The sequence below is a fragment of the Maribacter sp. 1_2014MBL_MicDiv genome (assembly GCF_001865655.1).
Classification (GTDB): domain Bacteria; phylum Bacteroidota; class Bacteroidia; order Flavobacteriales; family Flavobacteriaceae; genus Maribacter; species Maribacter dokdonensis.
Genome location: NZ_CP011318.1, coordinates 519,043 through 749,728, shown reverse-complemented (window position 1 = coordinate 749,728; position 230,686 = coordinate 519,043). Strand labels below are relative to the sequence as shown.

Annotated in this window: 187 protein-coding genes, 2 tRNA genes, 1 other RNA gene and 1 pseudogene (2 of these 191 running past the window's edge); 127 read left to right on the top strand and 64 right to left on the bottom strand. The window is 35.6% G+C overall.

Annotation, left to right across the window (positions count from 1 at the left end):
* Window positions 1-630, bottom strand: the 5' portion of a protein-coding gene (locus YQ22_RS03095) for an AraC family transcriptional regulator (protein ID WP_058105794.1). Its footprint begins 243 nt before the window's first position; only the first 630 of its 873 coding nucleotides appear in the window; the start codon lies at window positions 628-630; its stop codon lies beyond the left edge, outside the window.
* Window positions 631-844: 214 nt separating this feature from the next.
* On the opposite strand from YQ22_RS03095, the gene YQ22_RS03090 reads away from it, so the two are divergent.
* A complete protein-coding gene (locus YQ22_RS03090) occupies window positions 845-1,429 on the top strand; it encodes a hypothetical protein (protein WP_071340038.1) in 585 nt (194 codons plus the stop codon).
* A 51-nt stretch (window positions 1,430-1,480) separates the two neighbouring features.
* Here YQ22_RS03090 and YQ22_RS03085 read toward each other — a convergent pair whose 3' ends face one another.
* The 4 genes from YQ22_RS03085 to htpG all read right to left on the bottom strand — a co-directional run bounded on the left by YQ22_RS03085 (window position 1,481) and on the right by htpG (window position 6,420).
* Window positions 1,481-1,840, bottom strand: a complete 360-nt coding sequence (locus YQ22_RS03085; protein ID WP_071340037.1) for a DoxX family protein — start codon at window positions 1,838-1,840, stop codon at window positions 1,481-1,483.
* Window positions 1,841-1,852: 12 nt separating this feature from the next.
* Window positions 1,853-3,646, bottom strand: a complete 1,794-nt coding sequence (locus tag YQ22_RS03080; RefSeq protein WP_071340036.1) for a DUF885 domain-containing protein — start codon at window positions 3,644-3,646, stop codon at window positions 1,853-1,855.
* Between the two features lie 18 nt (window positions 3,647-3,664).
* A complete protein-coding gene (locus tag YQ22_RS03075) occupies window positions 3,665-4,300 on the bottom strand; it encodes an MOSC domain-containing protein (RefSeq protein ID WP_071340035.1) in 636 nt (211 codons plus the stop codon).
* 230 nt (window positions 4,301-4,530) lie between these two features.
* Complete coding sequence (htpG, locus tag YQ22_RS03070; protein WP_058105795.1) at window positions 4,531-6,420, bottom strand: molecular chaperone HtpG; 1,890 nt, start codon at window positions 6,418-6,420, stop codon at window positions 4,531-4,533.
* A gap of 356 nt (window positions 6,421-6,776) precedes the next feature.
* Here htpG and YQ22_RS03065 point away from each other — a divergent pair, with 356 nt between their 5' ends.
* The 4 genes from YQ22_RS03065 to YQ22_RS03050 all read left to right on the top strand — a co-directional run bounded on the left by YQ22_RS03065 (window position 6,777) and on the right by YQ22_RS03050 (window position 10,624).
* Entirely contained in the window at window positions 6,777-7,430 is a 654-nt protein-coding gene (locus YQ22_RS03065; RefSeq protein ID WP_071340034.1) for a TetR family transcriptional regulator C-terminal domain-containing protein, read from the top strand.
* 15 nt (window positions 7,431-7,445) lie between these two features.
* Window positions 7,446-8,753, top strand: coding sequence for an ABC1 kinase family protein (locus YQ22_RS03060; protein WP_071340033.1), 1,308 nt, complete (start codon window positions 7,446-7,448; stop codon window positions 8,751-8,753).
* Between the two features lie 109 nt (window positions 8,754-8,862).
* Window positions 8,863-9,873 carry a 3-oxoacyl-ACP synthase III family protein gene (locus YQ22_RS03055; protein WP_071340032.1) on the top strand — a complete coding sequence of 337 codons (1,011 nt, stop codon included), beginning with the start codon at window positions 8,863-8,865 and terminating at the stop codon, window positions 9,871-9,873.
* Between the two features lie 391 nt (window positions 9,874-10,264).
* Complete coding sequence (locus tag YQ22_RS03050; RefSeq protein ID WP_071340031.1) at window positions 10,265-10,624, top strand: CoA-binding protein; 360 nt, start codon at window positions 10,265-10,267, stop codon at window positions 10,622-10,624.
* Here YQ22_RS03050 and YQ22_RS03045 read toward each other — a convergent pair.
* On the bottom strand, window positions 10,621-12,108 hold the full coding sequence (locus YQ22_RS03045; protein ID WP_071340030.1) for a sodium:solute symporter: 1,488 nt from the start codon (window positions 12,106-12,108) through the stop codon (window positions 10,621-10,623). The genes YQ22_RS03050 and YQ22_RS03045 overlap by 4 nt on opposite strands.
* A gap of 195 nt (window positions 12,109-12,303) precedes the next feature.
* Here YQ22_RS03045 and recR point away from each other — a divergent pair, with 195 nt between their 5' ends.
* The 14 genes from recR (at window position 12,304) to YQ22_RS02975 (ending at window position 23,699) form a co-directional block, all read left to right on the top strand.
* A complete protein-coding gene (recR, locus tag YQ22_RS03040) occupies window positions 12,304-12,924 on the top strand; it encodes a recombination mediator RecR (RefSeq protein ID WP_071340029.1) in 621 nt (206 codons plus the stop codon).
* 90 nt (window positions 12,925-13,014) lie between these two features.
* The gene (locus YQ22_RS03035; protein WP_071340028.1) at window positions 13,015-14,457 is read left to right on the top strand and encodes a 2-oxo acid dehydrogenase subunit E2; all 1,443 of its coding nucleotides are present in this window, start codon (window positions 13,015-13,017) and stop codon (window positions 14,455-14,457) included.
* A 164-nt stretch (window positions 14,458-14,621) separates the two neighbouring features.
* Entirely contained in the window at window positions 14,622-15,398 is a 777-nt protein-coding gene (locus tag YQ22_RS03030; RefSeq protein ID WP_071340027.1) for a 3'-5' exonuclease, read from the top strand.
* A 2-nt stretch (window positions 15,399-15,400) separates the two neighbouring features.
* Window positions 15,401-16,315, top strand: a complete 915-nt coding sequence (locus YQ22_RS03025) for a carboxypeptidase-like regulatory domain-containing protein (RefSeq protein WP_071340026.1) — start codon at window positions 15,401-15,403, stop codon at window positions 16,313-16,315.
* 6 nt (window positions 16,316-16,321) lie between these two features.
* Complete coding sequence (locus YQ22_RS03020) at window positions 16,322-16,933, top strand: fumarylacetoacetate hydrolase family protein (protein WP_071340025.1); 612 nt, start codon at window positions 16,322-16,324, stop codon at window positions 16,931-16,933.
* Window positions 16,933-17,271, top strand: a complete 339-nt coding sequence (locus YQ22_RS03015) for an Hpt domain-containing protein (protein WP_058105693.1) — start codon at window positions 16,933-16,935, stop codon at window positions 17,269-17,271. Before YQ22_RS03020 ends, YQ22_RS03015 begins: the two co-directional genes overlap by 1 nt.
* A complete protein-coding gene (locus tag YQ22_RS03010; protein ID WP_071340024.1) occupies window positions 17,271-18,521 on the top strand; it encodes a competence/damage-inducible protein A in 1,251 nt (416 codons plus the stop codon). Before YQ22_RS03015 ends, YQ22_RS03010 begins: the two co-directional genes overlap by 1 nt.
* A 69-nt stretch (window positions 18,522-18,590) precedes the next feature.
* The gene (gene rpmB / locus YQ22_RS03005; RefSeq protein WP_036155860.1) at window positions 18,591-18,830 is read left to right on the top strand and encodes a 50S ribosomal protein L28; all 240 of its coding nucleotides are present in this window, start codon (window positions 18,591-18,593) and stop codon (window positions 18,828-18,830) included.
* 21 nt (window positions 18,831-18,851) lie between these two features.
* Complete coding sequence (rpmG, locus tag YQ22_RS03000; protein ID WP_058105695.1) at window positions 18,852-19,034, top strand: 50S ribosomal protein L33; 183 nt, start codon at window positions 18,852-18,854, stop codon at window positions 19,032-19,034.
* A gap of 36 nt (window positions 19,035-19,070) precedes the next feature.
* On the top strand, window positions 19,071-19,223 hold the full coding sequence (locus tag YQ22_RS02995; RefSeq protein ID WP_071340023.1) for a DUF4295 domain-containing protein: 153 nt from the start codon (window positions 19,071-19,073) through the stop codon (window positions 19,221-19,223).
* An 86-nt stretch (window positions 19,224-19,309) separates the two neighbouring features.
* A complete protein-coding gene (ftsY, locus tag YQ22_RS02990; RefSeq protein WP_071340022.1) occupies window positions 19,310-20,266 on the top strand; it encodes a signal recognition particle-docking protein FtsY in 957 nt (318 codons plus the stop codon).
* Between the two features lie 59 nt (window positions 20,267-20,325).
* Entirely contained in the window at window positions 20,326-21,150 is an 825-nt protein-coding gene (locus YQ22_RS02985) for a DUF2911 domain-containing protein (RefSeq protein WP_071340021.1), read from the top strand.
* A 4-nt stretch (window positions 21,151-21,154) separates the two neighbouring features.
* The gene (locus tag YQ22_RS02980) at window positions 21,155-22,837 is read left to right on the top strand and encodes an amidase family protein (protein WP_071340020.1); all 1,683 of its coding nucleotides are present in this window, start codon (window positions 21,155-21,157) and stop codon (window positions 22,835-22,837) included.
* A 16-nt stretch (window positions 22,838-22,853) separates the two neighbouring features.
* Entirely contained in the window at window positions 22,854-23,699 is an 846-nt protein-coding gene (locus YQ22_RS02975) for a metallophosphoesterase (protein ID WP_071342484.1), read from the top strand.
* A gap of 12 nt (window positions 23,700-23,711) precedes the next feature.
* Here YQ22_RS02975 and YQ22_RS02970 read toward each other — a convergent pair whose 3' ends face one another.
* Together YQ22_RS02970 and YQ22_RS02965 are read right to left on the bottom strand one after the other, a co-directional pair.
* Window positions 23,712-24,314, bottom strand: a complete 603-nt coding sequence (locus YQ22_RS02970) for a nitroreductase family protein (RefSeq protein ID WP_071340019.1) — start codon at window positions 24,312-24,314, stop codon at window positions 23,712-23,714.
* Window positions 24,315-24,402: 88 nt separating this feature from the next.
* Entirely contained in the window at window positions 24,403-25,524 is a 1,122-nt protein-coding gene (locus YQ22_RS02965) for a serine hydrolase domain-containing protein (RefSeq protein WP_071340018.1), read from the bottom strand.
* A 117-nt stretch (window positions 25,525-25,641) separates the two neighbouring features.
* Here YQ22_RS02965 and rimO point away from each other — a divergent pair, with 117 nt between their 5' ends.
* Window positions 25,642-26,943 (top strand): 30S ribosomal protein S12 methylthiotransferase RimO, encoded by a 1,302-nt coding sequence (rimO, locus tag YQ22_RS02960; RefSeq protein WP_071340017.1) that lies wholly within the window; start codon window positions 25,642-25,644, stop codon window positions 26,941-26,943.
* 36 nt (window positions 26,944-26,979) lie between these two features.
* On the opposite strand, the gene YQ22_RS02955 is transcribed toward rimO, so the two are convergent.
* The 3 genes from YQ22_RS02955 to YQ22_RS02945 all read right to left on the bottom strand — a co-directional run bounded on the left by YQ22_RS02955 (window position 26,980) and on the right by YQ22_RS02945 (window position 30,507).
* The gene (locus tag YQ22_RS02955; protein WP_071340016.1) at window positions 26,980-27,588 is read right to left on the bottom strand and encodes a hypothetical protein; all 609 of its coding nucleotides are present in this window, start codon (window positions 27,586-27,588) and stop codon (window positions 26,980-26,982) included.
* Between the two features lie 264 nt (window positions 27,589-27,852).
* Window positions 27,853-28,047 carry a DUF4177 domain-containing protein gene (locus YQ22_RS02950; RefSeq protein ID WP_058105705.1) on the bottom strand — a complete coding sequence of 65 codons (195 nt, stop codon included), beginning with the start codon at window positions 28,045-28,047 and terminating at the stop codon, window positions 27,853-27,855.
* 6 nt (window positions 28,048-28,053) lie between these two features.
* The gene (locus tag YQ22_RS02945) at window positions 28,054-30,507 is read right to left on the bottom strand and encodes a M14 family metallopeptidase (RefSeq protein ID WP_071342483.1); all 2,454 of its coding nucleotides are present in this window, start codon (window positions 30,505-30,507) and stop codon (window positions 28,054-28,056) included.
* 173 nt (window positions 30,508-30,680) lie between these two features.
* On the opposite strand from YQ22_RS02945, the gene bshC reads away from it, so the two are divergent.
* Together bshC and YQ22_RS02935 are read left to right on the top strand one after the other, a co-directional pair.
* Window positions 30,681-32,285, top strand: a complete 1,605-nt coding sequence (gene bshC, locus YQ22_RS02940; protein ID WP_071340015.1) for a bacillithiol biosynthesis cysteine-adding enzyme BshC — start codon at window positions 30,681-30,683, stop codon at window positions 32,283-32,285.
* Window positions 32,286-32,288: 3 nt separating this feature from the next.
* A complete protein-coding gene (locus tag YQ22_RS02935; RefSeq protein ID WP_071340014.1) occupies window positions 32,289-33,662 on the top strand; it encodes an ArnT family glycosyltransferase in 1,374 nt (457 codons plus the stop codon).
* Here the strand turns inward: YQ22_RS02935 and YQ22_RS02930 are convergent.
* Together YQ22_RS02930 and YQ22_RS02925 are read right to left on the bottom strand one after the other, a co-directional pair.
* Window positions 33,659-34,204 (bottom strand): pyridoxamine 5'-phosphate oxidase family protein, encoded by a 546-nt coding sequence (locus YQ22_RS02930; protein WP_071340013.1) that lies wholly within the window; start codon window positions 34,202-34,204, stop codon window positions 33,659-33,661. The two genes, YQ22_RS02935 and YQ22_RS02930, sit on opposite strands and share 4 nt — an antisense overlap.
* A 392-nt stretch (window positions 34,205-34,596) precedes the next feature.
* Window positions 34,597-35,322: an SIMPL domain-containing protein gene (locus YQ22_RS02925; RefSeq protein ID WP_058105709.1), complete on the bottom strand. Its 726-nt coding sequence runs from the start codon at window positions 35,320-35,322 to the stop codon at window positions 34,597-34,599.
* A gap of 73 nt (window positions 35,323-35,395) precedes the next feature.
* On the opposite strand from YQ22_RS02925, the gene guaA reads away from it, so the two are divergent.
* Genes guaA through YQ22_RS02905 form a run of 4 tightly spaced genes read left to right on the top strand, consistent with a single transcriptional unit; the run spans window position 35,396 to window position 40,043 of the window.
* On the top strand, window positions 35,396-36,928 hold the full coding sequence (guaA, locus tag YQ22_RS02920; RefSeq protein WP_058105710.1) for a glutamine-hydrolyzing GMP synthase: 1,533 nt from the start codon (window positions 35,396-35,398) through the stop codon (window positions 36,926-36,928).
* Window position 36,929: 1 nt separating this feature from the next.
* Window positions 36,930-39,116 carry a LysM peptidoglycan-binding domain-containing protein gene (locus YQ22_RS02915; protein WP_071340012.1) on the top strand — a complete coding sequence of 729 codons (2,187 nt, stop codon included), beginning with the start codon at window positions 36,930-36,932 and terminating at the stop codon, window positions 39,114-39,116.
* A 1-nt stretch (window position 39,117) separates the two neighbouring features.
* Complete coding sequence (locus YQ22_RS02910; RefSeq protein ID WP_058105712.1) at window positions 39,118-39,522, top strand: OsmC family protein; 405 nt, start codon at window positions 39,118-39,120, stop codon at window positions 39,520-39,522.
* Entirely contained in the window at window positions 39,510-40,043 is a 534-nt protein-coding gene (locus YQ22_RS02905; RefSeq protein ID WP_071340011.1) for a DUF922 domain-containing protein, read from the top strand. The genes YQ22_RS02910 and YQ22_RS02905 overlap by 13 nt, the downstream gene beginning before the upstream one ends.
* A gap of 67 nt (window positions 40,044-40,110) precedes the next feature.
* Here YQ22_RS02905 and YQ22_RS02900 read toward each other — a convergent pair whose 3' ends face one another.
* Window positions 40,111-40,980: a hydroxypyruvate isomerase family protein gene (locus YQ22_RS02900; protein ID WP_071340010.1), complete on the bottom strand. Its 870-nt coding sequence runs from the start codon at window positions 40,978-40,980 to the stop codon at window positions 40,111-40,113.
* Window positions 40,981-41,029: 49 nt separating this feature from the next.
* Here YQ22_RS02900 and YQ22_RS02895 point away from each other — a divergent pair, with 49 nt between their 5' ends.
* The 3 genes from YQ22_RS02895 (at window position 41,030) to yidC (ending at window position 44,884) form a co-directional block, all read left to right on the top strand.
* Entirely contained in the window at window positions 41,030-41,272 is a 243-nt protein-coding gene (locus tag YQ22_RS02895) for a DUF3820 family protein (protein ID WP_058105714.1), read from the top strand.
* A 50-nt stretch (window positions 41,273-41,322) separates the two neighbouring features.
* The gene (locus YQ22_RS02890; protein WP_071340009.1) at window positions 41,323-42,960 is read left to right on the top strand and encodes a CTP synthase; all 1,638 of its coding nucleotides are present in this window, start codon (window positions 41,323-41,325) and stop codon (window positions 42,958-42,960) included.
* A gap of 70 nt (window positions 42,961-43,030) precedes the next feature.
* Window positions 43,031-44,884: a membrane protein insertase YidC gene (gene yidC, locus YQ22_RS02885; RefSeq protein ID WP_071340008.1), complete on the top strand. Its 1,854-nt coding sequence runs from the start codon at window positions 43,031-43,033 to the stop codon at window positions 44,882-44,884.
* A 246-nt stretch (window positions 44,885-45,130) separates the two neighbouring features.
* Here the strand turns inward: yidC and YQ22_RS02880 are convergent, their stop codons facing one another.
* Entirely contained in the window at window positions 45,131-46,678 is a 1,548-nt protein-coding gene (locus tag YQ22_RS02880; protein ID WP_071340007.1) for a fasciclin domain-containing protein, read from the bottom strand.
* 304 nt (window positions 46,679-46,982) lie between these two features.
* Here YQ22_RS02880 and mnmA point away from each other — a divergent pair, with 304 nt between their 5' ends.
* On the top strand, window positions 46,983-48,173 hold the full coding sequence (mnmA, locus tag YQ22_RS02875) for a tRNA 2-thiouridine(34) synthase MnmA (RefSeq protein ID WP_071340006.1): 1,191 nt from the start codon (window positions 46,983-46,985) through the stop codon (window positions 48,171-48,173).
* Between the two features lie 152 nt (window positions 48,174-48,325).
* The gene (locus YQ22_RS02870) at window positions 48,326-49,267 is read left to right on the top strand and encodes an NAD(P)H-dependent flavin oxidoreductase (protein WP_071340005.1); all 942 of its coding nucleotides are present in this window, start codon (window positions 48,326-48,328) and stop codon (window positions 49,265-49,267) included.
* A gap of 1 nt (window position 49,268) precedes the next feature.
* Here the strand turns inward: YQ22_RS02870 and YQ22_RS02865 are convergent, their stop codons facing one another.
* On the bottom strand, window positions 49,269-52,700 hold the full coding sequence (locus YQ22_RS02865) for a DUF7133 domain-containing protein (RefSeq protein ID WP_071340004.1): 3,432 nt from the start codon (window positions 52,698-52,700) through the stop codon (window positions 49,269-49,271).
* 196 nt (window positions 52,701-52,896) lie between these two features.
* On the opposite strand from YQ22_RS02865, the gene YQ22_RS02860 reads away from it, so the two are divergent.
* Window positions 52,897-53,832, top strand: coding sequence for a 3-keto-disaccharide hydrolase (locus YQ22_RS02860; RefSeq protein ID WP_071340003.1), 936 nt, complete (start codon window positions 52,897-52,899; stop codon window positions 53,830-53,832).
* Between the two features lie 42 nt (window positions 53,833-53,874).
* Here the strand turns inward: YQ22_RS02860 and YQ22_RS02855 are convergent, their stop codons facing one another.
* The 4 genes from YQ22_RS02855 to YQ22_RS02840 all read right to left on the bottom strand — a co-directional run bounded on the left by YQ22_RS02855 (window position 53,875) and on the right by YQ22_RS02840 (window position 57,538).
* On the bottom strand, window positions 53,875-54,102 hold the full coding sequence (locus tag YQ22_RS02855; protein WP_071340002.1) for a putative signal transducing protein: 228 nt from the start codon (window positions 54,100-54,102) through the stop codon (window positions 53,875-53,877).
* A gap of 13 nt (window positions 54,103-54,115) precedes the next feature.
* Entirely contained in the window at window positions 54,116-55,228 is a 1,113-nt protein-coding gene (locus YQ22_RS02850) for a Gfo/Idh/MocA family protein (protein ID WP_071340001.1), read from the bottom strand.
* Window positions 55,218-56,600 carry a sensor histidine kinase gene (locus tag YQ22_RS02845; RefSeq protein ID WP_071340000.1) on the bottom strand — a complete coding sequence of 461 codons (1,383 nt, stop codon included), beginning with the start codon at window positions 56,598-56,600 and terminating at the stop codon, window positions 55,218-55,220. The genes YQ22_RS02850 and YQ22_RS02845 overlap by 11 nt, the downstream gene beginning before the upstream one ends.
* Window positions 56,601-56,827: 227 nt before the next feature.
* Window positions 56,828-57,538 (bottom strand): pirin family protein, encoded by a 711-nt coding sequence (locus YQ22_RS02840; protein WP_071339999.1) that lies wholly within the window; start codon window positions 57,536-57,538, stop codon window positions 56,828-56,830.
* 184 nt (window positions 57,539-57,722) lie between these two features.
* Here YQ22_RS02840 and YQ22_RS02835 point away from each other — a divergent pair, with 184 nt between their 5' ends.
* The gene (locus YQ22_RS02835; RefSeq protein WP_071339998.1) at window positions 57,723-58,193 is read left to right on the top strand and encodes a hypothetical protein; all 471 of its coding nucleotides are present in this window, start codon (window positions 57,723-57,725) and stop codon (window positions 58,191-58,193) included.
* Between the two features lies 1 nt (window position 58,194).
* On the opposite strand, the gene YQ22_RS02830 is transcribed toward YQ22_RS02835, so the two are convergent.
* The 6 genes from YQ22_RS02830 to YQ22_RS02805 are packed head-to-tail and all read right to left on the bottom strand — an operon-like array spanning window position 58,195 to window position 64,357.
* Window positions 58,195-59,529, bottom strand: coding sequence for a DUF58 domain-containing protein (locus YQ22_RS02830; protein WP_071339997.1), 1,335 nt, complete (start codon window positions 59,527-59,529; stop codon window positions 58,195-58,197).
* A gap of 6 nt (window positions 59,530-59,535) precedes the next feature.
* Window positions 59,536-60,534, bottom strand: a complete 999-nt coding sequence (locus YQ22_RS02825) for an AAA family ATPase (protein ID WP_071339996.1) — start codon at window positions 60,532-60,534, stop codon at window positions 59,536-59,538.
* Window positions 60,524-61,744: a DUF4350 domain-containing protein gene (locus YQ22_RS02820; RefSeq protein WP_071339995.1), complete on the bottom strand. Its 1,221-nt coding sequence runs from the start codon at window positions 61,742-61,744 to the stop codon at window positions 60,524-60,526. Before YQ22_RS02820 ends, YQ22_RS02825 begins: the two co-directional genes overlap by 11 nt.
* A gap of 7 nt (window positions 61,745-61,751) precedes the next feature.
* The gene (locus YQ22_RS02815; RefSeq protein WP_156894524.1) at window positions 61,752-62,468 is read right to left on the bottom strand and encodes a DUF4129 domain-containing protein; all 717 of its coding nucleotides are present in this window, start codon (window positions 62,466-62,468) and stop codon (window positions 61,752-61,754) included.
* Between the two features lies 1 nt (window position 62,469).
* Window positions 62,470-63,408, bottom strand: a complete 939-nt coding sequence (locus YQ22_RS02810; RefSeq protein ID WP_071339993.1) for a hypothetical protein — start codon at window positions 63,406-63,408, stop codon at window positions 62,470-62,472.
* Window positions 63,377-64,357 carry a stage II sporulation protein M gene (locus YQ22_RS02805; RefSeq protein ID WP_058105733.1) on the bottom strand — a complete coding sequence of 327 codons (981 nt, stop codon included), beginning with the start codon at window positions 64,355-64,357 and terminating at the stop codon, window positions 63,377-63,379. The genes YQ22_RS02810 and YQ22_RS02805 overlap by 32 nt, the downstream gene beginning before the upstream one ends.
* A gap of 33 nt (window positions 64,358-64,390) precedes the next feature.
* Between YQ22_RS02805 and YQ22_RS02800 the strand changes: the two genes are divergently transcribed.
* Together YQ22_RS02800 and YQ22_RS02795 are read left to right on the top strand one after the other, a co-directional pair.
* On the top strand, window positions 64,391-65,116 hold the full coding sequence (locus YQ22_RS02800; protein ID WP_058105734.1) for an RDD family protein: 726 nt from the start codon (window positions 64,391-64,393) through the stop codon (window positions 65,114-65,116).
* Window positions 65,117-65,119: 3 nt separating this feature from the next.
* Entirely contained in the window at window positions 65,120-65,731 is a 612-nt protein-coding gene (locus YQ22_RS02795; protein ID WP_071339992.1) for a trimeric intracellular cation channel family protein, read from the top strand.
* A 24-nt stretch (window positions 65,732-65,755) separates the two neighbouring features.
* Here the strand turns inward: YQ22_RS02795 and YQ22_RS02790 are convergent, their stop codons facing one another.
* Window positions 65,756-66,475: a peptidylprolyl isomerase gene (locus YQ22_RS02790; RefSeq protein ID WP_071339991.1), complete on the bottom strand. Its 720-nt coding sequence runs from the start codon at window positions 66,473-66,475 to the stop codon at window positions 65,756-65,758.
* On the opposite strand from YQ22_RS02790, the gene YQ22_RS02785 reads away from it, so the two are divergent.
* Together YQ22_RS02785 and YQ22_RS02780 are read left to right on the top strand one after the other, a co-directional pair.
* Complete coding sequence (locus YQ22_RS02785; protein WP_071339990.1) at window positions 66,474-67,115, top strand: NUDIX hydrolase; 642 nt, start codon at window positions 66,474-66,476, stop codon at window positions 67,113-67,115. The genes YQ22_RS02790 and YQ22_RS02785 overlap by 2 nt on opposite strands.
* A gap of 26 nt (window positions 67,116-67,141) precedes the next feature.
* Window positions 67,142-67,951: a lysophospholipid acyltransferase family protein gene (locus tag YQ22_RS02780; RefSeq protein WP_058105738.1), complete on the top strand. Its 810-nt coding sequence runs from the start codon at window positions 67,142-67,144 to the stop codon at window positions 67,949-67,951.
* On the opposite strand, the gene YQ22_RS02775 is transcribed toward YQ22_RS02780, so the two are convergent.
* From YQ22_RS02775 to YQ22_RS02765, 3 genes are all read right to left on the bottom strand, one after another.
* Window positions 67,948-68,598, bottom strand: coding sequence for a hypothetical protein (locus tag YQ22_RS02775; protein ID WP_058105739.1), 651 nt, complete (start codon window positions 68,596-68,598; stop codon window positions 67,948-67,950). The two genes, YQ22_RS02780 and YQ22_RS02775, sit on opposite strands and share 4 nt — an antisense overlap.
* A 4-nt stretch (window positions 68,599-68,602) precedes the next feature.
* On the bottom strand, window positions 68,603-69,097 hold the full coding sequence (locus YQ22_RS02770; RefSeq protein WP_058105740.1) for an RNA polymerase sigma factor: 495 nt from the start codon (window positions 69,095-69,097) through the stop codon (window positions 68,603-68,605).
* A gap of 124 nt (window positions 69,098-69,221) precedes the next feature.
* Window positions 69,222-70,649, bottom strand: a complete 1,428-nt coding sequence (locus YQ22_RS02765; RefSeq protein ID WP_071339989.1) for an amidohydrolase — start codon at window positions 70,647-70,649, stop codon at window positions 69,222-69,224.
* Between the two features lie 99 nt (window positions 70,650-70,748).
* On the opposite strand from YQ22_RS02765, the gene YQ22_RS02760 reads away from it, so the two are divergent.
* Together YQ22_RS02760 and YQ22_RS02755 are read left to right on the top strand one after the other, a co-directional pair.
* A complete protein-coding gene (locus YQ22_RS02760; protein WP_058105742.1) occupies window positions 70,749-72,041 on the top strand; it encodes an NAD(P)/FAD-dependent oxidoreductase in 1,293 nt (430 codons plus the stop codon).
* A 133-nt stretch (window positions 72,042-72,174) separates the two neighbouring features.
* Window positions 72,175-72,690 carry a hypothetical protein gene (locus YQ22_RS02755; protein WP_143751754.1) on the top strand — a complete coding sequence of 172 codons (516 nt, stop codon included), beginning with the start codon at window positions 72,175-72,177 and terminating at the stop codon, window positions 72,688-72,690.
* Here the strand turns inward: YQ22_RS02755 and xerD are convergent.
* Window positions 72,687-73,589 carry a site-specific tyrosine recombinase XerD gene (gene xerD / locus YQ22_RS02750; protein WP_071339987.1) on the bottom strand — a complete coding sequence of 301 codons (903 nt, stop codon included), beginning with the start codon at window positions 73,587-73,589 and terminating at the stop codon, window positions 72,687-72,689. The genes YQ22_RS02755 and xerD overlap by 4 nt on opposite strands.
* Window positions 73,590-73,783: 194 nt before the next feature.
* Between xerD and YQ22_RS02745 the strand changes: the two genes are divergently transcribed.
* The 4 genes from YQ22_RS02745 to YQ22_RS02730 all read left to right on the top strand — a co-directional run bounded on the left by YQ22_RS02745 (window position 73,784) and on the right by YQ22_RS02730 (window position 76,713).
* Complete coding sequence (locus tag YQ22_RS02745) at window positions 73,784-74,248, top strand: hypothetical protein (RefSeq protein WP_071339986.1); 465 nt, start codon at window positions 73,784-73,786, stop codon at window positions 74,246-74,248.
* A gap of 198 nt (window positions 74,249-74,446) precedes the next feature.
* On the top strand, window positions 74,447-74,965 hold the full coding sequence (locus tag YQ22_RS02740) for an outer membrane beta-barrel protein (protein ID WP_071339985.1): 519 nt from the start codon (window positions 74,447-74,449) through the stop codon (window positions 74,963-74,965).
* Window positions 74,966-75,043: 78 nt separating this feature from the next.
* Window positions 75,044-75,460, top strand: a complete 417-nt coding sequence (gene aroQ / locus YQ22_RS02735) for a type II 3-dehydroquinate dehydratase (protein WP_058105747.1) — start codon at window positions 75,044-75,046, stop codon at window positions 75,458-75,460.
* A 65-nt stretch (window positions 75,461-75,525) separates the two neighbouring features.
* Window positions 75,526-76,713 (top strand): PQQ-dependent sugar dehydrogenase, encoded by a 1,188-nt coding sequence (locus tag YQ22_RS02730; RefSeq protein WP_071339984.1) that lies wholly within the window; start codon window positions 75,526-75,528, stop codon window positions 76,711-76,713.
* Here the strand turns inward: YQ22_RS02730 and YQ22_RS02725 are convergent.
* The 4 genes from YQ22_RS02725 to YQ22_RS02710 all read right to left on the bottom strand — a co-directional run bounded on the left by YQ22_RS02725 (window position 76,710) and on the right by YQ22_RS02710 (window position 79,828).
* On the bottom strand, window positions 76,710-76,997 hold the full coding sequence (locus YQ22_RS02725; RefSeq protein WP_071339983.1) for a DUF3817 domain-containing protein: 288 nt from the start codon (window positions 76,995-76,997) through the stop codon (window positions 76,710-76,712). The genes YQ22_RS02730 and YQ22_RS02725 overlap by 4 nt on opposite strands.
* Before the next feature lie 23 nt (window positions 76,998-77,020).
* Window positions 77,021-78,412 carry a dihydrolipoyl dehydrogenase gene (gene lpdA, locus YQ22_RS02720; RefSeq protein WP_058105750.1) on the bottom strand — a complete coding sequence of 464 codons (1,392 nt, stop codon included), beginning with the start codon at window positions 78,410-78,412 and terminating at the stop codon, window positions 77,021-77,023.
* Window positions 78,413-78,613: 201 nt separating this feature from the next.
* Complete coding sequence (msrB, locus tag YQ22_RS02715; protein ID WP_071339982.1) at window positions 78,614-79,111, bottom strand: peptide-methionine (R)-S-oxide reductase MsrB; 498 nt, start codon at window positions 79,109-79,111, stop codon at window positions 78,614-78,616.
* Between the two features lie 153 nt (window positions 79,112-79,264).
* Window positions 79,265-79,828 carry a hypothetical protein gene (locus tag YQ22_RS02710; RefSeq protein WP_071339981.1) on the bottom strand — a complete coding sequence of 188 codons (564 nt, stop codon included), beginning with the start codon at window positions 79,826-79,828 and terminating at the stop codon, window positions 79,265-79,267.
* A 172-nt stretch (window positions 79,829-80,000) separates the two neighbouring features.
* Between YQ22_RS02710 and glgB the strand changes: the two genes are divergently transcribed.
* The 4 genes from glgB to YQ22_RS02690 all read left to right on the top strand — a co-directional run bounded on the left by glgB (window position 80,001) and on the right by YQ22_RS02690 (window position 86,619).
* Window positions 80,001-81,896: a 1,4-alpha-glucan branching protein GlgB gene (glgB, locus tag YQ22_RS02705; RefSeq protein ID WP_071339980.1), complete on the top strand. Its 1,896-nt coding sequence runs from the start codon at window positions 80,001-80,003 to the stop codon at window positions 81,894-81,896.
* An 80-nt stretch (window positions 81,897-81,976) separates the two neighbouring features.
* The gene (locus tag YQ22_RS02700) at window positions 81,977-84,379 is read left to right on the top strand and encodes a glycoside hydrolase family 31 protein (protein ID WP_071339979.1); all 2,403 of its coding nucleotides are present in this window, start codon (window positions 81,977-81,979) and stop codon (window positions 84,377-84,379) included.
* Window positions 84,380-84,417: 38 nt separating this feature from the next.
* A complete protein-coding gene (locus YQ22_RS02695) occupies window positions 84,418-85,227 on the top strand; it encodes a M48 family metallopeptidase (RefSeq protein WP_058105755.1) in 810 nt (269 codons plus the stop codon).
* Between the two features lie 60 nt (window positions 85,228-85,287).
* The gene (locus YQ22_RS02690; protein ID WP_071339978.1) at window positions 85,288-86,619 is read left to right on the top strand and encodes an MFS transporter; all 1,332 of its coding nucleotides are present in this window, start codon (window positions 85,288-85,290) and stop codon (window positions 86,617-86,619) included.
* 47 nt (window positions 86,620-86,666) lie between these two features.
* Here YQ22_RS02690 and YQ22_RS02685 read toward each other — a convergent pair whose 3' ends face one another.
* The 4 genes from YQ22_RS02685 to YQ22_RS02670 are packed head-to-tail and all read right to left on the bottom strand — an operon-like array spanning window position 86,667 to window position 89,606.
* Window positions 86,667-87,392 carry a head GIN domain-containing protein gene (locus tag YQ22_RS02685; protein WP_071339977.1) on the bottom strand — a complete coding sequence of 242 codons (726 nt, stop codon included), beginning with the start codon at window positions 87,390-87,392 and terminating at the stop codon, window positions 86,667-86,669.
* Window positions 87,393-87,416: 24 nt separating this feature from the next.
* The gene (locus YQ22_RS02680; RefSeq protein WP_071339976.1) at window positions 87,417-88,508 is read right to left on the bottom strand and encodes a hypothetical protein; all 1,092 of its coding nucleotides are present in this window, start codon (window positions 88,506-88,508) and stop codon (window positions 87,417-87,419) included.
* Complete coding sequence (locus YQ22_RS02675) at window positions 88,489-89,052, bottom strand: hypothetical protein (RefSeq protein ID WP_071339975.1); 564 nt, start codon at window positions 89,050-89,052, stop codon at window positions 88,489-88,491. The genes YQ22_RS02680 and YQ22_RS02675 overlap by 20 nt, the downstream gene beginning before the upstream one ends.
* A complete protein-coding gene (locus YQ22_RS02670; protein ID WP_071339974.1) occupies window positions 89,052-89,606 on the bottom strand; it encodes an RNA polymerase sigma factor in 555 nt (184 codons plus the stop codon). The genes YQ22_RS02675 and YQ22_RS02670 overlap by 1 nt, the downstream gene beginning before the upstream one ends.
* A 262-nt stretch (window positions 89,607-89,868) precedes the next feature.
* Here YQ22_RS02670 and lon point away from each other — a divergent pair, with 262 nt between their 5' ends.
* Window positions 89,869-92,319 carry an endopeptidase La gene (gene lon, locus YQ22_RS02665; protein WP_071339973.1) on the top strand — a complete coding sequence of 817 codons (2,451 nt, stop codon included), beginning with the start codon at window positions 89,869-89,871 and terminating at the stop codon, window positions 92,317-92,319.
* A 28-nt stretch (window positions 92,320-92,347) separates the two neighbouring features.
* On the top strand, window positions 92,348-93,043 hold the full coding sequence (cmk, locus tag YQ22_RS02660) for a (d)CMP kinase (RefSeq protein WP_071339972.1): 696 nt from the start codon (window positions 92,348-92,350) through the stop codon (window positions 93,041-93,043).
* A gap of 49 nt (window positions 93,044-93,092) precedes the next feature.
* Here the strand turns inward: cmk and YQ22_RS02655 are convergent, their stop codons facing one another.
* Window positions 93,093-93,473 (bottom strand): LysM peptidoglycan-binding domain-containing protein, encoded by a 381-nt coding sequence (locus tag YQ22_RS02655; protein WP_058105800.1) that lies wholly within the window; start codon window positions 93,471-93,473, stop codon window positions 93,093-93,095.
* Window positions 93,474-93,738: 265 nt separating this feature from the next.
* Between YQ22_RS02655 and rpsA the strand changes: the two genes are divergently transcribed.
* Window positions 93,739-95,574 carry a 30S ribosomal protein S1 gene (gene rpsA / locus YQ22_RS02650; RefSeq protein WP_071339971.1) on the top strand — a complete coding sequence of 612 codons (1,836 nt, stop codon included), beginning with the start codon at window positions 93,739-93,741 and terminating at the stop codon, window positions 95,572-95,574.
* A 447-nt stretch (window positions 95,575-96,021) separates the two neighbouring features.
* On the opposite strand, the gene YQ22_RS02645 is transcribed toward rpsA, so the two are convergent.
* Window positions 96,022-97,272 (bottom strand): OmpP1/FadL family transporter, encoded by a 1,251-nt coding sequence (locus YQ22_RS02645; protein ID WP_071339970.1) that lies wholly within the window; start codon window positions 97,270-97,272, stop codon window positions 96,022-96,024.
* A complete protein-coding gene (locus tag YQ22_RS02640; RefSeq protein ID WP_083414181.1) occupies window positions 97,262-98,602 on the bottom strand; it encodes a DUF4270 family protein in 1,341 nt (446 codons plus the stop codon). Before YQ22_RS02640 ends, YQ22_RS02645 begins: the two co-directional genes overlap by 11 nt.
* Before the next feature lie 241 nt (window positions 98,603-98,843).
* Here YQ22_RS02640 and YQ22_RS02635 point away from each other — a divergent pair, with 241 nt between their 5' ends.
* From YQ22_RS02635 to YQ22_RS02580, 12 genes are all read left to right on the top strand, one after another.
* Window positions 98,844-99,833: a Kelch repeat-containing protein gene (locus YQ22_RS02635; protein ID WP_071339968.1), complete on the top strand. Its 990-nt coding sequence runs from the start codon at window positions 98,844-98,846 to the stop codon at window positions 99,831-99,833.
* A 74-nt stretch (window positions 99,834-99,907) separates the two neighbouring features.
* The gene (locus tag YQ22_RS02630) at window positions 99,908-100,249 is read left to right on the top strand and encodes a DUF4907 domain-containing protein (protein ID WP_071339967.1); all 342 of its coding nucleotides are present in this window, start codon (window positions 99,908-99,910) and stop codon (window positions 100,247-100,249) included.
* A 6-nt stretch (window positions 100,250-100,255) separates the two neighbouring features.
* Window positions 100,256-101,308 (top strand): sensor histidine kinase, encoded by a 1,053-nt coding sequence (locus YQ22_RS02625; RefSeq protein WP_071339966.1) that lies wholly within the window; start codon window positions 100,256-100,258, stop codon window positions 101,306-101,308.
* Complete coding sequence (locus tag YQ22_RS02620) at window positions 101,286-102,014, top strand: LytR/AlgR family response regulator transcription factor (protein ID WP_058105768.1); 729 nt, start codon at window positions 101,286-101,288, stop codon at window positions 102,012-102,014. Before YQ22_RS02625 ends, YQ22_RS02620 begins: the two co-directional genes overlap by 23 nt.
* Window positions 102,015-102,128: 114 nt before the next feature.
* A complete protein-coding gene (gene pyrR, locus YQ22_RS02615; RefSeq protein WP_058105769.1) occupies window positions 102,129-102,668 on the top strand; it encodes a bifunctional pyr operon transcriptional regulator/uracil phosphoribosyltransferase PyrR in 540 nt (179 codons plus the stop codon).
* Between the two features lie 4 nt (window positions 102,669-102,672).
* Entirely contained in the window at window positions 102,673-103,599 is a 927-nt protein-coding gene (locus tag YQ22_RS02610; protein WP_058105770.1) for an aspartate carbamoyltransferase catalytic subunit, read from the top strand.
* 1 nt (window position 103,600) lies between these two features.
* Window positions 103,601-103,933, top strand: coding sequence for a ribonuclease Z (locus tag YQ22_RS02605; RefSeq protein ID WP_071339965.1), 333 nt, complete (start codon window positions 103,601-103,603; stop codon window positions 103,931-103,933).
* Window positions 103,934-103,975: 42 nt separating this feature from the next.
* The gene (locus YQ22_RS02600) at window positions 103,976-104,881 is read left to right on the top strand and encodes a ribonuclease Z (RefSeq protein WP_071339964.1); all 906 of its coding nucleotides are present in this window, start codon (window positions 103,976-103,978) and stop codon (window positions 104,879-104,881) included.
* A 78-nt stretch (window positions 104,882-104,959) separates the two neighbouring features.
* Window positions 104,960-105,607, top strand: a complete 648-nt coding sequence (pdxH, locus tag YQ22_RS02595; protein ID WP_071342482.1) for a pyridoxamine 5'-phosphate oxidase — start codon at window positions 104,960-104,962, stop codon at window positions 105,605-105,607.
* Window positions 105,608-105,617: 10 nt separating this feature from the next.
* On the top strand, window positions 105,618-106,106 hold the full coding sequence (locus YQ22_RS02590; protein ID WP_071339963.1) for a SixA phosphatase family protein: 489 nt from the start codon (window positions 105,618-105,620) through the stop codon (window positions 106,104-106,106).
* On the top strand, window positions 106,103-108,169 hold the full coding sequence (gene ppk1 / locus YQ22_RS02585) for a polyphosphate kinase 1 (RefSeq protein WP_071339962.1): 2,067 nt from the start codon (window positions 106,103-106,105) through the stop codon (window positions 108,167-108,169). Before YQ22_RS02590 ends, ppk1 begins: the two co-directional genes overlap by 4 nt.
* 12 nt (window positions 108,170-108,181) lie before the next feature.
* A complete protein-coding gene (locus YQ22_RS02580; protein WP_071339961.1) occupies window positions 108,182-109,072 on the top strand; it encodes a Ppx/GppA phosphatase family protein in 891 nt (296 codons plus the stop codon).
* A gap of 8 nt (window positions 109,073-109,080) precedes the next feature.
* Here the strand turns inward: YQ22_RS02580 and YQ22_RS02575 are convergent, their stop codons facing one another.
* The gene (locus tag YQ22_RS02575; protein WP_058105776.1) at window positions 109,081-109,662 is read right to left on the bottom strand and encodes a tRNA-(ms[2]io[6]A)-hydroxylase; all 582 of its coding nucleotides are present in this window, start codon (window positions 109,660-109,662) and stop codon (window positions 109,081-109,083) included.
* A 121-nt stretch (window positions 109,663-109,783) separates the two neighbouring features.
* On the opposite strand from YQ22_RS02575, the gene YQ22_RS02570 reads away from it, so the two are divergent.
* Genes YQ22_RS02570 through YQ22_RS02540 form a run of 7 tightly spaced genes read left to right on the top strand, consistent with a single transcriptional unit; the run spans window position 109,784 to window position 116,544 of the window.
* Window positions 109,784-110,635: an EboA domain-containing protein gene (locus YQ22_RS02570; protein WP_071339960.1), complete on the top strand. Its 852-nt coding sequence runs from the start codon at window positions 109,784-109,786 to the stop codon at window positions 110,633-110,635.
* A 1-nt stretch (window position 110,636) separates the two neighbouring features.
* Entirely contained in the window at window positions 110,637-111,545 is a 909-nt protein-coding gene (locus YQ22_RS02565; protein ID WP_082643017.1) for a TatD family hydrolase, read from the top strand.
* A gap of 3 nt (window positions 111,546-111,548) precedes the next feature.
* Entirely contained in the window at window positions 111,549-112,448 is a 900-nt protein-coding gene (gene eboC, locus YQ22_RS02560) for a UbiA-like protein EboC (protein WP_083414180.1), read from the top strand.
* Window positions 112,449-112,455: 7 nt separating this feature from the next.
* Window positions 112,456-113,616: a 3-dehydroquinate synthase gene (locus YQ22_RS02555; RefSeq protein ID WP_071339959.1), complete on the top strand. Its 1,161-nt coding sequence runs from the start codon at window positions 112,456-112,458 to the stop codon at window positions 113,614-113,616.
* A gap of 5 nt (window positions 113,617-113,621) precedes the next feature.
* Window positions 113,622-114,815: a metabolite traffic protein EboE gene (eboE, locus tag YQ22_RS02550; RefSeq protein WP_071339958.1), complete on the top strand. Its 1,194-nt coding sequence runs from the start codon at window positions 113,622-113,624 to the stop codon at window positions 114,813-114,815.
* A 1-nt stretch (window position 114,816) separates the two neighbouring features.
* The gene (locus YQ22_RS02545; protein WP_071339957.1) at window positions 114,817-116,190 is read left to right on the top strand and encodes an alkaline phosphatase family protein; all 1,374 of its coding nucleotides are present in this window, start codon (window positions 114,817-114,819) and stop codon (window positions 116,188-116,190) included.
* 6 nt (window positions 116,191-116,196) lie between these two features.
* Window positions 116,197-116,544: a transmembrane 220 family protein gene (locus YQ22_RS02540; RefSeq protein WP_071339956.1), complete on the top strand. Its 348-nt coding sequence runs from the start codon at window positions 116,197-116,199 to the stop codon at window positions 116,542-116,544.
* Here YQ22_RS02540 and YQ22_RS19300 read toward each other — a convergent pair.
* Window positions 116,539-118,411 (bottom strand): annotated as a pseudogene (locus tag YQ22_RS19300) (DNA polymerase III subunit gamma/tau). The gene YQ22_RS02540 and the pseudogene YQ22_RS19300 sit on opposite strands and share 6 nt — an antisense overlap.
* A gap of 109 nt (window positions 118,412-118,520) precedes the next feature.
* Here YQ22_RS19300 and rnpB point away from each other — a divergent pair.
* An RNA gene (rnpB, locus tag YQ22_RS02525) (RNase P RNA component class A) lies at window positions 118,521-118,830 on the top strand.
* Window positions 118,831-118,835: 5 nt separating this feature from the next.
* Here the strand turns inward: rnpB and YQ22_RS02520 are convergent.
* From YQ22_RS02520 to YQ22_RS02510, 3 genes are read right to left on the bottom strand one after another with little or no spacing between them, the layout of a single operon-like run.
* Window positions 118,836-119,372, bottom strand: a complete 537-nt coding sequence (locus YQ22_RS02520; RefSeq protein ID WP_058105783.1) for an RsmD family RNA methyltransferase — start codon at window positions 119,370-119,372, stop codon at window positions 118,836-118,838.
* Window positions 119,372-120,208, bottom strand: coding sequence for a DUF3822 family protein (locus YQ22_RS02515; RefSeq protein WP_071339953.1), 837 nt, complete (start codon window positions 120,206-120,208; stop codon window positions 119,372-119,374). The genes YQ22_RS02520 and YQ22_RS02515 overlap by 1 nt, the downstream gene beginning before the upstream one ends.
* Window positions 120,186-120,836, bottom strand: a complete 651-nt coding sequence (locus YQ22_RS02510) for a hypothetical protein (protein ID WP_071339952.1) — start codon at window positions 120,834-120,836, stop codon at window positions 120,186-120,188. The genes YQ22_RS02515 and YQ22_RS02510 overlap by 23 nt, the downstream gene beginning before the upstream one ends.
* A gap of 101 nt (window positions 120,837-120,937) precedes the next feature.
* Here YQ22_RS02510 and YQ22_RS02505 point away from each other — a divergent pair, with 101 nt between their 5' ends.
* The 8 genes from YQ22_RS02505 to YQ22_RS02470 all read left to right on the top strand — a co-directional run bounded on the left by YQ22_RS02505 (window position 120,938) and on the right by YQ22_RS02470 (window position 143,037).
* Window positions 120,938-122,371: an ATP-dependent DNA helicase gene (locus YQ22_RS02505; protein ID WP_058105786.1), complete on the top strand. Its 1,434-nt coding sequence runs from the start codon at window positions 120,938-120,940 to the stop codon at window positions 122,369-122,371.
* Window positions 122,372-122,432: 61 nt separating this feature from the next.
* Window positions 122,433-123,002, top strand: coding sequence for a DUF4126 domain-containing protein (locus YQ22_RS02500; RefSeq protein WP_071339951.1), 570 nt, complete (start codon window positions 122,433-122,435; stop codon window positions 123,000-123,002).
* A gap of 26 nt (window positions 123,003-123,028) precedes the next feature.
* A complete protein-coding gene (gene kdsB, locus YQ22_RS02495; RefSeq protein ID WP_198033532.1) occupies window positions 123,029-123,742 on the top strand; it encodes a 3-deoxy-manno-octulosonate cytidylyltransferase in 714 nt (237 codons plus the stop codon).
* Window positions 123,733-124,431 (top strand): HAD family hydrolase, encoded by a 699-nt coding sequence (locus tag YQ22_RS02490; protein ID WP_071339949.1) that lies wholly within the window; start codon window positions 123,733-123,735, stop codon window positions 124,429-124,431. The genes kdsB and YQ22_RS02490 overlap by 10 nt, the downstream gene beginning before the upstream one ends.
* A gap of 23 nt (window positions 124,432-124,454) precedes the next feature.
* Entirely contained in the window at window positions 124,455-125,564 is a 1,110-nt protein-coding gene (locus YQ22_RS02485; RefSeq protein WP_071342480.1) for an iron-containing alcohol dehydrogenase family protein, read from the top strand.
* Between the two features lie 70 nt (window positions 125,565-125,634).
* On the top strand, window positions 125,635-126,168 hold the full coding sequence (locus YQ22_RS02480; protein WP_071339948.1) for a 1-acyl-sn-glycerol-3-phosphate acyltransferase: 534 nt from the start codon (window positions 125,635-125,637) through the stop codon (window positions 126,166-126,168).
* A 544-nt stretch (window positions 126,169-126,712) separates the two neighbouring features.
* On the top strand, window positions 126,713-134,395 hold the full coding sequence (locus YQ22_RS02475) for a PKD domain-containing protein (RefSeq protein ID WP_071339947.1): 7,683 nt from the start codon (window positions 126,713-126,715) through the stop codon (window positions 134,393-134,395).
* 23 nt (window positions 134,396-134,418) lie between these two features.
* Complete coding sequence (locus YQ22_RS02470) at window positions 134,419-143,037, top strand: malectin domain-containing carbohydrate-binding protein (RefSeq protein ID WP_232231300.1); 8,619 nt, start codon at window positions 134,419-134,421, stop codon at window positions 143,035-143,037.
* 75 nt (window positions 143,038-143,112) lie between these two features.
* Here the strand turns inward: YQ22_RS02470 and YQ22_RS02465 are convergent, their stop codons facing one another.
* The 8 genes from YQ22_RS02465 to thrA all read right to left on the bottom strand — a co-directional run bounded on the left by YQ22_RS02465 (window position 143,113) and on the right by thrA (window position 151,861).
* The gene (locus tag YQ22_RS02465) at window positions 143,113-143,823 is read right to left on the bottom strand and encodes a YebC/PmpR family DNA-binding transcriptional regulator (protein WP_071339946.1); all 711 of its coding nucleotides are present in this window, start codon (window positions 143,821-143,823) and stop codon (window positions 143,113-143,115) included.
* 82 nt (window positions 143,824-143,905) lie between these two features.
* A complete protein-coding gene (locus YQ22_RS02460) occupies window positions 143,906-144,196 on the bottom strand; it encodes a 4a-hydroxytetrahydrobiopterin dehydratase (RefSeq protein ID WP_058105510.1) in 291 nt (96 codons plus the stop codon).
* Between the two features lie 17 nt (window positions 144,197-144,213).
* The gene (locus tag YQ22_RS02455) at window positions 144,214-145,041 is read right to left on the bottom strand and encodes a sugar nucleotide-binding protein (RefSeq protein ID WP_071339945.1); all 828 of its coding nucleotides are present in this window, start codon (window positions 145,039-145,041) and stop codon (window positions 144,214-144,216) included.
* Window positions 145,038-145,952 carry a glutaminase gene (locus YQ22_RS02450; RefSeq protein ID WP_071339944.1) on the bottom strand — a complete coding sequence of 305 codons (915 nt, stop codon included), beginning with the start codon at window positions 145,950-145,952 and terminating at the stop codon, window positions 145,038-145,040. The genes YQ22_RS02455 and YQ22_RS02450 overlap by 4 nt, the downstream gene beginning before the upstream one ends.
* The gene (gene gcvT / locus YQ22_RS02445) at window positions 145,949-147,037 is read right to left on the bottom strand and encodes a glycine cleavage system aminomethyltransferase GcvT (protein ID WP_071339943.1); all 1,089 of its coding nucleotides are present in this window, start codon (window positions 147,035-147,037) and stop codon (window positions 145,949-145,951) included. Before gcvT ends, YQ22_RS02450 begins: the two co-directional genes overlap by 4 nt.
* 96 nt (window positions 147,038-147,133) lie before the next feature.
* Complete coding sequence (thrC, locus tag YQ22_RS02440) at window positions 147,134-148,429, bottom strand: threonine synthase (RefSeq protein WP_071339942.1); 1,296 nt, start codon at window positions 148,427-148,429, stop codon at window positions 147,134-147,136.
* Between the two features lie 40 nt (window positions 148,430-148,469).
* Complete coding sequence (locus tag YQ22_RS02435) at window positions 148,470-149,396, bottom strand: homoserine kinase (protein WP_058105373.1); 927 nt, start codon at window positions 149,394-149,396, stop codon at window positions 148,470-148,472.
* Window positions 149,397-149,419: 23 nt separating this feature from the next.
* Window positions 149,420-151,861, bottom strand: a complete 2,442-nt coding sequence (gene thrA / locus YQ22_RS02430) for a bifunctional aspartate kinase/homoserine dehydrogenase I (RefSeq protein WP_071339941.1) — start codon at window positions 151,859-151,861, stop codon at window positions 149,420-149,422.
* Between the two features lie 268 nt (window positions 151,862-152,129).
* Between thrA and YQ22_RS02425 the strand changes: the two genes are divergently transcribed.
* On the top strand, window positions 152,130-153,680 hold the full coding sequence (locus YQ22_RS02425; protein WP_071339940.1) for a bifunctional ADP-dependent NAD(P)H-hydrate dehydratase/NAD(P)H-hydrate epimerase: 1,551 nt from the start codon (window positions 152,130-152,132) through the stop codon (window positions 153,678-153,680).
* A gap of 3 nt (window positions 153,681-153,683) precedes the next feature.
* Here the strand turns inward: YQ22_RS02425 and YQ22_RS02420 are convergent, their stop codons facing one another.
* Window positions 153,684-154,082, bottom strand: a complete 399-nt coding sequence (locus YQ22_RS02420) for a hypothetical protein (protein ID WP_058105376.1) — start codon at window positions 154,080-154,082, stop codon at window positions 153,684-153,686.
* Between the two features lie 205 nt (window positions 154,083-154,287).
* Window positions 154,288-156,840, bottom strand: a complete 2,553-nt coding sequence (locus tag YQ22_RS02415) for an ATP-dependent Clp protease ATP-binding subunit (protein WP_071339939.1) — start codon at window positions 156,838-156,840, stop codon at window positions 154,288-154,290.
* Window positions 156,841-157,099: 259 nt separating this feature from the next.
* Between YQ22_RS02415 and gyrA the strand changes: the two genes are divergently transcribed.
* Together gyrA and YQ22_RS02405 are read left to right on the top strand one after the other, a co-directional pair.
* Complete coding sequence (gyrA, locus tag YQ22_RS02410; protein ID WP_071339938.1) at window positions 157,100-159,658, top strand: DNA gyrase subunit A; 2,559 nt, start codon at window positions 157,100-157,102, stop codon at window positions 159,656-159,658.
* A gap of 37 nt (window positions 159,659-159,695) precedes the next feature.
* Window positions 159,696-160,958 (top strand): tetratricopeptide repeat protein, encoded by a 1,263-nt coding sequence (locus YQ22_RS02405; RefSeq protein ID WP_071339937.1) that lies wholly within the window; start codon window positions 159,696-159,698, stop codon window positions 160,956-160,958.
* Window positions 160,959-161,004: 46 nt separating this feature from the next.
* Here YQ22_RS02405 and YQ22_RS02400 read toward each other — a convergent pair whose 3' ends face one another.
* Together YQ22_RS02400 and YQ22_RS02395 are read right to left on the bottom strand one after the other, a co-directional pair.
* Complete coding sequence (locus tag YQ22_RS02400; RefSeq protein WP_071339936.1) at window positions 161,005-161,757, bottom strand: C40 family peptidase; 753 nt, start codon at window positions 161,755-161,757, stop codon at window positions 161,005-161,007.
* Window positions 161,758-161,773: 16 nt separating this feature from the next.
* Window positions 161,774-162,949: an acetyl-CoA C-acyltransferase gene (locus YQ22_RS02395; RefSeq protein WP_071339935.1), complete on the bottom strand. Its 1,176-nt coding sequence runs from the start codon at window positions 162,947-162,949 to the stop codon at window positions 161,774-161,776.
* A gap of 120 nt (window positions 162,950-163,069) precedes the next feature.
* On the opposite strand from YQ22_RS02395, the gene YQ22_RS02390 reads away from it, so the two are divergent.
* From YQ22_RS02390 to YQ22_RS02380, 3 genes are all read left to right on the top strand, one after another.
* The gene (locus YQ22_RS02390) at window positions 163,070-165,106 is read left to right on the top strand and encodes an HD family phosphohydrolase (RefSeq protein WP_071339934.1); all 2,037 of its coding nucleotides are present in this window, start codon (window positions 163,070-163,072) and stop codon (window positions 165,104-165,106) included.
* A 112-nt stretch (window positions 165,107-165,218) separates the two neighbouring features.
* Window positions 165,219-165,307, top strand: a tRNA-Ser gene (locus YQ22_RS02385).
* 39 nt (window positions 165,308-165,346) lie between these two features.
* Window positions 165,347-165,421 (top strand) — tRNA-Pro (locus tag YQ22_RS02380).
* 450 nt (window positions 165,422-165,871) lie between these two features.
* Here the strand turns inward: YQ22_RS02380 and YQ22_RS02375 are convergent.
* Entirely contained in the window at window positions 165,872-167,923 is a 2,052-nt protein-coding gene (locus YQ22_RS02375) for a helix-turn-helix domain-containing protein (protein ID WP_071339933.1), read from the bottom strand.
* 434 nt (window positions 167,924-168,357) lie between these two features.
* Here YQ22_RS02375 and YQ22_RS19370 point away from each other — a divergent pair, with 434 nt between their 5' ends.
* From YQ22_RS19370 to YQ22_RS02345, 7 genes are all read left to right on the top strand, one after another.
* The gene (locus YQ22_RS19370) at window positions 168,358-168,483 is read left to right on the top strand and encodes a hypothetical protein (RefSeq protein WP_257786209.1); all 126 of its coding nucleotides are present in this window, start codon (window positions 168,358-168,360) and stop codon (window positions 168,481-168,483) included.
* A 134-nt stretch (window positions 168,484-168,617) separates the two neighbouring features.
* On the top strand, window positions 168,618-169,226 hold the full coding sequence (locus YQ22_RS02370; RefSeq protein ID WP_071342478.1) for a hypothetical protein: 609 nt from the start codon (window positions 168,618-168,620) through the stop codon (window positions 169,224-169,226).
* A 188-nt stretch (window positions 169,227-169,414) separates the two neighbouring features.
* On the top strand, window positions 169,415-170,017 hold the full coding sequence (locus YQ22_RS02365; RefSeq protein ID WP_071342477.1) for an ankyrin repeat domain-containing protein: 603 nt from the start codon (window positions 169,415-169,417) through the stop codon (window positions 170,015-170,017).
* 21 nt (window positions 170,018-170,038) lie between these two features.
* Window positions 170,039-171,148 (top strand): acyltransferase family protein, encoded by a 1,110-nt coding sequence (locus tag YQ22_RS02360; RefSeq protein ID WP_054557955.1) that lies wholly within the window; start codon window positions 170,039-170,041, stop codon window positions 171,146-171,148.
* Between the two features lie 126 nt (window positions 171,149-171,274).
* Window positions 171,275-172,129 carry a CPBP family intramembrane glutamic endopeptidase gene (locus tag YQ22_RS02355; RefSeq protein WP_071339932.1) on the top strand — a complete coding sequence of 285 codons (855 nt, stop codon included), beginning with the start codon at window positions 171,275-171,277 and terminating at the stop codon, window positions 172,127-172,129.
* A gap of 31 nt (window positions 172,130-172,160) precedes the next feature.
* Entirely contained in the window at window positions 172,161-173,204 is a 1,044-nt protein-coding gene (locus tag YQ22_RS02350) for a serine hydrolase domain-containing protein (protein ID WP_071339931.1), read from the top strand.
* Window positions 173,205-173,248: 44 nt separating this feature from the next.
* A complete protein-coding gene (locus YQ22_RS02345) occupies window positions 173,249-173,728 on the top strand; it encodes a thioredoxin family protein (protein ID WP_071339930.1) in 480 nt (159 codons plus the stop codon).
* A gap of 205 nt (window positions 173,729-173,933) precedes the next feature.
* Here the strand turns inward: YQ22_RS02345 and YQ22_RS02340 are convergent, their stop codons facing one another.
* Together YQ22_RS02340 and YQ22_RS02335 are read right to left on the bottom strand one after the other, a co-directional pair.
* Window positions 173,934-174,635: a LytR/AlgR family response regulator transcription factor gene (locus YQ22_RS02340; protein ID WP_335626523.1), complete on the bottom strand. Its 702-nt coding sequence runs from the start codon at window positions 174,633-174,635 to the stop codon at window positions 173,934-173,936.
* Complete coding sequence (locus YQ22_RS02335) at window positions 174,635-175,426, bottom strand: sensor histidine kinase (protein WP_071339928.1); 792 nt, start codon at window positions 175,424-175,426, stop codon at window positions 174,635-174,637. The genes YQ22_RS02340 and YQ22_RS02335 overlap by 1 nt, the downstream gene beginning before the upstream one ends.
* Window positions 175,427-175,633: 207 nt before the next feature.
* Between YQ22_RS02335 and YQ22_RS02330 the strand changes: the two genes are divergently transcribed.
* From YQ22_RS02330 to YQ22_RS02200, 27 genes are all read left to right on the top strand, one after another.
* Complete coding sequence (locus tag YQ22_RS02330; protein ID WP_071339927.1) at window positions 175,634-176,521, top strand: ABC transporter ATP-binding protein; 888 nt, start codon at window positions 175,634-175,636, stop codon at window positions 176,519-176,521.
* 2 nt (window positions 176,522-176,523) lie between these two features.
* On the top strand, window positions 176,524-179,814 hold the full coding sequence (locus tag YQ22_RS02325; protein WP_071339926.1) for an ABC transporter permease/M1 family aminopeptidase: 3,291 nt from the start codon (window positions 176,524-176,526) through the stop codon (window positions 179,812-179,814).
* Window positions 179,815-180,125: 311 nt separating this feature from the next.
* Window positions 180,126-181,217 (top strand): sensor histidine kinase, encoded by a 1,092-nt coding sequence (locus YQ22_RS02320; protein WP_071339925.1) that lies wholly within the window; start codon window positions 180,126-180,128, stop codon window positions 181,215-181,217.
* Entirely contained in the window at window positions 181,204-181,926 is a 723-nt protein-coding gene (locus YQ22_RS02315) for a LytR/AlgR family response regulator transcription factor (RefSeq protein ID WP_071339924.1), read from the top strand. The genes YQ22_RS02320 and YQ22_RS02315 overlap by 14 nt, the downstream gene beginning before the upstream one ends.
* A gap of 129 nt (window positions 181,927-182,055) precedes the next feature.
* Complete coding sequence (locus tag YQ22_RS02310; protein WP_071339923.1) at window positions 182,056-182,664, top strand: hypothetical protein; 609 nt, start codon at window positions 182,056-182,058, stop codon at window positions 182,662-182,664.
* 45 nt (window positions 182,665-182,709) lie between these two features.
* On the top strand, window positions 182,710-184,935 hold the full coding sequence (locus YQ22_RS02305; RefSeq protein ID WP_071339922.1) for a CocE/NonD family hydrolase: 2,226 nt from the start codon (window positions 182,710-182,712) through the stop codon (window positions 184,933-184,935).
* 428 nt (window positions 184,936-185,363) lie between these two features.
* Window positions 185,364-187,154 (top strand): helix-turn-helix domain-containing protein, encoded by a 1,791-nt coding sequence (locus tag YQ22_RS02300; protein ID WP_071339921.1) that lies wholly within the window; start codon window positions 185,364-185,366, stop codon window positions 187,152-187,154.
* A 370-nt stretch (window positions 187,155-187,524) separates the two neighbouring features.
* Window positions 187,525-187,686, top strand: a complete 162-nt coding sequence (locus YQ22_RS02295) for a hypothetical protein (protein ID WP_164674148.1) — start codon at window positions 187,525-187,527, stop codon at window positions 187,684-187,686.
* Between the two features lie 96 nt (window positions 187,687-187,782).
* A complete protein-coding gene (locus YQ22_RS02290) occupies window positions 187,783-188,400 on the top strand; it encodes a hypothetical protein (protein WP_232231297.1) in 618 nt (205 codons plus the stop codon).
* 51 nt (window positions 188,401-188,451) lie between these two features.
* Complete coding sequence (locus tag YQ22_RS02285; protein ID WP_071339920.1) at window positions 188,452-189,279, top strand: alpha/beta hydrolase; 828 nt, start codon at window positions 188,452-188,454, stop codon at window positions 189,277-189,279.
* 229 nt (window positions 189,280-189,508) lie between these two features.
* Window positions 189,509-190,195, top strand: coding sequence for a DUF4386 domain-containing protein (locus YQ22_RS02280; protein ID WP_071339919.1), 687 nt, complete (start codon window positions 189,509-189,511; stop codon window positions 190,193-190,195).
* Between the two features lie 130 nt (window positions 190,196-190,325).
* Window positions 190,326-191,408, top strand: coding sequence for a tryptophan--tRNA ligase (gene trpS / locus YQ22_RS02275; RefSeq protein WP_198033508.1), 1,083 nt, complete (start codon window positions 190,326-190,328; stop codon window positions 191,406-191,408).
* 223 nt (window positions 191,409-191,631) lie between these two features.
* Complete coding sequence (locus tag YQ22_RS02270; protein ID WP_071339917.1) at window positions 191,632-192,201, top strand: hypothetical protein; 570 nt, start codon at window positions 191,632-191,634, stop codon at window positions 192,199-192,201.
* 28 nt (window positions 192,202-192,229) lie between these two features.
* Window positions 192,230-193,135, top strand: coding sequence for a TolB family protein (locus tag YQ22_RS02265; protein WP_071339916.1), 906 nt, complete (start codon window positions 192,230-192,232; stop codon window positions 193,133-193,135).
* Between the two features lie 85 nt (window positions 193,136-193,220).
* Window positions 193,221-194,153: an NAD(P)-dependent alcohol dehydrogenase gene (locus YQ22_RS02260; protein ID WP_071339915.1), complete on the top strand. Its 933-nt coding sequence runs from the start codon at window positions 193,221-193,223 to the stop codon at window positions 194,151-194,153.
* 78 nt (window positions 194,154-194,231) lie between these two features.
* The gene (locus YQ22_RS02255; protein WP_071339914.1) at window positions 194,232-195,092 is read left to right on the top strand and encodes an alpha/beta fold hydrolase; all 861 of its coding nucleotides are present in this window, start codon (window positions 194,232-194,234) and stop codon (window positions 195,090-195,092) included.
* A 1-nt stretch (window position 195,093) separates the two neighbouring features.
* Window positions 195,094-196,044, top strand: coding sequence for an alpha/beta fold hydrolase (locus tag YQ22_RS02250; protein ID WP_071339913.1), 951 nt, complete (start codon window positions 195,094-195,096; stop codon window positions 196,042-196,044).
* A 113-nt stretch (window positions 196,045-196,157) separates the two neighbouring features.
* Entirely contained in the window at window positions 196,158-197,282 is a 1,125-nt protein-coding gene (locus YQ22_RS02245; RefSeq protein WP_071339912.1) for a nuclear transport factor 2 family protein, read from the top strand.
* Between the two features lie 52 nt (window positions 197,283-197,334).
* Entirely contained in the window at window positions 197,335-198,195 is an 861-nt protein-coding gene (locus tag YQ22_RS02240) for a hypothetical protein (protein ID WP_232231294.1), read from the top strand.
* Between the two features lie 203 nt (window positions 198,196-198,398).
* Window positions 198,399-198,755, top strand: a complete 357-nt coding sequence (locus tag YQ22_RS02235; RefSeq protein ID WP_071339910.1) for a cupin domain-containing protein — start codon at window positions 198,399-198,401, stop codon at window positions 198,753-198,755.
* A gap of 7 nt (window positions 198,756-198,762) precedes the next feature.
* Window positions 198,763-200,022, top strand: coding sequence for an SGNH/GDSL hydrolase family protein (locus YQ22_RS02230; protein WP_156894523.1), 1,260 nt, complete (start codon window positions 198,763-198,765; stop codon window positions 200,020-200,022).
* 152 nt (window positions 200,023-200,174) lie between these two features.
* Window positions 200,175-200,414 (top strand): hypothetical protein, encoded by a 240-nt coding sequence (locus YQ22_RS02225; protein ID WP_156894522.1) that lies wholly within the window; start codon window positions 200,175-200,177, stop codon window positions 200,412-200,414.
* Between the two features lie 440 nt (window positions 200,415-200,854).
* Window positions 200,855-201,901, top strand: coding sequence for an adenylate/guanylate cyclase domain-containing protein (locus YQ22_RS02220; protein ID WP_083414307.1), 1,047 nt, complete (start codon window positions 200,855-200,857; stop codon window positions 201,899-201,901).
* Between the two features lie 407 nt (window positions 201,902-202,308).
* A complete protein-coding gene (locus tag YQ22_RS19295) occupies window positions 202,309-202,752 on the top strand; it encodes a CPBP family intramembrane glutamic endopeptidase (RefSeq protein ID WP_232231293.1) in 444 nt (147 codons plus the stop codon).
* Window positions 202,753-202,856: 104 nt separating this feature from the next.
* Window positions 202,857-203,585 carry an NAD(P)-dependent oxidoreductase gene (locus tag YQ22_RS02210; RefSeq protein WP_071339906.1) on the top strand — a complete coding sequence of 243 codons (729 nt, stop codon included), beginning with the start codon at window positions 202,857-202,859 and terminating at the stop codon, window positions 203,583-203,585.
* A gap of 511 nt (window positions 203,586-204,096) precedes the next feature.
* Window positions 204,097-206,433, top strand: coding sequence for an FtsX-like permease family protein (locus YQ22_RS02205; protein WP_071339905.1), 2,337 nt, complete (start codon window positions 204,097-204,099; stop codon window positions 206,431-206,433).
* A gap of 707 nt (window positions 206,434-207,140) precedes the next feature.
* Window positions 207,141-211,334 (top strand): hybrid sensor histidine kinase/response regulator transcription factor, encoded by a 4,194-nt coding sequence (locus YQ22_RS02200; RefSeq protein WP_071339904.1) that lies wholly within the window; start codon window positions 207,141-207,143, stop codon window positions 211,332-211,334.
* A gap of 297 nt (window positions 211,335-211,631) precedes the next feature.
* Here YQ22_RS02200 and YQ22_RS02195 read toward each other — a convergent pair whose 3' ends face one another.
* Together YQ22_RS02195 and YQ22_RS02190 are read right to left on the bottom strand one after the other, a co-directional pair.
* A complete protein-coding gene (locus YQ22_RS02195; protein ID WP_071339903.1) occupies window positions 211,632-213,419 on the bottom strand; it encodes a RagB/SusD family nutrient uptake outer membrane protein in 1,788 nt (595 codons plus the stop codon).
* Window positions 213,420-213,462: 43 nt separating this feature from the next.
* Complete coding sequence (locus YQ22_RS02190) at window positions 213,463-216,705, bottom strand: SusC/RagA family TonB-linked outer membrane protein (protein WP_083414178.1); 3,243 nt, start codon at window positions 216,703-216,705, stop codon at window positions 213,463-213,465.
* A gap of 716 nt (window positions 216,706-217,421) precedes the next feature.
* Here YQ22_RS02190 and YQ22_RS02185 point away from each other — a divergent pair.
* The 9 genes from YQ22_RS02185 to YQ22_RS02145 all read left to right on the top strand — a co-directional run.
* The gene (locus YQ22_RS02185) at window positions 217,422-218,621 is read left to right on the top strand and encodes a glycoside hydrolase family 88 protein (RefSeq protein WP_058105386.1); all 1,200 of its coding nucleotides are present in this window, start codon (window positions 217,422-217,424) and stop codon (window positions 218,619-218,621) included.
* A gap of 107 nt (window positions 218,622-218,728) precedes the next feature.
* Window positions 218,729-220,054, top strand: coding sequence for a sugar porter family MFS transporter (locus YQ22_RS02180; RefSeq protein ID WP_071339902.1), 1,326 nt, complete (start codon window positions 218,729-218,731; stop codon window positions 220,052-220,054).
* Window positions 220,055-220,065: 11 nt separating this feature from the next.
* Window positions 220,066-220,899: an alpha/beta hydrolase gene (locus YQ22_RS02175; protein WP_071339901.1), complete on the top strand. Its 834-nt coding sequence runs from the start codon at window positions 220,066-220,068 to the stop codon at window positions 220,897-220,899.
* A complete protein-coding gene (locus tag YQ22_RS02170; RefSeq protein ID WP_083414177.1) occupies window positions 220,899-222,905 on the top strand; it encodes a glycoside hydrolase family 97 protein in 2,007 nt (668 codons plus the stop codon). The genes YQ22_RS02175 and YQ22_RS02170 overlap by 1 nt, the downstream gene beginning before the upstream one ends.
* Before the next feature lie 7 nt (window positions 222,906-222,912).
* A complete protein-coding gene (locus YQ22_RS02165) occupies window positions 222,913-225,741 on the top strand; it encodes a heparinase II/III domain-containing protein (protein WP_198033507.1) in 2,829 nt (942 codons plus the stop codon).
* Window positions 225,731-226,633 carry an alpha/beta hydrolase gene (locus YQ22_RS02160; protein ID WP_071339900.1) on the top strand — a complete coding sequence of 301 codons (903 nt, stop codon included), beginning with the start codon at window positions 225,731-225,733 and terminating at the stop codon, window positions 226,631-226,633. The genes YQ22_RS02165 and YQ22_RS02160 overlap by 11 nt, the downstream gene beginning before the upstream one ends.
* Window positions 226,634-226,643: 10 nt before the next feature.
* A complete protein-coding gene (locus tag YQ22_RS02155; RefSeq protein WP_071339899.1) occupies window positions 226,644-229,013 on the top strand; it encodes a PDZ domain-containing protein in 2,370 nt (789 codons plus the stop codon).
* 27 nt (window positions 229,014-229,040) lie between these two features.
* On the top strand, window positions 229,041-230,393 hold the full coding sequence (locus tag YQ22_RS02150; RefSeq protein ID WP_071339898.1) for an alpha-L-fucosidase: 1,353 nt from the start codon (window positions 229,041-229,043) through the stop codon (window positions 230,391-230,393).
* Between the two features lie 218 nt (window positions 230,394-230,611).
* Window positions 230,612-230,686 carry the 5' portion of a hypothetical protein gene (locus YQ22_RS02145; RefSeq protein WP_071339897.1) on the top strand. The gene runs 1,878 nt beyond the window's last position, so the window shows 75 of its 1,953 coding nt (coding positions 1-75); its start codon is at window positions 230,612-230,614; its stop codon lies off the right edge, out of view.

The following is a 230,686-nucleotide window of genomic DNA, read 5'->3' as shown; positions in this document are numbered from 1 at the left end:
ACTAACCATAGATGAAATTTGCTCTAAGGTAATTTCTTCCCTAAAGTTATTCTTGACAAAATTAAAAACGATATTTATCCTGTCATTATCCTTTACATCTGTAGCAAAAGAGAATCCTTCTGCGTTCAACAAGCGCATATCGTCAGAATTTCCGAGGTCGTTCAATATATTAAGTATGGAAAGTAAGCGCTGAAAATCTGTTTGATATTCTAACACTTCCATTTTATCACCAATCTTTCTTTTGGTTTTTCCAGAGAAAGCAATTCCGCCACTGGCGCTGTTAAAAAGCTTTTCAATTTTCTTCATTTCAGGAATCTTAAAGAAATCTGTTCCAAGAAAATCGGTTTTCATTTGCACAACGGTTTCACTGGTGTTTCCGGTAAGTGCATCGGTAAACCCGCAATGTGGTAAATTACTACCTATTAATATAAGGTCGCCATTTGTATAATAAGATACGTGACTACCTATTTGTCTCTTTCCTGAGCCACCATTAACATATACCAGTTCTAGTTCTGGGTGGTAATGCCACAGGTTATTTCGGTTAATTCTGTTCTCATCAAACTTTTGGTAAGTAAATGAATGACCAAAATCGGGCTTTATGGCTTCAAATGTAGGTTTATGTTTTACCATGGTAATACTTGTTTGTACTATAAAATTAAACATCAAGTTTTAGATGTTCTTTGCAAAATTAACTAAAATATGTGTAATCTTAACATAGGGGTAATAACGAGTATGTAAGTAGGTTAAAATAGAACATAAATTGGGAAAATATGATGTAGTAAGAGCTTTATAACGGCTGTATGTTTGTAGTGTAAATTATAATGAACCCGTAAAATAATTTATTATGAAAAACCTAGTAAAATTCACAACAGTTGTTGCCTTTATGTTCGCTACAGTAGCAGGCATGGCAAGAGAGCCAAAGTTAAACCTATTATCTGCAGGAAAAGCCAAGAGTGTGGTTTTAACGATGGATGCATCTTCTAACGGTGTACAGGTTAAGTTAATGGATTCTGATTTAAATGTAATTTATTCAGAGAAAATGGCACAGGGTCATTTTAGCAAGAAGTTAAATTTAAAAGATTTGACAGATGGTGTATACTTCCTATCTGCCGATGATAACATGACAAAATATTCATATACTATTGTTTTAGATAACAATGATGTGAAAATCGTAGAATCTGATGAAGATATCAAGCCTTTCTTTAGAAAGACCGATAACATGATCTTCATGAACTATTTAAACTTAGACAAGTCTAAATTATCTATAAAGATATACGATACAGAAAGTAGAACAGTATTTACACAAGAAGTAGCAGACGAAATGATCGTTGAAAAAGCTTTCAATTTCGCAGATGCTTTCCCAGGTACTTACACTGTAACAGTGAAGTCAGCTGGTAAAACATATACTGAAGAGTTTGTTGTTAATTAAGTTGATTTAAGTTGATTAAGAAGGGGACGGGAGCGTCCCCTTTTTTGTTTTCTATACTTTTAAGTACGTAAATGCCCAGTACATAAGGGCAAATTGTATTGGTAGTCGCAATAAAAGTGCCCATTTAGGAAAACCGGCACTAGCCTTTTCACTAGACAACATATAAAAGTGAACCAATAAAAATACTGCTAACATCGCTATTATACCATAAATAGCAAGGTCTTTTGTTTCTTTGAAAAACAACCCTACACCTAAAATAATTTCAGCAATACCACTTAATAAGACTAAAGCTTTATGAAACGGAAGGTACCTGGGCATTATTCTCAGATATACCTTGGGTTTTATAAAATGTAAGGTACCTGCAATAATATAAATTGCGCCCATTACATATAAATGCCAAGGATATGTCATAAGTGAATAAAGTTATGCTTTTGTATTAGCTGAAATCCAGTTCATTATTTTTTCTTCTAGAAGTGCTAATGGAACACAGCCAACTTCAAGAACTTTTTCATGAAAAACCTTGATGTCGAAATCTTTACCAAGGTTGGCTTCAGCTTTTGCCCTAAGTTCTAAAATTTTGAGCTGCCCTATTTTATAGGACAAGGCTTGACCAGGGTTTGCCATATATCTTTCAATCTCTGCAGTAATACTAGCTTCTGATTCAGCCTCGTTATCCAAAGAATATTGAATTGCTTTTTCCCTAGACCACCCTTTAGAATGTAGACCCGTATCTACCACTAAACGAACTGCACGATGCATTTCTGCACCGAGCATCCCAAAATATTGGTAAGGGTCTGTGTAAAGTCCTAATTCTTTACCTAATGATTCTGTATATAATGCCCAACCTTCACCATAGGCACTATACCAAAGGGTCTTTCTAAACTGTGGTAAACTTTCATTTTCTTGTGTCAATGAAATTTGAAAGTGGTGACCTGGTATAGCTTCATGTAAAAACAGATCTTCGTCAGAATACGTATTGTAAGAAGTAACATCTGGTATGGGTACATAGAAAATACCTGGTCTTGTGCCATCTAAAGATCCAGGATTGTATTCTGCACTGGCCGATGCTTCTCTGAAAGCCTCTGTACGTCTAACCTCAAACGGAGTTTTCGGTTGTTTACTGAACAAGGCATTTACCTTGGGCATCATTTTTTTATGAATGTCGTTAAAATTATCAATAACCTGTTGGGGGTCTGTAAATGGCATTAACTCTTTTTTAGTGCGAACTTCATTAAAGAATGCTTTTAGATCCCCTTTAAAGCCAACTTGTTTTTTAACGCTTTCCATTTCTGCACTAATTCTGGCAACCTCTTTTAACCCAATTTCATGAATTTCATCTGCCGTTAAATTAGTGGTAGTGTATAATTTAATTTGGTACGCATAAAAAGCATCTCCATTGGGTATACCTTGTATACCACTGGTTTCTCTGCCGGCATTTAGATATTCGGTTGCCATAAAATCATGCAATTCTTTGTAGGCAGGAATAATTTTGTTGTTAATGATTTTCGTATAGGTATCCGTCAACCTTAATTGATCTGATTCGGTAAAATCAGCTGGAAAGTTTTTAATTGGAGAATAAAATAAGTTGTTTTCTAACTTGGCATCTGCAACACTGGCTAACTGCGGTAAAACTTTTTTGATAAGTGATTTTGGCAGAATATTTTTTGCCTTCATACCCTCTTGCATTTTAGTTTTTGCAGATTGAAGCCATACCACATAATCTTCTAAACGCTTGCTCCAGTTTACGTAGTCGTCGGTTGTTTTAAATGGCTGTGCACTTGTACCGCCTGCTAATTGCCCCATCATAAGATTCATTGACCACATCTGATCAATAGGCGTATAATTTTCAAAAGCAAGACCTTCTAAGTTAACCTTACACTCCCATTTAAGAATTGCTTTGGACATTTGCTCACTTTCAGAAAGTTTTGCGTCTTCAAATTTTTCAGCTCTTTCTAAATACGTTTGGTAATAGTTTACCAATTCCTTCTTAAACGAATCAGAAAGAAAATTAGGTAGGGTGTCATTATATCTATTATCACCTTGAAAAGTGGCGTTCAGCGGATTCAGTTTTAATCCGTCGTCATAATAATGAGCCAATAAAGTTATGAAGCCAACATTATGAACGGTAGGATTTGTAGAAACCTCTCCATTAGTTTTTAGTTGGGCTTGGGTATAAAGCCCAGTTATTAAGGCAAATGCAATTATTATGTTTTTCATTAAGATGGGTATTAAAAATTAAGATAAGTACTTTTTGAACCTATCTTTCTTGTACTGTGGTACAGATTCGTTGTTCATGAACAGTTCAAGTAAATCTCTTGATTTAACTTTTGAGAACATTAGTTCATAAAATTGCTGAATGGTTAAAGTGTTTTTAGATTGCTCAACTAAAATTATCTCATCACCTTTTGTTACGCTACCTTCCTTTAAGATTTTAACGTAAGTGCCCGGGTGGTTATGGTCAATAAATTCTTTGAGTATTTTTTGTGATCCAAATCTAACTCCTAGTTTATAACAAGGTTCACGTGGTTGGGTAATTTGTACAATAGCCTCGCCAATTTTGTAAATATCTCCAATACGTACTTTAGATTCATCTAAGCCGTCTACGGTTAGGTTTTCACCGAACATGCCCCAGTCCCATTTCAAATCCGGGTAGCGGCTTTTCCAATAATCATAGTAATCGGCAGAAAAAAGGTAGCACGCTTTATTGGAACCGCCATGATGTACACGGTCAATAACGGTATCGTTCTTAACATCATTTTCAGTTAAAAATAACGATGTAGATGTTGGGTATTTAAAGATGCCGGTTTGCTCAGTGGCACCGTTCCATTCAAAAGTAACCGGGTCTCCTAAATTTGTAGAAATCACCTTCATGCGGTGAAGATAAAAAAAGCACCAATAAATATGGTAATAGGTTTACTTAAAGTTGACCAAACTGTTATTAAATTGGTTGAAAACAGGTTGTGTGAATTTAAAAACGGTAATTTTCCTTGTAATTATTGAGGAATTCTTAAAATGGTAGTTCGATCTAGTATTGAGTTTAAAAATAAAAAAGCCACTACATTTTTTGTAGTGGCTCTTATGAAAATTATAGGAAAAGGAACTTACTTCACCATCTCATAACTACGTTTAATAAACTCTGTTAATGCCTTCCCTTTAAGTAAGCCTTTGGACAACTTTGCCAAGTCAAGTGATTGATTGATCAATCGCTCTTTTTTCTTGGCTGTTTTTGTATTTAAAAACTCGCTGACCAATGGGTGATTGGTATTGACGATAAGGTTATACATATCTGGCATAGCTCCCATACCGAACATACCACCGCCACCGCCGGTCTGCTGCATTTCTTTCATACGGCGCATAAACTCAGGTTCTGTAATGGTGAACGGAGAAGCGTCACTATCCATTGCTTCCAATTGAACGGTAAAGCTTTTATCTGTAATAGCTTCTTCCAATTCTTTTTTCAAAGTCTCTTTTTCTTCATCTGAAAGTTTAGAGATTTGAGTTTCCTCTTTTTGGATCAACTTATCTATATGGTCTGCATCTACACGAGCAAATGATATGTTCTCTTTAGAACCTTCAAGTTTTTGCATTAGGTGACCAATAATTGGTGAATCTAATAGCAATACTTCATAACCTTTAGCTTTTGCTGTTTCAATATAGCTGTGTTGCGCTTCTTTATCGGAAGCATACAGAATTATGGTTTTACCATCTTTATCTGTCTGTGCATCTTTAATTTTTTCCAATAGCTCATCATATGTAAAGTATGAACCGTCTACGGTTGGGTAAAGTGCAAATTTATCTGCTTTGTCAAAGAACTTATCTTCAGACAACATTCCGTATTCAATAACGATTTTGATATCGTTCCATTTAGCTTCAAAATCTTCTCTGTTGTTTTTGAACAAAGAGTTTAGTTTATCGGCAACTTTTCTGGTGATGTAAGAAGATATTTTCTTAACGGCACCATCTGCCTGTAAATAAGAACGAGAAACGTTTAACGGAATATCTGGAGAGTCTATTACTCCACGTAACATAGTCAAGAATTCAGGAACAATACCTTCAACGTTATCTGTTACGAAAACTTGATTTTGGTATAACTGAATTTTGTCTTTCTGTACATTAAGATCATTTGTTAATTTAGGGAAATACAGAATACCCGTTAAGTTAAAAGGATAGTCAACATTTAAATGAATGTTGAATAATGGCTCCTCAAATTGCATTGGGTACAATTCTCTGTAGAATTCTTGGTAATCTTTTGCTTCTAAATCAGCCGGTTGTTTTGTCCAAGCTGGGTTAGGGTTGTTAATGATATTATCTACTTCTTGGGTAGGAGCTGGGTCATCTTCTTTTGCATCTTCCGGTTTCGGTAAAGTTTCCGTTTTCATTCCAAATTTAATTGGAATAGGCATAAACTTGTTGTACTTGCTTAACAAACCGCTGATCTTGCTGTCTTCAAGAAACTCGGTTGAGTCTTCTGCGATATGAAGAATTATTTCTGTTCCACGGGTTTCTTTTTCTGCCGGTTCCATTACAAACTCTGGAGAACCGTCACATGACCAATGTACCGCAGGTTCGTCTTTGTAACTTTTTGTAATGATCTCTACTTTATGTGCTACCATAAATGCGGAATAGAATCCTAGACCAAAATGACCAATAATTCCAGAATCTTTTGCAGTATCTTCATACTTATTCAAAAACTCCTCTGCGCCTGAAAATGCTACTTCGTTAATGTATTTTTTAACCTCATCTTCTGTCATACCAAGACCTTGGTCAATGATATGAAGTTTTTTACCTTCTTTGTCCGCCTTAATTTCGATGATGGGGTTACCATACTCTACTTTGGCTTCTCCAATAGAGGTCAAATGCTTTAATTTTAAAGTTGCATCTGTTGCGTTAGAAACGAGTTCTCTTAGAAAAATTTCATGATCACTGTACAAGAATTTCTTGATCAGTGGAAAAATGTTGTCTACCGACACATTAATTTTACCTGTTGCCATTTTTTATATGTTTTATGCCACATTCATCGTGACCATTGTTAAATGTTTGCTTCACGGGTAAGGACAAAAAAAATACCATAATAGGTAAGAGTGACAAACTGACAGTTGAAGGGTCGTAAAAGTTTAACAAATATTTTTGTTTAATTTTTAAGTAAAAAAGTTAAACATAATGTATATTTGTTCTGTGATTGGGAATAATTGCTATGAAAAAGTTTTTCAAACACAATCACACGTTGATTATTTATTGGTTAGGTTGTTAAGAACGTGTTACTGCTAGGTGGCACGTTCTTATTACAAAAACCAGCATGAACTATTTTCTACTGTTCATTTTTTCTGCCATTTTTAAATAAAAAGATATGTGCGCTAAAGCTAAAAAGGTTACTAAAGAAGTTATAATAGCCAAGTTTATGGATTATGTTTTGGAGCATGAACATTTGCCAAAAACGGTCTATAAGTTCTGTAAGGTCAATGCAATTGAAGAAGCGGATTTTTATTTGTATTTCGGTTCTATTGAGGCTTTGAAGAAGGGAGTTTGGAATTCCTTTTTTGAAAATACAATCAATGTCATAGAAAAAAATGCAGATTATCAATCATATGACAATAGAGATAAAATGCTTACGTTCTTCTACACTTTTTTTGAGGTTTTGACCTTGAATAGAAGTTATGTATTGTACATCATGGAACGTGCAGAGAGTCCTTTGAAAAATCTAGCCCAATTAAAGGATCTTAGAAAAAATGTAAAAGATTACGCCAAACGCCTTATTACGGAAGGAAATGAGCAAAAGACTAGTAAGATAACAAAGCATAATCCACACTTGTTTTCAGAAGGGGCTTGGTTGCAGACCTTATTTTTAATGAATTTTTGGAAGTCGGATGATTCTGCAGCTTTTGAAAAAACTGATGTTGCCGTTGAGAAATCTGTTAATACAATTTTTGATGTTTTCGATAATACACCATTAGAGAATATCCTAGATTTTGGAAAATTTCTTTATAAAGAAAAATTTGCCTAATGTAATCTAAAGGTTATGAAAACACTTGATAAAATACCTACCGGGAAGATAGAAAGAGCAAGTAAACTGGTAAAGACAGGCGCTAAAATAGGTGGTAACTATGCTAAATATTTTGGTAAAAAAATCATCAATCCAGAAACTACCAAAGATGAGTTGAACGAAGACAATGCGGCAGATATCTATGATGGGTTAAAATCTTTAAAAGGTAGTGCCCTAAAGGTAGCTCAAATGCTGAGCATGGAAAAGAATTTATTGCCCAATGCCTATGTTGAGAAGTTTTCATTATCACAATTTTCAGTTCCCCCTTTATCTGCTCCTCTGGTTAGAAAAACCTTTAAAAAATATTTAGGTAAGTTTCCTGAAGAGGTTTTTGACTCTTTTGAAAAAGATTCTATAAATGCAGCAAGTATTGGTCAGGTCCATAAAGCTACAAAAGACGGTAAGACCTTGGCGGTAAAAATTCAATATCCAGGTGTTGCACAAAGTATAAGTAGCGACCTAGCTATCGTTAAGCCTATTGCCATTCGTATGTTTAATTTACAGGGTAAGGATTCGGATAAATATTTTAAGGAAGTTGAACATAAACTTGTAGAAGAAACAGATTATATTTTAGAAGTTGCTCAAAGCAAGGAAATAACTGAAGCTTGCAGGGTAATTTCCAATATAAATTTTCCAAATTACTATACTGATTTATCTAGTGAGCGTATTATCACTATGGATTGGATGAGCGGTAAGCATTTGAGCGAGTTTACCAAGACCAATTTTGAACCAGAGAAAGGTGACAAGTTGGGGCAGGCTCTTTGGGATTTTTATATGTATCAGATCCATGCTTTACGAAAAGTGCATGCAGACCCGCACCCGGGCAATTTTTTGGTCAGTGAAGACAATGAACTTATTGCTATAGACTTCGGATGCATAAAAGAGGTGCCAGATGCTTTTTATGTTCCTTATTTTGAATTGGCTGATCCAAAAAATATTTCCGACGATAAAATATTTACTGAAAAATTGTATCAACTTGAAATTTTGATGCCTACGGATACTCAACAAGAAATAACGTTTTTCAAATCTATATTCCACCAACTCTTAAGTTTGTTTACATCACCCTTTCATAAAAAAGATTTTGATTTTGGTGATGAGGTCTTTTGGGCTAAGATTGCAGATTTGGGCGAGCAGTTTTCATCGGATAAGCAAATAAGAAAGATGAATGGTAATAGAGGGTCCAAACACTTTTTGTATATGAACAGAACTTTTTTTGGTCTGTATAATTTACTTCATGATCTAAAGGCGAATATTAAGGTGGATAACTACAGAAAGTACCTTTGAGTAGGTAACAGTCATAACAAGTGTTGGTTATATTTTTAATGTGATTTCTTAATAGTTGTTTATATTGCAACACTAATTCAACCTGAACGATCAGGATTAAAAAATTACTATGTATAATTCTAAAATAATTGGCTTAGGTCATTATGTACCTGAAAATGTAGTGACAAATGACGATTTGTCTAAGGTGATGGATACAAATGATGCTTGGATCCAAGAAAGAACCGGTATAAAGGAAAGAAGACATGTAGTTAAGGGTGATGGCGATACTACAACTACAATGGGTGTTAAGGCGGCCAAAATAGCTATTGAAAGAGCTGGTATTGATAAGGATGATATAGATTTTATAGTGTTTGCCACTTTAAGTCCTGATTATTATTTTCCTGGACCGGGAGTTTTGGTACAAAGAGATTTAGGAATCAAGACCGTTGGGGCATTAGATGTTCGTAACCAATGCTCTGGGTTTGTATATGCGGTTTCCATAGCAGACCAGTATATAAAAACGGGCATGTACAAAAACGTACTTGTTATAGGTTCAGAGCTGCACTCCCATGGTTTAGATATGACAACGCGGGGTAGAAGTGTTTCCGTAATTTTTGGAGATGGAGCAGGAGCGGCTGTACTTACAAGAGAAGAAGATACTACAAAAGGTATATTATCTACACATTTGCATTCAGAAGGTCAACATGCGGAAGAACTTTCATTGATCGCTCCGGGTATGGGTAATAGATGGGTAACCGATATTATGGAAGATAGCGATCCTAATGATGAATCTTACTTTCCCTACATGAACGGGCAGTTTGTATTTAAAAACGCAGTGGTTCGTTTCAGTGAGGTTATAGTGGAAGGTTTAGAGAAGAATAAATTAAATGCTACCGATATTGATTTGTTGGTACCGCACCAGGCAAATTTGAGAATATCTCAGTTTATTCAAAAGAAATTTCAGTTAACAGATGATCAAGTGTTCAATAACATCATGAAATACGGTAACACCACAGCGGCATCAATTCCAATTGCCCTTACAGAGGCATGGGAAGCTGGTAAGATAAAAAGTGGTGATCTTGTTGTCTTGGCTGCATTCGGCAGTGGATTTACCTGGGGTAGTGTAATCATAAGATGGTAAAAAATAAAGCACCCATGGTTTTGCCATGGGTGCTATATAGTTTTACTCAATAAGAAAAAACCAACCAATCTTCTATATTAAATATCACTATACATAATAATAGACGTATATAATGTCTAATTGTTACGAACGGTCATGTACTATATTATCACGTTGCGATAAAAATAAATTCTTTTGAGATAAGGTATAAAAGAAGAAACCCGGACATTCCAAAATGAATTGGAAGCCGGGCTTCAAATGCTGATAGGCTATACTAAACACTAACCATTAACTATAAACATATAGCGTTACCAACAAAATCTTTGTACTCGTAAGAGTATTTAACTCTACTAATAGACGAAATATTGCCTAATTAGTTACTTATTAAGTGCATTTTTAACATTTTTTTATTATGAAAAAGACCCTAGTTTTCGGAGCCTCCTTAAAACCAAATCGATATAGCAATTTAGCAATACATAGACTGGTAGATTCGGGGGTGGAAACCTTTGCCTTTGGTTTAAGGGAAGGTAAGGTTTCAGGAGTCAATATCAGTAATAAGTTAGACAAAATTAATGATATTCATACAATAACCCTATATATAAACCCAAAAAGACAAGAAGAATATTATAATAGCATTGTATCGTTAGCGCCTAAACGGGTTATTTTTAATCCTGGTACAGAAAACACAGAGTTTTATAACATATTGAGAAATAATAATATAGAACCTGAAGTTGCCTGTACTTTAGTACTGTTAAGTACCGGGCAATATTAGGCGATGTCACCTATATCCGGAGATGTATTTTTCTTACGAATAAACCATAATCCTACAAAGGTAAGTAGTCCATTTAACGGCAAAAGTTCGTAGCCAAATACGTATCCGCTTAAATATGATGCCGGTAACTTGGCCAAAAGTAAAATAATAGAGACACAAACAAGTGCCACGATCCATACATATTTGTCTTTCACTTGGTGCTTTGTGAAAATTCCAAAAGAAAACAAGCCTAGCAGAGGTCCATAGGTATATGATGCTACAGTTAGTAAGCCATCAATAACATTTCTATCTAAAATATATTTAAAGGAAATTACCACGATGATTAGAAGTATGCTCATGCCAATATGGGTAATTCTACGTGTTTTTTTAGCTACCGATTCCGGTTTTTTTTCGGTATTAAGAAAATCTACACAAAAAGAAGTGGTCAAAGAGGTAAGTGCGCTATCTGCACTACTATATGCAGCTGCAATTAAACCGAGCATAAAGGTTACGGCTACTGTTATGCCAAGACCACTGTTCAGTGCAATCTCGGGGAACAATAGGTCGGACTTTGGTGCGCCATCCATAAGTGGTAAGGCTATTTTATGAGCATCGGCATAGATGAATAATAAAGCACCCAAAAGCATAAATACAAAAGTGACGACTACAAGCACAACACTGAAACTTACCATGTTTTTTTGTGCTTCCCCCAAATTTCTACAAGTAAGGTTCTTTTGCATCATATCTTGATCAAGTCCTGTCATACATATCGTAATGAACATACCACCAAGAAAAGATTTAACTAAATGATTTTTAGATGAAAGGTCATCGGTAAAGAAAGTTTTGCTGTATTGCCCTAATTCTTGAGAATTTAAAAACTCAAGAAAGGTCCAGTCCATTTTATCAAGAATAAAATATATGGAGAGTCCCACAGAAATCAACATGAATAGGGTTTGTAAGGTATCTGTCCAGACAATTGTTTTAATTCCCCCTTTAAAAGTATAGATCCAGATGAGTAGAATAGATAAAATTACGGTAATCTCAAAAGGAACGTTCCATGCATCAAAAACAAATTGTTGTAAAACTATAGCAACCAAAAATAGTCGGAAAGCCGCACCAAGTACTCTAGAAATAAAGAAAGAAATGGCGCCAACCTTATAGCTCACAAAACCAAATCTATTATCTAGATATTCGTAAATGGAAGTTACATTCTGTTTATAATAAATTGGTAGTAATATAAATGCGGTAACCAGATAGCCTAAAAAGTACCCGAGTACAACCTGCATATAACTAAACTGAGAAGCATCTACCCAACCTGGAACAGAAATAAAGGTAACCCCAGATAATGACGCTCCTACCATACCAAAAGCAACCAAGTACCATGGAGATTGTTTACCGGCTTTAAAAAAATCTTCGTTAGAATCGTTTTTGCCGGTAAAATAAGATATGACCAGCAGTAAAACGAAATAACTGGAAATGAGCAATAGAATATGAGAGGCATTCATAAATTGAAATTTGCCGGCAAATTACGAAAAGTTAAATGACCATTTATATGGTGTGATAAACTGTAAAAGAAGTGGGTCTTTGTAGACTTGAAATGGTGCCCATAGGTAGCGATGATACGGTTTTATGTTAAATTTTAAGAAAACTATACGATACCCTTAATAAGTTTAATCGTAAATTTATACCCATATTTAACTATGGAATTCTCTTCTAAATTATTGGAAAATGCGGTTTATGAAGTCTCGCAGTTACCAGGTATAGGTAAGCGTACAGCTTTACGGCTGGTGCTTCATCTTTTAAAGCAACCAGAACAGCGTACAAGCAATTTGGCTACCTCATTATTGGATTTAAGATGTAAAATTCAATTTTGTGAAAATTGCCATAATATTTCTGATACGGTGTTGTGTGAAATTTGTGCCAACCCGAAAAGAGATGACGCGTTGGTGTGTGTGGTAGAGGATATTAGGGATGTAATGGCTATAGAAAATACCGGTCAATTTAGAGGCAAGTACCATGTTCTAGGAGGTAAGATTTCGCCAATGGAAGGTATTGGGCCACAAAATTTGAAAATAGGGACCCTGGTAGACAAAGTGAAGAATGGCGTAATAAAGGAGTTGATTTTTGCGTTGAGTTCTACAATGGAGGGCGATACCACCAATTTTTATATTTTTAGACAAATTGAAGGTTTTGAAATAAAAACCTCTACAATAGCAAGAGGTATAGCCGTTGGTGATGAGTTGGAATATGCAGATGAGGTTACCTTAGGGAGAAGTATTTTGAACAGAGTGCCCTTTGAAGGGTCGCTTCGGCAAGATTAACTCTTGATTTTTAGTTAAGTATCAATAAAAAGGTATTTATTTTATTATTTTTGTAAAAATTACAAACAAAACAAGCTTTAAATTATCGATATGTCAAAATTTGAATTGAAACTACCACGAATGGGAGAGAGTGTTGCAGAAGCAACATTGACATCATGGTTGAAGGAGGTAGGTGATACGATTGAAATGGACGAGCCCATTTTCGAAATTGCCACGGATAAAGTGGATAGTGAAGTGCCTAGTGAGGTAGATGGTGTTTTAATTGAAAAATGTTTCAATGTTGATGATGTTGTTGAAGTTGGGCAAACGGTAGCAATAATACAGGTAGGTGGCGATGTTGAAATAGCAGAACCTGAGCAAAAGGATAAAGAAGTTGAAACGGAAGAGCCTGTGTTACAAGAAATGGTATCTGCAGCAGAATCTGCCGTTATGCATGCCAGGGCCCAAACATCTGTAGCGCAATTGAACGGAACTTCAGATCGCTTTTATTCTCCATTGGTAAAGAATATAGCAAGACAAGAAGGTATTTCTTTTGATGAGTTGGAGACGATTGCAGGAACCGGAAAGGACGGCAGGGTAACCAAGGACGATATTTTAAACTACGTTAAAAAGGGAGAAAGTAAGCCTGTAGAAAGAATTTCTACACCAGAAAGGGCAGCTGTTCAAGAAAGGGTTGCGGTATCACAAAAAGTGGCAGCACCAGAAAAGGTATCTACACCGGTAGAAGAAAAAGTAACGGCGCCACCAGTTCCGGAGAAGGTAGCCCCCGCTACAGCATCTACGCAAGCCCCAACTTCTGAAAAACCTAAAACACAGGTTTCTCGAGGAGATGAGGTTGTACCAATGTCAAGAATGGGGAAATTGATTGCCAAACATATGGCTGAAAGTGTTTCCACATCTGCACATGTTCAAAGTTTTATAGAGGTAGATGTAACTAATATTGTTACTTGGAGAAATAAAATAAAGGACGCATTCTTTAAAAGGGAAGGCGAGAAGTTTACCTATACACCTATTTTTATGGAAGCTGTGGCCAAGGCTTTGAAGAAATATCCTATGATGAATATTTCTGTTGATGGCGATAGCGTAATAAAAAAGAAAAATATTAATATAGGTATGGCCGCTGCTTTACCGGATGGCAATTTGATCGTACCTGTAATTAAAAATGCAGATCAATTAAATTTATTAGGTATAGCTAAAGTTGTAAATGATTTGGCAGACCGATCTAGAAACAATGCCTTAAAACCAGACGAGGTGCAAGGTGGTACCTATACGGTTACCAATGTTGGTACGTTTGGTAGTGTTTTTGGAACTCCCATTATTAATCAGCCACAAGTAGGTATATTGGCATTGGGTGCTATAAGAAAAATTCCTTCGGTAATAGAAACGGCGGAAGGAGATGTAATAGCGGTGCGTAGTAAAATGTACTTATCCCATAGTTATGACCATAGAGTGGTCAATGGGGCTTTAGGTAGTATGTTCGCCAAGGCGGTAGCAGATTATCTTGAAAATTGGGATTTGAATAGAGAAGTATAGAAATAATTAATTACTAGTTAATAACACCTTGCTATATGGTATAGCAAGGTGTTTTTTGTTATAATGCTGATTGTTTAGGTGTTATGTCTATAAATTAAATTAATCAATACTAAATTTATGTGCCTAAAAAACGAAAAGGTATCTTTGTTAAAAGTAGAACTTGTATGGAATTAAAGCTTACCAGACCAATTTGTTTCTTTGATTTGGAAACAACAGGGGTAAATGTAGCAAAAGATCGTATTGTTGAGATTGCAATATTAAAAGTATACCCTAACGGAAATAAGGAGAGTAAAACTTGGCTTGTAAATCCTGAGATGACAATACCTGAAGAGGTAATTGCCGTTCATGGAATAACAAATGAGAAGGTTGCCAATGAGCCAACCTTTAAAGAACTATCTAAGGAAATTTATAAAATGATCAAGGATAGTGATTTGGGAGGTTTTAATTCGGATAGGTTTGATATTCCCTTGTTAGCGGAAGAATTGTTGCGGGCAGATATTGATTTTGATATGAAAAACACGGTATCTGTAGATGTGCAGACCATTTTTCATAAAATGGAAAAGCGTACTTTGGAAGCTGCATATAAATTCTATTGTGACAAAGAACTTACCGATGCGCATAGTGCGGCAGCCGATACCAATGCCACTTACGAAGTTTTGCTTTCCCAATTGGACAGGTATCCGGATTTGGAAAATAATGTCAAAAAGCTATCGGAATTTTCTAGAAGAAAACAATCGGTTGATTTCGCAGGTTTTATTGCATTGGATGAAGATGGCGAAGAGGTATTTGCTTTTGGTAAACACAAAGGGAAAAAAGTACATGCGGTATTGGAAAATGAACCTGGTTATTTTGGATGGATGTTAAATGCCGATTTTCCATTGTACACCAAAAAAATACTTACTCAGATTAAATTGAGCAAATTAAACAACAAGTTGAGTTGATCATGCGTACTCTATTAATAATTTTTTTATTGATTTTTGGTACTGTTCATGCTCAAGAGGTTTTGGTTGAAGGGCATGTTTTAGATGAGAAGACAAAAACACCCGTACCTTATGCCAATGTTAGTTTTTTAAAAACACTTAAAGGAACTTCAAGTGATGAAGACGGCTACTTTTATATAGACGTACCGGAATCTTACTTGGAGCGTGAGGTGCATATTTCGGCACTTGGTTTTAAGGACACCATAATACTGGCTAAAATTATTTCTCAAAAAAAGAAGATTCATCTGAAGGAAGAAACTTTTGAGCTTGAGGAAGTGGTTGTGTCGCAAAGCTTGGGAGATTCTCAGGTATTGAACCCGGTGAGTTCATATAGTATAAAAAGTGGATTTTCATCGGCAGAGACTCCTTGGGTATTGGCATTGTATTTTCCAAATATAGGAGCTTCTAAAAAATTTATTGAGAAAATAACCATTCACGTACAGCAGAATAGTAAATTCAAAAGAGCATCATCTAAATTTAGGCTTAGGGTGTATGATGTGGATAAGAAAACGCAGAAACCAAACCATGATTTAATACGTAAAAGTATAATTCTGGAGAGTTCTAAAACTGAGGATTTTGTATCTATAGATTTATCTAGTATGAACATCAAAATGCCAGATGAGGGTGTTTATATTGGGTTAGAATGGTTGTTCTTGCCTTATAATTGGTATACAAATACCTATAAACATGCTATCACCAACAAAAAAGTTGTTGAAGATAGATTTGCACCTACCTTTGCTGCAGTATATCAGAAAAACCAAAATTTTAAGACCATGGTTTATGGTATGGGAGAGTGGAGTGATTTTGCAATTAAGGCACCAGGTAATAATGAGAATTTAATACCTGCGGTAAGTTTAAAATTGTCGAAGAAAAGATAGATTGAAATGAAGATTATTTGTATCGGTAGAAATTATACGGCCCATATCAATGAGTTGGAAAATGAAAGACCAGAAGAGCCTGTTGTTTTCATAAAGCCAGATTCATCGGTGTTGCCAAAACAACAAGATTTTTATATTCCGGAATTTTCAAATGATGTACATTATGAAGTTGAGGTTTTGGTGAAGATCAAGAAAGTAGGAAAACATATTAGTAAAGAATTTGCACCCACCTATTACGATGAAATTGGTTTAGGTATAGATTTTACGGCAAGAGATTTACAATCTAAACTAAAGGAAAAAGGCTTGCCATGGGAGAAAGCCAAAGGTTTTGATGGTGCAGCGGTAATAGGGGAGTGGTTACCAAAAACCGATTTTGAAAATATCAACGACTTAAATTTTACGTTGGTAAAGAACAATGAGGTGGTGCAAAAAGGCAATACCAGTTTAATGCTTTGGAAGATTGATGAGATTATAGCTTACGTGTCAACATTCTTTATGTTGAAAAAAGGAGATATTATTTTTACAGGAACTCCGGCCGGTGTTGGCAAAATAAGTCCAAATGACTATCTTTCGGGGAGTTTGGAAGATAAAGAACTTTTTACCTTAAAAATTAAATAATGATTTATAACCTTGATAAGATTAATGAGATGGCAGAAGGAGATCAGGATTTTATAAATTCTGTTATTTCTGTTTTTTTGGAAGAAGTGCCCGAAGATTTAGAGGCTTTAGAGAATGCCTTGCAAGCTAAAGACCATGATCAAGTATATAAATTGGCCCATAAAATTAAACCTAACGTAGATTTGTTGGGTATGGAGCAAACACGTGCCATAGCCTTAGAAATTGAGACCCTTGGTAAACAAGAGGCGAATATGGCTGAGATCGAGACAAAATTTCCATTGCTTAAGACAGATATTAATCAAGTAGTGGCAGAACTAAAAAATGACTTTCAGTTATAATGCTTGCTGAAATTATTACCATTGGCGATGAGATTCTCATTGGTCAAGTTGTAGATACCAATTCCGCTTTCATAGGAAAAGAACTCAATAAAATTGGTATTTCGGTTTATCAGATAACATCTATACAAGATGAACGGGTTCATATGTTGAATGCTTTTAAAGAAGCATCTGAGCGCGTTGATGTTGTAATTATTACCGGTGGTCTGGGACCCACCAAAGATGACATTACTAAACACACTTTGTGTGAGTTTTTTAATGATGAACTTGTAGAGAATGCGCAGGTTCTAGCTCATGTAGAGGAGCTTTTTGCAAAATACATCAGCAATACCCCCATTTCCGATATTAATAGAATGCAAGCTTTAGTGCCTAGTAAGGCAGAGGTATTGCATAATGCAAATGGCACAGCTCCAGGAATGTTGATCAGACAGGGGAATGTTACATTTATATCTATGCCAGGTGTACCGTTTGAGATGAAGCATTTGATGACCAAGTCGGTAATTCCTAAATTGACAGCATATTACAAAAGACCTTACATTATTCATAGAACAGTGGTTACCTATGGTATGGGAGAAAGTGCTATTGCTAAAAAAATAGAAGCTTGGGAAGATGCATTGCCCAAGAATATAAAATTGGCATATCTTCCAAATTTGGGCAAGGTTAGGTTAAGGCTATCCGGTAAAGGTGTAAATTATAGTGAACTGGCAACTGCTATGGATGCAGAGATAGGCAAACTTTATCCTTTAATAAAAGATATTGTCTTTGGTTTGGAAGATGATCAAAGTATAGAAGAGTTGGTAGCTAAAATGTTGACCGATAAAAGTTTAAGCTTATCTACTGCCGAAAGTTTTACAGGAGGAAAAATCGCAGAGAAAATAATTTCAATACCTGGGGCGTCCAAGTATTTTAAGGGGAGCGTGGTCAGTTATGCTACCGAGACTAAAATTAATGTGCTAAAAGTACCGGTCAAATTAGTAGAAGACTATTCTGTGGTAAGTGCAGAGGTTGCCGTTGCCATGGCAAAAGGTGCCAAAAAATTGATGAAAACTGATTTTGCAATTGCAACAACAGGCAATGCAGGACCTACAAAAGGAGACTCAAAAGCAGATGTTGGAACAGTATTTATTGCAATTGATGGTCCTACGTCACAAATTGTGCAAAAATTTCAAATGGGAAGTACAAGAGAACGGGTTGTGGAAAAGTCTGTAAATAAGGCATTTGAGCTGCTTCAAAAAGAAATTTTAAAAATGTGAACTTTATTGTTGTTGGAACGATAAAAAAGATATAAATTTGCACCCTGTTTAAAAGAAAAAGTCAGCACGATGTCAAAAGTTTGTGAAATTACGGGAAAGAAGGCGATGTTTGGAAACAATGTTTCGTTTTCAATTAATAAGACGAGAAGAAGATTTGATGTAAATCTATCTAAGAAGCGTTTTTACATTCCAGAAGAAGACCGTTGGATTACACTTAAAGTTTCTACAAGAGCTTTAAAGAGTATCAATAAGAAAGGAATATCTGCTGTTTTAAAAGAAGCAAAAGCAAAAGGATTCGTAATTAAGTAATCTGGAAAATAGAGCGTTAAGATGGCAAAGAAAGGCAATAGAATACAAGTTATATTAGAGTGCACTGAGCACAAAGAATCTGGTCAACCAGGTACTTCAAGATATATTACTACAAAGAACAAGAAAAATACTCCTGAGAGATTGGAAATTAAAAAATTCAATCCTATTCTTAAGAGAATGACAGTTCATAAAGAAATTAAATAGATTTTCATTTTAGGAAATCACAAAAAATTATAAGTCATGGCTAAGAAGACCGTAGCAAGTTTACAGACAAGTTCTAAAAGATTGACAAAGGCTATAAAAATGGTTAAGTCACCAAAATCAGGTGCTTACGTTTTTGTTGAGCAAGTAATGCCACCAGAATTGGTAGATGCTTGGATCGCCAAGAAATAAGAATTATAACTTTTAGTAGTTATTGAGCCCCTTTCCTACGAAAGGGGCTTTTTAATTTTTATATTTGAATAACCATATGATGAACAATGAGCTTATTTAAAAAAATATTTTCTTCCCAGAAAAAAGAAACCTTGGATAAAGGTTTGGAAAAAACGAAAACCAGCTTTTTTTCTAAATTAGGTAAAGCGGTTGCCGGTAAGTCAAAAGTAGATGATGATGTATTGGATAATCTTGAAGAAGTATTGGTGTCTTCAGATGTAGGGGTAGACACAACTTTAAAGATTATTGAAAGAATTGAAGCTAGGGTAGCACGTGATAAATATGTGGGTACAGACGAGCTGAATTCAATTTTAAGAAGTGAGATTGCAGCACTTTTGTCCGAAACCAATGACGGTGACATTTCTGATATACAAATTCCCAAAGATAAAAAGCCATATGTAATTATGGTGGTAGGTGTCAATGGGGTTGGTAAAACAACCACCATTGGTAAATTAGCGCATAGATTTAAAAACCAAGGATTAAAAGTTGTATTAGGTGCGGCAGATACGTTTAGGGCAGCAGCTATTGATCAATTGCAAGTTTGGGCAGATCGTGTAGATGTTCCTATAGTAAAACAACAAATGGGCAGTGACCCTGCATCCGTAGCTTTTGATACACTTAGTTCTGCAGTTACTCAAGATGCAGATGTAGTTATTATCGATACCGCTGGGCGTTTACATAACAAGGTAAATTTAATGAACGAGTTGACCAAGGTAAAACGCGTTATGCAAAAAGTTGTAGAAGATACACCGCATGAAGTCTTGTTGGTCCTTGATGGTTCTACAGGTCAAAATGCATTTGAACAGGCTAAGCAGTTTACGAAGGCCACAGAAGTAACGGCATTGGCCATTACTAAATTAGATGGTACTGCAAAAGGTGGGGTGGTCATCGGAATTTCTGATCAATTTAAGATTCCTGTAAAATATATTGGAGTGGGTGAAGGTATTGAAGATTTACAGGCATTTAATAAGTACGAATTTGTAGATTCATTCTTTAAGATTTAAAATTGAGATACGGCTGGTTCATTTTTCCTCTTTTATTATGTTATCTGAGCTGGGGGCAAATGAACCACCCAAAAGCTAGTCCCTTCGCCAGGATTGAGCAAGAAGTAGGGCTCTCAAAAATTACCGTAGAGTATTCGCGGCCATCTGCCAAGGGTCGTACATTATTTGGTAATCAACCTAATGGAGCACCAGGCTTAGTGCCTTATGGGCGTATTTGGCGGGTAGGGGCAAATGAGTCAACCAAAATTACGTTTAGTACCAACGTAATAATCGGTGATAATTCTTTGGAAAAGGGTACTTATGCCCTTTATGCATTTCCAAATGAGAACAAATGGGAAATCGTATTCCATAAAAATCTATCGCATTGGGGAGATGGTAGAAAGAATTACGACCCCAATGAAGATGTACTACGTATTGCTTTAGTGCCAACCGAAGTGAAAGATTTTCAAGAAAGTTTTCTGATTTCATTCGATGGTATCAATCACAACGGAACATTGATGAATTGGAATTGGGGAACAACACAAATATCTATACCCATTCATTTTGATACCAAGGCTATCATGAAAGTGCAAATAGCGGATAAACTTTCAAATGCTCCTAGTGCTCAAACGTATTATGAAATTGCTAGATATTATCAGGAGCAAAATATACATACTAATGAGGCAAAAGAGTATGTTGAAAGGGCTATTGAATTAGGTGGCGATACTTATTATTTTCATAGAGTACGCTCATTAATATTGGCTGATCTAAAAATGTTTGATGAAGCAATCACTGCAGCAAAAATTTCTATGAAATTGGCGGAGAAGGAGGGGAAAGATGAATTTGTTCGCCTCAATCAAGATAATATTGCATATTGGAAAGCGCTTAGCATAATTAAAAAATAAGAATATGAAAAAACTCCTTTTGTTAATGGTTATCATTTTTTTAGGTGCCTGTAAAACTGAACAGGATACAAAAGAAAGGCATGAAATTGTTCTTTGGACTCCCTATGACGATTCATTAGAAGTAGCTGGTAATGCCGATCATGGTAATACTCGTATGCGGTACAAATTGATTCAATCTAAAGTGCTTGATAAAAATGAATTGTTCAGACCGCTATATAAAGAGGTTTCTAACCTGACGGAAGAAGAATACAAACTACTGCTACCTATGATTTTGGAGCAAGATATTTTTGTAATTCGAAATCATATCAAAGAAGGGAGATTAACTTATGAGAACTTGGTCCTGTTTTATTTATACCGTATTTATAAATATGAATTGGATAATACCACAACGTTGAATACCGTAATTGCTCTTAATGAAGATGTGGTTCAGCAGGCTCGCGAGTTGGACGAGCAAAATGAAAAGGGAGTTGCCACCCAAATACAACATCCAATCTATGGCATGCCCATATTGTTAAAGGATAATATTAATACCGTAGGAATGAAAACGACGGCCGGTTCAATTGCTCTTATGGACAATAAAACGGAAGATTCATTTATAGTACGGCAACTTAAAAAGAATGGTGCTTTAATTTTGGGTAAGGTAAATTTAAGCGAATGGGCTTATTTTTTATGTTCAGGTTGCCCAGTAGGGTATAGCGCATATGGTGGTCAAACTTTGAACCCCTATGGTCGTAGAATATTTGAAACAGGCGGTTCCAGTTCTGGTAGTGGAACTGCAGTTGCGGCAAACTATGCAGTTGCGGCCGTTGGTACAGAGACATCAGGGTCTATATTGTCACCTAGTAGTCAAAATTCTGTTGTGGGCTTAAAACCAACCATAGGTTTATTAAGTAGGTCAGGAATAGTTCCTATATCCAGTACTTTGGACACTCCCGGTCCTATGACCAAAAATGTAAAGGACAATGCTATTTTATTTTCGGCTATGTTGGGTTTTGATGAGGTGGATAGCGCATCTGTGGAAGATAACTATCCGGGCATTTTATCCGCGGGTCTCAATCCTGAACCTCTAAATGAAATTAGGTTAGGAGCCATTAAAGAGCTAATGGAATCTGATAGTATCTATAGAAAAACTATAGATAAATTAAAAAATGAAGGTGCTACAATTATAGAAATTGTACCTCCGGAAGTAAGTATGGACGGATTCTTAAGTATACTAAATATTGACATGCGAAATGATTTACCCTCTTATTTAAGGAATTATACGGATCCTAACTTAGTGAAGATAAAATCTATTGAAGATGCAGTAGCATTCAATAATAATGATTCTTTAGTAAGAATCCCTTATGGTCAAGCACTATTTAATGGCATAGTTTCAGATACCACAACTAGCTCAGAATTAGAGGAAATAAAACTGAATTTAGAAAAAAATGGACGAACGTTTTTTAATTCAGCTATGGATAAGAATAGGTTAGATGCAATACTTTCTATTAATAATTATCATGCAGGTTATGCCGCTGTTGCAAAATATCCGGCGCTTACAGTGCCTATGGGTTATAAAGCATCTGGAGAACCAATTAGTCTAACTTTTATAGGCAAACAATTCACTGAAGCCAAATTGCTTAGAATTGGTAAAGCATATGAAGAAAAATTTCCTGTCAGGATCATGCCTAAAGACTACAGAAATTAAAATTGTTCTAGGTGTCATGAAAAGAAGGGGATTTATAAAGAACACTTTTCGATGGGGAGCGGGATTAGGGTTGTTGGTCGGTTTATATAGTTGGCAAATAGAGCCTTTTTGGCTGAAATATGTTCATTTAAAAATGCCATTAAAAAACTTACCTGATGCCCTTGTAGGTAAAACACTGATGCAGATTAGTGATATACATATCGGTAATTCGTTCGATTATCAATATATCGTAGATTCGTTTCAGGAAGCACAAAAATTGAATCCTGATTTTGTAGTCTATACTGGAGATTATGTAACCTATGAAAATAATGAACAGATCGATCAGTTGAATGAGGTGCTACAATATGTGGTAAAGGGTACTTTAGGTACTATAGGTATTCTAGGTAATCATGATTATGGTATCGACTTTGTCGAAGAGCCTGTGGCAAAGACCATCACTGAAAGTTTAAGGGCAGTAGGCGTCACCATGTTGAGAAATGATGCTATTGAAATAGACGGACTCAATTTTTTGGGAATGGATGATTTTTGGGGAAGTAATTTCTATCCCTTGAAAGCTACCGCTAAATATAGACCTGAAATGGCGAATATCACTTTATGTCACAATCCTGATGTATGCGATTTACCTGTTTGGAACAATTTTAAGGGGTGGATATTATCTGGTCATACCCACGGTGGGCAAGTAAAACCACCATTTTTACCCGCTCCATTACTTCCTGTAAAAAATAAAAATTACGATGCAGGTATTAAAAAATTGGGAGAAGGAAAAACGCTTTATATAAACAGTGCCATAGGATGTCTTCGCCAAGTACGCTTAAATGTAAGACCAGAGATTACGGTTTTTGAGCTTACAAAAGAAGTTTAAGGTATTCTGTAGTTAATCAATGGATTGTATTACAGTCTCGGAAGGTAATCTAAATTTACCTATTAAATTGGGTTGTGTGCTATCTTCCTTATGCCTGTAGCCGATTGCAACCGAAAATAAAACTTTATGATCTTTGAGTTTTAGAATTTCCTTGTATTTTTCAGGTTCAATACCTTCCATGGGTGTAGAGTCTATTTCCATAGCTGCACAGGCTGCCAAAAAGAAACCTAATGTTATGTATACTTGATGGGTAAGCCAATTAATGGTTTTTTCATGCGGTTGTGGTTTTACAAATTGTTTATAGAACCTCACAGAACCTTCATTTAGATTTTCTTCAACTCTTCTTTCAAATTCTAGCAAGTTGTCCATAACGCTAAATACAACTAAATGACTAGCATCCTTAATTTTGGAAGCATTAAAATAAGATGCTTCGGCTAAATCATCTTTTATTTGTTCATTCGATACAAAAGAAAATAACCATGGTTGACTATTGATAGAGGAAGGACTCAACTTTAGGATATGTTTTAAATCCTCAATTTTTTCTTTGGGAATAGTTTTGGTCGCATCAAACTTTTTAGTCGTATATCTTTGCTCCGCTATGCTTCTAAAATCCATCTTGTAATTTTATACAAAAATAAGCATACTTATCTGCTATGTCTATATTAGATGACAAGTTGTGGCTAAAAGAGTAAAAATTATAGTATTACTCAATTACTGCATTTATCAATTCCCATAATTCGTTGTCAAAACTAGAAGGTCCTAAAAGTTCTTCATTGCTAGCTCCGCCCATACGTACTATAACCATATCTAAGCTTGGTACCATATATAACTTTTGATCGTTTAAGCCAAGTCCTGCGATAAGGTCGTCTGGAGCATTAGGTATTAAGCTACCTGTAAATTCATCTTCTGAACTTGGTAGTCTAAAGCTGCTTTTACCGTTTAACCAATAGAGGTAGCCGTAAGCAAGGTTATGGTTTTGAGACGAATTGGTCATGGCATTAAAATATTCTTGATCGGAAAGAATAGAGGTGCCATCCCAATTACCTTGGTTAAGGTTTAAAATTCCGAAGCGGGCCATACTTCTTGCAGTACTGAAAAATACGTTGTTATATCCTATTTTTAGGAACAAACCTTGCATACCAATAGGTTCTTTGATTTTTTCGGAGAAATATGTATTGAAATCTCTTTCTGTAGCGTTAGCAATTACATCATCTAACAAAGTATACGGTCCGTTATGGTAGTACCAAAATGTATTTGGGTCATTTAAAAAGTTTAAGCATTCTGGGTCAGTACAGAAAATATCTTCAACCGTATAATCTAGACCGGTTGTCATTGTCAATTGGTTCTTAATAGTAATATTCTGTTCTTGATTTAAGGGCATATTTGTCCATCCCTCACCTAAATAGGTAGATGTGGGTTCCAGTATATTTAAGAAACCTTCTTCTTGGGCAATACCGGTTAACATTGCGGTTAAATTTTTTCCAGCGGAATTCCATGCATGATTGTCGTCAGATTTAAAATCACCAAAGTATTTTTCTATGACAATTCTTCCGTCTTTTATGATAATGAAAGCATCTGTATTGTTATTTTCTAAAAAGAAGTATAAGTTACTGACTTCATTTTCATTCCATCCTAATGTTTCCATAGAAAGGGTTTCCCACTCGTTGGTTCTGGAAATAGGTGGAAAATATGTTTCGGTAGGTACTGGTGTTACAGCAGGTGGCGTTCCACTTTTTCCTGTTTCAGTTGATGGTTCAGAATCACTTGAACATGAAACAAAAACAGATAGTAGGGCAATTAGGCTGAAATATTGGGAGAATTTCATTTTAAATTTAAGTTTTGGGCGTTAATAAACCGTAATCAACTAAAGATTACAAGTAAATTTGTCCATATCTAACGTTTTTAAATACCCAAATCGTATTTTTGCACCCCAATTAAAATTATGAGGACAAAATCTCTTAAGAAGAACAAAATCAACGTAGTAACGCTAGGTTGTTCAAAAAATGTTTATGATTCTGAAGTACTCATGGGCCAATTAAAGGCTAACGACAAAGAAGTTGTGCATGAAGAAGAAGGGAACATCGTAGTAATTAACACATGCGGCTTTATTGCTAATGCCAAAGAAGAGAGTGTTAATACCATTTTAGAATATGTTCAAAAGAAAGAAGAAGGTGCGGTTGATAAAGTTTTTGTAACCGGTTGCTTAAGTGAACGCTATAAGCCAGATTTGCAAAAAGAGATACCAAATGTAGATGAGTATTTTGGCACTAGTGAATTGCCGGGGTTATTAAAAGCGCTAGGAGCAGATTATAAGCATGAGTTAATAGGTGAGCGTTTGACCACTACACCAAAAAACTATGCTTATTTGAAAATAGCCGAAGGTTGTGATAGACCTTGTTCATTTTGCGCTATTCCATTAATGCGTGGTAAACATAAAAGTACACCAATTGAAGAATTGGTGACAGAAGCTGAAAAACTTGCCGGCAAAGGGGTAAAAGAACTTATTTTGATAGCTCAAGATTTAACTTACTACGGTCTTGACCTTTATAAGAAAAGAAATCTTGCCGAATTATTAGAGGCATTAGTGAAAGTTGAAGGTATTGAATGGATACGTTTGCATTATGCATTTCCGGCAGGTTTTCCCATGGATGTACTTGATGTAATGAATAGAGAACCAAAAGTTTGTAACTATTTGGATATCCCATTACAACATATATCGGATAGTATTTTAAAAAGTATGCGTCGTGGTACTACAGAGGCTAAAACGACCAAGTTGATAAAAGAGTTTAGGGCAGCGGTACCTGAAATGACCATTAGGACCACCTTAATCGTAGGGTATCCGGGGGAGACCGAAGAAGATTTTGAAATTCTTAAAAACTGGGTAATTGCCATGCGTTTTGAGCGTTTGGGATGTTTTACATATAGCCATGAAGAAAATACACATGCCTATAGTTTGGTTGATGATGTGCCTGAAGAAGTAAAGCAAGAACGTGCAAATATCATCATGGAAATACAATCTCAAATTTCTTGGGAATTGAATCAACATAAAGTAGGTGAAACATTTAGATGCATAATTGATCGTAAAGAAGGAAATTACTTTATCGGAAGAACTGAGTTTGATTCACCGGATGTGGATAATGAAGTGTTGATCGATGCTACTAAACATTATGTGAAACAGGGAGAATTTGTAAATGTGAAAATTACAGAGGCCGCAGATTTTGATTTATATGGAGAGCCTGTTTAAAAAAAAATCCCAATTCTAGTTGGGATTTTTTTTTACCTAAAAAGTGATGTTTACAAATGGGATTATTGGGCTAGAATAAACACTTTCGTCATCATCATATAACACATTAAATTTGGCACCAATAGAGATTTTATTATTAATGTTGTAGCCTGCGCCAAAAAATAATGCGGATTCCCAAAAATCATCTTTAATTTCACCAGTAGGTGTTTCTTGTTTTGTATTCACTTTTAATTGGGCAAACTCCAACAAGCTCATTAATTTTTTAGATAGATTGTATTGTCCAATAACGTTAGCACCAAAGGTTGTAGTTTTTTGAACATTTTTAATGGAATTATAACTTCCTTGAACTCCCGCGCCTAAACTAAAATTATCGCTTACATTATATATTAAGTTAGGTGACAAGCTAATATTGGTGCCTCCTAAAAAATTGAGTCCAAAGCCACATCCAAATTTTAGGCGTGGATCAACAGTGACCAAACTATCAACTGTTTGTAGTTGCTCTGTTGTTGTGCTATCTAAGGAAACAGGAGTGTTCATTGTAGCTGAACTATCTATTACCGAGATATTGGTTACTTGTGAAGATACTTGTGCGTAAATAGCAAAAAAGACCAATGACAAGGCATTGGTTAAGATAGATTTTTTCATTTTTAAATTTTGGTTAGGTGTTATATAGAGTTTAAATATAGATCATTTTATATGAAATTCATTTAGCCAAAATTAGCTTAAAAATAAAAATCATGTTGGTAACTATAATTTCGATATTTGGTGTTTAATCATCTGATTATGAGATGCGAATTTGTTGGAAGATTTGCCAAATTCCTTTACCAAATAAAATATCCCTTAAACGAGATAAACTGTTTAAGGGATATTGGTAATTACCAATTGATTAAGAACATTGGTTAATCAAAATTATTTTTCAAAATACAGGTAGATATACATAGCTGCACCAAAATTAGATGCATCTGTAGAAACCAAACGCCAACCATCTTTTGCGTAGCTATCTAATTTTTCTTGAATTTCTTTGTTGGAATTATCTACAATATGGTATTTGTCAAACGTAAGTTTCGAATAATAAATAAGTGTTTCAACTTTGTATTGTTTCATAATATTTTATTTAACCATGAATAGGGCGTTTGCAAAAAACAGCTTACCATTTTCCCAGAAGCCTCTAAAAAGTGGATTGTCTACCATATAAATAACTTGACCACGCCCCATTTCTTCTGTACCGAAGATTAAAGTTTCCGCAATTTTTTTCTTTGCTTCGCTACCGGCAAAACCGGACACAGGTTCGTTATTACCTTCGCTCAAATACACTGCGCTGCCATTTTCTAGGTAATTGTAAGAACGGGCACCTAATTTGAGGGTAAAATAAGTGTCATCGTAACCATAAGCTAACGGATTTGTGTTATCTACCGTGGCCTTGAAAATTGCTCCGGTAATAGCAGATTTTATTTGTTCTCTTTCAGAAATTTCAAATGATCCTATTGTAGTGGATGAGTCTTTTTCAATCTCTTTTACAGATAATTTAAAATCTTTGTCAGATGAGGTAATTCCATCAATTGCACCGCCCATGGCAATTAATTTTCCACCACGTTTTATCCAGTCCTTTATTTTTTCCTTGTTATAGGAGTTTAGAAAACTATTATACCCACGTCCGTCAGGTAAAATTAAAATATCATAATTGCTTAGGTCAATACGGTCAAAATAATCATGTCCCAATACAGAAATAGGGTAATTAAGTTGTTGTTCAAAAAAGTTCCAAATTTCACCAAAACGCAAAGTAGACGTTGGCTCACCAGAAAGAACGGCGATATTTAATTTCTGAATTACATCTACATAACCAGAGCCGAAATCTTTTCCGCTTTCAACAAAACCTGTATTTGTAGAAATGACATTCTTAGAATTGTTTTCTGAAGCTGAAATAAGGATATCATTGAAATTCTTAAGGTGCTTATTGTCACTTTTAGTAATAATCAATGTGCCTCGTTCATGTGAAATACCATCTAATGTAAATGGCTTATGGGCAAAACGTACTCGAACTTTGTTACGCAGTAATTCTGCTAGAAACTGAGCATCTTTCATACTGTTCCAATCAGCTAAGTAAGCATAACTGTCCGGTTTTAAAACACCGTATTCAGTACCACTATGAAGAGGTGCGGATTTAGCTACACTGGTTTCTGAAGCTATCGCGTCTAAACCATAGGCATAGGGTAAAGACCATGCGGTGATATCATAGGTAACCGAGTCGCTTAACTTTGCGGTGGGCTCGAACAGTACTTTTACCAAGGTGCTTTTTGGTTGGTTTGTAGAAACGACCAAACTTTTATTAGTACTTTTTATTGAGCCAGATTTACCGGTGGCATAGTTGTACCCTTTAAAGGTACTATTGGTACCTGCTTGAAATTCAATTTCATGTTTACTCAATAAATCTGCTAAAGCCTCTATTTTATCCGGGTTACCGTTCATCACATAAGTGTTGTATTTAAAATTTTTGTCACGGTAAAATTTCTTGAACTCATCATTCAATTTAGTAACATTTTTTGAGGCCACTTCAACGGTAGATAAGCCGGTGGTATGATGATGTGCAATTCTATCTTTTAAGGTAAGCGTATCTCCAATACTCGTGATAATGCCAAGTCCGGCACGTCCACTTCCACCTTGTTCGTAAGTCATACCAATTCCACCATTATATGTCGGGTAAGTATCGCCATAGCTTGGGTATAAAAGATCAAAGACTTCTTTAGTAAAATAGAACCATCCATTAGCATCAAAATATTTTGCATGATTCTTTCCAATGGTTTCTTGAAATTCTCTTTGAAAATCTGTAATAACTTCATGAAAAGGTTCAGCTGCAGGAGCAAAGTAATAGGGGTTGTCAACACCTTGCTCATGAAAATCAACATGAACATGGGGTAGCCATTGGTTAAATTGTTTTAGGCGCTGCTGACTCTCAACTTGTGTCAACCATGCCCAGTCTCTATTAAGGTCAAACATATAATGGTTGCTTCTACCGCTCCACCAATTTTCATGATGCTCCTTGCTTTGAGGGTCAACTTGATTTGGCGAGTTTTTAAATTGATTGTACCAGTTTACGTAACGATCTCGTCCATCTGGATTAATACATGGATCAATTAATACAACTATATTTTCCAAATATGCTTTCTTACTTGTGAAAAGGTCGTAAATGGTTTGCATAGATGCTTCTGTACTAACACTTTCATTGCCATGTACATTGTAGCTCAACCAAACAATAGCTTTGTCCGGAGAACCTTCTCCATGTATACCTTTCATATGCTCTTCCCTAATTTGATCTAGGTTTTGCATGTTTTCTTCAGTAGAAATGGTTGCCAATAACAAAGGTCTTCGTTCATTGGTTTTTCCATATTCAATAAGTTTCATGCGCTTAGGTTCGGCCTTTGCCAAATATTGATAGTAATCTACTACTTCATGGTGTCTTGTAAATTGAGTACCAAGTTCGTAGCCTAAAAACTCTGAGGGTGATTTTAATTGAGCTAGCCCTAAAAACGGAATAAATAGTAATGCAATGCGTAAAGTTAGTTTCATATAGGTTTGTTTGTGTTCTGAGTCAGCCAAATCTATTAAAATAAATGCAAATTGTACCTCATCTAATCTGTAATTCACCGAGTAAACAGGTATTTAACAGTACCGGTAATTAACTTATATTTAGGAAATGTAAAACGAAAGGGTTTTATATTTACCAAGATTTTAATTTTTATATGGATATTGACTGTTTGCCCTTAGTAAAAACGGGCTATTTTTCGAAATTAATTTGCGATTATGTTGCCGCAGAGACTAAGCTTAAACCATTGTATAATCGTTTTCCGAATTTAGATGGGTTCAAAGGGCAAATAGAAGAAAAGGGTAAACAATTTACCCAATCGCAGAGAAGTGTATTGTTTGGTTCATTGATAGAACAGTATAAAGGAATCAACGTTTCTAAGCAAACCAATGCTAATATTGAGCTTTTAAAGGAGAAAAATACATTTACGGTAGTTACGGGCCACCAGTTGAATTTATTTACAGGTCCGCTTTACTTTCTTTATAAGATTATTTCTGCCATAAACCTTACCAAAGAATTAAAAAAAGAATTTCCGGATCAAAACTTTGTACCGATCTATTGGATGGCCACCGAGGATCATGATTTCGATGAAATCAATTATTTTAATTTCAAAGGACTAAAATTTCAGTGGAACAAAGAGGCTTCTGGAGCTGTAGGTCATTTGCCTACGGAAGGATTGGAAGAGGTTTTTGCCCTTTATTCTAAAACTATTGGTGATAGTAAAAATGCACAAGTATTAAAAGAATTATTTGAAAGTGCCTATTTAAAGCATGATACCCTGACCGATGCAACACGCTTTTTAGCGAACGAAATTTTTAAAGACTACGGTTTGGTAATTGTTGATGGGGATGATGTTGAGTTGAAGAAATTGCTTGTGCCATACATGAAAAAAGATATTTTTGAGCAAACAGCTTTTAAGAAAGTATCTGAAACTATAGAGGAAATTACCCAAATATCTTCTGATTACCCTGTACAAGTAAACCCACGTGAAATCAATTATTTCTATTTAAAAGATGGTATTAGGGAAAGGCTAGTGGAAAGTAAGGGAAAATATGCCGTTAATGATACTGCCATAACTTTTACGAATGAGGAGTTGGTGAGTGAAATGGAAAATTTTCCAGAAAGATTTTCTCCCAATGTTATTGCCAGGCCTTTATACCAAGAGGTTATTTTACCCAACCTTTGTTATATAGGCGGCGGCGGAGAAATTGCATATTGGTTAGAATTAAAGGCTTCATTTGACGCCATGCAAGTAACGTTTCCTATTTTATTGGTCAGAAATTCAGCTTTGATCATTACCGAGAAACAAGCCGATAAATTAGAGCGAATGAATATTTCCAAGTCAGATGTATTCTTGAGCCAGAATAGCTTGATCAATAAAAAAATTCGTGAAATCTCTAATATTGATATTGATTTTGCTCCACAGAAAAAATTGTTGGAAGAGCAATTTAAAGAAATGTATGCGCTTGCAGAAAAAACAGATAAGTCGTTTTTAGGCGCGGTAAAGGCTCAAGAGGTAAAACAGAAAAAAGGCTTGGATGCCTTGGAAAAAAGGTTGCTCCAAGCGCAAAAAAGAAAATTGAAAGACCATGTAGTTCGTATGACCGAACTGCAGAATGATATTTTTCCGAATCAATCTTTACAAGAAAGACAATTAAATTTTTCGGAGTTTTATTTAGCATATGGTGAAGCATTGTTACCAATGCTATTTAAGGCGTTAGAACCTTTGAATTTAAATTTTACGGTCATCACCCAAAAGTAAATAATGGGTAAAGGCAAAACGCTACATAAGATAAACGTACTTGCTATATTATCCTTTATTGCCATTACGGCAATTACTTTTTTCAAAAGTGCGTTAGAATTAGAAGACGCAGAGCAGGCTTATTATTCTCAGTGGTTACGTTGGGGTTATGATGATCAGCCACCCCTTTATACGTGGTTACAGTATGGTTTTAATACTGTTTTTGGTGTGGGCAAATTGGCATTCTCTTTACTTAGGGCGGTCTTGTTTGCAGGAACATTGTTATTACTTTACAGATTTTCAGGATTACGTATTAAGGAGGCGGATACATCTAAATTGGCTGTTCTGGCATTGGTTTTAATACCCGTATATATAGATTTTACTTTTCGTAGACTCTCGCATACAAGTTTACTTTGTTTATGTGTAGTTGCCTCTTATTATAGTATACAGCTATTGTTAGCGCGTAAATCTATTTTAAATTATCTTTTGCTTGGATTGGTTTTAGGTGTAGGTATAATGTCTAAATACAATTATATATTCTTTCTGGTGACTTTTGCCGTGGTCGCTTTGTGGGATAAAGAATTGAGAGCTATCGTTTTCAACCCAAAAATACTATTGTCGGTTTTAGTGTCCGTTCTATTGGTTGGTCCTCATGTATATTGGTTATTAGGTCCAGATGAATATCAATCTTTTCTAACCTCTAGTGTAGAAGAAAAAATAGGAAAAGAACAAGCTAAATCGGGTTTTTCAATGCTACCCTTTATGGTCTATTTAAAAGGCTTGTTTGCTTTGATGTTTCCTGTTATCGCCATAATCGGTATAGGCTGCTTCTCTAAAAATTTAAGTTTTAATAAGCTTAGAATCAATTGGTTTTTTAAAATGTTAATTACGCAATTACTGGTATTGGGTTTGTTTTTTCTCATTTTTCAAAGTCAGAAAGTTGAGACCAGATGGTTGCTACCACTTTTTATTCCTTTTGTAGTTCTACTGCTGGAAATTGTTGATTTAAAGAATAGTAAGAAATTAGTTACTGTTGGGTACTGGGTTTTTATATTGGTTATAGGTATGCAAACCATAAGAACACCAATAGAAAAGGTGATGAAAATACCTTCATCTGTACATTTTGGTTTTGAGCCGGTTGCCAGTAAGTTGAGCAAGAATTATAATACTTATCATTGGGTGCTACCTAATGTTACTTATGCCGGTAATCTGCGTTTACTACATCCAGAACTTACCATACTTTCTGCAGATGATTATTCGTTAACCGCATTGGAATTGCAGCAGGAGTGGGAAGTTGAAATAACGATCGGCCCATCTGTAGAAAAACAGACCACACCTGTAGATAGTCTCATTGGTTTTGGGAAAGAAAAAGAAAATCTATATTTCTATATCAATTAAGGAACTAGGAATTCCCCCTTCCACATGTCATCGGTCTTTGAGAAAAGAGCCCTAATATGGTTAGGTCTTTTAAGTTTTAGATATTCAATTTTAGTTGGAAAAATATCGATTATGGTGAAATGGTTTTTGTCTTCTACATATTCCACATGGTCAGGATTCTTAATTGCTGTACCGGGGCTAGTTTCTGTGATGTAATCTTTTCTGCTGTTGGGCTGAATATTTTGCCAAGTTGATTTTAATCTTTCGGTATTTGTTACTATTTCAGCAATACCTTCTACTTTTAACTGCATCATTTTATCAGGATGGTATAAAAGCAAGCTAACTTGGTTATTTACATGAATATGATTTATCTTTTGGGTTCGGCCATCGGTATAAATAGTTAAACATAAATTTTCGGTCACCTCACGAAGTACTACGGTACGCAGTCTTGCAATAGATTCATTGCCGGTAGTTGCCATTGTAATGTACCTAAATGGGTGCCCTCTTTCAATTACACTCTTTTTGATCTCAATACTTAACTCTTCAAAAAATGAACCTGTCATTGTGGTAATTTATTTAATAGTAAAAATAAATGAAAAATAGGGTAGGGTAATGGTTTAGTTAGTTGTTATAAAGATAATAGCTATGAAAAAGAAATTGAAAAGGTTCAATTTTTAGCTTTTGGTTTAATTTGGTTTTTGATTTATTTAAAAGCTCGGGGTGGTTTCCGAGCTTTTTTTTGGATTCTTTGTAAGGTATTAAAAATACGTGCGACCAATTTGCGGAATACTGATTGCTATGAAAAAGAAATTTTAAAGTATTCGGTTTGATAATTGGTTGATTAAAAAGCCCGGGTGATTACCGGGCTTTTATATGTTATATATTTAAATGATTGATAAGAGAAGTAAATTGCTCTTAACCAGATCGGTAAAAAGGATCGATCAAAGCACTACTATCATTTAACTTTATATTCTAAACGCATAGTTATTGATGCGGTCTTATTTTTAGAAGAGGTGTTATAGGCACCGCCCCAACTATAGTCTTCTCCAGAGTTTTGACCGGTAATTTGAAAAACGCCCATATTGGCAGAAACCAGGTCACCTAAATTACTACCTGCATTTTCGGCAATTTTCTCTGCACGTATTCTGGCATCCTCTGTTGCTTTGGAAATCATCTCAATTTTAAGGTCTGCCAATTTTGTATAATAGTACCTTGGGGGCAATGAGTTAAACTGAACACCTTTATTTAAAAGTTCGGTAATTTCTCTAGAAACACCTTCTATTAAAGCTACATCTTCAGATTCTATTTTTAAAGTTTGTACAAGTTGGTATCCTTTAAAAATATTGCCAACGTAATTTCCATTTTCATATTGGTTGTCTCGCATTTCTGTAGTTTGAACACTATTAAAAATAATGCTTTTAGTATCAATGCCCTTAGATGTTAAATATTCTCGAACAATTTCCTTGTCTTGGTTTAATTGGTCGAAAGCTGTTTTTAAAACAGTGCTATTGGTAGAAAATTGACCTTCCCATACAATGAGGTCAGAGGTGAAATTTTCATTGCCCAAGCCTGTAACCGATATCATTTGGGGCGGGTTTGCCCTTTGTATATAAGCGTTGCCTAAAAAATATGCAGCAATGACAATTGCCGCTCCAAAAATAATTGCACTAATGTGTTTCATGAAAAATATTTAAATCGAGTCTAAATATATTAAAAGATACTTTTCAAGAACGGTCAATTTGCTATTTTTGCCCATGCAAAATAAAGTCCTAATACTAGATTTTGGTTCTCAGTACACCCAATTGATTGGAAGACGCGTACGTGAACTAAACATTTTCTCCGAGATTAAACCTTATAATAAATTACCAAAAGACCTTTCTGAGTATAAAGCGGTAATACTTTCTGGATCGCCCTTATCGGTTAGGGGTGAAGATGCCGTTCACCCAGATCTGTCTGAAATTAGAGGTAAAAAACCATTGTTAGGCGTTTGTTATGGCGCGCAGTATTTGGCACACTTTAATGGTGGTAGTGTAGAAAAATCGAATACACGTGAATATGGTCGTGCAAACCTTAGCTTTGTTAAGGAGAACGAACCATTTTTTGATAAGGTAGATGCAGGTAGCCAAGTATGGATGAGCCACGCCGATACCATTAAGCATTTACCAGAAAATACAACTCTTTTGGCAAGTACGCATGATGTTGAAAATGCCGCTTTCAAATTTGAAGGCGAAGAAACATATGCTATTCAGTTTCACCCAGAAGTGTATCATTCAACAGATGGAAAACAGGTGCTGGAAAACTTTTTAGTGCATATTGCCGGGATGGAACAGACTTGGACGCCAGATGCCTTTGTTGATAAAACAGTAGCTGAATTAAAGGCGAAAATAGGCGATGAAAAAGTAATCTTAGGGTTGTCCGGTGGTGTAGATTCTTCTGTTGCAGCTGTTTTATTACATAAGGCAATAGGTAAAAACCTGCACTGTATATTCGTAAATAACGGGCTTTTAAGAAAAAACGAGTTTACCGATGTACTTAAGCAGTATGAGGGAATGGGCTTAAATGTAAAAGGTGTAGATGCTTCGGCACGCTTTTTGGGTGATTTAGCAGGAGAAAGCGATCCAGAAACTAAGAGAAAAACAATAGGTAGGGTTTTTATTGAGGTTTTTGATGATGAATCTCATTTGGTAGAAAACGCAAAGTGGTTGGCACAAGGTACTATTTATCCAGATGTTATAGAATCGGTTTCGGCAACTGGCGGACCTTCACAAACAATAAAGAGTCATCATAATGTAGGTGGTTTGCCAGATTTTATGAAATTAAAAGTGGTAGAGCCTCTAAAGATGTTATTTAAGGATGAGGTAAGAAGAGTAGGTGCTAGCTTGGGTATAGATAAAGCTTTGTTGGGTAGGCATCCTTTTCCAGGTCCTGGTCTGGCAATTCGTATTCTTGGAGATATCACTCCAGAAAAAGTGGCTATTTTGCAAGAGGTGGATGCTATCTTTATTGACGGGTTGAAAAAATGGGGACTATACGATAAGGTGTGGCAAGCCGGTGCTATGTTATTGCCCGTTAACAGCGTAGGTGTAATGGGAGATGAACGTACCTATGAAAAATGCGTGGCACTTAGAGCCGTGGAAAGTACAGATGGTATGACCGCCGATTGGGTGAACTTACCTTATGAGTTTCTACAAAAAACATCAAATGATATCATTAATAAAGTCCCTGGCGTTAATCGTGTCGTATATGATATAAGTTCTAAACCGCCAGCAACAATTGAATGGGAATAGTATGAAATATATATTTAATCAAGTTTACATTATTTGGGCATTTTGCGTATTGGTCTCTTGCACTGCAATGGCTCAGAAATTTAATACACATGAGGTTAAAAGAGGAGAGACCTTAGAAAGTATTTCTAAATTATATGGGGTTTCTACTGAAAGTATTTTGCAGTACAATAAAGAGATAAAAACCGGTCAGGATTTAAGACCTAATACTATATTGGTAGTACCAAGTGCAAAAGTTGCGACTAAGCCGGCAAACACTCCTAACAAAAATAGTACAGAGATTGCACAAGATGCAGAAAATTCTAGAGAGCCAATAGGTTATACAGAGCACCGTGTTAAGAAAAGGGAAACCATTTTTGGAATTACCCAAATGTATAATATTACCGAGGATGAATTAAAAAAATATAATCCGGTTTTATATGCCTCGCCCCTTCAGAAAAAGATGGATCTGCGTATTCCTAAATATGCCGCTCCAAAAGTTGAAGATGTGGGTATGAACGATGAAGATTTTGAAAAATACATTGTTGCCGCAAAGGAAACCAGATGGAGTATAGCGCATAAATATGGCATTACCATAGATAGCATGTTGGTTTTAAATCCTGGGCTATCAAAGTCGGACAATTATTTATCTGAAGGTTATGAATTGGTTATGCCTAAAATAGCCGGTAGTACGGTAAAGAATCAGGTAACCCAATTATACACCTCTTATACGGTACCTGCAAAGATGAATTTTTATCGTTTAGAGAAAGAATTTGGAGTAAAATCAGATGAAATAGTGCGCCTTAATCCAGAAATTACAGAACGTGGTGGGTTAAAAGAGGGTATGGTTATTCGTATACCTGAACAAAAGGTAGAAACTGGTGATATTAATACGGACAACTATATTTTTTATGAGGTTAAACCAAAGCAAAACGAGTTTAGGCTGACTAGAAAATTTGACATGACCTGGGCAGAGCTAACTCAATTGAACCCTGATTTAAAAGATGGCTTAAAGGCAGGCATGGTACTTAAGTTGCCAAAAGATAAAGTGGGTGATTTTGAAGTGAAGAATGCCCTGGTATTGGATAAAGTGAATTTATTGGATAGCATTAATGTTGCCGTAAAGCCAAAAGTACTGTTCATGTTGCCATTTAGATTGGACAAGGTGAATTTGGCGGATAAGGAAAGCGCTGAAAAAACAATTGATTCTAGAAGAGATATGACCGTTAGTTTAGGTCTGTATTCCGGTGCATTGGTAGCCATAGATTCGTTAAAGTCTTTAGGAGTATCAATAGATGTGAAAACGGTTGATAATCAATTGGATTTAGGTAAGACAAAACAACTATTGCAAGCAGAACAATTAGGTGGTTATAGTGCGGTTTTTGGTCCTTTGGACAATCCTTCATTAAAAGAGACCGCAGTTCAAGCTTCTAGATATAACGTTCCGGTATTGGCGCCGGTAACGGCAAAAAGCGATTTAAGTTTAGAAAATGTGTTCTACTCTTATACGGATGAAGAGGTATTATGGAAACATATGTTAGACTATGTTGAAAACAATCATACAGATGAAACACTTTTGATCATAGCAGATGAAGATAATAAAAAGGAAAAAGATGCTATTATAGAAAGATTTCCATCTGCAAAAGTGGTAGTCGTAAAAGAAGAGGAGAAAAATATTGGTATCAACAGAGATAAACTACAGACCCTGCTATCTGACCAAGTGCCTAATTGGGTTTTTGTAGAATCTGATAATTATAAGTTGATTTCAAGTATAGTCTCCATATTAAATTCATTTAATAATACTGCCTTTGATCCTTTGGTGGGTAAAGATAAAGTTAGTGTTCGCATGTTTACAACAGACATGAACTCTGCGTTTGAAAATGATGTGATTTCCAATACACATTTATCAAATTTAAAGTTCACTTACCCTTCAGTGAATAAAGAGGTTGCCAATAGTTCTTTTGTAGATAGGTATAGAAAACGCTTTGGTGATGATCCCAATAAATATGCGGTAAGAGGTTTTGATCTTACCTATGATTTGTTGTTGAAATTAGCTTATAAAAACAACTTGTTGGAAGCTTCTAGATTCATAGGTGAAACAGAATACAATGGTAATAAGTTCAATTACCAAAGAAAAGGTGTTGCGGGCTATTATAATCAATCGTCATATATAATGATGATGGATGATTTAAGAATTAAAACATTAGAATAAAATGACATCAAAAGTAACGTATAACGGTGGTCTTAGAACTGAATGTGTTCATTTAAAGTCCAACAATTCTTTTGTGACCGATGCTCCCGTTGATAACAATGGTTTAGGAGAGGCATTTTCACCAACTGATACCGTGGCTACGGGCTTGGCAAGCTGTATGTTGACCATGATGGGTATTAAGGCAAACGGGTTAGAGGTAGACTTGAAAGGGACTACGGCATCCGTAACTAAGCACATGGCGGCCTCACCTAGAAGAATTTCTAAAATAGAGGTTGAAGTTCATTTGCCGGAACAAGTTTCTGAAAAGGATAGAAAGATATTGGTGCATACAGCAAATACATGCCCGGTACATTACAGTTTACACCCGGATATTGAAAAAGTAATCACCTATTATTGGGATTTGTAAAAAGAACATATTATATTTTTTGGCTTTTGATCGTTTTGTGCATTGCTTCTATTCAAGGTCAAGAGGAAGTTGAATGGTCACCGGAGTTTAGGTTTACTTGGAAAGATTTTAAAGGTAAGGTTCCGTCCGGTAGTGGTGCAGCAGCTACTACGGCCAGTGGAATTAGTTATGATTTTTCTACATTTTATGAAAACGGGGAAATGCAAGTGGACTTTAATGTATACGCATATTTTTACCCCACAAAATCTTGGTATAAACCAAAAATATGTAATGATGTAACATTATTGCATGAGCAGTTGCATTTTGATATTACTGAGCTATACGCACGTAAATTAAGGGTAAAGTTGGCAAATGCCACTTTCACCGATAATGTTAAGGAAGAGGTTCGTAAATTGTATAGGTCAACCATTAGGCAGTTGAACGATTTTCAGAATAAGTATGATGCAGAGACCAATTACTCCAGAAATTTGCCTGTTCAAGAAAGATGGGTGAAAGAAATAGGGGAGGCACTTGACCATTAGAGATCAGTATAAATTAAAAAGCACCTTGAATGATAAGGTGCTTTTTAATTTTTGGATATGAGTGTTTCTATATGTCGCAAATGGTGACACCTTGCTTTAAGGCATCTAATTTATTTTCCCAACTAGGTACAAACTCTTGTGCAACATGACCCTTATAACCTGTTTTCAAAATAGCTTTCATGACTGCAGGATAGAAAATTTCTTGGGTTTCATCTATTTCATGTCTGCCAGGGTTACCTCCTGTATGGTAATGACCATAATATTGATGGTAGTTTTCAATATTTCTTATAATATCGCCCTCCATTATTTGCATATGGTAAATATCATATAGAAGTTTAAAATGTTCAGATCCAATAGCCTCACAAAGAGAAACGCCCCATTCGGAATTGTCGCACATATAATCTTTATGGTTTACTTTACTGTTCAATAATTCCATTTGAAGAACAACACCATGTTTTTCTGCCAAAGGCATTAACCTCTTTAATCCGGTTGCACAATTGCGCAAACCTACAAGGTCGTCCATTCCGTTTCTGTTACCGCTAAAACAAATTAAGTTGGTGTAGCCAGCTTCAGCAACAAGGGGAATTACGCGTTCGTAATCGGCAATAAGTTCATCGTGTAAAGAAAGGTCGTTAAAACCTTTTTCAATACCCATACCTGCTCCCCAGCACATAGATGCATGAATATTGTATTTTTTTAGAAGAGGAAATTCTTCTGGTCCAACTAGATCAATCGATCTAATGTCAAGTTCCACTAAGCTTTTAAGGAAATCTTCAAAAGGAATACTGCCGTAACACCAATAACAAACACTATGGTTTATATTGTATTTTAATTTAGCCTTAATGTCAGGTTTGGTGTTGTTTGCCACTGAGGCAGATGTAGTTAAGAAACCAACAGAGGCAGCCGCTGAGGTTCCAATAAAATTTCTTCTTTTCATGTTGTTTTGAGATGTTGATTTTTTAAAGATAATTTTTTTACATTTAATAATGGAAATAATTCCCGATAAGGAAAAATTAATAGAGCTGGCACATTATAGGATGCCATTTGGTAAATATAAGGGCAGGTACTTGGTAGATTTACCAGAACCCTATTTGGTGTGGTTTCAACAAAAAGGGTTTCCTGATGGTAAATTGGGAGATTTGTTGCGATCTATGCTAGAAATCAAAACAAACAGCTTAGAATCGGTAATTCGAAAAATACAAAAACATTTTCCTAAGGAAACCCGTTAAGTTCTATCCTCAATTTGTAACTTTGTCTCCCGTAACATAGAATTCGATACATGGCACAAACCAAATACATCTTCGTTACGGGAGGCGTTACTTCTTCGTTAGGAAAGGGCATTATTGCTGCATCTTTGGCGAAATTACTGCAATCTCGCGGATACAAGACTACAATTCAAAAACTAGATCCTTACATTAATGTAGATCCAGGAACCTTAAACCCTTATGAGCATGGCGAGTGTTATGTAACTGATGATGGTGCGGAGACCGACTTGGATTTGGGTCACTATGAGCGTTTCTTAAACGTACGTACCTCACAGGCAAACAATGTTACTACAGGTAGAATTTACCAAAGCGTAATTGAAAAAGAACGTAGAGGAGAATTTTTAGGTAAGACCGTACAGGTAGTTCCGCATATAACCAATGAGATAAAAGAACGTGTGCAGTTGCTAGGCAATAGTGGCGATTACGATATTGTAATTACAGAAATTGGTGGTACTGTAGGTGATATAGAATCGTTACCATACATAGAAGCGGTTAGACAGTTACTTTGGGAGTTGGGTGATGATAATGCCATAGTAATACATTTAACCTTGGTACCTTTTTTATCTGCAGCTGGCGAGTTAAAGACAAAGCCAACACAGCACTCTGTTAAGACTTTAATGGAAAGCGGTATTAAAGCCGATATTTTGGTATGTAGAACAGAGCATGAGATTTCTAATGAAATAAAGGATAAGTTAGCACTTTTCTGCAATGTTAAGCGCGAAGCGGTAATACAAAGTATTGATGCATCTACTATTTATGATGTTCCATTATTAATGCAAGAAGAAGGTTTAGATACCGTAACATTGCAGAAATTAGCATTGCCAAATACCGTAGAGCCGGATCTTACCCGTTGGAATGAATTTTTGGTAAGGCATAAAAACCCTAAGAACGAGGTTACTATTGGTTTGGTTGGTAAGTATGTTGAGTTACAAGATTCTTATAAATCAATTTTAGAGGCATTTATACATGCTGGAGCATCAAATGAGGTTAAGGTGAATGTAAAATCGGTACATTCTGAATATATAACCGAAGATAATTACAAAAACAAGCTTAAAGGATTAGATGCTATTTTAGTAGCACCTGGTTTTGGTGAGCGAGGTATAGAAGGTAAGGTAAAGGCTGTTGAATTTGCTCGCGTAATGCAAATACCGTTTTTAGGTATTTGTTTAGGTATGCAAATGGCGGTCATAGAATATGCACGCAATGTTTTAAAACTTGCCGATGCAAATTCAACCGAGATGGATGAGAACACTCCTGATCCGGTTATTAGTATTATGGAAGAGCAAAAAACTGTAACCGATAAAGGAGGTACAATGCGTTTAGGTGCTTGGGATTGTGATTTAAAAGACGGTAGCTTAGTGAAGAAAATGTATGAAGGTGCATCTCAAATATCTGAACGTCACCGTCATAGATATGAATTTAATAATGCATATTTAGAGCAATTGGAAAATGCCGGACTTTTAGCAACTGGTTTTAACAAGGAGACCAATTTGGTTGAAATTGTGGAATTAAAAGATCATCCATGGTTTATAGGTGTGCAATATCACCCAGAATACAAAAGTACGGTTGCCAATCCGCATCCATTATTTGTAGGTTTGGTAAAGGCAGCTTTAGACCATAAAAAGGCACAAAGTAATGCCACATTGGCATAAACTTCATATTTGGGCATATATTTGCAATCTTAAAAAATTCAAAATAGACCCAATTAATTAGAAACACCACATGGAAGAAAAGAAATTTGATGTACAATCCATCATAGGCTTTGTGCTTATTTTTGGAATACTCATCTTCATGTTTTACCAAAACAGACCTACTCCAGAAGAGTTGGCGGCAGAAAAGGCAAAACAAGAGCAAGTAGAAGCTGCGAAGGCATCAGAAAATTTAGAAACAGAGACTGTAGGTAACAATGAACCACAGTTAGATTTACAAGATTCTACAGCAGTTGCCAATTACCAAGGTAAATTAGGTGCATTTGGGTTTACAAAACCATCTAATGATATTACCACTTTGGAGAATGATGTTCTTTTGTTGAAAATCAGTAATAAAGGTGGGCAGATCGTAGAGGCGAAAATGAAACAGTACGTTACTTATGATTCTGTACCGGTTTATTTGGTAAAAGATGGTAACGCTTCTTTCGCATTAGATTTCTCTACATCTGACAACAGGGTGTTGAATACGGCAGATTTGTATTTTGAGCCATCAATGTCAAATGATAATGGCAATCAAGTTTTGTCGTTGAAAGCAAAGACTTCAAACAATCAATATTTGGAGTATAGGTATGTCATGAAACCAAATGATTATTTGGTTGATTTTATGATTAAATCCAAAGGATTGGATAACGTCATTAGTACAAGTAAACCTGTAACATTAGATTGGAAGTTAAAAGGTATTCGTCACTCAAAAAGTATTCAATATGAAAATAGGTATACGCGTTTAACCTATAATCATGAAGATGGTAAAATCAGCAAGTTATCTGAAGGAAGTGATGATGAGGAAACCGAAGAGGATATAAAATGGATTTCTTACCGTCAACACTTTTTCTCAAGTATATTAGCAGCAGATGTACCATTTAAAAATGGAGATTTGACTTCGGTTAACTTGGTAGAGGAAGAAAGTAGAACCTTTGGTTTTACAAAAGAATATGCATCTGCGTTACCTGTGGACTTGGAAGGCGGAGAAATTTCTAAAGATTTACATTGGTATTTTGGTCCAACAGATGTAGATACCCTTTCAAAGTATGAAGATTTGGGTCTAGATGATTCCATTCCTTTTGGGTGGGGTATTTTCGGTATGATCAATCGTTATGTGTTTACACCATTCTACGGTCTTTTAAGCACGTATTTTCCTTATGGTATAGCAATTGTGATCATGACGATATTGGTACGTTTGGCAATGTCGCCTGTAACATATAAATCCTACTTGTCACAAGCAAAAATGAAGGTGTTGAAACCTGAAATTACTGAGCTTGGCGAGAAATACAAGGATAATGCCATGAAAAAGCAACAAGAAACCATGAAGCTTTATGGTAAGGCAGGGGTAAGCCCCATGAGCGGTTGTATACCAGCGGTTATTCAAATGCCGATATTCTATGCACTTTTCATGTTTTTCCCAACATCGTTCGCATTACGTCAAAAATCATTTTTATGGGCAGATGACCTTTCTTCTTTTGATACTATTTATCAATTCCCAGAAGGATTTTCTATTCCATTTTACGGTGATCACGTGAGTCTGTTTCCTATTTTGGCATCTATAGCTATTTTCTTTTATATGATGATGACTACAGGACAGAATATGCCAACTCAACCAGGTATGCCTAACATGAAATTTATCATGTACTTAATGCCATTTATGATGTTGTTTTTCTTTAACAACTATGCAAGTGGATTGAGTTTGTACTACTTCGTTTCTAACTTGATTACTATTGGTATTATGCTGGTCATTAAGAATTTTATACTTGATAATGATAAAATTCATGCCCAGATACAGGAGAATAAGAAGAAACCTAAAAAGGAAAACAAATTCCAAAAGAAAATGCGCGAGATGATGGAACAAGCAGAAGCGCAAAAGAAGAACTAATTTTATTGTTCTATATAAAATGAAAAGCCCTTTCAAATTTGAAAGGGCTTTTGCCATTAAATAGAGTTGGTTTGGTAAGATTTGGGATGGTAAAGATGTAATTAAATTTAAGTTCAATAAAAAGTTAGTTGTAAAGGGTGGCTTATTGTATGTTAAAATAGTCTGTACTGATGTTAGTCATTTTATGGCATAAAAAAACCTTCCCATAAAGGAAGGTTTTTAAATTTGGTGAATGGCGCTAGCTTATTACAATGCATCTAAAGCTGCTTGTGGCAAAAGAACCTTGTTAATAACGTGTACAACACCGTTGCTAGCTTCAACATCGGCAATGATAACAGAAGCGTTATCTTCGCTCGCATCTTCAACGTGTACTGTTCCATCTTTAATGTTAATACCTACATTTTCACCTTGTACGGTTGCAATAGTTTGCCCGTCACTTAAATTCGTAGAAAAAGCAGCTGTTCCAGAAACTACGTGAAAAGTTAAAATAGTAGTCAATAATTCTTTTTCGGCTTCGGTATCAAAATCCGCAAGGCTATTATAATCCTCTCCTAAAGAATCTAGTAATGCTGCGAAGGCATCATTAGTTGGGGCAAATACTGTAAAGGGACCTTCCCCGTTTAAGGTTTCTACCAAACCAGCATCTGCTTGCACCAGAGCATCTACCAATAAGCTTAGGTCGTCTGTAGCTACTGCAGTATCTACAATGGTTTTCAATTGTAAGCTCATAACAAAGTCTATTGCCGCTTGTGGTAATAATACTTTATCAATAGTATGTGCAACACCGTTAGATGCCATAATATCTACTGCTGTAATATTTGCGTTGGTATCGGAAGCATCACCGATTACGAATGTATCCCCAGAAGAAATTATTTCAACGCTGTTGTTTTCAAACGCCGTTGCAACCTGTCCTACAGCCAAATCTGTAGATTTTACTTCAGCGGCAATAACGTGAAATAATAAAATATTTTTTAATAAGTCAATTTCTTCATCTGTATCAAAATCATCAATGCTATTATAATCGTCGCCTAAAACCTCTAACAATGCTACAAAGGCATCATCTGTAGGTGCAAATACGGTAAATGGTCCATCAGAACTCAAAGTAGCGGCTAAATCAGCCTTAATTACCGCTGCCTCTAGAAGCGATAAAGGTTCGGTAGCTACAACAATATCCACCAATGTGCCATTCTCTTCAGGCATTTCCTCTCCGTTCAAAGCATCTATAATAGCTTGTGGTAGTAATACTTTATCAATAACGTGAACCACTCCATTACTGGCCTCTACATCTGCAATAACTACTTTAGCATCAATTTCAGTGGCGTCATCTATGAAAACATCACCATCAATATTAATGGTTAAATCTTCACCTTGTACTGTAGTCACCATCATACCGTTGGACAAATCGGTAGAGTTGGCAGCTACACCTGCAACTACATGATAAGTTAATATTGAAGTTAAGATAGCTCTCTCTTCGTCCGTATCAAAATCTGCCAAAGTATCAAAATCATCTAATTGGTTCAATAGTTCGGTAAAGGCATCATTAGTTGGTGCAAAAACGGTAAATGGACCGTCGCCGCTTAATGTGCCTACTAAATCAGTGCCTTCTGAGTTGTCAGCAGTTGTAAGGGCAGAAACTAATGAGGTAAGCGCATCTTCCGCCTGAGCTGTCTCTACAATGTTCATTTCGTTTGGTGTCATAGGTGTTACACCGTCATCATCATCACTACATGACCATGTAACTATGGAAATGGTGAGTACTAGTAAAAAATTTCGTAATCGTAACATTTTTTTCATAACTGTGTTTTTAAGGATTGTTCAATTGAATATGTAAGATGTTTAACATTAATGGCTATAAAATACATATATGGTAGTAAAACATCTACAATGCTAAAAATACGATAGTTACATTTTGTTTAAACAATTTTTAAAAAAGTTTAACAAAATATTTTTAACTCAATAAAATTAGCTGTTAGTACGTAGTTGATCTGAGCTCTTCTTTTTATTAAGATTGTAGGCAGTGAATAAAGAGTATGTGTATTTTTAAATAAATAGACTTTGAATTGAAATTTTGTAAATTTGTTGCGACCAAGATGAAGAGATGAAAAAAGTAGTAATAGGACTTTCTGGAGGAGTAGATTCAAGCGTGGCGGCATACCTTTTAAAAGAGCAAGGTTATGACGTTATTGGCCTGTTTATGAAGAATTGGCATGATGATTCGGTGACGATATCAGAAGAATGTCCGTGGTTAGAAGATAGTAACGATGCCTTGATCGTTGCAGAGAAGTTGGGTATTCCATTTCAAACGGTTGATTTAAGTGCTGAATATAAAGAACGTATAGTTGACTACATGTTCAGGGAATATGAAATGGGGAGAACCCCAAACCCTGATGTGTTATGTAATAGGGAGATCAAATTTGATGTCTTTATGAAAATAGCGATGCAGCTTGGGGCAGATTATGTAGCTACCGGTCATTACTGTAGAAAAGGTACTATAAAAAATACTGACGGTACGGAAACCTATCAGTTATTGGCAGGGAAAGATGGTAATAAAGATCAGTCTTACTTTTTATGTCAATTATCGCAAGAGCAATTATCTAAAACCTTATTTCCAATAGGGGAGTTGACCAAGCCACAGGTGAGGGAAATTGCCGCAAAAATGAATTTGATCACCGCTGATAAAAAAGATTCTCAGGGTTTATGTTTTATTGGTAAAGTAAGGTTGCCCGAATTTTTACAACAACAATTAAAGCCTAAGACAGGTAAAATTGTTGAGGTTCCTGCCGGGTTAGATGCTTATGCACAAATAGCGCCAAGTTTTGATGATAAAAAATCAGAGTTGGCCTACTATGCGGAGAAACCGGTATATCATTTAAATGATGGTAAAGTAGTAGGTGAGCACCAAGGGGCACATTATTTTACCAAAGGGCAGCGTAAAGGTCTGCATGTTGGTGGAACAAAAGAGCCTTTATTCGTAATCGATACTGATGTTAATGAGAATATCATTTATACAGGTCAAGGTAAGGCACACCCAGGTTTGTATAGAAGAACTTTGTTTGTAAAGGATGAAGAAATACATTGGGTTCGTGAAGATTTGGCTTTGAAAATGGATGAGAAGTTAGAGGTGAAAGCACGTATAAGATACCGACAAGAACTACAGGAAGCTACCATATATAAAGTAGAAGGTGGTATGTACGTAGATTTTAAGGAAATGCAATCTGCCATTACCGAAGGTCAGTTCGTAGCTTGGTATTTAGAAGATGACCTTATAGGGTCTGGGGTTATTTCTTAAATTTATATGGTGTTATAGGAGGATTAATAATAATCAAAACTGTAACATATTATTCCATAGTAGGTATTAGGGAGAATAAATGCTTGCGTTGAAAATTATAGTAACTATTCAATATAATTCTTTGGGGTTTTCCAGGGAAATTTACCTAGCTCATGCAAAATAGAATTTCTGAACTTTTCAAAATAGAATTTCCAATAATTCAAGGAGGTATGATTTGGACCAGCGGATGGCGATTAGCCAGTGCGGTATCCAATGCCGGTGGTTTGGGAGTTATTGGTGCCGGTAGTATGTATCCAGATGTTTTACGCGAGCATATTCAAAAATGTAAAGAAGCGACTTCAAAACCTTTTGGAGTGAATATACCGATGTTATATCCTGATATTGATAAATTGATGGATATTATTGTTGAGGAAAACGTCAAGATCGTATTTACATCCGCGGGAAACCCAAAAACGTGGACACCCTTTTTAAAGGAAAACGGAATAACGGTTGTACATGTGGTCAGTAGTTTAAAGTTTGCTTTAAAGGCACAGGATGCGGGAGTAGATGCTATTGTAGCAGAAGGTTTTGAGGCAGGTGGACATAATGGTCGTGATGAAACAACAACTATGGTTTTAATTCCGGCGGTTAAAGAGAAAATTCATATTCCCCTAATAGCCGCTGGTGGTATAGCAACTGGGAAAGCAATGTTAGCGGCAATGGTCTTAGGTGCAGATGCTGTGCAGGTTGGTAGTAGGTTTGTGGCAAGTGAAGAAGCATCTAACCATATGAACTTTAAAGAAGTTGTGGTTAAAGCCAAAGAAGGCGATACCCATTTGACGTTAAAGGAGCTTGCCCCTGTTAGACTAGTAAAGAACAAGTTCTATAATGATGTACAAAAAGCCTACGCTACAGGAGCCACCGTTGAAGAGCTAAAAACCCTTTTAGGAAGGGGGCGTGCCAAAAAAGGTATGTTCTTAGGCGATTTAGAAGATGGTGAGCTAGAGATTGGTCAGGTATCGGCTTTAATACATGACATAAAACCAGCTGATGAAATTGTTAAAGCGCTGATGAAAGAGTTTAATGAGAGGAAAGCAGAACTTTCCTCTCTATAGATTAAACTTCTTTATCTTCCCCTTCGATCACCCGCTTTTTGTTTCTCAAAGATCCAAGGTATTCAATAAGATCACGAAGTTCTCTTCTTGAAATCATTCTACCCATTGCAGGCATTGCAGACATGGAATTCTCTCTACTGGCAATTCTCATTAAAGGGACTCTTAAAGGCTCCGCTTCAGAAGTTCTTAGAAGTAATTCTTTGTCATTTTCCTCAATAAGAACACCTTGTACTTTTTGTCCGTCTTTCAACGTAATGGTTACGGTGCCATAGCCTGGTGCCAAACGTATACTAGGTTCTATAAGCGCTTCTAGCAATTGTTGTCTGTTCAGGATCTTGCCAATATTGTCCAATTTTGGTCCAACCTCTCCACCGGAGCCATTTACTGAGTGGCAACGTACACATTGTGCAGTGGGATTATTGTTGAATACAGATCTACCGGCCCACCAATTTCCACCATATAGCGTTTCTTGAAAAGAATCGGCAGAATAACCAGCCTCCTTAAGTTTGTCTAATTGAGCTATTAATTTTGGGTTTTCGGTTGCGTTTACAGATTCCATTAAATCTAATAATATACCCTGCTTTAGTTGGTCTTTACTGGCTTTATTAATTAGGCTAGATAGTAATGCATTACTATTCTCTACAGGTAGGTCACCTAAAACATTTAACATTCTCTGTTGTTCAGATATAGAGCCTCTTTTAAAAATAGGGTCTACAATGCTAGGAAGTTTTTCTTTAGGTATATTTAATTGCGCCAAAAGACCTACGGCTGCTGTTCTTACTTCTTCATTGCTGTCTTTCATACCAATGGACATGGCAGTTTCCATTTGTTCGAATTTTAATTGACCAAGACTGTTTAGTACTGTAGCACGTACCTCTGCTGATTTGTTGTTTCTAAAAATAGAGAATAACTCATTGTTATAATCGGTAATACCCACTGCGCTCAATGTCTTAGAAATACCGATTAAAATTTCAGGTTGGCGTTCATTTAAAAATGAAGGGATATCTTTTCTGATCTTCTCTTCTAGTTGACCGTTTTGCCTAATTATTTCTCCTCTATATCTACCATCTACACGGTCTAAGAGAGAAGGATTGTTCCAAGTTCCCAAGGCGGCAAGAGCCTCGCCACGTAAGTCGCTGGAAACACTTTTTCGCTTTGCAAAATTGATAAGGAAATCTAGTTGTTCATCACCACCAACGCGTAAAGCTGCATTGATCGCTCTTCTTAATAATGGTTCTGAGGTGAATTTCTCATTATTTAGGGTAGCCGCCAAAGCCGGCAATGCAGCCTCTATAGAAAGATCATCGTTTATGGCACGAGCGGCTTCCGTTACTATATACTCATCTTTATCAGATAAGAATATTGAAATTTTAGGGTCTTGTAATTTTCTCAAGATAAGAACTGCTGCAATACGCAAACTTCTGTTCTCATTATTGGCAAGAGCTAAAATTGGTTCTGCTTTTCCTATTCTTGCAAGAGCCAATACGGCAGCATGTCTTAGGTAAAGATCTTGATTATTATTTGCTTCGATCATTGCCAAAAGTGGTTCAATAGCGTTTTCATGTTTTAATCTACCTAATGCTTGGGCAGCATAGAACTTAACCCGATCGTTCTGGTGGGTGGTCAATGCTATTAAACTATCGGCAGCTTTCCCGTACCTTACATCACCAAGAACTTTTGCACTTTGCGCAACAATTTCAGCATCTTCGTCACTTAATAGAGTTAATAAAGGTTCGGCATCATCAACATCTTTTGCCGCTATTTGCCCAATACCCCATATGGCGTGAATACGTGCAAATTGGTTTTCTTCTTCAGTTAAAGCCTTTTCTAAAGCTCTGTATCCCCAAAAAGTTCTTTTGGCAAGTTCAAATTGTGCTTTTTGCCGAATTCTCATATCATTATACGAGAGTAGTTTTATAAGATTATCAGTTTTGTCATCTTCATAATTATGGGTCATTAACCGTTGTGTTTCTAACCTTTCTTGTTCAAGATCATTGGTTTGGTCCGTAACGTCTAATTTCCATACCCTTCCGTAATTTTTGGTTCCCCAACCATTAACCCAATCGGCAAGGTATAATGCGCCATCTGGACCAAAATCAATACCTGTAGGCAATACTCCGGATAAGATAGATTCTTCACTCTTCAGTTCAAAAGAGGCACCTTTCGGTTTTAGATCAAAAGACCAAATATGTGATCTGCTGGGGTCACCTACAAATTCTACTAAGAAAAATTTGTCCATCCACTTTTTGCCCAAAGCGGTGCCAGGGTTATATCTCATTCCGGTAGGTCCGTTATGAAAATTCTGAATAGGAGGTATGATATACGCGGCTTGACCATCCCAATGTGGGGTAAAGAGTTTTTCATCCATCCAAACGTTATAACCATTGTTCTTTGGGTCCGTATATTTTCCATACTGCCAATTGGCTCTCCACCCAGCATCTGAACCTTCTACGATATGAACCAGGCGTTCACTTTCTCCCTTATGGTCACCGTCGTTATCAGAAGAAATAATATTTCCGTAGGCATCAAAAACAAACTCATGCGTATTGCGCAGACCGTGAGCAAAAACCTCGAAGTCACTTCCATCTGGGTTACTTCTTACAATTACCCCTTCATTTGGGTATTTATGGTTTTCACCATCAACGGTAGTAATATTTGCACCAATATCACCAATACCCCAATATATTTTACCATCTGGACCTTCTATGGCACCGGACATACCGTGACCGCTAAATCCTATATGTACGGCAAAGCCCTCTGCAATACTGGTTTTTTCGTCCAAAATTTTATCGTCATTAGTATCTGTTAAGCGATACATACCTGGACCAATACCAACAAAAACATCGTTATCACGTACTAAGAGTGCGCCGGCCACATCATTGATTTCATCGCTAAAATCGTTCATGATCTGGGTAGAAATATCTGCAATACCATCATTGTCGGTATCTTGTAACATCCAAATTTCATCTTGTTCAACGGTAAGATCTTGCCAGTCATGAATGCTATCATTATTAAGGTCAGGTAACCATTCATTTTCTTTACTAAGTTCAGGAGCAAAAGTTTTATGAAGAAAGGCTCTTCTATCTTCCACAGATTCTAGGGAGATGGATTCTGTCATCCAATCTCTATGTCCGCGAATATCAAATTCTGAGTTTTTGGCTCTGTTAGTACGAGTAATGTATACATTGCCTTCATTGTCAATATCAAGTGCAATGGGGTCTGGAGCCAAGGAATCTGAAGCCCAAAGACTTAGTTCTAGTCCGTCTGCAACTTCAGCAGTAATGGTTTCTCGAGCTAATTTAGCCATTTCAATAAGCTCGGTACTATCTTGTTGAATGGTTAACGGAATTTCAACAGGCTTTTTATTGATGCATGAAATAGAAAAAAATAATAGGGCGATTACCCCCAAAAGGAATTTTTTAAAGAATGTCATTGTTGTTTGGTTGAATTGAAACTTAAATGTAGCGAATAATGGAGATAATCAAGAAAGAAATTGAATAGTTGTTAAGTTATTAACCATATATGATATAGATTTATCAATTTGAAATATAAATGACATTTAAATTAATGTGGTGAAACTGTAACTAAAAGTTCTGCTATATTTGATTACTTATTAAACTAACAATGATATGAATACTATTAAAACAGCTGTATTTGTTTTTCTGACGGCAATCGGTTTAACATGTGTACAAGCGCAAGAAGGTCATCCTTTAGAGGGAAAATGGAATTTGACAATTGATCAAGAAGGAGAGAAGCTACCATCGTGGTTAGAAATTAGGCACTCGGGTACCAATACATTGATTGGAAGATTTACATATGCTTTTGGTAGTGCAAGACCTGTAGCCGAAATAGAAAAGCACGGAGAATTATTTTCTTTTGAATTACCTCCACAATGGGAGCCAGGAGCTGCCAATATGGAATTTGAAGGAAAAATAGTAGGAGAAGGGCTAGAAGGAACCATGATATATGTAGATGGTAAAACATATAATTGGACAGCAACAAAATCGCCAAAATTACCATACTATGAAAATGTAAAAGAAGGGAAGACCATAAAACTTTTTAATGGAAAGAACTTAAATGGTTGGATGATGAAACCGGGCAATCAATGGGCGGTGTTAGATGGTATATTGACCAGTGCAAAACCTGGAGTCAATTTAGTCTCAGAAGAAAAATTCAAGGATTTTAAATTGCATGCAGAATTTAGATATCCTGAAAATAGTAATAGCGGACTTTATTTAAGAGGGCGTTATGAAGTGCAAATTGCTGATAACATTGGGTTGGAACCATCTTCAATTTATTTTGGCGGAATCTACGGATTGTTGACCCCAAACGAAAATGCCGCTAAGAAAGCGGGCGAGTGGCAAACCTATGATATTACGTTGATAGGTAGAAGAGTAACCATAGTTGCCAACGGAAAAACTATTATCTCTAATCAGAATATAGACGCTATGACAGGTGGAGCTTTAGATAATAATGAAGCAGAGGCCGGACCTATTATGATTCAAGGCGATCACGGACCTGTAGAATTTAGAAAACTAGAAATTACGCCATTGAGCAAAGGTTAATTTAAAGTATAGGGATAAAAGCCTCTATTTTAGAGGCTTTTTTTATGCTTTTTTATTGATCGTAGTTATTAAAGCAAGCGATTTCTCTTCCTCATCTTTGTGCACAAACACCTCAATAAGTTCGGGCAAAGGACTGCCAAAACCCGCTAACCTAGCAGATTCGGTTTCGTCTTTGATTACGGCCTTGATATTGTTGTCTTCTAAAGTTAGTTTTATACGTTGAGCTTCTATTTTATTACCGCCATATACTTTTATATAGTCTGTGTCCATTTTTTTTTTTTTTTTAATTTAAAAGAATTGTTTTTCCGCTTTTAGCACTCTTGATGGCAGATTCAAGAATTTCCATAGTTATCATATTGTTTTCTAAAGAGTATACATTGTACGGTTCTAATTGAAGTGTGCCATTAATAACTGCAGCAAAAACGGCGAAAGGGTCATTGTAAGGCTCTTCTCGCTCTCCTAAAAGAAATGTTTCTTCGGTATAATCGCTATAGCCCTTAGATAGTCTTATTCTTAATTGGGTAGGATTGTCAGAGTAAATAGCACCTTTAGTGCCATAAAGTTCCATATCTTTTCTGCCAATTGGCCAGTTCCAAGAAGGTTCTAAAATGGCCATTTCATTCTCATAAGTTAATATAATAGTTGCATCGTCATCAACATTCGGGTTGTTTTCTTTTTGTAGTTGCTGAGTTACGGCAGTAATGCTTTTTGGTCTTTTACCCTTAGTAATCCATGTCATTAAATTGGCGCCATAGCAACCAAAATCTGTTATAGCACCGCCACCGTTTAAATTGGGGTCCGTTAACCATTCTAAAAATTCACTTGAGACGCCAATTTTTTTAGGTCCCTTATGCCCATCTCTAATAATTACTTTTCTTAATTCACCAATTTCTCCTTGTTGGTATAGGTCAATAGCTTTGACATTGGTTTTGTACCATGAAGTTTCATAATTGGTCAATACCCGAATATTATGTGTGTCTGCGAGTCTTTTAATTTCCTTCGCATCATCATAGGTAGTTGCCAATGGTTTTTCTACCATAACATGAATTCCTTTTGGGGCACATACTTTCACTACTTTTAAATGATCCTTAATATTGCCAAAAGCTGCAACTGCATCAGGGTTGACCATGTTAATCATTTCATCCATGGTACTGAAAACGATATCCATAGAGAAACCAAATTCTTTGGAAAGTTTTATGGCCAGTTCTTGGTTGGATTCTACAATTCCTACCATGTTCATATCCGGTTGCTGGCCTCTGCCAAGAATCCATCCAACGTGTCCATGGGTTAGTCCTGCTACTCCTAATTTTAACGGAGGTTCTTGAGCATAGACCAAGGTCGTTATAATCAAGGTTAAAACTAGAAGTATATTTTTAAAATTAAAGTTAGTTGACATTATCAATTAATTCATGGGTTGGCTTTTGTTCCAATAAATTTGTACTTATGGTAAAGTAAAATGTACTGCCTTTGTTTTCTTCGGAAGTCACCCATATTTTACCTAAATGATGATCTACAATTTTCTTACTCCCGTAAAGCCCAATACCTGAGCCTTCAAATTTAGATTGGTTGTGTAATTTGTGAAAGGCATTAAATATTTTTTCTGACTGTTCGCTTGGAATTCCTATACCGTTATCTGCAACGCTGAACAAATAATCATTCTCTCTTTTCTCAGATGTAATGGTGATTATTGGATCCTGAGCAGATGATTTAAATTTTAAAGCGTTGTGAACTAAATTCTGAAATAACATTCTAATATCGCTTGGTCTGGCAATAAGGGTTGGTAATCCGTTAAATTTAATTGTAGCCTTTGTTTCTTTAATTTTTTCAGAAAGGTCATCAAGAACAGATTGCAATATTACAGTAACGTTTACAGATTCCATACCGCTTGAGTTTCCAATTTCAGCATATTTTAAGAGACCTTCTACTAAGTTTGTAAGTCTAGTAGAACTGCCCTGCAAATGTTTAAGATAACTACTGAAATTAGCATAACTAGAAATGGCGTGTTGTTTTTCCAATTCGCTGGCAATAACATTTATGTTGTTCAATGGTCCTCTAAGGTCATGGGTAACTATAAAGGTAAATTCTTCTATATGGGTATTTTTAAGTTTTAATTCATTGTTCAATACCTCTAGTTTTTTATTCTGGTTCTTTAGGTTGTCTTGTGCCTTTTTTAAGTTGAGTTCACTTTCTTTTAAAGCTTCAATATGATTTTCCAAATCTGTAGTATAAGCCCTAGTTTTATTTTGATCGTACATTCTAAAGGTTAGTGATAGCCAACCTAAACTCGCTAAAAATGCAAACACTTCATCAAAAGGAACGTCTATGGTGCCAAGTATTGGACCATACATAGTAACATAAATAGTAGGCAGTATAAACGCAAGTACATCAAAAAAAATGATGATGTTTCTCAACCTAGGATTTTTACGATACCCGATAAACGCTAGAAAACCCATGGTAGCAAAGGCAACTCCTTGTCCAAAATAGCCACCAATTAGGAGTATAAGCGACATAAAAACCAATGGAGGTAATAATGTCATGTATAACCTAGTTGCTTGTCGGTAATCTAATCGATTTAAGATAAAACCAATGCCAAATACCACTGCAACAATAAGAGCGAGAATTTGTTCTATATACGAATGAAAAATTAACGTGTATATAAAAACCAAAAAAGTGAAAATAGCGGATATGATGGTAATTAAACCAAATTCGTCGGTAATGTCCCTGCTTTTAGCTTTATGATTTTTTGATGTCGTATTTAGCTGTGACAAATGATTTAAATTTTAATGTAGTCAATTTGAGTTCTAAACAAATAAACAAGAGCGTTAATGTTTGATCAGTATCAAATTAAAAGTAATTGTTATACATATATTCGTTAATAATGAAATAGAAACATAACTCAAACAGGGGAAGTTGTAAACAATTTAATTTCTACTTAAATATAATCAAGTAATAATTAATAAGCACAATATTTTTTGCTTTAAAATGGCTTTTAAATTTATTGCATTGGTATTTCCATTAGCAATATTTCAGTTTCGCTATTTGCAGTTATATTCAGGGAATTTACATCCCAGATACCTAAACCGTCTCGGGAGTTCATCTTTTGGCTTTCAATTTCGACTTCACCTTTGATAACAAAAATATATACTCCGTTTCCATCCAAATGAATTGTGTAATTGTCTGTAGCCCCGGTGTCATATTTTCCCAAATAAAACCATGCATTTTGTTGGATCCAAACTCCTTGATCGTCTTCGTAAGGAGATAATATTTGATATAAACTGTTTTTAGTTGCAATTTCTAAGGTTGAAATTTGATCATATCTTGGAGTTATATTTCGTTGATTAGGAATAACCCATATTTGCAAAAACTTTACCTCATCAACTGAACTTTGGTTATACTCACTGTGGGTAACTCCAGTACCGGCACTCATTACTTGAATATCTCCTGCTTTGATAATTGTACTATTGCCCATATCATCCATATGTTGAAGGTTACCTTCTAATGGTATGGAAATAATTTCCATGTTTTTATGGGGGTGTGCCCCAAAACCACGCCCTGCTGCAACCGTATCGTCATTTAAGACTCTTAAGGTTCCAAAATTCATTCGTTCTGGGTTATAATAATTGCCGAAACTAAAACTATGATAAGAGTTTAGCCAACCGTGATCGGCATGACCTCTAGTGTCCGATTTGTGAAAAATTGTTTTCATAAGTATATTTTATGGCTGTGAATTTAGTCGGTAACTGTGATGATTAATTACGTTACATGGTGTGATGATAAAAAGTTGGTGAACTATTAATTATTAGCTGTTATAATAATTTTTTAGTCCAATAAATAAGGTAACATAATTTTATTGGTCAAAGTGCGTTATTCACAAAAAATCCCTCAGTAAAATGAAAACCTTTATTTATATTTTTTTAGTGCTTTCTTTTTTTTATTCAAATGCACAGACAAGTGCAGATGCAGCTAAGCATTTGGGTGCAGGCATTGTAATAGGAGGAGTGGGAGGTTATGCCGCAAATAAAATTTCTAACGGGCAAAGTGGATGGACTTGGGCAGGAGCAGTAGGTAGTGCTTTTGCGGCAGGAATTACAAAAGAAGCTATTTATGATTCTTCGCGAGGAGCCGAATGGGAAACAAGAGATGTGGTATTTACAACATTGGGCGGTGTAATATCTGCATTGGCACTAGAAGTTTTTACTGGAAATAGTGGAAATAGACGCGGTAGCTATAAAAGAGGAAAAAGTTGTGGTTGTATGGTTACCCAAATATATACTGCTCCTAAGATTACTTTACCCATAGTAGTTGAAACTGGCACTGGTGATATATTCTCAGAGGTACAGGCAGCCTATTTACTGAATTGATTTATAATAACCCTTTTGCTTTTATCTCTAAATATTTATTGATGGTGTTTATGGTAAGGTCTTCGGGCTTTGTCAGTATGGTCTGTATGCCATACTTTTTTAGTTCATTGACCACTAGTTGTTTTTCATAAATAAATTTCTCTGCAATTGCCTGTTCAAAAACTTCTAGTGTATTGTTGGGTTTACATTTTGCATACGATACAAGTTCTGAGTTTTCAAAGAAAATAACGACCAGTAAATGTTGTTTGGCAATAGCTTGCAAGTAAGGAAGTTGGCGATGCAGGGCATCAAGGGTTTCAAAATTGGTATACAGTAATAATAGACTCCTTTGTGGTAAATTTCTTTTGACATCAATATATAATCTACTGAAATCACTTTCAACAAAGTTGGTCTTGAGGTTGTAAAGTGTTTCTAATATTAAGTTCATTTGTGAACTTCTGCGCTCTGCAACAACTCTGTTTTCTATTTTATTGCTAAAAGAGAAAATACCTGCTTTGTCATTTTTTTTGAGGGCAATGCTGCTGATGACCAAGGTAGCGTTTATGGCGTAATCCAGTAAGCTGAGTGAATTAAAAGGCATTTTCATAACCCTGCCTTTATCAATAACAGAATAAATCGGCTGTGACTTTTCATCTTGAAATTGGTTGACCATTAGTTGCCCTCTTTTGGCAGTGGCTTTCCAATTTATATTTCTTATATCATCACCTTGTATGTAATCTTTGATCTGTTCAAACTCCATCGTATGACCGATTCGTCTAATTTTTTTAATGCCAAATTCAAGTAATCTGTTGCTGAATGCCATAAGGTCATACTTGCGAAGTTGTAAAAAAGAAGGGTAAACAGGTACTTCTTTATCTTGGTCAAACGTATATTTTTTAGCTAAAAGGCCAATGGGTGAAATGGCGAATACATTTAAATTTCCAAAACTATAAACGCCCCTTTCTACGGGTCTTACAGTATAGGAGTATAGTTTCTGCTCTCCCGGTTTTAATAGGCTGTTAAAATTAAAATCTCGCTTTTGAAATTGAAACGGAAGTTCATCTATAATGGTTATTTGAGCAGAAAACAAATACTTGTTGGTGACTTCTATCTTAATCGTATTTTCATCACCATTAGAAAGTTTGTCGGTAACAATTCTATGCGCTGTAATTTGCCCTTTTGACAGAAAAAGTAAAATGGCATCGGTAATATGTAAAGCTAAAAAAAGGTAAAATAGAAGCTTTGGAATATATGCAATGTTTTCAAAAATATAAGATAGTAGAAAACATAGGATAACTCCTGATAGCACCAAGAAGAACCTTTTTTGAATAAATATATTTTTGAAAATCTTTTTCACTGAAGTTTATCTTGGGATTTCTATGGTTTGAATTAAATCCTTGATCATTTTCTCAGCTGTATAACCCTCCATTTCACGTTCTGGAGTCAGAATAATTCTATGGCATAGTATAGGGCTTACTACTTTCTTTATATCATCTGGTGTAATAAAATCTCTTCCGTTAATGGCGGCAACGGCTTTAGAAGCGTCTAAAATGGCAATAGATGCCCTTGGAGATGCGCCTAAATAAAGGTTGGCGTTTGTTCTGGTATTATTAACGATTGCTGCAATATATTTTAGAAGATTATCTTCCACGACAATATCTTTGATGACCTTTTGGTAAGCGGCAATTTGTTCAGCCGAAAGAATTGCATCTATAAGCGATTCTACATTATTGTTTTTTTGATGGTGTTTATTTTCTAAAATCTGTACTTCTTCTTCTAAAGTTGGGTAGTGCACATTGATTTTAAAAAGAAAACGGTCTAATTGGGCTTCGGGTAATCTGTAGGTGCCTTCTTGCTCTACAGGGTTTTGGGTAGCAAAAACCAAAAACGGAGGTTGCATGTCAAATTCATTACCATCTATGGTTATTTGTCTTTCTGCCATAGCTTCAAAAAGTGCAGCCTGTGTTTTCGCCGGAGCTCTGTTTATTTCGTCGATCAATATAATATTTGAAAAAATAGGACCCTTTTTAAATTCGAATTCAGATGTTTTAACATTGAAAATAGATGTTCCAAGAATATCACTAGGCATTAAATCTGGCGTAAACTGTATTCTGCTAAAATCTACGTTCATAGTTTTTGCAAGTAGTTTTGCGGTTACAGTTTTGGCAACACCTGGAACCCCTTCTATAAGTGAATGACCGTTGGCTAAAATTGAAACGATCAAAAGTTCGATCATTTCTTGTTGACCGATTATAACCTTTCCTAATTCGGCTTTTACCTTGGTAACAGAATCTTGAAGCTTGGTAAGATCTATTCGAGAATTAAACTCTACCTGCTGTTCGTCTTGTGTGTTATCTTCCATAAGATTGTTTAAATGTATTTATTTTCTTGGCAAGTACTATAGCGTCTTGTTCAGAATGTATAGGTTTGTTTTTAAGACTAAGAATGAATTCGATGAGGTCTTTGGTTTCTTCTATCGATTTTCCTGCCTTAGCACTTAATTGGGCTATTAGTTTTTCATCTAGAACCGTAGTGTTTACATAAAATCTATTTCTAATATGAGTTAAAAAATAGGTGATTTTTTTATGGTTCAAGTTGGTGTAGTCTTTCTTTTGATGGTATAATGACCCCACGGTTTTAGCAAATTCTACGGAAGAATTTTCTAATGGTTTTATAATTGGTATTATTCGTTGCTCTCTTTTTGCCTTGAAAATAACAAATAGCAATAAACCAGTAATTGTTAGGTAGTAACTCCATTTTAAAGCAGGTTGATTTAAAACGAACCTCATTGGAGAGGTAATTACTTTACGCCCAGATTTCTTATAATCGTCCCATATTAGGGTATTGTCATTCAAATAAGCGAAACTTTGACTACTGTAACCAATTTTATCACTTAACATATAATAGTTGGTATAAGCAATAGGCAGGGTGTTGATAATAAAATTTCCTTTGCCAAATGAAGTTTTTATGAAGTTGGGACTTATTTTTATTTCATTGGGGGTTTTATTTAACAATGTGGAACTTTTCACGTGAATATGACCTAAAATTTCTGTTTTGGCGGTATCAATACTGGTTAAATATGCAGGGTTGACACCTCTTTCAAAATAGAAAGCCTCTTCATTAAAATATGTATTGGTAAATGATGCTTTAGTTGAATCTTCTTTTATATCATACCGTTGTTCAATGGTGATATTCAATGTGTCTGCCAATTTACCGGTAAGGTTGCTCGTAGCTATGAATACCTGATTGCCTTCGTCTACAAATTTTAGTAGTTGGTTTGTTTCCTGTTCGTCCAAATAAATAAAATCATTGATCAAAATGTAATTGGCGGCAGTTGAGGTATCTCGATCTACTAGTACATCATAAATGTTTTCTTCTACAGTTTCAATATCATTATGTGGAAAAATAGATGCTAACTCATTATAAAGCACGTAGCAACCGAACGGAATTTTAGATGCCAATGTGTAAGACGGGCTCCAATTGATCGGTCTTGGGCGTACTATTTCTGTTACAATGATAACAATAAGCACCGCAACCAAAAGACCAAGTATTATTTTAGAACGTTTTCCCAAGTTACTATTAAATTAGTTTGTTGATTGCTTCAAAATCTAAGACAGATACGGTGTATCTATCGTTATCTATATCTTGTTCTCCGTACCATATATAATCGTATAGATAGGCTATTCTTTTAAAACCTTGTTTTAACTGTGGTTGTTGAATCTCGTTAACGTAATCTGTATTGGTTTTATCAAAATGCCAATCTATAATATCTTTTTTCGACAGTTTTTGCAGTGATAATAGAAACTGGTAACGTACCGCTAGTCTGTAGTTTTTATTTGCAAGGGCCTCATTCAATAAGTTGCCGATATCAACACCTTCAATATGTTCTTCGGTAAGGTTAATATCGTTGATCGTTTTAGCCTTTTTTTGAAAGATTGCGCTGAAATTTTCATTGATCAGGAATTTTACGAGTAGGTAAATGGCGAGAATTCCTAATAAGATATAAATGAGATATTCTAAAAGTTGTAATACTTCTGGAGATAGGGTAATACCAAACACATCGAATAGCCCTTGCCCAACCCAATTTAAAAATCGGGCAAATAAATTTTGAGATTCGCCGGTTTTAAAGGTATAATTGAATTCATCACCTGAATATTTCTTTGTCAGGTCATCTTCAAAATTTCTCAATGTTAAAACTGATGAAGTATCGGTTTTAACAATACTATCTGTTTTATGTTGAGCAAATGAGAAAAAGGTCATCAACAAAAAGAAAATATAAATGAATGGTAGTCTCAAATTAATCGTTTTGTCCTATTTGTTCAATTCTTGCCCTTGTATTTTCATTATAAGTCTTTTCATGTAATGCATAATATAATATGCCATTGATAAACTGGGAAAGACATTGTCCGTATACCGCAATAATCAGGAAAATGGATAACCCTAAAGTGTAAACAATTGTTGAAACAATGGAATTTGTATAATCTACATCGTTCTCTACAACATGAAAAGTATACACCCCTATTATAATACCGGGTATGATCAAAGCGATCATTAATAGTAAACCTAATAATAAACCTAAAATAAAGTTTACTCCTATAGATTTCCAAAAACTACCGGTTACAAGTTTCCAACCTTCGCCCAAGGCATCGGTAACGCTTTTTTTATTTTGGAGCATATCAAAAAAAGAAACACCGATCCAGGCTGTTAAAAAGAATTGAACTATATATTGGGCAAAAAAGCCTAGTAGGGGTATAATGGCTAAAATTATGGCCACTATAAAATAGACAAGGTAAATAGGTATAAGCAATAAGATAAAAAGCAGAATATTTCCAAATTGGCTTTTGGCATATTGCCAAACTTCTTTTTTGTCTACGTTAGAATCTTTGGTTTCCTCATATTTTATCATATAACTAGCAGAAAGCGAATAATTTAGAAAAACAACTCCCAGAAAAATAACAAAGAATAAAAATCCTCCTATACCTAAATAGACATAATACTCTTCTTCGGCAGCTAAATTATCGGAAAACGGACTTTGCCCAGATTCGTGTGCTATCATTCCTATAAAACCAGAAACCAATAGGTAACTGGTAATTAAAAGTCCTATTAAGAAAACACCATTGTAGCTTAAGAAAACATTGGTAAAGCTTTTTATGTTCTGTTTAAAAAAATCAAAATAAGCGGAGATAATACCGCCGAATTCACGATTAACCTTTAGCGGTATGTAATTGTCTTTCATGTTTGGTATTTAGTAAAATAGGATATGCTATGTAATAAAAAATGATTAGGAATAATGATGCTCCAATAATTATGAATGCCAACCAATTGGGCATATTGGTATACCTTGTTATAAATCCTTCAATAAATCCGGCAATTATAAAAAACGGTATGGTGCTGACTACAACTTTAAGCCCATCTTTGGCACCCTTCATAAAAGAGACGCGCCTAGCGTACGTTTTCGGAAAAAGTATGCTGTTGCCCATTATTAGACCTGCACAGCCGGCAATAATAATAACCGATATTTCTATGGTACCGTGAAGCCAAATTTGTTTATTGGCCTCAAAGAAAACTCCTTTGGTATAAAAAAAAGTAATGAATGCCCCGAGCATTACACCATTTGAAAATAATATATATGCGGTGCCTATACTTGTGATTACCCCAAAGGCAAATGCTAAAAAGGCAACTCTAATATTGTTAATGGTAATTCCCAAAAAAGAACCAATTTCACTACCGCCTTTATAGATTGCTGCTGGATCACCGTTAGCTATGTTGTTAAGTGTTTCATTAACATAGGCATCACCTAAAATCAACCTTACAAAGGTAGCATCGTTAATAGCGGATAAAGAGCCAATGGCAGATGCGATAATAAAAATTAAAAAGGCTATGCCCAAGGTGTTATGGTACTGTCTAAAAAAAAGAGGGAATTCTGTAATCCAAAAACTGAGAATTCGATTTTTACTTTCCTTTTTGTTCTTATAGATTTTCTGGTGGGCAAGAGAAGCAAGTTCGTTTAAGTACAATAAAGTCTTACTTTCTGCGTAATACGTTTGCGCGTATGCCAAATCATTGGTCAGTTGAATATAGCCATTGGCAAGTTCATCTGGGTCGGTAGAAGCACCTAGGTTAATAGCTTTTTCAAAAGCTATCCATTTTTCCTTATTTTGCTTTACAAAAGCAGCTTCGCGCATAAACTATATTTACCTTGTTAAATTTAAGATTAAATGAATAACCTTCAAATCAATACAACGCAAAATGTTAACCTTAATTATACTATTGTTAGTATTGGTGAAAGAATTGTAGCATTTTTTATAGATGCATTTATACTTTACCTCTATTTTATCTTGGTGAATTTAATTGGCGATGCTATAGGTTATATATATTCAGATGGATGGACGCAGAGAGGTTTAGTTGCTTTAATTTCTTTGCCGGCAATGTTTTATACACTTTTAATGCATATTACCTTTAATGGTAGAACCGTTGGTAAAATGATTATGAAAATGAGAGTGGTAAAGGTAGATGGTTCACCCGTTCATTGGAGTAATTATTTAATTAGATGGATGCTACGTTTGGTTGATATTTGGATTTTTCTTGGGTCTATAGGTTTGCTCACTATTTTATTCTCCGATAAAAAACAGCGTTTAGGTGATGCCGCGGCAGGTACGGTGGTCATTAGTACAAAGAATAGGACAAAGGTATCCCATACCATTTTAGAAGAGGTGGAAGATGCTTATGTGCCTCAAATCATGAATGTTACTATGTTGACCGATAAGGATGTTAGACTTATTAAAGAAACATTTGGGATAGCTAAAAAAAGTAATGATTTTAAGACGTTAAAAGCGCTTAGAGAGAAAGTTGAAAGTATCTTGCAGACCAATTCGGAATTGTACGATATTGCGTACTTGGATACCGTTCTAAAAGACTATAATTACTTTACGCAAAAGATCTAGCCCATGTTTTATTTCATTATCGATATTTTAGGAACCATTGCTTTTGCAATATCTGGAGTGTTGGTTGCTATGGATAAAAGGTTAGATGTATTTGGGGTTTTGATTATTGCATTTGTTACAGCTGTTGGGGGAGGCACCTTACGAGATCTACTTATAGGTATTAAACCTGTTGGCTGGCTTAATGCTCCAGTTCATTTATTGATTATTGTAGTAACCGTATTGCTGGCAATCATTTTTGTGAAGCAATTAAAATACGTAAGAAAATCACTTTTTTTGTTTGACACCATTGGCATTGGTTTGTATACCATGGTAGGTATAGAAAAAGGTTTGGCGGCAGATCTTTTACCGGTAATGTGTATTGCTTTAGGAACCATTACCGCCTGTTTTGGTGGCGTTATAAGAGATATATTGTGTAATGAGATTCCTGTAATATTTAGAAAGGAAATTTATGCCACCGTTTGTATATTAGGTGGGTTGGTGTATTTTGTATTGATACAGTTTCCTATAAAAGATACCATTGCTTATTCTTTGGCTATCCTTACTATAATAATTATGCGGGTATTAGCAGTTCGCTTCAAAATTTCCCTGCCCAATATTTATAGAAATCAAGCTTAATTCTGATTGGTTGGCTATAGTTGCTTATTCTATAACTTCAGCTTTTTGAATATAAACATTTCTCATAGGCCAATCTCCTTTTTCTACAGGTACGTTATTTATTTTATTAACCACATCCATGCCATCAATGACCCTTCCGAAAGGAGTATAGTTATCATCTAAGTGATATGAGCCAGGGTCTGTAACAACAATGAAAAATTCAAATGGTGATGCTAGTTTATGTGGATTGTCCATTTCACTACTTGGCATGGAAATAGTGCCCCTATGATGCTTATGTCCTTTTCTGGTGTCTGGCGGTAATAGATAACGACCAATTTTAGATCGTTTTTCTGCTGTCTTTTTGTCATCAGAGTTTCCACCTTGAATAATAAAATTCTTTACCACTCTATGAAACTGAGTATCGTTAAAATATCCTTTTTTGGTGAGGTATATAAAATTGGCCCGGTGGTAGGGTACGTTATCAAATAATTCTACGGTAAAACTGCCAAATTTTGTGGTAATTCTGACCTTGTTTTCTTTTAGGGTCTTTTCATAGTTGAAAAAGTAATCAATGGCATTCTCTTCGGTAAGTTCAAAAGCATCTTTTTCTTGTTCTTTTTCAGCTTCATTTTCCGTAATTTTAGTAGAGTCTATCGTTGTCTTGGCTACGGTAGTAGTACTATCAACTTTCTTAGGGGTATCTTTGCAACTGGCCATTGCAAAAAATACTAAGAGTAGTAAAGAATAGAATTTTGGTAAACGCATGAATTTTAATTTTTTTGAACAACAGATATCAAAAATAAAGGATCTACCGCTACCGGGAGAAGCTTCGCAATACAAAATGGCTCCAGAAAGCCGATTAGAAGAATTACAACGTATTAATATTTCTCAGAAAAATCCTAGAAGGGCAGGGGTAATGGCATTGTTTTACCCTACAAAAAATATGGGAACAAACTTGCTTTTGATTTTACGTAAAACTTATAAAGGGGTACATTCTAACCAAGTTGCTTTTCCTGGGGGCAAAGAAGAAAAATCTGATGATGGTCTATTGACCACCGCACTTAGGGAAACGTATGAAGAAGTAGGGGTGGCACCAAAAGACATTACGGTGATCAAAGAAATTTCAGAAATCTTTATACCTCCCAGTAATTTTATGGTTCAGCCTTATATTGGGCTATATCGAAATCCAAAACCATTTGTAAAACAAGATGCAGAAGTTGAGTTAATTTTAGAAGTTCCTCTATCGGATTTTTTAGATGATACATTGGTAGTTTCAAAAAAAATGACCACATCTTACGCTGTGGATATTGAAGTACCAGCCTTTAAATTAAACGGTTATATTGTATGGGGGGCAACGGCAATGATGATGAATGAGATTAAAGAGTTACTAAAGCAGGTGTTGTAAGGCATATTTAATTATTTTAGCATTCTATGGGATTATTTGATAAAAACCCTTTTGGGCATAATTTATTCATTAAAAAATGGCTAATACGCATTTTGGCCGTGCTATCGCATCAGCGGTATAAGCGCTTTAATACGTTGGAAATTGAAGGGTCTGATATTATTAGAAATTTACCGGATAAAAATGTGTTGTTCGTAAGTAACCATCAAACATACTTTGCAGATGTTGTGGCTATGTTTCATGTTTTTAATGCCAGTTTAAGCGGTCGTGAAGATTCCATTAAGAACTTGGGATATATTTGGCAACCAAAATTGAATATGTATTATGTGGCCGCTGCAGAAACCATGAGGAAAAGTCTTTTGACCAAGATAATGGCCTATGCGGGATCGGTAAGTGTAGAGCGTACTTGGCGTTCAGAGGGCAAAGATGTTAAGCGCCAAGTAAAAATGAGCGATATTTCTAGTATAGGCAAGGCATTGAACGATGGTTGGGTAATTACTTTTCCACAAGGTACAACTACCCCTTGGAAGCCTTTAAGAAAAGGTACGGCACACATTATCAAAAAATATAAACCAGTGGTTGTGCCAGTGGTTATTGATGGCTTTAGACGTTCTTTTGATAAAAAAGGACTTCGTGTTAAAAAGAAAGGAATACTTCAATCTATGGTTATTAAAGAGCCATTGGATATTGATTACGAAAATGAATCTACCGAATCTATAATAGAAAAATTGGAGTACGCAATTGAGCAGCACCCATCATTTTTAAAAGTGATATCAAAAGCCGATCTTTTGGCTATTGAGGAAGAGAACAAACAGCGTAAATGGAATCCCCCTTCTTAAATAGTAAGGTTTCTAAGTTCACTGTAGTTCTGTTTTAGTTTTCTAAGTAGCAGTCCGTATAATAAGAAATAAATGCCACCCATGACCAAGGTTAGAATTACTCCAAAAATACCTATGGACATCATTATGGTAATTTTTAATTTTTCGGGTGATATGTTTGCAAGGCTATCTTTTAATTCTGGGAAGGCATTGACCATATTATCATTTAGGTAAACACCTATAATCATTATGATTATGGTCATCATTATCATGGATAATGAAAAAATAACGTAATGCTTAACGGTTTTTCTAGTCTTAATGATTTTCTTCATTAGACTTTTGGAATTGTCCAAAACCGAAATTTCCTTAAATCTTTTATAGAACTGAAAAATAAAGTAAAAGGCTATGATATAAGTAAAGCCAGAGAGCACTACAAGGTATTTTGAGACACCTATGTTTTCATATAGCTCCATACCATCACGCATAGATGGTAGTAGATATAAAAGGTGCGGTACGGTAAATTCCAATATACTGATGATAAGGATCCACCTAACAATTGAGGAAGATTTCTTCCATATCATTTTATGAATCTCGTCATAGCTTAATTTAGGAACATCGAATTCCTTTTTTTGCCAATCTTTCTTTAATAATTCCAGTTCATCCGTCATACGCCTATGGATTCAAAATGGTTCTTAATTTTGTTTTGATACGGTTCATTTTAACCCGTGCATTTACTTCGGAAATACCTAATGTTTCAGATATTTCAGTATAGTTTTTATCTTCAAGATATAAAAACACCAACGCTTTATCAACGTCATTTAATTGTTTGACCGCCTTGTACATTAATTTTAATTGTAGTTCTTCGGTCTCGTCATATTCGTCGGCTTTGATCTTAAAAATTACAGACTCATAATCAGCTGTGTCAATTCTTCTTTTTTGTTTTCGATATAGTGTAATGGCAGTATTTAGTGCCACACGATACATCCAAGTACTGAATTTGGCATCGCCCCTAAACTTGGGATAAGCCTTCCATAATTGAATGGTAATTTCTTGAAACAGATCATTGTGGGAGTCGCGGTCGTTTGTATACAGCGTACACACTTTATGGACAATGTTTTGGTTGTCCTGTAGCTCGGTCACAAATTTGTGTTCAAGTTCTTTATTCACTCTTGGTTGGCTGTTCTTACGTTGTTAGTCTATAAAAGGTTTTGTTTGTTACAATATATTTAGAAATACATAAAAAAAGTGCCAATTAATACCTTGGCACTTTTAAAATCTATAACATAAGACTCTATTTTCTATAATCTAAGGCAGGTGCTCTATCACCTAAAAGAGGAATGTATTTAAAATCTGCACCTCTTTTTTCTAAAAATTCAGCTTTAGCGGTCTCTACCAATTTTTTATCCTTAAAAAGGTCTATTGCAGTTTTGGTCAAGGTCTTTGCGGCTACCATCATTCCTTTTCTACCAATGGAGGTTCCACCTACAGCAACCGCTTGCCAACTGTGAGCCGGTGTGCCAGGAACCCAGGTAGCGGTGCCAAAACCAACTGTAGGTACGGTAAAGCTAACATCGCCTACATCTGTAGAGCCATAAGCCCTAGCTTCGGTTTTGTAAGGCTGAACATTTTTAGCGGTAGCAAGATCCGCTTTTTCCTGTCCTAAGGTTACAGCTATTTTATCGGCAAATTCTTTTTCTTCTGCTGTGTATTCTATACCGCCAACTTCAGAAAGATTATCGTGCATTACTTTTTGTAATGTTAGGTTGGGCAGTAATTCGTGTGTACCACCGATCATCTCATAGTCCATTGTAGTTCCTGTACCCAATGCGGCACCTTCGGCAGCTTTTACCATTCTGTCGAATATATCGATCACAACATCACGTCGATTATGACGTGCATAGTAATAAACTTCTGCAAAATCTGGCACTACGTTGGGTGCTTTACCTCCAGCTGTAATAACATAATGTATTCTGGCCTCTTGCGGAATGTGTTCCCTCATCATATTGATCATCAGGTTCATGGCTTCAACACCATCAAGGGCAGAACGTCCTTTTTCTGGAGAACCGGCGGCATGGGCAGAAATACCATGAAATCTGAATTTTGCCGATTTATTAGCTAACGCAGCACCTGCGCTAGCTGCATTTTGTGACCCGGGGTGCCAATGTAGCGCTATGTCTACATCATTGAAGAGGCCTTCACGAACCATATAAACTTTACCCGATCCACCTTCTTCAGCAGGAGTTCCATAGAAACGTATGGTACCTTTTGCCTTATTGGCCTCTAACCATTCCTTTGTTGAAATTGCCGCTGCCGTAGATGCCGTACCGAACAAGTGATGACCACAGGCATGACCAGCGGCGGCACCAGCAGATTCTTTTTCAGCGGTAGCTTTTTGGGATAGTCCCGGTAATGCATCATACTCGCCCATTATGGCTATTACGGGACTGCCACTGCCATATTCCGCAATAAAAGCGGTAGGTATACCCGCTACTCCGGTTTTAATGGAGAAACCGGCATCCTTTAATGTTTTTTGTAATAGACCCGAGCTCTGTTCCTCTTGGTATCCCATTTCTGCGAATTCCCAAATATTTTGAGCTATATTTCCGTATTCATCACTTTTTTGCTCTAATTTTTTGATTATGTCTTTTTCGCTCTTCTGAGCATTCATAGAAAAAACTGAAGTACCTAGTACTGCCAGTAAAATAAGGGTTTTGCGCATTTTGGTGTTTGTTTGAGTTAGAGCTTAAAGATACTAAAAACACATTATTATTTTAAAGTAGGAGTCCATTTGTTTAATTTTGTCAGTAAGTAAACTACTATGAACATACCACTCTCAAGCTATCCTAGAATTGTAATTATAGGTGGTGGTTTTGGCGGAGTATCTCTAGCCAAAAAATTAAGTAAACAAGAAGTACAAGTTGTCCTTATAGATAAGAACAATTATCATACATTTCAACCACTATTATATCAAGTGTCTACAGGAGGTCTTGAGCCAGATTCCATTGCCTACCCCTTACGCAAGGTATTGATCGGATATGATAATTTTTATTTCCGTTTGGCAGAAGTAGAACATATTGATGCGGCCGGTAAAAAAGTGAATACCAACATTGGGGATATAAGTTATGATTATTTGGTGGTAGCCACAGGTTCTGAAACCAATTTCTTTGGAAATAAGGAAATTGAGGAGCATGCCATGTCAATGAAATCAATTCCGCAATCATTGAACTTACGTAGTTTAATATTGGAAAATTTTGAGCAAGCGCTTCTTACCGATGTCTATCACGAACGCGATGCATTAATGAACTTTGTAATTGTTGGTGGCGGACCAACTGGTGTTGAGTTAGCAGGAGCTTTGGCTGAAATTAAAAAAGGAATATTGCCAAAAGATTACCCTGATCTAGATACCCGAAGAGCACAAATTAATATTGTTCAAGGTGGAGATTGTTTACTGCCGGGTTTTAGTGCGCAAGCATCTAAAAAAGCAGAAGATTTTTTAGAAAAATTAGGGGTTCAAGTATGGAAAGGGGTTAGAGTTACCGGTTATAACGGTAAAACCGTTACCACAAAAACAGATTTGAAATTTGATTCTGCCGCCGTCATTTGGGCAGCTGGTGTTAAAGGAGCCGGAATTAAGGGGTTGGATGGTGAAGATGTTGTGGCTGGTGGCAACAGGTTAAATGTTAACGAATTTAATCAGGTAATAGGACATCCGGAAATATTCGCTATTGGCGATATTGCTTGTATGGCTACAGAAGATAACCCCCGTGGTCATCCAATGGTAGCTCAACCGGCAATTCAACAAGGCAGGTTGTTGGGTGAGAATCTGGTGAGGTTAATAGAACATAAGCCAATGAAACCTTTTGTGTATAATGATAAAGGTAGTATGGCTACTATAGGGAGAAATAAAGCAGTATGCGATATTAAGAAATTTAGGTTTCAAGGGGTATTTGCATGGTTCGTTTGGATGTTCGTTCATTTATTTTTTTTAATAGGGTTTAGAAATAGAATGGTCGTATTTATAAACTGGGTATACAATTATATAAGGTTCGATCGAGAGGCTAGATTAATTATTAGGCCGTATAAAAGAGATTACAGTCAGTTTAAAGACTAAAGAAGAGGTGTTATTTCTTGCTACCGCTGTAAGTTAAGTGTTTGGTAGTTAAAGTTTTGATAAGTATTTCGTTAGGTGTACTATTTAAAATATCTTTTGTAGGAATTTATTTTCAACATCTGATATCCAACCTATGAAAGTTCTCGTGCGAAGTTTTCTGTTCATGTTTGTAATTGTTGTCAATGGTCAAGCAATAGAAGAGCCTCCAGAGAAAAATCAACCTTCTTCATTGACGGGAATAGCGGTTACGGGGCATGCATATCCTGTTTCTGCAATAGGTGATGTTCACAAATCTTTTATGGTTCAATATGGGGTTACAAAATCTTTGCAATTAGAACTTCAAGGGTTTTACGATACTTATATTTTGTCGGAAAGATTTCGATCTAGTTTAATGGTAAAGTATTATCTGAATAAAAGATTATACTTGCTCTCTGGTCTAGATGCAGAAATTGCAACTGAAAATTCAGAAGTTGGACAAGCACCTTATCGACTTGGCTTTGTAGCGGGAATGGGATATGATGTTACGGAGAATTTCATGCTTGAAATAAAAAGTAGTATTCAATTAAACGAAACTGGTATAGGTGCTTTTGGTGAAACTCAAATTGAAATGCCATCTGTTTATACCATTGGCAGTAAATGGAAATTTTAATAACTTTTTCTAGGGTGGTAGGTATTCATGACCTCCGCCAAATGAGATCGGTCTACGTGCATATAAATTTCTGTAGTGGTAATACTCTCATGTCCTAGCATTTGTTGAATTGCACGTAAATCTGCACCATTTTCAAGTAAATGAGTGGCAAATGAATGTCTAAAGGTGTGAGGGCTAATACTCTTGTTTAATCCAATAGTGGTCGCCAAGTTCTTAACAATAGTAAAAATCATGGCTCTGGTAAGTTGTTTTCCTCGTCGGTTCAAGAACAAAATATCTTGAAAGCCTTCCTGAATTTTTAAATGTACCCTAATTTCATTTCGGTAAATATCAATATATTTTTTATTCACGTGACTTATAGGTACAAATCGCTGTTTATCACCTTTGCCGGTAACTTTAATAAAATCTTCATCAAAAAAAAGGTCGGAAATTTTTAAGCTAATTAGTTCGGAAACTCTTAAACCACAGCCATATAAAGTTTCTAGCATAGCTCTATTTCTTTCACCTTCTGGTGTACTTAGGTCAATGGCAATGATCAAATTATCTATTTCAGTTTCTGAAAGCGTATCAGGTAATTTTCGTCCTATTTTTGGAGATTCTATTAAGTCTAAAGGGTTGTCTTTTCTATAATCTTCAAAAATTAAGTATCCAAAAAAGCTTTTTAAGCCAGATATGATACGTGCTTGTGATCTGGGGTTTACTACTTTGGCCACCTCATATATAAATTGCTGTACGGTTTGTTTATCAATAAGAATAGGGGTAGTATTAATGTCGTGCGCTTCTAGAAAGGTCATAAGCTTTTCAATATCTCTAGAGTAACTTAGAATAGAGTTTTTAGATAGGCCGCGTTCCAGTTTAAGGTAGGTGGTAAAATCTTTAAGCGCATGTTTCCAATTCATGGTTTAAAGATAAAGAATACATTAATTCTGTAGTAAATAATGTATAGATGGAAGAAATACTGGTTTATTGGTATATGTAAATACTTGTTAAATTTTTACTTTTACACCTATTAACTATAAAATGGACTTTTAGTCAATAGTCCTATTAATCAATCAATTTTTAATTAAGTCAAGTACATTAAAAAAACAACAAAATGAAAAAACTATTATTTTTAGTAGCAGCGGTTATTTTAGGAACAAATGTTTCTAACGCACAATCTGATTACACATTTGCAGCCGGTTTAGGTCTAGATTTATTTTCTGGGGTAACATTAGTTGGTCCAAGTGCAAAATATTTCTTTGCAGAAGAGCATGCAGGTCAAGCGGAGTTGATGTTTGAAAGCGGATTAACAACTTTAACAGCTCTTTACGAATACCATGGTGATATTTCAGGAGCTGATGGTTTACAATGGTTTGCTGGTGCAGGTCCTTCAATCTTATTTTTTGGAGAAGGCATAGGGACAGAGATAGCACTTAGACCAATAGTTGGTTTAGATTATAAAATTGATGGAGTGCCATTAGCTTTTTCGTTTGACTGGAGACCCTTTATAGGTCTTGGTGATCTTCTTGGAAATGAAGTTGGTGCTTTTGGTATCGGCGTTAGATACGTAATTGAATAGAAATTTCAGCATTAGAATATTAAAAGGGGAAGTTAAGCTTCCCCTTTTTTTGTACTCCAATAGGTGATTTTGTTTTAAAATAGAATTATAAAACCTATTTAAAAGCAGTGTGTACAACTACTTTAAGGGTGTTCACAACAAAGATTCATGTAAGCTAAGTCTTACCTTTATTTTTGATGAAAACAAACCAAACCAACCATGAAAAAGTTTTTTATAGTACTTATTGTTTCATTTTTTTCGACCGGTTTTTATGCTCAAGAAGGGTTTAAGCTAGGAATACAGGCAGGTTTGCCATTTAATGATTACAATGAAGCGGTAAGTGTAGTACTTGGTGCAGATTTCTCGTACATGTACCCGTTAGGTGAAGTTGTTGATGTTGGTCCGGCTATAGGTTATATACACGGTTTTGCTGAAACTTTTCAAACTACAATTATTAGGGAAGAGCAAAAAGCTGTTCAATTTATGCCATTATCCGCAGGTGTTCGTTTTTGGACCTCCAATTATTTCTCTTTTGGCGGTAATGTTGGTTATGCCGTGGGTATCAATGATGGTAACGAAGGGGGACTTTATTATAGACCTACTTTGGCTTACTTAATGAGTTCAAGTGTAGAGGTCAATGTTTCTTACACAGGTATAGATATAGATGAGACCTCTTGGACTACTTTGACACTGGGTATTGTTTTCAACTTTGAGCCTAAGTATAGAACTCGACGTTAGTTTCGCTGTTATTTAGTTAACTATTATACTTCTTTGATTTCTTATTAATTGTTAAATAACATTCGTTATTTTTGATACATGAAGATTATCATAATTAACGGTCCTAACCTAAATCTATTGGGTAAAAGGGAGCCAGAAGTTTACGGTGCACAGACTTTTGAAGATTATTTTTCAAAATTGCAGTTTAAGTTTAAAGATGTTGAGTTGGAGTATTTTCAATCTAACATAGAAGGAGAACTTATTTCTAAAATACAAGAAACTGGTTTTAGTTATGATGGTATAGTCCTCAATGCTGCGGCATATACCCATACTTCTGTTGGTATAGGAGATGCGGTAAAGGCTGTAGAAACTCCTGTCATAGAAGTTCATATTTCCAATACCCATAAGCGCGAAGAATTTAGGCATATTTCCTACATATCGCCTGCTGCCAATGGGGTTATTCTGGGCTTTGGATTAAAAAGTTATGATCTAGCCATTGAGAGTTTTTTATTTTAACTCAAAAAAATAATTAACATCTAGAGTGAGGTGTACATTCGTAAATAATAGCAAACTATGCTGTTATGAAAAGAATTGTATTTCTGTTATTTGGTTTTGCTATATTACTTATTGTTTCATGTAGTGATAAAGACGAGTTGGCACTTAGTCCAAATCCAAACGCGCCTATTGATTCAGTTGGGGTATTCACGACCATAAATGCTTTTTCAAATTTATCTTTTTCCAATCCTTTGGATCTACAATCTCCGGATGATGAAAGTAATAGAATTTTTGTAGCTGAAAAAGATGGGATTATTAAATCTTTTTCAAGTGAATCTGAGGTAGGTGAAGTAAGTACATTTTTGGATATTTCTGATCGCATAGCCACCGAGAGCGAATTAGGGTTGCTAGGCTTTACTTTTCATCCAGAGTTTAGTACAAACGGTTTTTTATATGTTGTCTATACACCCAATGAAGAATTGGCGGTGATATCTCGTTTTAAGGTTTCTGAAAACGATTTGGATATTGTAGATATGTCTAGTGAAACTATTTTATTGGAAATTCTTCAACCAGATACTAATCACAATGGCGGCCAGTTGGCATTTGGACCTGATGGGTATTTATATATTGCATCTGGTGATGGTGGAGGCTCAGGCGATCCCAATGGTAATGCACAGAGTTTAGAAAACTTTTTGGGTAAGATATTGCGTATAGATGTAAATACTACAGATGCTGGGTTAAATTACGCTATACCGGCAGATAATCCTTTTGTAGAAGTAGAAAATGCGAGGGGTGAGATATATGCATACGGATTAAGAAATCCGTGGAGATTTAGTTTTGATGTAGCTACCAATACCATTTGGACTGGTGATGTTGGTCAAGGAGAGAAAGAAGAAATTAACCTTATTGAAAAAGGAGGTAATTACGGTTGGAATATTCTTGAAGGAACTTCTTGTTTTCTTGAAGATGATTGTGATAGCGCAAACTCTATAGCGCCAATTTATGAATATGGTCATGAACAAAATGATAGGTCCGTTACCGGTGGTTATGTGTATAGAGGTAGTAATTTACCTTCGTTACAAGGTTTGTATGTGTACGGTGATTTTGTATCCGGTAGAATTTGGGCTTTAGATGTAAACGGTAATAATAAATTGATCGTAGATACGGATTTGGCTATATCGTCATTTGGTACGGATGCAAACGACGAGTTGTATATATGTGCCTTTGATGGTAGTATTTATCAATTGACTACTGAAATGGAAGAACAGCCTTAAGCGTTGTCTTCTGGCTTTAAATATTTTTCTTCAACGTAGAATGTTGCGAAGGGTAGAAGTGAAGCTATACCAAAAATGAAAACTTTCTTAAATGACCATTTATGGGTAAAGCCAACTATTAATGTAAGTGCTATGAAAGCGATAAAAAGCACTCCGTGGGCGTAGCCAACATATTTGTTTGGTTCTGGTATTTCTGCCCAGTATTTTAATGGCATGGTCACCCCGAACAACGCCAAATAGGAGATTCCTTCTAAAATTGCCGTTGCTCGAAATAACTTTAACATGCTAAATTATATTAAGTAGTAAATTATAAATGAATAACCTCGTCATAAGCTGCTGCCACTGCTTCCATAACAGCTTCGCTCATTGTTGGGTGTGGGTGAATTGCTTTAAGAACCTCATGCCCAGTAGTTTCTAGCTTACGGCCAAGAACAGCTTCAGCGATCATATCGGTAACACCTGCACCGATCATATGACAACCTAACCACTCACCATATTTAGCATCAAAGATTACTTTTACAAATCCGTCAGAAGCACCCGAAGCTTTTGCTTTACCACTTGCCGAGAAAGGGAATTTACCAACTTTGATATCTATTCCTTTTTCTCTGGCCTGCTTTTCGGTTAAACCTACAGAGGCAATTTCTGGAGAGCAATAAGTACAACCAGGTATATTACCGTAGTCTAATGGCTCAACATGCATTTCTGCCAATTTTTCAACACACAAGATACCTTCCGCAGATGCCACGTGTGCAAGTGCCGGTCCAGGAGTTACATCACCAATGGCATAGTAGCCAGGTATGTTGGTTTGGTAATAATCGTTCACCAAAATCTTATCACGGTCGGTAGCAATACCAACATCTTCTAACCCTATGTTCTCAATATTGGTCTTAATACCTACGGCAGAAAGAACAATATCGGCTTCAAGAACTTTTTCTCCTTTAGCTGTTTTAACGGTAGCTTTTACCCCGTCACCAGAAGTGTCAACAGAAGTAACTTCTGCAGAAGTCATAATCTTTACACCTGATTTTTTGAAACTTCTTTCCAATTGCTTGGATACGTCTTCATCTTCTACCGGTACAATGTTAGGTAGGTATTCTACAACCGTAACTTCGGTCCCCATAGAATTGTAAAAGTATGCGAACTCTATACCGATTGCACCACTACCAACAACAATCATTTTTTTAGGTTGCTTATCTAAGGTCATTGCCTCTCTGTACCCAATGATCTTCTTACCATCTTGCGGCAAGCTTGGTAGCTCTCGGCTTCTTGCGCCTGTAGCTATAATAATATTACTGGCACTATATTCCGTAGTGGAACCATCTTCAGCCTTAACTGAAACTTTTTTACCAGCTTTTAAAGTACCGTAACCTTTAATAACCTCAATTTTATTCTTCTTCATTAAGAATTGAACCCCTTTGCTCATTCCTTCTGCAACACCACGGCTTCTTTTCACGACAGCATCAAAATCCTTATCGGCACCTTTCACTTTTAAACCGTAATCTTCGGCATGTTGCAGGTATTCAAATACTTGTGCAGACTTCAATAAGGCTTTGGTAGGTATACAACCCCAATTTAAGCAAACGCCTCCTAGACTCTCTTTTTCTATAATGGCAGTCTTAAAACCTAATTGTGCAGCCCTAATTGCGGTAACATATCCACCAGGACCACTACCTAAAACGATAATATCGAAAGTGCTCATATTTTGATTTTTTGTAGTTTTAATTGAGGTGCAAAAATACAAAACCTTTATCAAATTATTTGTAGGTTTTTAAAATATGACCTTTAATCTAAAATTGTGATATTTTATTAGGAGTCATCCTATATGTGGTATATAGGTTTTAAAGTAAAAAAGAGGTCTTAAAGACCGCTTTTTTATTTCAAAATTGTTAAGCTATATGAACTATTCTGCAGGAACAAAATTTAAAGCCACACCGTTAATGCAATGGCGTAAGCCTGTTGGGGCTGGTCCATCCTCAAAAACATGTCCTAAATGCCCCCCGCAAGTGGCACAGTGCTCTTCGGTTCTTTTGTAACCAATTTTATAATCTACATCATAAGCTACATTACCTTCTATTTCCTCATAAAAACTGGGCCATCCGGTACCTGAATCAAATTTGGTATAACTTTTAAATAAAGGAGTGGCACAGGCGGCACAAACATATGTACCTTTTTCTTTGTTTTTAAGAAGTTCACTGGTAAACGGATTTTCAGTAGCAGCTTCGCGTAGAACGTAATATTCGGCATCGGTCAATTCTTTTCTCCATTCACTGTTGGTTTTTTGAACAGGAAATTCTTTTTTATCCTTATCAATGCTGCTAGATGTCATCTCTTTCTTTTGGGCATTACCCTTACAGCTTACAAAGAGTATTAAAAGTGTAATAGCAAAATGTAGTTTCATATTATATTTTTTTAATTATGTCGATGAATTTATATAATCCTTTCAATGTATAGTAATTACGATACTTTTTTGGTTAAGGTTTTAATAAAATAAATAAAAGCCTTTGAAGATTATTCAAAGGCTTTTACTCATATAGGTTAATTCCAGGGATATTTATTGTAATGTTACTTTCTGGACTTCATCTTCCGTAATACCTAAATGTGACATTACAGAGTTGATGTTAGAAGTATCTAACTTTCCAGTGGTAGATTCTGCTGGTAATATGGCGATTCTAAATACTTGGTCATCAGTATCACCTGGTTGTAAAGTTGATAGGTCAAAATCTGATTCTAAGAAAATACTAACATCAAAAAAAGTATAATCGTAATTATATTGTAATAAGCCTTGGTCTAATATTCTAGTTTGTGGCATTAACCTCCAAATGTCTACAGATTCTCCATTGCTGTCTTCTGTTACATCCCAAAGCATATATACAAGTACTACATCGGTTTCAAAAACTTCTACAGTTTGTGGAAACTCATAAAAGATAGAATAGTCATTGTCCAAGGTGAAAGTACCCTGTATGTCTATCACTTTGCCTAAGATATTAATTCCGTCCGCACCATCAGCACCATCAGCACCATCAAATCCATCAAACCCTTGTGGTCCCTGTGGTCCTTCACACGAAATAAAGAATAGCGTTACAAGTGCTCCTAGAAATACATTTATTTTTTTCATAATGTTATAATTTTTGGTTTGAGTTTTTATTTTGAATTGTTATTTCAAAAAGCGTTCCATTTTTGGTATTTAAATATATAAATCGGATATTAACTGCTATATTTTCAACATAAATGAAATGTAGTTGAGCGTCTTTAAAAGATGATTAGCTTTACAAAAATAAACACTCCATATGCCTAACGTACAAGTTTACTCATTATTTACAGATTTTGATATCAATCTTTTTAAAGGAGGAAAGCACTATCGACTATATGACAAACTAGGGTCTCATATTGTAGAAGTTGATGGTGTGGCCGGTACATACTTTGCTGTATGGGCACCTTCGGCGAAAGCAGTTTCTGTTGTCGGTAATTTTAATTTGTGGAATGCAGAAAAGCATCAATTAAATGTGAGATGGGACAGTAGTGGTATATGGGAAGGTTTTATTCCCAATATTGGAAAGGGTGAGATCTATAAATATAAAATACAGTCTAACAATAATGATATTTGGACAGAGAAAGCTGATCCTTTTGCCAGGTATTGTGAGCATCCGCCTAACACGGCATCAATAATTTGGACTGCTGAGCACAATTGGAAAGATGATGCTTGGATGGGCTATAGAAAAGATAAGAACGGTTTGGATAAACCTTATTCTGTATACGAAGTTCATTTGGGATCTTGGAAGAAAAATGCCGAAAATAAATTTTTGACCTATAAGGAATTTGCAAAGGACCTTGTGGAGTATGTAAAGGAAATGGGGTATACACATGTGGAGTTTATGCCTATAATGGAATATCCTTACGATCCTTCTTGGGGGTATCAACTAACAGGATATTTTGCCCCCACATCAAGATTTGGGTCGCCAGAGGAGTTTAAATTACTGATAGATACATTTCATCAAAACGATATAGGGGTCATATTAGATTGGGTGCCGTCTCATTTTCCGGAAGATGCGCATGGTTTAGGCTTTTTTGACGGTTCGCACTTGTATGAGCACCCAGATAGAAGAAAAGGATATCATACAGATTGGAAGAGTTTGATCTTTAATTATGGTAGAAATGAAGTGAGGGCTTTTCTGATTAGCAATGCTTTATTTTGGTTAGATCAGTTTCATGTAGACGGCTTGCGTGTAGATGCCGTAGCCTCCATGCTATATTTAGACTATTCTAGAGAGGAGGGAGAATGGGAGCCAAATATCTATGGTAACAATGAGAATTTGGAGGCTATGTCCTTTATACGTGAACTAAATGAAGCGGTATATACCAACTTTGAAGGTGTACAGACCATAGCGGAAGAATCTACTGCATTTTCAGGCGTATCAAAACCGGTGGCACATGGTGGTTTAGGTTTTGGTATGAAATGGATGATGGGGTGGATGCATGATACCTTACAGTTCTTTAAGAAAGAACCAATCTATAGAAAACACCACCAAAATGATCTTACGTTTAGTATGACCTATGCGTTTACCGAAAATTTCATGCTTCCTTTTTCTCATGATGAGGTAGTTTATGGTAAGCAGTCTTTGGTTTATAGAATGCCGGGAGATGAGTGGCAAAAATTCGCAAATTTAAGATTGCTATTTGGGTATATGTTTACCCACCCGGGTACCAACTTAATGTTCATGGGGGGTGAATTTGGTCAAACGGCAGAATGGAATTTTCAACAAAGTTTAGATTGGCATTTGTTACAGTACAGTGTGCATAAGGGAGTACAGGATTTTGTAAAGGATCTAAACCATTTATATAGAAATTCTCCGGGGTTATATGAAAAACAATTTAGTCCAGAAGGTTTTCAATGGATAGATTATGGTGATCATGAAAACTCGGTATTAACATACGTTCGCAAAGGACATGATGAGAAGAACGATTTGGTGATTGCGTGTAACTTTACTCCTGTACCAAGAGAAAATTACAGAATAGGAAACCCGAAAAAAGGAAAACTAAAGGAAATTTTAAATAGTGACGATGCCAAATATGGTGGCGGTGGCAACCTAAATGATAAGATAACATCATCAACCAAGCCTTCGCACGGTCATAAGAAGTCTATCGTAATAACGATACCGCCTTTAGGGATGGTAATATTGAAATAATCATAATAAGTTGTCGTTTAAACACATCCAATTGTAAGAGTTTCTGATTTACCGACTGTTATGCTAATAATTAAGAATTCATGATCACAAACACAGAGCTTGAATATAAAGGTAATTTATATCCAAACCACATCGTTGAATTTGCACAGGACACTGATAAAATCTATTTCACCACAGATAACGGAGTAGTATTACAAATAACTATCCTTAGGGGTAGTATTATACGGTTTAGGTACGCCACAAATTACAACTTTGAACCTGATTTCTCTTATGCCATAGACCCCGAGGCTACTATGGGCTATAGTAAATTAGAGGTGGTAGAAAATGATACGGAATATATAATCTCTACGGCACGTTTAAATATTCTGGTAGACAAGAAAACGTTACGAACCCAGATTTCTGATTTAAACGGTACTATTATCAATGAAGATGAGTTAGGCTTTCATTGGGAAGAAAATTATGAATATGGTGGAAATACCGTAAAGTTGAGTAAGATTACCCAATCTGGTGAAAGTTTTTATGGAATGGGCGATAAAGCCATGCATAGCAATTTAAAGGGTAAAAGAGTGGAGAATTGGGTAACTGATCAATTTGCCTACGCAAAAGAGCAAGATCCACTGTATAAAGCAATTCCTTTTTATATAGGTTTAAATAAAGGTATAGCCTACGGTATCTATTTTGACAATAGTTTTAGAACAGGCTTTGATTTCTCTCAAGAACGAAGAAATATTACCAGTTTTTGGGCAGAAGGTGGAGAAATGAACTATTATTTCATATTTGGTCCAGATATGCCAAAAGTGGTCAGTTCATACTCTAGCCTTACCGGTACACCAGAGTTACCACCCATGTGGGCATTAGGTTTTCATCAATCTAAATGGAGCTACTATCCAGAAAGCAATGTAAAGGAAATTGCCGATGAATTTAGAAAGTTGCAAATACCATGTGATGCAATTTATTTAGATATAGATTACATGGATGGCTTTAGGTGTTTTACTTGGGATAAAAACCATTTCCCTGATCCAAAGCGAATGATTCAAGAATTGGAGAAAGACGGATTTAAGACAGTGGTGATGATAGATCCAGGTATAAAAGTAGACCGCGATTATTGGATTTATAATGAAGCCCTTGAAAATGGTTATTTCTGTAAAAGAGGAGATGGTCCGTTAATGCATGGAAAAGTGTGGCCGGGAGAATGTAATTTTCCTGATTTTACAAACCCAGCAGTGCGTGAATGGTGGGCAGAATTGTACAAGGAATTTATGTCGGATTTGGGTGTTCATGCAGTGTGGAACGATATGAATGAACCTGCTGTGATGGAAGTTCCATCAAAAACGGCCCCATTAGACACTAGGCATGATTATGATGGTAACCCGTGTACCCATAGAAAAGCACATAATGTTTATGGTATGCAAATGGTTAGGGCTACCTATGAAGGTGTTAAAAAATATGTTTATCCAAAAAGACCGTTTGTAATAACAAGAGCGGCATTTTCAGGGACCCAAAGATATTCTTCTACGTGGACAGGAGATAATGTGGCTACATGGGAGCATTTGTGGATTGCTAATGTACAAGTGCAACGTATGTGTTTAAGCGGGTACTCATTTGTTGGCTCTGATATTGGTGGTTTTGCAGAACAACCAGATGGCGAATTATTTGCTAGATGGGTGCAATTGGGAATTTTTCACCCATTTTGTAGGGTGCATTCCAGTGGGGATCATGGTGATCAAGAACCTTGGTCCTTTGGATCTGAAATAACGGATATCGTAAGAAAATTTGTAGAACTACGCTATCAGCTATTACCGTATTTGTATACGATGTTTTACAAGTATACCAAGGAAAATGTACCTATGGTGCAGTCTTTGGTCTTTTTTGACCAAGAGGATAATCAAACTCACTTTAGGACAGATGAGTTTATTTTCGGTGATAAGATATTGGTATGCCCAATACAAGAACCTAATGCTCAAGGGCGCCGTATGTATGTGCCAAGGGGCGAGTGGTACGATTTTTGGACAAATGAGTTTGTAGAGGGAGGTAAGGAAAAATGGGTTGCGGCAGCATTGGATATGATTCCGATCTTTGTAAAGGCAGGATCTATTATTCCAAAATACCCTATACAGCAATATGTTGGAGAGAAAAAAATAGAAGAGCTTGTTTTAGTTGTGTATTATAAAGAAGGCACTGAAACCTCTGAAGTTTACGAAGATGCCAATAATGGTTATGATTATAAAAAAGGAAGATATTCTCTAAGTAATTATAAGCTTACGGGTAAAGACAACTCCTTGATTATTCAATTGTTCAAGGATGGTACTTTTGATACGGAGTATGAGAAAATGAAGTTGAATTTTCACGGACTTCCATTTGAGATCAGTAGTGTTAAGATAGATAATGAAGAAATACCGCTAAAGAGTATAAGCATTAATGATAACAATGATTTGCTTATAGACAAAAACTTTACCTTATTGCATTTATCAGGAAAAGAATAACTTTGTAGTTTTCTACCATTAACTAAAATGAACAAAAAATGAAAAAACTAGTATTAATAATATTCGTCTTTATAGGCGTTTCGGCTTGTAAGGTTAATCCCTTTACTGGTCAAAAAACATTGAATTTTTACCCAAATAGTCAAGTATTTCCATCTGCATTTGCACAGTATGACCAATTTCTAACGGAAAATAAGGTGGTTACAGGTACTGCAGATGCGCAAATGATTACTAGGGTTGGTCAGCGAATTTCTTCGGCTGCTGAACGTTGGCTAACGGCTAATGGGCATCCAGGTTATTTAAAGGACTATGCTTGGGAATATAATTTGGTAAATGACGAAACTGTAAACGCTTGGTGCATGCCAGGTGGTAAAATTGTTTTCTATACGGGTATATTACCCATAACACAAACAGAGACCGGTGTAGCTGTAGTTATGGGGCACGAAGTTGCCCATGCCTTGGCTGATCATGGAGCACAGCGTATGAGTGCAGGTACATTACAACAGTTAGGTGCCGTAGCAGGTAATGTTGCAATTAAAAATCAGCAAACTTTAGGTATTTTCAATCAGGCTTATGGTGTAGGTACCCAGTATTTAGGTATGCTGCCTTTTAGCAGAAGTCACGAGACGGAGGCAGATAGAATTGGCTTGCAGATTATGGCAATAGCAGGTTACGACCCTTATGAAGCTGCGGAATTATGGAAAAGAATGAAAGCGAACAGTGGTGGAGAAGCACCGCCAGAATTTATGAGCACGCACCCATCTAACGATACCAGAATAAATAATCTTACAGCTTGGGCGCCAGATGCCGCTGCAGAAGCCGCAAAATTTGGGGTAACAAATTTTAAGTAAAACTTTAAGGATTATTGTATATTGAAGCCGTTCAGAAATGATCGGCTTTTATTTTTATATATGGGGAAGACACTAGTTTTAAAAGGAAGTAAGAAATTATTGAACGCTTGGGCCTTTTATGACTGGGCAAATTCCGTTTACAGTTTAGTAATATCGTCGGCAGTTTTTCCAATATTTTATGGCGCACTTTTTAGAATTGCCGGTATTGAAAAGGTAACCATTTTTGGTGGGGAAATAGCAAGAGCACCATTAATAAGTTACACAACATCTTTAGCCTTCGTTTTTATAGCCATCATAACACCGTTAATTTCTGGCGTTGCAGATTATTTGGGAAACAAGAAGGTTTTCATGAAATTCTTCTGCTACTTAGGAGGGTTGTCATGTATTGGTTTATACTGGTTTTCATTGGAAAATATATACATCGGGTTAGTATGCTACTTTTTTGGCCTTGTAGGATTTTGGGTGAGTTTTGCCATTAACAACTCCTACCTGCCGGATGTTGCTTTTCCAAAACAGCAAGATGCAATTAGCGCAAAAGGATTTACACTAGGGTATATAGGAAGTGTGGTGCTTTTGGTGTTTAATTTGGCTATGGTCATGAAACCAGATTTTTTTGGAATAACCACAGATGAATCTGGTGCGGCCGAAATTAAGGCCATGAAATATTCTTTTGTAACCGTTGGTATATGGTGGATACTTTTTGCACAGTACAGCTTCTACTATTTGCCAAAAGGCTACAAAAAAGAAGGGGAGCGCACCAACATTGTTTTAAATGGTTTTAAAGAGTTGAAGCAAGTATGGCATCAGTTAGGGGACCAGGTTAAGTTAAAAAGGTATTTAGGTGCATTTTTTGTCTATAGCATGGCAGTGCAAACTGTGATGTTGATAGCAACTTATTTTGGGGAAGAAGAAATTGCTTGGGGTACGGATTCTGAAAGAACTACGGGGCTTATCATTAGTATATTGGTTATTCAATTGGTGGCAATTTTAGGGGCTACGGTTACCGCAAGTGCGTCAGAAAAATTTGGTAACATAAAAACATTGATCGTGGTAAATGCCCTTTGGGTAGCCATCTGTATTTATGCCTATTTTGTAATAACGCCTACTGATTTTTATATAGCCGCTGGTTGTGTTGGGTTGGTTATGGGTGGTATACAGGCGCTTTCTAGGTCTACCTATTCTAAGTTTTTGCCAGATACTACAGATACCACATCTTTTTTCAGTTTTTATGATGTTGCGGAAAAGATTGGAATTATAATAGGAACATTTTTATACGGAGCAATAGCTCAGAGAACGGGTAGTATGAGAAGTTCTATCATCTTTTTAGGCGTATTCTTTCTAATCGGCATGATATTGCTTGTGAGAGTACGCGAAACAAAAAAGCCCCTTTAAAAAGAGGCTCAGTTGAATTGATTGTTCGCTAGTTTGATCTTATGCTTTTATCCTTTTGAAATGTCGCCAGAACCAGAAGTTTTTGTGTTTACTTTTTCAGGATTTCCTCTATAGGAAATATCCCCAGAACCAGATACCCTTGCTTTTAAAGACTTATTTGCGGTAACTTGTATATCTGCTGAACCGGATATTGTTGCGTCAACATTATCAGCTTCTAGGTCATATGCTTCAATATCTCCACTACCTGAGATTGTAGCTTCAAAATTGGTGGTGTCACCGCTTAAAGTAATATCTCCTGAACCCGACATTGAGGCAGATATATTTTGAACATCAAGGTCTAAAGTAATATCACCTGATCCTGACATTGCTGTTTTGAAATCATCAGTTTTGATTTTTGTTTTACCAACAATATCACCTGATCCTGACATAGAAACAGAACTTATAGATTCAACGGGTACGGTAATGTGAATTCCAGATTTCCAATTGCTCGTTTTTAGATTAACACCCTTTTCTGTCTTGATCACCAGTTTGCCGTCTTTGACTTCGGTAATTATGTACTCCAATAGGTTTTCTTCACCTGTTAAGGTTATTTCACCTTCGTTGCCAGATACCAAATCAACATCGAACCAGCCCGATACGGCTACACCGTCATAATCCCCTGTATTTCTCTCAATGGTAACATTGTTACCGTTTCCTTTAATAGTCTTTCCCCATTGCGCTGAACAAGATAGGGAGATTAACCCTGCACATACTAATACACTAAATTTTCTCATGATATTCATTTTTAATTGATTGATTTATTTTTTGCTAAAACTTATGCCGCCATAGTCGCTTGTAAGTATAATTTTGTTGCCACTGCCTTTAGAGCCATAAAATCCTTCATAGTGTTTGTCAGATGATTTTTCTATGCTAATGTTAATAGTGAAGTCATCTTTGCCACTTACACCGGCATAACTGGTAGAAATATCGAAATCAAAATGATAGGCACTGTTGTATCCAATTTTAACTCCGGTATAATCCGTTCTAATTTCTACATCGCCAGCATCTGCAGCAAGTTCATCTATTCTAATGGAGCCATAGTCAGCTGTTATAGATACATCTCCATGAACGACGCCTAGTTTTACTGTGATATAATCACCATTACCATCTATGCTTTGTAGTTCTTCAATGTCCATATTGCCATAGTCACTGGTATAATCTAAATTGCCCATTTTGCCTATACTTGCATTAGTGTAATCAGCATTGATATGAAGGTCGCCGGCTTTCTCAATAGTAAAGCCCGAGTAATCTGCTCTAATTTCACCACTGTTGATAAAACCAATTGTGGATTTTGAAGTATAGTCAAAATTTAAACGGTTATTACGGCCTCTAAGCTCACCAAGTTCAAGTCTGCCATAGTCACAGTTTATTTTGGCGTGCCCGTCTATTCTGTCCAAAATTATATTGCCATAATCATTACTGAGGTCAACATTGTTTTTAACGGGCACCTTAATGGTGTAATTGATCTGCATATTAACGTTGTTGTTATTTCCCCAGCTCCATACCCAGCCATTGTTATTTTTGTTGAAAATGGTTTTGGCGTAAACTCTTTCGTTATTGGCTTCAAAATCAACTGAAATTTCATCTAATTTTTTTTGGACCTTGTCTTCATTGTTGCCATTGGTCTTAATGTGGACTTCAATTACTACTCTATTTTCATTCCAAGAAGTTATATTTAAGTTGCCATAAGAATTGTCTATTTTTAGCAACGCGTTGGTACTTACGTTAAACTCTTTTTTAATGGTCTTTTCTTTGGTATGCTTACCATCAAAAGAAGTGTCATTGGCGAAGGCTACTGTTGAGAAAGCCAAAAATAATAGCCAAGTATATTTATATAGTAAAGTTTTCATCATGTGATTTTTTAATTGATTTAATATTTTCAATTTGAATCATAACCTCGTTTAAAAGATCGATTCTGGTTTGGAAATTGGTAATCATGGCACTTAAAATTAACTTGCTGTTACCTCCATTTAAAAGGTCTTGCTCCATTTTGGTATAGTTCAGCTGAAGCTTTTTTAGTTGGACCATGGTGTCATTAATAATTTTTTCTGTTTCGGGTGATTTTTCTGAATTCAGTTCTTTTACCTGCTCTTCGATTAAATTCGCAAAATAGAATTGCGTTTTTGATGCTTCTGGCGAAATCTCGGCAACTTTTTCTTCAATACTTGATGCTGTGTTGAATTGGGATAATCCAACCGTTAATAAAATGGCAAATGATGCTGCGACCGATAGAAAAAGTAACCAATTGTTCTTTTTCTTGGGAGCAAGTGTAGCCACGCCTTTAGATTCGTTCAGTTTTTCTAAGAATCGCTGTTCGTGCCCGTTGGCGGGTTCGGCATAATCCAATTTGTCATGTAGCTTTATAAAAAGCTCGTCAATAGTATCTTTCTTCATTAGACTGCGAGTGTTAGTTTTTTCCTTAAACTTTCTTTTGCTCTAGAAACAGTAGTTCTGCAATTGGCATAACTAATGTTCATGATTTTACTAATTTCATCATAATCAAATCCTTCAATTAGATGTAAGGTCAAAGAAATTCTGTAGTTGTCTTTTAAATCTTTCATGGTTTCCATCACTTTTTGAGCCTTTAGTTCTGTAAACACATGGTCAGATGCAATTCCGTCATTATCTTCGACCCTGTACAATACCTCATCTAAAGCAACTTCGTTCTTTTTTTGTTGCTTTCTATATTGATGTATACTGTTATTAATAACAATACGCTTTAACCAGGATCCAAAAGTTACTTCCCCTTTAAAAGTATGCAGTTTCGTAAATGCGCTTAAAAACGATTCTTGCATAATGTCTTCTGCTTGGGCAGAGTCTTTTACGATTCTGAGTGATGTATTGTACATAGCCTTGTAATACCTGTTGTACACTTCTAGCTGTGCACTTTGTTTACCGGCTAAGCACAATTGCACTAGCTCATCAATATGTTCTCTTTGTTGGCTCAAAAAGTGATTGGTTTATTGAAAGATGAACCAAAATACAGTTTGTTACAGTTTGATGGAAATAAATTTTAATTATTCCATAAGCAAGAGTTGGGTATTTATTGAAATGATTTATTTCAGTTGGCACAAGAATTGAATTAGATAATAGCAAATGAAAGTGCAAAAAGCCGTATTTAACTGATTTTCATTGTTTTTACGGCAATTATGTATAATTTATAAAAACTAAATTCTGTTAATTTAATGACAGAATGACCGATATATGAGTATGGGAGATTCTAAATTTTCAAATTTTGACAATATGTCTTTACAAGGAATAGACCAAGATTCTGAGCTAATTCCATTATTGACTCCAGAAGATGAGGAGCAAATGAATAGTGAGACCTTGCCAGAGACCTTGCCTATATTGCCTTTAAGGAATACAGTACTTTTTCCTGGTGTAGTAATTCCTATTACGGCGGGTAGAGATAAAAGTATCCACTTAATTAAGGATGCCAACAACGGCTCAAAAGTAATAGGTGTAGTTTCCCAAAAAGATGAGGAAACGGAAAATCCTGATGTAAAGGATATAAATACCTTGGGTACGGTAGCCAAAATTTTACGTGTGCTACAAATGCCAGATGGTAATACCACCGTAATCATTCAAGGTAAAAAGCGTTTTGAGATTGCCGAAGTCTTAACTAAGAAGCCTTATATAACAGCTACAGTTAGAGAAACCGCAGAAGTAAGACCGGAAAAGAACGATAAGCAGTTTTTGGCAATTATAGAGTCTATTAAAGAATTGGCTTTAAAAATTATAAGGGATAATCCAAATATTCCTAGCGAAGCATCTTTTGCTATTAAAAACATTCAAAGTGATTCTTTCTTAATAAACTTTGTTTCGTCCAATCTTAATTTGGATGTAAAGGCGAAACAAGAGTTGTTGGAAATAGGCAGTCTGCAAGAGAGAGCGTTGGCAACATTGAAATATATGAATGTTGAAATGCAAAAGCTTGAACTTAAGAATGATATTCAATCAAAAGTTAGAAATGATCTAGATCAGCAACAGCGAGAATATTTCTTGCACCAGCAGATGAAGACCATTCAAGAAGAATTGGGCGGAGTTTCTTATGATGAGGAGTTAGAGGAGATGAAGGAGAAGTCCAAGAAAAAGAAATGGGGCAAGAAAGAAAGAGAGCATTTTGAAAAGGAATTGTCGAAAATGAAGCGGATGAATCCGCAGGTGGCAGAATATTCTATTCAAAGAAATTATTTGGACCTGCTATTGGATTTGCCTTGGAAAGAATATTCTAAAGATAAGTTCGATTTAAAAAGAGCAGAAAGAATTCTTGATCGTGACCATTATGGTTTAGAGGATGTAAAGAAAAGAATTGTGGAATATTTAGCGGTTTTGAAGCTGCGTAATGATATGAAATCACCTATTCTTTGTCTTTATGGACCTCCAGGAGTAGGTAAAACTTCATTAGGTAAATCTATTGCAGAGGCGTTAGGTAGAGAGTATGTAAGAATGTCATTAGGTGGTTTAAGAGATGAGGCTGAAATTAGAGGTCACCGAAAAACATATATTGGTGCAATGCCGGGTAGAATTATTCAGAGCCTAAAAAAGGCGGGTAAATCTAACCCTGTTTTTATCTTAGATGAAATAGATAAGCTGTCCAATAGTCATCAAGGTGATCCTTCATCTGCTATGTTAGAGGTTTTAGATCCTGAACAGAACAGTGATTTTCATGACAATTTCTTAGAATTGGGTTATGACCTTTCTAAAGTGATGTTCGTTGCTACTGCAAATAACTTGGGCAGTATACAGCCGGCACTTAGAGATCGTATGGAAATTATCCATGTAAGTGGGTACACTATTGAGGAAAAGGTTGAAATAGCTAAAAAACATTTGTTGCCAAAACAATTGACGGAACATGGTTTAGATGCTAGTCATTTAAAAATTGGCAAACCACAATTAGAAAAAATTGTAGAAGGGTATACAAGGGAATCTGGAGTACGTTCTTTAGAAAAGCAAATCGCCAAAATGGTACGTTATGCTGCGAAATCTATTGCCACTGAAGAAGATTATGAAGTAAAGGTGAGTAATGAAGTTATCATAGAGGTTTTGGGTGCGCCAAAAATGGAGCGTGATAAATATGAAAATAATGAAGTGGCAGGTGTTGTTACCGGATTGGCTTGGACCAGTGTTGGTGGCGATATTTTATTTATAGAATCTATACTTTCAAAAGGTAAGGGAACCATGAGTATTACGGGTAACCTTGGTAAAGTGATGAAAGAATCTGCAACCATTGCCATGGAGTATATAAAATCTAATGCTGATCGTTTTGGTATAGATGTCGCGGTATTTGAGAAATATAATGTTCATATTCATGTACCAGAAGGGGCAACACCTAAAGATGGTCCAAGTGCAGGTATTACTATGTTGACCTCTTTAGTGTCATTGTTTACGCAAAAACGTATTAAAAAGAGCCTGGCAATGACCGGTGAGATCACATTGAGAGGCAAAGTGCTTCCGGTAGGTGGTATAAAGGAAAAGATTCTTGCCGCCAAAAGGGCTAAAATTAAGGAGATTATTCTTTGTGCAGATAACGAGCGTGATATTAAGGAAATCAAAGAGTCATATTTAAAAGGGTTAACGTTTCACTATGTAAAGGAAATGTCAGAAGTTATTGATATTGCCATTACAGGGGTTAAAGTAAAAAACGCAAAGGAGCTATAACTTAGCTTTTCTTTATACTTTTGATAGGATGAAAAAAATCACCATTGCAATAGACGGGTTTTCCTCAACGGGTAAAAGTACTTTGGCAAAACAATTAGCTAAAAAGCTGCAATATATTTATGTAGATACGGGTGCCATGTACCGTGCGGTTACCTTGTTTGCTATGAGGGCAGGTTTGGTAGAAGCCGGCAATGTGGATGAAGATACGTTGGAGCAAAAATTAGGTGATGTTGAATTGAAGTTTGTATTCAATTCTGAATTGGGTTTTGCGGAAATGTATTTGAATGGAGAAAATGTAGAAAAGGAAATAAGGACTATGCCGGTTTCCAAGAACGTGAGCCAAGTAGCCGTTTTAGAGGCAGTACGTAAAAAATTGGTAGCCTTGCAACAAGCAATGGGTGTTGATAAAGGTATTGTTATGGACGGCAGGGATATTGGTACAGTGGTGTTTCCAGATGCAGAACTTAAAATCTTCATGACCGCTTCACCTGAAAAGAGAGCTGTAAGAAGGTATAAAGAGTTATTGGATAGAGGAGAGAATGTCGTCTATGAAGATATTTTGGAAAACGTTCAAAAACGAGATTATATTGACAGTAATAGAGAGATATCTCCTCTAAGAAAAGCTGATGATGCAATTGAGTTCGATAATAGTGACTTAGGACTGGAAGATCAGTTTCAAAGAATTTACGAACATTCGCTTCGGGTTATAGAAAAAAAAGTATAAAAAAAGAGGTTAGTTTTGCTAACCTCTTTTTTATTATGTAGTATATGTATTATTTGTTTGGAATAACCAATACTTGATCAGGATGAATTACATCCGGATTTTTTAAGATGTTGGTATTCGCTTCAAAAATAGCTTTATATTTCATTGGGTCACCGTAATATTCTTTAGCTATTTTACTTAAAGATTCACCGCTTTTTACCACGTGTCTGTGATAAACGGAATCATCTTCTACTGTAATGTTCGCTTTAATATCAGAAGGGCTTTCACCGCCCAATGCTTTAATTTTATCCCAGATCAAATCCTTTTCGTAAGGAGTTTTTGCTTGTCCTTTTATTTTTAGAACATCTCCTTCAACAGTTACGTTACCGTCTTTGATACCTAATTGTTCACCTAGGTCCAAAACCCCTTGATATTTCGCTTTAACGCTCATATTTTTACTTTTTTTAATGGTTATTATAATGCTTCTAAGATAAGCATATTTAAGATATTCCATTCCAAAATCATGCCATATTCTTTAATTGAATGGTATATAATAAGTTGTGTTGTCTAATTTAAATAAAATGCTTATTTTTGCACACCTTTTTTGCAAGGCATTCAAGAGAAAAAGGGATTAGATAAACAAAAAGATATAACTACTTTCATAGTCGTTGCTTAAATCTTGATAAGATTATGGAATACAAATTATTGATCAGCAAATGGCTGAAGAAAAAACAAACGCAGAGGTAGAAGCTACTACCGAAGCAACACAACAAGCTGTAGAGACTCCACAGCAAGATCCACAAGAATTTTTAGAGAACTTTAACTGGGAAAAATACGAGCAAGGAATTGAGCGTGTAGATGACTCAAAGTTGAAGGAATTTGAAGATTTAGTAGCTGAAAATTTCGTTGATACTGCCGATGAGGAAGTAGTAGAAGGGAAAGTAGTTTATATTACTGATAGAGAGGCTATCATTGATATCAACGCAAAATCTGAAGGTGTAATTTCGTTAAACGAATTCCGTTACAATCCAGGTTTAAAAGTAGGTGACAAAGTAGAGGTATTGATTGATATTCGTGAGGATAAAAGTGGTCAGTTGGTTTTATCTCACAGAAAAGCGAGAACTATTATGGCTTGGGACCGTGTAAATGCGGCTCATGACAAAGAAGAAATCGTTAGTGGTTTTGTGAAGTGCAGAACTAAAGGTGGTATGATCGTTGACGTATTTGGTATAGAAGCTTTCTTACCAGGTTCTCAAATTGACGTTAAGCCAATTCGTGACTACGACCAGTATGTTAACAAAACAATGGAATTCAAGGTTGTAAAGATCAATCACGAATTTAAAAACGTTGTTGTTTCTCATAAAGCACTTATTGAAGCTGATATTGAAGAGCAGAAGAAAGAAATCATTAGCCAATTAGAAAAAGGACAAGTATTAGAAGGTGTTGTTAAAAACATTACTTCTTACGGTGTGTTCATTGATCTAGGTGGTGTTGATGGTTTAGTTCACATTACTGACCTTTCTTGGAGCAGAATCAACCACCCGAACGAGGTTGTTGAATTGGATCAGAAATTAAATGTTGTAATTCTTGATTTTGATGAAAACAAATCTAGAATTCAATTAGGTCTTAAGCAATTGGAGAAGCACCCATGGGAAGCTTTATCCGATGAAATTAAGATTGGTGATAAAGTAAAAGGTAAAGTAGTTGTTATCGCTGATTACGGCGCATTCATCGAAGTTGTTGAAGGTGTTGAAGGTCTTATCCACGTTTCTGAAATGTCTTGGTCTACGCACTTGCGTTCTGCACAGGATTTCGTAAATGTAGGTGATGAGGTAGAAGCGGTTGTATTGACATTGGATCGTGAAGATCGTAAAATGTCTCTTGGTATCAAGCAATTGACTCCAGATCCTTGGACTGATATTACTACGAAATACCCTGTAGGTTCTAAACATAAAGGTATTGTAAGAAACTTTACAAACTTTGGTGTTTTCGTTGAATTGGAAGAAGGTATAGACGGTTTAATTTACATCTCTGATCTTTCTTGGACTAAGAAAATCAAGCATCCATCTGAGTTTACTAACGTAGGTGATACTTTAGAAGTTGAAGTATTGGAATTAGATGTTGAAGGTCGTAAGTTGAGCTTAGGTCACAAGCAGACTACTGAAAACCCATGGGATAAATATGAAACTGAATTCGCATTGGGTACAGTTCATACAGCAACCATTTCTGATGTAGTTGATAAAGGTGCAACAATTGAATTTAACGATGATATTACTGCATTTATTCCTCAACGTCATTTAGAAAAAGAAGATGGTAAAAAACTAGGTAAAGGCGATGAAGCTGAATTCAAGATTATTGAGTTCAACAAAGACTTCAAACGTGTTGTAGCTAGTCATACTGCTATCTTCCGTGAAGAAGAGCAACGTAATGTTAAGGCGGCTGTTAAAAGACAAGCAGCTAATGCAGATGAGGCTAAGCCAACTTTAGGTGATGCTAACGATGCGTTACAGGCGTTGAAAGACAAAATGGAAGCTGATTCTAAGAAGAAGTAATTTCATTAGCATACATCCTTAAATAGGATAGTTTATAAAAGCCCGGATGCATAATCCGGGCTTTTTGTATTTATGATTGTTTGTTGTTTCTTAAAGGTAAGTCGCAACGGAACTACACGTCATTCTAAATGATTTTGTTTTGCCTTTGGAATAGATGATAATCAAAAGGCTATCAGCAAAGCAAATAGGTTTTACTATTTTAAGTTTAGGATTTTAATTTCTGAAATAAGTAAACAACATAGATACGTTGAAGAAATGAATATATTCAAATGTTTTGTTAATAGGGTAAATAGTAAAAGCCCAGATTTTCATCTAGGCTTTATTAGTTTTCATTCAGTCGGTTCCTATTAGGGTTCTAACGTAAATGAAATACTAGTGGAGATTGTTATGTAATTAGACTTTTTATGTAATTGTGTTTGCACAGAACAAAATCGGGTTGGTAAAAAATTAATACACCTTTTTCTTTACGAACCAGATATCTTCAAGGCTTAAGTTCAAGGTAAGTAGGTGATAGTTCTCCTTTACCAGAACGTTTTGCAATAGACCTTTAGATCCATAGCTATATGAAAGGTTGATCATAGAATGGGTTCCTCTACTTGTTGGTATACCAATACCTGCTGTAAAATTGTAGCCCTCAACTTTTTCATCACTAATGGCTAAATATCCATTGTCATAATTATAACCTAATCTATATGCTATTCTTTGACCATATTTATAGCTGGTTGGGTTTTGAATATATTCTAATCCAAAAGCATAGATGTCTTGGTCTTCATAACTACCTATATTTTCGGATTGATCGGTGTTGGTCCAAAAATTCTTTTTGTAATCTGCGCTAAATGTCAGCTCTTCAATAGGTTTGATGCTCATACCAAATCCCAACTCAAGGGGTAATTTAAAGTCTGATACAGTATCTGAACTCTCGTCCTCTACAGTAATTTCAATACCGGATAACGACTTGTTGACAGACCTTTTTAAATTGCCGTTTAAACTTGTGGGTAATTGTACAGTACTTCCTATGGTAATTTTTTCGTTAACATCATATTGCAGCCCAAAGCCAAGTCTTGCACCACTATAATTTGTTTTTTCTATAGATTCAAAAGCAGTTGCATTGTAAGTAAAAGATTCCGTTTCTTCAATGTTACCGAATAGGAATGAAGCACTTAAACCTAACCTAAGCTTAGGAATTAGGGCATAACCAATATTAAGTTTAATATCATTTAGACCGCCCAAACCGGTTACGTTACTTTCAAATGAATTTGTAGACCCTTCAATGTTGCTACTTACACCAAGTAGGGAATATCCAACATCACTATAAGGTACCATGGTTATGCCTGCACCAAAATTTTCTGCAATTCTAAAACCAAAGGCGATATTGGAAAAATTGACATTTGATTTTTCTTCAGTGTCCGATGTATTGCTGTAATTATTAAATTCTCCGGTAACCCCAATATCATACAGGAAAGAGTTTTGGGGTATTAAGGCGTAATTGGCAGGGTTTAAGTTATTCAACTCGTAAGTTGATTTAATACCTATGCCGCTATAGCCTAAACTATTGAACTTTCCAATACTGGTTTGGTTAATAACACCTAATCCGTATAAGGAATATGGAGAACTGGTTAAAGCTTCTGATTGTGCTGAAATTTGCTGTATGCCAAGAAAAGCTCCTATGGTGACCACTATAATTTGGTTAATCTTCATCGTAAATACCGTATGTTAATTCTAAAATTGTTTCGTTTTCCCCATTACCGTTTCCGCTCATAATAAATCGATCTACAGTAGAATTATAATCAACAGGAAGTAAGATTAAAGCATCATCAATATCCCTGTCCTTTAGGTAAAGCTCTTCTAAATAATAAGACAGGGATATTTCATAATAGATGTCGTTAAATTCTTGATTGTCCCTGTTTAAAATAGCATAGGAAGTAGAGGACAGGGTTTCGGTCAAATCATTGTTTTGGTCAACGACATATACCGCAAGGGTGTCTCTTAGTTTTAGATTGTCGTTATAAGATTGGGCAACTGGTTTTATTTTAAGGGTGCCGTCCAATATGGTGCCACTGCCAGGTATGTCGTAAAGACTTGTAATACTTGGAAATTGTACCCTCATGGCTATTCCTACACCAGATTGAATGTAACTCTCGTTGTTAGAATCGGAACTTTCTAAGTTGACCTTACTATCTGTTAAGCCCTGTAGCGGTGTAATAGGGTCTTCTGCGGTTATGCTATTAAAGAAAGGAATTGGTGTGGTTGTTGCGTTTATTTGAATATCAAAATATTCTTGTTCAGATTCATATTCGGTTTCTGTACTGTAATACAAGCGCATGTAGGTATTTTCAGAAGATTTTGAAAAACCGATGATTGAGCCATTGTCGGTTTCGTCAGGTAAAAGCGCTATGCCTTTAAAGTAATCCCTATATTCATCAGAATTTACAATGTCTTTCTCCTGTAGTTTGGAGAATATATCCGTACCAAAATCGTCTATCATTTTTATGGTTATAGAGTCTCCTGCCAAAGGTCTTGGGTTGTATTCGTAAAAACCCAGGTCATCTTCATCATAGCTGATTTTACTCGTATTGTAGAAATAATCATCACTTTCTGGATTCAGGTTTTCTATAATTTTTTTAATGTGAATGGTGTTTTTCTGTAGCGTGTCATTGTAGTAGTAATTATCATAGCCCAAGACCATTACCAAACTATCAAATACCGCCTCAGAATCTATGGTATAGGTCTCTGGTAAAAATTGCATGTAGCTAGATGCCCTAACGGTACCAAAAACAGCATCTGAATATTTTCCTGTAAGAATTCTTGTAGATTCAGAAGTAGCTAAACTATCAAACTTCATGGTAGAGGTACTCACCGTTAATGTATCGATCAATATGAGGCGGATGTTACTATCGGTAAATGTTTCACCGGCTACAAAATCGGTATCATTATATATTTCATCACTGCAAGAGATAACGACTATTGTAAATAAACCACCGATCATTATGATGTGGAGTGCACGTAGTTTGTTTAAGAACACCTTCATTTAAAATTTAGTTTTCATCAAAGCTAAATACCCAATGCGGTTGTAAAAACCTGAATAGACGAATCCGTAATGTTAAGGGATGAAATCTATTATTTAAACTATTAATGAAATGTTTGTGTTCGTAGATGAAAACCTAGGATTGGTATGTTAAAAATCAATCTTAATCTATTGTGTTTTTTAGAACCCTGGGGTCTCTAGTAGATTTGATTTCTCAAAGAAAGAACCTTAAAACAAAAAAGTAATGAATAAAAGAAAATCGTATGTATACAAAATTACCGGGTTGGCGCTTTTGGCCATGGTAGTTACAAGTTGTTCAAGTGATGATGACGACGATTTAGGTAACTGGGTAGATAAATCTGTATTTGATGGTAGCCCAAGAAGTAGTGTATCTGGTTTTACAATAGGTAATACTGGGTATATGGGTGTTGGTTATGATGGAGACGATTATTTGGCTTCCTTTTGGGCATACGATATTGAAGGTGACTACTGGTCTCAAAAAGCTGATTTTCCTGGAGCTGCTAGAAATGCGGCCGTAGGTTTTGAGATTGACGGTACTGGTTATATAGGTTCTGGGTATGATGGTGTAGATGAATTGAAGGATTTTTATAGCTATGATACTGCCTCTAATACATGGACGGAAATTGCCTCTTTACCAACAGCAAGAAGAAGTGCTGTAGGTTTTGGAATTAACGGCTATGGTTATGTGGGTACAGGATATGATGGCGAGAATGATAGAAAGGATTTCTATAAGTATAACCCTGCAACCGATTCTTGGACTGAATTAGTAGGTTTTGGAGGAAATAAAAGAAGATCTGCCACCACTTTTACTATAGATGGTTTAGTGTATTTAGGTACTGGAGTGTCTAACGGGGTATACTTAGATGATTTTTGGGTATTTGACCCTGCTACTGAAAGTTGGACTTCAAAGTTAGACCTTGATGAAGAAGATGATTATGCTATTGCAAGAAGTAATGCTGTTGGATTTACGTTAAACGGATACGGTTATATAGCAACCGGAGAATTAGGTGGTGCTACCAATACAGTTTGGGAGTACGATCCAGCTTCAGATGAATGGGAACAAAAAACATCTTTTGAAGGAGCTACAAGGCAAGATGCCATTGCTTTTTCAAATGGAAGTCGAGTATTTATAGGAATGGGTAGAACTGGAACATTATACCTAGATGATTTAGATGAATTTTTTCCATTGGATGAGTACGATGACGAAGATTAATTTATCATAGTGAGTGCAATTGTTAATTTTTTGGGTCAATCTGTGAAGGTTGGCCCATTTTTAAACATTTATTTATGAGTTCTACTGTAAAATACTCGCTTGCTATTGTGCTATTTTTGGTACTTGGCTTTGGCATTGTTATGTATATCCAATCTGAGCCCAGCCAAAACCAAATATTTGAAAGTCAAATAGTAAGTCTAGATGATGGATTTGGTTATAAGATTTTGAGAGGAGAAAAGATAGTGATTGTACAAGAGTTCGTTCCCGGTCTTCCAGGTAAGCAACAATTTGTTTCTAAAGAAGAAGCTCAGAAAACGGCAAACTTGGTACTATCTAAATTAGAAGAGGGGAAATCGCCAATTTTATTACCGACAGATCTGGCGAAATTGAATATTTCAACCCAAGTAGGTCATTGATAGTATATGAGATCGATAATTAATAATAGAATTCAGATAGTTGTCCATATCAGCATTTGGATTCTGTTTTATGGACTCACATTTTATCCTGTACTAAATGATGCAAGACCTATTCCTTCAGATGTGTTTCCAAAGCTCATTGTAATTATAGTACTATTTTATTTCAATTATTTTTACTTAGTACCAGAGTATTTACTGAAAAAGACAGTGCTCTTTTATTTATTTCTTTCACTGGGACTTTTGATTTTTTCGGTGTATTTGCTCAATCATTTTTTTCCGCCAAGAATACCCGATAATTTCTTTATACAACAAGAAAGACCAAGAGGTCTTGGTTTTATGCCGTTTTATAGAACGTTCGTAAATCTTGGAATACCTTATGTGATCAGTGCCATTTTAAGAATGTATGTTGAATGGAAACGTAATGAGAATTTACGTTTATCGGTTGAAAAGGAAAATATTAAGTCTGAGCTACAGTTTTTAAAGGCGCAATTAAATCCACATTTTTTGTTCAATTCGCTTAATACCATTTATGCCTTATCTGTAAAAAAATCTCCCGACACCTCAGAGGCAATAGTTGATTTATCGGAACTTATGAGATATATGATCTATGAGGCAGATAAAGACTTAGTGCCTTTAAATAAAGAACTAGATTATATAAAAAGTTATATACAGTTACAGCGATTAAGACTATCTGATAGTGAAAATGTATCCTTAAAGATTACCGGGGAAGATAGAGGGCGTGCGGTACCGCCTTTGCTATTTATCTCGTTTATTGAAAATGCCTTTAAATACGGTACGGATTACAAGGGTAAAACCTATGTCAAAATTTCATTGATAATTACAGATGCCTCTATCTATTTAAACGTTAAGAATAAAATTGGAATTTTTAGAGAACCCACCAAGAACTCGGGTATCGGACTTGAGAATATTAGAAATCAGTTAGAATTGATATATCCAGGTCTGCACAACTTAGAGGTAAGTAATGACGGCCAAGATTATGAAGTTTCTTTGACCATTTACCAAAACAATCAAGCTTATGAAATGTATAATTATAGATGATGAGCCTTTGGCGATCGAGATTCTAACTGGCTATTGTGAAAAGCTAGACTTTATAGAGTTGGTGAACTCATATACCAATCCGCTCGATGCTATTACGGAAATCAAGGAAAAGAAAATAGATTTGATCTTTTGTGATATAGAAATGCCCCAAATAAATGGTATAGATTTTATGGGCACTTTAGATAACAGACCGTTGTTCATATTTACCACTGCTTATTCACATTATGCGGTAGATGGGTTTGAGTTGAATGCAGTGGATTATTTGGTGAAACCTATACCTTATCATCGTTTTATAAAATCAGTATCAAGAGTACAAGATTTAATTTCAAAAAAACAAAAGCCAATTATGGAAGCAAACGTTTTCTCATCTACCGGTGATAGTACAGTAGAAAAAAAGTTCATTTTTGTGAAGGCGGAATATGAAAGTATAAAAATAGATTTGGACCAAATTGAATATGTACAAGGTTTAAAAGATTATTTGAAAATTCATATTGCCAACACCAATAAAACCATTTTAACGTTAATGAGCTTTAAGGAGATTATGAGTAAGTTACCTGCAAATCAATTTCTTAGGGTGCATAAATCCTATGTGGTCAATGTAAATTACATTAAAACGGTACAGCGTAACAGAATAGTTATTAATGACATGCGCATACCTATTGGTGAAAGCCATAAAGAAGCCTTCTTTTCTATCTTGGGCTTATAGATTTCACGTTCATTGATCTAAATTTATTTTTTTTGATTTTACTTCCTTATTTTGGCTGTCAAAGTTTAGATAGAATTATCTATTTTTGTTAAGCTAAAAGCACGGGTGCCCATTATGAGTCAAAAAGTTTTACTCTCTTCCAAAGAAATACATATCATCCTGCACAGATTGGCTTGCCAATTGCTTGAGAACCATTTAAATTTTGAAAACACAGTTTTAATTGGAATTCAACCAAGGGGAAAATTTCTTGCTGAACGCTTGAATAAGATTTTAAAGGAGGAGTATAAAGTAAAGAAGATAGACTTAGGGTTTTTGGATATTACTTTTTATCGTGATGATTTTAGAAGAGGGGAAAAGACCCTAGAGGCCACAAAAACAAAGATAGATTTCTTGGTAGAGGACAAAAACGTTGTTTTAATTGATGATGTGCTGTACACAGGTAGAAGTATAAATGCGGCTTTAACTGCTTTGCAATCTTTTGGCAGGCCAAAAGATGTAGAGTTGTTATGTTTAATAGATCGCAGATTCAGCAGACATTTGCCTATACAACCCAATTACAGGGGGCGCCAGGTAGATGCCATAAATGATGAGAAGGTAAAGGTGATGTGGGAAGAAAATGACGGGGAAGATATAATATACTTAGTAAATAGATAAGAAAATGAGCGAACTGAGTGTTAAACACTTACTGGGAATTAAATACCTAAAGGAAACCGATATTCAGCTTATTTTTGAAACTGCCGATCATTTTAAAGAGGTGATCAACCGGTCTATTAAAAAAGTGCCTTCGCTTAGAGATATTACCATTGCCAATATATTTTTTGAGAACAGTACTAGGACTAAACTGTCTTTTGAATTGGCGGAAAAGCGTTTATCTGCAGACGTGCTTAATTTTTCCGCAAGTCAGTCTTCGGTTAAAAAAGGTGAAACCTTAATAGATACGGTAAATAATATTCTATCTATGAAAGTAGATATGGTGGTGATGAGGCATCCTAACCCTGGTGCGGGCATATTTTTATCCAAACACGTAAATGCATCAATCGTAAATGCTGGCGATGGTGCACACGAGCATCCAACACAGGCATTGTTGGATTCTTACTCCATACGTGAAAAATTAGGAGACGTAGCAGGTAAAAATGTAGTGATCGTTGGTGATATTCTTCATTCAAGGGTTGCCCTTTCAAATATTTTTGCGTTAAAATTACAAGGAGCAAATGTTAAGGTGTGTGGTCCTAAAACATTGCTTCCTAAGTACATAGAATCTTTAGGTGTCGGTGTAGAGACCAATTTAAGAAAAGCGTTGGAGTGGTGCGATGTAGCTAACATGTTGCGCATACAAAACGAAAGATTGGATATAAGTTATTTCCCGACCACACGAGAGTATACCCAACAATTTGGGGTGAATAAAAAATTGCTTGATAGCTTGGATAAGGAAATTGTAATAATGCACCCAGGTCCTATAAATAGAGGTGTGGAAATTACAAGTGATGTGGCAGATTCCAAGCAATCTATAATATTAAACCAGGTTGAAAACGGAGTTGCCATTCGTATGGCGGTAATTTATTTATTGGCATCTAAAATAAAATAATATGATTTTCACTAAAGAAGAATCGTTGATTATTGTATCTCAAGAAGAAATTTCAATTGAGCGTTTTTTAGAGAATTTGCAGAAAGAATATGCAAAATTAAAAAACGATAATTTGGTGTTAAACTTGTTAAGCTTCTCAAAGTTGACACCTTATAATGTTATCTCATTTTTAGAAATAGCAAGAATGCACAAAAAGAACGGACAGTCGTTCGTTTTGGTATCGGATAAAGTGTCTTACGATGATGTTCCTGAAGAAATTAATCTTGTGCCAACCCTTCAAGAAGCTAGAGATGTTGTTGAAATGGAAGAAATAGAACGTGATTTGGGTATATAACAATACGCAAAGCACAGATAAGAATACTTAAGTACTTATTTTATGCGCCTTACTGTATTGGGTTGTTATGCGGCAACACCAAGAACGCTTACGAATCCTACGTCACAAGTTTTAGAAATTAACAATCAAGTTGTATTAATTGATTGTGGTGAGGGAACCCAAGTAGAACTTAGAAGGCATAAAATAAAGTTCTCAAGAATAAACCATATTTTCATTTCTCACCTACATGGAGATCATTTTTTTGGACTCCCAGGTTTTATTTCTACCATGAGATTATTGGGTAGGGAGAAAGCACTTCATGTATACGGCCCCAAAGGAATTAAAGAGGCTATAACATTGCTTTTAAAGTTGGGAGATTCTTGGACAAACTACCCATTGTTGTTTCATGAACTTACCAGTAAGGAACAGGAGCTTATCTTTGAGGATGATAAGATAAGTGTAACTACCATACCATTAGAACATAGGGTATATACAAATGGCTACTTGTTCAGGGAAAAATTAGGCAAAAGAAAGCTGAATGTTACTGCGGCAGAAAAGTATGGGATTGACAAAGCTTATTATAACAATATAAAAAACGGAAAGAATATAACTTTGGATAATGGTACTATTGTATCCAATAGTGAATTAACCTTTGATCCGCCTGAGCCAAAATCTTATGTATTTTGTAGTGACACCGTTTATGATGAAAGTTTGGCTGAAAAGATTAAAAATGTAGATGTTTTATATCATGAATCTACATTTTTGGAAACAGAGACCGATCTTGCCGTGAAAACCAAGCATGCTACCGCTAAACAAGCCGCTATGGTAGCAAAAAAAGCTAATGTAAAAACCTTAATGTTAGGTCATTACTCTACTCGCTATAAATCAATAGCATTGTTTAAAGAAGAAGCTTCAACTATTTTTCCTAATGTAGTTCTTGCTGATGATGGTAAGACATTCGATTTTTAAACCTTTTAATACGTTTTTATAACGTTTATTTTCCTTTCTTTTTAGAACTTTGTTTATCTTGTTTTTAACACGAAAATGATGCAAAAAGATTTAGGTGATTATAGAAAATCCTATGAGAAAAGTGCGTTGGTAGAAGACAGTATATCTGATAATCCAATACAGCTATTTCAAACGTGGTTTTATGAGGTTGAAAATTCCGATGGGGTAGATGAACCCAATGCTATGACGGTTTCTACGGTAGGTTTAGATGGTTTTCCCAAAAGTAGGGTAGTACTTCTTAAGAAATATACTCATGAGGGTTTTATCTTTTATACGAACTACAATAGCGAAAAGGGAAAAGCTATTGGTGAAAACCCAAATCTCTGTCTATCCTTTTTTTGGGCAAACTTAGAACGCCAAGTAATCATAAAAGGTGTTGCCGAAAAATTACCCGAAAATCTTTCTGATGGTTATTTTGAGTCAAGACCTGAAGGAAGTAAATTAGGGGCATTGGTATCGAATCAAAGTACTGTAATTGATTCCAGAGCCGTATTGGAAGATAAATTGGCTAAGTTGGAAAAAGAATATAACGGTAAAGAAATAGAAAGGCCTAAGCATTGGGGTGGCTATTTGGTAAGACCTTTATCTATAGAGTTTTGGCAAGGCAGACCTAATAGACTACATGATCGCATTAGATACACACTTACCAGTGAATTTGATTGGAAAATGGAACGATTGGCTCCTTAAATATGTTAACATGAAGAATCTATTTTTAATGCGCCACGGTAAGTCTTCTTGGGAGCTAAATGTTAGTGATCAAGATAGGGCACTTTTGCAAAGAGGGGTTAATGATGCCTATTTGGTTGCTATGGAAATTGCCAGACAAGATATTAAAATAGATAAAGTATATACTAGCCCCGCAAATAGGGCATTTCACACTTGTATGATTTGTCTTAGAGTTATTGGTCATCCTCTAAATAATTGTGGTATAGATTTAAATTTGTACGACTTCTCAGGTGATCAGGTTTTTAAGTTTATAAAACAATTAGAGGATACTTTTGAAAATGTTCTCATTTTTGGGCATAATCATGCCTTTACCTATTTAGCAAATTCGTTGGGAGATAAACATATAGATAATGTGCCCACCAGCGGTTTTGTTCAATTACAGTTTAAAGAAAATTCATGGGCCGCTATTACTCAGGGTTCAACAATACAAACCATATTTCCGAAGCAATTAAAAGCATGATAAAAAACAACAACCAGTACGTAAATAGAGAAATAAGTTGGTTATGGTTCAACGAGCGTGTACTACAGGAAAGTGCAGATAAGAATGTGCCATTAATTGAAAGATTACGGTTTTTAGGTATTTTCTCAAATAATTTAGATGAGTTTTTCAAGGTGCGTTATGCAACGGTTAAGCGTATTGTAGAAGCTGGTAAAACCGGCAAAAGTGTACTTGGGGGAGAAAAGGCAAAAGATCTTCTAGAAGAGATTACCAATATTGTAATTGAACAGCAAACAAAAAGTTTATCAATTCTTAGAAGAATTGAACATGAGTTGGAAGGGGAGAATATATTCATTATCAAGGAAACGGAATTAAACGATAATCAAAAGGATTTCGTGAAGGCCTATTTCTTAAAGGAAGTGAGTCCGCAATTAATGACTATCATTTTAAATGATTTAACACGTTTTCCTACCCTGAAAGACACTGCAGCGTATTTGGCTGTAAAAATGGTAATTAAGAGTGATGATAGTAGAAAAGAGAAAAGATATGCCTTAATTGAAATACCCAAGGGAATTGATCGCTTTATTGTATTGCCAGATGAAGGAGATAAAAGTTATATCATAATACTAGATGATCTAATTAGGTACTGTCTTGGTAATATATTTACCATGTTCGAGTATGAATCTATTTCTGCTCATATGATCAAGATAACAAGAGATGCCGAACTTGATATTGACAACGACCTTAGTAAAAGTTTTATTGAAAAAATTTCATCTAGTGTAGAGCATAGAAAAATAAGTGATCCCGTACGCTTTGTATACGATAAGAGTATTGGCAGGGACACCTTGACTTTTCTAAAGGAAAAGATGAACATAGAAGATACGGATAGTGTAATACCAGGCGGTAGGTACCATAATCGTAGAGATTATATGGGTTTTCCAAGCTTGGGAAGAAAAGATCTTTTATATGACAAGATAGTTCCGTTACCGGTAAAGGGGCTTAGTGTGGAAGGTAGTATTTTAGAGAGTATAGCCAAAAAAGATTATTTGCAATACACACCCTACCATACGTTTACCTATGTATTAAAATTTTTACGTGAAGCTGCACTTGATCCAAAAGTACGTTCCATAAAGATTACGGTTTATAGACTAGCAAGTAACTCACAAATTGCTGCAAGTTTGATCAATGCGGTTAAAAATGGTAAACAAGTAACCGTTCAAATTGAACTTCAGGCACGTTTTGATGAGCAGGCAAATATTGAATACGCAGAACAGTTACAGTCTGAAGGGGTTAAATTAATATTTGGTGTTCCAGGGCTAAAGGTTCATAGTAAAATATGTTTAATTGAGCGCGAAGAAAATGGAGCGTTAAAGCGATACGGTTTTGTAAGTACAGGTAACTTTAATGAATCTACCGCAAGAATTTACACAGATTTCACTCTTTTTACTGCAGATGATTCTATACTAAAAGAGTTGAATAAAGTCTTTGACTTTTTTGAGACTACCTACAAGATCAACAAGTATAAACATCTTATAGTATCTCCGCATTATACCAAAAATGCGTTTATGAAATTAATTGATAATGAAATAGCAAATGCCAAGCAGGGCAAAGTGGCTTTTATCAAAATAAAAATGAACAGTTTTACCTCTTATAAAATGGTAGATAAACTGTATGAGGCTAGTAGAGCGGGGGTAAAGATCCAGTTGATCATAAGAGGTATATGTTGCTTAATACCAGGGGTTGAGGGTATGAGTGAAAACATAGAAGCTATAAGTGTTATTGATAAGTTTTTAGAGCATACTCGTTTCTTTGCGTTTGCAAATGGTGGCGATACTAAAATGTATATATCATCTGCAGATTGGATGACTAGAAACCTTGATTATAGAGTTGAGGTTGGTTGCCCAATTTATGATGAGGATATAAAAAAGGAATTGATGGATACGTTCGATATCTGTTGGAGAGACAATATGAAAGCTCGTGTGTTTAATGAAAAACAAGACAATGCATACCGTAAATCTTCCATACCTAAAATAAGATCTCAGTTTGCTACGTACGATTATTATGCTAAAAAACAGGAATCTTAAAAAAAGTATTTTTTGAAAGTAAGAAAATTTGCGGCAATTGATATAGGCTCCAATGCTATTAGATTGCTAACACACAATGTTATTGAGGATAAGGGTAAAAAGACTCAATTTAGAAAAAGTGCATTGGTAAGGGTACCTGTAAGGTTAGGCGAAGATTCTTTTACCGTTGGTGAAGTTTCTGAACAAAATGAAGCCCGTTTAATAAAGACCATGAAAGCTTTTAAACTTTTAATGGAAGTGTCGGGTGTTGAAAGGTACCGTGCATGTGCTACATCTGCAATGAGGGAAGCCAATAACGGTAACGAGATAATTGAGAAGATTGTAAAGGAATCTGGGGTCAAAATAGATTTAATAGACGGTAAACAAGAAGCTGCTATTATAGCTTCTACAGACTTAAAAAACTTGATTAAAGATGATCAATGCTATTTGTATATAGACGTTGGTGGTGGTAGTACGGAGTTTACCTTGTTTTCTAATGGTAAAATTCAAGTAAGCAAGTCGTTTAAGCTGGGTACGGTAAGATTTTTAAATAATATGGTTAAACCGGAAACTTGGAATAAACTAGAGGAGTGGATCAAAACAATTTTAAAGGATAAACCCAAATTATCCATTATAGGGTCCGGTGGCAACATTAATAAGTTGCATAAACTATCAGGTAGAAAAGAAGGTGAGCCACTTTCTTACATTTGGTTGAACGCGCAATATCATTTTTTAGACAGTCTAAGTTATGATGATAGGGTGTCTGAGCTAGGATTGAATCCAGATAGGGCAGATGTTATAATTCCCGCAACCAAAATTTTTCTCTCGGCCGCAAAGTGGAGCGGGGCAAAGAAAATTCATGTTCCCAAAATTGGACTTTCAGATGGTATTATAAAAGATTTGTATTACTCAGAAACTAAATAAGCCGCGTTTTATCCGTGAATGCTTTCTTTTTTGCCTAGGTCTTTCATGATCTGGGCTTCATATTCTAAAAGACTGTTCCATTTTTTGTTCACCTCTTCAAGGTCCCCATATTTACGAGCAAACTTTAGGAACATGGTGTAATGGCCCGCTTCGCTGATCATTAACTTGTGATAAAATTCGGCTAGTTTTTTGTCTTCCAATTCTTCGGATAATAATCTAAAACGTTCACAACTACGCGCCTCAATTAAAGCTGCATATAACAATCTATGCACTAATTGGGTAGTTCTACTACCGCCCTTTGGAAAGAATTTAATAAGTTCTATAACATATTCGTCTTTACGATCCCTGCCAAGCGCATTTCCTCGCTTTAAAATAAGGTCGTGTACCATTTTAAAATGTCCCATTTCCTCTCTAGATAAGGCTATCATTTCCTCAACAAGTTCAGTATATTCAGGGAAAGATACAATGAGTGATATTGCGGTACTTGCGGCTTTTTGCTCACAATACGCATGATCTGTCAATATTTCATCAATATTCTTTTCAACAATGTTTACCCATCTTGGATCGGTAGGTAGTTTTAAGCCTAACATAGTTCTCTTTTTTTCAAAATTAGAAAGAATTTAAAGACCTAACGAATTTTAATCAAAAACCTAGACCGCTTCCTGATGAATAATAATTATTTTTGATGTAGAGACCATCCAAACAACAAAAATGCATAATCCAATAGATATTCAAAATATACTGAACACATACGGGGCACCAGATAGTGTCGCATGGCTAAAAGGTAAGATTGAAAGTTTAAAAGAAAATAAATCTTCTAAAGATTTATTTATGACCTATAGTCTGTTAAATGTAAAATTTGATGCTGCAAACGTAATATCATTTGATGCATTGGATACAACGAGTTCGCGCTATTTAAGTGGGCACAAGGCAACTATGCTACAGGTGTCGCGTATTTATTTTTTAGCAGAGGTATTAAGTCAGGATATTGAATTTTATACGCCAAAGGTTGCCAATATTATACAAGTGGCAGATACCGGTGAATTGGAAACCTTTTTAAAGTATTTGGTTTTACTGCCCAATCCAGAGGCATATAAACAGACAGCTGTAGAAGCGTTAAGAACTAATATTGCAACGATTTTTGATGCTATTTCATTGAACAATCCGTATCCGGCAGAATATTTTAATGATCAACAATGGAATCAAATGTTTTTGAAGGCGGCTTTTATGGAAAGAGACCTCTCGCAAATAGCATCCATTGATAAAAGAGCTAATGAGGATTTAGCTAGAATAATATCCGATTATGCACATGAAAGATGGGCTGCAGGTAGAAAAATAGATCCATTGTTCTGGAGACCTGTTTCAAAATTTTTAAATGAGCAACTTTTGGGTGATATGAAGACATTACTTAACAGTGATGATTTTGTAGAGAATTTAGCCGGAGCTCTTTGCTGTTATTATTCGGAAAACGAAAAAGCCCTTGCGCTATTAAATGGTAAGCCAGAGCTAAAACATAAAATTGCCGATGGGCATACAACTTGGAATACGATAAAACAACAATAGAATGGAAGATAAAATGATGATCATTGACCCGCATGTACACATGACGTCAAGAACAACAGATGATTATGAAGCAATGGCAGCAGCGGGAGTTGTAGCAATAATAGAACCATCCTTTTGGTTGGGTCAACCAAGAACCCAAGTAGGTTCTTTTCAGGATTACTTTAGTAGTTTGGTGGGTTGGGAGCCTTTTAGGGCCAGTCAATTTGGTATAAAACATTATTGCACTATCGGTTTAAATTCAAAAGAAGCAAATAATGAGGCTTTGGCAGAACAGGTAATAGAATTGTTACCGTTGTACTTACATAAAGAAAATGTGGTCGCTATTGGTGAAATTGGATATGACGATCAAACACCTGCAGAGGATAAGTTTTTTAGAATGCAGCTAGATATGGCTAAAGAACTTAATATGACCGTACAGGTACATACGCCGCACCGAGATAAAAAAGCAGGAACCATAAAGAGTATGGAGGTATGTTTGGAGCATGGTTTAGATCCTGCCAATGTAATAATTGATCATAACAATGAAGAAACGGTAAAAGAGGTTCTTGACCGTGGTTTCATTGCTGCTTTTACCATCTATCCCAAAACAAAAATGGGCAATGAGCGTATGGTAGAAGTTGTTAAGAAATATGGTAGTAATAATATTATAGTGGATAGTTCGGCAGATTGGGGTGTAAGTGACCCTTTAGCAGTGCCAAAAACAGCATCTTTAATGCTAAAAAGAGGTGTGTCTATGGAGGATGTTAGAAAAACCTGCTATCAAAATGCATTAGATGCTTTTAGTAAAAATGGTAAAATGAAAGAAGCGCATTGGTTGCAGCCAGATAGTATTAATCAATCGCAACTTTTTAATGATAATAGTGTTCTTAGGGGGCAAAAACCTCGTATTGACGAAGATCAAATCATTTAACAAATGAAAGAAAAGTTAATGGGTTTTGCTCGTTTGGCAAGACCTGCGAATTTGCCAACTGCCGCAGCGGATATATTGGCAGGTATTGCCATTATATTATATCTTAAGGATATAGTAGTGCTTAATTTTATGAGTGGGCAGAGCGACAATGTACTTTCTTTGATTTTCTCATCAATTACCTTATATGCAGGTGGAGTCGTTTTTAACGATGTTTTCGATGCAGATCTAGATGCGGTCGAAAGACCGGAGAGGGCAATTCCAAGTGGACTTGTACCCAAAAAAGAAGCTATTTATTTTGGTACAATTCTCATGCTGATCGGTATAACATTGGCATTTAAGACTACTGTATTATCAGGTTTAATATCTGTTGCTTTAACCGTAGCTATTTTAACATATGATGGCTACTTTAAACAATTTGGTTTTGCTGGTCCCTTAAATATGGGAATTTGCCGTGGATTAAATCTTTTAATGGGTATGTCTATTCTTGGAAACCTAACACATTGGTACATTTCATTGGTTCCTGTTGTCTATATTTTTGCCATCACATTGATCAGTAGAGGAGAGGTGCACGGAGATAATAAAAAACATATTGTTTGGGCAGGTATCTTATACGCAATAGTTATTCTATCCATTACGTTAATTGTAATGCAACAGAAAGACAATCTCTTGGTGCTATTACCGTTTATATTAATGTTTGGTTTTTTAATTTATTCGCCTTTAATCAAAGCGTATAAAATAAATTCACCTAAAAACATTAAGAAAGCTGTAATGGGTGGTGTATTGTCGCTAATTGTGATGAACGCTTGCTGGGTGGCCGGTTTTTCTAATTGGTATTTGGCATTGGCCGTTTTATTATTATTACCATTATCCATGCTTTTATCAAAATTATTTGCAGTAACATAAAATACGTATGCAATTACAACCTATAAAACAGTCTTTTCAAGTACAGTATGATTATCAATTATATTTTACTTCTGGACTATTTGCTTTAGAAAATCAAATGTTCGTAAACTTAATTGCGGACTACAAAGATTTTGAACCTGTAAAACTATTGTTTGTTTTAGATGACGGAGTTAAACATCATCATCCCTCTTTAATACCTCAAATTGAAGATTATTGTAAAGCACACAGGCAAACTATAAAATATACCGACACTTTAGTGTTGCCAGGGGGAGAACAAGTAAAGAATAGTGATAAAGCTATTGAATCAGTGTTAAAAGGGGTAAACGATAATAAAATTTGTCGTCATTCTTTGGTGGTAGTCATTGGTGGTGGTGCTGTAATTGATATGGTCGGTTATGCGGCAGCTATAGCACATAGAGGCGTTAAATTGATAAGAATACCTACAACGGTATTATCACAGAACGATTCTGCAGTAGGGGTAAAGAACAGTGTAAATGCATTTAAGAAAAAAAATTTTCTAGGAACATTTGCACCGCCGTTCGCCATTATTAACGACAGTGATTTTCTTGAAACCTTAGAACAGCGCGATTGGATTTCCGGAATTTCCGAAGCCATTAAAGTGGCATTGATCAAGGATAAAACCTTTTTTAAATATATTGCCGATAATGCAGTTGCATTAAAAAATAGGGAAATGGAGGCTATGCAGTATGTTATTTACAAATGTGCCGAAATGCACATGCATCATATTGCACAAGGTGGAGACCCATTTGAATCCGGATCGTCTAGACCTCTGGATTTTGGACATTGGGCTGCACATAAAATGGAATTCATGACCAATTATGAGTTGCGACATGGTGAAGCTGTTGCCAAAGGCATCGCATTAGATGTTACCTATGCGCAGTTAGTTGGATTGATTTCTGAAGAGGATTTACAGCACATTTTGGATGTAATGATCGCTATTGGTTTTGATTTATCACTCCCGGTGCAGAGCAATGATAAAATTGAGCAGTTATTAAACGGTATAGAAGAGTTTAGAGAGCATTTAGGGGGGCAACTGACAATAACCCTTATTTCTAATTTGGGCGTAAAGCACGACGTACATACTATTGATATGGAGTTAATGTCCAAAGCCATTGCTAAACTTAATCATCAATTCGCATTAAATTAAATGCAATGCAACTGAAAAAAAACCTTCACCTAACATATTGTACAAATATTCACCCTGGGCAAGATTGGAAAAATACTTTTAATAGTATTAAGCGTCATGTGCTTGGTATAAAAAATGAAGTTTCAAAGAATCAAGCTTTTGGTTTAGGACTGCGTCTATCAAATAAAGCCAGCGAAGAGCTAGACATGGGCAGTAATTTGACCGACTTTAAAAAGTGGTTAAATGATAATGATTTGTACGTGTTTACCATGAATGGTTTTCCTTATGGAAATTTTCATGACGAGCGTGTAAAAGATTTGGTACATGCGCCAGACTGGACTACAGATGACCGCTTAAATTATACCAAAAGACTGTTTCGTCAACTTTCAGAATTAATTCCCGCGGGATTGAATGGCGGAATATCAACATCTCCAATCACCTATAAATACTGGTATAAGACCCTTTCGGAAACAAAAAATGCATTTGAAGCCGGTGCTAAGAATATGCTTGAAGTTGCCAAGCAATTGTTCAAAATTGAACAAGATACAGGAAACTATTTGCATTTGGATATTGAACCTGAACCAGATGGTTTGCTAGAAAATAGTGATGAGGTTTTGTTGTTTTATTCGGATTACTTGGTTCCTATAGGTAGAGCTTATTTTAAGCAGGAATTAGGTTTAAATGCAGATAAGGCAGAAGCTTTAATTAAAAAATATATTACGGTTTGTTATGATGTTTGCCATTTTTCATTGGCTTATGAAGAACCTACCGATACGTTTGCCAAGTTCAAGGCAAATAGTATAAAAGTTGGTAAAATTCAAGTAAGTGCAGCGTTAAAAATTATTTTTAACGGTACCAATGATGAACGAATTTGGGAAGAACTTTCACAATTTAATGAGCCTACCTATTTACATCAGGTAACCGAAAAATTAGACGGAAAGGTTAAGACTTATAGTGATTTGCCTTTGGTATTGGAAGGGGATAGGAATCATGAAGAACTAAGGGCCCATTATCACGTACCTATATTCTTGGAAAAATATGGTGAACTGTTTTCTACACAAGATCATATTCTAAAAACAATAGCATATATTAAAGAAGACCCAATTTCAGAGCATTTAGAGGTAGAGACTTATACATGGGATGTACTCCCGGCAGATTTAAAACAGGATTTATCAGTGTCAATAATACGAGAACTAGAGTGGCTTAAATCACAGATGTAATATGAAGAAAACGGTTGTCATTAATGTAGTTGGGTTAACAAAACGATTGATAGGTGAACATACACCGTTTATAAAATCATTTTTAGAGAGAGGGCAGGCAACATACATAGAGCCTGTGCTACCTGCCGTTACATGTGCTGTTCAATCTACCTATGTAACCGGTAAATGGCCATCTGATCATGGTATAGTTGGGAATGGTTGGTATTTTAAAGATGAGTGTGAAGTAAAGTTTTGGAGACAGTCTAACAAACTGGTAGAACAACCAAAAATATGGGACGATCTCAAAGAAAAATATCCCAATTTTACCTGTGCCAACCATTTTTGGTGGTACAATATGTATAGCAACGTGGATTTTAGTCTTACACCAAGGCCTAATTATTTGGCAGATGGCAGAAAAATTCCAGATGTATATTCTTATCCTGCTGAATTAAGGGACGAAATGCAAAGTACATTAGGAACATTTCCGCTTTTTGAATTCTGGGGACCAAAAACCACCATCAACTCATCTAAATGGATTGCAAATGCAGCTTTGTTGACGGATAAGAAACATAATCCTGATCTAACATTGATTTATTTACCCCATTTAGATTACAACTTACAACGTTATGGTCTTGATTTTAAAATAATTTCTAAAGATTTAAATGAAATAGATGCTGTAGTAAAACAATTGGTACAACATTATGAGTCTTTAGACACCAGGGTAATACTTCTTTCCGAGTATGGAATTACAAATGTAAACAAGCCAATTCATCTCAATAGAATATTAAGAAAAGAAGGATATATAGCTATACGTGAGGAGCGTGGACTGGAGCTTTTAGATGCTGGTCAAAGTGATGCTTTTGCTGTTGCAGACCATCAAATTGCCCATGTGTATTGTAAAAATGACAAGGATATTGATAAGGTAGCTACATTGATAAAAGCAGTTGAAGGTGTAGAGAAAGTGTTATATGGTGAAGATTTAAAGGACTACCATATTGATCACGACCGCTGTGGTGATATTGTAGTAGTAGCAGATGAAGACTCATGGTTTACTTATTATTTTTGGTTGGATGATGCCAAGGCACCTGACTATGCCAGAATGGTAGATATTCATAAAAAACCGGGGTATGACCCTGTTGAAATGATGACCGATCCAAAAGATAAGTTGGTTATGGCAAAAGTTGTTGGAAAGCTCATAAAGAAAAAAATGGGCTTTAGAACGGTAATGGATATTATACCAATAGATGCCACTTTAATAAAGGGTTCTCATGGTCGTATAACAGAAGACGTTGAAGACTATCCAATTTTTATAAGTAATCATAGCTTTGGTAAGAAGGATCAAACTATTAGTGCAATACAGGTACGTGATCTTATTGAAGATCACCTATTAAACTGAATTTAGATGAATGTATTATTTAAAACATTAGGATTTGTATTTGCAATTTTATTTGCAATAGGTGCAGTGTTGCAGTACAATGATCCAGATTCTTTACATTGGATTATCGTGTATGGTATAGCGGCCTTAGTGTCGTTATTCTTTGCATTGAAAAAAGTTAAATTTGTTGTGCCGCTGGTATTGGGTGTATTTGCTTTTATAGGTTTTGTTTATTTGTATCCGTTAGATTTTCAAGGTTTTGATTTAAATGATGGAGATATTAAAACAGTTGAATTGGGAAGGGAAGCTTTTGGGTTATTGATAATTTCGGTGGTTCTTTTAGTATTCGCTTTTAGAATAAAGAGAACGCTATAGATCTAAATCGAACTCTTGTCTCAATAAATCGATCACAGGGTTTTTCTCTCTTAGTTTTTCGTATTTTTCTTCAGGAGTAAATGCAAATTTCTTTGCCGTTGTTTCATTCACCGTAATATCTAGGTGTACGAAGTGATTGTTTAATTTGGCACGTAAATATTCCATTAGCTCAAACTGTTCGCGCTCAATCTCCTTTTTCATTGTACTGTTAGGAAGCTCAATATGAATTTTAAAATCTTCCTTAAGTTTTGGGACATCGGTGTGTAGGTTTGATGCTAAAATTTTCTGCCCTTTTTTATCTATAATTTCTATAAAATCGGCCCAATGCTTGCGTAAATCTTCTTCGGTAAAATTTTCTCTTGGTAGATTTTTTTCATCAATAACGACCTCAATTCTGTTGAGTTCGTGCTGTTTTTTGGCGTTTAGACTTTTAATTGAAAGACCTGATACCCTTTTGGTGGGACGATGGATTTTAATCTTTTTATCATCCTTTGTATCGTTGGTTTCCGGCGTATTAAGTGGCTCTGGTTTCTTTTCTTCTAATTTAACTTGTGGGTTTGAAACTACATTAGTTTCTTCTGTACTAGTGTGATCAATAGTTGCCGCTGTTTTTGTTTCAGAAGAAATACTATCTTTTGCGGGTTCTGCTTTGGTGCTTACCTTTTCGGTATTATTATTCTCAACAGATTTCTCTATAGTCTGGTTTGAAGAACCAGCAACTTTTGGAATCTGTTTGTAAAATGCTGAAGGAGCAATAAAATCAATGGTCTTATTTTGAAGTGCTACTGATTCAGGATTTTTTTTTTTCTCCATCAAAATCGATAGAGGCAAGTTTCATAAGTGTCAATTCAACAAGAAGGCGTTGATTTTTACTTGTCTTGTACTTTAAATCACAATCGTTTGCAATATTCAGCCCTTGTAATAAAAAGGAAGGAGATGTCCTTTTACTTTGCTCTCTATATAATTGTTGGGCTTCTTCGCCTACCTCTAATAAAGTAATGGTGTCTGGGTGTTGGCATACCATCAAATCTCTAAAATGAGATGCTAAACCAGATATAAAATGGTGTCCGTCAAAACCTAAAGACAATGTTTTATTAAAAAGCAAAAGTAGATTTGGAATCTTATGTTCCAATATTAGATCAGTGGCTTCAAAATAAGTATCGTAATCTAAAACGTTCAAGTTTTCTGTAACTGCTTTACGTGTTAAATTAGATCCAGAAAAGCTAACCACTCTATCAAAAATGGACAAGGCATCTCTCATGGCACCATCAGCTTTTTGGGCTATAATATGTAGTGCATCATCTTCCGCATTTATTCCTTGATTTTCTGCTATATATTTTAAGTATTCAGCGGCATCTTTGACCGTAATTCTTTTGAAATCGAATATTTGACATCTAGAAAGAATGGTAGGTATAATTTTATGCTTTTCTGTGGTTGCAAGTATAAAAATAGCATGCTTTGGCGGTTCTTCTAATGTTTTAAGAAAAGCATTAAAAGCAGATTGAGATAGCATATGCACCTCATCAATGATATAAACTTTGTATTTACCTACTTGTGGTGGTATGCGTACTTGGTCAATTAAATTTCTAATATCGTCCACAGAGTTGTTAGAAGCGGCATCCAACTCAAAAATATTGAAAGCAAAATCTTCATTCTCCTGTTCTGTGCCATCAGAATTTATTTGCTTTGCCAAAATACGTGCGCAAGTTGTTTTACCTACACCTCTAGGACCACAGAATAAAAGCGCTTGTGCCAAATGATTTTGGTCAATGGCATTTTGTAAAGTATTGGTTATGGATTGTTGGCCTACAACATCTTTAAATGTTTGAGGTCTATACTTACGTGCCGATACGATAAAAGGTTCCAAAATGCTACTCTCGTTTATTCTATTACAAATATAAATATAGCTTGGAATACTTACGAGAATTAAGGTTACAGATCATCTTTAGTTATCAACAATTGCAGTACATTTGCGCAAAGCAGACCGCCTTATCGCTGCCAAGAAATTGGGAGAGGAAAGTCCGGACACCATAGTGCAGTATAGCGGGTAACGCCCGTCCGTTGAAAAGCGAGGACAAGTGCAACAGAAAGCAAGTACAGTTAGGCTGTAGTGAAACCAGGTAAACTCTATACGGTGAAACGTCATGTAAATCGGTGTTTAAGGGCTGCACGCCCAAGCCGAAGGGTAGGCGGTTAGAGTACTGGGGTAACCCTTTACCTAGATAAATGATAAGGAGTTCTAATGATTTTTAGGATACAGAATCCGGCTTATGGTCTGCTTTTTTATTTTGTTATTTTTCAAAAAAACTAAAAACACTACCACCATATTTTCGTGAGTTTTTGTAGAAAGGTAATTCTGCTAAGCTGGTGCGGTTAGAGTGTTCAATAATTAAAACACCATCTTCTAATAAAAGGTCGTTTTCAAAGACCAACTGAGGTAATTTTTCAAAATCGGTAAATTCCATATCGTAAAATGGATCGGCAAAGATGATATCGAATTTTTCGGTATTTCGCTGTAAAAAACTAAAGACATCGCTCTTTAAAGTTCTAATGTTCATATCTAATAGGGAAACCGTCTTGTCTATAAAATCTATACAACCACCATGGGCATCAACGGCAAGTACATCATCTACGCCTCTAGATGAAAACTCGTAACTGATGTTTCCGGTACCGGTAAAAAGATCTAAAACCTTCAAATCAGGAAAGTAGTAAGAATTGTTCAAAATATTGAACAGGCTTTCTTTGGCCATGTCTTTGGTAGGTCTTACAGGTAATTTTTTAGGGGCTATTAAGTTACGACCTTTGTGCTTTCCTGAAATTATTCGCATTATATAGTATTAATGAGCGTGAAGTCTATAGAACTTGAAGATGGTTCTCCAAGTTTTATTAATTGTTGGGTTGAGGGAGCGAAAATGCTAATATGTTGTATATAATTGTAACATAATTTAAAAATTGCATCATCTTCTTCAATATCTCCAAAAAGTTTTACAATTGCTGTTTTAGGGTCTAACTCCAGCTGTTCTAAAACAAATAACAAGTAATAGGCAAAATCTTCTTTGGTGTCGTATTTAAAGCTGTTGTAAAGCATTAATTTACGTTGGTTCAAAACCGTAATGTCCAGCTGGTCTTTGCTAACATGTACAAAGCATGTAGTTTCTTGGTTTTGTGTTTGGTTGTTCATTAAAGATTGTAGTAGTACCGTGCCATTATGCATATAGTGGAATTCACCGAAAAGATCATAAATATAATTGTTGATATTTACGTAAGGCACATATACAATTACTAGATCATGATTTTCAACTTCGTCATATGCCAAAATATCATTTGCCAAAATTTTGGTGTTGAACTTTAAGTACTCGTATAAATTATCGGCATTGAACAATGATTTAGGAACTAAACCAAAGAGGGTGTTTCTATGAACTGTAACCACCTCGTCAAACTGCATATTTTCTATATCATGTTTCAGAAATAATTTATGCAGTTCATCCTTTGCTTCCATAGGGTTTTTTTCAAATGCAAAATCGACCCTATCAGAAAGCAATAATTTTTGCGAAACAGTATCTGCCACACAAAAAGAAAGTCCATTCAAGCTAACCTGAATGGACAATTTCTTAAAATTTTTATCCGCTATATTTAAGCTATTATTTCTTCTCTTTTTTGTCATAAATAGCAGGCCAGTTACCAGTTGTGCTAACATCTTCAAGAGAACCTACTTTAATAGACGCTCCATTAACCTCTTCTACACTTAATGCGGCTTTTTCACGAGCCAATAAATCTTTGGGCTGATCGTATAGTACTACTTCTTTGTCAACTTTAGCTTCAAAAACAGGGGCTTTATAGCCACTCTTTTCTATAAAGGCAGATTTCATTGTAAATTTTTCTCCGTTTGCAGCTGTAGGTACTTCCATTAAGCTTTTATATCTGGTATCTGCTTTAAAAAGAGAATCTTTTACAGAAACAAAACCTAATGTATCAATAATTTTTACCTCTCTTAACATGTCAATACCGTAAGCTTTATCGAACTCCATAAATGAAGAATCTCTTTGCTGTGTAATTACATATTTACCGGTATCGATAAAACGAATAAGACTATTGAAATCATTTGCATACTTGCCATTAACAGTTTTGTAAGCCTCTTGAGAATTTCTAATATCCTTTAGCTTAGCAATAACTTGTGCAAAACGCTCTTCTTTTACCTCTTTAAATTTGATTGGTCCGGTAATGGAGTTGTAAATAAAGTATCCTAAAGCGATACATCCAATCCAAAGTACAATTTGTATTACGGTCTTCATTTCGTATGTGTTATTTTTATTTAGTGGTCTTCACAAATCTACAATTTTTTTTTAATGGTAAAAGTTTTTAGCCTAAAAATCATCTTTATCTTTGGGGGCTCATGAAACCAATAACACCCGCTTCTTTCTATACTATACTAGAAAACAAATTTCCTCATTCACCAACTGCCACACAATCAGTGGCTTTGCAAAAATTGGCAGAATTCACCCTGTCAACAGTTAAAGATGAAGTTTTTTTATTAAAAGGCTATGCCGGTACCGGAAAAACTACTTTAATTGGCACTTTGGTCAATAGTTTGTGGAAAGTTCAAAAGAAAGCTGTGTTGATGGCTCCTACTGGTAGGGCTGCAAAAGTGATGTCCAACTATTCGAATACGCAGGCATTTACCATTCACAGAAAAATATATTTCCCGAAAAAGCAAAGTGGTGGTGGAGTGCAATTTGTGTTGGCACCTAATAAACATAGAGATACTTTGTTTATAGTCGATGAGGCTTCAATGATTCCCGATACCGCTGCAGATTCAAAGTTATTTGAAAACGGTTCCCTTTTAGATGACTTAATGATGTTCGTTTATTCAGGACATAAGTGCAAGTTGTTGCTAATAGGTGATACGGCACAATTACCACCAGTTCATTTGGTGTTGAGTCCGGCGTTAGATGGTAATAAACTTTCCTTAAATTATAATAAGGAAGTCGTTAGGTTAGAACTAAGCGAAGTGGTAAGACAAGCGGGAGATTCTGGTATATTGGCGAACGCTACGTTATTGCGAGAACAACTGCAAAGCGATTTTTTTGAAGATTTTAAATTTGATGTAGACCCCTTTACAGATATTGTAAGATTAATAGATGGCAATGAAATACAGGAAGCCATAGATAGTTCGTATGCGGAGAACGGAAAAGAGGAAACTGCATTTATAGTTAGGTCAAATAAGCGAGCAAACTTATACAATCAGAATATACGCGAACGTATTCTTTATCTAGAGAATGATATTGCCGTTGGTGATTTTATGATGGTGGTAAAAAATAATTACTATTGGTTAAAGCCAAGCTCTGAAGCTGGATTTATAGCTAATGGAGATATTATTGAAATACTGGAAATATTCGATATCAAAGAAATTTATACTTTCAAATTTGCCGAAGTAAAGGTGAAAATGGTAGATTACCCCAACATGGCGCCATTTGAAACGGTATTGTTGTTAGATACTATAACAGCGGAATCTCCTTCACTATCCTATGAAGACGGCAATAGGCTTTATCAAGAAGTAATGAAGGATTTTGCCCATGAAACTTCAAAGTATAAGAAATTTTTAGGGGTAAAGAATAATAAATACTTTAACGGTTTACAGGTTAAATTCTCATACGCTATTACATGCCATAAATCTCAAGGTGGGCAATGGAATACTGTATTTGTAGAACAACCTTATTTGCCAAATGGTATTGATAAGGAATATTTAAGATGGTTATATACAGCGGTAACCAGAGCAAAGAATAAATTGTACCTTATAGGTTTTAAAGATGATTTTTTTCTTGATTAAGAAAAGATTATTTTAGTATTTATGGACACGGAAAAGGAGTCTTTTCCATAGTGAGATCAACATGGCAACCGATACGATTTTAAGCATTTTTTTAGGGGTAGGATTAGCAGCATCTGTTGGGTTTAGGGTGTTTTTACCATTGTTTGCATTAAGTTTGGCATCTTATTTTGGAGTATGGGAACTAAATGATAATTGGCAATGGATAGGTAGTCTAATTGCAGTATTGACATTGGGCGTGGCAACTTTACTTGAAATTTTCGCCTACTTTATTCCTTGGTTCGATAATTTACTGGATAGTATAGCCGTACCATTGGCAGCAATAGCGGGTACTGCCGTAATGGTATCTACAGTGGCTGATCTAGATCCCGTAATAACGTGGTCATTGGCAATTATTGCAGGCGGTGGTACCGCAACAGCAATTAAGGGTGCTGGTGCCACGGGCAGATTGGCATCCACGGCTACCACCGGGGGTCTGGCCAACCCGGTAATTACTACCGTTGAAACAAGTACAGCCGCAGTAGTGTCCGTTGCCTCGATATTTGCACCTATATTAGCAGCCGTTTTGGTCATTATCATATTAGTGATCATTTTTAGGATTTACAGAAAATTACGACCAAAGGCTAATACTTAAAATATATTTAGTTGAAGAAAATAGCAATGATTCCTGCCCGATATGCGGCATCGAGATTTCCTGCAAAATTAATGCAGGATTTGGCTGGCAAACCGGTCATTTTAAGAACTTACCAAGCTGCAGTACATACAAAGCTTTTTGATGAAGTTTATGTGGTTACCGATAGCCAGGTTATTTATGATACCATTTTAAGGGAAGGTGGTTTGGCTATTATGAGTGTTAAGGAACATGATTGTGGCAGCGATCGTATTGCCGAGGCAGTAATGCAAATGGACGTTGATATTATTGTAAATGTACAAGGCGATGAACCATTTACAGATCGTGAAAGTCTTGAAGGTGTAATGCAGGTATTTGAAGATGACGTGCATAAAGAAATTGACTTAGCATCGTTAATGGTTAAAATCACAGATGAAGAGGAAATTATTAACCCAAATACGGTAAAGGTAATCGTAGATAATAGGGATTTTGCACTCTATTTTTCAAGATCGCCAATACCTTATCCAAGAGCAAAAAACAAGGATACTGTCTATTATAAGCACAAAGGTATTTACGCTTTTAGAAAAAGTGCTTTGATGGATTTCCAACGACTGCCAATGCTGCAATTAGAGGCTACCGAAAAAATTGAGGCTATACGTTATTTGGAATATGGTAAAAAAATAAAAATGGTAGAAACCAATGTTCAGGGCATAGAAATAGATACACCTGAAGACTTAAAGAAAGCGCAGAAGGCATGGAAATAAATTTTGATGGAATTAATGTAATTGGATTTGATGCAGATGATACCCTATGGGTAAATGAAACTTATTTTAGGGATACTGAAGATAAATTTGCCGATCTTTTAGAGAAGTATGAAACTAAGAATAAAATAGATCAAGAGCTTTTTAGAACTGAGATTAAAAATTTGGACCTTTATGGTTATGGCATAAAAGGATTTGTACTTTCTATGATCGAATGTGCGTTGGAGCTTTCAAATAATCAAGTTGCTCCTAAAACGGTAAGTGCACTTTTAGATTTAGGTAAAGAAATGATAACACAACCCGTTGAATTATTAGAGGGGGTGGAAGAAGTACTTCAAAGTTTAAAGGACAAATATCGTTTAATTGTACTGACCAAAGGTGATCTCTTGGATCAAGAGCGTAAATTGGAGCGGTCAGGTTTATCAGAATATTTTCACCATGTAGAAGTGTTAAGTGATAAGAAAGAGAAAAACTACAGTGATTTATTAGAGCACTTACAAATAGAACCGGACGAGTTTTTAATGATCGGTAACTCTTTAAAGTCAGACGTATTACCACTAGTGAATATTGGAGCAAGAGCGGTTCATATACCTTTTCATACCACATGGCAGCATGAAGAAGTAACGGAGGTTGTAGATAATAATGGTTATATGACAATGTCTACTTTGACCGAAGTACTGAAATACGTTTAATGAAAATGCAGGTGAACAAACAGATGGCAAAGAGCAATATACCGACCAAAGCATCACAAGAATTCCGTAATTTTCCTATGGTACCTAGAGTGGTCTATGGTGTGGGTAGTTTTGATACTCTTGGAGATATTTTGATGCCAAAGAGAAAACATTCTGAAGCACCAATGATATATTTGGTTGATGATGTTTTTGAAAATACAGAATTGATCAATAGAATACCTAGTATATTTTGTGATCAAATTATTCTTATTTCAGCCAATGATGAACCAAAAACAGAGCAAGTAGATGCCTTGGTGTCTATGATTAAGGAAAAGTTTACAGAGCTTCCTTCCGGTATTATAGGTATTGGGGGCGGTACACTTTTGGATTTGGCAAAGGCTGTAGCGATCATGCTCACTAATAAAGGGAGTGCATCAGATTATCAAGGGTGGGATTTGGTGAATAAGCAATCAATCTATCATGTAGGTATTCCCACTATTAGCGGTACAGGAGCTGAAGTTTCAAGAACTACGGTTTTAATGGGCCCCGAAAAGAAGTTGGGAATCAATTCAGATTACACCACTTTTGATCAAGTAATTCTAGATCCGGATTTAACCGTTGGTGTGCCTAAGGAGCAATGGTTTTATACGGGGATGGATTGCTTTATTCATTGTATAGAATCACTTAATGGTACTTTTTTAAATGCATTTAGTAAAAGCTATGGCGAAAAGTCTTTAGAACTTTGCAAAGAAGTGTTTTTAAAAGATATCGAAGCATCCGATAGTAGAGAAAAATTAATGATGGCATCGTGGCACGGTGGTATGAGTATAGCTTATTCCCAAGTAGGTGTTGCACATGCCATGAGTTATGGTCTAGGTTATGTTTTAGGGGTAAAGCACGGAATAGGAAATTGCTTGGTTTTTCAATATTTAGAAGAGTTTTATCCTGAAGGAGTACAGTTGTTCAATGCAATGTTGGAAAAGCATAATATAGTATTGCCAAAAGGAATTTGTTCTAAATTGACTGACTCGGAAATGAATACAATGGTTACCGTTGCATTGGGTATGGCGCCACTTTGGGAAAATGCCCTAGGAGAGCAGTGGAAAACTATTATCACCCCAGAAAAGCTTAAGACTATTTATCAAAAGATATAGTCTCATTTAAATTACCTCTTACATTATAATATGAGGCTTTGCCAAATAGGCAGGTCATTACCCAAATAGTATGCAGCAAATAGCAAAGTTTATTTATTTTAAATTATTGGGGTGGAAGCTAAACGGAGTTTTTCCATCACATTTAGATAAGTTTGTCGCCATCGTAGTGCCACACACCAGTTGGTGGGATTTTTTATTGGGGTTGTTGATACGAGCGGTTTTACAAGAAGAGATAAACTATGTAGGAAAGAAGAGTCTGTTTAAAGCTCCTTTCGGTTGGTTTTTTAGGTGGACAGGTGGTGCGCCAATTGATCGCACTAAAAATAGTGATACTGTGAAGGCAACAGCACATATATTTAGTGAACGGCAAAAATTTAGATTGGCACTATCTCCGGAAGGCACCCGAAAAAAAGTTGAAAAATGGAAAACAGGTTTTTATTATATAGCCAAAACCGCAAATGTGCCTATCGTTTTAGTTGCTTTTGATTATGGTAAGAAAGAGATAAAACTTTCAGGTCCGATGACACCCACAGAGGATAAAGAAGCTGATTTTAAACAGTATCACGCTTTTTTTGATGGGGTGGAGGGGAAGCATGTAATGTAGTCTTAACATTTAGAAAATTTTTCCAAAAAAATTTAAACCTAATAGGGCAGGATTTTAAGTATTTCAAACAGTGCAATTCAATCCTATTAGTACAATAATCAACTAATTTCAATTTCCTCATTTAGGTACTTTAACGATTAAACGGTACTTTAATCGTAAAATTATTTCGTTTCATCTACTATTTAAAATTTAATACATATTCTTGTTTCAGATATATTTTTTGAGATATTATACTTTAAAGTTAATATTTCCCCCTTCAAAAAAGGTATTTATTACGTACCCCACTTACGCTAATAAATTGACCTAATAGTGCTTTGGTTTTTAATTAACCAAACCTATTATAATGACCAAACTTTACTCACTAGGATTATTCGTACTAGTTAATAGTAATTATAATTTTCCTATTACTTTTTTTAGTTTAAAAGTTTATATCAAAAAACTTTATATGTCTTTTGTGGCTTCTTCATTTTATAGACTTTCAGATTTTCTAAGATCATTTCATTATCGCTCAATCATCAATATTCAATTTTAATACTCCACAGTTATGCAAAGAATTTTACCTAATCTCTTAGATGTTCTTTATAATAAAAAGTTCAAAGGGTTTTTTAACTCAATTTATAAGATGTTCTCCTTTAATGTTTTACTGTTTTTTTTCAGTTCAACACTGTTTGCTCAAGTAAATATAACAACAAGTCCATCTTCAGTTTCAGCTGCCCCAAATGAAAGTTTTGTTATTACAGTGGAGTTGACTACAGAACAAAATGTTGATGCTGCTGAAATTCACATGAGTTTTGACCCCACTATGCTCGCGGTTACCAACTTAAGTTTACCTGATATAAATCCATTACCTGTTCCCATTATTGGAGCTGGATTTGATAATTTGATTGGAGTTATAGATTATGCTGCAGGTACATTTACTTCCTTTCCCAATACTAATTTTGATCTTATAGAAATTGAATTTGAAGCTTTGACAACAGGTTCAACAGAACTGGAATTCTCTGGTCTTCCTTCAAAAGCAACATTTAACGGCATAAATATTTTATCGGATGCAACTGGGTCCACAATTAATATAGATATCGTAGATAATACACCTCCTGTCATTACTTTAATAGGGGAAGAGGTAATAAATTTACTTGTTGGTGATTCATATATAGAACAAGGTGCTACTGCAAATGATGATATAGATGGTGATATTAGTTCAAGTATTATTATCGGTGGAGATTTAATTGATACCAATATTGAGGGAGAATATACGGTTACATATAATGTTGTTGATGCTTCAAATAATCAAGCAGAACAGGTAGAACGTACCATAATTGTTTCACAAGATGTCATAAACACATTTGCCATAACAACTGATCCGGGTGCTAATGGTAATATATCTCCTTCCAGTACTAATGTAAATCAAGGAGATAATATTCTATTCACGATATTACCTGATCCTGGTTATGAAATTGAAGATGTAGTGGTTAATGGGATTTCTGTTGGACCTGTAAATACATATGAATTTGTTAATGTTCAGTCCAATTCTTCGATAAACGCGACTTTTATAGAGAATACAGATTTCCAATTATGCATTGGTTGTGGTAATGAAAATTTAACAGCTTTTGGGCGTGATTTTATAGGTGATTCAGCCATTCAGGCTCCTTCGGACAGTGGATTTCTGCAATCTGGAGGAACTCCATATAGTAGCAATGTTAATCAAATAACAGGTACATCGTCACCTGATGAACTATTACTTTTTAAAAATGAAATTTATGGAGGAAAGACAGGAAACCCTCCCGTGGTATACGAAATACCTGTTACGAATGGATATTATCAAGTTGATTTATATTTTGCGGAGGTATATCAAACAACGGCGGGCACAAGAGTATTCGATGTAATACTTGAAGATAATATTATTTTGGACAAGTATGATTTATTAGATCCTATAAAAGATGGTATATCAACTAATAATACTGCAATTGTTAGAACGTATTTTGTTTTAGTTGAAGATGGAAGTTTAAATGTACAAGTTGGTCCAGCTACTGTGGATAATGGGAAAATTTCTGGTTTATGTGTTACTAAAACATCAAATACTAATATACACCCTGTCGCTTATTTATCGGACCTTCAATTTGAAGTAGGTGATAATTTGTCTCAAATTCTTAATATTCAAGATGATGATAATTTAGTGGTTACATTGTATAATTTACCATCTTCAATAAGTTATGATCCTACTAATAATCAATTGATTGGGACTCCCTTAGCTGATGAATCAGGGGACTATAAAGTAAATGCCATTATTTCAGATGGAAATAGTTCTCCGGTAACCGCAGAGTTTACAATTACTATTTTCCCATCAGGTTCTGATTTACCACCCACTATTGCATCTGTCAATGATATCGAGGTAATTGAGGGCGCTTCTATTGATGCAAATATTGTAGTTAGCGATGATAATGATGTTTTCAATACGGATATTGTTATTTATGATAAGAGTAGTGGTGGTTCAAATAATCCATTTGCACCTAATACCGCTGTAGCTGAAAGTAGATATACATTCATTGATAATGGAAATGGTAGTTATACCTTAAACTGGAATACATCACCAGGAGATGGTAGGTCATACTTAGCGGAAATTACAACAAATGATGGAGTTAATTTACCGGTTGTGCAAAATTTTTCAATTGATATTGCCCAGCCCATCCCTGGTAATATATTAGCCAAAACTTTTAGTAATCCCTTACCGTGGTATAAAGGAGTTTCTGATACCGCACCAGTACCTCCTTTTACAGTAGCTATAGAAGATAATGCTGCACAAAATGTAGGTTATATTGACGCTGGTGATTACATTGAATTTTTAATCAATGTACCCTCCCCCGGAATTTATGATGTCGAAATTCTAGCTGCTAAAGGTAATAATGGGACTACAACATTAAGTATTTCTGAAGAAAACAATGAAAGCTATTCGGTTATCGGAAATGTGACTGTATCTAAATCTGCATGGCAAACGTATGTATCATATTTTACATCGGTAAATTTCACGAATAGCGGATTACAATCTATTCGTTTAGATTTTAGTGCAGGTATAAATATTAAGAATTTTATTTTTTCACAATCGCCTATTGCTTCATGCAATGTGGCATATCGTATAAATGCAGGTGGTCCAATAAACTCATTAAACGGAGGTGATTTTGAAGCGGATCAATCAGCTGATGCAGCTGGTGGTTCAGCAGAAATAGGTATCCCATCAAGTTATTATAAAGGAGTTGTAGATAAGACTTATGGTTCAAATGTAGCACTGGTATCTAATGACACTGGGTATCCTGATGCTGTTTTTCAAACTGAAAGACATATAGAAGGAGGTACTTTAATGAATTGGGAATTTCCCGCTAACGGCGTTTATGAAGTTAATTTATTGTTCAACGAAAACTGGACAGGTGAGAGTAATGATCCTAGGGTTTTTGATGTTGAAATTGAAAACGCTATAGTTTTAGATGACTACAGACCCTCAATTGCTGCAGGAGGATTTAATATTGCCAAAGTTGAAACGTTTACTGTTGAAGTAACTGATGGTACCTTGAATATAGATTTCATCAAAGGTACCCAAAACCCCTCTATTAAAGGGTTTAGTATTTGCTTTGTATCAGAGCTTGAAAATACCGATCCTATTGTTACGATTGATTCACCTTCAGAAAATTCGACGGTTGTTCGAGGCATGGATGTTAATCTAATAGGAACGGCTATAGATTCGGAAGATGGAGATATATCAGATATTATTAATTGGAGTTCAGGAGATTCTAGATTTATAACTTCACCGTTAAACGGAATAGGCTCAAATATTACGGGCCAATTCGTAACACCTGGAATTCAAACTTTAACCGCTACTGTTGAAGATAGCAATTCTGCAACCAATAGTTCTGAAATTGAAATTCAAGTTTCAGGACCTGAGGTATTAATTGATTTACCATTAGAGAATGAAATGCTAAATTCTACTAATGTAAGATTAGAATGGTCAGGTACCAATGTTTTGTATAATTTGACAGAGCACTATCATATATTCGTAAATCCAGAGGATTTGAATAACATCGATTCTTCTACACGAATTTCGACCGCATCGCAAATTGGACAAGAATATTGGGATTTAAATTCTGGTGATGGTATTATTGAAGGCGACAATACAATTGTTGTTGTAGTCGCTGATCCAACCCATGCTGAATTTACAAACATCGAAGCTAAGGATATTGTAAATTTCACGATATCATTACCTGATGATACTGCTCCAATAATCACTTTATTAGATGAAGACCCCTTAATCGTAGAGCTTGGGTCCATATATAGTAATTTGGGAGCCAGCGCATTTGATGAGGTTGATGGCGATTTAACCAGTGAAATTGTCATTGGGGGTGACGTAGTTGATATTAATATAATTGGAAATTATAATATCACTTATAACGTGTCCGATACCTCGGGTAATGTAGCAACGGAAGTGACTCAGACTGTAACTGTAGTTGATAGCACTGCTCCAATTATTACATGTCCTGTAGAAATAGTAACTTCTACAAATTCGGAAATTTGTGGGGTATATTTAGATTTAATAGAAGCTTCAGCTGCTGATTTTAGTGATGAAATAACTTATGAAGTTTTTCGAAGTGATGGACTCTTATTAACAGAACCGTATGGTCTAGGTGAAACTTCAGTTACATGGACCGCAATTGATGGGTCAGGTAATAGATCGGAACCATGTATTCAAACAATTACTGTAATAGATGAAATAGCTCCAAACCTAGATTGTTCTCCAAATATCATTGTCAATAGTTTAAATGGAAGCCCAATTGTTGTTGAGATTGTAGAACCAGTAGTTCTAGATGCATGTTCAGGGCAAAATGTAGTCCTAACCAGTACTCGTAACGACGGGTTAAATATAAATGATGCATATCCTGTAGGGATTACTCAAATTGAATGGAAAGCTGTTGATGAAGCAAGTAATTTTATTTCTTGTGTACAAACTGTAACGGTTAATTTTACAGGCTCTTCAGAAAACAATATTGAGTATTTTACTTTTCAAGAACAATCTGAACCTGAAATAATTGATTATTCGACAGGAACTATAAAAGTTCAGGTTGTAGCCGGAACAGATGTAACTTCTTTACAACCTAATTTCGGAATCTCTGCCAATGCTAGTGTAAATCCAAATTTAGGGGAGGTATTAGATTTCTCTTCTCCTGTTAATTTTACCGTTACGGCTGAAGATGGTACACAAAGAATATGGACAATAACAGTTATTGTTGATGAAGAACAAGATGAAACTCTTACGATAAATACATTTACCTTGGTAAATGCCGATACGGATCAAGATATTATGATATTGACTAACGGCGAATTGATTAATGCAGCTAATTATATTAATACAAATTTAGCTATACGTGTAAGTACTTCTTCAGATGTTGGTAGTGTACAATTATCACTTAGTGGAACTAAAAGCAGAATACAAACAGAAAGTGTTTTGCCTTATTCACTTTATGGGGATAATGCACAAACCGGAAATTATGAAGGGGAACTATTCCCAATAGGAGCCTATATTATTACTGCTACAGCTTATTCAAATAGTGGATTAACTGGTAGTCAGGGTGAATCCCAGTCACTTAGTTTTCAATTTATTGATCAAGATCCTTTGTGTATTGATTTTGATGTGAATATTGAAAATATTTTAAACCCGACAGGGTGTAATACAAATGATGGTAGCATAGTTTTAAGTACTACTGGTTTTAATGGTTCTCTTGTTTATGATTGGGGTCATGATAATAATTTAAACAGTTCTACTGCTGATGGATTAGGATCGGGAACATATAATGTAATCGTAACCGATACTAACGGATGTTTTGAAAACTTGTCCATTACGTTGAATAGTCCAGAACTTCCAAACGTCACATTAGAGACTTTTGATGATGTTTTTACTACAGATAATCCTTTTGATTTAGTGGGAGGTAGTCCCGAAGGTGGTGAATATTCGGGAATAGGGGTGAATAATAATACTTTTGATCCTTCAGTTGGGGTCGGTATCTATAATATTATGTACACCTTTACAGATAGTAGTGGTTGTACAAATAGTACTACTAAATCGATTAAAGTAATAAATGCCCCAAGCGATAACGCGGCACTGTTCATTTTGAATGCTGAGGACGACAGTCCATTGTACACATTGACCGATGGCCTTCAGATAAGCAAGTCCGATATCGGCGAGACCCCTTTGGGCATCATCTACAATGCGGACCTTGCTCCAGGTAGTGTCACGTTCAGGTTGAGCGGTCCTTTGAGCCAGACGAAGACCGAAGGTCCTTCGGCTCCTTACTCCCTTTTCGGCGATATCGGTGTTGACATCCAAGGGAAGGTCTTCCCGGTAGGTAACTATACCTTGGTCGCTACGACTACCTCTGGAACGAGCGAAACGGTCAATTTCTCGATCGTAAGCGGTCCGCCTGCAAATGTGCCCCCAGTGGTCGTATTGTCGGGCAGTTCGGATGGTACGGTACCTTACAAGTTGAACTTTACAAGTACGGGGTCCATGGATACCGATGGCAGCATTGCCATGTACGGATGGGACTTCGGGGATGGGGCGACATCATCGGATGCGAATCCTTCACATACCTATTCCACGGGTGGCGATTACAACGTGACGCTAACATTGACCGATGATGACGGAGCAACGTCTACCAAAGGTATCGGCGTTACGGCGGTGGATCCAACGGTCAATCAGGCCCCTAACGCTGTTGCAAGCGCTTTGTCTAATAGTGGTACTGTACCGTTCACGGTCAGTTTCTCAAGTTCGGGATCTGATGATTCCGATGGCGACATAACCTTGTACGAATGGGATTTTGGAGATGGATCAACGTCGAACCAAGCCAACCCTACGCATACCTATACGGTGGAGGGCAATTTTATAAGTGTTCTTACGGTTACCGATGATGAAGGGGCAAAGGATACGGCAAACGTGAACATCAAGGTCAATGCCCCAAGCGATAACGCGGCACTGTTCATTTTGAATGCTGAGGACGACAGTCCATTGTACACATTGACCGATGGCCTTCAGATAAGCAAGTCCGATATCGGCGAGACCCCTTTGGGCATCATCTACAATGCGGACCTTGCTCCAGGTAGTGTCACGTTCAGGTTGAGCGGTCCTTTGAGCCAGACGAAGACCGAAGGTCCTTCGGCTCCTTACTCCCTTTTCGGCGATATCGGTGTTGACATCCAAGGGAAGGTCTTCCCGGTAGGTAACTATACCTTGGTCGCTACGACTACCTCTGGAACGAGCGAAACGGTCAATTTCTCGATCGTAAGCGGTCCGCCTGCAAATGTGCCCCCAGTGGTCGTATTGTCGGGCAGTTCGGATGGTACGGTACCTTACAAGTTGAACTTTACAAGTACGGGGTCCATGGATACCGATGGCAGCATTGCCATGTACGGATGGGACTTCGGGGATGGGGCGACATCATCGGATGCGAATCCTTCACATACCTATTCCACAGGTGGCGATTACAACGTGACGCTAACATTGACCGATGATGACGGAGCAACGTCTACCAAAGGTATCGGCGTTACGGCGATAGATCTTACAGATGTTGAAGCTGTTATAAGCTTTTCTCTAATAAATGCGATTGATCAACTTGATTTATTTGATATACAAACTAATATGAGTATAAATTCATCAGAAATGGAGGATGTAAACATTAGGGCAAATACTAATCCAGGTACGGTTGGAAGCGTAAAATTTGAATTGACCGGTACTATAAATAGAACATGGGTAGAGACAAATGCTCCTTATGCACTTTATGGAGATTTTGATGGTGAGTTCATACCAACAACATTTACTTTAGGATCTTATACTCTAAAAGCTACACCATATACTTTGGGTAGTGCTACCGGTGAAGCAGGGCAGTCCCTTACAGTTAAGTTTAATGTAGTTCAACCTACATCAACCTCTAAAACGGCTGAAGTTGATATGAGTATTTTTCCAAATCCTGCTTCTGAGAGTATTACGGTTTCTTTTGATAAACCTACTAGCTTAAAGAAAATCTATATATATGATATTACAGGAAAACTAATTCAATCTTTAAATATGGATACCGGCCAAGATGTTGGCACTTATCTGCTTGGAGTTCAGGATTTACCTACAGGTTCTTATTTCGTGAGAACTATTGATTCGGAAGGAAAACAGTCACAACAGCAAATGGCAATTAAACGATAATCGAGTCCCAAAAAAGTAATAAGATGGAAAAAAGAAATTATATACATAACGAGCTTCTGCTGAAAATGAAGCATATAATGCCATTTGATATCAACTATCTGTCAATGACAAATGCTAAAAATACAATGTTGACATTTATATTGTTATTGCTCATAGGAGTGAATACAATAAGTGCCCAAAGTTTTGATCAAAGTAATCTTAATTTTAATGGTCATAGTGGGGTAAGTCAAGGAACTTCACTAATATACGGACCTGATGGTAGATTGTACGTGTTGAATTTAAATGGTACAATAGATATTTTTACCGTTCAAAAAAATGGAAGTAATGATTATGTGGTCACGGCGTCTGAAAAACTTTTGGATGTAAAAAATATACCTAATCACAATGATGATGGGAGTACAAATAGTGGAGATGACAGGGAAGCTACTGGTATAACCGTTGCGGGCACGGCATCAAATCCGATAATATATGTCACATCAAGTGATTCTAGAGTTGGAGGTCCAAGTGGAGATTTGAATCTTGATACTAATTCAGGGGTAATTACCCGTTTTACTTGGTTAGGTAGTAATTGGGAAGTAGTTGATATTGTTAGAGGCTTACCTAGATCAGAAGAAAATCATGCAACCAATGGTTTGGAATTTGTAACACTAGGTGGTGTGGACTTTCTAATAGTTGCACAAGGCGGGCATACCAATGCGGGATCTCCATCTGATAATTTTGCTTGGACAACTGAATATGCGTTATCTGCAGCAATTTTATCTGTTAATTTAGATTTAATAGAAGCAATGCCTATTAATAATGATGGTAGAAATTACATTTATGATATCCCTACTTTAGATGATCCAACCCGGAGCAATGCTAATGGTATAGAAGACCCGGATAATCAAGGATATGATGGTATAGATATTAACGATCCATGGGGCGGTAATGATGGACTTAATCAGGCTAAAATTGTACCAGGTGGACCAGTTCAAATTTTTTCGCCGGGTTATAGAAATGCATATGATTTGGTAGTTACAAATTCAGGAGCTGTTTATGTTACCGATAACGGAGCTAATGGAGGCTGGGGAGGATTTCCCAATAATGAAGGTACGGAAAATGTCACAAATGAATATAATTCTAGTGAACCAGGAAGTAGTTCTTCAATTGGAGGTGAAAAAGTAGATAATAATGACCACTTGACATTGGTTACTAATAATATCCAAGCGTATTCTCAAGGGTCGTTTTATGGAGGACATCCTGCACCAATTAGAGCCAATCCTGCAACAGCAGGGCTCTACACAAATCCTTCGGTCAATAATACTAATAACGCGGTATTTAGAACTTTAATTTATGACCCAACTGGTTTAAAAGGTCCAGGGTACACAACAGATCAAAGTATTGCACTTCCAGTTGATTGGCCTCCGGTACCGTTAAATATGGCCGACACGGATCAAGGAGATTGGAGAGGTCCTTCGGTATCCAATCCGGATGGTCCAAATGATGAAATTGTAACAATTTGGGATAATAATACCAATGGTATAGATGAGTATACCTCTACAATTTTCAGTGGTTCGGAGAGTATGGTTGGAGATTTGATAGCAGGTGAGAATAACGGGGGTATTTTAAAAAGAGTAAAATTAAATTCAGATGGTAGTTTAAGTAATTTGACAGATCCCTTTGCTTCTGGACTTGGAGGAAATGCATTGGGTATTACGTGTAATTCAGATACTGATCCTTTTCCAGGAACCATTTGGGTAGCTACATTTAATGGTACTATTAAAATATTAGAGCCTCAGCCATTAGTAGTTTGTTTAGATTCTTCTGATCCATCTTACTCGGGTCTGGCAGATACGGATCAAGATGGTTATACAAATCAAGATGAAGTTCAAAATAATGTTGACCATTGTAATGGTGGTTCTCAGCCAGAGGATTTTGATAAAGCGGCTGGTGGTGTTTTGATATCGGATATAAATGATGATGATGATGATAATGATGGAATTTTAGATGCAAATGACCCATTTCAATTAGGTAACCCATTAGATAATGGTTCGGATGGATTTGATTTGCCAGTAGAGAATGAACTGTTCTCTGATAATTTAACTTTAGGAGGATATAGGGGTCTAGGTTTTACAGGGTTGATGAATAATGGTGCGGCTAATCCTAATTGGTCCAATTGGTTAGATGTTGTAGGAGAAGGTCCAAACCCCAATGATATTTTAGGTGGAGCCGTTGGAGCAATGACCATGCAAATGACTTCTGGTACTGCATTCGGTACCTCAAATTCTCAAGAAAAAGGTTTTCAGTATGGGGTCAATGTTGATCAATCAATAGGCTCTTTTACAGTATCAGGTAAAATATTTGGATTTACTGATCCTACGCAAATTTATGGTGATGAATCACCAAATGACAGTGAATTAGGAATATTTTTAGGAGATGGAACGCAGAGTAACTATATAAAGGTTGTATTGACAAAAAATGGAATTTTGGCTTTGCAAGAAATTAATGATGTCGCTCAAACCCCATTGACAGTTACATTTACGGTACCAAATAGACCATCTAATAATGTTATTTTTTCATTCAATGTTAATGCGGTAACTGCAGATGTTGAAATTTTATATAGTATAGATGGAAATTCTTCGATTTCTTTGGGTACCATTGAAGCTTCTGGCTCTATTAAAACTGCAATACAAGAATCTAATGAAATTTTGGCCGTAGGTCTAATTGGAACTTCTAATGAGGAGGGAAAAGAAGTTCAGGGTACTTGGGATTTCCTAAACGTATCGGGAAGTAAGCCGATAATTACTCAAACTATAGCCGATTTAGATATATTAATAGATTCACCAAATCAAGAAATCAATTTAGCTAATTACTTTGACGATGATTTAGGTGTTGAAAATTTAACCTTTACCGTTGATAGTAATTCGAATAACGCTATTGGTGCGGTAATTACAGGTAATGTGTTAACGATGAGTTTCCCGGACTTGGAAACTAGCTCAACTATTACTATAAGGGCTACAGATTCTGACGCTTTGTTTGTCGATCAAACTTTTACAGTAAATGTTATGGAACAACCTGCTGTTTTGTTTAGGGTCAATGCTGGTGGTGCTAGTATTACTGCAACGGATTTTCCAAATCCAGATTGGATAGGTAATGATGTAGAGGGCGTAACTAATGGAAATAATTTTAGTGTTAATACCGGTAATATTTCAACCTATTCGGGTACTAGTCTGCATTCTTCGGTGCCAGATTATGTTCCAGAAGAAATTTTTAATCAAGAAAGATGGGATCCCGCACCGCTACCGGAAATGGAATGGGCATTTAATACCGGTAACGGAACATTCACCGTAAATCTGTTTATGGCCAATGGTTACGCTGGAACCGCTTCAAATGGACAACGAATTTTTGATATAAATATGGAGGGGGCATTGGTAGTTAATGATAAAGATTTATCTGCACAGTATGGTCATAAGATCGGAGCAATGGAAAGCTATCAAGTGACAGTTACAGATGGTGTTTTTAACATAGAATTTATCCATCAAACAGAAAATCCATTAATAAATGCAATTGAAATTTTAGGTGCCGGTGATGTAGTGAATTTACCAATAATGATTAATCCTATTGCTAATCAAATAAATAATTTGGGTGAGACACCTAATTTAAATATAACTGCAAGTGGAGGCGATCCCAATGAAAATTTCACTTTTACAGCTACTGGGTTACCACCGGGTTTAAGTATTGAACCTACGCAAGGGGCAATTTTAGGAACCATTTCTCCATACGCAACTGATGCTGGACAATACGATGTTACAGTTACCGTTAGCAAGCCATTATCAACAGCGGCAAATTTGAATTTCGCTTGGACAGTAAAAGATCCTAACACTACGAACTCAGTCTTGTATCGTATTAATGCAGGTGGAAGCCTAGTAACTTCTACAGACGGAGATATTAATTGGGAAGAAGATCAGGCATTAACTGGTGCCAATGGTAGTGCACAGAACGGTATACCTTCTACATATGTTAATTCAACAGATGATGATAAAACTTATGGGGCAGCATTGCCAACTTCATTTGTTAATAATACCTCATATCCTAATAGTTTATTTTCAACTGAGAGATATAATACGTTGGCACAGCCAGCAAATATGCAATGGGACATACCTTTACCTCAAGGTTTTTATACAGTTAATTTAATTTTTGCAGAAATATGGACAGGAGCTAATACGGCTGGGGTGCGTGTATTCGATGTGGCTATTGAGGGTGATATTGTTTTAAATGATTTTGATCAAACTGCTAATTACGGTTTTGCAACTGCCGGTGTCGAGACTTTTATTATAGAAGTGAATGATGGAAATTTAGATATTGATTTTATAAAAGGTGTAGAAAACCCTAACATAAAAGGTATTGAGGTTATTGCGAGTGGCACCCCTGCAAGCAGTAATTGGACAAATATAGTTAACCTAACGGAACACACACCAAGACATGAAAATTCATTTGTTCAATTAGGTGATAAATTCTATTTGTTTGGTGGTAGAGAAAGTGCTGATAAAATGGATATTTATAATTATTCAACAAATACCTGGTCTCAAGCAGCTTCGACAGCTCCTTTTGAATTCAACCATTTTCAAGCTGTCGCTTACGAAGGTTTAATTTGGGTAATAGGTTCATTTAAAGACAATAGCTATCCAAACGAATCACCTGCAGATAATATTTATATGTACGACCCAGTTGAGGATATCTGGATTCAAGGTCCAGCAATTCCAAATAACAGAAAAAGAGGATCTGCTGGATTGGTAATGTATAATAATAAATTTTATGTGGTAGCAGGTAATACAGTTGGTCATAATGGCGGTTATATTCCTTGGTTCGATGAATATGATCCCGCAACTGGTGAATGGACCGTATTGGAAAATGCTCCTCGCTCAAGAGATCATTTTCATGCTACAGTTGCAAATAACAAACTTTATGTTTTAGGGGGTAGATTAACTGGTGGTGAAGGCGGAACATTTGCCCCTGTAATTTCAGAAGTTGATGTTTATGATTTTACGTCATCAAGTTGGTCAACATTACCTTCATCGGCAAATTTGCCAACTCCACGTGCTGCATCTGCAACCGTTAATTTTGATGGAAAAATTGTGGTCATTGGTGGTGAAGGTAATGGGCAGGCATATGTTAATACCGATGAATTGGATATAAGTACCAATACATGGTCAAGTTTAAGTGATTTAAATCATCCGCGTCATGGCACACAAGGCATAGTATCTGGTAATGGTATATGGATTACTTCTGGTTCTCCAAATCAAGGTGGTGGAAATCAAAACAATATGGAAGTCTACGGAGTGGACAATCCCACAGGTGTAAAAGTTTTGCCCAGTATATTATCAACACCTTCTTCGGTAACGATAGCGCAAGGTGAATCCGAAGATTTGTTATTGGAATTGTCTGGTGGAAATCAAGGTGTTTATATAAAGTCTTTGACACTAACGGGTACAAATAACACGAAATTTAATATTGTAGGTGAGACTAGTTTTTTAATTGAAGCTGGTACCACTAAGACTGTTAAAATTGAACATGTTGGTTCTCAAGCTGGTGAAGCTGCAACTTTAGTTTTGACTTATGGAGATAACAATACTAAAAATATTAGTCTATCCAGTGGAGAGGAAGTTGCCACAGTTTTATATCGAGTGAATGTTGGAGGAACATTGATAACAGCCTCGGATTCTCCTAATCCTGATTGGAGTACTGACCAAGGGGAATTTGGTGCAATTGGCAATTCACAGTATTTATCTGCCGCAACTGCGCCTGGAGGTTTGTATAACAAATCAGCTGGTTCCGCTTATTCTGGGTCTATTGTTATGTCTCATGCTTCTTTACCAGCTGGAACACCTAGTAGTATTTTTGAAACGGAAAGGTATGATGGTCCAAGTGATCCTGAAATGTTATGGCAATTTCCAGTAGATCCAGAAACTGAAATTGAAGTAAGATTGTATTTTGCTGAGCTATATAGTCAAATAACCGGTCCAGGTCAAAGAGTTTTTGATATTTCAATGGAGGGGTCAATACCTGATGATTTAAAAGATATAGACCCATTTGCTGAAGCTGGTGCTTTAGGTGCATTCATGATCAGTCATAAGATAATGGTTACTGATGGAGTGTTGGATTTAGAGTTTATTCATGGTGTAGAAAACCCATCATTAAAAGCAATAGAAATTGTTGAGTTAGGCGGTACTCCAACCTCTGGATTACCACCAGTAGTAGCTAATCCAGGAGCCCAGATGAGTGTTGATGGTGATTCGGTTAACTTACAGATTGTGGCAAATGATGAAAATACAGATTCATGTGGTCCATTAAGTTACGCAGCTACTAATTTACCTCCAAATTTAACTATAGATACCGAAACGGGTTTAATTTCGGGAACAATTCTCAGTGGTTCTGGTAGCGGTACGGCCGGTGCTTTTATAGAAAATAATGGTATAGTAATTTTTGAGGCAGAAACCGATTTTGTCGATACTTCTGGAGGATGGAATATTGAGTCGGAATCTGGTAATACTTACCTGGCTGCAAGCACAGACCATTTTGGTAATCTTAATGGGCAAAGTGTTAGTTACAATGTTGAAATAACAACTCCTGGTGTGTATCGCTTTCACATGAAATCAAAAATTTCTGGTTCATCTTCTACAGATAAAAATGATACTTGGTTTAAAATTGAGAATACTTCCAATGTTCATTTCTTTACTGTCCAAGGTGGTTCACTTTCAAGTACTCAGCAATTTTTAAATGAATTGAACGATACGCAAAGTACCTCAAAAACTTTATATTGGCCAAAGGGTAACACCCAAGGAAGACCTGATCATGGAAATGAGAATCCTGGAATAAATGGTTTTTTCAAGGTTTATACAAATACTATATCCAATTCATGGACTACTAAAACTATTGATAATAACGGGTGGCCCATATATGCATATTTTGAAAGCCCTGGCACATATGAATTAACTATGAGTGAGCGTTCAGAAGGACATATGATAGATAGACTAGCTTTAACGTTGATAGATGGTGCTGCAGGTACAGGGGTCAATAATTCTATACTAAATGGTTCACCATCTGAACAAAACATTGGAGCTACTCTTGGAGCTTCGGAGAACAGTCCATATAATGTTGCTGTCACCGTAAGTGATGCTTGTGACCCTTCTTCAAGTTCTATAATAGAATTTAATTGGAACGTTACCGCACAACCAATTGGAAATCCTGAGGCAACAGTTCAGGTAACGCCAGGTGATGACGTAGAGGCATCTACTTATGGAAATAATTCGTTTATTATAAGTAATACAGGTGATGATGATATTTTAAATATAAAAATTAATACAGCTTCGGGATATATGATGGATGTAGTTTTTGATCCTGTAGGTACGGCGGGTGATAGTGTTGCAAAATGTTTAACATCAGGAGATGCAGGAAATTCTGCAAGTGCGGTTGGTTTAACTGTACCAGGTAACGGAGGTTCTGATAGTGCCGATTGTATAAGTATATTTGAACAGCCCCATAATGGAGTTAACAATGCAGAAGGTTTTGATGTTCTAAACTTGAGTTTTACAGATTTTAATCCTGGAGAATCATATTCTTTTGGCGTAGATATGGATCCTACAACTATAAAAGGAGATTTATCTTCTGGAGATGCAGGTTCAATTTCTGGGTTTGAATTAATAGGTGCCACAATTAGTATAGAATTTGCAAGCGGGGTGGTGTATACGACCAGTTTATACGATGAAGGTTCATTAGGTGGATCGAAAGCTATAGTGAACAGTGTAAGTAACTCATTGGTTGGGCCAAGTATTTTGATTGATGGGTCAGCTACTTCGCGAGTTGCGACCCAAGCTAATCAAGTTGTACAGGTTACAGGTGAGCCAAATGCTATGGTAAGTTTATTGCGTGTTGATGGTAGACTACATATAGATGCGGGCAATCCATCTATAGGTTATGATATTGATCTTTTCGAGGCGAATGAAGCTATGGTAAAAGAATTATATACCGCACAGCTTGACGAATCTGGCATAGCTTATATTCCTGTGGTATTAACGGAGACGAGTGGGACCACTGGAACTCCAAACGGAGGGCTAAATCACTTTATTGCTGTGGTTACTGGAGATGATAATACAAATAGTATTGCGTCAAATACTATAGTTTTAGATTATGATCCAACAGCGGCATTATCCGATTTAACGGTTTCTTATACTTTGCAAGGTCGTACAGATCATTCTATTGATTTAACTGTTGGTATATATGAAGTTGGATCAGCTATTCCTCTGTTAGAATTTACACCTTCAGGTGATGTTAATGGAGAAGCGCAATTAATGGGTATTCCATTAGGGACTTACGAAGTAGCTATTAAATCTGGAATGCATCTGCAAAAAGTTTCAACCCTGACTTTTGAAGCAGGTGATAATAGTATTAATGTAGGGGAATTGAGAGTTGGGGATGCGAATAATGATAATTCGATAGGTCTAGAGGATTATTCGTTTTTAGTAACCACTTTTAATTTGAGTTCAAGTGATGACAATTATAATCCTCAAGCAGATTTTAATGGCGACGGTGCTGTAGGCTTGGAAGATTTTTCACTTTTGGTATCTAATTTTAACGTTAATGGTGAGTTGCCTAGTGGACTTTAAATCTATAAAAGTATTAATAAACAAAAAAGGAGACCTGACAAGGTCTCCTTTTTTATTTATTTTAAACGATAAAAATTATTCTTCCATTGAATGATATACATTCTGTACATCATCATCCTCTTCTAATTTTTCTAAGAGCTTTTCTACGTCTGCAGCTTCTTCCACGTTTAACTTTTTAGTGACTTGCGGAATTCTTTCAAATCCAGATGATAAAATTTCTATATCACGGTTTTCCAATTCTTTTTGTAAAGCTCCAAAGCTTTCGAAAGGTCCGTAGATTAGAATTCCATCGTCATCAACAAAGACTTCTTCTGCTCCAAAATCGATCAATTCCAGTTCCAATTCCTCTGGGTCAATACCTTCTGCAGGTATTCTAAAATTACAAGTATGGTCGAACATAAATTCAACAGAGCCAGAAGTACCTAAGTTACCATTACATTTATTAAAATAACTTCTAACATTGGCAACCGTTCTTGTATTATTATCAGTTGCGGTTTCTACTAAAACAGCTATGCCGTGAGGTGCATACCCTTCAAAAAGAACTTCCTTATAGTCACCAAGACTTTTGTCACTAGCTCTTTTTATAGCGCGTTCAACATTGTCTTTAGGCATGTTGACAGATTTCGCGTTTTGTATAACGGCTCTTAGTCTGGAATTGGAGTCTGGATCTGGTCCACCTTCTTTTACGGCCATTACAATGTCTTTACCTATACGAGTAAAGGCTTTTGACATTGCCGACCATCTTTTCATTTTACGTGCTTTTCTAAATTCAAAAGCTCTTCCCATGGTAAATTATTTTAAACAAATGTACAAAAACGGGTAATGTTCAGAAATCATTGAAATGAATTTCTTTAGTGCACCGTTTTAATTAAAATTCACTTTCTATAATATCTTCTATAGTTCTAGCTAAAACAAAGTCTTTTTCCGTAACACCATTGGCATCATGGGTGTTTAAGCGAATATTCAATGTGTTATAAACATTGCTCCAATCTGGATGATGACCTTGAGCCTCACATTCAAAAGCAATACGTGTCATCACTGAAAACGCTTCTTTAAAATTTTTAAATTCAAAGGTGGTTTCTATGGCTCCATCCACATACTCCCATCCGTCAAGTTGACCTAAATAGTCCGCTATTTGTTGATCTGTAAATTTTTCCATTTCTTTCATAATTGTTTCTAATTTAAAACATGATGGTCAATAATATCTTGAAAAGTAAATTGTAAATTTTTGGGTAACTTATTTATTTTTGGAAGTACGGCTAAATATATATCCTCATTGGTAGTATAGACTCTTTTAATTATAGGGTTAAAATTGCCTACGCGTTCTAATATTTCTTTTATAAAATCTTCATGATGGGTAAGGTCATTACTTCCTAAGTGATAAATACCCGTTTTATTTCTATTAATAAGGTAGTGAATTTGTTGAGTAAGCTTGTCATCATTTGTCACATTTAATATCAAATTGGGAAAAACTTCTACCGATTCATTTTCTATAATAGATTTTTTCATTGCCTTGATTCTTGGCGATGCGTTACCAAAAACCATAGGGACCCGTAGAATTGCCATTTTTTCTTTTGGCAATCTAAGAAGCATATTTTCGATCTTTATTTTTAGTCTGCCATAGACACTCTCAGATAATGTTTTGTCCATTTCATAAGAAGGGTATTTACTGTAGGCGTCAAATACATTCGCAGATGAAATAAAATAGAGCTTACACTTTTCTTCAGCGACATACTTGACCATATGGTCATGGGCAATAACCAAGGCAGCAAAATTTCCTCTCAAGGCAGAAATTATAACTTGAGGCTTTATCTCTTCTAAAACTTCAACAATATCATCTTCTTCAACATTGTATTGAACAAATTGTTTGTTAGATGAATATGAATTTGCCGCATGACAATAAGTGCCATAAGTATCGAAGTAATTACAAAGTTCTTTGTATATAGCATTACCTATGAAGCCACTTGCGCCAATAATCAGTATTTTCTTTGTCTCTATTTTCAAAAAATGGAAAGTTCTGTTTCTGTGGTCAATTTTTCCAGCGCAAGCATACCTAATTTTGAATTCCCTTTAGGGTTGAGTCCCGGAGACCAAGTTGCTACGCAAAATTTGTTTGGTAGTAAGGCTACTATACCGCCACCAACACCACTTTTACCTGGTAGCCCAACTTCAAATGCAAATTCACCGGCTTCATCATAAAAGCCACATGTAAGCATTATGGCATTAATACGTTTTACCTGAGATAAGGTTAAAAATGTTTTGTTTCTTCTGCATTTGCCATGATTCATGAATACATAAAAAACATGAGTTAGTTGTTCGCAATTCATGGCAAGGGAGCATTGATGAAAATAGAAGTCTAAAACAGCATCAACATCATTATTTAAATTTTTATATGACTTCAAAAGATTGGCAGCCGCAAAATTCCGGAATCCTGTTTTCTTTTCGGAAAGTGCCACGGTTTCATCATAATCTATGGTGTCGTCATTTGCAATTTGGCGTACGAAGGATAAAAAATCATCTTTAGGGTTCTTCAATTGAGAAACTAAAATATCTGCAATAACGATTGCCCCAGGATTTATTAATGGATTTCTGGGGATACCATTTTCCAATTCCAATAGGGACAAATGGTTGAACGGATCGCCAGAAGGTTCAACATCTACACGTTTCCAAACATCTTCCCCAATAAGGCCTAAAACCATTGAGAGTGTTAAAACTTTAGAAATACTCTGTATGGAAAAAAGTTCATTTGAATCTCCTGCAGAAAAATTATTTTGATGATTGTCAATTAGATGTATCCCAAAATTGTTAACATCAACTTTTTCCAATTCCGGTATGTAGTCTGCAATTTTTCCTCTTTCCTTTTCTTTGGATGCGGTTTCATTAATTGCATTTAGAACACTTTGGTAATCTATCATTTACTTTTGTAAAATGGTAATTTAACTATCGTGGCAGGTATTGCATTTTTTCTGATCTGTATGTTGATTTTACTGCCAACTTCGGAGAAAATAGGCGGTACATAGCCTAATCCAATTCCGGTTCCCATTGAAGGTGACATAGTGCCAGAGGTGACTTCACCTATGGTTTTACCGTTACCGTCAACAATGTCATAGTCTTGTCTAGGTATTCCACGTTCATCTAATTCAAATGCGACTAATTTACGTTCAGGACCCTGTTGTTTCTCTTTTTGCAAAGCTTCAGAATTAACAAAGTTTTTCGTGAATTTGGTTATCCAGCCCAAACCAGCCTCAAAAGGAGAGGTAGTGTCGTTAATATCATTTCCATATAGACAATATCCCATTTCTAATCTTAAGGTATCTCTTGCGGCCAAGCCAATTGGTTTTATTCCAAAATTGGCCCCAGCTTCAAAAACCTTGTCCCAAATTTGTTTTACTTCTTCATTTTTACAGTAAATTTCAAATCCGCCAGAACCTGTATAGCCCGTTGCAGATATGATTACATTTTCTATTCCAGCAAAATCGGATACTTCAAAATGATAAAATTTAATATCGGATAAATTCACGGAGGTTAGGGACTGCATTGCCTCTACGGCTTTTGGACCCTGTATGGCCAAAAGCGAATAACCTTCAGATATGTCTCTCATATCTGCCTTAAATTCTGCATTATAAGAAGAAATATGATTCCAATCTTTTTCAATATTGGATGCATTTACGACTAAAAGATATTGTTCTTCTTTTATGCGATATACAATAAGGTCGTCAACAATACCGCCATTTTCATTTGGTAAGCAGCTATATTGAGCTCTGCCTATGGTTAACTTAGATGCATCATTTGAAGTTACTTTTTGTATTAAATCTAAGGCAGTAGGACCAGAGATTAAAAATTCGCCCATATGTGATACATCGAAAACCCCAACACCGTTACGAACAGTTTCATGTTCAGCATTTACACCTTCGTAAGAAACAGGCATGTTGTAACCGGCAAAAGGAACCATTTTGGCACCAAGAGATTCATGTGTTGAAGTAAGCGCAGTATTTTTCATCTTCTATATATATTGACGATGCAAATTTATCGAAAATAAATAGAAGCCAATGTGGCTAACCAGGGAATTGAAAAAATATTATAACCTTGAAGTTATCTAAGAACTTAAAAGAAAATTTTTAAGTTCATCATAACTAGCAATTTTAATGGATGCCTTGGTTTTATTTATTACTTTTTGAATTTGTGCAGGAATCTCCAGCTTTTCATCAAGGGTTTCCTCAACAATATCTAAAAACTTGACCGGGTGAGCGGTTTCTAGGAAAATACCATAAGTATCAGGATGTAGCTCTTGATATTTTTTTAGTCCTAAATAACCTACGGCACCATGTGGGTCGGCAACATAACCATTGATATCATTAATCTCTTTTAAGGCTTTCTTTGTTTCGTTATCTGTAAAAGAGTAGGCAGAAAGATTGTCCTTTAGCAAATCAAAATTATTCTGAAACAAGTGTCTAATTCTAATGAAGTTACTTGGGTCTCCAACGTCCATAGCATTAGAGATAGTAGCTGTAGACGGCTTTGGTGAATATTCTTTGGTTTGCATAAATTGGGGCACGGTATCATTTACATTTGTAGCTGCGATAAAGTGTTTTACCGGCATGCCTAAACGTTGTGCCATTAGCCCTGCACAGATATTCCCGAAATTACCGGAAGGGACTGAGAATATGATTTCCTTATCTTGTGGTTTAGCTTGTTTGTAGGCAAAAAGAAAATAGAATAACTGCGGTAACCAACGTGCAACATTAATGGAGTTAGCAGAAGTTAATTTCATGTTATCAAGCAATTCCTTATCCAAAAATGCATTTTTTACCATTGCCTGGCAATCATCGAACATACCGTCTACCTCTAGTGCCGTAATATTTTGTCCTAAAGTAGTCAGTTGTCTTTCTTGAATTTCACTTACTTTACCGCTTGGGTACAGTATAACAACTTTTACACCATCTACGCCTAGAAAACCGTTAGCAACTGCGCCACCGGTATCGCCCGATGTAGCTACAAGTACGGTTACTTCATTTTTTGATGCTCTAGAAAAATATCCTAGGCACTGTGCCATAAAACGAGCGCCAACATCTTTAAAAGCCATGGTTGGACCATGAAAAAGTTCTAATGTACCAATGTTGGAAGTAATGTCAATAACCGGAAAATCGAAGTCTAGCACCTCTTTTAGTATATCTTTCAATACATTATCTGGTATAACTTCTGTTACAAATTGACGAATAGCCGTAAAAGCGATTTCCTCATTGGTAAGATTTTCAATATGCTCAAAAAACGAAGCTGGTAGAGGGGTTATTTCTTCTGGAAAATATAAGCCTTTATCAGGTGCAATACCATTGACAACGGCGGTGTCAAAAGAAACTTTGGGTGCAGTATTGTTTAAACTATAGAATTTCAAGATGAGTATGTTTAATGGTTAGTAGTAAACTACTTTTTATTTATAAAATTTTTACGCCTTCGGTGTTTATTTTAGAGACATGAATTTCGTAGTCTATTCCAATTTTATCATAGACTTTTTTCATGGACTCACCTACTTTTAAAGCGGTATCTTTTCCTTTGCTGAATGCAAAAATAGAAGGTCCTGATCCAGATATACCAGATCCTAATGCTCCGGCTTCCAAAGAAACCTTTTTAACTTCGTCAAAACCCGGAATTAAAATAGAACGTATTGGTTCAACAATATGATCTTCTAGGGAACGACCGATTAAATCATAATCTTTTTTGAAAAGTCCGGCTACTAATCCACCTACATTTCCCCATTGTTTAATTCCTGTTTCCATAGAGATAGTTGTTTTCAAAATCTTTCTGGAATCAGAAGTTTTTATTTCTATCTGCGGATGAATTATGGTCAAATATAATTCAGTTGGAGCCGGTATATCAATGATATCTAGCGGACTATAACTACGTACTAAAGTGAAACCGCCAAATAGGGCGGGAGCCACATTGTCTGCGTGGGCTACATCACTTGCCAAACGTTCACCTTCCATGGCAAATTTTACCAATTCAGTTTTGCTAAAGGGGTTGCCCAATAAGTGGTTCATGGCCCAAACAGCACCTGCAGAACTAGCAGCGCTACTACCTATACCACTGCCAGGTTTTATTTTTTTATCTATTTCGATTTCAAACCCGCCGTCATAATCAGAGGCTAATAGAAATGCGTTACCAGCAACTCCTGCCACATTGTTCAATGTCTCTTTTGGTAAATCTTGTCCGGTAAGTTTTGTTATTTTAATACCTTTTTGAGGCACTTTTCTAACCACCATTTCATCACCGACCGAGTCTAGGGCGACACCAAGCACATCAAATCCGCATGAAACGTTGGCAACTGTTGCAGGGCAAAATACTTTAATTTCGTTTGTAGCCATAATGAAAGTTATAGTTATGAAATTTAGAAATTACCTATTCGTATAATATCGGCGAATATTCCCGAGGCCGTTACAGCAGCGCCCGCACCCGCACCTTTAATTATCATTGGCTGGTTAGGGTATCTTTCAGTGTAGAAAAGAACAATGTTATCACTACCTTCTAAATTATAGAAATCATGACCTTTAGGTATTTCCTGTAATCCTACACTTGCTTTTCCATCATCGAACTGGGCCACATACTTAAGCTTGCTATCGGATTTTTTTGCACTTGAAAACAAAGACTGAAAATGTGGCTCATGCTTAATTAAAGAGGCAAAGAAGTCTTCATTGTTGTCAGTATTTAAACTTTCTTCGGGTAAAAATGGATTGTTTTTTATATCGCTAATTTCTAGTAGATTACCACTTTCGCGCGCTAAAATCAAAATTTTGCGCATGACATCAACACCACTTAAATCAATTTTTGGATCAGGTTCTGTGTAACCCTCTTCCTGAGCCTGTTTCACTACATCATGAAAAGTAGTTTGATCATTGAAATTATTGAAAACAAAGTTTAAACTACCAGAAAGAACAGCTTGTATTTTCAATATTTTATCACCAGAAGCAATCAAATGTTTAAGAGTATCGATTATTGGTAAACCGGCACCAACATTGGTTTCAAATAAAAACGGAGCGTTGTATGTTCTGGCTAAGGATTTTAAATGTGAATAGTTTTCAAATTCAGATGAACATGCAATTTTATTACATGTAACAACAGATATGCTATTGCCCAGATATTCACTGTAGGTTTTTGATACTTCTTCACTGGCTGTGTTATCTACAAAAATACTATTTCGGTAGTTTAGACTATTTACTAAGGCTAAGAATTTGACTTTATCCGCTTTTTCTCCATTCTCAAGTTTGGTAGCCCAATCATTTAAGTCAATTCCTTTTTCATCAAAAAGCATTGTTCTAGAGTTGGACATTCCAATAACTCTAATGTTCAATTTTAAATTCTCTTTTAGGAATTTACGTTGCTCTCTAATTTGCTCTAAAAATTTAGCTCCAACATTACCAACACCCATTACAAATAGGTTCAATTGTTTAATGTTTTCTTCAAAAAACTCCTCGTGCAAAGCGTTTAATGCCTTTTTGACATCTTTTTCGTCAATAATGCAAGAAATATTTCTTTCGGAGGCACCTTGGGCAATTACTCTAATGTTTACATTGTTTTTACCTAAAGTACTGAACATTTTACCGCTTAGACCTTGGTGACTTTTCATGTTATCGCCCACTAAGGCAACAATGGCTAAATCACTTTCAGGAATAACCGTTTTAATGCGTCCCCTTTCAATTTCGTATTCAAAAGCTTCGTTGACGATACTAATTGCCTTTTCTACATCATTGGCAGATATACCTACACAAATAGAATGTTCAGAAGATGCTTGTGTAATTAAAACAACACTTATATCAGCTTGAGAAAGTACTTCGAAAAAACGTTTGGATATTCCTGGTATACCTACCATACCTGGACCTTCTAAAGATAATAGGGCAATGTTGCCAATATGGCTAATACCGCGTACCGTTTTACCTTTTTCGTTTTTAGATTTGGTTATTAAAGTTCCTTTTTCCTCTGGGCTAAAAGTATTTTTTATAACTATGGATATTCCTTTAGATAGAACGGGCTGTATTGTTGGAGGATAAAGTACTTTTGCTCCAAAATGCGATAGTTCCATTGCTTCTTCATAGGAAATATGCGGAATGGCCTTCGCTTGTTTTACCATTTTTGGGTTAGCCGTGTACATACCACTCACATCTGTCCATATTTCCAAAATATCGGCATCTACCGCAGCAGCATAAATAGCAGCGGTATAATCTGAACCACCACGGCCTAACGTAGTAGATATGCCTTCTTCAGATGTGGCTATAAAGCCTGGGCAAACTGAAACCTGTTTTTTTGAAGAATTAAAAAATTCCTCGCAATTAGCGTTGGTTCTGGTGAAATTCACCACATTTTTACCGTTTAGTTTATGTGTGATTATTAATTCTCTACTATCCTTAAAAACGGCATCAAGCTTTTCATTAATTAGATATTCGCTAATGATGTATGAAGAAAGAAGTTCACCGTAACTTACTATTTTGTCAGATAATTTAGGTGTTATTTCTCCAATAAAGTAAGCGCCCTCAAGTAGTGTTTCAAGCACATTAAATTCGCTTTTTACTTTGCTAAGCACCTTGCTTTGAGTGGTAACGGGAACTAACTCTTTAACCGTAGCTAAATGTCTTTCTTCTAATGTGTGTAGTATTTCTTTGTATTTCTGATCTTGTGCAGATGCCAAAGAACCGGCTTGCAATAATAAATCTGTTACACCTCCAAAAGCTGAAACAACCAAAATTATAGGGTCGTTGTATTTAGAGATTATATTTTTAATTTTAACTATATTTTCAGGCTTGGCTACAGATGAACCACCGAATTTTAGAACTTTCATGATGTGTAATGTTGACTTTGTAATTTAAGATATGGCGTAATTAAACACGGGTACGGAGATATATAGTTTTTAACCCCAAAGGGTGAAACGTGCCGTAGCTGTACCATAAGTAATAGTAGCTGAAGTGAAATCTAATGTTATGTCTGTTATATAGCAGTCCATAAATACTAATGGTTGAAAGTCAAAAGTAGTATATTTGATAACTTAAACAAATCATTCCACAATTTTTTACGGAATAGTTATTTTTTAGATATAAATACAATAAAGAATGAAATTATATAGCGCAAAACAAATTTATAAAGCAGATCAGATTTCTATAAAAAAGGAGGAAATTGGTAGTAATGAATTAATGGAACGTGCTGCTTTGCAACTTTTTAATTGGATGCATTTGCGTATGCAAGGAGCTCCAGTGAAAATTCATTTATTCTGTGGAATAGGTAATAACGGGGGCGATGGTATTGCGCTGGCTAGGCATCTTGTGGATCATGGTTATAATTTAGAAGTATATGTTATCAATTATAGTGAAAAGAGGTCAAAAGACTTTTTAATTAACCTAGATCGATTAAAAGATCGAAAAGTTTGGCCGCATTTTATGAATTCTGAAGATGAGCTACCGGCAATAAGTAGGGAAGATATCATTGTGGACGGCATTTTTGGAATAGGTTTAAATAGAAAACCTGATGATTGGGTGATAAAAGTTATTCAGCACTTAAATAATTCTAAGGCATTTATTCTTTCAATTGATATTCCTTCAGGATTGTTCACCGATCAAGGACCTGAAAATTTTGATGCTATTATAAAATCTAATTATGTATTGAGTTTTCAAACTCCCAAACTAGTTTTCTTTTTGCCGGAAACTGGTGGTTTCATTGAACAATGGGAGGTATTGGATATAGGTTTGGATCCTGAGTATTTAATGCAGACCGAAACGGAATATGAGTTAATAGGGAAGAATGAAGTATTGACATTGTATAAGCCTAGGGAAAAATTTGGACATAAGGGTACCTATGGTCATTCATTAATTGTTGGTGGAAGTTATGGGAAAATAGGTTCCGTTTGTCTTTCGTCTAAGGCTGCTCTTTGTGCCGGTAGCGGGTTGGTCACATCCTATGTTCCCAGAATTGGTTATACTATATTGCAGACCGCATTACCCGAAATAATGGTGTTGACAGATCTTGAAGAAAATGAACTTACTGAAATTAAGTTTGATATTGAGCCAAGTGTTGTAGGGATAGGAATGGGAATGGGTACAAGCGATGTGTCTATTAAGGCATTTGCAAGTTTCTTAGCGCAAAATAAATCTCCTTTGGTAATTGACGCAGATGCACTTAATATACTTTCTAAAAAGAAAGAACTGTTAAAAGAGCTTCCTGAAAAAACTATTTTAACGCCTCATCCAAAAGAGTTGGAGCGATTGATCGGTAGTTGGAAAGATGACTTTGAAAAGTTGAAAAAAGTAAAGGAGTTTTCAAAAAAATATAATTGTATTGTAGTTGTAAAGGGTGCACACACTATTGTGGTTTATAATGACAAGGGATATGTAAATACCACTGGTAATCCTGGTATGGCTACAGCAGGAACAGGTGATGTGTTAACAGGTGTAATTACAGGGTTGTTGGCGCAAGGTTACCCGGCACTGGATGCTTCAATCTTTGGGGTCTATTTACATGGCAGATCTGGAGATATAGCCGTAGAGTCTACTGGTTTTCAGTCCTTAACCGCTTCAGATGTTATAGATAATTTGGCAAATGCATATTTGGATTTGTTTAAATTGCCAGAACAACCCGTTACGGAAGAAGAAAATCAGTCCAATCAATAATTCTTAAGAATTCACCCTTCTTTTAACCCATTTTAATGCGTTATCAAATTCTATGAAGAATTTCATAGGCTTTTTGTAAAAAAGTTTTTCGATCTTAAAGTTATGCATGTCGATTTCTTTTACTGAAACGATTGCAAAAGCTTTAAGATTGTCTAGTTGTTTTAAGTAGTTGTAAATGGTTGGGTCAATGGCAAATGAGTGCCTACGTAGACTAATGAACCCAAAATTCTTATCTCTAAAATGAATTTCAGCTATACCAATAATTTGGTAAGCTCTTTCTAATGTTAATGTAGCGCCCTCGTCAAAGATGGATACCATGTAATTCTCATAAACCTGAATTTTGCCTGTTTCTAATTCGTACTCTCGCACAATTACTTTTTTCTTGGTAGATCCAACTTTCATTCTTTCAGTATTAATATAGTGTGTCTTGAGCGAAAGTAAAGTGAACTACAATCTTTGTGCAAAATTTTAGTTTAAACGCGAAAATATCGTTCGTACTGCGTATAGCTATGAATGGCTGTATTTCTATTCTTACGACTTAGAAGGTATTGTACGAAAAAAGAGCCCTAACAAGGGCTCTTTTTTTATACTGTAAAATTGAGAAAATCTATGTTTTAGGAGACTCTTCCTCGGCTTTTTCAATCTTAATGGTCAATTCTTCGCTCTTTTTGTCAAGATCAATATAAATACTGTCACCTTCCTTAAGCTTGGAATTCACTATTTCTTCCGCTAAGGCATCTTCAATGTATTTTTGAATTGCTCTTTTTAGCGGTCTTGCACCATACTGCTTATCAAAACCTTTCTCAGCAATATAGTCTTTTGCTTCGTCGGTAAGATTCAAGTGATAACCAATATCCTTGATTCTCTTGAACAATTTAGCTAGTTCTATGTCAATGATCTTATGAATGTCCTCTCTTTCCAGGGCATTGAATACAATAACATCATCAATTCTATTTAAAAACTCTGGGGCAAACGCTTTCTTTAAGGCATTTTCAATAACACCTTTCTGGTGAGCATCTTCCTGAGATTTTTTTGCAGCTGTACCAAAACCTACACCTTGTCCAAAATCTTTTAATTGTCTAGCTCCAATATTGGAGGTCATAATAATGATAGTATTTCTAAAGTCGATCTTACGACCTAAACTATCTGTTAAGAAACCATCATCCAATACCTGTAAAAGCATATTGAAAACATCTGGGTGTGCCTTTTCAACCTCATCCAAAAGTATTACCGAATACGGTTTTCTTCTAACTTTTTCTGTTAGTTGACCACCTTCTTCATAACCTACATATCCTGGAGGGGCACCTACCAATCTAGAGATGGCAAACTTCTCCATATACTCACTCATATCAATACGTATAAGTGCGTCTTCAGAATCAAAAAGTTCTTTTGCCAATACTTTGGCAAGTTGGGTTTTACCAACACCGGTCTGACCTAAAAATATAAATGAGCCAATTGGCTTGTTGGGATCTTTAAGTCCCGCTCTATTACGCTGTATAGCTTTGGAAACCTTTGCAACGGCATCGTTTTGACCAATAACATTAGATTTGATCAATTCTGGTAGACCAGCTAATTTATTACTTTCTGTTTGCGCTATTCTATTAACAGGTATACCGCTCATCATTGAAACAACATCGGCAACATTTTCTTCGCTAACGGTTTCTTTGTTCAGTTTACTGTCATCTTCCCATCGCTCTTGGGCTATGGCAAGTTCTTTTTCCAGACTCTTTTCGTCATCACGTAATTTAGCAGCTTCTTCGTATTTCTGCTTTTTTACCACACTGTTCTTAAGTTCACGAACATCTTCCAATTTCTTTTCTAATTCAAGAATTTGCTTTGGAACATCCATATTAACAATGTGTACTCTAGATCCAGCTTCATCTAAAGCATCGATAGCCTTGTCCGGTAAAAAACGATCGGTCATGTACCTATTTGTAAGTTTTACGCAAGCTTCAATAGCTTCGTCAGTATAGGTTACATTATGGTGGTCTTCGTATTTACCTTTAATATTATGTAGAATCTCTACTGTTTCTTCAACAGAAGTAGGTTCTACAATAACCTTTTGAAAACGTCTTTCTAGGGCACCATCTTTTTCAATATATTGTCTGTATTCATCTAAAGTAGTTGCACCAATACATTGAATTTCGCCTCTTGCCAATGCAGGTTTAAACATATTTGAAGCATCTAAACTTCCAGTTGCGCCACCGGCACCAACAATAGTATGAATTTCATCTATGAATAAAATGACATCATCATTCTTTTCAAGTTCGTTCATGACCGCTTTCATGCGTTCTTCAAACTGTCCTCTGTATTTAGTCCCGGCAACCAAAGAAGCAAGGTCAAGTGTTACCACTCTTTTATTGTACAGAATTCTTGAAACTTTTTTATTGATTATTCGAAGTGCAAGACCCTCTGCAATGGCACTTTTACCAACACCTGGCTCACCAATTAACAGTGGATTGTTCTTTTTTCTTCGGCTAAGAATTTGTGAAACCCTTTCAATTTCTTTTTCTCTACCAACAACAGGGTCCAGTTTATTTTCCTCTGCCATCTGTGTAAGGTCCCTACCAAAATTATCCAGAACCGGAGTTTTAGATTTTTTGGCACCTTTTTGATTAGAAGCAGAGCCAAAGGTGCTTTCTTTTCCTTCATTGGACTCTTCAGAGTCACTTGGAAAAGATTCGGCCGTTGGGCCATCTACCATATCGTCATCACTTGTAATCATAAATTTAAACTGTTCTTTAACACCGTCGTAATCGACCTTAAGTTTATGTAAAAGTTTTGTTGTAGGATCGTTTTCATTTCTAAGGATACAAAGTAGAAGGTGCGCAGTATTTATAGAAGAACTTTGAAAAAGTTTAGCTTCTAAAAAAGTTGTTTTTAAAGCACGTTCAGCTTGTCTTGTCAAATGCAAGTTCTTTTTATCTTTTTGTACGCCACTAGCGTTAGGGTTAGAAGGACTTAGGATTTCTACCTTTCTACGTAAGTGTTCTAAATCGACTTCTAAAGCATCTAAAATGCTAATGGCCTTCCCGTTTCCATCTCTAAGAAGCCCAAGCATGAGGTGCTCGGTACCGATAAAATCGTGACCAAGTCGCAATGCTTCCTCCTTGCTATAAGCAATAACATCCTTTACTCTTGGGGAAAAATTATCATCCATATACTATATTATCTTCTATAAAATTACTAAATCTCATCCAATCATTGGCAAATACCGTACCTATAATCGTTAAAGTTATTGTAAAAGCCATTAAAACCCGCTTTAATAAGTACGAAATTAGCGGATAAAGTAAAAATTAACATAACTCTGCCAAGTGTTAATAAAAATTAATATTATTAAATCCACATATTCTTGAAACGCCTAGGATTTAAGTATATTGGCATGCTTTTTTACTAATTAAAAAACAGAAGATTTTAAAATGGCTGACGGTGAAAAATTGATTCCCATTAATATTGAAGAGGAAATGAAATCTGCCTACATTGATTACTCAATGTCGGTCATTGTGTCACGTGCCCTGCCAGATGTTAGGGACGGATTAAAACCCGTACACAGAAGAGTTCTTTTCGGAATGCATGAATTAGGAGTTAGAAGTAATAGCTCACATAAGAAATCTGCACGTATTGTAGGGGAAGTTTTAGGTAAGTACCACCCACATGGTGATACTTCTGTATATGATACCATGGTGCGTATGGCTCAAGAATGGAGTTTACGCTACATGCTTGTAGATGGTCAAGGTAACTTTGGATCAATAGACGGTGATAGTCCTGCAGCAATGCGTTATACGGAAGCCCGTATGCGTAAAATTGCAGATGACATGTTGGCTGATATTGATAAAGAAACAGTTGATCATCAATTGAATTTTGATGATTCTTTAAAAGAACCTACGGTTTTGCCAACAAGGGTGCCAAACCTTTTAGTGAACGGTGCGTCTGGTATTGCGGTAGGTATGGCTACCAATATGCCTCCTCATAATTTATCTGAAGTGGTAGATGGTACGGTGGCCTATATTGATAATAATGAAATTGAAATAGACGAGCTGATCACCCATATTAAAGCACCAGATTTTCCAACCGGTGGTATTATATATGGTTATGATGGCGTTAAAGAGGCTTTTCATACAGGTAGAGGTCGTGTAAAAATACGTGCAAAGGCTAGCTTTGAAGAGGTTCAGGGAAGGGAGTGTATTGTGGTTACAGAGATTCCTTATCAGGTGAACAAGGCAGATATGATCAAGAAAACTGCCGATCTTGTTAATGATAAAAAGATAGAGGGTATCTCTAACATTAGAGATGAATCTGACCGTAACGGTATGCGTATCGTTTACATTTTAAAGAGAGATGCTATTCCTAATATAGTATTGAACATGTTGTACAAGTATACGGCATTGCAATCCTCATTTAGTGTAAATAATATTGCATTGGTAAATGGTAGACCGCAGTTGTTGAATGTCAAGGAAATGATACATCATTTTGTTGAGCATAGACATGAAGTAGTGGTTAGGCGTACTCAGTTCGAGTTGAAAAAAGCTGAAGATCGTGCCCATATACTAGAAGGTTTAATAATTGCTTCTGATAATATAGATGAGGTAATTGCAATAATAAGAGCTTCCAATAATGCTGATGAGGCAAGGAACAACTTAATTGAACGCTTTAAATTAAGTGAGATTCAAGCCAAGGCCATTGTTGAAATGCGTTTACGTCAGTTGACAGGTCTGGAGCAAGATAAGCTTAGAACCGAGTATGATGAAATTATGCTTCTTATTGCCGATTTAAAAGATATTCTTGATAAAAAGGAGCGAAGAATGCAAATCATCAAAGATGAGCTTCTTGAGGTTAAGGAAAAGTATGGCGATGAAAGAAGGTCTGTAATCAATGTAGCAGGTGGAGATCTTAGCATGGAAGATATGATTCCAGATGAGCAAGTGGTAATTACCATTTCTCACGCAGGTTATATCAAGAGAACTCCTTTGACCGAGTACAAAACGCAAAATAGAGGTGGTGTAGGTCAAAAAGCATCCTCAACCAGAAATGAAGATTTCTTAGAGCATTTGTTCGTTGGTACCAACCACCAATATATGTTGTTCTTTACGCAAAAAGGAAAATGTTTCTGGATGCGCGTGTTTGAAATACCTGAAGGTAGTAGAACGTCTAAAGGTAGGGCAATTCAGAACCTGATAAATATAGAACAGGATGATAGCGTAAAGGCGTTCATTTGTACGCAAGATTTAAAGGATGAAGATTACATAAATGCACATTATGTGATTATGGCTACTAAAAAAGGTGTAGTTAAGAAAACATCTTTAGAGCAATATTCAAGACCACGTCAAAATGGTATCAATGCCATTACCGTTCGAGATGGTGATGAGTTGCTAGAAGCTAAGTTGACCACGGGAACAAGTCAAATATTCCTTGGACTTAAGTCTGGTAAGGCAATTAGGTTTGAAGAAAGTAAAACTAGACCAATGGGTAGAAATGCTTCTGGTGTTAGAGGTGTAACTTTGGCAAATGATGAAGACGAAGTAATCGGTATGGTGTCGGTTCATAATTTTGAGGAAGAAATTTTAGTTGTTTCTGAAAAAGGTTATGGAAAAAGATCTAGTATAGAAGATTATAGGGTTACCAATAGAGGAGGTAAAGGGGTTAAGACTATTAGTGTTACTGATAAAACGGGCGGACTTGTAGCTATTAAAAACGTTACCGACTCTGATGATTTAATGATTATCAACAAATCTGGAATAGCAATTCGTATGAGCGTAGAGGATTTACGTGTTATGGGAAGAGCTACACAAGGTGTTAGGTTGATCAATATTAAAGGTAACGACTCTATTGCTGCCGTTGCTAAGGTTATGAAGGATGAAGATGATCTTGAAGAATCTGAAATCCTTGATATTGAAGTGAATACGGAGGGTGCAACTGAAGTAAATGATACTGAAGAAAAAGATGGCACAGAGATTGATAATCCTGATACCGAAGAATAAACTTAAATAATAAACACTAATAATTAATATATTAAAAATGAAAAATAGGTTATTACTTGTAGCGGCACTGACATTTACTATGGTCGGTTTTGCTCAAAAGAATGAAATAAAGTCTGCGGAAAAGGCATTAAAATCTGGCGATGCTACAGCAGCCAAAACTGCTATTGAAGCTGCTTCAGGTACTATTGCTGCAGCTGATGAGAAAACTCAGGCGCAATATTACTTTACAAGAGGTAAAATTTATAGCGATTTAGCCAAAAAAGGAGATAATGATGCATTTGAAAAATCTGCGAATTCTTTCAAAAAGGTTATTGAGATAGAAGAAGCTTCTGGTAAACAAAAATATTCTTCTGAGACTAACCAATATATGGCAGCTTTGACTGCAGATTTGGTTAACTCTGCGGTTAGCGATAACAGTAACAATAAGTTTAAAGAAGCGGCTGAGAAGTTGTATATGAGCTATACATTGAGTCCTAAGGATACATCTTACTTGTACTATGCTGCAGGTAGTGCTGTAAACGGTGGTCATTATGAAATGGCGTTAGATTATTATAACAAACTACAAGAAGTAGGTTATGATGGTAGCGGTGTTGTGTATAAGGCTACGAATGCGGCTTCAGGTGAAGTTGAGGAGATGGATAAAGTTCAACGTGACCTTATGGTGAAATCTGGTACTTATACCAATCCTGTAGATGAAAAAACGCCATCTAAAAAAGCTGAAATTGTTAAGAATACAGCATTGATCTACACTCAATTAGGGCAAGATGAAAAAGCTTTAGAAGCATATCAGGCAGCTAGAAAAAATGATCCAGAAGATGTAAATCTTATTTTAAACGAAGCAAACCTTTATTTCAATCAAGGAAATAAAGATAAGTTTAAAGAATTAATGGCTCAGGCAATAGCACTTGCACCAGATAATCCAGATTTACATTACAACGTTGGTGTAATTAGCATGGAGCAAGACAATTATGAAGATGCTCGTGTATCTTACAAAAAAGCGATAGAGCTTGATTCTAAATATACCAATGCATATTTAAATCTTTCTACAACCTATGTAAATGAAGGTAACAATCTTATTGATGAAATGAACTCTTTAGGTAATAGTAGAGCGGATATTGCCAAGTATGATGAATTGAAAGAGAAAAAGGATAGCTTGTTCAAGCAAGGTGCAGATGTTTTGGAAGATGCATTGAAGAACAACCCTGGTAATGAAAATATCATGACACAGCTTAAGAATATTTATGGAGCTATGGGTGATACTGAAAACTTTACTAGAATAAAGAAGTTGTTAGGAGAGTAATTCTAACTTACAGCAAAATGAAAAAGGCCCTAATTAGGGCCTTTTTTTATACAACTTTTTTAATGACTCTTAATTGATGCGTGTATGTTCTAAGGTCATTATTGAAAATACCGGTATGGTCTAAGCGATCTACTCTTACTTTACCATTTACATGAATTACATAATTATCCTCCATTATGATGCCTACATGGTCAATATCCCCATTAGCGTTATCAAAGAATGCCAAGTCTCCAGCCTCACTTTCTTCTACAAAACTTAATGCGGTACCTTGTTTAGATTGGCTTTCTGCCGTTCTTAGAAGATGGTAGCCGTTTATTCTATATACCATTTGGGCAAAGCCGGCACTGTCTATACCAAAAGGCGTTTTTCCATCTTTAAGTTCGGGTGAGTTTAGGTATAACAATGCGGTTTTTATCAGCTCTTCCTTTGGTTGCTCTGTATTTGTAAATGTTCCATTGAATGTAATGGGTAAAGAAGCAATTTCTGGTATGCATGACCCTATTAGAATTGGTGTTAAAACTTTATTATGGTCTTCAACAAAAGAAATTAAATCTGAGACATATTTCAATTCCTTTCTAGTTTGAATATCATTGAATTCATCTTCAGGTATAAACATAAGTTGGCTATTCATGATCCAACCTTCACATTTGTCAAGGACAGTTTTTATCCTGGACCAGTTTTTTCTGCATTCTAAAACCTTGTAATGCTCCCCGAACAAAAGTTGTGTTACCAGTTCAGATGCCTCATCGGGCATGCTTCGTACAGGTAGAATACTTAAAAAACAAATTCCGTATTGCATGAATGTTATTTAAAACTTAAGCTCTTTCGACAATGATTGCCGATGCGCCTCCACCGCCATTACAAATGGCTGCAGCACCTAGTTTTGCGTTATTTTGCTCCAATACATTTAGTAATGTAATCAATATACGTGCGCCAGAACATCCTAATGGGTGACCTAGAGAAACGGCACCGCCATTTACATTGACGTTTTTATCGTTCAAGCCTAATATTTTCATATTTGCGAGTCCAACTACGGAGAATGCTTCATTAAATTCAAAGAAATCTATTTCTTCCAATTTTAAATTAGCCTTCGCTAGCGCTTTCGGTAATGCTTTTGCCGGTGCTGTAGTAAACCATTCTGGTTCATGCGCTGCATCTGCATAGCTTTTTATTGTTGCTAAAGGTGTAAGATCTAGTTCAAGGGCTTTTTCTTTGCTCATTAAGACTAATGCTGCGGCACCGTCATTAATGGTAGAGGCATTGGCAGCGGTAACTGTGCCTTCTTTAGAAAATGCCGGTCTTAAATTGGGTATTTTGTCAATAAATACGTTTGAGTATTCTTCATCTTTAGTAACCATTTTTGGTTCACCACGTCTTTGCGGAACAGCTACGGGAATAACCTCATTATCGAATTTACCGTTTTCCCAAGCTTCTGAAGATCTTTTGTATGATTGAATGGCGTAGGCATCTTGATCTTCTCTGCTAAATTCATATTTAGTGGCGCAAGCATCTGCACACACGCCCATTGCATTTTGATCATATGCATCAACCAAGCCATCTTTTTGCATTCCGTCTATTAAAGTAGAAGGACCAAATTTTGTTCCGGTTCTCATATGTACGTAATGCGGTATAAGACTCATATTTTCCATTCCGCCCGCAACTACAATATCGGCATCACCCAAAGCAATTGCTTGAGCCCCTTGCATTACGGCCTTCATGCCCGAAGCACAAACTTTATTTATGGTTGTACAAGGAACGTTATTTGGTATGCCGGCAAATATTGCAGCTTGTCTAGCCGGTGCTTGTCCAGTACCGGCTTGAACTACATTGCCCATTAATACTTCGTCTACTACATCTGGACTAAGATCAATTTTTTTTAAAGCACCTTCAATAGCTATGGCTCCTAATTTTGGAGCTGGTATTGTGGATAATCCGCCCATAAAACTACCTATAGGGGTTCTTACGGCTGAAACAATAACTACCTCTTTCATGTTTTTAAATTTAGATGAAACGAAATTACTAAATTCTAAAGCAACCCAAGTGATATCATCTCAATTACTAGTTATCAGTTTATTATTTTCTATTTTTGAAGAACCTAATACAATTTTCTTTTGGATAATCTTTTCAAACAGCAATCGCTCATTTTCAAATATATACTCTATGTAGTAGCGGTTGCATTTATAGTATTCTTCTTGCCCAAAGGAGGTAAATTTAAATATGAGTTTCAAAAAGGAAAACCGTGGCAGTTTGAAAACCTGTATGCCCCTTTTGATTTTTCTATTCAAAAGACCGATGCTGAAATAGCTAAGGAAAAGCAAATTATAGAAAATAATCAATTACCTTACTATAGTTATGATGAGGGTATAGTAGAAAAAGTTAGAGAGTCGTTTGATGATGAATTTGAGTCTCAATGGGGAAATACAGAGCTGACTAGAAACCAAAAAAGCCGATTAAAATATTTTGCCCAAGTCATTTTAGATTCTGTTTATGCAAAGGGAATATTACAGAATAATGGCAAACAGGTACAACGTAATTTCATTTATTTGGTAAAGGGAAATGAGGCAAGTAAAGTACGCGTTTCAGATTTTTTAAAGGTAAGTGAAATCAATAACCTGGTTAGCGCTATACTTGATGATAATAATTTCAGCGCATTTGAAAAGGAAATACAAGCCTTATTTTTTGATATTATTGAACCTAATGTAAGTTTTGATAATAATCTCACCCAAAAAGCTAGGGCAGAGGCGTTGTCAAAACTTTCTTATACGCGTGGTACCGTTGATCAAGGCCGTTTGATCATAGCTAAAGGAGAAGTGGTAGAGGCAGAAAATTTAAAGATTTTGGAGTCTTTAAAGTCAGAGTATGAGTCTGAATTGTGGACTGCCAATAATTATTACTTTATTTTAATAGGTTATACCGTTCTAGTGGCATTGGTATTGATCATGCTATTTTTATTCCTAAAAAAGTATAGAAGAACCGTTTATGAAAACAACGTAAAAGTCACTTTTATATTTTTCAATATTTTATTAATGGTATTTGTAACCACAATGGTTATAAAGTATAATGAACAATTGGTTTTTGTTGTCCCGTTATGTATTCTACCGTTGATCCTAAAAACTTTTTTTGACGCAAGATTAGGGTTATTTGTACATGTCTTGACCATACTTATTCTTGGTTTTGTGGTACCTAATAGTTTTGAATATATATTTCTTCAGATTATTACGGGAATAGTTACTATTCTAACGGTGTCGGAATTATACAAAAGGGCTAACCTTTTTGTTAGCGTAGGGCAGATTACATTAATATATATTATAGGTTATTTGGCTTTTCATACCATCCATGAGGGAGACTTAAGTGATATTGAATGGTATACCTTGGGTCTTTTTCTTCTAAATGGAATGATTACGCTGTTTGTTCAGCCTTTGATCTATATCTACGAGAAAGTTTTTGGATTGGTGTCCGATGTGTCCTTATTAGAGCTTTCCGATACCAATTCCAAACTATTAAAAGAATTAAGCAATAAGGCTCCGGGAACATTTCACCACTCTTTACAGGTAGCCAATTTAGCTGAGGCTGCGGCCAATGAAATTGGTGCTAATGCCATGCTGGTAAGGGTAGGGGCATTGTATCATGATATCGGTAAGATGAACGACCCTACTTATTTTACTGAAAACCAAGTAACCAATGTAAACCCGCACGATGAACTTAGTCCAAAAGACAGTGCTAGAATTATCGTGGACCATGTAATAAAAGGCATTGAAATCGCCAGAAAGAATAATATTCCCGATCGAGTTATAGATTTTATACGTTCTCACCATGGTACTACTTTGGTATTCTATTTCTATAAGAAGCAAAAAGAAATTGATGAAAATGTAAACGAAGAGGATTTTAGATATCCAGGGCCTTTACCTTTTTCAAGGGAGACTGCAATTCTTATGATGGCAGATTCAGTAGAAGCAGCATCAAAAAGTTTAAAGAACCCAACATTTTTAATTATAGATGAGTTTGTCGACAAAATAATTTCTGGTCAAATGAAGGCAAATCAGTTTTTGAATGCGGACATTACGTTCAAAGAAATAGAGACTATCAAGAAAATCTTCAAACAGAAGCTTATAAATATTTATCATTTACGTGTGGAATATCCTGAGTAACAGCAAGATATTTTTTTATTAAAAAAAAACGTAAAAATTGTTGTGTATAATCAGTTATACTTACTACATTTGCATCCGCTATTTAGAGCAACAAGTTCATTGAAGAATTACTGGAGAGGTGCCTGAGTGGCCGAAAGGAGCGGTTTGCTAAATCGTCGTAGGTGGAAACACTTACCCAGGGTTCGAATCCCTGTCTCTCCGCAACAGTATGTTGAGAGACATATTTTTTGATAACCAATTCGGGGTGTAGCGTAGCCCGGTTATCGCGCCGCGTTTGGGACGCGGAGGTCGCAGGTTCGAATCCTGCCACCCCGACTTTAACATTTTGTTAACATTTAAAACCTGATAATCAATTGATTGTCAGGTTTTTATTTTTAATGCCTTTTTATAAAATGTACTTTTTAGTTCCAAAATCACCATAAAAGGTCAGCAAATCGGTCAACATAATACTTTCAATTTTATTAACCTTCTATAAAAGGGGGCTCTAGAAATAGGTTCATCGGGAAACAAGGATTCGAACTATAGAAATTATTGAAAAATAAATCATAATTAAACTTGTATCCACCCTCGTTGTTCACAAAATATAGAATTTTCGCATAAGGTAAATTATAAGAAATTCTAAAATAGTCATTGGAATTATCTTAACTAAGAAAATGGAATAGTCTAAAGTCTATTATTTAAAAGCCTGTTTAATTTAGATTTTAAACTAAGCTCTTTAGATCAAAGTCTTTTAAAATTGAACTAGTGGCTAAGCTTTTTAACGGATTATAGCAAGTCTTCTTCATTCAGAGATATTTTTAACTCGGCCTGATTTTTCCAAAATCTATCCTTAATTTTCTGCATAATATCCTCAAAATCTGGATGGCTCTTTAATGGTTTTATCAATGGTTCATCTTCGATTAATAAAAACCAATACAGATAATTCTCTGTTTCGGAAAATATTCTAAGCTGTTCGATAGCCTCATTGATTTTTCCTTCATAAGCGTATTTCCAAACCAGATTCACACTTCTATAAATGGATTGATCTCCTTCGCAATATTCAGAGAAATCATTAAATAGTTTCTCAGCTTCCTTGTCCAATCCCATCTCTTTATAGACCAGTGCAATTTTGACATTTTCCTGTAAATAAATATCCAGACTATTTGCTTCCCTGGTTTCCACAAATTTTTTAAAATAGAAGTAGGCACTGTCATAATTTTCCTCGATGTAGTACAACTTCCCTATGTCCTGTAAAATATCAAGCCGAGTCGTATCTTTCTTCCATTCCTTTATCAACAAATTCCTTGTACGCTCAATATTACCGTCCTTGGCGAACAGTATAAATGCCTTTAAATGTGGAGCATAAAAATTTTCAGCATTATAATCCAACGAACTGTTAATATATTTTAAAGCTTCATCTGCAAATCCTGACGATACAAGCGCATTACTTAGTTGTAAATACGTATAGCTCTGAGTAATGGAATCACTAGCAACGGTTAGCTGAACCCCTTTTAATGCGTACTCTAGGTATTTATCAGTATTGGGCAGCATATGCGAATAAAATTCCGCAAGCATTTGCACCGCCAAAGATGAATTGGGGTTATATTCCAGCGCCTTATTAAGATGGGGCAAGGCCAATTGGTACTCCTTTGTTTGTATGTAGTAAAAAGCCTTTGCGACCAAGCTTTCGGCGGATTTTGAATCGTAAAGCAAGGCCTTATCCGCAAAGCTGTTAATCTTTTCGGTGTACTGTTTCTCTATTTGCGACATTTCTAGAAGATAGTATGAGATAGCGATGTTGGCATAGGCGAGGGCAAATTCTGGATCCTGCTCTATAGCTTTTTCGAATAATGAAATGGCCTTTTCCAAGCCTTCTTCTGAGCGAGAATAATAAGGGTCCAATGCCTGTAGGTAGTAATCATAGGCCAATAGGTTTTCAGTTGGTTTTTTTTCAATTTGCTCCAGTTCTGTCGGTGTTACGACGGCTGCAATGGCATCTGCAATTTTCTTGGCCACGTCGTTTTGCAATTCAAAAATGTCCTCGACTTCCCGACTGTACTGCTCTACCCAAATAGGGGTGTCCGTAGAAGCGTTGATCAATTGTATGTTGAGTAAAACTTGATTGCCTACGCGTTGGCCACTACCTTCTACCAAGTAGTTCACATGCAGCTCCTCTGCAATCTCTGGAATGCCCTTGTTCGTTTTTCTATATTTCTCTACCGAGGTTCTACTGATGACCCGCAAATCCTCGATTTTTTGAAGGTTGTTCAAGGCGGATTCCATCAGTCCGTTTACAAAATAAAGATTGGTGGAATCGCTGCTCTCATTTTTAAAGGGCAATACTGCAATGGATTTTTCAATTTTCGATTCATTTATAGCATCCTTTTTACTGAACAGCATTATGGCAACAAGTATCAATACTAAGGATGTTGAAGCAATAAACGGCCAACGGTATTGCTTCAAAAAGTTGGTTTGGACCTTTTCTGTTTCGACCACCACAGTACCTTTTCCAAGCTCCCCAGGAGAATATCCGTACTGTTCTCGAAAGCATTTAATGAAATAGGAAGTGCTTCCAAAACCTACTTGATATGAAATTTCGGAAACCGTTGAAGAATCTTCCTTTAGCAGTTTCATTGCTTCCTTAAGACGGACTTGACGTATAAACTGGCTTGCAGAAAGCTGTGTCTGTTTCTTGATCTTCCGGAGCAGGTTAGATCGGCTCATGTGCAGAGCTTCCGCAAGTTCGGACACCCCAAATTGTTCGTTGGCCAAATTTTCCAGAATTAGGGCTTCCGCTTGTTCTATAAAGTTTGGTTTTTTGGACGATGGATTTGGCATGTTGTTTTTTGCTGGCTCTAAATTAGGGAAAATATACAGAATTATGCGTTATCCTATAGGTCACCTATTAAAGGAAAAGACATCTTTTGCGTCATAATTTATATCCCTGCGTCAAAATTTTTATGCCCTCTTGAAACTTGATATAGTTCTCCGCATAGCTCCTACAGGTTGCTGCAAGTTCTATAGCACCTTTGTAACATCAAAAATCATAACGAACAATTTAAAACAATAATTATGAAAGCATCAATCACAAGAACAGCAACGGAGTCAAGAACAGGACAGTACTTTTCATCCTTTAGCGCAAGCAAAAGAACCCAATGGGCACAGTACAGAAACTTTAACCGCTAATCACGATCAATATGAAAAAATCAAAAAACAACACAGTCATGAAATCGAAGATTCACGAATACCTATAAAAATTAAATAACAAAGCCATGAGTAAAACGGGCATCAATCAATCGCCAACGGAATCTAGAAGGTTCACTTTCTTTACCCATTTTGAGGACAGCAAGAGAATCCGTTGGTCACATTCCAGACCTTACCTTCATTTAGAAGCCTAGTTTGTTGGTTTGAAAAAAGGGGTAGGCCCTAATCAAAGTCTATCCCTTACCATAACAAAATTATAACAATAATTAAAAATGTAATGATGAAATCAAAGATTCACGAATACCTATTAAAATTAAATAACAAAGACATGAGTAAAGCAATCAAAAAACAAGCTAAGTTAAAAGTGGCGTGTGCTGCCTTTACTTTAATATCTGCACTAGCATTTGCACAAAACAATTCTAACACTCAAAACAGCTTTAACCGAGATGGTTTTATCTTCGAATTTGGTCTAGGTGGCGGTATAATCAGTATAGAAGATAGTGCTGGAACCCAAAGTTTTGATGATACCCAAGGCGGTGGCACTTTTCCTGAATTAAAGTTTGGCTATATGCTTAACAACCGTTTAGCCGTTACCGTTTCTGCACCTGGAATGATTTACACGCTTAATGATAACGACAGGCACTTTGGAGGCATTATACCTTCTGTTCAGTACTGGGTAAAAGACCGGTGGTGGATACATGGTGGTGCCGGTTTAGCCATAGATGGCCCTGCCTTATATGATATTGAAGATAACATAAATGACGATTGGAATACGGGTTTAGCTGTTATGGCGAGCACGGGTTACGAAGTGTACAGAAAAAACAAATTTGCCTTAAACGTCCAATCCAAATTACTCTTGGGTGGTGTAAAGCTAGATAATAATAATGACAGAGAGGTGGTGCAATTTAGTTTAGGAATTGGCTTTAGCTGGTTTTAATCATTTGCACCGCCAAAGGGTATAATGCCCCAAGCCTTGCCTCGAAATTAAAAGTCCGTTTCCTACGAATGCATTGCGGGCTTGCCCCGAGGTCGTTTACTAAAGAAAAAATAATAGCAATAATCAAAAAAATTATAATCATGAAATCAAAGATTCAAGAATACCTATTAAAATTAAATAACATAATCATGAATAAACCATTTAGAATTAACACATTAAGAACCTTGGGACACATGTCATTAGGCCTTCTTTTACTTACGACCGCATGTGGTCAAACCAGCAGTAAATCAAAAACCGAAGTAACCACCAGTACCGAAACCAAGTCGGTAGTTGATGCACCAGAAATGGATATTCAAACAGCGATACTATCGGACAATCTTGAAGCCGTTAAACAGCATATTTCGGCAGGAACAGATTTGAACAAAAAAGACCCTATGACCGGGGCCACACCACTAATCACTGCCGCGAGCTTTGGAAAGCATAAAATTGCGCAAGCCCTTATTGATGCCGGTGCGGATTTATCGGCTAAAAATAACGATGGTGCAACAGCTTTGCATACGGCCGCATTCTTTTGTAGAGTCGAAGTCGTACAGTCACTTATTGATGCCAAAGCCGATAAGACCGCTAAAAACAACTTTGGTATGACACCAAGGGAAAGTGTTATGGGGCCATTTGCAGAAATAAAACCCATTTATGAAATGCTACAGCAGCAATTAGGGCCGATAGGTTTACAAATTGAGTTGACCGAAATCGAAAAAACCCGCCCGGTCATAGCAATGATGTTGCAATAATCGATTTTAAAATTAAACATGATGAAAACTGAAAGAAGATATGATATTGATTGGTTAAGGGTTATTGCCATTGGCTTGCTGCTCATTTATCACATCGCCATTGTATTTCAACCTTGGGCCATGTTCATTGGCTTTATCAGAAGCGATGAATTTCTAGAAGGTTTATGGAAACCAATGACCATGTTAAACGTCTGGCGGATTCCACTTTTGTTCTACGTCTCGGGAATGGGGCTCTATTTTGCCATGCGCAAGAGAAACTGGAAACAATTGCTTCTGGAACGGACAAAGCGTATTCTTTTACCCTTCGTCTTTGGCTTTATAGCCATAACCACCTTACACATGTATATTTTTCAGACGTATTATGATATGCCGTTGGGCTATTATCCGCATGTAGGGCATTTATGGTTTCTAGGGAATATTTTTGCATACGTCCTGCTGTTACTGCCCTTATTTTTCTATCTGAAAAAGAACGAGAATGGAAGATTTAAAAACGGCTTGTCCAAATTCATGGGTAATCCTGTTGGGCCTTTGTCGATTTCTATATTTTTTGTGCTTGAAGCATTACTGGTAAAACCCCAGCTATTCGCCCTATATGCGGAGACTTGGCATGGCTTTTTTATTGGATTTTTGGCCTTCTTTTTCGGCTTTCTTTTCGTGTACAGTGGTAAAACATTCTGGCAGACCGTTTTAAAATGGCGCTGGTTATATATTGGTTTGGCCGCCGTTCTGTTCGGCATAAGATATTTTAATTACGCGACGGAAGCACCCGGTTATCTTACGGCTATCGAATCCAATTGTTGGATTTTCGGCGTTTTCGGCCTCGGATATAAGTACTTGAACAAACCAAGTAAAATCCTGAGTTATTTGAGCCAAGCAGCGTATCCTGTTTATATCATACACATGTTTGTTTTGTACGCAGGGGCTATGTTCATATTGCCATTGGAAATACCTATCTTATTGAAATTCGTAGGTATTGTAGCTTTTACAGGTTTAGCCTGCTATCTCATTTATGAATTTATTATTAAAAGGATTGGATTCTTAAAGCCATTGTTTGGACTTAAATGGAAATCCAATAAAGCAAAAAAGCTCATGAAAATGTATCATCTAAAAATTAAGGACTCTTCAAATTAGTTCCAATTTAAAAAACCGAACGATTGGTCACACTTTTTAAGATACTTTCATGTTGCTTTTTTGATAGTATTGAAAGTTGAAATGTAACAAGCCTCGGTTTATTAAGTCTTCTTTAAAAATATTAAAATGTCGGAAAAATTAAGCCATCCCAAACAAATCTGGAAAACAATACTGTTGTTTTTGGGAATTTTAACCTTGCTAAGTGCTATCTGTTATTACGCAATACTCAAGCTGAACCCTACAAGCATCTATGTCGGGGCTTTAATGATGAGCCCTGCATTATCCGCCTTTATTACATTGAAGCTACTGAAAAGACCGATTTCAAGTCTTCCATTGGGTCTGAAACGTTTGAAAAATTTGCGCCTATCCTATTTGATTCCGGTAGCCTATATTATGATTGCCTATGTATTGATTTGGGTTTTCGGTTTTGGAAATGTGCTCAATCAGGAAACTATCACCGAGTGGTCGCAACAATTAGGCATGGAAGGTTTCAATAGTACTATTATACTATTAACTATGATTGTTCTCTTATCTATTGTTGGTGTTGTAAAGAACATTGGTTCGACATTGGGCGAGGAAATAGGATGGCGGGGATTCTTCATCTACGAACTTCGGAAACTATTTTCCTTTGGCACTGTTTCTATAATTAGTGGCCTAATTTGGGCGATATGGCATTGGCCAATTATCTTTTTAATTTACAAGGGAAGTGGAAACCTGTTGCTACACATTACAGCTTTTACCGTAATGATAGTGGCAATTTCGGTCATTTTGGCCTACTATACTTTTAAATCCAACAGCTTGTGGCCTGCGGCCCTATTTCATTCTGTACACAATATATTCATACAGAAGATTTTCACGCCGTTGACGATTACAAATGACCGCACTACTTTTTGGATAGATGAATACGGACTCATGCTACCGATTATTACGACGCTATTTGCCATCTATTTTTGGCGAAAGGCGAAAATTGAGAATCTATAGGTTTTCAGATAGTATATAAAACTACAGAATTATGACAAAGCAAAAATCAAAACGAATACTCAAAATCATATTTATTATGGCAAGCATCAGCTCACTATTTTTTGTACCATGGATTTTGCTAAGATTACTGTTAACACCATTACCTGAAACGGTTCAGGAACAGGTCAATGATGCCATTGGATACGGTTTGGACGGCATGATTGTTTATGTAGACCAAGCTGGAAAGCCACCTGAGTTTTATGCCGCTGGCTGGCAGGATCGAAAAAATAAGATTCCTGCCAACCCAAAAGCTTTATTCCGGATTGCCAGCATTAGCAAGTTGTATGTTGCTGTTGCCGTAGCAAAATTAGTTAATGACAATCAGTTGTCTTTAGACAAAACGCTCGCTGATTATATGCCGGAACTGGTGGGACGAATTGAAAATGCCGATAAAATCACCTTGAGAATGATGGTGCAACATCGGTCTGGTATTCCGAACTACACGGACTTTCCAGGTTTTTGGGCAAACGATTATTCTAAAAACACTAAAGAATCGCTCGATTTGGTCCTCGATACTCCTGCCGATTTTAAACCGGATAAAAAATATAGGTACTCAAATACCAATTATCTGTTGATTGGCGAAATCTTGGATAAAATATTGGGATATAGTCATCACCAATTTATCAAAAAAGAAATTTTAATGCCCCTCGGGCTCAACCACACCTACAGTTTGCTAAGTGAAGTGAATTTAGACGATGTTATGAGCGGATATGCCGTGGATTATGAGCCAGACCTAAAGCCCAATGATTTTGTAAGCCCTGCCGGCTCCATGGTGGCTACAGCACAGGATGTGGGTATATTCTTGAGGGCGTTGAACGACGGCTCCTTGCTCAATGATACTGAACAAGCTATCTATTCATCTATTTATATATATGAACATACAGGATTATTACCAGGTTACAGCAGTATTGCCAAGTATCACAAGGATATTGATGCTGTAGTTGTTCAATTTGTAAATACCAGTGGCGGATACTCTTGGAACGTATCAGAAAAAATTAATAATAGAATTGTAAAAATCCTGAAAAGGAGAAAGTAACCAATACCTTAAAATTAATATACTTGATAAAAAAAACAGATACTATGGAAACAAATGCATCAAACAATACCCCCAAGCTCATGAAAACTAAATCTCATCCTTTTTGGCGCTGGTTCTGGCTCACTTTCCTTGTTGTTTCTCTTTGGTATGCATGGTATTCATTCTATGTGCCTTCAAATGATATGGTTTGGAATGATGACATGGTGTCTGCTCAAAAGCTTGCTGACAGTTCTGACAAAAATATAATGTTATTTTTTACCGGGGAATGGTGTTCGCCTTGTCGCATTATGAAGCGTGAAATTTTTGGAGACAAAGAAGCTATGAATGCCATTAATGCGAAAGTTATACCCGTTGAGATTAATATTGATGACCCTAATGATAAAGAACTCGCAAAGCACTATAACATTGGCGCTACCCCAACTACAGTTTTTATTGATTCTGAAGGAAATGTAATTGATTACGCTGTAGGAAAGGTTGGGAGAACAAAATTCCTTGAAATACTTAAAAATTTGAATTTGCCTTAATTCTAAGTAAGGTAGAAGCGCCTGATATAAAAAACGACATTCTACATCTTGTAAATTACAAAAGACTAAAGACATTTCGCTTCCAAAAGCAGCCATAATAAAATTGGGTGATACTTTAGACGAAAGTTATGCAAATATCTTTTGGTTTAATGCTCAGATTATTGAAACGTTTAGGCTAAAACTAACTAGGATTCCTTCACAACGGTTAACCTAATAATAGTTTATTGACATTTGATTTATAAGTCTGTCCTATGGGAACTTTATGATCTCCAATGTAAATTCTGTTGCCTTCTACACTACGTATATGCTTTTTTGCAACTGCAAAAGACTTATGAACTTGAAGAAAATCATTGTCTGAAAATAATTGTATCATATCCGATATTTTTTCTCGAATGCTGATGATGCCATCAGTAGTAACAACTTTGGTATAGTTTCCAGAAGCTTCAATAAATAGTATGGAATCTATAGCTACCTGAACATGACCATTATTTTGCTTTAAAAAAATATGCTTTCCTTCAGGCTTTATAGTCTGCTGCCTTCCCATACTTATTGTACTAATGGTCGAAGACCTTACTTTATTAATAGCACTCAAAAAACGTTCTAAACTAAAAGGTTTTAACAGGTAATCTACAACGTTTAATTCGTAGCCTTCAATTGCGAATTCGCTATAGGCGGTCGTGACAATAACTTTAGGAGGTGATGATAAGGTTCTTAAAAATTCGAATCCTTTTAACTTGGGCATATTTATATCTAAAAAGATTAGGTCAACTTGATGTGTATTCAAATACTCAAGCGCTTCCAAAGCGCTATAACAGTTTTTCTGCAACTTCATATGCGGAAGCATTTGACAATATTCCATGATAATCTTGTGGGCTATATGTTCATCATCTATGATTAGATATCTCATTATTTTAATTTTAGAGATAGTTTAACTTTATAACTATTGGTGTTTACGTCAAAAGAAAGAGCATGCTTATTTGGATAAACTAGCTCTAATCTTCTCTTTAAGTTTTTTAAACCAATACCTTCTGTATTGGGTGTTTGTTGTAATTCAAAATTATTTTCAATTATGAAATTTACGTTATTATCCTTTTCGGTGAAGTTAATATGGATATACGCGTCTTTTTCTAAATTTTCCAAGCCATGCTTAAAAGCATTCTCTACTAGAATAATAAATAGTAAAGGCATAATTTTAGCTTGCGGATTCTCAATTTCAGAATTAAATTGAATATCAGACTTTTTATGATAGCGTATTCCTTGAAGTTCAATATAGTTTTTTAAGTAATCTAATTCTTGTTTAAGGGTAACCCAATCTTTTTGGCCCTCATAAATACTATATCGCATCATATCAGAAAGTTTAAGTACCATTTCCCTTTCCTTAGAATCTTTTTCCATTAATCCATACAAATTGTTGAGTGTATTGAAGAAGAAATGTGGGTTTACCTGACTTTTTAAATGCAGTAATTCTGTTTTTTCTTTTTCATTCTTTAATCGAATAATTGATTTGATCTGTTTAAAAACCCAGTGGGCAATTGTAATGATTAAGAGAATAAAGTACAATACAACAAACTCAGCAAACCCTTCTAATTTACCAAAAGTGTCATTAAAGATTACAATGACTATACCTATAATTACAAGGGATATCTTATAAACCCTGTTTATAATTTTCTTATTTCTATCTGATATTTTCAACTTCATAGGTCAAGATTAATTAAATAAAACTCCTCCTACAAATTAGTTGACAAACAATAGATTCAGAGGGATAAACACCTGCTTAGTAGGGATAAAGTACGTTTGCACCCTTCTTAAGGTCTTGTATCACGCTTAACATGAGATGTGTCACTTTTTGTTTTTTACAATTAAGGCCCACCATAAGTTTGCCTCAATCAATCAAAAACGAACAGTATGGAACTTAGAATTGACAATCTATCAAAAACGTATTCAAACGGGATTAAAGCTTTACAAAATATTTCACTAGATATGCCAATAGGCATGTTTGGTCTATTAGGGCCAAATGGTGCAGGCAAGTCTACGTTAATGCGAACTATTGCAACACTGCAAGAAGCCGATGCTGGTTCCATTGTTCTTGGAGACATCGATGTATTAAAACAAAAAAATGAATTGCGACAGGTATTAGGTTATTTGCCGCAACAATTTGGTTTGTATCCAAAAATATCTGCCGAAGTATTACTTAATCATTTCGCAGTGCTTAAAGGCATCACTAATAAAAACGAACGCAAAGAATTAGTGAAAGCGCTTTTGTATAAAACCAATTTATATGACGTACGACAACAAAACCTTAAAGGATTTTCTGGTGGGATGAAGCAACGTTTTGGTATTGCACAAGCCTTACTTAACAATCCGAAGTTACTTATTGTAGATGAACCCACTGCAGGATTGGATCCCGTAGAACGCAATCGATTTTACAACGTTCTAAGCGAGCTTGGGGAACATACCGTGGTTATTTTATCCACACACATTGTTGACGATGTCAAAGAGCTCTGCACAAATATGGCCATTATTAATCAAGGACAAGTATGCTTAAAAGGGCAGCCGTTGCAAATACTAGAAGACCTAAAGGATAAAGTCTATAAAAAAACAATCGAGAAATCAGAATTGAACCTATATAAAGAAAATTATCAGGTCATCAGTGAACGATTATTTCTTGGAAAACCAACCATTCATATCGTAAGTGACACAAATCCAGGAGACGGTTTTTCGCTTATTAATGCCGAATTAGAGGACGTCTATTTTTCGGAAATATTCAATACTACTAACCTTAAATCTAATTAGCTATGTGGTATACTATTTTTAAGTTCGAAATACAATACCGAATTAAACGACCAGATACTTATGTGTTCTTCCTTTTTCTATTTCTATTTTCAATTGTTGGTGTTGACTTTATTTTTCAAGGTTCAGACATGGGGTTGATGAAAAATAATTCACCCATAGTGATTGCAAAAACTATGGGAGCTATTACCGGTATATTTATGATTTTAGCCTCAATGATAATGGGCGTTTCTGTACTAAGGGATTTTGAATACAATATAGAATCATTGCTATTTTCTGCACCAATCAACAAAAAAGATTATTTACTAGGTCGATTTTTAGGATCGTTTGCAGTTTTGCTATTTGCATTTACAGGTATTTTATTTGGCATGATGCTAAGCGAATTTATGCCATGGCATAATCCAGAAGATCTATTAGGGTTTAATGCCATTGTTTATATAAAGACATTTTTAATGGTAACGTTACCAACGTTGTTTTTTGGAGCTTCGTTATTTTTTGTTACAGGTGCTTTAAGCAGAAACCTGGTGGTAGTTTATACACAAGGTATTATTTTATTTGTGATTTTTATGCTAACCAAAGCTATCACTAATGAATTTTGGCAAGCCATTCTAGATCCATTTTCGCTAACAACAACCACTTTTGCGACAAAGTCTTGGTCAGCGTTAGAAAAAAGTACACAAGAACTTCCTTTTATTGGAGCATTGCTGTATAACAAACTATTTTGGATGTCTCTAGGAATACTGGCGCTAATCTATGGTTATAAAAAATTCAATTTTAATGTTGTTAAAGAAAAGCGATCAAAGAGAAAGCAAGTTGAAAAATTAGTTGGTAAAAGCACTAGTGTTGTTAGTGATATAGAAATTCCTGAAGCTACACAGCAATATGGATTACTTTCAAAATGGAATCAATTAAAACAATTTTCTTGGTTTTACTTTATCAGTATTTGCAAGCAAGCATCATTTTGGGGAATTGTTCTTTGTGGGATGATTATCATTCTCATTAATTCCGTAAATCTTGGAACTGTATATGGTGTTGATAGCTATCCAGCAACCTATTTTATTGTTGAAGAACTCAAAGAAACATCTATTTATTTCTTCATAATAATTTTAGTGTTTTATTCAGGTGAATTGGTATGGAAAGAGCGAGGTGCTAAATTAGATTTGATCTATGACGCAACACCAATGTCTAGTTTTATCAAACTAATGGGTAAATACATTGGATTAAACGTAGTGTATGTAGTATTAATGCTCGCACTAATTGGTTCAGGAATTCTATTTCAAACATTAAGTGAGTATTACAAATATGAATTCCAAGTCTATTTTTATGGTTTCTTCTTAGAGATTTTACCGTTTTTAGCACTGTATACATGCATTGCATTTTTTATTCAATCTGTGGTAAACCATAAGTTTGTAGGCATAATGTTGGTGATTGTATTTTTTATAGCCAATGTTGCTTTAGGTTTATTCGAGTTTGATCACGATTTATATTTTTTCGGAGGAAGTGCTTTAGGAACGTATTCTGATATGAATGGTTATGGTCATTTTTTAAAACCCTATCTGTTAATTAAATCATATTGGTTTCTCTTCGGAATACTATTATTAATTATTGGGTCTTTAGTAAACGTTAGAGGTACTGAAACCAATTTAATGCAACGAATAAGAGCTGGCAAAAACAGATTGAGCAAGCCGCTTTTTAAAGTTGCTTCTATGGTCTTTTTAGTATTTATACTAATGGGAAGTTTTATCTTTTACAATACGAATATTTTAAACACCTATTGGACCAATACTAAAGCAACTGAATTTAGAGTATCTTATGAAAAGGAACTCAAACAGTTTGAATATATACCACAGCCCAAAATAGTAGATGTGAATTTAAAAGTGGAATTGTATCCTTCATCAAGAAACTATACTGCAGAAGGTTATTACGTATTAAAAAACACCAATGCACAGCCCATAAATGAGATTCATGTTCAAAAACTAATTGAAGAGAACGTCACATTAGACGCTGTCACTTTTGATGGAGGCGCAACAGAAAATAATACATACGCTACCTACGGTTATTCCATCTATAAGTTGTATAACCCTTTGAATCCTGGAGATTCAATTAAAATGAACTTTAAGCAATCATTCACTACGAATGGATTTGAAGCAGGTAATTCAAATGCTAATATTGTAGAAAATGGAACATTTTTTAACAACAAAGACTTTCCAACATTAGGATACAACAGAAAATATGAGCTAAGTGATAGCAAAGAACGTTCAGAATATAATTTACCTGAAAGAATAAATAGAGCTAATAGAAATGACGTGAAAGAATTAATGAATGCAAGATCTGGTAGTGATTCTGACGGTATTAATTTTGAAATGGTCATAGGAACCGAAATTGACCAAACAGCCTTAATTCCCGGGAATTTATTGAAGGAATGGACAGAAAATAATCGTAATTATTTTCATTATAAAATGGAAATTCCAATGATTGATTTTTACTCAATTGTTTCAGCAAGGTATGACATAAAAAAAGACAAATGGATTTCAAAATCTGATGCTTTTTCGAAACAAGTAGATCTGGAAATTTACTATCATAAAGGTCATGAGTACAACATAGATAGAATGATGACGGCTATGAAAGCCTCATTAGATTACTATAGCACAAATTTCAGTCCGTATCAATATGAACAGTTACGTATCATGGAGTTTCCGCGTTATGCGCAATTTGCACAATCATTTCCTGGCACTGTTCCATTCTCAGAATCTATAGGTTTTGTTTTAGATATTGATGATGAAACCGATGTAGATATGGCATTTTATGTAACTGCACACGAAATTGCCCACCAATGGTTTGCTATGCAAGTAGAAGCCGCAAATGTAAAAGGGCAATACTTTATTTTGGAAACACTTTCTCAATATGCAGCAATAATGGTTTTACAAAAGCACTATCCAATAGAAAAGGTTCAGCAGTTTTTGGAATTGCAATTAGAGAAATACGAAGAAGGGAAACTCAGAGAATCTGGGGCAGAACCATCGCTAGCATTAGTAGATAATCAAGACTATATTTATTATGCCAAAGGTGCCATTAACATGTATCAATTTCAAAAGGTCATAGGCGAGGAGCAGGTCAATAAAGCTTTAAGACGCTTTTTGGAAGATTGGAATACTACAAATGGTAAGCTAAAAATAAATTCCAATCGCTATGCCACCAGTCAAGACTTGTTGGGCTATTTTAGAGCGGTTACACCATATTCGCTTCAGCATGTGATAGTTGATCTATTTGAAAGTGTTAAGCCTGTAGAATTGTAATGTCTTACTAGGTTACGGAATTAAGATTGAGCATCTTATAAAATTAGAGTTTATTACGAGGGCCATGAATACCGAACTAAATAAGTAACTAGCAATGAATATGCTGAAGCGGAAGATCAGGTTATTACAGTTTATAAAAATAGTAATGACCTGAGTTAACAATAATTATACGTCTCAATCCGGATTGCTATCGGGGGGAGAGTAATAGACATGGGAGGAAACTTTATTTCGATTTACGTTTAAACCTTCAATCGTGCGTCTATGTATTTTTCCTTTCCGTATTTAAAATCAATGTGTTTCTTTGTAAATGAATGAATAGCAATACAAAAACACTCAAAAATAATACTACAAGGGCTCTTTATTGGAAGTGCCAATTATTAGGATGGTGTACGGTTTCAGTTTATTGGGCATACACGGTTTACACTAGGGATGACTATGGGGTATTTTACACTTTCTGTAATTATGTTTTGGATGTAGGCATCGGAATTTTCCTGACCCATATGTACAGAACATATGCTTTAAAGGCCAATTGGAGTCAATTACCCATCCAAAGGCTGCTTATTCGAGTAATTACCAGTATACTTTTATTGGCTTTTTTATATGTGCTTTTGAACAATTTAAAGTGGTATGGTTACTGGACCTTGATTGCAGAACAAGATAAGGATATATGGGTATCGCTTCTTTATTGGGACCCTATATTACTTACCGGTTTACGGTTAATGTCTATCTGGATTTTAGCGTATCATCTGTATCACTATTATCAAAAAGAAGTTGTAACTGCAAGAGAATATGCTCAACTTTCCTTAGTGGCAAAACAAGCACAATTAGATAATTTATCGGCTCAACTTAACCCACATTTTTTATTTAATTCCTTGAATTCCATAAAGTCCTTAATCGTTGAGAACCCTAATGTAGCCAGACGTGGGATAGACCTATTGTCCGACTTATTACGTTCCTCATTATATGAAAAAGAAAAAGACCTAATTTCAATAAAAAACGAATTAGCTTTAGTAAATGATTATATAGAGCTGGAAAAACTTCGTTTTGAAGAACGATTGACCATTGATATCACCATTGATAAAACGTTAGCCCATTTTAAAATTCCCACATTGAGCATCCAATTGTTGATAGAAAATGCTATTAAACATGGAATTGACAAAGTTATTGAAGGTGGGCTAATAACTTTGAAGATTGGTAAGAACGGAGATCAAGTCTATATACAAGTTCAAAATCCAGGAAAATTAACTGATACTAAACCTGCAAAAGGTTTAGGTTTAATGAACTTAAAGAAACGCCTGGAGCTTCAATATAATAAAGAGGCTTCTATTACTTTAGAAGAAATAGCTAATAATATAGTACAAGCGACTATACTAGTACCCTATAAAACAGATGAAAACATATAAAGCGGTTATTATCGATGATGAACGTTTAGCGCGAGAAGAGGTAAAACGTGCTTTAAAAAAATATCCGGAATTTATCGTTGTTGGAGAGGCAAACAATGTGGATGCGGCCATAAAATTGATTGCGAATGAAGATCCAGACCTATTGTTTTTGGACATACACATGCCTGAAAAGTCAGGATTTGATTTATTAGAAGAATTAACCACCGTTCCAGAAGTTGTTTTTACAACTGCGTATGACCAATACGCTGTAAAAGCTTTTGAGTTGAATGCATTAGATTATTTGGTTAAACCTTTACGGGAAGAACGCTTTGCAAAAACCATAGAAAAAGTAAAACAGGAGTTGGCAGAGAAGGCAAAGGTGTCACAAGATGTTTTGCCCATGCATAAAAAGATTTTTATTAAAGACGGCGAAAAATGTTATTTCATTCCAATTTCTGATATCTACTATATTGAATCGATGGATAATTATGCGCGCCTATACTTTGGTGGTAAAAAGGCTATGATCAAACGTTCATTAAATCTACTTGAAAAAAAGTTAGATACCACCGTGTTTTTTAGAGCCAATAGGGGTCAAATTATCAACACACATTTTATTAAAGAAATTCACCCGCATTTTAATAATAAGCTACACATCATCTTGATTTCTGGTGAAAAGATTGAAGTTTCAAGCCGACAGTCTGTTAAGTTTAAAAACTGGAATAGCTTATAATTGATTGGTTTGTAAATTAATTTTACGCTTATTTTCTTTTATTCACGTTCCTGTACTTTCCCTTTACACATTTATATATTCATCATTTCTTTGCTTCATAGATAAAATTTTAATTAAAAAAATAGAACGATGTGTAACTTCAAAAATAATTATCACCTACCTGTAATTCTAATTGTTTTGATCATTATGGGACTATATTCATGCACCAATGACACCTTAAAAATCGCTGCGCAACCTACTTTATCCGATTATTCCGTTGGAGAAAAATGGATCTGGAAGTATAAAGGTGTTACCACCGAAGGCGAGGTACGTTCAGAGGGAGAAGATACAAGAGAAGTAGTTATTGCAGATGGTGTTTTGGGGATGACAATGGGTAATGATACGATTCCAATAACAGACATTGTAAAACCGGAAGAAAGCGAAACGCCAAGATATGACTGGCCTTTGGAAGTGGGTAAAAAGTGGAAATATGAAAAAAATTGGACAAGTCAAGATGGTACCACAGGAAAGCAAAGTCAAGATGTCGAGGTTTTATCCTTTAAAGAAGAAACGGTAGAAGCAGGAACGTTCATGGCCTATACGATTCAATACAAAGGTGTAATAACAAATTCGAGAGGGTATAATGCCAAAACGGATGAAGTTTGGTTGTATGCTCCAGCTGTAAAAAATTTCATAAAACTTACCCAAACTCAAGATGACTTTTTATACGAAGAGGAGTTAAAGCAGTATTCAAACTAAAATGAAAATCGAGCATTTTCCCACTGCACTTTAAAAAAGGAAACAATGAAAAAAACATTCTTGATAGTATTTCTAATTCTAATTCATCTTACTTCTTTTGGACAAGAATTTAACTTTAAAAAAGTACAAGCGTCCAATGCAAAGGCCCTTGCAAATCAAATGCAAGCCTTAGCGGCATCTTATCCGCTAAAGGAGTTATCAGGTTTGGACTTGATCAAGGTTCAGATCGTAAGTGGAAAATATGACGATGCCATAGCAACTATCGAGAAAGAAATTAAGGACAAGCCAAAAACGGAACAGATATATATAAATTTATATCACCAGTATGCTAAAGCAAAACTCACACCTAACTTTCCTGTGGCCTTTAAAGAATTATATAAATCCTATGTGACAAAGGCCGATGATTTTCAGGTACTGAATTTAGATGACACATTAATTGCCAGAGATGGAACAGACTATTTTATTTCTGATTTTGAACGTACGTATGAGAATATAACTGCTGAAACGATTTCGAATGAAACTGCACAAAACTTAATCCACAAATATTTCTTAAAAAAGGTTTATGAATCCACCAGAGATTTGTTTTTTCAAGCAATACAGCAAGACCATAAACGCAGATATATTATAAATGATAGCATAATAGTGCCAATGAAAGATGGTGCAGAAGTTTCCGTAGTAGTGGTTGAAAGAAAAGAGACTATCAAAGCTAAGAAACCTGCCATCTTAATTGCTTCTATTTACGCAGGTACCAATGAGACTGGGGCTATGTTATCAGCCTCAAAAGGCTATGTTGGAGTGATAGCCAATACAAGGGGAAAACGATTGAGCAGAGGTGAGATAAAGCCTCTTGAATATGAAAATATGGATGTTTATGAAGTGATTGATTGGATTAGCAAGCAGCCTTGGTCCAATCAAAAAGTAGGTATGTACGGTGGTAGTTATAACGGATTTACCCAATGGGCATCCATGAAACATAAAGTGCATCCAGCTTTAAAAACCATTGTTCCCATGGTAGCCATTGCACCCGGAATTGATTATCCAATGGAAAATAATGTCCTGCATAATTATTCCTACTCTTGGAATTTTTATGTGACCAATAATAAGTTCCTGGATTTTAAAGCTTCACAAGATTTTAATCGTTGGAATACCTTAAAAAACACATGGTATACCTCTGGAGTTGCCTTTAATAGATTGGATAGCTTGGATGGTCAAGTCAATAGATTATGGAATGCCTATATGCAGCATCCTAGTTATGATGATTACTGGAAGAAAATGATTCCTTATAAACAAGAATTTTCAAAAATCAACATTCCAATTTTGACCATAACAGGCTATTATGACGATTCTCAAAGAGGAGCCCTATATTATTATGACCAGCATACTAAGTATGTAAAAAATCCAAATCACTATGTATTGGTTGGACCTTACGATCATTGGACGGCGCAAACCCAACCTCAGGAGTTCTTAAGGAATTATAAATTAGATAAAACCGCCTTAATTGACATTAGATATGACTTGGTTTATCAATGGTTCGATTACACCTTAAAAGGTAAAGAAAAACCAAGTATTCTAAAAGATAAAGTGAATTTTCAGGTAATGGGAACCAATACATGGATGCACAAACCGAGTTTAAGTGCTATGTCCAATGATACCTTGACTTTTCATTTAAGTGATGCTAAAACGGATAATTTTTATGCTTTAAAATCGAAACCAAATAACTCAGAGATTCAAATGTCTGTTGATTTTAAAGATCGAAAAAACATGACCAACACAGACTATTATCCTTGGCCTTTAGAAAAGGAAAACTTCAATATAAGTGATGGATTGTTATTTAAATCGGAACCCTTAGAGGACGATGTGATTATCAATGGATCCTTTCTCGGAAATCTAGAAATCACTATCAATAAAAAAGATGTTGATTATTCCGTTATCCTATATCAATTAACGCCAGAAGGGAACTATTTTCATTTAAGCTATTATATTGGAAGAGCGAGTTATGCTCAAGATAGGGAGCATAGACACTTGCTAACTCCCAATAAAAAGATACAAGTATCCTTCAACAATTCTAAACTAATCAGTAAAAAACTACAAAAAGGAAGTCGGATGGTAGCTGTGGTCAATGTGAATAAAAACAATAATGCACAACTTAATTATGGAACAGGTAAGGATGTGAATGAAGAAAATATTAAAGATGCAGAAGTCCCTTTAAAAATTATATTTTCAGGTAATAGTAGTATTTCCTTACCGGTTTGGTATTCCCTAAGGGAATAACCAAATTCTTATTAGTATATTATTGGCAAAAAAAGCCTGTTCGATTCTCCTTTTGGCTGTTTTTTTCCGTGGAGGGGCTGCAGGGTTGTACTTATTGATCGAAGCAAAATTAACGATGCGGTGAGTTCCATAGTAAAAATATTTTAGAAAAGGAGCCCCAAAGAATAATTTAATGAATTTGGTATTATCTCACAAATGGTTATGGAATTGAGTGAAGTCCATGACCTTTACTTTCCGTTTTTCGGTATATAGGTTTAAGGCCTTGAAAAAATTATTTTAAAAAGGAGTATCATTCATATGTATAGAATTATATGTAATCCAAATTGATTACATATTTCTATGGCATTTCAAGCTTTAGAAGTATTTGCAAGGTTATCCCATTAATTGTTAAATAAACTATATGGTTTTTGTAAATTTAGCTTTATATAATGCCTGTAATCGATAAGAAATCAATAGCTGTCTTGCCATTTGTTAATTTGAGTAATGATATTAACAATGTATATTTCTGCGATGGCTTAACCGAAGAAATAATTAACGCCTTAGCATCTATAAAGGTATTATTAGTGACCTCTCGTACTTCTTCCTTCTATTTTAAAAACAAAACAGTTACAACTAAAGAGATAAGAGAGAAGTTAAAGGTAGCTACCTTTATTGAAGGCAGTGTAAGAACATCCAAAAATAAAATGCGCATTACAGTGCAAATGATTGATGCTTTGGATGACTTTCATTTCTGGTCAGAGACTTTTGATAGAAATCCTGAAAATATTTTTGAAATTCAAGATGAAATTAGTCTGTTTATTGCCGAAAAATTACGCGAACACATTGGACATCTTGAAATCGAAGATAAGCCAGTAGAAGCTATTGATGTACCTGTAGCTATTTATAGAGAATATTTGAAAGGAAGGTACTACATCATGAAACTAGATTATAAAAACTCTATAAAGGGTATCAATATCTTAAAAGAAGTAATACATAAATCACCCAATTTTTCAAATCCCTATTTAGATATAAATCTAGCCTATGTTCATATGGGAACTATGGGGCTTTTGCCCGCATTTGAAGCATACGAGAAGGCCCAGCCTTATTTGTTAAAGGCATTAGAGCTAGACCCAAACTCATCAAGGTCACAATTGAATTTGGCTTGGATAGAATGCTGGCAAAACTGGAATCTTAAGAAAGCTTACGAACATGCCAATAAGGCTTTGGAGATGCAACAAGCAGACGATATTTACTTAACCATTTCTAATTTTTTGACCGTAGAAGGAAAATTAGATGCGGCAAGTAATTATCTTGACAAAGCCTTACAGTTAGATCCTTATGCCGCTATAAATCATCATTACAAGGGTTTTTTATACTACTTGAAAGAAGATTATAAAACTGCGATACCTTATCTAAAAAAGGCATTAGATTTAGACCCTAAGTTACCCTTTCCACCAATTTATATAGGGATTTGTTTATTGATGTCAGGCAAACCAAATGAAGCTTTGACATATTTCGGTTCACTTGAAGGCGTTTCTGTGAAAGACCTCACCAAATTAGGAGGTGAAACCATGTGCTATGCAAAGCTCAATGAAACAGAAAAATGCAATGATGGATTAAAAGAATTAGAGACGTATTTAAATACTGATCTTGTAGATAAGGCATTTACGTTTTTGATATTGGTAAATGCCTTGTTAGATAATAACGAAAAGGTAATTGATTTAATAACTCAAGCATACAATAATCGTTTGCCAGTAATTTTATTATTGAATCCATCCCCAATTCTTAAACCTGTAAAAAATCACAAAAGGTTTAAAGACATCATGCTAAAAGCCATTCCAGATAATTTAAATTATAAACAGAAAAAGAAGTATAAACAGGCTTTACTAGATTCCAACGAAATCAAAAAGTATTGCAAAGAACTGGAGCAAATAATGATAGACTACAAACTGTATTTAAATCCAGACCTATCCTTAAAAGATTTAGCTTCTTACTTGGAACTTCCTGCGAACTATGTATCCCAATTATTAAACTTGGGGTTTCAAAAAAACTTCTCGGAATATGTTAATACCTATAGAATTAACGAATTTAAAGAGCGGGTTCTTCTAGAGGAAAACAAAGGTTTAACCTTAATGGCTGTGGCATACGATAGTGGTTTTAATTCTAAAACCGTATTTAATACGTTTTTTAAAAAAATAGAGGGGATAACACCAAATACTTACCTTAAGAGTAATAGTTAGTTCTGATTAAAAAATAGAACCTTCCTTTTATAACCTACAATTAGTTTTACTTCATCAAATTAGTAACAGTAAGAGATTACTTGATTTATACTTAGGCAATATTTCAAAATTCGTCATAATCTATAGTGTTGCTTCATAATTTATAGTCTTGCGCTAAACTTAATAACTCTTGCTTCATAACTGTTTACTGTTGCTTCAAGGTTCATGGCATCTTTGTACCATCAAATCGGAATAGTTATTCTAAAAATTCAAAATTAATTAATTAGAATGCTGTTTGCTGATTAAAAGATTTGGTTCTGGTTTTTAAAGTAGAACTTTTTGGTTGCAAAGTCTATTTAATTTTATCAAAAATCTAATAATTATAACAAAAATGAAAATTGAAAAAAGTGGAAAGGGTCTAAAATTAGGAATAGGGATTATACTAGGTGCTATAGTTGGTTACTTGACCTCAAATATGCAATTGTGGTTTGTTTTAGGGATTGCCATAGGTTCAGCATTAGAATATGGTGCCAAAAAAAATCATAAAAAATAAAAAATACTCATTACACATTCCACTTTTTTTTAAGCATTGGCTATTAATGCTTGTAACATCAGAAACAAAAATCAAAAAATCAAAAAGCGAACAATCATGAAATCAATTAAAATGAAAACAATCAAAAAACAAATCGGATTAAAAGTGGCTTGTGTAGCCTTTGCATTAGTATCAAGTATAACATATGCACAAAACGCAGATTCTAAAACAACAACACAGCGAGATGGCTTTATTATTGAATTTTCAGTAGGTGGAGGTCTAATCAGTTTAGAAGATAGTGAAGGTATTCAAACGTTCGACACATCTCAAGGAACGTTTGTTTTTCCAGATCTAAAGTTGGGCTATATGTTGAATGAAAATCTTGCTGTTACTGCCGCTATGCCAGGAAACATATACGAATTTCAAGATAATGACAGGAACTTTGGAGGCTTTATTCCATCGCTACAATATTGGGTAAAAGACAACTGGTGGATTCATGGCGGAATTGGTTTAGCAATAGATTCGCCGGCACTATATGATATTAAAGACAATGTAAATGACGATTGGAATGTTGGTTGTGCAGTAATGGCAAGTACAGGTTACGAAATTTACAAAAAGAAAAACTTCGCACTTAATGTGCAATCTAAAGTAGTGCTTGGTCGTGCAAATTTAGATGGTGATTCGCATAGGGATGCAGTAATTTTTAATGTAGGGTTAGGGTTTAGTTGGTTATAAAAAATTATCTATTGCATATATTTTATTGTTACCAAACATATAAAGCAAACTATGAAAATTTTGACATTTGTAATTTTATATATTCTTCTTTCAGGAGTACAAACCACATTTGGACAGAATGAAACAGATATTATAGTAGGAAGTAAGTTCGTTATTAAATCTAATATTTTAGATGAAGAAAGAACCTGTTTAATAAGTTTTCCTGATTCATACAATAATTCATCTGAAGTTGATAAAAAATATCCAGTTATAATATTATTGGATGGATATACTCATTTTAAAACAGCATCTGGAATAGTACATTTTATGAGTTCTAATAGGAATCGAAACAATTTAATGCCTGAAAGTATTATTATAGCCATAGAGAATGTTGACCGAGAACGAGATTTTACAGTTACAAAAATAAAGACCAAACGACCGAATAATATGGGAGGTGGAAGGATTTTTTTGAATTTCATTAAGAAAGAGCTAGTACCTTATATTGATAAAAAGTATAAGACAAAACCGTTTAGAACTCTTGTTGGGCACTCTTTAGGAGGACTACTTACACTAAATTCCTATATGGATGAAAATAGCGTATTCAATGCTTACATTTCTATAGACCCAAGTATTTGGTGGAATGAGGAGATGATGAAAAACAAAGTTGATTCTATTTCCTCAATATCATTAGATAAAAAACTTTATATCGCTACTGCCAATCAAGGAGAGGCTAATTACGAAAGGAATAAACAAAGACACGACTCTCTTTATACTTTAATAACAAAGAAATCGGATAAACCTCTAAATATCGAAATAGAATATTTTGAAAAAGAAAACCATCGCTCTGTACCATTAGTAGCTTTATACGAAGGGTTAAAATATATTAATCAAGAGGAATGATTTCCAAGCTGGTAATATCAACAAATACGTTTGGTAACACCGTAAATAATTTATTGCTGGCTTTTTGCCTACTTGCGAAAGTCTTTGCGGACTTTCTTGGTCGGTAATTAGTTGCTTAAAACACGCAACAAACCATATACAAACACGTTGTGTGCCATTAGGGCAAAATTGTAACAATTACCCTTTTACAGAGTCAGAATTAGTATAAAATAATAAAAATAAATAATCTATGATTGCAAATACAGAACAGAAAAATTTAATTAAGACCGCTAGAATAACTGGCTTATGGTATTTAATGATGGCTATTACAGGAATTCTAGGGTTTATGGTCTTTCATTCTCAAATATTTGTGTCTGGTAATCCTGAACAAACGCTAACAAATTTAGTAGAATTAGAATCTACAGCAAGAATTAGGTTGCTATTAGAATTTGGCATAGTAATTTCTCAGGCTCTTACCGCAGTTTGGTTTTTCAAATTATTTAAAGATAATTATGAATGGGAAGCTTGGACTCTAGGTATATGGGGAATGGTAAATGCTTTAGCCATTATGATAAGTGCAATTTCAATCGCCTCAGCAATAGGTATTGCAAATTCTGAAATAAGTGCTATGGAAGACAAAGTTTTACTAATTCAGGTTTTTCAAAATATTATTTCGAATGCTTGGGGTATTGGTGGCCTATTTTTCGGGTTATGGCTATTTCCAATGGGATACATAGTTATCAAATCTAAAAGGTTGCCTGTCTGGTTAGGAAGAATAATTATTTTAGGTGGTATAGGCTATCTAATTTCTACAGTTATACACTACGCAGGAATTGATTTTAGCTTCAATAGATTTCTTACGCTACCTGCAACCATTGGAGAATTTTGGATGATAGGTTATTTACTAATTTTTGGCATAAGACCTAGCTATAAGTAATTGCTTTTCTCTCCTACTTCTGAAAATCCTCACGGATTTCAGTTTGGTTTATACTTGCAACGTTAAGTGCTTATCCACGAAACTACTCATAGCCGAAATCATTGTGGGTAAGGAGAAAAATTGAACTTACTTGAATAAAATTAAACAAAAAATGATAAATAAAAGTTTTGAAAACGCAAAAGAGCAAAGCAAATCATTAGAAAATGATTTGTATAAGAATCCTCAAAAGTACCGCGTATTAACGGGAGATAGACCTACAGGTAATTTGCATCTTGGACACTATTTTGGCTCAATTATAAACCGATTAAAATTACAAAGCTTGGGAATTGAGACTAATATTTTAATTGCTGATTATCAAGTGTTGACAGATAGAAATGTTTTTAATGAAATTTCAAAATTCACCTATGAACTAACTTTGGACTATTTAGCCTGTGGATTAGACCCTGAAAATTATAAAACTCATATTTTTCCACATAGTCATATTCCTGAATTAAATCAACTAACTATTCCATTTCTGACATTAGTTTCCAGTTCAGAATTAAACAAAAATCCAACTGTTAAAGAAGAAATTACTGCTTCAGGACTGAGTAATATTAATGCAGGAATGTATATCTATCCAGTTCATCAAGCTGCTGACATTTTGTTTTGTAAAAGTAATGTGGTTCCTGTTGGAAAAGACCAATTACCTCATATAGAATTAACTCGGAAAATTGCAAAGCGCTTTAATACCAAATTCAATAAAAATATTTTTACAGAACCAGTTGCACTTTTTACTGATACCCCTACTATTCTTGGGTTAGACGGTATTCAAAAAATGAGTAAAAGTCGCAACAATTCAATTATGATAAAGTCAACAGCTGACGAAACAGCAAAACTAATAAAATCAGCCAAAACTGATTCAAATCGTTACATATCTTACGACCCCGAAAACAGACCAGAGGTTTCCAACTTACTTAAGTTAGCTTCCTTATGTTCAGATAAAAGTCCAACAGATATTGCTGATAAAATTGGCGACCAAGGTTCAGGAAAACTTAAACAGCTAACGGAAGAAGCCATAAACACATATTTTGAGCCTATTAGAAAAAAAAGAATAGAGCTTGAAAAAAATAAAGATTATGTCAGGGATATTTTGCTTAAAGGTATAAGTAAAGCGAGAGAAACAGCTATTGGAACGTTGAGTGAAGTCACTGAGGCAATGAATATGAAAATATAATAGCACTACATCCAGCAAAGAACTGAAATCGGACTCGATTCAATCTTTTTATTTTGAAAGAATAGATTTGATTTTGAATGGAATCTCGAAGAACAAATAAAGCGAACGGAAGCATTTCAAAAAAACAAAATAACTAAAACTATTATTTAATTCTACTTTTTCAAGAAGGTAAACTTCATACAAATATCAATCAATAATCATCATTAATCAAAAAAACATCATCATGAAAAAAACTTTAATTAGTTTGACTTTGTGCGGACTAACATTAATCGCCAAAGCTCAAAACACAAGTGTAGAAAAATCAACATTCGGATTACAAACTGGAGTTCTAGGAATCTGGGCATATAATGAAGCAAAACTATCAAATACCCTAGCACTGAGAACAGAGATTGGTTTTGATTTTGGTATTTGGGAATCTACGTATTATGATGATTATGATTCTCCATTTCTACTAACACCTGTAATAGTTGTGGAGCCAAGATTTTATTATAACCTCGAAAAACGTTCAAAAAACTCAAAAAGAATTGATGGGAATAGTGGCAACTTTATTGCCTTAAAAATGGGTTATCATCCAGATTGGTTTGTCTTATTCAATACTGACGATGCTCCTGTGGTAAGTGATTTTTCTATTATACCCACTTGGGGAATTAGAAGAAATTTAGGTAAACACTTTAATTATGAAGCAGGTCTTGGTGCAGGATTTAGTTACACATTTGCTAAACGTGCTGGTTATTTAAAGAACAAAAGTGAAATGGAATTAAATATGCACTTGCGTATAGGATATAGGTTTTAGCAAAAACAATAATAATTTGAATATCAAAATGGAAAAGACCTTCATAACACTACTTATCGTTGGAATACTTTCTTTGCAATCTTGTGATGCAAAAAAACAAAAAACTAAAGATAATAATATACCAACCATTAAAAACCCATATCTGGGACAAAAACCACCAGGATTAAAGCCTATACCATTTGCCCCAGGTCTTGTATCTACAGATTTGTATGAAGTCAATAGTGCATTCACCCCAGATATGAAAGCGTTTTATTTTATTAGAAGAGGCGAAGAACATAAAAAATCAGCTTTTTACGAATACAAATACAACGAAACAAATGGGAAATGGGAAAAATCTGAAATAGCATCTCCATGGATAGGACGACCTGTAATATCTCCAGACGGTAAAACCATGCATTTAGGTGACCGTTATCTAGAAAAAACGGAATCTGGATGGTCAGAATTACAAAAACTAAAACCTCCTACTGTAAGTAATGATTCTATGTATATTATGAGACTTTCATCTTCAGCAAATGGCACATATTATTTTGACACTTATAAAGAAAAGGATTCAACGTTTCCAATACGTTATTCGCGCTTAATTGACGGTAAACATGAAGAACCCAAGGCATTACCAAAAGCAATAAACACAGGAACTTTTTTAAGTCATCCTTTTATTGCTCCAGATGAATCGTATTTATTATTTGATGCTGAAAGGGAAGATGGTTTTGGTGAATCTGATATTTATATCAGTTTTAAACAAAAAGACGGTACTTGGGGTAATGCAATTAATTTGGGCGACAAAACAAACACTAAAGCCTGGGAAGCTTCAGCAAGTGTAACACCTGATGGTAAATACCTTTTCTTTAGTAGAAATGTAGGTTCAGACAAGTTTGAAAATGTAGATATATTTTGGGTAGATGCAGAAGTTATCTATGCTCTTAAAAAGGAATAACGAAAAGCAAAGGTTTGTTCCAATTTCAAAATACGAACTTTTGTAAACCACATTTTAACCAACTTTGCTGTTAACAAAAACAATTATGAAAGCAATAGAATGTCTAAAATATGGAGAAGTAGAAAACCTGGTGCTAAGTAATGTTAAAAAACCAACAGCAAAAGCTAATGAAGTACTTATAAAAATACATGCAACTTCAGTTACCACAAGTGATGTTCTTATTCGGAGAATGAATGAACCTTTCATTCCTAAACTTATACTCCAACTCATATTTGGTTTTGGTCGTCCAAGAAACCCTGTATTGGGGATGGTAACAGCTGGTGTTGTGGAGCGTAAAGGTAAAGATGTAACATTGTTTGAAATTGGTGATGAGGTTTTTGCTTATGGTTCTATCTCGCCTACCAAACGTCGTTTTGGTTCTTACGCAGAATATATCTGTTTACCCGAAGATTGGAATCTGGCACTAAAACCTGTAAATCTGAGTTTTGAGGAAGCTGCAGCAATACCTTATGGTGGTTTACTTGCTTCTCATTTATTAAAAAAGACCAGTATTAACAAGGACGACAAAATTTTAATCTATGGAGCGTCAGGAAGTATAGGTACATTGGCTATTCAATTGGCTAAGCATATGGATGCTCATGTCACTAGTGTTTGTAGTGGTAGAAACTTCGAATTAGTAACTTCTTTAGGAAGTGATAAGCTGATTGACTACACGATAGAAAATGCTGAAAAACAATTAGAAACATATAAATATGTGATTGATACTGTAGGCAATTCGAAATCATCGACACTCAAAGAACAAAGCAAAAAAGCACTGACTTCGAATGGCAAATACATATCCATTGATCATGGCACTCCATTAACACCAAAAGAAGCTTTTTTAAATTTAAAAAGCTTAGTAGAACAAGAGAAAATTATTCCTGTTATTGATAGCATCTATCCCTTAGAAAAAATGGCTGAAGCGCATAAATATGTAGAGATGGGGCATAAAAGAGGAAATGTAGTCATCACCATTTAGCTGGACTAAATAGTATATCAATTCAAAAATCATCAACTCGTGCTGAGCCCAGTCGAAGCATCAAAAAACGAACAGAATATGTTTTTCAAATCAAAAGAAGGAAAAGAAAAAATCTTATCCCTTTACAATCAAAAGTTAAATGAGCTGAATATTGAATATTCAGAAAAATTGATAGAAACAAAGTTTGGAGTCACTAATGTTATCATTACTGGCGATACTAAAAACCCTCCATTAGTACTGATTCACGGCACAGGAGGTTGTGCACCACAAATTTTAGATTCTTTCCCCAATCTAGCTTCAAAATATTGTGTCTATGCCATTGATGTCTTAGCGCAGCCCAATAAAAGTGCAGAGAATCGATTAGACATGAAATCTTTAGATTATGGAAAATGGCTTATTGAAGTAATCATAAAACTAAGACTGAAAGACGTGACTCTGGTAGGCTTTTCTTTTGGTGGTTTCATTAGCTTAAAAGCACTGGAGTTTAACGAGACACCAACTAGACAGGTTTTCTTAATTGCACCAGTCTATATCGTTAATGGTAATCCTCTTGTAGGTTTGTTTAAAATGTTCCTACCCTTAAAAAAGTTTATAAAAACTAACAATCAAAAGTACATTAAAAAGGTAATGAACGTACTTTTTTCTGAATACGATGATTTTGCATTAGAGTTTATGTCTTCTACGTTTCAATACTGTAATATGGATTTTTCTCCTTTACCAATACTATCTAAAAATGATGCAAATAGAATAAAAACACCGATTACCATTTTTGCCTGTGAAAAAGACATCATGTTTCCCGGAAAAAAAATGATTAAAAGAGCCAAACGAATATTCCCTTCTATCGAACAAGTTGTTTTGATTGAAGAGGCTAAACACGTACCAAATTCAAAGGATTTTAAAAAAATAGAAGATTTAATTATTGATAAAAACAGGCACTGAAATGATACAAGAAATTAAATCTTTAAAATTTCCCAAATCCAATATAATTTCAATAAATGGAATTGAGTTAGAAGTATTTGAAGCAGGTAAAGAAAATATTGGCAATCCGATTGTACTTTGTCATGGCTTTCCCGAACATGCCTTTTCTTGGCGTTATCAAATACCAGCGCTTGCTAAAGCTGGTTATCATGTCATTGTTCCAAATCAAAGAGGATATGGCAATTCATCGTGCCCTAAAGAAGTAACGGCATATGATATAACCCATTTAAAAGATGATTTAGTGGCCTTACTTGATTATTACAACTACAGAGATGCTGTTTTTGTGGGTCATGATTGGGGCGCAAATGTAGTATGGAACCTTGCACTATTGCATCCAGAACGCGTAAATAAAATACTAAATCTTGCATTGCCTTATCAAGAACGAGGTGAAAAACCATGGATTCAGTTTATGGAAGAGATTTTTGGTGAAGATTTCTATTTTGTTCATTTTAATAAAAAACCAGGAGTAGCAGATGCTTTGTTAGAGAACCATGCAGAAAACTTTCTTCGTAATTTATTTCGTAAGAATGTGCCTCTTACACCTCCAGAACCGGGAATGTTATTGATGAATCTTGCAAAAGCGGAAAAGCCTTTTGGTGAGCCTATTATGAACGACGTTGATTTGTCTGTATTTGTAAGTGCCTTTAGAAATTCAGGATTTAATGGAGCTATTAATTGGTATAGAAACCTTGACCGAAACTGGCACGTATTAGCAGAAATAGATCCAATCATCAAACAACCTACTCTTATGATTTATGGTAATCTAGATATGATTCCAAAATTTGAAAGGCTACAGGATTTTGTTCCTAATTTGGATGTGATTAGTTTAGAGTGTGGCCATCACATTCAACAAGAATTACCACAAGAAACAAATGAATCGATTTTAAAATGGTTAGCAAAATTTAATGGTTAAAAAAGGATTGGAATCAAGAATGGTATTTTATAGAGAAGGAGCAGAATTTGTTAGAGACTATAGACAAGCCTTAATCTTTAAATCCATTTAAGTAACAATAACAAGAAATACATATGAAAAATATATTTTTAATAATCGGCTTTATAAGCCTTAGTACTTCAATTTTTGCACAAACTGAAGTATCCAAAATAGAAAATACCATTTTAAACTATATAAACGGTACCTCCTACAACAAGTCTAAGCTCATAGAGAAGGCATTTTACCCCAGTGCAAATCTGTATTTAGAAAAAAAAGACAAAACACCTTGGACCGTTCCTGCCAAAGACTACGTAAGTTGGTATAAAAATAAAAAGGAAGGAGAGTTTACGGGAAGAATAGGAAATATTTTATCAATAGATAATTTTGAAGGTATAGCTACTGCAAAAGCCGAAATTATTATCCCTAAGGGTGGTGAGAGATACATTGATTTGTTTTTATTAAAAAAAATTAAAAACGAATGGAAAATTATTAGTAAAACTGCTATCAGTGAAAAAAGTAACCAAAATGGTAATAAAATATTATTTATAGTATCAAATGTCTCATTCCATGGAGCATCTCAACTTCCAACAGGGAATAGCTTTTCGGAAATTGTTAATGCGTATGATACGTTTAAAATGGAAGGATTTACTGTAGACTTCGCTAGTCCAAAAGGAGGTAGTATTCCATTAGCTTATATTAATACATCTGACGCACTCCAAAAAAAACTGCTTTACAATGAAGACTTTATGTATGCTTTAAAACACACCAAAAAACCTAAAGAAATTAATGCAAAAGATTATAAAGCGGTTCATTATATCGGAGGTGGAAGTGCAATGTATGATGTGCCGAAGAATAAAGAAATTCAAAAAATTACAATGACCATTTTTGAAGAATATAATGGTATTGTCTCTTCAGTATGTCATGGAACGGCTGGTATTGTTGATTTAAAAACAAAAGATGGGAAGTACTTGGTAAATAATAAAATAATTAGTGGATACCCAGAAGCTTATGAAAAAGAGGGTGCTGAATATTTTAAGCAATTCCCTTTTTTAATTCAAAAGATCATAGAAGAAAGAGGTGGAATGTTTAAATATTCTCCTAGAAACTCGGTACATGTAGAGGTACAAGGAAATGTAATTACAGGTCAAAATTATTTATCATCTAAAGATGTAGCATTAAAAATAATAGAAAATTTAAATAATCGAGAAGTCAGTCAATAAAATGAAAAAATCAAACCAAATTTTACTAACATATATTTGCATAATACTATTGATGGGTAGTACAGTTTCATGCTCAAATGATGATAATATTGCAGGTTTTAATCGTGCTTATGTAAGCATACCCGATTCAAGTTTTGAAGCGATACTTATAAAAACAGGTGTAGATTCTGATGGTATTATAAATCAGCAAATGCTAAGCAGTGATGCTGAAGGAATAACTACCCTTGACTTAAGCAATCTAGAATATGGAGCTATTACTGATTTAACAGGAATAGAAGGCTTTACCAGTTTAAGAAAATTAATTGCCACCCAACATGATATAGTACAAATTGATTTAAGTGATAATTTAAATTTGGATACGTTATATCTTGCGGGGAATAAATTGTTAAGTATTGATATTAGCAACAATAGTAAACTAGTTTTACTTGATTTGACTGCTAATGAAATGAATTCAGTAGTTGGATTATCAGAATTGGGTGAATTAAAAGACTTGGATTTGTCATGGAATTATTTTGAAACTTTTAGTATTTCTAGTGAGTCGTTAGAGGTTTTACATATGAGTAATAATGATTTGTATTCACTCGACATTAGTTCAGCTCCAAATCTAAAAAACCTACTTTTAACATCAAATAAATTGCAAAGTTTAGAGGTGATTTCAAATAAAAAGTTAGAAACATTACTGGTTTCTGATAATGAGCTGCAAACTATTAATCTCTTAGAAAATAATGATTTAACGCATCTTTATATCACCAGTAACTCACTGGATAGGTTAAACGTGAGTTTTAATCAAAACCTTATTGATTTAAAAGTAGATAGAAATCCAAATCTGTCATGCATTAAAGTTCTTGATGGACAAAATATTCCACAGATTTCTAAATCAGATCATCAAGAGCTAAATGCTGATTGCAATTAAAAACGCCATAAAACTTTGAGATACAATCTATTTAATTTGCGGGCTTACTATAAAATGCAATAGAACAATATTTCATTACAGTAGACATAAGTAAAAATTATTGGCACCCTATTTATTTCGGGATTTTTACTATCTGATATTAAGCTTGTGGATATTCATGATAATCAAAGAATAGATTACTATTATTATAATCAAATTTTGAGATGAATATAACCGAACAACTAAACACCATTAATGACTACTATGCTCCAAAAATAATTGGTGAAGTAAATGATGTTTTTATTAAACTGGTGAAAATACAGGGTAATAAAGTTCCTTGGCATCATCATAAAAATGAAGATGAATTATTTCTTATTATTAAAGGAGCGCTTCTGTTTGAAATAAAAAATCAAGAACCGTTTACTATGAAAAAGGGAGACTTGTTTATTGTGAAAAAGGGAATCAATCATAAGGTAAGTTCTAAAAACGAATGCCATATAATGCTTATTGAAAATAAATCAACATTGCATACAGGAGAGGTTGTTAATGAAATTACTAAGCCTATTAAAAATCAAATCTAGTATGATAATGAACTATAAAAAAAGGTGTTTATGTCTGCTATTGTTGTTGATTGTAGCATTCGCTTGTACACAACCTAAAGAAGCAGATAGAATTAGGATTCTGTTTATCGGAAATAGTTATACGTTCTACAACAGCACTCCGGAGTTATTAAAGAAAATAATACAAGAGAAATTTCCAGAACATGTAGTAGAAACTCAGTTGATAAGTGATGGTGGTATGACGCTTGCCGACCATTGGCAAACAGAGAGTACAATAGAAGCCATTAGAACGGGTGAATGGGACTATGTGGTACTCCAAGAGCAAAGCAAGCTGGGAATGGGCGTCATGATTGATAACGACATTTATTTTGGGTCAACAGATCAATTTTTTGAGCACTCAAGAAAGTTTATTGCTGAAATAACAAAAGCAGGGGCTAAGACCGTGTTCTTTATGATCTGGTCAAATAAAGATCAACCGAAAGAACAAGCCATATTGTCACATACATATACGACCATAGCCAAAGAGCTTGAGGCAATAGTGGCGCCAGTTGGTTTGGTATTGGATAAGGTGGGAACGAATCCGAAGATTGATTTATATGCCGACGATGGTGGTCACCCATCAGCAATGGGTTCCTATTTAACCGCTGTTACACTTTACGCAACACTAATGTCTGATAATACTCTAGGTGTTCCAGGGACTATTTTTGGTAATCGGTTATCGAATATTGGTGAGCGTTCATTGGATAGGGGGCTGTTAATTGATCTATCAAATGAGGAAGCTCAATTGATTCAAGAAGCAAGTTGGGAAGTGGTGCAAGCCATGCAAAAATCAAGTGATTACCTTGATTTTGAACAGCCAGACCCAAGCTATACCATTCCTGAATTGCCCAATGGTGAAACCATTGAGCTAAAAAATATTATCGGAAAGTGGTATGGGACCGGTACTTATGGAGCAGACTACCTTGGCCAAATCATGGGGGTTAAAGATGTGGATGGCAAACCTGAGGTGAGCCTATCATTTTACTCACCTCATGTACGAGATCAAATGAGAGTAGATAATGCAATTATTAAAGGAGATCAATTGATTTTAACCCTTCATGACCCTTTAAGAACTAGAAACGCTACATTACACATTTCACTCAACAGCGGTAATATGGAGGGGATATTTGAATCCTCCGGTAATGTTCAAATGTATAAGCTTCTATATTTCTCTAAAGCATCTGTTCATAATGAACTAGACCTTTCAGCTGTAGCGTTGCTGATGGAATCCTTTCAACTAACATTGTAAAAGAGGGCTATGCAACAGCTGCAGTAAAACACTATGAACAATTCAGCAAACTGATTGGTGAAAGGTACAAGCCTGAGGAATTTTATCTGAATGCAGTTGGTTACAATTTTCTAAGGGATGAAAAAGTGAATTATGCTCTAAACTATTTTGAATTGGCCATGATTTATTATCCTCAGTCTGTCAATACATATAAAAGTTATGCAGAGGCTTTGATTGTAGCAGGACGAAAAGATGAAGCATTAGCAGTTTATACGAAAGCTTATGAACTTGCCAAAAAGAATGGCCATAAAAATTTTACCTATATGGAAGAGAATTTGAATAAATTGAAAAATAATATTTCCGTTGATATAGAAGGAGGAGCAGTTCCACCACCACCTCCTCCTCCGCAATAGTAATTATTTTTTCATACTTTATTCTCCTACCTGCAAAGTAGCAAAAGCGAAGCAAGTCTGTGATTCTTCTTTTCCAATTAAGAACTTCAAGTACTATGGATTAAGGAACATAACTATGTATAAAAGCAATAGCGGTTTAGGTTATAAATCAAACCGCTATAGTTATTATAATTAATTATATTATTAAGGGTCGTAAAGTTACTTGGCATCATCATAAAAACGAAGATGAATTATTTTTTACTCTAGCTGAAAGTCTTCTATTTGAAGTTGAAAATTAATTATTGAAGCTAAACGCATATGCTAACAAACAAAGCAGTATTGAAACGAATGTTTGCTTAGGGTCCTTTATTGATATTTTAAAAAATGAGTTTCATATAAACTAGGTATAAATGTTATCCCCAAAAACAAAGAGAAATATTTCACTTATCATTCCGTTCGGAGTGATTTGGCTCGTTCTTGGGTGGGTCAACCTATTCTCCCAAGAAGCGGTATTGGCTGCTGCGCTGGAAGGAAATTTGAATCCATCTACCGTAATAAGGATGACTCCCGAGGTTTTTCTTTTTGCGAGCATAGCTATCATTGTCGTAGGATTAGTGGTCGGTACCCTTGAAGTCGTATGGCTGGGCAATCTTTTCGGCAAAAAAAGTTTTTCACGTAAAATTATCTACAAGTTGGTTTTTTATATCATTTTCTTGCTGGGTGTCATCCTCATAAGCTACCCGATTGCCGCAGCTTTGGAGTCAAAAGTATCGCTATTCGATGAAATCATTTTAGACAAAATGTTGGACTTTCTTAATAGTATTGAATTTGCAAGCACTATGGTCTCTATTTCATTTAGTTTGTTTGTAAGCCTTTTTTATTCGGAAATCAGCGAAAATATAGGTCACGGTGTATTGATGAATTTCTTCACTGGAAAATACCATAAGCCGATTGAAGAAAAACGAATTTTTCTGTTTTCGGATATGAAGTCTTCCACGACCATTGCCGAAGAACTAGGTCATATTAAGTACTTTGAATTGCTGAAGGAATACTACTCCAATTTTTCAGATGCGATCGTAAATCACTCCGGAGAAGTATATCAGTATATAGGGGATGAAATCGTCATCTCGTGGAAGTATGAAGATGGCATTAAAAACAATAATTGCATCAACTGCTTTTTTGCCATGAAAGAAGCTCTTAAAAATAAGGCAGACCTGTATATTGCGACATTTGGAATACTTCCTACTTTTAAAGCGGGACTTCATATGGGCGCCGTTACTACTGGTGAAATAGGGGTACTTAAAAAAGAGATTATTTTTACTGGGGATGTGCTCAATACGACCGCTCGAATTCAAGGGCTTTGCAATACATTCAATGTGGATATTTTAGTTTCTGAAGATTTGATTAAATCTTTGGAACTTGAACCTAAATTTAAAATCAATTCGGTGGGAGTTGTTGAATTAAAAGGAAAAAATGAGCATATAGCCTTATTTACGATACCGGAATAATTATCTGGAATTGGAAAGGCGTAAATTCAATAAGTAACAAAGTATTGACCCTATCGTCTAATTTTAAATCAATCTAAAATCAAAATGCCGGAAAATTTAGCAGAACACAAAGAGGCGTGGAAAACAATCTTCATTTTCTTGGCCATTGTTACAGCCACAAGTGCCCTATTTCACTATGCAATAGTCAATTTATATCCTTCCAGAATATATATTGGTGGACTTATGTGGTGTCCGGCAATAGCCGCAATGATTACATTAAAATTGAAAGATCGTCCCATTTCTTCCTTACATTGGGATTGGGGAAATTGGAAATATATTCGTTTATCGTATTTCGTTCCCGCCTTGTATGTTTTGATTACCTACATCCTGATTTGGATCTTCGGATTGGGGGGTTACCCGATGAGGAGATGCTTTTAGAATGGGCCAAAGAACTTGGTTTGGTGGGAATAGGAAACTTGACTCCTTCATTTGGGGGAATCATTGCGATTGCTTTATTGGGAACTGTTGGTGTCATAAGGGCCATGGCAACCACTTTGGGAGAGGAAATAGGTTGGCGGGGGTTTTTCATTTATGAACTTAGGAAGGTACTGCCTTTTTCTGCGGTTTCTCTTTTTAGTGGAATTGTTTGGGCTTCTTGGCATTGGCCGTTGATCATATATTATGGTGGGAATATCGCCTTGGAATTAACAACCTTCTTTGTAGTTATCATTTCGATGTCATTTATTATGACGTATTACACTTTTAAGTCGAGCAGTCTTTGGCCGGCGGTCATCTTCCATGCGGTAAGTAATGTGTATGTTCAGAAAATATTTCCCCCATTAACCTCAAAGATTGAGGGAAGCGAAAACTAGCTTGGCGAATACGGAATTATGTTTGCCTTAGTAACCTTTTTGTTCGGACTGTATTTTTGGAGAAAAGCCAAGAAGGAGAATTTATAAAATAAAAACTTAAAAAAATGATAATACTTGTAGTAGGGGCAAGCGGAGCAACAGGGCAACATTTGGTAGCGCATCTTCTTGAGCAAGGGCATACCCTTAGGGCAGTAGTGCGCTCAGCGGAAAGGTTACCGGAATCCATCAGAAATGATGGTAATTTATTTATTATCGAAGCTAGTATCCTCGAACTCAGCGATACGGAAATGGCAGAATATGTAGCCGGTTGTGATGCCGTAGCCTCGTGCTTAGGTCATAACTTGACCTTTAAGGGAATGTATGGCAAACCCCGAAGATTGGTAACCGATGCCGCGCGCAGATTATGCGCCGCGATTAAGGCAAACAAACCCGAAAAACGAATAAAATATGTATTGATGAATACAACAGGGAATAGAAATCGTGATTTGGACGAACCCATTTCCTTCGCTGAAAGATGCGTTATCGCATTATTACGCTTGTTGTTGCCCCCACACGTGGATAACGAAAAAGCAGCGGATTATTTACGGACTGAAATCGGTCAAAATAATCCTATCATACAATGGACGGCAGTCCGACCCGATAGTTTGATCAATGAATCGGAGGTTACCGAATATGAAGTATATCCTTCCCCAACCAGAAGTCCAATTTTTAATGCAGGCAAGGTCTGTAGGATCAATGTAGGTCATTTTATGGCTGCTTTGATTGACAATGATGATTTATGGCAAAAATGGAAAGGGCAGATGCCTGTTATTTATAGTAAAATGTCATCTTAGTATTCGGTTTTGGAAGTTTCGTTTAAAGCTACCGATAGATTTTGTAATAAAAGTTGGGCAATTACCTGCAAAAATTCGTAATAATATACAAACCCAGCTGAATTAAAGTGAATCATCCAGATCGAGTTAAAGAGGGTATGAAAGTATTCATGAATCGCACGTTTTATAGGACCATCAAAATCTGGTCTTTAATAAACTTCCTTTAGTTATTCTTTTTAAAAATCATCTACATTAGGGTATTTGTTCAGGACAGCTGTTGAACTCCCTGTAAAATAATTCAAAAAAGCAGGACTCTTTTCAAAATCCACCTTTTATAAAGAGTTTTGTCACTTTTACCATAGTCGTTTATCGTTACTCTTCTAAAAAAAACTTCGTTCTTGAATGTAACATTTGTTGAAATTCCTTGTCTTTCATAAAACTGGACTTATAAAAATTTTGTCATCTAAATTTTTTGTTTGGCTATTTAAAAGTAACTGAGAAAATATAAGTTAAAAATTTAGAGAATCATATTATGATTAAAAACTATATTACTATAGCATGGCGAAATATTAAGGCTAATAGGGTTTTATTCTTGCTTAATATTTTAGGTTTAACTTCAGGATTATTTTGCTTTTTACTTATCTATTTATGGATATCAAGTGAAAATAGCATTAATAGGTATCATGAAAACATAGATCAACTCCATTCTATATATCTTGTATCACCTGATGGTACGGCATTGGGTTATGGCACTTCATCACTTCTGTATAAAGAGTTAAAGTCAAAAATTCCGGAGGTAGAGAAAATCACGGCTATGACTAACGATAGCAGAAATAGTACCTTCTCAAATGGGCACACGGTTTTAAAGCAAAATGGAAAGTTTGTAAGTGAAGACTATTTTGAAATGTTTTCATTTGAGATTTTAGAAGGAAATGCTTCGAATGCGTTAACCGCTCCAAACCATATCGCTGTTTCAAAAGAAATGGCCGAATTGTTCTTTGGAAACTCAAAAGGTGCCATTGGTAAAACACTCACCTACGAAAATTCAAAAGAGTTGGAAATAGCTATGGTCTATGAATTAAGCAGTGAAGATTCAACCGAGAAAAGTGATTATTATTTGCCCTTTGAGCCTCTGTTTGCTGAAAATGAGTGGATGCATGAATGGAAAAATCTTGGCACCTATACCTTTGTTCAATTGGCGGAAGGAACCAATGTTGCTCAGTTAGAACAAAAACTAAAACCATTCTTAAAAGACTATGAATTAGATTTAGAAATTCGATTTCAATCTTACGCAGACAGTTATCTGTTTGCAGACATTGAAAAGGGGGAAGGGAAAATTATATATGTAAGAATGTTTGGGATAATAGCTTTCTTGATCATACTAATTGCAAGCATTAATTTTATGAATTTAGCTTCTGCCGGCTATATGAAAAGAGCTAAAGAAATTGGGACTAGAAAGGTTTTAGGGGCAAGCAAAAGCAGTTTAATTTTGCAATTCTTAGGAGAAGCCATGCTTCTTTCTTTTATAAGTCTATTTTTTGCCTTAATCTTTATTGCAATTGCGCTACCGGTGTTTAACGACATCACTGAAAAAAACATTGACCTGCTAAATCTACCTGTATCCACTTGGGCAATGGTTTTCTTATTTACACTTTTAACAGGATTTCTATCTGGAAGTTACCCTGCATTTTTGCTTTCTTCCTTTAGCTCTACTGATCTTTTTAAGAAAATAATTGAAACCAGCTCCAGCACCAAATGGATTAGAAAAGGTTTGGTCGTGTTTCAGTTTACCATTTCGGTTGTCTTTATAAGTAGTATGCTAATTATTTCAAAACAAATTGATTTTGTCCAAGATAGGAATATCGGTTTCGATAGAGGAAATTTATTGGCAATCACGCTTTCAAAAGACCTGCAAAATAATTTTGATGCCTTTAAAAGTGGTGCTTTACAAATTTCTGGAGTTCAGTCGGTTACAAAAACATCTCATATTCCGCTAGGAGACTATGGTACGTCACCGGAAGTTATCTGGAACAGCAAGAGCTCTGATGATCGGTCGTTATTTACAGGAATGGTGGCAAGTACAGACTTTGTTGGCACCTATGGCGTTGAATTGCTCATGGGAAGAGAACTTATTCATAATAACCCGGAGAACATTGAATATCTTATTAATGAGACGGCCATGAACATAATGAAGATGGAAAATCCGATAGGTCAACCCCTATCGTTTTGGGGAAATCCGGGAACCATTGTAGGTGTGGTTAAAGATTTTCACTTTGGATCTTTGAAAGAATCGATCTTCCCAATGATTATTAGAAGTGAAGGGTATTCAGAATTTAATATAGCCTTCGTTAAATATAGTAAGGGTAATGAAAAACAAACGTTAGCGGCTTTAGAAGCTCTTCATAGCAATTTAAATCCAGCTTTCCCTTTTGAGTATCGGTTTATAGATCAGGAATATGACAAACTATATAAAAGCGAATCTATGTTTTACAAGTTATCAACATACTTCTCTGTTTTGGCCATACTAATTTCTTGCTTGGGCTTGTTTGGTCTGGTCCTATTTACAGCAGAACAAAAAACCAAAGAAATTGGTATTAGAAAAGTATTAGGAGCCTCTGTTTTTACCATTACCTCACTTATAACACGAGATTTTTTAAAATTGATTCTCGTTGGAGTCGCAATTGGAACCCCAATTTCTTCTTACTTCATGATCAAATGGCTTGAAGAGTATGAATATAGAATACATATGCCATGGTGGGTATATGGTCTAACTGCTGTATTAATAATAGGCATATCCCTGCTTACTGTCGGTTTCGAATCTTTAAAAGCTGCTACTGCAAAACCCTTGAAAAGTTTAAGAGATGAATAGCATCCTTATATTAAAAGAAAGATTATGAATAGTAAACTAGCATAAAATCCAACGTACGGCAGGTTATAAAAGCAATAATGTTCTGTTGTTTAAATAAATAGTTTCTACTTCTATTTGGTAGCTTGCGAGTTAAAAAGTTAAAATATCTTTCGCTACTGCTTTTATGCCAACCGTTAAAATCGTAATTTTTAATGGTCCTGTTAAACGAAGGTTTTTCAGGACTTGCTTTTTATAAATGAAAAGTAATCCAAATCTATTGCTCAGAGAATTGTTTTAATTTTATATTTATAAAATCAGAAAGTAAGTCATCTTACTTTAAGTACATTTAAATTATCGTCAACAAATCGGTCAACAGTTAAGTTTATAAAATTATAACTTATTGATATTTAATTGATTCCGGGGTAAGGTTGTAATCCTGCCACCCCGACAAGAAGCCACTGAGAAATCAGTGGCTTTTTTTGTTTTTATACGTTCAAAAGGCGGTATTGCCTTTTAGATATAATTACATCTAGAACCTTCAATTGTAATCTATCACAATTAAAAAAATACTATTTTCTCCATAATTTGTTAAACGCCAATAAACTCTTATTTTAATTGATAATTCGGCAATAATTAGCTAAAATTTTGCTATTTTGATTATTACATATTCTTTATTGCTATAGGATAAGCTATAAAGTTTTAAAGGATGATATTTTAATCGGATTATAATGAAAAGGAAGATACTTTTATTAATTTTTTGTGGCTTACTTAGCTATGTAACTAATGCTCAATTCAACAACTTTAAGTTTGAAAACTTAGATACCGTTGATGGTTTATCGAGCAGTACTTGCTTAACTATTTTTCAAGACTCAGAAGGTTTTATGTGGTTTGGTACTATTGACGGCCTTAATAAGTATAATGGGTATGAGTTTGAAGTGTACAAGTCAATATTAAATGATCAAAATTCAATTAGTAATAATAGAATTAATGCCATTGTAGAAGGAGCAGACGGTAATTTATGGATAGGTACTAACAACGGTTTAAATTACTTTAATAAAAAAACGAATAGTTTTCTTAGGGTAGATCTGTACAAGCAACTTTCCTTATCTAACAATCCACGTAAATTTATAAATGCTTTACTCTTTGATGAAGAAAAGAATGCCTTGTGGGTAGCTACCAATAATGGTGTCATAAAAATATTACTGGAAGAGTTTAATGCAGATGTATCTGAATTAAAATTTTACTATTATCTAAATGATGATTCTAACTTAAATTCGTTGGATAATAATATTGTTAATGTAATTCTTAAAGATCAAAACAATGAAATTTGGTTAGGAACCAATGGCGAATATTTAAATAGATATAATCCTGAGCAAGATAATTTTGATCGTGTATTCATTGAGAACACTTCTAACTACGAATTAAACCATATACCTAAGAATATATTTGTTGATGCTGATAATGATTTTTGGATAGGAAATAACCTCTCTAACATTATTCATTGGAATAGGTCCAAGAATACCTTTTCCCATATATCATTTACTGATGAAACGGATATTGCTATTCGTGATATGCATTTAGATAAAGATGGTAATATCTGGGCATCAACAGATGGTTATGGCTTGTTCATTTTAAATAAGACCGAAGAAAAAGTAATTCAGAATTTAGTCAATAACTTTTCCGATTCATTTTCATTACCTAATAATAAACCGTCAAAAATTTATGAAGATTTTAATGGTATTTATTGGATAGGTAGCTATGATAAAGGGATAAGTAAATTGGATCCTTCGCAATACGCTTTTGGTCATTATTACTATCAACCTGGAAACCCAAAGGGACTAAACGAAAAAATTGTTCAATCTGTTCTCCAAGATTCTAAGGAGCGCCTATGGATAAGCGCCTATAATGGTGGTTTAAATCTATTAAATCAAGAAAACAATACCTTTCAGCATTTTCCACATGACCCCAATAATCGTAACAGTATAAGTTCTAATAGAATTTTGTACACTTTTGAGTCTAAGAATGGGCAAATCTGGGTATGTACTTTAGATGGGGGGGTAAATAGATTTGATCCAGAAAGTTATAATGTTCAACGTTACTTGCACAATGAATCTAACCCCAATACCATAGGTCAAAATTCCGTTTGGTCAGGGGTAGAAGATAATGATAATAGAATATGGCTTGGGTTAAGAACAGAAGGTTTAAGTCTCTTTGATCCTGTAACCAATAAGTTCCATAACTTTAAAAATGTAGCCGGTAAGGAAAATGGACTTGCCAGTAACTTTATATTTTATTTATTCGTCGATTCTAGAAATAGGTTATTTGTTGGCACTTCATTAGGGTTAAACTATATTGATTTAAACCAGTTCAAAGAAAGAATACCTGAAACATTGACCTTTAATGAGATTAAAAAACCGGGTATTGAAGACAACCTTATCAATCATATTTCTGAGGATCATTTAGGAAATATTTGGTTGGGTGCAGATACGGGTATTTATAAATTAGATTCAGATTTTAATGTTCTTAAATCATATACCTCAAAAGAAGGTTTGCCCAATAATTTGGTGGTTGGTGTACAAGAAGATGATAATCACAATTTTTGGATTACAACAAAAAGCGGACTCTCATTTTTAAATACGGAAACAGATCAATTAAAGAACTTTAATATTCATGATGGGTTGCAAGGACCAGAATATCAAAGTAAATCTATTGAGAAAACCAGTGACGGTAGAATTATAATAGGAGGCATAAACGGATTTAATATTTTTCACCCAGATGATATTACATTAAAACCCTCATCACCATTAAAACCTAAGATTACCCAGTTTACATTGAACAATATGCCAGTAGTTGTTGGTGATACGGTCAATGAAAGAATTTTATTAGAAGATAGGGTAGAAGAGTTGGAAAATTTAAAATTGAACTATGATGAAAATTATGTTGCGTTCGATTTTTTGGCACTTCATTTTGAAAACCCGGAAAGGGTACAATATGCCTATAAGTTGCAAGGTCTTGATAACGATTTTGAAACCATTGGCACAAAAAGGGAGGTGAGCTATGCCAACCTAAGTCCGGGAAAATATGGCTTTGAGGTAAAAGCATCTCTAGATGGCAATTGGGAGCAAGCTAAGGCAACCATCGTAAATTTTGAAGTTCTTTCGCCACCATGGAAAACCTGGTGGGCTTATCTTCTATATTCATTGTTTGGTGTGTTACTGTTTTATTTGATAATGAGATATTACACACAAAAAGTACAAGAAGCACAAGAACATGAACTGGATCAGTTGAAACTTCAATTCTTTGTCAATGTTTCCCATGAATTTAGAACACCGTTGACCTTAATAATGAATCCGGTCGATAAAATATTATCCAATTATTCCTATAATCCGGAAGAGGTGAAGTCTTCAGCTATTTCAATACAGCGCAGTGCACGTAGATTATTGCATTTAGTGAATCAGTTATTGGATTATAGAAAAATGGATGTCGGTATGGCACCCCTTCAGCTCGAAAAAGGAAACATTGTTAAATTTAGTGAAGACATATTTTCACTGTTTATAGGTCTTGCCAATAAAAAGGAAATTGAATATAGATTTATTTCAGAGTCTGACAGTATCGACTTATTGTTCGATTTGGATAAGGTTGAAAAAATTATAACCAACCTTATTTCAAATGCCATAAAATTTACCAATGCAGGTGGCGAAATCACCTTTTCAATAAAAAAGGGATCCCAGAAAAAAAGCTCGTCCAAACTATTATTTCTTAAAAAGGAAATGACAGGGGATTTTGTTGAAATAACCGTAACAGATTCGGGAATAGGCTTAGATAAAGAGCAAATTAAAAACATCTTTTCAAGATTTTACCATATAGATGTAACTAAGTCCGGTACGGGAATAGGGCTGAATTTTACGCAGGCTCTGGTGGAAAAACATGGTGGAGAAATTTTTGTGGAAAGTGAATATGGTGTAGGTAGTAAATTTTTGGTGAGATTACCTTTGGATAATAAGTCTACCCCGGTTGAAGTTGAGAATGTAAAGAACGAATTCTTGATCAATTCCATGAAATCTGTAGAATATGAAATGTATATCGCGGATGATGAAAATCTAATTCTGCCAAATCCTAATACGGAAAGTGAAATTGAAAAACCAACTATTTTATTGGTTGAGGATAACAAAGAACTTCGTCAACACTTAAAGAATGATTTGCAAGACAAATACAAGGTTCTGCAGGCAAAGAATGGGGAAGAGGGCTTAGAAATGGTTAAAAAACGTTACCCAGATTTGGTCATTAGTGATGTTATGATGCCAAAAATGGATGGATTTGAAATGTGCAGGTTGATGAAGACCGAGTTCGAAACTTGTCATATACCTGTCATACTGCTTACGGCTAGAAGTTTAGAAGTAGACAGGGTTAGTGGTTATGATAATGGTGCTGATGCTTACTTATCCAAACCATTTGTTACCAGTGTGCTAAAATCAAGAATTAGAAACCTAATTGAAGCGAAAAAGAGACTTAGAAAACGCTTTTCTGAAATTGGCGGTATTTTCCCATCAAGTGAGGTTACTACCAATAATATGGATGAGGTGTTCTTAGATAAGGCAACAAAGGTAGTATTGGATAATGTTGATGATGAGGATTTTAAGCAAGATGATATATTAAAGGAACTCGGTATTGGTAGGTCTCAATTTTATAGAAAGATAAATACCTTAACTGGTAATAATCCTAGTCATTTTATAAGGACAATAAGATTAAGGTATGCTGCAGAACTGTTGGAGAAAAATTGCTATTCTATAAAAGAAGTTACCCATATGTGTGGCTTCAATTCAACGGCTTATTTTAGTAAAACCTTTAGAGAATTATTCAATGTAACCCCAACTGAATATATGGAGGGTAATAAAGGTGAGCCCGTAAAAGAGGACAATTAATGTATGATCATCTAAATTGAAATAGGTCAATAAAAAAGAATGCAATTGTACATATAATATAATTGCATTCTTTTTTTTGCATGCCTATTGGCCAGGTAACTAATTTGTTTATGTGCTATTGATTCAAAAGTATTGACAGCGTATAACGGAAATCAATAAATGAATTGTATGCTTTTCCATTTCCATAAACCGATTCATGTTTACTTTTTATACCTTATTCAAAGGAAAGTTTCTGCATAAAAAAAGGCAGCAATACATTACGTATTACTGCCTTTAAACTAACTCAACACAATTATCTTAGTAACCAGGATTCTGGTTTAGGTTTTCATTTAAACTTGTTTGCGATGTAGGTATAGGAAATAAGTAGTTATCTCTTGTAAAATTGCGTGTAGCAGAAGGTTGAACGATCAACGCTCTTCTTTCGCCCACGCCTGTTTCGGTAACTCCTTCTCCAAAGCCATATCCGCCTGGCGTGTATAGGTCTGGGTTGTTTTCATAAACAGTACCTTCTATAACTGCACCATAAATAGTTTCACCTAGTTCTTCCTCGGCAATACCCCATCTTTTAAGATCATTGAATCTCGTTGCACCTTCGGCATAAAGCTCTATAGTGCGCTCTCTTCTAATTTCGGTTTCAATATCCATATTATTGGTAGCCAAAAAGGAATTTGTTAATGGTGGTAAACCAGCTCTAGCTTTGACCAAGTTGATAGATTCATCCATTTGGGCATCGGTTAGGCTTCCATTCAATTCATATAAAGCTTCTGCGTACATTAAATAAACTTCTGCTAAACGAATAAACGGCATGTCATAAGCTTCAGTTTTTGTAGCTCTGTAGGCTTCATCCGTACCCCATTTCCAACTCATGAATTTAGAGTTGAAATAGCCAAAATTGTTGGTGCCGTTCAACAGAACATCTCCGTTTTGAGGAATTTCACCAAGGGTTTTATGGTATGTGAAATAAGCTCTCATTCTGTAGTCCCTATCTTGAAATTCATCTGATGTATTTTCATAACCTTGAAATAATGGAGATTGGTCAATTGGCAATCCATCTGAACTTAAGAAAAGGTCCATCATTTTTCTACTAGGCTTAACTCTACCTTCATAAACATGGCTTAAAAGGTCACCGGCCTGTCTAAAGGTGAAATCATATTTGTTATAAAATATGAACTCCTTATTCGTAGCCTTGTCTAAACCTGCTGGGTTAGAACCACCATCTTCTAAGTTGAAAAGGAAGTTAGAACTTAAGTTGTCTAACTCATCATTGTAATCCCATAGTTCAAAGCCACCTTGGTCCATTACGGTTTTGGTAAGTGTAACTACTTCTTGTAAATAAACATCTATGTTAGAAGCATTAAAACCTTCACTACCGGCACCTGTACTTGTACCATCGCCATCGGTAGAAGTACCTACGTATTTCATCCAAGTAGCTTCGTGTAATAAAACATCTGCTTTAAAAGCCATTGCAGCCCATTTACTGATCTTACCTTTATCTTCAGAAGCTATTTCTTGCTCCGTAGGTAAACCTGCGATAGCATCATCTAAATCCGCTAAAATTTGAGCAACAACTTGGTATCTGCTACTGCGAGGAGCGTTTAATTCTTCATCACCAACATCTAAAGGTCTGGTAACCAAAGGAACACCTCCAAAACGCTGTACTAAATTAAAATACTGGTACGCTCTGTGAAACTTAGAGGCAGCCACATAAGGAACAATACTTTCTTCACCTTCGTAAGTCTCCGCTCTTTGTAATAAAAGATTGATATCTCTAATAGTAGAGTATGGGGTAGAGTAGTATCCGTCAGATTCAGGAGCTCTAGTATCACCTCTACTATATATTTGCATATCACTATCTTCGGTATATCCTACCAAATCAGAACCGTGATCAGCATAAATTCCTTGATCATACCTCCACGTCATTAGGTCTGTATAGAATCGGTTAGAGCCGGTTAAAAAATGATCAGCTTCAGTATAGTAAACCTGGTCTGTAATAGATGCAGGTGGATCAAGGTCAATGAATTCGTCTTCACAAGATGTAAAGAAGACCATTAAACATGGTATTATTATATATTTTATTTTTTTCATCTGTATATGATTTTATGATGTATAATCTACTTTTATAATTGTATTAGAGCGATACTTTTAAACCTAATGCCCAAGTACGCATAAAAGGGTATGCACTATTGTTAGAGCTCGCTTGAAACTCTGGATCGTAACCATCTTTAACGCTAGTTAACTCGAACAAATCGTTTCCTGAAAAATAGATACGTAAGTTATTAATAGGTGTATTTCCAATGCTTAAATCTTTGAAGGTATACCCTATGATAAGCGACTTTAATCTCATATATCTATTATTCTGTAAGATATGATCTTTAGAACGGTAGTTCCAAGCAGATAATCCACGTTGAGTGGTCAACCTAGGAAATTCAGCATCTCTATTATCTTCGGTCCAAGTTCTACCTAACCATGTGTTAGATTGATTTTGCCATTCAGCTTGAAAAGGTTGCGCAAAATATCCTGTTCTATAAATGTTATGCTCAAGAGCTCCTTGAAAGAAGGCACTAAGATCAAAGTTCTTATACTTTAAGTCAAAATTGAATCCGTACACATAATGTGGAGCGGCATCTCCACTATAGGTTAAATCTTCGTTATCTAATGTACCATCTCCGTTAGAATCTACAACACGCATATCTCCTGGTCTTAAAGCGTCATTAGATGTTTGTAGCGGTAAAATTCCACCTTCATTTAAGCTAGCATAATAAGCATCAACTTCTGCTTGAGAATCAAAATAACCATCCGTTTCCCATAAGAAGAAAGAGTTGATAGGTCTATTTAAAATATTTCTTCCGCTTTCAGCATCGTTTAAGTTCTCAAAAATTGTTTGAGCACCGTCGTATTGGGTAATCTCATTTCTGGTATCACTCATATTAGCACTAACTGTGAATTCTAAATCGCCAATATTCCCTTGGTATCCTAACATGGCTTCCCAACCATCGGTTTCCAATGTTCCAATATTGGTAAATGGTGTTGCCGTACCTAATACAGATGTTTCAATACCTCTAACCAACATACCTACATTTTCTTTTTGGTACAAATCAAAAGAACCAAAAACCTTACTGTTGAACAGTCTAAAGTCAACTCCAATTTCTTTGGTAACTATTCTCTCCCAAGTAGTACTACTACTAAATAAGCTACTAGCAACAGAAGTTGCCTGTTGACCGGCATTTGTTTCTCCAAATACGGTATTGCCAAAACCTACGGTAGATAAGTAACTAAAATCACCAATACCAGAAGTACTACCCAATTCACCGTAACCACCTCTAAGCTTTAAAAAGGAAATTAAGTTGCTTTCTTTTAAGAAGTCTTCTGAACTAATTACCCAACCACCGGAAACACTACCGTAGTTAGACCATTTAGAGCCTTCGGCAAATCTAGAAGATCCATCTCGTCTACCTTGAACCTCTAATAAGTACTTGCTTTTGTAATCATAGTTAATACGGCCAATGTAACCAAAGAAACCCCAAGATGTACCGCCACCAGAAGTGGTCACCAATTGATCTGTAGCTCCTAAATTGATATCATAAACGCCATAATCAACAAAACCGTTTCTTTTAATGGAGTATTCGTTTACATCGTTTTTTTCAGCTTCAATAGCTAAAAGTCCAGATATATTGTGATCACCAAATTGGTTTGCGTAGTTTAAGGTACCCTTGTAGTTCTTATAAGTAATGTTACCATCATTTCTGTCAGGACCGGTACCTTCTTGAATAGAGGTAGTGTTATTTATATTGTTAGAGAATTTTCCGCCCCAACTGTAAAGAGGTACGGATACAAAGTAAGATTGATATTCACTATTTTGTCTACTAATGGCATAAGACCCGGTAAAATCTAAATGTTCCGTAAATTTGTATTTTGCCAGTGCAGATATTTTAAACTGCTCTACGGTTTTGTTTTCACGACCACCATCTATTACTTGAGCTACACCATTTCTGTCACCTGTAATAAGGTCACCACCAAAGTTGGCGTAATATTGACCATCTGCATTATAAGTTGGGAAAAGTGGTGCATCCCAGGTAGCGGCCTCTCTTCCTAAACCTCCTGAAGGTCCAGAGAATTTGTTGTTGAAATATGTAATATTGGTGTTTACACTAAGTTTATCGCTAATATCAGCGCTATAGTTCATGGAGAAGTTATATCTATCAGAACTATCATCTGCAACTTTTAAACCACCTACGTTATTATCATAACCAGCGGAAATACGAAAGTTACTCGTCTCGGTACCGCCAGAGATACTAATGTTATGTTGGCTAGAATAAGAGTTACCGAACATTTCATCAAATCTAGGGGCGTTACCTAACCAAATATTTCCGTTAATGGGTAGGTCATAATATCCTTCATCACCAGAAGCGATTCTATCAACAGTTTCAAGGTCGTTCCAGAAGAAATATCTTGGTGGCTTACCAGATGCAATATCTTCACGAGCCGCTGCAGCATATAACTGTCCGTACTGTGACATGGTTGGTGTTGGTGGGCGTATACCTATAGTACCTACTCTGGACACCGTGCTGATATCTACAGAAATCTTGCCCTTACCTTTTTTGGTAGTTACCAATATAACACCACCAGCAGCACGAGAACCATATACAGAAGCAGATCCACCTTTTAGTACACTGATACTTTCAATGTCATTAGGGTTCATATCATTAAATGATGATGAGTTTATAGAAGGAATACCGTCAATAACAATTAAAGGTTCTATTCCATTAATAGATGAAGCACCTCTAATTAAGAAGTTGACACCTTCGTCACCAGGTCTAGATGAAGTACGGGTAACAACAAGACCAGGAGTTCTACCTTGAAGGGCAAGAGCGGGACTACCAACAGCCAAATCTTCAAAAGCCTCTGCCTTTACCTGTTCTACAGAACCGGTTAGGGTTTCTTTTTTGGCAGTACCATAACCAACAACAACTACTTCATCTAAAGCAGTAGTGTCCGGTTCTAGAGATACGTTGATTACAGTTTTGGAACCTACGGTAATCTCTTGCTTTAAGAACCCTAAATAGGAAACAACAAGAATGGCATCTGAAGAAGGTACGTTGATAGAATAATTTCCATCAAAATCGGTAACGGTACCTGTTGTTGTGCCTTTAACGACAACGGCAACACCAGGTAGACCCATGCCGTCATCACTACTTACTATAGTACCCGTTATTGTAAGTTGTTGTTCTGAGTTCAACAGGTCAACACCACTATTCATAGTATTACTAGCTGTAATCGCGAACGCGTGGTTTGTGCACAAAACTACAAACCCAACCAATAAAGGTATCATGGTCTGTAATTTCCATTTAGAAAGTTTGATTAGTTTAATCATAAGATTGTTAATTTAATTAGTTAATTAATGTCGTTTCATCAGTTTCCCAATACAGTAATTATCATATTGATATTTGTTAAGCCAATGTTAATTATAATTGGAGCAAAGGGTTATAAATTATTACTCAATGGTTATAAATTATACTCCTTTTTACTGAAACAGGGGTTAAATTCGTTTTTTGGGCAGGCACAAATTGTCTGAAACACATTTTTTTAACAGTTTTTTTGTTGGTTGTTGATTCAACAGTACAAGCTAAAATTTTTGCATAATAATCTATACCTATTATATAAGTACATATATTAAATTATTAACACTGCAGACTAATTATTTGGTTTACAGTATCTTATGTAAGATTTTAACGCATCTGATTGTACGGTTTTAGGCTTGTGTCAAATTTCACTTCACTGTACGGTAATATGTGCGAATTCACTTTTATGAAGTACAAAGTTGATTTATGGGAATTGCAGAAGGTTTTTATGGAAAAACATAAGGGCTATATGTAAAAAGCCAAATATTCTATGATTTATGGGTCATTTTGAACGCTATTTTATAGTGATTGAATGATAGTTTATCTACTTCAAAAGACATTCTTAATAAACTTGTTTAACAGTAATTCATCAGCATTTTTATCAGTGGAATTTTCCATTTCCGAATCAATTCTACTGAATTAAACATTTACAAACTAAGGCAGTTTTTGCCTCATTATTAAGAAAAATATGAATCGATTATTCCTATTACTTTTTGTCTTAACGTTGACTAATTGTTCTAACCAAGAGAAGAATAGCGTTGTTGATACTAAAAAAATATTGTCTCAAAATGTAGAAAAAACAAAAGAAACATTAAAGGTGTTGACTCCAGATCAAGGGTTTGCCAGAAATATACCCAAGGAACAGACCAATTGGGAATTGGTTGGGGTTAAAGATTGGTGTAGCGGATTTTGGCCAGGAGTAATTTGGTATGCTTACGAGGCTTCAGGTGATGAAGAGCTTCGCGAACAAGCAGAGAAATTTACCGCTCCACTTAAAAGTATAGCATATAGCCCGGCAGAAAATCATGATATTGGTTTTATGTTGTATACCAGTTACGGTAATGGTTATAGATTGACCAATAATGAGGAGTATAAGAATGTACTGCTAGCCGCGGCAGACACTTTAGCTACCCTTTATAACCCTAATGTAGGTTCTATATTATCATGGCCTTCGCAAACACAGTTTAGGCACAATACCATCATAGATAATATGATGAATTTAGAACTATTGTTCTGGGCAGCAAAAAATGGGGGAAAACAAGAACTTTATAATGTAGCGGAAAGCCATGCTTTGGTAACAATGAAAAACCTGGTGAGAAAGGATAGTGCTATTTATCATGTAGGATCTTTTGATGAAACTACGGGCGATTTCTTAAAAGGGCAGACTCACCAGGGTTATGCGGATGAATCTATGTGGGCAAGAGGTCAGGCATGGGGTATTTATGGTTTTAGTGTTGCTTATAGAGAAACACACAGAAAAGAATTTTTAGACACGGCAATAAAGGTATCTGAGCACTATTTAAATAGATTGCCCCAAGATGGTATTCCATATTGGGATTTTGATGATGTAAATATACCAGATGCTCCAAAAGATGCTTCCGCAGCCGCAATTGCAGCATGTGGTTTGTTAGAATTGTCAAAGTATGTACCTAGTGAAGAACTTTCTAAAAAATATATAACAGCGGCAAGAAAAACAATTAACCTGTTATCAGAAGCGCCTTATTATAGCGGTGAAACCAATCAAGCTCTTTTATTGCATTCAACAGGTCATTTACCTCATGATTCTGAAATAGATATTCCTATTATTTATGCTGATTATTATTTTATGGAGGCATTGCTAAGGTTGCAGAAAATGGATGAAAATTCATCGCAATTGGCAAAATCATAAGAACTGATCTCTAGGATTATCTAGGGTTATACCTCAATATGAATAAATACTATTGAGGTAATACTTGTATTAAAGTCTTTCTTTTTTGAATTAAGAAATATACGAACATGAATAAAAAAATACTTTTATGGTCCATTACCGCTGCCTTGGCCGGGTTTTTATTTGGCTTTGATGTAGTGGTCATTTCCGGTGCGGATAAAAAATTACAGGAACTATGGCAATCGTCAGATTCTTTTCATGGTTGGGTGGTTATGGGTATGGCACTTTGGGGTACTGTAATTGGAGCTATTTTTGGTGGTAAACCAACAAATAAGTATGGTAGAAAAAAGACCTTGATTGTTATTGGCGTCCTTTTTGCATTTTCCGCAATTGGGTCTGCATTGGCTAACGATCCTTATATATTTGCACTTTTTAGGTTCATAGGCGGTATTGGTGTAGGAACTTCTACCATTGCGGCACCTGCGTATATATCTGAAATTGCACCGGCAAATGAAAGGGGAAAATTGGTAGCTATGTACCAATTTAATATTGTGTTTGGAATATTAATAGCCTTTTTATCAAATTACCTATTAAGTGGTAGTGGTGAAAATGATTGGCGATGGATGCTTGGTGTAGAAGCTATACCGGCCATATTGTACATCTTGTTCGCAATGAAATTGCCTAAAAGTCCTAGATGGTTATTATCAAAATCAAGGTTAGAGGAAGCAAAAGAGGTGTTGACAATAATCAATCCTACTATTAACGTCGATGAACAGCTAAAAGCTATCGAAGGCGCTGATGAAAAGCCAGATGCTTCAGAAACCATTTTTATCAAAAAATATCGTTTTCCGCTTACTTTAGCCTTTTTAATTGCGTTTTTCAATCAATTTTCGGGAATAAATGCCTTTTTATATTATGCACCAAGAATTTTTGAAGAAGCGGGTTTAGGAAAAAGTACAGCTTTATTAAGCAGTGTAGGTATAGGGGTAACCAATCTTGTTTTTACGCTTTTAGGAGTGTTCTTGATAGATAAATTGGGGAGAAAAACCCTTATGTATTTTGGTTCTGTAGGTTATATAGTTTCTTTGAGCTTGGTGGCTATGGCATTTTTCTTTAACTGGACAGGTATGGCCGTACCCATATTCTTATTCATTTTTATAGCAGCACATGCCGTAGGGCAGGGTGCGGTAATTTGGGTATTCATTTCTGAAATATTTCCAGATCATTTAAGGGCATCCGGTCAATCTTTTGGTAGTGCCACGCATTGGGTTTTGGCTGCATTGATACCCTCATTAATACCCTATTTATTTAGTCACCCATCAATTGGGGCTGGGGCGGTGTTTTTATTTTTTACAGCAATGATGGTTTTACAGTTATTGTTTGTTGCTTTTATGATGCCGGAAACTAAGGGAAAAACTTTAGAGGAACTTCAGAAAATACTATTGAAGAAATAAATTGTAGAAGAATGGGAAACAAGAAATATTTTTTATTGGCATTGCTGTTTCATATGGCCTTAATGGTTACGGCTTCAAGTGTTGATACATTGATCGTACACAGCAAAGCAATGAACAAGGACATTAAAAATGTAGTCATCACTCCCAATGGATATGGAAAAAAGAATACTCCCTATAAAGTGGTTTATTTATTACATGGTGCTGGCGGTGACTATAAAGCTTGGCTAAAAGTAGCACCAAAGTTAACGGCGTATGCTGATCAATATAATATCATTATTGTATGCCCAGATGGAGATGTAAAAAGTTGGTATTTGGACAGCCCTATAGACCCTACTTTCAAATATGAGACCTATGTGTCAAAAGAACTGGTCGCTGAAATTGATGATAAATACAACACTGTTAAAAATGCAAATGCAAGAGCTATAACGGGCTACAGTATGGGTGGTCATGGTGCCTTATACCTAGCTTTTAAACACTATGACGTTTGGGGTGTTGCCGCTAGTATGAGTGGTGGTGTAGATATTAGACCTTACGCCTTAAAATGGGGAATACCAGATCGTTTGGGCAGTTTTGCCGAAAATCCTGAGTATTGGGAGAACAATAGTGTAATCAATTTGGTGCATTTGATCAGTGATAAGAAGTTGGTTTTTCAAGTAGATTGCGGTACTGAAGATTTCTTCTATGAAGATAATAAGAGGTTACACGAAAAATTAATGGAAAGAAAAATTCCGCATGAATATATAGAACGCCCAGGAAAACATAATCCGGACTATTGGAGAAATTCAATTAAGTATCAATTGTTGTTTTTCAACGAGTTTTTTAATAATCATACAACTGACCAATAATGCATTTATACTCAATTATAATAAGTAGAACTTCAATATGCTTACTGCTAGTTTTTGCATTGATTTTGTCATGCTCAAAGGTTCCGGAATATACCGTAACATCACCAAATGGTAAAAATGTATTTACAGTTTTCCCCGGTTATCATAGTGACCATTCTAACGGATTGGGATTTGATATTATGTATGAAGGTAAGCCAGTCTTGCTTCCTTCCGTATTGGAAATTTCTACCAACCATTTTGATTTGAAAGGAGATTGGTCCGTATTGAGAGTCGATGAAAATAATGTTGAAAATAGCTGGACAACAAGGTTTGGAGAATTGAGCGAAGTACCAGATAATTATCGAGAAATAAAAATCCATCTAAAGAAAGGTAAAACACTTGTCAATTTCATTGCTAGGGCGTATGATGAGGGTGTGGCCTTTGCTTATGAAATTCCTGTACAAGCTGACATCAAGAGCCTGGAATTAGATGAAAATATTTATTATAATTTTGAGAAAGACCATATGATGTGGTCTACTCCAAAGCGAGAAAAAGGAGTTTTAACAGCACAAGGCGAGTATAAAAAAATTCCGTTATCAGAGATAGAAACGGGTATAGAAAGACCTTTGTTAATTGAAATTGATGAAAACCTCAAAATAGCTCTTGCCGAAGCAAATTTGGTAGATTATGCCCGTTTAAGTTTTTCTAAAGGTGCTTCCAATAACAGTGTGCTATCAACTTTAGATGGTAAAATGGAAGAAGAAATTCAGGATACCATCACGGGGGCTTTAATTTCGGAACGTAAGAACGATGTGTTCAAAGTAAAGAAGCAACTTCCATTTCAATCGCCATGGCGTGTGGTAATGATGGCAAAAAATGAAGGTAAATTATTAGAAAACAATTATATACTTCAAAACTTAAGTGAGCCTAATCAACTAAAAGATGATTCTTGGGTAACCCCGGGAAAGGCATTGAGAGAAGCCACGCTAACAACAGAAGGAGGTATGACGGCGATCGATTTTGTTGCGGAACACAACATGCAATACGTTTTGTTCGATGCTGGTTGGTACGGTAATGAAATGTATGAAGAATCAGACGCTACGACCATAACCTTGGATCCTAAAAGATCCAAAGGTCCGTTCGATATTGAAGCCATCACCAAGTATGCCGATGAGAAAGGAATCGGTATAATCTTATATGTCAATAGAAGGGCTTTAGAAAGGCAATTGGATGATATACTGCCCCTGTATAAAAAATGGGGTATTTCAGGAATTAAATTTGGCTTTGTCCGTGTTGGCGATCAAGAAGCTACCGCTTGGTTGCATAATGCTATCAAAAAGGCATCTGAATATGGATTTATTGTAGATGTACATGATGAATACAGACCCACAGGTTTCTCAAGAACATATCCTAATTTATTGACACAGGAAGGTATTGAGGGTGATGAGGAAAGTCCTACGAATGAGCAGACACTAAACACCATGTTTACAAGAATGTTGGCAGGCGCAGCGGATAATACGGTTTGCTATTATAATAGCAGAGTAAATAAAATGGGCTCGCATGCATCTCAGTTGGCAAAAACTGTTTGTCTATTTAGTCCGCTGCAATTGCTTTATTGGTATGACAAGCCTGCTTCTTCTTTAGAGAAAAATGATGGGCTATGGGGAGATACCAAGCACATAGGCAATGAACCCGAACTGGAATTTTTTGATAATGTACCCACAACGTGGGATGAAACAAAAGTGTTGTATGCCAAGGTAGGGGAGATTGGAGTATTGGCAAGAAGAAAAGGCTTGGAATGGTTTGTAGGCGGAATCAATGGAACGGCTCCTCAGCAATTGGAAATCGATTTCAGTTTTTTAAAGGAAGGGGATACCTATAAGGCAAAATTATATACTGATGATGAAACGGTTGAAACCCGTACAAAAGTAAAAATTGAAGAATTGCAGCTTTCAAGTACAGAAACTTTAGATTTAGAGATAAAACCTAATAACGGATTTACCATGCATATAATTCCGGTTAAGTAAAACGAAAATGAAATTAGGCATACAGAATATATTCCAAAGTATATGGTTGACAATAGCATTTGTTATAGTTGGGGGTATAATGGTATATGGTCAAAAAAGTGTTCATCCTAGAATTTATACAACCGATCAAAACAAAGCCGTTTTTCTTCAAAACATTGAAAATGTTCCATGGAAAAAGGAATTGGTAGCACGTAAAAAAGAACGGTTACAAAAATATATAGCCCTTTGGAAAAATGATAAGGAATGGTTGGTGTCTCGTTTACAAATGAACTGGAAAACCAAGCATGATAAAGTGTATCTAGAAGGCGGTGATTTTTCTCATTCAGGTGGTAAGTCATCTGTGCCCACTGTTCGTTTTTCTGGCACAAGAGATTGGGCAACAGAATATAGATCTCCTTCGTTAGAAAATATAACTCCGTATACGGACAACCCTAAGGGACTGTATTTAGAGCATAAAAAGACGGGTAAAAAGGAATGGGTAGCACCTAAAGAATCTGGTCATATCATTGAAGGTATTAACCGCAAGATCATGTCTTTAGTAGAAGATGCAGCCTTTTTATATTGGGTAACGGGCGATAGGGTATATGCGGATTTTGCTACCCCTGTTTTTGCAACTTACATTGAGGGTATGTACCACAGAGATGCCCCAATAGACTTGGCAAATACCAATCAACAATTTCTTTCTGGGCTTGCAACTTTTGAGGTTATCCATGAAAAAATACTGATACATCTCATTACCACGTACGACTTTTTATATGATCATTTAAAGGCACAGAAAATAAACCTTTCAAATGCAGAAGCTGTGTTTCAAAAATGGGGTGATCAAATTATTAAGAATGGTGTGCCCAATAATAACTGGAATCTTTTTCAAGCACGTTTTCTTACTTATGTGGCCTTGGTTTTAGAACCAAATAGTAATTACAAAAATGGTAAGGGTAGGGAGTATTACTTAGAGCATACTTTTAATACGTCAACCGAAAGACAAATTTCCATAAAGGAATCATTGTTGGTCTACGATCAAGAAAATGGTATATGGCCAGAGTCTGCATCTTATTCAGTGCATGTAATTACTACCTTATTAAATATAATAACCCTTTTGGACCATTTTACCAATGCCAATGAGTTATCTAATTTTCCTATAGTTGAAAAAGCAGCTTTGGCATCTTTTCAGTATTTGTTTCCTTCTGGGCATACCATTGGATTTGGAGATTCTGCACATAAAAAATTACCTGCTGAAAATTTTGAGTTATTGATTACCAACTATCAGAAATACGGTGCGAACGAAAAACGGAACATAATTGCCAATTTACTGAACGATATGATTGCCGATGGCGATTATAAAAGGGAAGCTAAAGACTTGTTTCAATTATTTTTCTATGTCAATAATGTGGTGCCAAATGAGGAGGAAAATGAATTTGATCTTCCATTGGTTTCGCCAACATTTTACGCACCAAACGTAAGCTGGTTCAATCAAAGACTGGGTAGTGAAGCAAATGCTATGATGGTTGCCACAACAGGATCTTATGGTAACCATGCCCATAGTAACGGTATATCTATAGAGTTGTTTGCCAAGGGATCAGTACTTGCACCAGATATGGGAAAAGGGTCAAGTTATTGGCACAAAGATCATACAGAATACTATTCCAGAATGCCGGCACATAATACGGTGGTAGTCAATGGTATTTCGGATTATGAACCTATGAGAAGCCATCATCCATTTCATTTGGAAAATAGTTTCCCCAAAACTGGTGAAACCCCAATTTTTGATCAAGTTACTTTTTCTAATGTTTCATTTGTTGAACCTAAAACCAAGGCTCGGCAATTACGATTTACATCTTTGATAAAAGGTCCTTCAGGAGCCGGTTATGTCGTTGATGTTTTTAGGTCTAGAAAACCAGGTAGTGATGGGCAAAGGCATGATTATTTTTATCACAACCTTGGAGCTGAATTAAAGATCAGTTCAAGTGAAGAGGTTTTGAAATTGGAAGATACCCAAGATTTAGGGAGTCATCAAGGTGATTTAAAGGCATATGATTATCTCACTGAAAAAAAGAAGTTGACAACCGCCAAAGCGGTTAGGGCTAATTTCAGTTTAACAGCAGAAGATGGTTCCTCAGATTTAATGGAAGTTTGGGTAAAGGGCAGTACCGATCAAACACTTTATTCAGCAATGGCGCCCAAGTCTAAAGCGATAACAAGTGGTACTTCTCCAAAAGAATTATTGAACAAATCAATACCAACATTAATCGTTCAACGAAATGCCGAAGCATGGGAGAATCCGTTTGCCATGGTATTTAACCCTTTAGGAACAGATGAAGATAATCCTATTTTAGAAGTTGAATATGCTCAAAAAATAGAAAATAGCACTGCTCAACAGATACAAGTAAAATTTAAAGATGAGGCAACGCAAGATAACATTGTACTAAATGAAAATGAAAGTGTTATTTATGATCAAGGTGATCTGTATCAAAAAGGATTGTTGTCCATAACGAGAACCGAAGAAAACAAAGCGCAACCTTCTTTTATTTTTTTTTCAGGTATGTACAGGTATGAACATAACAATTGGGGAATTCAGGCATCTGGTGCCCCAGTGACTTTTTCATTCGACATTAAAGAAAATGAAATAATACTGCAGAACGATCAGCCTGTTGTTTTGAATATACCTAAACCTAAAAACGGTAGTGAGGCAACATTATATATCTATGAAGATAATGAGTTAATTGACACACGCAAAGGATTGAAAAGCTGGGTCAATGATGAGCAATTAGAATTTAGATTATCAAAAGGTTACGCAAAAGCTGTTATCAAATTTCAAAGTAGTAATAATGAAAAATAAAAAGGCATATTATATTTTGACTCGCAGCCTCATCGTATTGGTCATTTTAATTGGTGGTCCTTTAACGGCACAGAACAATTGGAGTACAACCATACCTGGTAAGGACTTAAAAGAGTTAGTGTATAAGGTAGTAGATGGAGATACGTTAAAAATGCAATTATATTCTCCGGATAATTGGAGTACCGCAAAAGCATATCCAACAATTGTATTCTATTTTGGAGGAGGTTGGAATGGTGGTAGCTTAGACCAGTTTAGGGCACAAGCTGGGTATTTTGCTTCAAGGGGCATGGTAACGGTATTGGCAGATTACAGGGTAAAAAGTAGACATGGTACCACACCATATGAATCCGTAAAAGATGCAAAATCTGCAGTTAGGTATTTAAAGGAGAATGCGGCTAATTTACAAGTAGATACTACAAGTATGGTAACAGCAGGTGGTTCTGCTGGTGGACATTTAGCCGCGGCAGTAGCATTATTGCCGGGAGTAAATGAAATCACGGACAATTTAGAAATAGATACCAAGGTAAGCGCAGTAATATTGTACAATGCCGTAGTGGATAACGGTCCGGGTGAAGGAGGTTTTCAGCATGAGAGAATGGGTGAAAACTATCTGGATATTTCACCTATACATCATATAGAAAAAGGTGCTCCGCCTACATTACTGTTTTTAGGTGCTCAGGACCATTTAATACCGGTTTCTGTGGCAGAAGAGTATAAATCAAAAATGGATGCGGTAGGTAGTAGATGTGATGTTTTTATTTATGAAGGGCAAGGTCATGGATTCTTTAATCCGAAGGTGAAAACAAAAGAATATTATATAAAAACCACTATTGAGGCAGACAAGTTTTTAAATTCTTTAGGTCATATTAAAGGAAAACCAACAATAGAATAACATAAAATTTATGAGAAAATATTGTCTTTTGGTTTTGATTTTAACTTTTGTGTATTCATGTACCACAGAGCAAAAAACCGTTGATTTATATGTTGATGTCAATGTAAATGCTTCCGGTGACGGCAGTATGGACAATCCTTTTACAACAATTTCAAATGCATTGACAAAAGCGAAAGAAATTAAATCAACTTCTTTGAATACGCATGTAAACGTTAATCTTTTAGAAGGTGAATATTATTTGGATAAGCCTATAATGATAGATAGCTCTTTAAGCGGACTTTCCATAATTGGAGCTCATCCGGATAAGGTAATACTTAAGGGATCTAGAAAACTAGTGGCACAATGGCAGAAGTTCAATGAAAATATCTACGTAACACAAGTGCCCCAAAATTTAAGTTTTGATCAATTGATCATTGATAGCGAACCACAAATATTGGCGAGATACCCAAATTATGATGAGAATGGGGGGTACTGGCAAGGGCATGCTGCAGATGCTATTGGTAAAGAAAAAGTAGCTACGTGGAAAAATCCCATTGGTGCGTATTTTCATGTATTACATTATGGCAGATGGGGCGGGTTTCATTATAAAATCATAGGGTTGAACGAAGATGGTACACCAAAATTGGAGGGCGGGCATCAAAATAACAGACCATCAAGGCCACATGAAGAATACCGTATGGTGGAGAATGTATTTGAAGAGTTAGATGCACCAGGCGAATGGTTTTTAGATAAGGCGAATGCCAAGCTATATTATTATCCTGCTGCTAGTATTAATTTGGAAAATGCCAAGGTTGAGGTCTCTACCCTAAAAAGTTTGATTCAGGTTATTGGTACGACCAAAAATCCGGTTAAAAATGTTACTATATCAAACATTGGTTTACAGCATACGGAACGTACTTTTATGGAAAATTATGAGCCATTATTGCGAAGCGATTGGACTATTTATCGCGGAGGAGTAGTGTTCTTTGAAGGCACTGAAAATTGTACCATAACAAATAGTATTCTTAAAGATTTAGGCGGTAATGCCATTCTGGCCAGTAAGTATAATGCTGACTTGAGAATAACCGAAAATCATATCTATGATTGCGGTGGCAGTGCCATTAGTTTTATAGGTGATCCTTCTGCCGTTAGGTCACCGGCTTTTCAATATGGTGAAATTGTTCCATATTCGGAGATGGATACTTTACCCGGTCCAAAAAATGAACTATACCCAAGAAATAGCTTGGTAGAGAATAATTTAATTCATCGTATCGGTAGAACCGAAAAGCAAACAGCGGGTGTACAAATTGCCATGGCTATGGATATCACCATACGTTCCAATAGTATTTATGACGTACCACGGGCAGGTATAAACATTGGTGATGGTACCTGGGGCGGTCATTTAATTGAAAAAAATGATGTATTCAATACCGTACTGGAGACCAGTGACCATGGGTCTTTTAATTCGTGGGGCCGCGATCGTTTTTGGCACCCTAATAGAAAAGTGATGGATAGCATGACCTTAGAGCACCCCAAAATGTATACTTGGGATGCTATAAAAACAACGACCATTCGCCAAAATAGATTTAGATGTGATCACGGTTGGGATATTGATCTGGACGATGGATCTTCTAATTATCATATTTACAATAATCTCTGTTTAAATAATGGTATTAAGCTCAGAGAGGGTTTTGAGCGAGTTGTAGAGAACAATATTCTGGTGAACAACTCACTGCATCCGCATGTATGGTTTGCCAATAGTTTAGATGTATTTAAACACAACATTGTTGCCAAAGCATATCAAGATGTAGGTTTAAAGGGCTGGGGAGATGATTTGGACTATAATTTATTTTCTAATGAAGAAAGTATGATGAAATCTCAAATTTATAGTAGGGATATTCATAGTACTTATGGTGATCCACAATTTAAAGATCCCTCAACATTGGATTTTACCGTAACTGCGGATTCTTTAGCTTCGACAATAGGGTTTAAAAATTTTCCAATGAATGAGTTTGGAGTACAAATTCCTGCATTAAAGAAACAAGCGAAGACTCCTACAGTTCCTGTTCTTAATTCCAATAACAGGTTGGTGGAAGATAAGAGTCCTACTGTAGAATGGCTTCGTAACAGCTTAAAAAGTGTAGACTCTGAACAAGAGCAATCTGCCTACGGATTAAATTCTGCGGCAGGAGTGATCGTTTTAGGAGTTTGGAACAAGAGTCCCGCGGTACAGAATAATGGACTCAAAAAAGGAGACGTGATCATTGCGGTAGAGGGGCAACCTATTTCAACCGTAAAAGATTTTTTTACCATGAACCAAAACCATCAAAATAAAGGAAGTTTAGAGGTAGTGGTCATGCGTAATCAATCAGAGAAAAAACTAACAATTCAAACAAAATAATAATCAAATTAAGTAAACAACAACGACATGAAGAAATTAACTAAAATACTAACGGCATTTGTACTGGTAGCTAGTATGAATACTGGTTGTGCACAAACCAAAAAAGTGGTGCAATTATCTGATGATGAACGAATGGAATGGTGGCGAGATGCCAAATTCGGTATGTTCATACATTGGGGTGCATACTCAATAATTGGAGGGGAAAGAGGAGAGAAAATTGCAGGCGGTGGCGCAGAATGGGCTATGGATAAATTAGATTATACCATAGAAGAGTATGAGAAGTTTCCGGCAATGTTCAACCCAGAATTGTTTAATGCCGATGACTGGGTGAAAATGGCAAAAGATGCCGGTATGAAATACATTGTTATCACTTCTAAACATCATGATGGTTTTGGTTTGTGGGATTCAAAAGTATCGGATTATGATATTATGGATGCCTCACCATTTAAACGTGATATTATTAGGGAACTAGCGGAAGCTTCAAGAAAGCAAGGCATTAGATTTGGTGTATATCATTCCATAGTAGATTGGCATCATCCTCAAGCACAAGGCAATTTATTTCCAAACTATAATGCAGGTCAAAAAGACCAGACCGTGGTTAATCCAGAGTTTCCTCAATACTATGAAAATTACCTAAAGCCACAGGTAAAGGAATTGCTTACCAATTACGGCGATATTGATATTGTTTGGTTTGATGGTGATTGGATCGCAGATTATACCACGGAAATGGGTAAGGATATGTACGGATTTATTCGTGAAATGCAACCCAATACCATAATAAACAATAGAGTGGACAAAGGACGAAAAGGTATGGAAGGCATGGATCGTGAAGGTAATTTTGCAGGCGATTTTGGTACACCTGAACAAGAGATACCAGCAACCGGTATTGCTGAAGATTGGGAAGCTTGTATGACCATGAACGGTACATGGGGCTACAAACCAGACGATACCAAATGGAAAAGTAGTGAAGATCTCATTCAAAAATTAGTAGATATCGTATCAAAAGGGGGCAACTTCTTATTAAATATTGGTCCTGATGGTTACGGTAGGTTTCCATCACAAAGTATTAGAAGGTTAAAAGCATTGGGTGAGTGGACAGATGCCAATGGCGAGGCAGTTTATGGGGCAAAAGCTAGCCCATTTGATATGCCGGAGTGGGGTAGGTATACCTCAAAAGATGGCGTTATTTATGCACACATTTTCAATTGGCCAGAAGATGGAAAGTTGAAGTTGAACAAGGCGATTAAGTTGAAAAAGGCATCGTTTTTATCCAATCCTCAAACTAAAATCAATTTTACTACAACAGATGAAGGCCTTATATTGGAATTGCCCGAAACTTCAAAAGAAGATTTTGTAACAGTTTTAAAATTAAGTAGTTAAATATAGGATAGAAGGTTGTTTGATAAGTGGTGAGTTTTATTTTTAATCTTACAATCAATCAGATATTACCAATTCATATAGAAAACATCATAGTTTATAGTTAAAGGACTATGATTTAAAAACATTTTCAATTTAAAAGATAACATTGCTATCAGCTTAATAAAGTGATGCAATGTTTTTTTTTGCCTTCACATTTCAGTATTATTTGAAATTAGACTATGATAAAATTATTCCATAAAACAAGACAAACCATTTTTCCGACTTTGCTGTTGATAATGATATTCTCTTGCGTT

What these genes read in the sequence shown, in the direction of transcription:
- YQ22_RS02365 (WP_071342477.1), top strand. Translation starts at nt 169,415, where the DNA reads ATGAATAAACCATTTAGAATTAACACATTAAGAACCTTGGGACACATG.
- YQ22_RS02970 (WP_071340019.1), bottom strand. Translation starts at nt 24,314, where the DNA reads ATGGATTTTAGAAGCATAGCGGAGCAAAGATATACGACTAAAAAGTTT.
- rpmB (WP_036155860.1), top strand. Translation starts at nt 18,591, where the DNA reads ATGTCAAAAGTTTGTGAAATTACGGGAAAGAAGGCGATGTTTGGAAAC.
- xerD (WP_071339987.1), bottom strand. Translation starts at nt 73,589, where the DNA reads ATGAATTGGAAACATGCGCTTAAAGATTTTACCACCTACCTTAAACTG.
- YQ22_RS02890 (WP_071340009.1), top strand. Translation starts at nt 41,323, where the DNA reads ATGGCACAAACCAAATACATCTTCGTTACGGGAGGCGTTACTTCTTCG.
- YQ22_RS02435 (WP_058105373.1), bottom strand. Translation starts at nt 149,396, where the DNA reads ATGGCTACAAACGAAATTAAAGTATTTTGCCCTGCAACAGTTGCCAAC.
- YQ22_RS02700 (WP_071339979.1), top strand. Translation starts at nt 81,977, where the DNA reads ATGATCACAAACACAGAGCTTGAATATAAAGGTAATTTATATCCAAAC.
- YQ22_RS02570 (WP_071339960.1), top strand. Translation starts at nt 109,784, where the DNA reads ATGCATAATCCAATAGATATTCAAAATATACTGAACACATACGGGGCA.
- YQ22_RS02780 (WP_058105738.1), top strand. Translation starts at nt 67,142, where the DNA reads ATGGGATTATTTGATAAAAACCCTTTTGGGCATAATTTATTCATTAAA.
- YQ22_RS03025 (WP_071340026.1), top strand. Translation starts at nt 15,401, where the DNA reads ATGCGTACTCTATTAATAATTTTTTTATTGATTTTTGGTACTGTTCAT.
- YQ22_RS02375 (WP_071339933.1), bottom strand. Translation starts at nt 167,923, where the DNA reads ATGCCAAATCCATCGTCCAAAAAACCAAACTTTATAGAACAAGCGGAA.
- YQ22_RS02775 (WP_058105739.1), bottom strand. Translation starts at nt 68,598, where the DNA reads ATGACGGATGAACTGGAATTATTAAAGAAAGATTGGCAAAAAAAGGAA.
- YQ22_RS02470 (WP_232231300.1), top strand. Translation starts at nt 134,419, where the DNA reads ATGGAAAAAAGAAATTATATACATAACGAGCTTCTGCTGAAAATGAAG.
- YQ22_RS03020 (WP_071340025.1), top strand. Translation starts at nt 16,322, where the DNA reads ATGAAGATTATTTGTATCGGTAGAAATTATACGGCCCATATCAATGAG.
- YQ22_RS02150 (WP_071339898.1), top strand. Translation starts at nt 229,041, where the DNA reads ATGAAGAAATTAACTAAAATACTAACGGCATTTGTACTGGTAGCTAGT.
- YQ22_RS02230 (WP_156894523.1), top strand. Translation starts at nt 198,763, where the DNA reads ATGAACTATAAAAAAAGGTGTTTATGTCTGCTATTGTTGTTGATTGTA.
- YQ22_RS02310 (WP_071339923.1), top strand. Translation starts at nt 182,056, where the DNA reads ATGTGTAACTTCAAAAATAATTATCACCTACCTGTAATTCTAATTGTT.
- YQ22_RS02285 (WP_071339920.1), top strand. Translation starts at nt 188,452, where the DNA reads ATGAAAATTTTGACATTTGTAATTTTATATATTCTTCTTTCAGGAGTA.
- YQ22_RS02605 (WP_071339965.1), top strand. Translation starts at nt 103,601, where the DNA reads ATGATTTTCACTAAAGAAGAATCGTTGATTATTGTATCTCAAGAAGAA.
- YQ22_RS02600 (WP_071339964.1), top strand. Translation starts at nt 103,976, where the DNA reads ATGCGCCTTACTGTATTGGGTTGTTATGCGGCAACACCAAGAACGCTT.
- bshC (WP_071340015.1), top strand. Translation starts at nt 30,681, where the DNA reads ATGGATATTGACTGTTTGCCCTTAGTAAAAACGGGCTATTTTTCGAAA.
- YQ22_RS02795 (WP_071339992.1), top strand. Translation starts at nt 65,120, where the DNA reads ATGTTTTATTTCATTATCGATATTTTAGGAACCATTGCTTTTGCAATA.
- YQ22_RS02360 (WP_054557955.1), top strand. Translation starts at nt 170,039, where the DNA reads ATGAAAACTGAAAGAAGATATGATATTGATTGGTTAAGGGTTATTGCC.
- rpsA (WP_071339971.1), top strand. Translation starts at nt 93,739, where the DNA reads ATGGCTGAAGAAAAAACAAACGCAGAGGTAGAAGCTACTACCGAAGCA.
- YQ22_RS02930 (WP_071340013.1), bottom strand. Translation starts at nt 34,204, where the DNA reads ATGACAGGTTCATTTTTTGAAGAGTTAAGTATTGAGATCAAAAAGAGT.
- ftsY (WP_071340022.1), top strand. Translation starts at nt 19,310, where the DNA reads ATGAGCTTATTTAAAAAAATATTTTCTTCCCAGAAAAAAGAAACCTTG.
- YQ22_RS02730 (WP_071339984.1), top strand. Translation starts at nt 75,526, where the DNA reads ATGAAAAGAATTGTATTTCTGTTATTTGGTTTTGCTATATTACTTATT.
- YQ22_RS02945 (WP_071342483.1), bottom strand. Translation starts at nt 30,507, where the DNA reads ATGAAACTAACTTTACGCATTGCATTACTATTTATTCCGTTTTTAGGG.
- YQ22_RS02545 (WP_071339957.1), top strand. Translation starts at nt 114,817, where the DNA reads ATGAAGAAAACGGTTGTCATTAATGTAGTTGGGTTAACAAAACGATTG.
- gyrA (WP_071339938.1), top strand. Translation starts at nt 157,100, where the DNA reads ATGGCTGACGGTGAAAAATTGATTCCCATTAATATTGAAGAGGAAATG.
- rpmG (WP_058105695.1), top strand. Translation starts at nt 18,852, where the DNA reads ATGGCAAAGAAAGGCAATAGAATACAAGTTATATTAGAGTGCACTGAG.
- YQ22_RS03060 (WP_071340033.1), top strand. Translation starts at nt 7,446, where the DNA reads ATGAAAACACTTGATAAAATACCTACCGGGAAGATAGAAAGAGCAAGT.
- YQ22_RS02280 (WP_071339919.1), top strand. Translation starts at nt 189,509, where the DNA reads ATGATTGCAAATACAGAACAGAAAAATTTAATTAAGACCGCTAGAATA.
- YQ22_RS02245 (WP_071339912.1), top strand. Translation starts at nt 196,158, where the DNA reads ATGAAAAATATATTTTTAATAATCGGCTTTATAAGCCTTAGTACTTCA.
- yidC (WP_071340008.1), top strand. Translation starts at nt 43,031, where the DNA reads ATGGAAGAAAAGAAATTTGATGTACAATCCATCATAGGCTTTGTGCTT.
- YQ22_RS02460 (WP_058105510.1), bottom strand. Translation starts at nt 144,196, where the DNA reads ATGGAAAAATTTACAGATCAACAAATAGCGGACTATTTAGGTCAACTT.
- YQ22_RS02345 (WP_071339930.1), top strand. Translation starts at nt 173,249, where the DNA reads ATGGAAACAAATGCATCAAACAATACCCCCAAGCTCATGAAAACTAAA.
- YQ22_RS02975 (WP_071342484.1), top strand. Translation starts at nt 22,854, where the DNA reads ATGAAAAGAAGGGGATTTATAAAGAACACTTTTCGATGGGGAGCGGGA.
- eboC (WP_083414180.1), top strand. Translation starts at nt 111,549, where the DNA reads ATGAAAGAAAAGTTAATGGGTTTTGCTCGTTTGGCAAGACCTGCGAAT.
- YQ22_RS03045 (WP_071340030.1), bottom strand. Translation starts at nt 12,108, where the DNA reads ATGAATGCCTCTCATATTCTATTGCTCATTTCCAGTTATTTCGTTTTA.
- YQ22_RS02450 (WP_071339944.1), bottom strand. Translation starts at nt 145,952, where the DNA reads ATGATAGATTACCAAAGTGTTCTAAATGCAATTAATGAAACCGCATCC.
- YQ22_RS19295 (WP_232231293.1), top strand. Translation starts at nt 202,309, where the DNA reads ATGCTTTTAGAATGGGCCAAAGAACTTGGTTTGGTGGGAATAGGAAAC.
- mnmA (WP_071340006.1), top strand. Translation starts at nt 46,983, where the DNA reads ATGAAAAAAGTAGTAATAGGACTTTCTGGAGGAGTAGATTCAAGCGTG.
- YQ22_RS02625 (WP_071339966.1), top strand. Translation starts at nt 100,256, where the DNA reads ATGAGATCGATAATTAATAATAGAATTCAGATAGTTGTCCATATCAGC.
- YQ22_RS02835 (WP_071339998.1), top strand. Translation starts at nt 57,723, where the DNA reads ATGAAAACCTTTATTTATATTTTTTTAGTGCTTTCTTTTTTTTATTCA.
- YQ22_RS03030 (WP_071340027.1), top strand. Translation starts at nt 14,622, where the DNA reads ATGGAATTAAAGCTTACCAGACCAATTTGTTTCTTTGATTTGGAAACA.
- YQ22_RS02865 (WP_071340004.1), bottom strand. Translation starts at nt 52,700, where the DNA reads ATGACATTCTTTAAAAAATTCCTTTTGGGGGTAATCGCCCTATTATTT.
- aroQ (WP_058105747.1), top strand. Translation starts at nt 75,044, where the DNA reads ATGAAGATTATCATAATTAACGGTCCTAACCTAAATCTATTGGGTAAA.
- YQ22_RS02640 (WP_083414181.1), bottom strand. Translation starts at nt 98,602, where the DNA reads ATGAAGGTGTTCTTAAACAAACTACGTGCACTCCACATCATAATGATC.
- YQ22_RS02740 (WP_071339985.1), top strand. Translation starts at nt 74,447, where the DNA reads ATGAAAAAGTTTTTTATAGTACTTATTGTTTCATTTTTTTCGACCGGT.
- YQ22_RS02655 (WP_058105800.1), bottom strand. Translation starts at nt 93,473, where the DNA reads ATGAGCGTTAAAGCGAAATATCAAGGGGTTTTGGACCTAGGTGAACAA.
- YQ22_RS02935 (WP_071340014.1), top strand. Translation starts at nt 32,289, where the DNA reads ATGGGTAAAGGCAAAACGCTACATAAGATAAACGTACTTGCTATATTA.
- YQ22_RS02925 (WP_058105709.1), bottom strand. Translation starts at nt 35,322, where the DNA reads ATGAAACACATTAGTGCAATTATTTTTGGAGCGGCAATTGTCATTGCT.
- YQ22_RS02270 (WP_071339917.1), top strand. Translation starts at nt 191,632, where the DNA reads ATGAAAAAAACTTTAATTAGTTTGACTTTGTGCGGACTAACATTAATC.
- YQ22_RS03055 (WP_071340032.1), top strand. Translation starts at nt 8,863, where the DNA reads ATGTATAATTCTAAAATAATTGGCTTAGGTCATTATGTACCTGAAAAT.
- YQ22_RS02355 (WP_071339932.1), top strand. Translation starts at nt 171,275, where the DNA reads ATGTCGGAAAAATTAAGCCATCCCAAACAAATCTGGAAAACAATACTG.
- YQ22_RS02630 (WP_071339967.1), top strand. Translation starts at nt 99,908, where the DNA reads ATGAGTTCTACTGTAAAATACTCGCTTGCTATTGTGCTATTTTTGGTA.
- msrB (WP_071339982.1), bottom strand. Translation starts at nt 79,111, where the DNA reads ATGAAACTACATTTTGCTATTACACTTTTAATACTCTTTGTAAGCTGT.
- YQ22_RS02645 (WP_071339970.1), bottom strand. Translation starts at nt 97,272, where the DNA reads ATGAAGATTAACCAAATTATAGTGGTCACCATAGGAGCTTTTCTTGGC.
- YQ22_RS02250 (WP_071339913.1), top strand. Translation starts at nt 195,094, where the DNA reads ATGATACAAGAAATTAAATCTTTAAAATTTCCCAAATCCAATATAATT.
- YQ22_RS02695 (WP_058105755.1), top strand. Translation starts at nt 84,418, where the DNA reads ATGAAAAAACTAGTATTAATAATATTCGTCTTTATAGGCGTTTCGGCT.
- YQ22_RS03075 (WP_071340035.1), bottom strand. Translation starts at nt 4,300, where the DNA reads ATGAAGGTGATTTCTACAAATTTAGGAGACCCGGTTACTTTTGAATGG.
- thrA (WP_071339941.1), bottom strand. Translation starts at nt 151,861, where the DNA reads ATGAAAGTTCTAAAATTCGGTGGTTCATCTGTAGCCAAGCCTGAAAAT.
- YQ22_RS02825 (WP_071339996.1), bottom strand. Translation starts at nt 60,534, where the DNA reads ATGGAAGATAACACACAAGACGAACAGCAGGTAGAGTTTAATTCTCGA.
- YQ22_RS02850 (WP_071340001.1), bottom strand. Translation starts at nt 55,228, where the DNA reads ATGTCAACTAACTTTAATTTTAAAAATATACTTCTAGTTTTAACCTTG.
- YQ22_RS02295 (WP_164674148.1), top strand. Translation starts at nt 187,525, where the DNA reads ATGAAAATTGAAAAAAGTGGAAAGGGTCTAAAATTAGGAATAGGGATT.
- YQ22_RS02305 (WP_071339922.1), top strand. Translation starts at nt 182,710, where the DNA reads ATGAAAAAAACATTCTTGATAGTATTTCTAATTCTAATTCATCTTACT.
- eboE (WP_071339958.1), top strand. Translation starts at nt 113,622, where the DNA reads ATGCAACTGAAAAAAAACCTTCACCTAACATATTGTACAAATATTCAC.
- YQ22_RS02965 (WP_071340018.1), bottom strand. Translation starts at nt 25,524, where the DNA reads ATGAAATTCTCCCAATATTTCAGCCTAATTGCCCTACTATCTGTTTTT.
- guaA (WP_058105710.1), top strand. Translation starts at nt 35,396, where the DNA reads ATGCAAAATAAAGTCCTAATACTAGATTTTGGTTCTCAGTACACCCAA.
- YQ22_RS02335 (WP_071339928.1), bottom strand. Translation starts at nt 175,426, where the DNA reads ATGAAGTTGAAAATATCAGATAGAAATAAGAAAATTATAAACAGGGTT.
- YQ22_RS03090 (WP_071340038.1), top strand. Translation starts at nt 845, where the DNA reads ATGAAAAACCTAGTAAAATTCACAACAGTTGTTGCCTTTATGTTCGCT.
- YQ22_RS02400 (WP_071339936.1), bottom strand. Translation starts at nt 161,757, where the DNA reads ATGCAATACGGAATTTGTTTTTTAAGTATTCTACCTGTACGAAGCATG.
- YQ22_RS02260 (WP_071339915.1), top strand. Translation starts at nt 193,221, where the DNA reads ATGAAAGCAATAGAATGTCTAAAATATGGAGAAGTAGAAAACCTGGTG.
- YQ22_RS02320 (WP_071339925.1), top strand. Translation starts at nt 180,126, where the DNA reads ATGAATAGCAATACAAAAACACTCAAAAATAATACTACAAGGGCTCTT.
- YQ22_RS02465 (WP_071339946.1), bottom strand. Translation starts at nt 143,823, where the DNA reads ATGGGAAGAGCTTTTGAATTTAGAAAAGCACGTAAAATGAAAAGATGG.
- pyrR (WP_058105769.1), top strand. Translation starts at nt 102,129, where the DNA reads ATGAGTCAAAAAGTTTTACTCTCTTCCAAAGAAATACATATCATCCTG.
- htpG (WP_058105795.1), bottom strand. Translation starts at nt 6,420, where the DNA reads ATGGCAACAGGTAAAATTAATGTGTCGGTAGACAACATTTTTCCACTG.
- YQ22_RS02790 (WP_071339991.1), bottom strand. Translation starts at nt 66,475, where the DNA reads ATGCGTTTACCAAAATTCTATTCTTTACTACTCTTAGTATTTTTTGCA.
- YQ22_RS02765 (WP_071339989.1), bottom strand. Translation starts at nt 70,649, where the DNA reads ATGCGCAAAACCCTTATTTTACTGGCAGTACTAGGTACTTCAGTTTTT.
- YQ22_RS02910 (WP_058105712.1), top strand. Translation starts at nt 39,118, where the DNA reads ATGACATCAAAAGTAACGTATAACGGTGGTCTTAGAACTGAATGTGTT.
- kdsB (WP_198033532.1), top strand. Translation starts at nt 123,029, where the DNA reads ATGATTCCTGCCCGATATGCGGCATCGAGATTTCCTGCAAAATTAATG.
- YQ22_RS02540 (WP_071339956.1), top strand. Translation starts at nt 116,197, where the DNA reads ATGAATGTATTATTTAAAACATTAGGATTTGTATTTGCAATTTTATTT.
- YQ22_RS02330 (WP_071339927.1), top strand. Translation starts at nt 175,634, where the DNA reads ATGGAACTTAGAATTGACAATCTATCAAAAACGTATTCAAACGGGATT.
- YQ22_RS03010 (WP_071340024.1), top strand. Translation starts at nt 17,271, where the DNA reads ATGCTTGCTGAAATTATTACCATTGGCGATGAGATTCTCATTGGTCAA.
- YQ22_RS02300 (WP_071339921.1), top strand. Translation starts at nt 185,364, where the DNA reads ATGCCTGTAATCGATAAGAAATCAATAGCTGTCTTGCCATTTGTTAAT.
- YQ22_RS02180 (WP_071339902.1), top strand. Translation starts at nt 218,729, where the DNA reads ATGAATAAAAAAATACTTTTATGGTCCATTACCGCTGCCTTGGCCGGG.
- YQ22_RS02785 (WP_071339990.1), top strand. Translation starts at nt 66,474, where the DNA reads ATGAATTTTAATTTTTTTGAACAACAGATATCAAAAATAAAGGATCTA.
- YQ22_RS02675 (WP_071339975.1), bottom strand. Translation starts at nt 89,052, where the DNA reads ATGAAGAAAGATACTATTGACGAGCTTTTTATAAAGCTACATGACAAA.
- lpdA (WP_058105750.1), bottom strand. Translation starts at nt 78,412, where the DNA reads ATGAGCACTTTCGATATTATCGTTTTAGGTAGTGGTCCTGGTGGATAT.
- YQ22_RS02880 (WP_071340007.1), bottom strand. Translation starts at nt 46,678, where the DNA reads ATGAAAAAAATGTTACGATTACGAAATTTTTTACTAGTACTCACCATT.
- YQ22_RS02315 (WP_071339924.1), top strand. Translation starts at nt 181,204, where the DNA reads ATGAAAACATATAAAGCGGTTATTATCGATGATGAACGTTTAGCGCGA.
- YQ22_RS02370 (WP_071342478.1), top strand. Translation starts at nt 168,618, where the DNA reads ATGAGTAAAGCAATCAAAAAACAAGCTAAGTTAAAAGTGGCGTGTGCT.
- YQ22_RS02895 (WP_058105714.1), top strand. Translation starts at nt 41,030, where the DNA reads ATGGAAATAATTCCCGATAAGGAAAAATTAATAGAGCTGGCACATTAT.
- YQ22_RS03015 (WP_058105693.1), top strand. Translation starts at nt 16,933, where the DNA reads ATGATTTATAACCTTGATAAGATTAATGAGATGGCAGAAGGAGATCAG.
- YQ22_RS02185 (WP_058105386.1), top strand. Translation starts at nt 217,422, where the DNA reads ATGAATCGATTATTCCTATTACTTTTTGTCTTAACGTTGACTAATTGT.
- YQ22_RS02500 (WP_071339951.1), top strand. Translation starts at nt 122,433, where the DNA reads ATGGCAACCGATACGATTTTAAGCATTTTTTTAGGGGTAGGATTAGCA.
- YQ22_RS02840 (WP_071339999.1), bottom strand. Translation starts at nt 57,538, where the DNA reads ATGAAAACAATTTTTCACAAATCGGACACTAGAGGTCATGCCGATCAC.
- YQ22_RS02175 (WP_071339901.1), top strand. Translation starts at nt 220,066, where the DNA reads ATGGGAAACAAGAAATATTTTTTATTGGCATTGCTGTTTCATATGGCC.
- YQ22_RS02210 (WP_071339906.1), top strand. Translation starts at nt 202,857, where the DNA reads ATGATAATACTTGTAGTAGGGGCAAGCGGAGCAACAGGGCAACATTTG.
- YQ22_RS02950 (WP_058105705.1), bottom strand. Translation starts at nt 28,047, where the DNA reads ATGAAACAATACAAAGTTGAAACACTTATTTATTATTCGAAACTTACG.
- YQ22_RS02755 (WP_143751754.1), top strand. Translation starts at nt 72,175, where the DNA reads ATGAAAGTTCTCGTGCGAAGTTTTCTGTTCATGTTTGTAATTGTTGTC.
- YQ22_RS02480 (WP_071339948.1), top strand. Translation starts at nt 125,635, where the DNA reads ATGCAGCAAATAGCAAAGTTTATTTATTTTAAATTATTGGGGTGGAAG.
- YQ22_RS02415 (WP_071339939.1), bottom strand. Translation starts at nt 156,840, where the DNA reads ATGGATGATAATTTTTCCCCAAGAGTAAAGGATGTTATTGCTTATAGC.
- YQ22_RS02565 (WP_082643017.1), top strand. Translation starts at nt 110,637, where the DNA reads ATGGAAGATAAAATGATGATCATTGACCCGCATGTACACATGACGTCA.
- YQ22_RS02395 (WP_071339935.1), bottom strand. Translation starts at nt 162,949, where the DNA reads ATGAAAGAGGTAGTTATTGTTTCAGCCGTAAGAACCCCTATAGGTAGT.
- glgB (WP_071339980.1), top strand. Translation starts at nt 80,001, where the DNA reads ATGCCTAACGTACAAGTTTACTCATTATTTACAGATTTTGATATCAAT.
- YQ22_RS02620 (WP_058105768.1), top strand. Translation starts at nt 101,286, where the DNA reads ATGAAATGTATAATTATAGATGATGAGCCTTTGGCGATCGAGATTCTA.
- YQ22_RS02420 (WP_058105376.1), bottom strand. Translation starts at nt 154,082, where the DNA reads ATGAAAGTTGGATCTACCAAGAAAAAAGTAATTGTGCGAGAGTACGAA.
- YQ22_RS02860 (WP_071340003.1), top strand. Translation starts at nt 52,897, where the DNA reads ATGAATACTATTAAAACAGCTGTATTTGTTTTTCTGACGGCAATCGGT.
- YQ22_RS03085 (WP_071340037.1), bottom strand. Translation starts at nt 1,840, where the DNA reads ATGACATATCCTTGGCATTTATATGTAATGGGCGCAATTTATATTATT.
- YQ22_RS02235 (WP_071339910.1), top strand. Translation starts at nt 198,399, where the DNA reads ATGAATATAACCGAACAACTAAACACCATTAATGACTACTATGCTCCA.
- YQ22_RS02870 (WP_071340005.1), top strand. Translation starts at nt 48,326, where the DNA reads ATGCAAAATAGAATTTCTGAACTTTTCAAAATAGAATTTCCAATAATT.
- recR (WP_071340029.1), top strand. Translation starts at nt 12,304, where the DNA reads ATGGAATTCTCTTCTAAATTATTGGAAAATGCGGTTTATGAAGTCTCG.
- YQ22_RS02155 (WP_071339899.1), top strand. Translation starts at nt 226,644, where the DNA reads ATGAGAAAATATTGTCTTTTGGTTTTGATTTTAACTTTTGTGTATTCA.
- YQ22_RS02505 (WP_058105786.1), top strand. Translation starts at nt 120,938, where the DNA reads ATGAAACCAATAACACCCGCTTCTTTCTATACTATACTAGAAAACAAA.
- YQ22_RS02195 (WP_071339903.1), bottom strand. Translation starts at nt 213,419, where the DNA reads ATGAAAAAAATAAAATATATAATAATACCATGTTTAATGGTCTTCTTT.
- YQ22_RS02725 (WP_071339983.1), bottom strand. Translation starts at nt 76,997, where the DNA reads ATGTTAAAGTTATTTCGAGCAACGGCAATTTTAGAAGGAATCTCCTAT.
- YQ22_RS03050 (WP_071340031.1), top strand. Translation starts at nt 10,265, where the DNA reads ATGAAAAAGACCCTAGTTTTCGGAGCCTCCTTAAAACCAAATCGATAT.
- YQ22_RS02490 (WP_071339949.1), top strand. Translation starts at nt 123,733, where the DNA reads ATGGAAATAAATTTTGATGGAATTAATGTAATTGGATTTGATGCAGAT.
- YQ22_RS02980 (WP_071340020.1), top strand. Translation starts at nt 21,155, where the DNA reads ATGAAAAAACTCCTTTTGTTAATGGTTATCATTTTTTTAGGTGCCTGT.
- YQ22_RS02985 (WP_071340021.1), top strand. Translation starts at nt 20,326, where the DNA reads ATGAACCACCCAAAAGCTAGTCCCTTCGCCAGGATTGAGCAAGAAGTA.
- YQ22_RS02635 (WP_071339968.1), top strand. Translation starts at nt 98,844, where the DNA reads ATGAATAAAAGAAAATCGTATGTATACAAAATTACCGGGTTGGCGCTT.
- YQ22_RS02915 (WP_071340012.1), top strand. Translation starts at nt 36,930, where the DNA reads ATGAAATATATATTTAATCAAGTTTACATTATTTGGGCATTTTGCGTA.
- YQ22_RS02760 (WP_058105742.1), top strand. Translation starts at nt 70,749, where the DNA reads ATGAACATACCACTCTCAAGCTATCCTAGAATTGTAATTATAGGTGGT.
- YQ22_RS02200 (WP_071339904.1), top strand. Translation starts at nt 207,141, where the DNA reads ATGAAAAGGAAGATACTTTTATTAATTTTTTGTGGCTTACTTAGCTAT.
- YQ22_RS02995 (WP_071340023.1), top strand. Translation starts at nt 19,071, where the DNA reads ATGGCTAAGAAGACCGTAGCAAGTTTACAGACAAGTTCTAAAAGATTG.
- YQ22_RS02165 (WP_198033507.1), top strand. Translation starts at nt 222,913, where the DNA reads ATGAAATTAGGCATACAGAATATATTCCAAAGTATATGGTTGACAATA.
- YQ22_RS02255 (WP_071339914.1), top strand. Translation starts at nt 194,232, where the DNA reads ATGTTTTTCAAATCAAAAGAAGGAAAAGAAAAAATCTTATCCCTTTAC.
- YQ22_RS02810 (WP_071339993.1), bottom strand. Translation starts at nt 63,408, where the DNA reads ATGAAAGACAATTACATACCGCTAAAGGTTAATCGTGAATTCGGCGGT.
- pdxH (WP_071342482.1), top strand. Translation starts at nt 104,960, where the DNA reads ATGCAAAAAGATTTAGGTGATTATAGAAAATCCTATGAGAAAAGTGCG.
- YQ22_RS02265 (WP_071339916.1), top strand. Translation starts at nt 192,230, where the DNA reads ATGGAAAAGACCTTCATAACACTACTTATCGTTGGAATACTTTCTTTG.
- YQ22_RS02690 (WP_071339978.1), top strand. Translation starts at nt 85,288, where the DNA reads ATGGGGAAGACACTAGTTTTAAAAGGAAGTAAGAAATTATTGAACGCT.
- YQ22_RS03080 (WP_071340036.1), bottom strand. Translation starts at nt 3,646, where the DNA reads ATGAAAAACATAATAATTGCATTTGCCTTAATAACTGGGCTTTATACC.
- YQ22_RS02405 (WP_071339937.1), top strand. Translation starts at nt 159,696, where the DNA reads ATGAAAAATAGGTTATTACTTGTAGCGGCACTGACATTTACTATGGTC.
- YQ22_RS02240 (WP_232231294.1), top strand. Translation starts at nt 197,335, where the DNA reads ATGGGTAGTACAGTTTCATGCTCAAATGATGATAATATTGCAGGTTTT.
- YQ22_RS02800 (WP_058105734.1), top strand. Translation starts at nt 64,391, where the DNA reads ATGAATAACCTTCAAATCAATACAACGCAAAATGTTAACCTTAATTAT.
- YQ22_RS03065 (WP_071340034.1), top strand. Translation starts at nt 6,777, where the DNA reads ATGTGCGCTAAAGCTAAAAAGGTTACTAAAGAAGTTATAATAGCCAAG.
- YQ22_RS19370 (WP_257786209.1), top strand. Translation starts at nt 168,358, where the DNA reads ATGAGTAAAACGGGCATCAATCAATCGCCAACGGAATCTAGAAGGTTC.
- YQ22_RS02855 (WP_071340002.1), bottom strand. Translation starts at nt 54,102, where the DNA reads ATGGACACAGACTATATAAAAGTATATGGCGGTAATAAAATAGAAGCT.
- YQ22_RS02575 (WP_058105776.1), bottom strand. Translation starts at nt 109,662, where the DNA reads ATGTTAGGCTTAAAACTACCTACCGATCCAAGATGGGTAAACATTGTT.
- YQ22_RS02290 (WP_232231297.1), top strand. Translation starts at nt 187,783, where the DNA reads ATGAAATCAATTAAAATGAAAACAATCAAAAAACAAATCGGATTAAAA.
- YQ22_RS02610 (WP_058105770.1), top strand. Translation starts at nt 102,673, where the DNA reads ATGAGCGAACTGAGTGTTAAACACTTACTGGGAATTAAATACCTAAAG.
- YQ22_RS02555 (WP_071339959.1), top strand. Translation starts at nt 112,456, where the DNA reads ATGCAATTACAACCTATAAAACAGTCTTTTCAAGTACAGTATGATTAT.
- YQ22_RS02685 (WP_071339977.1), bottom strand. Translation starts at nt 87,392, where the DNA reads ATGAGAAAATTTAGTGTATTAGTATGTGCAGGGTTAATCTCCCTATCT.
- YQ22_RS02510 (WP_071339952.1), bottom strand. Translation starts at nt 120,836, where the DNA reads ATGAAGACCGTAATACAAATTGTACTTTGGATTGGATGTATCGCTTTA.
- YQ22_RS02680 (WP_071339976.1), bottom strand. Translation starts at nt 88,508, where the DNA reads ATGAAAACTTTACTATATAAATATACTTGGCTATTATTTTTGGCTTTC.
- YQ22_RS02955 (WP_071340016.1), bottom strand. Translation starts at nt 27,588, where the DNA reads ATGAAAAAATCTATCTTAACCAATGCCTTGTCATTGGTCTTTTTTGCT.
- gcvT (WP_071339943.1), bottom strand. Translation starts at nt 147,037, where the DNA reads ATGAAAAATACTGCGCTTACTTCAACACATGAATCTCTTGGTGCCAAA.
- YQ22_RS02485 (WP_071342480.1), top strand. Translation starts at nt 124,455, where the DNA reads ATGGCAAAGAGCAATATACCGACCAAAGCATCACAAGAATTCCGTAAT.
- lon (WP_071339973.1), top strand. Translation starts at nt 89,869, where the DNA reads ATGGGAGATTCTAAATTTTCAAATTTTGACAATATGTCTTTACAAGGA.
- YQ22_RS02590 (WP_071339963.1), top strand. Translation starts at nt 105,618, where the DNA reads ATGAAGAATCTATTTTTAATGCGCCACGGTAAGTCTTCTTGGGAGCTA.
- YQ22_RS03035 (WP_071340028.1), top strand. Translation starts at nt 13,015, where the DNA reads ATGTCAAAATTTGAATTGAAACTACCACGAATGGGAGAGAGTGTTGCA.
- YQ22_RS02190 (WP_083414178.1), bottom strand. Translation starts at nt 216,705, where the DNA reads ATGATTAAACTAATCAAACTTTCTAAATGGAAATTACAGACCATGATA.
- YQ22_RS02160 (WP_071339900.1), top strand. Translation starts at nt 225,731, where the DNA reads ATGAAAAATAAAAAGGCATATTATATTTTGACTCGCAGCCTCATCGTA.
- YQ22_RS02805 (WP_058105733.1), bottom strand. Translation starts at nt 64,357, where the DNA reads ATGCGCGAAGCTGCTTTTGTAAAGCAAAATAAGGAAAAATGGATAGCT.
- YQ22_RS02515 (WP_071339953.1), bottom strand. Translation starts at nt 120,208, where the DNA reads ATGACAAAAAAGAGAAGAAATAATAGCTTAAATATAGCGGATAAAAAT.
- YQ22_RS02710 (WP_071339981.1), bottom strand. Translation starts at nt 79,828, where the DNA reads ATGAAAAAAATAAATGTATTTCTAGGAGCACTTGTAACGCTATTCTTT.
- YQ22_RS02350 (WP_071339931.1), top strand. Translation starts at nt 172,161, where the DNA reads ATGACAAAGCAAAAATCAAAACGAATACTCAAAATCATATTTATTATG.
- YQ22_RS02425 (WP_071339940.1), top strand. Translation starts at nt 152,130, where the DNA reads ATGAAATTATATAGCGCAAAACAAATTTATAAAGCAGATCAGATTTCT.
- YQ22_RS02340 (WP_335626523.1), bottom strand. Translation starts at nt 174,635, where the DNA reads ATGAGATATCTAATCATAGATGATGAACATATAGCCCACAAGATTATC.
- ppk1 (WP_071339962.1), top strand. Translation starts at nt 106,103, where the DNA reads ATGATAAAAAACAACAACCAGTACGTAAATAGAGAAATAAGTTGGTTA.
- YQ22_RS02745 (WP_071339986.1), top strand. Translation starts at nt 73,784, where the DNA reads ATGAAAAAACTATTATTTTTAGTAGCAGCGGTTATTTTAGGAACAAAT.
- YQ22_RS02520 (WP_058105783.1), bottom strand. Translation starts at nt 119,372, where the DNA reads ATGCGAATAATTTCAGGAAAGCACAAAGGTCGTAACTTAATAGCCCCT.
- YQ22_RS02325 (WP_071339926.1), top strand. Translation starts at nt 176,524, where the DNA reads ATGTGGTATACTATTTTTAAGTTCGAAATACAATACCGAATTAAACGA.
- YQ22_RS02205 (WP_071339905.1), top strand. Translation starts at nt 204,097, where the DNA reads ATGATTAAAAACTATATTACTATAGCATGGCGAAATATTAAGGCTAAT.
- cmk (WP_071339972.1), top strand. Translation starts at nt 92,348, where the DNA reads ATGAAAAAAATCACCATTGCAATAGACGGGTTTTCCTCAACGGGTAAA.
- YQ22_RS02900 (WP_071340010.1), bottom strand. Translation starts at nt 40,980, where the DNA reads ATGAAAAGAAGAAATTTTATTGGAACCTCAGCGGCTGCCTCTGTTGGT.
- rimO (WP_071340017.1), top strand. Translation starts at nt 25,642, where the DNA reads ATGAGGACAAAATCTCTTAAGAAGAACAAAATCAACGTAGTAACGCTA.
- YQ22_RS02170 (WP_083414177.1), top strand. Translation starts at nt 220,899, where the DNA reads ATGCATTTATACTCAATTATAATAAGTAGAACTTCAATATGCTTACTG.
- YQ22_RS02475 (WP_071339947.1), top strand. Translation starts at nt 126,713, where the DNA reads ATGCAAAGAATTTTACCTAATCTCTTAGATGTTCTTTATAATAAAAAG.